The following is a 227629-nucleotide window of genomic DNA, read 5'->3' on the forward strand; positions in this document are numbered from 1 at the left end:
AGCGAAGGTGTCCATCAGGGGGTTAGGCGCGCAGCGCCATGCGGCGAAGCCGCATACATCGAGAGGAGGTGCAGCGAAGCAAACCGGAGGCGATGCCCCCTGATGGACACCGTAGCGAGGGAACACTGAGCCTAAGCGAAGTGCCGTACGCCGGGGGAAGCCTTTTTGGTTACTTTTTCGGCGTTTGGAAAAAGTGACCCGCCGTAAGGGCGGAACCATAGGAGGCCGTTACCGCAGCAACGGATATGCTCACAAAACCAAACCCAAAAAAAAAGGCGCGATCCTCAAGAATCGCGCCTTTCTCATGTGCTGCGTTCTATCAGCTACCCAACGCTTTGGACGCCAGCCAGAACAACCCAGCCGACAGCGCCACAGTCGCCGGCAAGGTCAGAACCCACGCCAGCAGGATAGTGCGAACAGTCCCACCCTGCAGGCCGCTCTTGTTGGCGACCATGGTGCCGGCCACGCCCGAGGACAGCACGTGAGTGGTGGACACTGGCAGGCTGAAGATGTTGGCCATGCCGATCAAACTGGCGGTAGTGATCTGCGCCGACATGCCTTGAGAGTAGGTCATGCCCTGCTTGCCGATCTTCTCGCCGATGGTCAGTACCACGCGTTTCCAGCCGACCATGGTACCCAGGCCGAGGGCCAGGGCCACCGCCAGAATCACCCAGAACGGGGCGTATTCGGTGGTGGTGGTCAGGTCTTTGCGCAGTTTGTCCAGGTCAGCCTTCTCACGCGCTTCCAGGCCTGGCAGCTTGCCGACTTTCTTCGCGGTGTCGTCCAGGCACAGCAAGTAACGACGCACTTCGATGCGGCTTTCCGAGGACAGCGAATGGTAGTCCGCTACACCTTTAAGGGTGCCAAGCAGGGCGTTGATGGTCGGTTCGGTCTGCTGCGGGTTGCAGCGGAATTTCTCCGGCAGATCGCCTTCAACACTTTTGCCCAGGGCCAGGAATTCGCCCAGAGAATCGGCATTGCGCTTGTAGAACTGGCTCAGGTGCAGGGTCGCGTCGCGGGTGCGCTCGATCTGGTAGGTGGTGCTGCTCAGGTCGAGGACGAACTGCGCAGGCACGATACCGATCAGTACCAGCATGATCAGGCCGATGCCTTTCTGGCCATCGTTGGAACCGTGCACGAAGCTCACGGCCATGGCCGAAATCACCAGAACCAGACGGTTCCAGAACGGCGGGTGCTTTTTGTCGTCGATCTTGCGGCGCTGTTCCGGGGTCTTGTGCATCTTCGACAGCGGGCGCCACCACTTCAGGCCGATCAGGATCAGCGCGGCGATCAGGAAGCCAGCCATTGGCGAAAACACCAGCGAGGCGCCGATGTCGATCGCTTTCTGCCAGTTCACGCCGTCGGCCAACGGGATGTTGTTGATCAGGGCATTGGCCAGGCCGACGCCGAGGATCGAGCCGATCAGGGTGTGGGAACTGGAGGCCGGGATACCGAAGTACCAGGTGCCCAGGTTCCAGGTGATCGCCGCGGCGAGCAACGAGAACACCATCGCCAGGCCATGGCCGGTGTTCACATTGATCAGCAGTTCTACCGGCAGCAGGTGAACAATGGCATACGCCACGCCAACGCCGCCCAGCAACACGCCGAGGAAGTTGAACACACCGGAGAAGAACACCGCCAGGTGAGGCGGCATGGCTTTGGTGTAGATAACAGTGGCTACCGCGTTAGCGGTGTCATGAAATCCATTGATGAACTCGAAGGCGAGGACAAACGTCAGGGCGAGCAAGAGGCTCACAAGCACCCAAGCATCCAGTCCGCTGAATAAATCGATCATGAAGGTTTTCTGACCCGGTCATAAGGGGGCGCGATTATGCCAGAAAAGACTGGAAATCGATCCCCTACCTGCTCATCGGTAGCAATCAATGTCGAATTAAATTGTTGCAAGGTGCAATGCCCGAGCATGTTGCAGGGTTTTTCAAGTGTTTGATTAGCTTGAAAAAACCTTCGGGCAGCAGGCATTTCGTCGAGCGCGCGCGAGCCTCAAACGCCTGTGTGAAATATCTCTGAAACGAGTCAGACACGCTCCTTTCCCGTGCAGGCCGGGGGAGGTGGGCCGCTGCCCGCGGATAGCGGGCGCGCAAGGCATGGTCGGGTCACCGTGCTTTTAGCCGGTGGCGACGCAGACCCTCGAAAATCTCAGGATCGCCCGTTCAGGGCTCTTCGGTTTTGAGTTCTTCTTCCATCTTTTTCAGTTCTTGCTGGAAAACCTGATCCTGAACGGTGGGGCGTTTGCGCCATGCCTTGCGTTCCGGTTCGGGTTGCGCGGCGTAGGTGGTGACTTCCCCGCCGTAAACTTCCTTGTAACGTTGTTCCTGGCGCTCAAGTTCCGCGCGCAGTTCGTCTTTCGTCACAGTGCTACCTGTTTGAGTTGAGATAAATGTCTGGTGAAACGCACGGCAACGAGTCGATTGAACACGTCCACCAAAGGGCCATGCCGGTTCAGGCATTGGCGTTATCGGCAGGGCGATCAAGACTTCCATGTTGCAGGCGGCTACGGCACCAGATTAAAACTGACGCAGCATCAGTTTCCTGTTTCAGCAAGCGCGCTGGCGGTGCATGAATAATGAGCGTCAGGCGCTGGCCGGGCTGACGGCAATAGGCATCGGGTCAGCGGGCGGCACCCTCGGCCAGTGAAAACGTGGCGCCACTGAGGTGCATTATAGCGGTCGATTCGGGAATGACTATCTTTGCCAAGTTAAAAACGGTTCGGGATGTGTGATCGTTTTGTTACTGACAAGTTTTATCGCTAGTTGAAATTCGCCGAAACCTTTTAAGGACTCGCGTTCAGTTTCTGGCGCCATTAAGTCAATCAACTAATGAGACATGCGAAGTTGGATGAACAGGCAGGTGAACGAATGAAGAAGCCAAGAAGGACAGAGGCTGATGGATTGCGATAATCGGTCGGCGGTTCGATAATCGCCCGATGTTGGCGACTCGACTCTTGTACATCCGTCGGCGAGCCGCTTGTATAGCCATTGATCCGTGCCGGAAACAAGGACAAGAAATGAACGATCAAATGCGCAACTCCTTCAGCTCCGTGGCGCCGCCGATCGTCGCTTCGCCGGCCAAACGCATCCAGGCGCTGACCGGCGATCCGGATTTCATGACCTCGCTGGCCCGTGGCCTGGCGGTGGTGCAGGCGTTTCAGGAGCGCAAGCGGCACCTGACCATCGCCCAGATCAGCCATCGCACAGAAATTCCCCGCGCTGCTGTGCGCCGTTGCCTGCACACTCTGATCAAACTGGGTTATGCCACCACCGATGGCCGCACGTACTCGTTGTTGCCCAAAGTGCTGACCCTCGGCCACGCGTATCTGTCGTCGACGCCGCTGGCGGTGTCGGCCCAGCCGTACCTCGACCGTATGAGCGAGCAACTGCACGAAGCCTGCAACATGGCCACGCTCGAAGGCGACGACATTCTGTACATCGCCCGCTCGGCGACCACGCAACGGCTGATCTCGGTGGACCTGTCGGTGGGCGGGCGTCTGCCGGCCTATTGCACATCGATGGGCCGCATCCTGCTGGCGGCGCTGGACGACACCTCGCTGCGCGAATACCTCGACCATGCCGAACTGGTGGCCAAGACCAGCCGCACGCTGCACACCCCCGAAAGTCTGCTCGAATGCCTGCAGGAAGTACGGCAGCAGGGATGGTGCATCGTCGATCAGGAACTCGAACAAGGCCTGCGTTCGATTGCCGTGCCGGTCTACGATGCGTCGGGCCAGGTGGTGGCGGCGCTCAACGTCAGCACCCACGCCGGCCGCGTCAGCCGTACCGAACTGGAACAACGCTTCCTGCCGGGTCTGCTCAGTGCCAGCCGCGACCTCAGCGCGCAGTTGTTCGCCTGATGAAGCTGTTCGATAAACGCACAGTGTTGCGTTTATCGAATTGACGCTAAAAGCCCCGGATCATTAATGTCGCGGCAGCGTCATCCGGCGCAGATTTGAATGAGCCTGCCGGATTGTCGACTCCCATAATAATGACAAGAGGCAACTCACCATGCGCATGCTCCCCGACTGTCTCAGCTCCATTCCCTGTTGCCGGATTCACCGCAACGCCTGATTTCGATCTTCTATTCTTGTGACCGTGCCGCTCTTCGGCCGGCCGCCGTTCGACTGCGTTTTTTGCGTGGAATAAAAATAATGAACCAGCCTCAGTCCGCTGTAGGTAACTGCCTCGACGTGCAGACCTTCATCAATGCCCAACCGATCTCGCGCTATCAGTGGCGAGTGGTGATCCTGTGTTTCCTGATTGTATTTCTCGATGGCCTCGACACCGCGGCGATGGGTTTTATCGCGCCGGCGCTGTCCCAGGACTGGGGCATCGACCGCGCCAGCCTCGGCCCGGTAATGAGCGCCGCGTTGATCGGCATGGTCTTCGGTGCATTGGGTTCCGGCCCGCTGGCTGACCGCTTCGGACGCAAAGTGGTGCTGGTTGGCGCGGTGCTGCTGTTCGGCGCTTTCAGCCTGGCCTCGGCCTACAGCACCAACGTCGAGCAACTGCTGGTGTTGCGCTTCCTCACCGGCCTAGGTCTGGGCGCCGGCATGCCCAACGCCACCACGCTGCTCTCGGAATACACCCCGGAGCGCAAGAAATCCTTGCTGGTGACCAGCATGTTCTGCGGCTTCAACCTCGGCATGGCCGGTGGCGGTTTCATTTCGGCGAAGCTGATCCCTGCGTTCGGCTGGCACAGCCTGCTGCTGATCGGCGGGATCCTGCCGCTGATCCTCGCGGTGGTGCTGCTGTTCTGGCTGCCGGAGTCGGCGCGTTTTCTGGTGGTGCGCAATCGCGGCACCGACAAAGTACGCAAGACCTTGTCGCCAATCGATCCGGTCACCGTCGCGCAGGCCTCGAGTTTCAGCGTGCCGGAACAGAAAACCGTCAAGGCGCGCAATGTGTTCGCGGTGATTTTCTCCGGCACCTACAGCGTCGGCACCTTGCTGCTGTGGCTGACCTACTTCATGGGCCTGGTCATCGTTTATCTGCTGACCAGTTGGCTGCCGACCCTGATGCGTGACAGCGGCGCGAGCATGGAGCAGGCGGCGTTCATTGGCGCGTTGTTCCAGTTTGGCGGGGTGTTGAGTGCGGTCGCTGTGGGTTGGGCGATGGACCGCTTCAATCCGCACAAGGTCATCGGCACGTTCTACCTGCTGGCCGGGGTGTTTGCCTACGCGGTAGGGCAGAGCCTGGGCAATATCACATTGCTCGCGACCTTGGTGTTGGTGGCGGGTATGTGCGTCAACGGCGCGCAATCGGCGATGCCGTCTCTGGCGGCACGGTTTTATCCGACCCAGGGGCGCGCGACCGGGGTCTCGTGGATGCTCGGGATTGGTCGCTTTGGCGCGATTCTCGGGGCGTGGATGGGCGCGACGTTGCTGGGGTTGGGCTGGAATTTCGAGCAGGTGCTGACGGCGCTGGTGATTCCGGCGGCGTTGGCGACGACGGCGGTGGTGATCAAAGGCATGGTCAGTCATGCGGATGCGACCTGAGTCGAGTCATTTTGATTTGCGTTGAATGTTCCGACGCCTTCGCGAGCAAGCCCGCTCCCACAGGGAAAACACATTTCAAATGTGGGAGCGGGCTTGCTCGCGAACCTTTTGCTTGTGATTGATAGGGTGATAACAATCCGTTCGATAAACGAACACTCAGTCGATTATCGGATTGTTTGGCGATTTTCAGCGGCTTAATCTTCAGTGACTCCGGCGCTGAACCTCGCGCCTTTTTATCACTGGCGATTCACTACAAAAACGGGAGCCTGCTCCATGGCTGAGATCCTTTCGCTGCACGACGCGGTGAAGCAATTCGTCAACGACGGCGACACCGTCGCGCTCGAAGGCTTCACTCACCTGATCCCTACGGCGGCAGGTCATGAAATCATTCGCCAGGGCAAGAAAGATCTGACCCTGGTGCGGATGACGCCTGACCTGATCTACGACCAACTGATCGGTGCCGGTTGTGCACGCAAGCTGATCTTTTCCTGGGGCGGCAATCCGGGTGTGGGTTCGCTGCACCGTCTGCGCGATGCGGTCGAGAAACAATGGCCGCATGCGCTGGAAATCGAAGAGCACAGCCACGCCGACCTGGCCAACGCCTACGTCGCCGGCGCTTCCGGCCTACCGTTCGCCGTGCTGCGGGCCTACGCCGGTTCCGACCTGCCGAAGGTCAACCCGCTGATCAAGTCCGTGACCTGCCCGTTCACCGGTGAAGTGCTGGCGGCCGTGCCGTCGGTGCGTCCGGACGTCACCGTGATCCACGCGCAGAAAGCCGACCGTCAGGGCAACGTGCTGCTGTGGGGCATTCTCGGGGTGCAGAAAGAAGCGGCACTGGCGGCCAAGCGCTGCATCGTCACCGTCGAGGAAATCGTCGACAACCTCAACGCCCCGATGAACGCTTGCGTGTTGCCGACCTGGGCCTTGAGCGCGGTTTGCCACGTACCCGGCGGCGCGCATCCGTCCTACGCCCACGGTTACACCGAGCGTGACAATCGCTTCTATCAGGCGTGGGATCCGATCGCCCGCGACCGTGAGACGTTTACCGCGTGGATCAACGAATACATCCACGGCTGCGCTGACTTCAGCGAGTTTCAGGCCAAGTTGGCCGCTGCTTCGGAGGCCAAGTAATGACTTACACCACCAATGAAATGATGACCGTCGCTGCGGCCCGTCGCCTGAAGAACGGCTCGGTGTGCTTCGTCGGCATCGGCCTGCCGTCGAAAGCCGCCAACCTTGCGCGCCTGACTTCGTCGCCGGACGTGGTGCTGATCTACGAATCGGGTCCGATTGGCGCCAAGCCGAGCGTGCTGCCGCTGTCGATCGGTGATGGTGAACTGGCGGAGACCGCCGACACTGTCGTGCCGACCGGTGAGATTTTTCGCTACTGGCTGCAGGGTGGGCGCATCGACGTCGGTTTTCTCGGCGCGGCGCAGGTCGACCGTTTCGGCAACATCAACACCACCGTGGTCGGCGACTATCACGCGCCGAAAGTGCGCCTGCCGGGTGCCGGTGGCGCGCCGGAAATCGCCGGTTCGGCGAAGAGCGTGTTGATTATCCTCAAACAGTCGGCGCGCTCGTTCGTCGACAAGCTCGACTTCATTACCTCGGTCGGTCACGGCGAAGGCGGCGATTCGCGCAAGCGTCTGGGCCTGCCGGGTGCCGGTCCGGTCGGGATCATCACCGACCTGTGCATCATGGAGCCGGAAGCGGGCACCCACGAATTTGTGGTCACCGCACTGCATCCGGGCGTGACCCGCGAGCAAGTGGTCGCCGCCACCGGTTGGGCGATCCGCTTTGCCGACAACGTTGAAACCACGGCGGCGCCGACCGAGGTCGAACTGACCGCCCTGCGCGATCTCGAAGCGCGCACCGCCGCCGCCCACGGCCAGGCACCGGGAGAAGCATGATGCGTGACGTATATATCTGCGACGCGATTCGTACCCCCATCGGCCGTTTTGGCGGCGGTTTGTCTGCCGTGCGTGCCGATGACCTGGCCGCTGTGCCGATCAAAGCGCTGATGGAACGCAATCCCTCGGTGGACTGGAACGCGATCGACGAAGTGTTCCTCGGCTGCGCCAACCAGGCTGGTGAAGACAACCGCAACGTGGCGCGCATGGCGCTGCTGCTGGCGGGTCTGCCGGACAGCGTGCCGGGCGTGACCCTCAACCGTCTCTGCGCTTCGGGCATGGACGCGATCGGCACTGCTTTCCGTGCGATTGCCAGCGGCGAGATGGAGCTGGCGATTGCCGGCGGCGTCGAGTCGATGTCCCGCGCGCCGTTCGTGATGGGCAAGGCGGACGCAGCGTTCTCGCGCAACATGAAACTGGAAGACACCACCATCGGCTGGCGTTTCATCAACCCGCTGATGAAAGCCCAGTACGGCGTCGACGCGATGCCGCAGACCGCCGACAACGTCGCTGACGACTATAAGGTTTCGCGTGCCGATCAGGACGCTTTCGCCCTGCGCAGTCAGCAACGCACGGCCGCTGCACAAGCGGCGGGCTACTTCGCCGAGGAAATCGTCGAAGTGCGGATCGCCCACAAGAAGGGCGAAACCGTGGTCAGCCAGGACGAGCATCCACGCGCCGACACCACGCTTGAAGCGCTGACCAAACTCAAACCGGTCAACGGCCCGGACAAGACGGTTACCGCTGGCAACGCGTCCGGGGTCAACGACGGTGCTGCTGCGCTGATTCTCGCGTCTGCCGAAGCGGTGAAGAAACACGGCCTGACAGCACGGGCCAAAGTGCTGGGTATGGCCAGCGCCGGTGTTGCACCTAGGGTGATGGGCATCGGCCCGGTGCCGGCGGTGCGCAAACTGATCGAGCGTCTCGGCGTGGCGGTCAGCGATTTCGATGTGATCGAACTCAATGAAGCCTTCGCCAGCCAAGGCCTGGCAGTGCTGCGTGAATTGGGTCTGGCCGACGATGCGCCGCAGGTCAACCCGAACGGTGGCGCGATTGCCTTGGGCCACCCGTTGGGCATGAGCGGGGCGCGACTGGTGCTGACGGCGCTGCATCAGCTGGAAAAGACCGGCGGCAAGAAAGGTCTGGCGACCATGTGCGTCGGCGTCGGGCAGGGTCTGGCCCTGGCCATCGAACGCGTCTGACGCAGCGCGTCGACTGATAAGAACTGAGGAAAGCGAAATGACTGACAAGCCTGGCTACCGTCGTCCGCAGGAAGGCACCCAGCCCGAGTACCTGCACCCGACGTATCAATCCACCAATCTGCGCTCGCCGTCCAAGCCGTTGGTGTTTCTGCCGCATTCGTTGTCGGAGATCACCGGCCCGACCATCGGTGCCGAACGCGTCGCCGAGAAAGACAACGACCTGACCGCGCAGCACGACGGCGAGCCGTTGGGCGAGCGCATCATCATTCACGGCCGTGTGCTCGACGAAAACGGTTTGCCGGTGCCGGGGATTCTGGTGGAGATCTGGCAGGCCAACGCCGCCGGTCGCTACAACCACAAGCGCGACCTGCACGACGCACCGCTGGACCCGAACTTCACCGGCACCGGCCGCACCGTGACCGACGCCGATGGCTGGTATCAGTTCCAGACCATCAAGCCCGGCGCCTATCCGTGGGGCAACCACCACAACGCGTGGCGCCCGGCGCACATCCATTTCTCGCTGTTCGGGCCGAGCATCCTCACCCGTCTGGTGACGCAGATGTATTTCCCCGGCGACCCGCTGCTGGCCTACGACCCGATCTACAACTGCGTGCCGGACACCTCCGCCAAGGAACGTCTGATCGCCGCTTTCGATCTGGAAAAAACCATTCCGTCCTACGCCCTCGGCTATCGCTGGGACATCGTCTTGCGCGGCCGCGACGCCACGCCGATGGAGAAATAAGATGACGCTGACTGCCACCACGTCCCACACCGTCGGGCCGTACTACCACATCGGCCTGACCTGGCTGAATCGCGAAAACCTCGCGGTCGAACAAACCCTCGGCGAGCGCGTGGCGATCACCGGCCAAGTCGTTGACGGCAACGGCGATGTGGTCAACGACGCGATGCTCGAAGTCTGGCAGGCCAACGCCGCCGGCAAGTACGCGCACCCGGAAGACGAGCAGGACAAACCACTGGACCCGCACTTCGAAGGTTTCGGCCGGGTGCCGGTGGACGCCGAAGGGCGCTTCCGTTTCACCACGATCAAACCGGGCACGGTCGAAGGCCTGAAGGGCTCGACCCAGGCCCCGCATCTGGTGGTGCTGGTGTTTGCCCGTGGTCTGGTCAAGCACTTGCTGACACGCATCTACTTCGAAGGCGATCCGGCGAACGTCAATGATCCGCTGCTGGAATGTGTGCCGGCGGAGCGCCGCGGGACGTTGCTGGCGAAGCCGGATGCGGCGGGTGTGTATCAGTGGAATGTGATTTTGCAGGGCACTGAGGCGGAGACGGTGTTCTTCGATTATTGATCGCACCTCGTTCCATTGGAGTGAGTTTGTGGTGAGGGGATTTATCCCCGATGGGCTGCGAAGCAGCCCCAAGACCGGAGTTCACGGTGAAACTGACACACCGCGTCTGCCAGATTTGCGAGTGCTGCGCACTCGATCGGGGATGAATCCCCTCGCCACAAGCCCTCTTTCAGAGGAGGGGTTGTGTAATGCCTCGTGGATGTATCTGTGGAACGGGACTGTTGCGAAGTGTGTCTAGACTCTCACCTGTCCCTTCAGAGTAAAAAACAATGACCACTACCACCGCTCATTACACCGGCGAGGAGCGCAGCAAGCGCATCTTCGCCATTGTCGGTGCCTCGTCCGGCAACCTCGTCGAATGGTTCGACTTCTACGTCTACGCCTTCTGCGCGATCTATTTCGCCCCGGCGTTTTTCCCCTCCGACAACCCCACGGTGCAACTGGTCAACACGGCCGGGGTGTTCGCTGCCGGGTTTCTGATGCGCCCGATTGGCGGCTGGATTTTCGGGCGGCTGGCGGACAAGAAAGGCCGCAAGACCTCGATGATGATTTCGGTGCTGATGATGTGCTTCGGCTCCCTGCTCATCGCCTGTCTGCCGACCTACGCCAGCATCGGCGTCTGGGCTCCGCTGCTGTTGCTGTTCGCGCGGCTGCTGCAAGGCCTGTCGGTGGGTGGCGAATATGGCACCACCGCCACCTACATGAGTGAAGTCGCGCTCAAGGGCCAGCGCGGCTTTTTCGCCTCGTTCCAGTACGTGACGCTGATTGGCGGGCAACTGCTGGCGGTGTCGTTGGTGGTGATCCTGCAGCAGTTTCTCAATGAAGATGAACTGCGTGCTTACGGCTGGCGCATTCCGTTTGTGGTCGGTGCGGTGGCGGCGGTGATTTCGCTGTTCCTGCGTCGCTCCCTGAAAGAAACCACCAGCAAGGAAATGCGCGAGAACAAGGACGCCGGCAGCATCCGCGCGCTGTTCCGTGATCACAAAGCCGCGTTCATCACCGTGCTCGGTTACACCGCCGGTGGCTCGCTGATTTTCTACACCTTCACCACGTACATGCAGAAGTACCTGGTGAACACCGCCGGCATGCACGCCAAGACCGCCAGCTACATCATGACCGGCGCGCTGTTCCTGTACATGTGCATGCAGCCGCTGTTCGGCATGCTCGCCGACAAGATCGGCCGACGTAATTCGATGCTCTGGTTCGGCGCGCTCGGTACGCTGTTCACTGTGCCGATCCTGTTGAGCCTGAAAAGCATCAGCAGCCCGATTCTGGCCTTTGCGCTGATCACCGTGGCGCTGGCAATCGTCAGTTTCTACACCTCGATCAGCGGCCTGGTGAAAGCCGAAATGTTCCCGCCGGAAGTCCGCGCCCTCGGCGTCGGTCTGGCCTATGCGGTGGCCAACGCGATCTTCGGCGGTTCGGCGGAATACGTGGCCCTGAGCCTGAAGGCCGGGGGCATGGAAAACGCGTTCTACTGGTACGTCACGGTGATGATGGCGGTGGCGTTCCTGTTCAGCCTGCGCCTGCCGAAACAGGCGGCGTACTTGCACCACGATCTGTAAACCGATGTGCGCGGGCCGCATTGGCCCGCGCCGGCAAGGACTGTTTATGACTCAGCGACCGGGCAATCAATTGTTCGATGCCTACTTCACTGCCCGCGACATGCGCGAGGTGTTCTGCGATCAGGGCCGGGTGCAGGCCATGCTCGATTTCGAAGCGGCGCTGGCCCGTGCCGAGGCGCGGGTCGGGGTGATTCCGGCGTCTGCCGTGGCGCCGATTGCCGCCGCTTGCAATGCCGGTCTGTATGACTTCGCGGCGCTGGGCGAGGCGATTGCCACGGCCGGCAACTCGGCGATTCCACTGGTCAAGGCATTGGGCAAGCAGATCGCCGCGAGCAGTGCCGAGGCCGAGCGCTATGTGCATTTGGGCGCTACCAGTCAGGACGTGATGGATTCCGGGCTGGTCCTGCAATTGCGGCAGGCGCTGGAGCTGATTGAAAGCGATCTGGCAGCGCTGGCCGATTCGCTCGCCACCCAAGCCCAACGGCATGCGGCGACGCCACTGGCCGGGCGCACCTGGCTGCAGCACGCCACGCCCGTGACCCTCGGGATGAAGATTGCCGGTTGGCTCGGCGCGGTAACCCGCAGCCGTCAGCGACTGCGCGAACTCAAACCACGGCTGCTGGTGCTGCAATTCGGCGGCGCTTCCGGCACCCTCGCGGCACTCGGCGAGCAAGCATTGCCGATCGCCCAGGCGCTGGCCGAAGAGCTGCAACTGAGCTTGCCGGAACAACCGTGGCACACCCAGCGTGATCGCATCGTCGAGTTCGGCGCGGTACTCGGTTTGATCGCCGGCAGCCTCGGCAAGCTCGGGCGCGACGTCAGTCTGTTGATGCAGACCGAAGCGGCGGAAGTGTTCGAGCCGTCGGCGCCGGGCAAGGGCGGTTCGTCGACCATGCCGCACAAGCGCAATCCGGTCGGCGCAGCGGTGTTGATCGGCGCGGCGACCCGGGTACCGGGGCTGGTCTCGACGCTGTTCAGCGCCATGCCGCAGGAGCACGAACGCAGCCTCGGGCTGTGGCATGCCGAATGGGAAACCCTGCCGGAGATCTGCTGCCTGGTGTCCGGTGCGCTGCAACAGGCGCGCCTGCTGGCCGATGGTCTGGAGGTCGATGCCGAACGCATGGCGCGCAATCTGCAATTGACCCAAGGGCTGGTGCTGGCCGAAGCGGTGAGCATCGTCCTCGCGCAACGGGTCGGTCGCGACACCGCGCATCACCTGCTCGAACAATGCTGCAAACGTGCGGTGGCCGAACAGCGCCACCTGCGTGCGGTACTCGGCGACGAGCCGCAAGTGACCGCCGAACTGAGCAGCACCGAACTCGATCATCTGCTCGACCCCGCGCATTACCTCGGCCAGGCGCAAGCCTGGGTCGAGCGCGCAGTGGCCGAACACAACGCATTGTCTGTCTGAAAGGAGAGGGCTGTGGCTTTCGTTCAACTCGCCGATGGCGAACTGCATTACGTTATTGAAGGCCCGGTCGACGCACCGGTGCTGGTGCTGTCCAACTCGCTGGGCACCGACCTGCACATGTGGGACGCGCAGATGCCGGCATTCACCGAGCATTTCCGGGTGCTGCGTTTCGACACCCGTGGTCACGGCCAGTCGCTGGTGACGCCGGGGCCTTACAGCATCGAGCAACTGGGCCGCGACGTGCTCGGCTTGCTGGATGCGCTGCACATCGAACGCGCGCATTTCTGCGGATTGTCGATGGGCGGGTTGATCGGCCAGTGGCTGGGGATCAATGCCGGTCATCGTCTGCACAAATTGATCGTGTGCAACACCGCCGCGAAGATCGGCGACCCGTCGGTGTGGAATCCGCGCATCGAAACCGTGTTGCGTGATGGCCCGGCAGCGATGGTCGCATTGCGTGATGCGTCGATTGCCCGTTGGTTCACGCCTGATTTTTCCGCTGCCAATCCGGCCGCGGCGAAGAAAATTACCGACATGCTCGCGGCGACTTCGCCTGAAGGTTATGCGGCCAATTGCGCGGCGGTGCGCGATGCCGATTTCCGTGAGCAACTGGCCTCGATCAACCTGCCGCTTCTGGTGATCGCGGGTACCGAAGATGCGGTGACGCCACCGTCCGGCGGGCATTTCATTCAGGAGCATGTGCGCGGCGCCGAGTACGCCGAGTTCTATGCTGCGCACCTGTCCAACGTGCAGGCCGGTGCCGCTTTCAGTGATCGTGTGTTGGCGTTTCTGAACGCTCAGTGAGGGGAAGTTTGTGGACGAGAAACAACGTTACGACGAAGGCCTGCAAGTACGCCGCGCGGTATTGGGCGATGCCCACGTTGATCGCAGCCTGAATGCGCTGACCGAGTTCAACTCGGAATTCCAGGAGATGATCACGCGTCACGCCTGGGGCGACATCTGGACCCGCCCGGGCCTGCCACGGCACACGCGCAGCCTGATCACCATCGCCATGCTGATCGGGATGAACCGCGAGGCCGAGCTGAAATTGCATCTGCGTGCGGCGGCCAACAACGGTGTGAGCCGGAGCGAGATCAAGGAAGTGATCATGCAGAGCGCGATTTATTGCGGGATCCCGGCGGCGAATGCCACGTTTCATCTGGCGGAGTCGGTGTGGGATGAGCTGGGAGTCGAATCCCGGGAGTGATGGTGCCTGAACTGACGCCTTCGCGAGCAAGCCCGCTCCCACATTTAGAATGCATTTCCCTGTGGGAGCGGGCTTGCTCGCGAAAGCGGCAGACGCCGTGATGCATCAATCAGCACAGACACTCAGACCTTGGCGACAATGAAAATCCGCTTGAACGGAAACAGAGTCTGCCCGTTTTTCTCGGGCGGGTAATGCTTATGCACCCGCATCAGGTAGTGGTAGATAAACCGCGCCTGTTCCTGTGACGTCAGCGTCTGCATCACCGGCCGCAGCGCCGAGACCTTCACCCAGTCGTACACCGGCGATTTGCCGCCAACCACCTGCAATTGCTCGGTTTCCCAGATCTCCAGCGACGTGGTCAGCGGCGCGAGCAAGCGATAGTAGTCCTCCAGTGTCAACAACGGCCGCGCCGCCATGCATCGGCGCAGTTGCGGTGTGCCGATGGGGGTGTGTCCCGGTCCGGCATGGTTGAGGGTGTCGAGCATCAGTCGATACCACAAGGCATCGCGCCAGTCCGGCATGTGCACCGCCAGACAGCCACCGGGGCGCAGATACCCCAGCAGGCGCGGCAGCAGGTGTTGATGATCGCCAATGAAATGCAGCACCGCCGCCGCGAGCAGCAGATCGGCCGGTTGTTCGGGTTGCCAGTCGAGCAGGTCGCACTCTTGCCATTGGGCGTTGATCGGCAGGCACCGGGCCTGATCAAGCATCTGCCGCGAGCTGTCGACACCCAGCAACTGCGCACGCGGCCAGCGCTCGGCCAGCAGTCGCGTGGCAATGCCGGTGCCGCAACCCAGGTCATAAATTCGTCTGGGGTCGTGCAGGTCGACACGGTCGAGCAATTCGTTGACCGGGCGTTGCCTGAGACGGGAAAACTGCTGGTAAGCCTTGGCGTCCCAGTGGGTGCAGGCGTTCCCTGCCGTTTCGAGTTTGGCGCTCATGAGGAGGTCCTCTCTGGCGGATTTACAGTTGTCGTCCAATGACGTTGAGGGTTTTCAGGACAACGGCCACGCCTTTGCGTGTGTCCTCTTCATTCAGCAGTTTGAGCAACGCCAGAGTGCCCGGCGCCGCTGACTGTGCCGATACTTCGGCTTTGGCCACGCGCACTGCATTACTGACTGTCCAGGTGGCGGCTGTGCCGCTCTCGAACAATTGCGCGAGTTTTTCCACCATGGCCGCGTCGAGCAGATCGGCGATATCGGAAACCAGGGAAAGCAGGTCGACAATATTCTCCAGGCGTCCGCCATCGATTAACGGTTGCAGTTTTGCCATCAAGGCAGTGAACCCGGGCGTGCCTGACATTTCCTTGGGCATGTTCATGAGCAATCACTCCTCCCTGTGCAGGGTCAAAGCATTCCCCGGGCCACCGCCCAGTAAAGACCGCGATTGAAACCGTTTCTGAGCAGACCGCCCAATTTGGTCGGGGGTGTCGGCAACACATCGTGGGCGTAGTCGTACCACAGTGGCATCCCGGCATTCAGGCCCATTTGGGCTACCGCCTGTACCCGACCGTCGTATACCGAGTTGGGTGCGCCAAGACGGATCTGGGCGGTGATGTTGTTGGCGATTACCGGCGCCTGGTTATGACAGGCGCCGCCGGCCTTGCTGACCGGCAGGTCGACGGTGTCGCCGATCACGTAGACATTCTCCAGACCGTAGACCTGCAGCGTTTCGTGATTGGTCGGCAGCCATCCTTCATCATTGGCGGCGTGTGAGATGCCGCACTCACGCACCACCTCGACGGCCTGGATGGGTGGAGTAGCCATCAGAATAGTGAAGGGTTGCTCATCGCCCTCGGCTGAGTAGGCGATTTTTGCATCAGGATCCACATGGCTCAGGGTGAAGCCGCGCTGAAATTGAATGTTTTTCCGGGCAAAAATGCTCGGCAGAATTTCACCCGTGGGGCGCTGCAAGAACAGACAATTGCGCAATAGCTGGGCAACCGTCGGGTAGGTGTAGATGATTTCCACTTGCTCGCGAACGCCCCGGCGACGCAACAAGTCATCCAGCATCAATGTCGTTTCCACGGGCGCGATTCCGCATTGGTGCGGGACGTTCGGTGTCTGCGGGAAGGACACGGTAATGAAAATCCGGCCTTTTTCGATGGTGTTCAGGCGTTGCGCCAGCTGCCGGGCAGGAAGGTATTGATAGAAGTGGTCGCCGGCTTCTTGCAGACCCTCGATGCGTTCCGGCGCCGGCACGCAGCCGGTGGCGATCACCAGAAAATCATAGTCGAAGCGCTTGCCGGTGCGGGTGCGCAATTGCTGCCCGGAAAAGTCGAAACGGGTGACGTCTTCAACGTGGAAACTGATTTCCGGGCGCAACAATGAGCGTTCCGGACGTTTGAGTTCCTCTTCGAAGAACTGACTGAACGCCACGTACATGAACGCAGGTTTGTAGTAATGATCGGGAGAACTGGACAGCAGTGTAATCGAGACGTCGCCGCGTAGAACTTCGGGATACAGCTTGCCGACCAGTTGATTGGCCAGCATGGTTCCACCTACACCGCCACCGACGATAACTATTCGCTTGCTCATACCTGACCTCCGTGGCCAAGGCAGCTTCGCGTACAGCATCCGGAGATAACGGAAGAAAACTAAGGGCTCCTACAGCAGGCTGGAGAATTTACACACTCTGTTGACTGTATCTGCGCCTCGACAAATCGCCAGTCCGGGCTGACCAGTGGTTGATGCCGGCGCCGCTTGTGCAGCGCCGGCGTGCGGGTTCAGAGCAGGCTGATCGGATAGCTGATGATCAGACGGTTTTCGTCGAACTCGTTGTTGCTGAAATCGCGGCGCATGGTCGAGTTGCGCCAGCGCACGTTGAGGTCGCGCAGGGCGCCGCTCTGCACGGTGTAGCCCAGTTCCGATTCGCGGCCCCATTCCTTGCCGTCGGTGATGGTTCCGGTGTGCACGTTGTCGCCGCTGATGTAGCGGTTCATCAGGGTCAGGCCGGGGATGCCCAGGGCGGCGAAGTTGTAGTCGTGGCGCACCTGCCAGGAGCGTTCCTGAGCGTTGTCGTAGCTGGCGTTGTAACTGTCGTTGGCGAGGGTGCCGCCGCTGGTGCCGTTGACGCGCATCCAGGCGCTGTCGCCGGTGAGTTTTTGCAGGCCGACGTAGAAGGTGCTGCCGCCGTAGCGGGCCGAGAACATCCCCGACCAGGTCTTGTTGTCGAGTTCGCCGGCGCGGGCGCTGCCGTCGTCCTTGCCGTAGAAGAAGCCCAGGTTGGCGCCCAGCGTCCAGTCGCCGAGTGGCTGGCTGTGAATCAGGTTGACGTATTGCTGGCTGTAGATGTCCTTGAGTTCGGCGTTCCACAGGCCGATCTGCGTGCGTTTTTCGTTGAAAACGTACTCGCCGCCCTGAAAGTTGAAGCGATCGGAGGTGAACGCCGCTTTGCCGAACATCGACATGTCGCTCATGCTGCTGTCATCGCGCGGACTGTTGGCGCGGAACTGCCCGCCATACAGGGTCAGGCCGTTGATTTCCTTTGAGGTGATCTGCCCGCCACGGAAGGTTTGCGGCAGCGAACGGCCGTCGTCCGAACGCAGGATCGGCAGCACCGGCATCCATTCGCCGACCTTGATTTCGGTCTGCGACAGTTTGGCCTTGAACGCGACGTTGGTGCGGCCGAAGTTGTCCGCCGGTCGCCCGTCGTGATCCAGCGGCAGCAGTTGCGTGCCACCGGTGCCTTTGCCACCATCGAGCTTCACCGAGTACAGGCCGAGCACGTCCATGCCGAAGCCAACGGTGCCTTGGGTGAAGCCGGATTTGGCGTCGAGGATGAAGTTCTGCGTCCACTCTTCAGCCTTGCCCTGAGCCTTGGTCGGGTTGGTGAAGTTGCGGTTGATGTAGAAGTTGCGCAGGTTGAGGTTGACCTTGGCACCTTCGACGAAACCGGCTTCTTCGGCTGCGGCGGGGAGGGCGACGCCGGTCAGGGCCAGGGCGATTAGGCCGGGGAGTGCGTACGGCGCAGTTGGATGAGTCATCGCAGGGTCTCTTGTTATTTTTTTTAGGTCGAACAGAGCCGTTGCCGCCATTTTCGGGGCGGGCACGAGCTTGCAGAATCAGGGATGAAGCGGCGGCGATCAGCCGGACGGGACAGGGCGCGGGAGCATGGTGTCGAACCTGTTGTTATTGGTTTTGTGGAGCGAATGGTGCGGGGGGCGATGGGCGGGATTCAATCGGGCAAAGCGGGTTTTGGGCGATTATCGAACGCAAGATTGAGCCGGGTTTTTTCTCGCGTCTATCAGGGCCTCTTCGCGAGCAAGCCCGCTCCCACAGGAAAATGCATTCCAAAAGTGGGAGCGGGCTTGCTCGCGAAGAGGCCGGCTCAGACGCCACAATATTTCTGACAGGCAACAAAAAGCCCGCCAAGTGGCGGGCTCCTTGTGTTCACCGGAGGATCAGAACAGCTTCATCTTCGGTGCTTCTTCTTTCAGCGGTTCGTTCTGCGCGGTCTGCGCATTCCAGCCACCACCCAGGGCCTTGTACAGGTTGACCGCACTGGTCAGCTGCGCGAGGCGGTCGGTGATCAGTGCCTGTTGCGCGCTGAACAACTGACGCTGGGCGTCGAGGAAGGTCAGGTTGCTGTCGACACCGATGCGGTAACGACGCTCGGCCAGGCGGTAGTAATCCTGGTTGGCCGCGACGAAGTCACGCTGCGCCTGCAACTGCTCGGTGTAGGTCTGGCGGGCAGCCAGGCCGTCGGCGACTTCCTGGAAGGCGGTTTGAATCGACTTCTCGTAGTTCGCCACGCCAATGTCCTTCTGGATCTTGGCATAGTCGAGGCTGGCGCGCAGGCTGCCGGCGTTGAAGATCGGCAGGTTGATCTGCGGCTGGAACAGCCAGGTACCCGAGCCGCCCTTGAACAGACCGGACAGGTCCGGGCTCAGGCTGCCCGCGTTGGCGGTCAGGCTGATGCTCGGGAAGAACGCTGCACGGGCGGCGCCGATGTTGGCGTTGGCCGCTTTCAGGTTGTACTCGGCCTGGAGGATGTCCGGACGACGCTGCAGCAGGTCCGAAGGCAGACCGGCCGGTACATCGCTGAGCAGGTCATCCGACAGCGGTTTGGCCGCTTGCAGATTGGCCGGGATGCCGGTGCCGAGCAGCAGGGTCAGGCTGTTTTCGTCCTGAGCCACCTGACGGGTGTACTTGGCCAGTTGCGCCCGGGCGTTTTCCACCGAGGTGCGCGACTGCGCCAGGTCCAGCGCCGAGGCCACACCGACTTCATTGCTGCGGCTGGTCAGCTTGTAGCTTTCTTCAAAGGCACCGAGGGTGTCTTGCGTCAGCTTGAGCAGTTCCTTGTCGGCCTGCCAGGTCATGTAGGCGTTGGCCACACTGGCCACCAGACTGATCTGCGTGCTGCGGCGCGCTTCTTCGGTGGCGAAATATTGTTGCAGCGCTTGTTCGCTCAGGCTGCGTACCCGACCGAACAGGTCGAGTTCGTAGGCGCTGATGCCGACGGTCGCGGTGTAGGAACTGCTGATGTTCGCTTCACCGGTCTGCGAGGCACGGGCCGGAACCCGCTGACGGCTGCCGCTGGCATTGGCCGAAACCGCCGGGAACAGGTCGGCACGCTGGATGCGGTATTGAGCCGCATAAGCGTCGATGTTCAGCGCCGCGACACGCAGGTCGCGGTTGTTTTCCAGTGATGTCTGGATCAGCTGCTGCAGGGCCGGGTCATGGAAAAACTGCTTCCAGCCCTGCTCGGCAGCGGCTTGCGCCGGAGCCTGGGCCGGCGAGTACGCCGGGCCCTGCGGGTACTGGCCCGCGACCGGTGCTTCAGGCTGCTGATAATCGGGGATCAGCGAGCAACCGCTCAGCACGAAGGCGGCGACTGCGATGGAGAGTAGCGACTTGCTCATTGGCCAGCCTCTTTAGGAGTTTCAGTCGTTTCGTCCGGGTCGGCGATTTTACGCTGGCCGATGGACGAAACCGTGACGAAGAACAGTGGGACCCAGAAGATCGCCAGGATCGTGGCCGTGAGCATACCGCCAATCACGCCAGTACCGATCGCGTGCTGGCTACCCGAACCGGCACCGGTGGAGATCGCCAACGGTACTACACCGAGGACGAACGCCAGCGAGGTCATGATGATCGGTCGCAGACGCATGCGGCACGCTTCGATCGCCGCATCGCGCAGACTGCGCCCTTGTTCATGCAGCTCCTTGGCGAACTCGACGATCAGAATGGCGTTTTTAGCCGCAAGACCGATGGTCGTCAACAGGCCCACCTGGAAGTACACGTCGTTGGACAGCCCGCGCAGGCTGGTGGCCATCAACGCACCGATGATCCCCAGCGGTACCACGAGCATGACCGCGATCGGAATCGACCAGCTTTCATACAACGCCGCCAGACACAGGAACACCATCAGCAGCGACAGGGCGTACAGCGCTGGCGCTTGCGAGCCCGACAGACGTTCCTCGTAGGACAGACCGGTCCAGGAGATACCGACACCGGCCGGCAGCTTCTTGGCAATCGCTTCGACTTCGGCCATCGCTTCACCGGTGGAGTAACCCGGCGCTGGAGAACCGAGCACTTCCATCGCTTCGACGCCGTTGTAACGGGCCAGTTTCGGCGAACCGTAGATCCACTCGCCCTTGGCGAACGCGGAGAACGGCACCATGGTCCCGGCGCTGTTGCGCACGTACCACTTTTTCAGGTCTTCAGGGCTCATGCGTGCGCCGGCCTGGCCTTGCACGTACACCTTCTTCACTCGACCACGGTCGATGAAGTCGTTGACGTAGCTACTACCGAAGGAGATCGACAGGGTGCTGTTGATGTCGGAGAGACTCAGACCCAGGGCCTGGGCTTTCTCATCGTCAATTTCCAGGTGGTATTGCGGCTCGTCGTTCAGACCGTTCGGACGCACCTGGTAGAGCACCTTGCTCTGCGCGGCCATGCCGAGGAACTGGTTGCGGGCTTCCATCAGTTTTTCGTGACCGATACCGGCGCGGTCCTGCAGGAACACGTCGAAACCGGTGGCGTTACCCAATTCCAGTACCGCAGGCGGGGCGAACGCAAACACCATCGCATCGCGGAAACTGAAGAAGTGTTGCTGCGCACGCTGTGCCAAGGCAAACACGCTGTTGCTCGAATCACGCTCGTGCCACGGCTTGAGCATGATGAACGCCAGACCCGAGCTCTGACCACGACCGGCAAAGTTGAAGCCGTTCACGGTAAATACCGAGGACACCGCACCCGCTTCTTTATCCAGCAGGTAGGTACGCATCTCATCGATCACGACTTGAGTACGTTCCGCACTGGAGCCGGCCGGGGTTTGTACCTGGGCGAACAGTACGCCTTGGTCTTCTTCCGGCAGGAACGCGGTTGGAATGCGGGTGAACAGCCAGATCATGCCGACGACGATCAGCAGGTACGCCAGCAGGTAAGGGGCTTTGCGCGACAACATGTTGCCGACACCGCGCTCGTAACTCCTGACACCGCGATCGAAATTGCGGTTGAACCAGCCGAAGAAACCTTTTTTCGGCGTGCCGTGGTCACCCTTGGCGATCGGCTTGAGCATGGTTGCGCAGAGCGCCGGGGTGAAGATCAGTGCAACCATTACCGACAGGGCCATGGCCGAGACGATGGTGATCGAGAACTGCTTGTAGATCACACCGGTGGAGCCGCTGAAGAACGCCATCGGCAACAGTACCGCCGACAGCACCAGGGCGATACCGACCAGGGCACCCTGGATCTGGCCCATGGATTTCTTGGTCGCTTCCTTCGGTGACAGGCCTTCTTCGGCCATCACCCGCTCGACGTTTTCCACCACGACGATGGCGTCGTCCACCAGCAAGCCGATGGCCAGCACCATACCGAACATTGTCAGGGTGTTGATGCTGAAACCGGCGGCGGCGAGGATGCCGAACGTACCGAGCAATACCACCGGTACGGTCATCGTAGTGATGACGGTGGCGCGGAAGTTCTGCAGGAACAGGAACATCACCAGGAACACCAGCACGATCGCTTCGACCAGGGTTTCAACCACACCCTTGATCGACTCGGTCACGACCGGAGTGGTGTCATACGGGAACACCACTTCCATGCCTTGCGGGAAGAACGGCTTGAGGTCGTCAATCGTCTTGCGCAGCGCTTTGGCTGTGTCGAGGGCGTTGGCACCGTTGGCCAGTTTTACCGCCAGACCGGACGCCGGGCTGCCGTTGAACTGCGCAGAAATACTCGAGTTCTCACCACCCAGACCGACGTCGGCCACGTCGCCGACACGGACCTGGGAGCCATCCTGATTGACCTTCAGCAGGATCGCCTTGAACTGCTCGGCAGTCTGCAGACGGGTCTTGCCGATGATCGTGGCGTTCAGTTGCTGACCTGGCAGCGCCGGCAAACCGCCGAGCTGACCGGAAGACACCTGGACGTTCTGCGCCGAGATCGCGGCGCTGACATCAGCTGGCGTCAGGTTGTACTTGTTCAGCTTGGCCGGATCGAGCCAGATGCGCATCGCGTACTGGGCACCGAAGACCTGGAAGTCACCGACACCGGCGGTCCGCGAGATCGGGTCCTGCATGTTCGACACGATGTAGTTGGACAGGTCGTCCTTGGTCATGCTGCCGTCACGCGACACCACGCCGATCACCAGCAGGAAGTTCTTCACTGCCTTGGTGACGCGGATACCCTGTTGCTGCACTTCCTGCGGCAGCAGCGGGGTGGCCAGGTTCAGCTTGTTCTGAACCTGAACCTGCGCGGTGTCGGAGTTGGTGCCTTGCTCGAAGGTCGCGGTGATGGTCATGCTGCCGTCGGAGTTACTTTCCGAGGACACATAACGCAGGTTGTCGATACCGTTGAGCTGCTGCTCGATCACCTGGACCACGGTGTCCTGCACGGTTTGCGCCGAAGCGCCCGGGTAGGTCACGGAGATCGCGATGGCCGGCGGTGCAATGCTCGGGTACTGGTTGATTGGCAATTTCAGGATCGATAATGCCCCGACCAACATGATCACCAGGGCAATTACCCAGGCGAAAATCGGACGGTCGATAAAAAATTTCGACATGAGTTACTCCCCTTTGCCGCCAGCGGCTTTGTCAGCTGCTTGAGCGGGGGCCGGGTTCTTGGCTACGTTGGTCGCTTCGGTCGGGTTGACCTGAGCACCTGGGCGAACATATTGCAGGCCTTCGGTGATCAGACGATCGCCGGCTTTCAGGCCATCTTCGATCAGCCACTGGCTGCCAACGGTACGGCTGGCCTTGAGCTGACGCAGTTCAACCTTGTTGTCCGGGCCGACGACCAGTGCGGTCGGAGTGCCCTTGAGGTCACGGGTCACGCCTTGTTGCGGCGCCAGAATGGCCGCGGCGTTGACCCCGGCCTGCAACTGGGCGCGGACGAACATGCCTGGCAACAGGGTGTGATCCGGGTTCGGGAACACGGCGCGCAGGGTCACGGAACCGGTAGTCGGATCAACCGATACTTCGGAGAATTCCAGCTTACCGTCGAGCTTGTACTGGCTGCCGTCCTCAAGGGTCAGCTTGACCGCTGCCGAGTTGTCGCCGGCCTTCTGCAGACGACCGCTTTCCAGCTCGCGGCGCAGTTCCAGCAGCTCAACCGAGGACTGGGTAACGTCGACGTAGATCGGGTCCAGTTGCTGGATCGTCGCCATCGCGTCGGCCTGACCATTGCTGACCAGTGCGCCTTCGGTCACCGAGGAACGGCCGATACGGCCGGAGATCGGCGCGTAGACCTTGGTGTATTTCACGTTGATCTGCGCGCTCTGCAGCGACGCTTCCGATTCCATGCGATTGGCCACGGCGGTGTCGTATTCCTGGCGGCTCACAGCCTGCTCGTCGACCAGTTGCTTGTAGCGGTCGGAGATCGACTTGGTCGAACGCAGGTTGGCTTCGGCGCTTTTCAGGGTCGCTTCATAGACTGCCGGATCGATCTGATACAGCTGCTGGCCGGCTTTGACGTCGCCGCCTTCCTTGAACAGACGTTTGAGAATGATGCCGTTGACCTGTGGTCGAACTTCAGCGATGCGGTACGCACTGGTGCGCCCCGGCAGTTCCGACGTGAGGGTGAACGCTTGTGGTTGCAGGGTGACGACGCCGACCTGAGGAGGCGGAGCGGCTGGGGCCGCTTCTTCCTTTTTACATCCGCTGAGCAGCGATGCCAGGGCGACGGCAGTGACCAGAGCGGTAACAGCTGGCTTGAATTGCATGAAGATCCTCGGGTCAGGCGCGCACATTGCGCACAAGAAGTGTGAAAGGGTAAAAAAATCGGGTCGAGTGGATAAGTAGCTTGCTAAGGAATATACTTACGTTCATGGTTGTTTGTAAATAGCTTGGCGTCGTACCCACCCTGTTACAAAATGCGTCGCAAGGTTTGAAATTGTAGGCCGGGGAGCCGATTCGTGAGAGATCAGCCCCCTCTTTATTCAGCGGATATTCAGCCATCCCTGAAACATCCTGTTTGAGGTTTTACTGCCATGGTCCGTCGTACCAAAGAGGAAGCTCAGGAAACGCGCAGCCAGATTCTCGAAGCGGCCGAGAAAGCGTTTTATGAAAGGGGTGTGGCCCGCACGACCCTGGCGGATATCGCGACGATGGCCGGCGTGACGCGCGGTGCCATCTATTGGCATTTCAGCAACAAGGCCGATCTGGTGCAGGCGATGCTCGACAGCCTGCATGAACCGCTGGATGAATTGGCCAAGGCCAGCGAGAGCGAGGACGAACTCGACCCGTTGGGGTGCATGCGCAAGCTGTTGATCCATCTGTTTCATCAGGTAGCCCTGGATCCGAAGACCCGTCGCATCAACGAGATTCTGTTTCATAAGTGCGAATTCACCGATGAAATGTGCGATCTGCGCCAGCAGCGCCGCACGGCCAGTCTCGATTGCAACCTGCGCATCGGTCTGACCCTGCGTAATGCGGTCAATCGCGGCCAGTTGCCGGAAGATCTCGACACTGCCCGGGCGGCCATCAGCATTCATGCGTATATCGATGGCCTCCTGTATGGATGGCTGTTGGCGCCGGACAGCTTTCAATTGCATGCCGAAGCCGAGCGCTGGGTCGATACAGGGCTTGATATGCTGCGCCTGAGCCCTAGCCTGCGCAAATGAAACAAAATGCGTAATTAAATCTGTCCGTGTCAAGACTTGAAGCGGGGAAATGTCCCTGCTTCAAGTCTTTTTGTAATGGAGTGCTTTTATATACGTACGATGGCCAGGTTGATAGGTAGCGAGCTACGTATTTTGTAGGGGTTTTGTGTCGACTGTGTGAATGAATGTTAACGACTCGGGCTAAAAGGGCGCCGAGCAGCCGATACGCACCAACCGATCCGTTTCGTTTTTGAGTTCCCTTTGCCCGATCCTCACCACCAGGCTGCGTTACTTCCGATGGGCTCGAGCCACGGCCTTTAGTTTGCTCGCGCCTCTATAATGTCAGCGTAGTCCGTACCGTTACTGCATGAGCAGGTAACTCTCTATCAGGCCGATGGCGTCATGAATGCGATCATCTTATAGCTGTAAGGGTAAACCGGGTTTTCATTTTCCAATGCTGCGCCGCAGGTGATGGGTTCGGCGCCAACAGAGAACGCGTTGGTATCCCAGAAAAGTTCGACTTTTGGAGCCCTGTGCCCCGCCATTTGTCGGTAGCAATAACTGAGCGTAGTGTCGAACCGTACTTTCTGCTTGTAGTTGGTGTAGCAGATGTAAGTGTTGAATACCTCTTTTTTGATATCGTAATCAATAACGATGTCCTGTTTCAGATGAGGATCTCCTTCAAACAGCATAAAGACGGTCTGGTAAGGGAGGATCTTGTCGATACGCGTCAAGGGTGGGTGCTTTGGAGAGGCATCGTCAAGCCAGAAAGTAGAGTCCGTGGCATTGGTGATTTGCAGAAGGAATGTAAGTTTGTTTGGATCTGTATCATTCATTTTTATATAACCTTGCTTGATTAAGTTGGTGGGTTGTAATTGATGAGTTGCTGGGCGGAGCTTAGGTTTATATTGTTCTGATGGCGAATCTTTAAATGTATGAAAATAAAAAAAGCCCCGCCTCTTTCGAGGCGGGGCTTACTTGTTAGTTGTTGTTGTTTACAGCGTTGGATAATCGATATAACCGACCGGGCCTTTCGCGTAGAACAACTCGGGACGTGCGTCGTTCAGCGGTGCGTCGGCCTTCAGGCGTGCCGGCAGATCCGGGTTGGCAATGAACGGTACGCCGAACGCTACCGCGTCAGCCTTGCCTTCAGCCAGCCACGCATTGGCGCTGTCCTTGGTGAAGCGTTCGTTGGCGATGTACGCGCCGCCGAAAGCTTCTTTCAGCTGTGGGCCGAGGCTGTCGGCGCCTTCTTTCTCGCGGGAGCAGATGAAGGCGATGCCGCGCTTGCCCAGCTCGCGAGCCACATAAGTGAAAGTCTCGGCCAGATTGTCGTCGCCCATGTCATGGGAATCGGCGCGGGGTGCCAAGTGCACGCCGACACGGCCGGCGCCCCAGACGTCGATCGCTGCGTCAGTCACTTCCAGCAGGAGACGCGCACGGTTTTCCAGGGAGCCACCGTAGTTATCGGTGCGCTGGTTGGTGCTGCTTTGCAGGAACTGGTCGAGCAGGTAGCCGTTGGCGCCGTGGATTTCCACGCCGTCGAAACCGGCGGCTTTGGCGTTTTCGGCACCGGTGCGGTAGGCCTCGACGATCTCGGCGATTTCAGCGGTTTCCAGAGCTCGCGGGGTCGGATAGTCGGCCAATGGACGCACCAGGCTGACGTGACCTTTAGGCTGGATGGCGCTCGGCGCGACCGGGGTTTCGCCGTTGAGGTACGACGGATGCGAGATGCGGCCGACGTGCCACAGTTGCAGGACGATCTTGCCGCCGGCAGCGTGCACGGCTTTGGTCACGTTGGTCCAGCCGCGCACCTGGTCGTTGGACCAGATGCCCGGGGTGTCCGGGTAGCCGACGCCCATCGGCGTCACCGAAGTGGCTTCGGACAGGATCAGACCAGCCGACGCGCGCTGTACGTAGTATTCAGCCATCAGCGCGTTCGGCACGCGGCCTTCGTCGGCGCGGCAGCGGGTCAGCGGAGCCATGATGATGCGGTTGGACAGCTCGAGGTCGCCCAGTTTGATCGGATCGAAAATAGTTGCCATGTGTACAACCCTCGTCAGTTAAGTGGTTAATCAGTGGGTAGCGGGGGCCAGACCGGCGTCGCCGTTCTGACGGAAAGTGATCAGGGTCACCAGCAGCGCGAGCACGGCCAGCGCGGCGGCGGCCAGGGGCACGCTGGTCAGGCCGAAACCGTGGGCGATGACGCTGCCACCGACCCAGGCGCCCAGGGCGTTGCCGATGTTGAAAGCGCCGATGTTCAGGGTCGACACCAGGTTCGGTGCGGCCTTGCCGAAGGTCACCACGTTGACTTGCAGCGCCGGGACGGCGGCAAACGAAGCGGTGGCCCAGAGGAACAGGGTGATCTCCGTCGGGATCAGCGCAACGCTGGTCCAGCTCAGCACGGTGGAAACCACCGCCATCGCCACGAACACGCCGATCAGGGTCGCGCCGAGACGCTTGTCCGCCAGTTTGCCGCCGATGATGTTGCCCACCGTCAGACCGAGGCCGATCAGCAGCAGGGTCCAGGTCACGCCTTTTGGCGAGACACCGGTGACATCACCGAGCAGCGGCGCGACATAGGTGAAGAGGGTGAACATCGACGCGGCGAACAGCGCGGTCATGCTCAGCGACAGCCAGATGCCGGCGCCTTTGAGGGCGGCGAGTTCGGCGCGCATGTCGAGTTTTTCCTCGTCACGCTTGGCCGGCAGGAAGCGGATCAGACCGATCAGCGCCACTACACCAATCACGGTCACCGCCCAGAAGGTCGAGCGCCAGCCGGCTTCCTGGCCCAGCGCCGTGCCCAGCGGTACACCGAGCACGTTGGCCAGGGTCAGGCCGGTGAACATCAGCGCCACGGCCGACGCCCGTTTGTTCGGCGCCACCAGCCCGGCCGCTACCACAGAACCGATACCAAAAAACGCACCGTGGCACAGAGCCGTGACGACACGGGCAAACATCAGCACGTTGTAGTCACTGGCGATGGCACACAGCAGGTTACCGACGATAAAAATGCCCATCAGCGCTACCAGTGCGGCCTTGCGCGGCAGTCTGGCGGTGGCCAGTGCCATGAACGGCGCACCGATGGCCACGCCCAGGGCGTAACCGGTCACCAGCCAGCCGGCGCCGGGAATCGACACACCGAGGTCGGCCGCCACATCGGGCAGCAGGCCCATGATGACGAACTCGGTGGTGCCGATGGCGAAGGCGCTCAAGGCCAGAATGAGTAGCGAGAGGGGCATTTGAATCAATTCCTTGTGGGAGCGCTGAGCTCTTTGACGATGGCGTCGAGGAACGCCTGGATCACGTCCTCGTTGCGTTTGAAGAAGTGCCACTGGCCGGCTTTCTGGCTGCTGATCAGACCTGCGCGTTGCAGGGTCGCCAGGTGGGCGGAGACGGTCGACTGCGACAGGCCGCAGCGTTGATCGATCTGCCCGGCGCAGATGCCGTACTCGTGGTTATGAATCTGCTCAGGAAACTGGGCTTTGGGGTCTTTCAGCCAGATGAGAATGTCTCGCCGTACTGGGTGCGCCAGGGCTTTTATTATTTCGTCGAGGTCGAGGTTCATGGCTTTATGCTCGTGATGTGTAGCGCTATATCGCGATGAGGCGAACTTTAAATCGGTATTTCGCGATATACCAATATGAATTTGATCTGACGACCGCATAAATCGGTATATCGGGTTATAACGATACGTGTGCTGTAACGATGAAAGCGCGCAGTGCTAAGCTGCGCCCATGAACTATCTCGCACATTTACACCTCGGAGGCCAGCACCCCGAGCAATTACTCGGCAGTCTGTACGGCGATTTCGTCAAAGGACGCCTGCAAGGGCAATTTGCACCCCAGATTGAAGCGGCGATTCAGTTGCATCGGCGGATTGATGTATTCACCGATCGCCATCCGTTGGTGGACATCGCCCTCGGGCGTTTCACCGAGACCCGGCGGCGATATGCCGGGATTGTCCTCGATGTGTTTTTCGACCATTGCCTGGCGCGCGACTGGACGCTGTACGCCGATCAGCCGCTGGAGCATTTCACCCGCGATGTTTACCGGGTGCTGTCGAATGAACGGCAATTGCCCGAACGCCTGGCGAAAATCGCGCCGCACATGGTTGCCAATGATTGGCTGGGTTCGTATCAGGAATTCGAAGTGCTGGACCAGGTGCTGCGCGGGATCTCGCGGCGTCTGACTCGGCCTGAGGAGCTGGCGGGGGCTATGCAGGAATTGCGGCGGTTGTACGAGCCGCTGAGTGAGGATTTCCGTTTGTTCTATCCGCAGCTTCAAGAATTTGCACAAACGTCGACAACGCAGTAACCCCCTGTGGGAGCGGGCTTGCTCGCGAATGCGGTAGGTCATTCAACATGTGCATTGGCTGAACCACCGCTTTCGCGAGCAAGCCCGCTCCCACAGGGGGGATCTGTGTTTCAGGCTGCGATCAGTTCGCCGGCGCGACGCGGTTCGGCCGCTTTGGCGATATCACCAAACAACGCCTTCTGCACCGCCTGCTGCGCTTCGAACGCCAGCGCCGCACGTTCGCGGCCCTGACAGGCGATCGGCTTGAGCAGATGCACTTCGACATCGCCGCAGTCGTTGCTGAACAGACGCATCAGGTGCGACAGCAAGTCATCGTCACCAATGAACGGCGCCAACGCGTCGATTTCGCCATTGCGCAGATAACGGATCGCCACCGGTTGCAGCATCACCTCCGAATCGATTGCCGCCGACAGCAGGCGACCATGAAAGGTGCGCAGCGAGCGGCCATCGGTGGTGGTACCTTCCGGGAACATCAGCAACGGATGTTGCGTTTGCAGGTGACGGGTCATCTGTTTGCGGATCAACTGGCTGTCACCCGAACCGCGACGGATGAACAGACTGCCGGCCTTCGCCGCCAGCCAGCCGGCCACCGGCCAGGTGCGTACTTCGGCCTTGGACAGAAACGACAGCGGCGTGAGCATGCCCAGCAGCGGAATGTCAGTCCATGACACGTGGTTGCTGACCCACAGCATCGGTTGCTGCGGCAGCTCGCCGTGCACGGTCACGCGAAAGGGCAGGGCATTGCTCAAACGCGCCATGAAAAACCGCGACCAGCGCTGCCGACGTTGCATCGAGTGCGCCAGGCCCAGACGTTCGAACACGCCGAAGACGCTGGCCATGGTCAAGCCCAGCGCCACCACCAGCAGCACCCGCGTGATCCGCGCGTACACGCGCAACCGGCTCATCACACGGCCGCCTTGAAGTGCTTGGCGTAGCGCGGGCAGAGTTCGTCGCGCTTGAGCAGGATAAACACGTCGGCGACCTGGAAGTCTTCGTCCCAGCACGGCTCGCCGCAGATCTTCGCACCCAGACGCATGTAGGCCTTGAGCAGCGGTGGCATTTCGGCGATCACGTTCGATGGAATGTCCAGCGACGGCAGGGGATTCTTCGGCTCGGCGCGCAGGTGTTCGGTGCACAGATAACGCTCGCGCAGACGCTGCATGATCGCGTGGGCCTGCACGCCGCCGTCCTGCATCGGGATGCTCGCGCAACCCATCAGGTAGCTGTAGCCGCCCTGATTCAACACTTCGGCCAGTTCACCCCAGAGCACGGCGATGGTGCCGCCGTTGCGGTAGGCCGGGTCGACGCAGGTGCGGCCGATTTCGAGGATCGGGCCTTGCAGATGGGCGAGGCCGTGCAGGCTGAATTCTTCTTCGCTGTAGAACTTGCCCAGGCTGCTGGCGGCGGTGTGATCGAGCAAACGGGTGGTGGCGACCAGACGCCCGGTGTTCAGGTCACGCACGCCGATGTGGCTGCAGTGAACATCATAGTCATCCATGTCCAGACCCAGTTCCGCGCCTTTCAGCTTGGCGTTGAACTCGCCGCTGAATACGCTGAAGCGCAAGGCCTGGGCTTGCTGCAAGGCCTCGGCGCCGATCAGGCGTTCGGCTTGCAGGCGGCGTTCATTGCCGGTGTCGCTGATGCGGGCGATCTGAGTCATTTGAATCTCCGTACGGGCCTTGAACCCGTCGTGGGTTGCAGCCGATCGACTTTCTTTATGCAGCCATGTTGTGCAAAGTCAGGCTATGTAGCCCCGGTGTCATCACCGTGAACGTTTGGTGATGCTTGTATGACAGCCCTCAAGGAGCCTCTTATGCCCTGGCCCAGCCTGCTCGAAAGCCATGAACGCCTGCCCGCCGTCGCTGATCTGGCGGAAGGTTTCGCCACCTTGCTGCATCAATTGGGCAACGTGACGCCGTTCGAACTGGCGGTGGCCGGGGGGCGGCGGATGGCGACGCCGGGGCTGGCATTTCTGGTGGGGTATCAGGCGGCGTTGCGCATGCTCTGGCCGAGCGCGCCGCCGAGTCTTGGTGCGTTGTGTGCGACCGAGCAGCGCAGCCTGCGTCCCGCGGACATGCAGACCCGTCTCAGCGATTTGCGCCTGAGCGGGCGCAAGGATTTCGTCACCGCCGGGGACGCGGCGGACTGGCTGCTCGTCGCCGCGCGCAGTGAAGAACCCGGCGAAACCCCGCGCCTGAGTCTGGCGGTGGTTTACCCCGGCGAGCCCGGCGTGCGTGTGGAAAAACTCCCGGCGCTGCCGCTGATGCCGGATATCAGTCACGGTCGGCTGCATCTGGAAGGCGCGTTGTGCGAATTGCTCGCGGGCGATGGCTGGGATGCTTATGTGAAGCCGTTTCGTAGCCTGGAAGATGTCTATGTGCTGAGCGCGATGACCGCGTGGTTGTATGGCGTCGGTCAGGACAGCGGCTGGTCGCAGCCGCTGCAACTGCGCTTGCTGGCGCTGTTGGCCGGGTGCGCGGAGGCGAGTCGCCAGCCGCCGAACAACCCGGCCGGGCATGTGCTGTTGGGCGGGTTGTTTGCGCAGTTTGATGCACTGAAGGGCGAGATCGATCAGGCGTTGGCCGAGGGTAGTCCGGAGTGGGCGCAGATGTGGCAGCGTGATCAGGGGGTGATGCAGTTGGCGGCGGGGGCGCGGGCCAAGCGCTTGGCCAAGGCTTTGGCGGTGGGCTGACTGGCCTCTTCGCGAGCAAGCCCGCTCCCACCCTTGGAATGCGTTTCAAATGTGGGAGCGGGCTTGCTCGCGAAGGCGGTGGCAAAAACACCACACATCTGTCATGTGGCAAGACTACCCTCAGCAGGTTCTCCCCAAGAGCCCTCACCATGTGCAAAAGCCTGTCCCTGCTTCTGCTGCTGATCAGCTTCACGGTCCAGGCCGAGCAATGGCCCGGTGAGCAATGGCCGACTGGCGCAAAAATCAGCGGCGCAGCGGTCGAGGCATTAGAGACCTACGCCTTCCCACCCCGCGACGACACTACCCGCCAGGGCATCCGCACGGACGCGCTGCTGATCATCCGCGACGGTCAGTTGATCTACGAACGCTACGCCGGCCCGACCCGTGCCGAGACCCCGCACCTGACCTGGTCGATCAGCAAAAGCCTGATGGCCACGGTACTCGGTGTGGCGTATGGCGAAGACCTGTTCAAACTGGATGATCCGGTTTCGAAGTTTTATCCGGCGCTGGAAAAACACCCGGCGATCACCGTGGCGGATCTGCTGCACTGGGCTTCCGGGCTGGACTGGCAGGAAGACTACGAATACGCGCCGCTGAAATCCTCGGTGGTGGCGATGCTCTACACCCGTGGGCACCGCGACATGCCCGCGTTCACTGCCGATCACGATGCCTACGCGCCACCGGGGCAGACGTTCCGTTACTCCAGTGGCGACAGCAATCTGCTGGCGGCGGCGCTGAAGAACATGGTGGGCCCGCAGCGTTATCCCGACTATCCATGGACCGCGTTGTTCGAGCCGCTGGGCATCCGCCACGCCGTGTGGGAAACCGATGCCGGCGGTACGTTTGTCGCGTCCTCTTATGCCTATCTCACGGCGCGGGATCTGGCGCGGGTCGGTTTGCTGATGGCCCGCGACGGACGTTGGCACGACCGGCAATTGCTGCCCAAGGATTGGGTCGCTTTCAACCGCACTGCCTTTGCCGGCTACAAGGCGCATCAGGACGAAGCGGTGCCCGGTGGTCAGTGGTGGCTCAATCGCCCGGCGGATGGCGCCGCCGCGCCGTGGCCCGACGCGCCGCCCGACACCTTCGCCGCCCTCGGCCACTGGGGCCAGGCGCTGTATGTGATCCCCAGCGAGAAACTGGTGATCGTGCGTTACGCCGATGACCGCGACGGCAGCTATCGCCACAACGAGCTGCTCAAACGCGTGCTCAAGGCGGTGCAGCCATGAAACTGTTGAAGCGGGTGTTGCTGTTGGCGCTGATCGTGCTGCTCGGCTGGATCTGGCTCGAACGGGCAAACCTCTGGGCGTTCCCCGACATCATCAGCGCCTACACGGCCAAGGAATATTGTTCGTGTCGTTACGTGATGAGCAACGATGCCGAATATTGCCGGGGTTATGTGAAACAGTGGCTGCCAACCAGCGAATTCAGCGATGACAGCGCGAGCAAAACCATCACCGTCAGCGGCATGGGCCGCAGCAACCGCGCGCAGTGGCTGAGCGAACGGCAGGGCTGCCGCCTCAATCCTCAAGTCAATAGATAACCCTGTGGGAGCGGGCTTGCTCGCGAATGCGGTGTGCCATTCAGCATTTGTGTTGACTGATTCACCGCCTTCGCGAGCAAGCCCGCTCCCACAGGAGGTTTCACCAATCGATAGATTTGCGGCGATCAGTTTGCAATAACGGCGTGGGCGGTTAAGGTTCGTGCAGGTTTATCGCCCCCACGAGTATTCAATGTTCAACCGCTCCCTCTATACAGCCTTCGCCAGTCTGCTGCTGACTGCCGCCGCGCTGCCGGCGCAGGCCAACTGGTATCTGGATGGCGAGTCGTCGCGGCTGTCGTTCGTCAGCACGAAAAACGCCCACATTTCTGAAGTGCAGCGCTTTCTGGTGCTGCACGGCAAGGTCGATCCGGATGGCCGCGCTGAAGTCGAAGTCGAGCTGGACTCGATCAACAGCGGCATCCCGCTGCGCGACGAGCGCATGCGCAAGGAGCTGTTCCAGATCGAGCAATTCCCCGAAGCGACCATCAGCACCCGGATCGACCTGCGCCCGATCAACGATCTGGCCCCCGGTGCGCAGCTGGAATTGCGTCTGCCGCTGACCGTCAACCTGCACGGCAAGCAACATGAATACCCGGCAGAGTTGCTGGCCACCCGTCTCGACGACCGGCGTTTTCAAGTGGTGACCCTGGAGCCGGTGGTGATCAACGCCGAGGATTTCGATCTGGCGCCGGGGCTGGAAACCCTGCGCAACCTGGCCGGCCTGTCGGCCATCAGTCTGTCGGTACCGGTGGGTGCGGTGCTGATTTTCACGGCGCGCTGACATGCGCGGCGCGGTGTTCCCTTGGCGTGACGGCAACCGGTTCGAACTGTTGATTGACGGCCCGCAATTCTTCCCGCGCATGCTGGTGGAAATTGCCCGCGCCGAGGAGCAGGTCGAACTGGAGTTGTATCTGGTGGAGGCGGGCGCTTGTGCCGAGGCCGTGGTTCAGGCGCTGGTGCAGGCCGCCGAGCGCGGCGTGCGGGTACGCTGCCTGTTCGATGACTACGGCAGCCTCGCGTTTACCCTGCACCTGCGTCAGCGCCTGACCAAAGCCGGGGTCGAACTGCGTTTCTACAATCGCCTGAACTGGCGGCGCTGGGTCGGCAACTTCTATCGCGATCACCGCAAATTGCTGCTGGTCGATCAGCGTCTGGCGGTGGTCGGCGGCACCGGTGTTACCGATGAATTCTGGACACCGGGGCAGGACAGCAGCGAGTGGCACGAAGTGATGGTGGAAATCAACGGCCCGCTGGTGCTCGACTGGCAAGTGCTGTTCGACCGCCAATGGATCGCCAACCGCCATCGCCGGGCGTGGAAACCGTCGGCGCATGTCGGCCTGCCACGCTTGCCCAAGGTTCCGGACATGGGCGAGGGCATGGGCCGTGTGGCCTATGCCGATGCGCGTCAGCATCGCGACATTCTGCAGTCGCTGTTTCGTGCACTGAACAGCGGGCAGAAGCGCATCTGGATGGCCACCCCGTATTTCCTGCCGACCTGGAAAATCCGCCGCTCGCTGCGCAAGGCCGCTGCTCGCGGTGTCGACGTCCGGTTACTGCTGACCGGGCCGCGCACCGATCACCCGTCGGTGCGTTACGCCGGCCATCGCTACTACCCGCGCCTGCTCAAGGCCGGGGTGCAGATCTTCGAATACCAGCCGTGCTTCCTGCATCTGAAAATGGTGTTGGTGGACGAGTGGGTGAGTATCGGATCGTGCAACTTCGATCACTGGAACCTGCGCTTCAATCTGGAGGCGAATCTGGAGGCACTGGACCCGTCGTTGACGGCAGCGGTGGTGCAGAGTTTCGAGAAGGATTTCGGTCTGAGCCAGCAGGTCAGTCTGGAGGAGTGGCAGCGCCGGCCGTTGTGGCGGCGAGTGAAGCAGCGGATCTGGGGTTGGGTGGATCGGCTGGTGGTCAACATTCTCGATAGACGCGGTTAACGCCAATTCCGAACCCAGTGGATTCCAATGTGGGAGGGGGCTTGCTCCCGAAGGCGGCATGTCATTCAGCATTAATTTAGCTGATACACCGCATTCGGGAGCAAGCCCCCTCCCACAAAGGCCCCTTTCACACGGGCATTGGTTACTGAATAATTACAGCAACTCAAAGCTCTGCTGCGTCACATCCTGCGAATCCAGGCCGATCTGCACGTTGAACTTGCCAGGCTCGGCCGCGTACTTGAGCTGGGCGTTGTAGAACTTCAGGTCATCCTCGGTGATGGTGAAGTGCACGACTTTCTGTTCGCCGGCCTTGAGCATGACTTTCTGGAAGTTCTTCAGTTCTTTCACCGGGCGAATCATCGAACCGGCGACGTCCTGGATGTACAGCTGCACCACGGTTTCGCCGTCACGTTTGCCGGTGTTTTTCAGGGTGACACTGGCATCGAGCTTGCCGGTCTTGTTCAGCGTGGTTGACGACAGCGCCATGTCGCTCAGCGTGAACTGGGTGTAGCTCAGGCCGTAACCGAACGGGAACAGGGGACCGGTGGTGTCATCGAAATACTGCGAGGTGTAGTTGCCCGGCTTGCCCGGCGTGAACGGCCGGCCAATGCTCAGGTGGTTGTAGTAGGTCGGGATCTGGCCCACGGAACGCGGGAAGGTCACCGGCAGTTTGCCCGACGGGTTGTAGTCGCCGAACAGCACATCAGCGATGGCGTTACCGCCCTCGGTGCCGCTGAACCAGGTTTCCAGAATCGCATCAGCCGACTGGTTCTCTTCGAGGATGGTCAGCGGACGGCCGTTCATCAGCACCAGTACCAGCGGTTTGCCGGTGGCTTTCAGGGCACGGATCAGCTCGCGCTGGTTTTCCGGGATGTTCAGGTCGGTGCGGCTGGAGGATTCGTGGGACATGCCACGGGATTCGCCCACAGCGGCGACGATCACGTCGGCGTCCTTGGCCGCTTTCACCGCTTCGTCGATCAACACGTTGGCCGGGCGCGGATCATCGACCACTTCCGGGGCGTCGAAGTTGAGGAAGTTCAGGTAATCCAGCACCTTCTTGTCGCTGGTGATATTCGCGCCACGGGCGTAGATCAGGTTGGCCTTGTCGCCAATCACCGAGCTCATGCCGTCGAACAGCGTCACCGATTGCGCCGGCTTACCGGCCGCCGCCCAACTGCCCATCATGTCGATCGGCGCCTTGGCCAATGGACCGACCAGCATGACTTTCGCGTCTTTCTTCAGCGGCAGGGTTTCGTTCTGGTTCTTCAGCAGCACCAGGCTGCGGCGTGCCACGTCACGGGCCTCGGCGCGGTGCAGACGGCTTTCGGCGTAGGTGTCGGCCGGATCATCCTCGGCCTTGCCGATGCGCAGGTACGGGTCCTTGAACAGGCCCATGTCGTACTTGGCGGCGAGCACTTCGCGCACGGCGTTGTCGATGTCTTTCTGCTCGATCTCGCCGGACTTGAGCAGCCCCGGCAGCTCTTTGCCGTACAGGGTGTCGTTCATGCTCATGTCGATGCCGGCCTTGATCGCCAGCTTCGCCGCTTCACGACCGTCAGCGGCCACGCCGTGCTTGATCAGCTCGAAGATCGCCCCGTGGTCGCTGACGGCCAGGCCCTTGAAGCCCCAGTCCTTGCGCAGCAGGTCGTTCATCAGCCAGGTGTTGGCGGTGGCCGGAATGCCGTTGATCGAGTTCAACGCCACCATCACCCCGCCGGCACCGGCGTCGATCGCCGCGCGGTACGGTGGCAGGTAGTCCTGGTACATCTTCACCGGGCTCATGTCGACGACGTTGTAGTCGCGCCCGCCCTCGACCGCGCCATACAGGGCGAAGTGCTTGACGCTGGCCATGATGCTGTCAGCCGCGCTCGGCGTGTCGCCCTGATAGGCCTTGACCATCACTTTGGCAATGCGCGAGGTCAGGTAGGTGTCTTCACCGAACCCTTCGGAGCTGCGGCCCCAGCGCGGATCGCGGGAGATGTCGACCATCGGCGCGAAGGTGATGTCGAGGCTGTCGGCCGCGGCTTCCTTGGCGGCAACGCGCCCGGACTGGCCGATGGCGTCCATGTCCCAGCTCGATGCCAGGGCCAGCGGAATCGGGAAAATCGTACGGTGACCGTGGATCACGTCGTACGCAAAAAACATCGGAATCTTCAGGCGACTGCGCATCGCCGCGTCCTGCATCGGACGGTTTTCCGGGCGGGTGATCGAGTTGAACGTACCGCCGATGTTGCCCGCAGCGATCTCTTTGCGGATCAACTCGCGGGGCATTTCCGGGCCGATGCTGATCAGGCGCAACTGGCCGATCTTTTCATCGAGGGTCATTTGTTTCATCAGATTGCTGATGAACGCGTCCTTGTTTTCCAGGGGTACCGGGGTCGTGGCGGCCAATACTTGATGACTGGCCAGGCTGACGAACAGGCCCAGCAAACACAGCTTCTTCATGAATATTTTTCTCAAGGGCCCAAGCGGCAATGCAATGCCGGCCAGCCAAAAGTTAGGGAGCGACTATTGTTGTTCGGGTGCAGGCTCAAAATGACCGAGCCAAAAACGCCCGCCGACACTCGGCTGCGTTTGCGCAGGGCCTCTTTTTAGCCCATCGGCCCGTTGCAATCCAGTGGCGCGGCCGATTATGCCCCAACCGCTGATGCAGAAGGTTTCACGGTCGGTTTTTTATGAAATATGCCAGGGAGCATCACTTTGATGAATGTCAGTCCAACCTACCGCTCGCGTCTGCAGGTCGCCACGCTGCTGGTGCTTGCCACGTTGTTGACCGCGTGCGGCATCAACAATATCCCGACCCTCGATGAACAGGCCAAGGCGGCCTGGGGTCAGGTCCAGAACCAGTACCAGCGTCGTGCCGACCTGATTCCCAATCTGGTGGAAACCGTCAGAGGCTATGCCAAGCATGAAGAAGCAACCCTGACTGCAGTGGTCGAGGCGCGGGCCAAGGCGACGTCGATCCAGGTCGATGCCAGCACCCTCGACAATCCGGAAAAACTCAAGCAGTTCCAGCAGGCTCAGGATCAGTTGAGTGGCGCGCTCAGCCGTTTGATGGTGGTCTCCGAGCGTTATCCGGACCTGAAGGCCAACCAGAATTTCCTTGCCCTGCAATCGCAGCTCGAAGGCACGGAAAACCGGATTGCCGTGGCGCGGCGCGATTTCATTCTGGCGGTGCAGAAATACAACACCGAGATCCGCACGTTTCCCGGGCGCCTCTGGCACAGCGTGATGTACAGCGACCTGCCGATTCGCGAAACCTTCGAAGCCACCACCCCCGGTGCGGAAAAGGCCCCGGAAGTGAAGTTCTGATTCGAGGTTGCCCATGCGTTTGTTGAAGATAGGCCTGGTGCTGATGCTCTGGCTGTTCGCCGTCAGCGCCCGGGCCGAGTTGACGTTCCCGGCGCTGAGCGGGCGGGTGGTGGACGAGGCGCAGATGCTCGAGCCGTCGGTGCGCGCCCAGTTGAGCCAGCAATTGCAGGCTCACGAGCAAGCTACCGGCGAGCAACTGGTGGTGGTCACGGTGCCTGATCTGCAGGGCACCACCATCGAGGATTACGGCGTACAACTGGGCCGGCACTGGGGCATCGGCCAGAAAGACAAGAACAACGGCGCGCTGCTGATCGTCGCCCGGGACGAGCGCAAACTGCGCATCGAAGTCGGTTACGGGCTGGAAGATCGGCTGACCGATGCACAGAGTTCGGTGATCATTCATCAAGTGATCACCCCGGCGTTCAAGGCCGGCAATTTCAGCAAGGGCATCAGCGACGGCGTTGCGGCGATGCTGGTGGTGCTCGGCGGCAATCCTCTGGACGAACCGTCGACGGTGTACGAGTCGAGCGGCGATCCGCAGAGCGATTTTGTCTCGCGTCATCCGCTGTTGTTCGTTTTTCTGGTGGTGTTGTTCATCCTGACCGTGTTTGTCTGCCAGATGCTCGGTATCCTTCCCGCCGGCCGTGGCGGCTCCGGAGGCGGGGGCGGTTTCGGCGGTGGTGGATTTGGCGGTGGCGGTGGAGGCGGGGGCTTCAGCGGCGGCGGGGGCAGTTTCGGCGGCGGCGGTTCGTCCGGCGGCTGGTGAACACACAACAATAATGATCAGGCATTTTTCGACATGGCATTACTGAGCGAACACGAACAACGCAAAGTCGCCGAGGCGATCGCCCGGGTCGAGCGCGACACCGACGCCGAACTGGTCACCGTGCTGGCGGCCCGCGCCGATGACTACGCGTACATTCCGCTGCTGTGGGCCAGCCTGCTGGCGCTGCTGGTACCGGGCATCGTCCATTATCTGACTGGCTGGCTGACCATGCACAGCCTGTTGCTGGTGCAATGGGGCCTGTTCATCGTCCTGTGCCTGCTGTTTCGCCTGCCGAAGATCACCACCCATCTGATCCCGCGCCGCGTGCGCCACTGGCGCGCATCGAATCTGGCGCGGCGACAGTTCCTCGAACAGAACCTGCACCACACCGTCGGCAGCACCGGGATGCTGATCTTTGTCTGCGAGGCCGAGCGCTACGTGGAGATTCTGGTGGACGAGGGGATTTCCCGGCGGCTGGACAACAAGAGCTGGGACGCGATCGTCGCCGCGTTCACCGAGCAGGTGCGGCAGGGGCGCACGCTCGAGGGCTTTGTCACCTGCATCGAGGCCTGTGGGGAACTGCTCAAGGTGCACGTGCCGGTGACGCAGGTGAGGAATGAATTACCCAATCGGTTGGTGGTGCTGGCCTAGAAGCCCCTCACCCCAGCCCTCTCCCGGAGGGAGAGGGAGCCGACCGAGATGTCTTGCGCTCGACATCGGCCTGAGAAACCGAGTCGATTATGGATTCAAAGGCACTCTTTCAAGTCGGTGAACCTCTTCAATATCCCCCAATCAGTCCCCTCTCCCTCCGGGAGAGGGTTAGGGTGAGGGCGCTTTTAAAGCCGTTGGGTAAATAAGAACGTGTCCCCAACCCCCATCCCCCCTAAAATACTCGCCATTCCCGTTTCGCCCCGCCCGAGGCCGCTTGTTCATGTCCGTTACCGCCCCATCCGCGCCGTCTGCCAAACCCGCGCCCGATCATCACGCCCAGTTCATCGAGCTGCTGCAAACCAGCCTCGAACACAACGGCTTCATCAAACTGGTGCTGGCCAAGTACGTGGGTGAAGAGGCGGATCTGCAGCGGATCATCATCAAAGCGGTGACGGTCAAGGCGCAGCCACACCTGTCGTTTGTCTATCGCTACAAGACCCGCGACATCACCAAGAATCTGCCGCTGAGCGAAGGCGTGGCGGTGATTGCCGAGCTGTTGCCGGCCGCGTTCAAGAATGCGCATCTGCTGACCGTGACCGACGAAGCCCAGCTCGAATACAGCAAAAAGGGCAAGAGTTCACTGTTCAAGAGCAAACCTCAGCAATTGCGTGAAGCGCCGTCCGCCGAGCACAACCGTGAGAAAAACCGTTTTCTGGACTTGAGCCGACCGTTCCTCAAGGATCTGGGCGTGACCAACGCGCAGCATGAGCTGATCCCGGCGATGTCGCGCAAGTGGAAGCAGATCAACAAGTTCATCGAAGTCTTCAGCCACGCGCTGACCTCGTCACCGCTGGCGCTGGACAAACCGGTGCGGGTGGCGGACTTCGGCTCGGGCAAGGGTTACCTGACGTTCGCCATCCACGATTACCTGCGCAACACGCTCAAGGCCGAAGGCGAAGTCACCGGCGTCGAGCTGCGCGAAGAGATGGTTAACCTGTGCAACGCCGCCGCGGCCAAGTTGGAACACCCGGGCCTGGTGTTCAAGTGCGGTGACGTGCGCAGCGTGGCACCGAGCGAACTGGACGTGATGATCGCCCTGCATGCCTGCGACATCGCCACCGACTACGCGATCCACACCGGCATCCGCTCGGGCGCGTCGATCATCATGTGCTCGCCGTGCTGCCACAAACAGATCCGCCTGCAGATCCAGAGCCCGGCGCTGCTCAAGCCGATGCTGCAATACGGTCTGCACCTGGGCCAACAGGCGGAAATGGTCACCGACAGCCTGCGTGCACTGTTCCTCGAAGCCTGCGGTTACGAGACCAAAGTGTTCGAATTCATCTCGCTGGAACACACCAACAAGAACAAGATGATTCTGGCGGTGAAACGCGCCGAGCCGGTGGACCCGGCTCAGTTGCTGGTGAAGATTGCCGAGTTGAAGGCGTTCTACAACATCAGCGAGCACTGTCTGGAAACGCTGCTGCGTTCGGATGGCTACCTCTGATCCTGTGGGAGCGGGCTTGCTCGCGAAAGCGGACTGACAGTCAACGATGATGTCGACTGTTACGGCCCCTTCGCGAGCAAGCTCGCTCCCGCATTTGATTTTACTGCGGTCTTGCGCCCGAGCATCACCGTTGCGATCACCCCGCAGGCAAACACCCAAGTGATCGGCTCGACATGTTCACCAAAGAACAGCGCCGAAAACGCGATGGTGAAAAAGATCTGCAGCAACTGAATCTGACTGACCCGCGCGATCCCGCCCATCGCCAGCCCGGCGTACCAGGCGAAGAAGCCGAGAAACTGTGAGAACAGTGCCACGTAGCCGAAGGCCCACCAGGCCTTGGCTGACACTGCACCGTGATGCTGCAGCGCCAGATACAAGACTGGCCCGATCAGCAGCGGCGTCGACAGCACCAGCGCCCAGCAGATTACCTGCCAGCCGCCCATTTCCTTGGCCAACCGGCCACCTTCGGCATAGCCCAGACCGCCGACGGCAATCGCGCCGAGCATCAACAAGTCACCGGCCTGAATGCTCCCGGCTCCGGTGTACAACGCGTAGCCGAGCACCAGCGCACTGCCCAGTGCGGCGCAGGCCCAGAAGGCTTTCGATGGGCGTTCATGGGACAGCCACGCCGCATACAGCGCCACGCACAGCGGCTGCAAACCGTTGACCAGCGCGCCGTGGGACGCCGGCAAGGTCTGCATGGCCCACGCCGACAGCACCGGGAAGCCGAGAATCACCCCGGCGATCACCAGGCTCAGGCCTTTGATCTGCTGCCAGCTCGGCCACTTCTCGCGTCGCCATAACAACAACGCTGCCGCGGGAATCGCCGCGAACAGCGCGCGGCCGAGGCCGTTGAGCAGCGGATGCAGTTCCTGCACCACGATCCGGGTGAAGGGCAGGGTCAGGCTGAAAATCACAACCCCGAGCAGGCCGAGGGCCATGCCGGTGTTTTCGCGCGAGGACATGTGAGTGACCAGAATTGAAGGTGACAGGGAGGTGGCTTCATCTAGCCATAAACCGGGCGGGTCGGGCTGTTACAGCTAGGCACAGACTTAGGCGTACAGTTTGCGGACGCTATCGCGAGCAGGCTCACTCCTACAATTGGAATGCATTCCCCTGTAGGAGTGAGCCTGCTCGCGAAGAACGATAACGCGGTCTTCGAGGTAGTAGCCGGTTGTTACCCGGCCCAACCGATAAGGTCTACCTTGAATACTCCTGCAAGCCCATTCCCAGAGGAGTCCTCCCCATGGCCGCGAAAAAAATCCTGATGCTGGTCGGCGATTACGTCGAAGACTACGAAGTGATGGTGCCGTTCCAGGCCTTGCAAATGGTCGGTCACACCGTGCACGCGGTGTGCCCGGACAAGGCTGCGGGCAAGACCGTGCGCACTGCGATCCATGACTTCGAAGGCGACCAGACTTACAGCGAGAAACCGGGTCACCTGTTTGCCCTCAACTTTGATTTCGCCAAGGTCGCCGAGGCCGATTACGACGCGCTGCTGATCCCCGGCGGACGAGCGCCGGAATATCTGCGCCTGAACGAAAAAGTTCTGGAGCTGGTGCGCGCCTTCGACAAGGCTGGCAAACCGATTGCCGCTGTGTGCCACGGCGCGCAGTTGCTCGCGGCGGCGGGTGTTCTGGAAGGTCGCGAATGCAGCGCCTATCCGGCCTGTGCGCCGGAAGTACGCCTGGCCGGTGGCACGTTCATCGATATCCCGGTGACCGACGGCCACGTTCAAGGCAATCTGGCGACTGCGCCAGCGTGGCCTGCGCATCCGAACTGGCTGGCCGGTTTCCTCGGCCTGCTCGGCACCAAGATCACCCTGTAACGAGGATCCGCCGATGTGCGAGCTCTACGTCAAGGCCGACCCGATTCTCTACGAATCCCGCTCGCGTTCGTTGCGCATCTGCGGCGTGGTGACGACGCTGCGCCTGGAAAACCAGTTCTGGGACATCCTCAGCGAAATCGCCGAAGTCGATGGCATGACCACCAATCAACTGATCGCCAAGCTGTATGAAGAAGTGATGGATTATCGTGGGGAGGTGGTGAATTTTGCTTCGTTCCTGCGGGTGAGTTGTACGCGCTATCTGAGTCAGCGGCGGGTGACGGAGCCGCAGTTGTCGGTGGTGCGGGCGGGGGTGAAATAGCTGATTGCGAGTCGCCCCCTTCGCGAGCAAGCCCGCTCCCACAGGTTTCTCAGGTGCTCACAAGTTTTGTGGCCGCTGAAGAACCCTGTGGGAGCGGGCTTGCTCGCGAAGAGGCCATTACAGGCGACAGAAATCTCGGGCTGGTCTTTACTCACTGGCGCAAAACCTTTCAACCGCCAAGGAGAAACGAGCATGTCCGGATGGTACGAAGTGAGCAAAAGCAGCAACGGCCAGTTCAGGTTTGTGCTGAAGGCCGCCAACGCTGAAACCATTCTCACCAGCGAGCTCTACACCACCCGCGCGGCTGCCGACAGCGGCATTGCTTCGGTGCAGACCAATAGCCCGCTGGATGAACGCTACGAGAAGAAATCGACGAAGGATGGCCACCCATACTTCAACCTCAAGGCCGCCAACCATCAGATCATCGGCAGCAGCGAGTCGTACTCCACGGACGCCGCGTGCGCCAAAGGCATCGCCAGCGTCAAGGCCAACGGGCCGAGCAAAGTGATCAAGGACAAGACGTTGCCGGTGCTTTGAAATAACTCCACGACTCAGTCGCCAAAACAATGGCGACTGAATTCTGGCTATGTGCCACTACATCGCTTATCCTTCGCGACCAATCCATGGAAGGGGCGGCGTTCAATACTCTTTCGTGTGTTTTTCAATGTTTACGCGAGAGTTTTTCCTTTGATGATTCGCTTTTTCGCTGTTCTGACGGCGCTGCTCGGCCTGAGCGGTTGCTACAGCATGTCACCCACCCACATTGACGATGAACTCAAGCCAACCGCCGATTCCGGCGTGGCTTATGTGGTAGGTGTGGTCGGCATCTGGCCCAAGACGAGGTTTTCAGCCAAGGAACAAATGCTGATGATCCGTAAGCGTGGAAGCGATGATTTCGCCACTGCACGCCTGCACAACGAGTTTTACGCCCGAACCGAGCGAGATGTACGCGAGACCGATCACGGCATCGGCACGTTGTTTGTGATGCCGCTCAAACCCGGTCGTTACGAGATCTACAACGTGCGTTTCGATCATGGGCAGTCGGTGACGTGGAGCCGTGAAGACTTCACCATCGGCATGCAACTCGAGGCGGGCAAGGCTTATTACATCGGCGATTTTCGCGCCGGGTGCCTGATCGGTCTTCAGCTGTCATGCCTGTTCCTGCACAGCGATCATCTTGAACGTGATGCGGCGCTGGTTCGTGCCAAATACCCGCAAGTACCAGGATTGCAGCGTCTGGACATGCCGAATCTGGACACCGCCACGCCGTTCATTCGCGAAGAAAACGGCCCCAGCGCCTCTGTCTATAAAGCCATGTTGTCAGGAAAACTCTAATGCGCCTCAAGCTTCTGTTTCTGGGATTGCTCATGTTGCTGGGTGGTTGTCAGGCGACCCACAGCCTCAAGGCCCCCGACGTCGACTACAGCCAGCAACTGCCGGCGATCAACGTCAATGTGCTCGGTCTGCCGAGCTGGATGTTGCGAGACGAACTGCGTCGGCGCGGCACTTTCGACGAAGTTCGCGCCGGTCGAAGCGAGGATGGCTACAACGTTCTGGTAGTCGCCAACAGCGATGTCGGCGCGCTTCAGCCTCAGTTGTTCCTGAGTGCCTTCACGCTGTTCCTGGTGCCGGTACCGGTGAGCTTCGACAGCACAGTGGTGTTCAGTCTCAGCCATGGCAAGGAGATACTGGGTGTCTATGCCGTGCACAATCACACTGAATCCTGGCGGGGCGCCTTTAACGCCTCGGGCGGGCAGTTCGAACATGTGCGCTTGATCACTGACACGTTCATTGCGCAGGTCCTGAAGGATCAGCCCTTCCACCGCGAAGCGATGAAGCACGCCGCCAGTCTTTGACCGACAGGCAGGAAAAATCCCGCCCGGAGTGTTCCGGGCGGGATTTTTTTCATCAGCGCAAAACGTCGAGCAGCGCTTTGAGGTGATGTCTGCCGGTGTCACTCAACGGGAACACTGGCAACCGGGGATCGCCGACCTCCAGCCCCGTCTCGCGCAGTCCGGCCTTGATCGTCGCTGGCAAACCGCCCTTGAGAATGAAGTCCAGCAGCGGCAACTGGCGGTAGAACAACTCACGTGCCCGAACCAGATCACCGGCCAGCGACGCCGCATACAAATCCAGATTCAGCTGCGGTATCAGGTTTGGCGCGGCGGTGCACCAGCCTCTGGCGCCGGCGGCAAACGCTTCCAGCGCCAGCGGATTGCAGCCGTTGTAGAACGGCACCTGGCCTTCACCGAGTAATTGCAGCTTGTGCATGCGTTGAATGTCGCCGGTGCTCTCCTTGACCATGGTCACGTTTTCCACGCCATTGACGATGCGCAGAATCAGCTCGACCGACATGTCGGTGCCGCTGGTGGCCGGGTTGTTGTAGAGCATGATCGGCACACCGACGCTGTCGCCGATGGCGCGGTAGTGCGCGAGGATTTCCGCTTCAGTCAGCTTCCAGTACGACGCTGGCAGCACCATCACCACGTCAGCGCCGTGGGCTTCAGCGAAGCGTGCGCGGCGTACGGCTTTGGCGGTGGTCAGGTCGGACACGCTGACGATGGTCGGCACCCGTTTGGCTACGTGCTTGATGCTGAACTCGGCGACCTGATCCCACTCGGCGTCGCTGAGGTAAGCGCCTTCGCCGGTGCTGCCGAGCGGGGCGATGGCATGGACGCCGCTGTCGATCAGACGATCGATCGATTGGCCGAGCGCCGGCAGATCGAGGCCTTCGCCGTGGGTGCCGAACGGGGTGATGGTGTAGCCGATGATGCCGTGAATATTGGACATGATGAGTCTCCGGAAAAAGCTGAAATCAGTTCAGGCAATCGGCGTGTTGGCGCAGGTTCTGCCGGGCGTAGTAGTTGAAAGCGGCGGCGTGGCGTTTGGGTTTCGACACCCAGTCATGGGCCTCGCGCCCCAGCGCCGGAATGATCGGTTTGATCGTCCCGGCGGCCATTGCCAGCAGTTGCAGTTTGGCGGCGCGCTCGATCAGTTGGGCGATGACACAGGCTTCTTCGATCGTGCTGCCGGTCGACAGCTGGCCGTGGTGCGACAGTAGAATCGCGCGCTTGTCGCCCAGCGCACCGGCGATCAGTTCGCCCTCTTCGTTGCCCACGGGCACGCCCGGCCAGCCTTCGAGAAACGCACAGTCGTCGTACAGCGGGCACAGGTCCATGTGGGAAATCTGCAGTGGCACCTCCAGCATCGACAGCGCGGCAATGTGCGTCGGGTGCGTGTGGATGATGCAGTTCACGTCCGGCCGGGCGCGATAGACCCAGCTGTGGAAACGGTTGGCCGGGTTGGCCATGCCGTGGCCTTCGAGCACTTCCAGGTCTTCGTTGACCAGCAGCAGATTGCTCGCGGTGATTTCGTCGAAACCCAGGCCCAGTTGTTGAGTGTAATAGGTCCCCGGTTGCGGGCCGCGAGCGGTGATCTGCCCGGCCAGACCGGAGTCATGACCGCTCTCGAACAGGATCCGGCAGGTCAGCGCCAGCTTTTGCCGGTCAGTCCACGTATTATCCGCCAGGGTGTTTTGCATCTGGGTCAGCGCTTGCTTGACCAGTTGCGCTTTGGGTAGTGCTAATGTCTTGGCCATGTCGGTGTCCTTTGGGTGATTGCAAATGACACTAAAGAGCCTATATGACACAAAGTGTCATAAGCAAGCATCAATCGTCGTTTCCTTGATGGAATAACTGCTGCGCATGTCTATCCGTTTGAAATTATTGAGAAAAAAACTTGGGGTAACACTTGAGGCGCTGGCCGAAAAATCCGGCATGACCAAGAGTTATCTGTCGAAAGTCGAGCGCGGGTTGAACACCCCGTCGATTGCGGCCGCGCTGAAACTGGCGAAGGCGCTGAACGTGAAGGTCGAGGAATTGTTCTCCGAAGACAACGTCAGCCTCGACAGCTATAGCCTGGTACGCAGCCACGAACGCCAGTCACTGGCGGCCAACGATCAGAGCCCGGGGTATGCGGTGCTGGCGCATCAGGTCAGCGAACGCAACCTGCTGCCGTTCATCATCTACCCGCCGCGCGAGTTCACCGACAAGACCTTCAAGGAGCACTTGGGCGAGGAGTTTCTGTTCGTCCACGAAGGGCTGGTGGAAGTGGATTTCATGAACGAGCGGGTGCTGCTGGAGCGTGGCGATGCGCTGCACTTCAATGCGCAGAAGCCGCACCGGATCAGATCGGTGGGCGAGGTGCAGGCGCAGTTGCTGGTGGTGGTGCACAGCAGCGAAGAATGAGTTGGCCCCAAAAGCTTCGCGAGCAAGCTCGCTCCCACAGTAGTTCGCGTTCCAATGTGGGAGCGAGCTTGCTCGCGAAGGCGTCAGTCCGGTTACATCAAACCTCGACCGGCACCGAAAGCTTCGGATCCCCCAACGCATGCGTCTTCGCATCAAAAAACCGCAACGCAATCCCGGTGCCCTCGAACACCTTGGCGTAATGGCGTTTCTGATGCTGAATGAACGCCGCACTGCGCGGATAGATCGAGATCGCCACGCTCGCCGGTTTCGCCAGGCGCAGCGCCCTGACGATGTGAGCATCCTGCTCGCCCAACGCATGCCCGAAGATGCACAGGTTCTGCGCGTGGCCCAATAACTGCTCATAACAGAACGACAGATAATCCGAGCTGCGAATAGTCTTGAGCTTGTCCGCGCTCGGCCCTTCGTTGACGAACAGCGGCACGTCGTCGAGGGTCTTGATCGTGTTGTTGATCGCAAAACTGCCGAGCAGGGTGCCCTCGGTCGAGGTCAGTTTGCGCGCGGTGCCGTCCTGATTGCGCACCAGGTGCAGACCGCCGTGCAGGTACAGCAGACGCGGTTTGGCGCTGCTGCTTGCGCTCAGATCGAAACTGGCGTCGGGGCCGTTGAACAGATCGTCGAGCGCCTCGCTGCGGTGCTGGATCGCCCAATAGTTGAGCAGGTCGTAATTGGTGGTGAACACCGTGCGATAACGCGCCAGTTCTTCATTGAGCGTGGCCAGGGTCGAGGCCTGTACCAGGCGCCAGGGAATGTGCACGGCGTGTACGGTGTTGATCAGCGCTTCCTTGATCGCGTAGTAGCGATTGCGCGGTGCGGCCGAACTGACGGCCAGGGCCTTGTTGACCCGGCTGGTGGTTTTCAGCGCACCGAGCACCTGCTCGAAGCTGCGCGTCTGCATCGCGTCGAACACGCTCAGTTCCGACGGGCTCAGCGGTTTCTCCTCCACGGTGCGCGCGTTTTCGAACAGCGAGTCGTAGCCGAAATCGTCCCACACCGCGCGACTGGCGCCATTGCCCACCAGCAGACCGTTGAAGTCGGCGGTGGCGCGCAGGGCGCTCCAGTCTTCGAGGGTGGCATCGACGTCCAGAAAATCGGTCATTGCGTGGGCAGTCTCAAAACAAAGGGCGGATGGACGGCGACTTTATCACGAGCGGGCATTGAGCCAGATCAACATCGGTGGTGACCGATCGGTCGATCCTGTGCACATCCGCCGTATCGGAGCAGTCGATTCGGCCCCAGTCAGGAGACGCGCATGAGCAGCACCTTTTTCATTCCGGCCGTAAACATCATGGGCAACGGATGCCTCGACGAGGCCATGGTTGCGATCCGCAACTATGGGTTTCGCAAGGCGCTGATCGTCACCGACGCGGGGCTGGCCAAGGCTGGCGTGGCGACCATGCTTGCCGAAAAACTGGCGATGCAGGACATCGATTCGGTGATCTTCGACGGCGCCAAACCGAATCCGAGCATTGCCAATGTCGAGGCCGGGTTGGCGCTGCTCAAGGACAGTCGCTGCGATTTCGTGGTGTCGCTGGGCGGCGGTTCGCCCCATGACTGCGCCAAGGGCATCGCCCTGTGTGCGACCAACGGTGGGCAGATCCGCGACTACGAAGGTGTCGATCAATCGAGCAAGCCGCAATTGCCGCTGATCGCCATCAACACCACCGCCGGCACCGCCAGTGAGATGACCCGTTTCTGCATCATCACCGACGAATCGCGCCACGTGAAAATGGCCATCGTCGACCGCAACGTCACGCCGCTGCTGTCGGTCAACGACCCGGCGCTGATGGTCGCCATGCCGAAAAGCCTGACGGCCGCCACCGGCATGGACGCGCTGACCCACGCCATCGAGGCCTACGTCTCGACTGCGGCCAACCCGATCACCGACGCCTGTGCGCTGAAGGCCATGACCCTGATCAGCAACAACCTGCGCCTGGCCGTGCGCGACGGCAGCGACCTCGCGGCGCGGGAAAACATGGCTTACGCGCAGTTCCTCGCCGGCATGGCGTTCAACAACGCATCGCTCGGCTACGTGCATGCGATGGCCCACCAGTTGGGCGGTTTCTACGACTTGCCCCATGGCGTGTGCAACGCCGTGCTGCTGCCGCATGTGCAGACCTTCAACGCGTTGATCTGTGCCGAACGCCTGACTGACGTCGCCCACGCCATGGGTGCGGACATCCGTGGTTTCAGCCCGGAAGAGGGCGCTCAGGCGGCGATCAACGCGATCCGTTGTCTGGCCAAGGACGTCGAGATTCCGGGCGGCCTGCGTGAACTCGGCGCCAAGCTCAGTGACATCCCGGTGCTTGCCACCAACGCGCTGAAAGATGCATGCGGCCTGACCAACCCACGGGCGGCGGATCAGCGGCAGATCGAGGAGATTTTCCGTAATGCGTTTTAAGGGCTGACGCGCGTCGGCGTGAATGTCACACAGAGCATCGCGCCGACTGCAAGCAAACTGCATAACAGTGCCAGCGGCCACGCCGAAGGGCTAGCGACAAGACTGGCAATCGCGCCGATCATTGCCGCCATCAGTTGATGAATAAATCCGCTCAACGCCATTGCGTAAGCACCCGCAATCGGTGCGCCATCGTTGGCACGGGACAGGCTGATCGGGTAGTTCAGCGATTGTCCGAACACCGCTACGCAATAGGGCAGCCACAGCATCAGCGCGATGGAACTGGCTGTCAGACTGCCCAGCAGCATTACTCCGCACCCCGCCATCACCAGCACCACGCCCAACGTCATCAACCGGTGTTGACCCGTGCGCAGAACGAAGCGATTGACCACCAGTGCCCCGAGAAAGTATGCCGCACTGATCGGCCAGCCGAGCAGACCGTAATCCACCGTAGACCAATTGAACGGTCCTTGCAGGATCAGTGGCGCAGCCGTGTTGAAGGCGATGATCACCCCGTAGCCGAGGCCTCCGGCCAGTGCCGGCAACAGGAACGCGCGATGGATCAGGATGCGCCGGTAAATCAGCCATGCCGAAGCATTGGTTTGCGCCTCCTCCAATGTCGCAAAATTGACCCGGAATACGATCATGGCCATCAGCAGGCACGTGATGCCGAGCAAGTAGAAGATTGCCTGCCAGCCCAGCGTGACCTGAATGATCGAACCCAGGTACTGGCCGATGCCTAGAGCCACCACGAACGAAATCGAAATCCATGACAATGCTTTGGCCAGCAGGTCGCCGCGAAAACTGTCGCGAATCAGCACCCGTGCCATCACCGAAATCCCGCTGGCGCCGACGCCCTGAATCAGGCGCAGTAACAGGAACGACTCCAGCGTCGAACCCAGCGGCAACGCCAGGTTCGCCGCGCCATACAGCCCCAATGCTGCGAGTAACACAGGTTTGCGCCCGATACGCTGGGCCAGTGATCCCCAAAGCAGCATTGGCAGCGCCATGCCGACCAGATAAATCGATAAACCCCACGCCACTTGCGCAGGCCCTGCATGCAGATGGCCGGCAATCTCCGGCAGCGCTGGCAGGTAAATACTCATGCCCAACTGTGCGAGGAACACAGTGCAGCAGGTGATAAGAAGGGTGGCGCTGGCGTTCATCGATCGTCCCTGGCTCAGATGTCGAAATCGACGCGGTGTGTGCGCAACAATTCGCTGACTACATCGCAGAAACGTCGGATCAGCGACGGCTCCATATCAGCACGCAAGGTTACCCGAATGGCCGCTTTACCTTGGGCAACTACCGGGAAAAATACTGCGCTGGTGAAAAAGCCTTGCTCGGCCAGCTCGCTGGCGATGCGATTGGCCAGATCCGCCTGGCCGCAGTCGATCAAGCGGATTGCCATCGCGCTGTGGCATTGCTCTGTACTGATCAAACTGTCGAAGAGGCGGATATTAGCCTGGAGGCAGGCCTGTAGAGCGGCGAATTCGGCGGTGTAATGTAGACGAATTGACGCTCGTCCGGCGCCGATTGCCGCACAGTTGAGACTTTGTGACCAATTGCTCGGGCCGCCATAACGCTGGATGATTTTTTTCTGGCGCTGGTTGCCAAGCATCACCAGTCCACCACTGGCGCCAAATGACTTGGCCAGCGACGCGACGATCACGCAGTCATCTTCCAGCGTCTGGATTCTCGGGCGTATCAGACCGACGCCGTTATGGCCCACGGCTGACAACGCGTGTGAATCATCCAGATAAAGAAACAGCCCGTAACGATCCTTGAGGTACAGCAGGCCTTCCATGTTGGACACACCGCCCATGCTGTAGGCGCCATCGCCAATATAGGCCACACGACCATATTGCTGGCAGATCTTTTCTAGAAAATTCATATCGTTGTGCGGACAGGTCATCACACGGGTTTCGTCGGCGCATGCAGCTTTCAAGTGATTCATCGAGTAATGCGCCTGACGGTCAAAGACCATCACTGGCGGGCGATTCTCGGTCAATACACCGCTGGCCAGCAGCGGCAAGATCCCCGCACTTGCAGCGCTGCAGGACAGGGTCGTCAGGCACACTGCATCGAACAACTGCGAAAGCTCGGTTTCGTATTTTTCGAGAATCCCCAGCTTGCAGCGATTTTTCGAGTTGGCGACGCGCAGGGTGCCAGTTTCCTGCAGTGCGGCGATTGCACCTTGGAGCAGGGCTGGGTGGTGATCAAGGCCAAGGTAGGACGTGGTACAGAAGTGTTGTAACTCCCGTCCGTATTGATCGAGCAGGTGGTTGGAACCCATGACCTCGACATTGAGCCCGGCGACTTTGCCGAGCTCGGCGTTTTCCCAGTCCTGGTTCGCCAGGGCGATGACTTTTCGATAATTGGAATAAAGGTTTGGTGCTTGCTGTATATGGTTCATCAGGGCATCCCTTAAGCGTGGCAATCCGTGGGTCGTTGCAATTTGTGTGTATTGCCAGACTTTACGGAACACGACTTCGGGCCTGAATCAGACACTTCCTGCAATACTGAGCGGAATTGGATATTTGCTTGTAGGGCGATGTTCTGATGCGGTGTCGGGCGCCTCCGAATCCTACCCGGCAGGTGCCAGATTCCTGCTCGCCGCCCCACCAAACTGAATCAACACCACCCCGCCAATCAGCAACAACGCGCCCAACACCCGCGACATCGACAGCTGTTTTTCCACCAGCCCGAACAACCCGAAGTGATCGAGCAGCATCGACGCAATCACCTGGCCGGCCAACGCCAGCGCAACAAACCCCGACGCGCCGAGCTTCGGCAGCAACATCACCGCCAGCGCCACAAAGCACACGCCGAACGCACCGCCAGCCCACATCCACAACGGCGCCTTGCTGATAAAACCCAGCGACGGCAGCGGCAAGCGCAACGCCAGAATCACCGGCAACAGCACCAACACACTCACCAGCAACGAGGCCAAGGTTGCCCATAGCGGATGGCCGAGGCCCCGCGCCAGATTGCTGTTGATCGCACTCTGAAACGGCACCACCGCGCCGGCAAACGCGGCCAGCAGCAATAAACCGACCCACTGCAACGTACTCATGATCACTCTCCAACAGGTTTTTCTGGACTCTAGAGTATTCGTCGCGCAGATTTAAATTCCGTTTTATCATCCAGAACATGCACGAGATGAATGATCTACGCCGTATTGATTTGAACCTGCTGGTGGTCCTCGATGCCTTGCTCAGCGAGCAACACGTCACCCGCGCTGCTGAGCGGCTGCACCTGAGTCAACCGGCGGTCAGCCATGCGCTGGCGCGGCTGCGCGACTTGCTCGGCGATCCGCTGCTGGTGCGCGCCGGTTCGACGCTGGTGCCTACGGCGCGGGCGCTGGAACTGGTTGCGCCACTGGCCGAAGCGTTGGCCCAGGTGCAGTCGCTGCTGGCGCCGAACACGTTCGATCCGGCCACTGCGCGGCGGACCTTTCGTGTGGCGATGTCCGACTACGGCGCGGCCATCATCCTGCCCGGGCTGATCCGCATCTTGCGCCGCGAGGCGCCGGGCATCGACCTGCAAATCAGCCACGCCAGCCGCGAAGGCATGCTGGAGGGGGTGCTCAACGGTGACATCGATGTGGCCGCCGGAGTGTTCCCGGAAATGCCCAACGAGTTGCATAGCAGCGTGCTGTTCGAAGAGCGCTACGTCTGCCTGCTGGATCGCTGCAGCTTGCCGGCCGACGGCGTACTGGATTTGCCGACCTACCTGTCGCGCCCGCATGTTCTGCTGGAAATGCGCGGCAGCGGCACCCCGGAAATCGAGCGGGCGCTGACCTCATTGCGCGAACGCCGCCGCGTCGCCATCAGCCTGCCGCACTGGAACGTCGCGCCGCAGTTGATCAGCGGTACGGATCTGATTCTCACGGTGTCGTCACGCAGCGTGCGCGAGATTGATCAGCAGGAGCTGATTGTGCTGCCGCCACCGTTCGAGATTGCGCCGTTCACGTTTGTGCTGGCGTGGCATAAGCGCCGGAGTGGGGATCAGGCGTTGAACTGGTTGAATCGCCGGATTGAGGAGGGGATAGTGCGCGGCTGAAAACGTTATCAAGGAGTGGGATGTGACAGTGAAGTCTGGATGGATCGGGTGGGTGGCCCTGAGTGGGTGGTTGATGGCGGGGCAGGTGTTGGCTGGTTGCGTGCCAACACCGATGGCAGGAGATCTGGATCTTTCTGTCTGCAAGGAGTGGCCTGCATATCCAGGATTAACCATCAACGCCACTGCACAGTTTAAGCGCGGATCCCCATCTGATGACCCAGAAGCGCTGAGTACCTACGATTTCGACTTGTCCGTTCTGGACACCGCTCAATCGAAGCCCCTTGCGACTTATTACAAAGCGGCTGCATTTGTATTGGATGGCGTCAGTTTGCGAGAAATAACGCTCGATACGGCTCGCTACGCACTGACTGCCGAACTTCGTGCCTTTGGCGTACGTGCGTTATCCACTAATGGATCCCGGATCAATCCGATGGAAGAAAACCTGCTTTCGCTCTACGTGAAAGAGGGCGAAAAATTGCGCCCGGTATTGGATAAATTAGTGGTTTATCGGTATGGCGGCGAGTGGGATGGTGACTGCGAAGGCGAGCGATATGAGATTTCAAGAACGGTAGAAATCGCTAAAACGAGCTCTCACGGCTATGCAGATCTGATTGTCAAAACCTTGGAGAAAGACACAACAAGTGTGGGGACGGGAGACGCATGTAAAACTAAAACCACTGACAACAAACCCGTTTTGACAACATTGCACTACGACGGAAAATCCTACGTTTTGCCAAACGGTTTCCAAGGCCTGTAACCCGCTAGCCCAACACGACACTTATCAAGGAAGAACCATGCTTAACCCCACCAGACTCCTGATCGCCCTCGGTTTGCTGGCCATCACCACCCAAGTCCACGCCGCCTGCACCACCAAGAGTTTCGACGGCAAATCCATGTCACGCTGCAACGTCTGGCCGGCGTTCCCGAGTCAGGCGATTTCGGTCAAATCCACCTATCTGGCCGATTCTGGCGGCGACGATGCCGGGGCGTTCGATCTGGATCTGGCGCTGCTCAATGCGAGCAACGCCAAACCGATCGCCACCTACCGTAAACCGGGCGCTTACAACTCTGATGCCGTGCGCCTGGATGATGTACGCATCGATACGGCGCGCTACCGATTGACGCCGGATATCCGCGCTTTTGGTCTGCGCGCGAAGTTCGTCCACAGTTCCCATGCCATTCCCTACGAGAAAACCGATCTGGCGCTGTATGTTCGCGAGGGCGACGAGTTGCGTCCGGTGCTTGAAGGCCTGGTGGTCTTCAAGGACAACGGTGAGTTCGTGAATGACTGCGAGGGCTACAGCAAAAAAATCCGCCGGACCCTCGAGATCGCTCCAACGAGCCACAATGGTTTCGCCGATCTGATCGTCACCACCACCGGCAGCAAAATGAAAAACACCAAGTCCGGCAATCAGTGCGTTTCGACAAACACCGACCTGAAGAAAAAACAGATCACCCTGACGTACGATGGCCAGCAGTACAACGTCCCTGAAGATCTCAGAGGTTACTGAACCATGCTCACCGGCCTCAACCACCTGACCCTCGCCGTCAGTGATTTGCCCCGCAGCCTGGCGTTCTATCGCGATGTATTGGGTCTGCGCGTCGAAGCCTCGTGGGACGCCGGTGCCTATCTGTCGCTGCCGGGGCTGTGGTTGTGTCTGTCGCTGGATGCGCAGCGCACCACCGAGCCGTCCGTCGACTACACCCATTACGCGTTCAGCCTCGCCGAGGCAGATTTTCCGTTGTTTGTGCAGACGCTAAAAGCGGCGAATGTGAAGGAATGGCGCGACAACCGCAGCGAAGGTGCGTCGTTCTACTTTCTTGACCCTGATGGCCACAAGCTTGAGGTTCACGTCGGTGATCTGGCTTCGCGACTGGCAGCCTGTCGGTTGAAACCGTACACGGGCATGCGTTTTTACGACGCGTCGTGATCAGACACATTGGGCTGATATAGACTGGCCATCATTTGTACTGGCGCCAGCAGGTTTTTCATGACTCCATCGCTGCTAATGGCCGTTCTGGCCTCGGGTTTCATTTACGGCATCACGCCCGGGCCGGGCGTTCTGGCAGTGTTCGGCATTGGCGCGGCGCATGGGCGACGGGCCGGGGCCGGGTTTCTCTGTGGGCATTTGCTTGGCGATGTGGTCTGGTGCAGCACCGCGCTGATCGCCATCGTCGGTGCCCGCGAGATCGGCAGCACCGCATTCGATGTGCTGGGTTTGCTCAGCGGCTTGTACCTGTTCTGGCTTGGCTGGCGCGCAGTGCGAGCCCAGCGGCGCAGCGCTGATCAGCCACAGGGCGCGGCGCGTCAGCCGTTCTGGCACGGCATCCTGTTCGGCCTGACCAATCCCAAGGCGTACCCGGTGGCGGTGGCGACGTTTACCGCGCTGCTGTCGAGCCGCGCCGAACTGCTCAACTGGTCGATGTTGCCGGCGCTGATCGCCCTGAGCTTTCTCGGCGGATTGCTGGCTTACGCTATCTTGATCGGCGTTGTCGGCGCCCGACGGGTGCGCACGCTGTATCAGCGCCACGAGCTGATGATCACGCGTTTGTGTGGCGTGATGTTCATCGGTTTTGCGATCAACGCACTGATGCACGCACTACCGGGATTGCTGCCGAACAAGGCTTGAAGTTGTGTGCAGGGATGCGTGAACAAAGGGTCAGGGATGGTTGAACAGTGCTGCATTGTCCGGACACCCACGCTGAACCATGGAAAGCCGAAATTCCGCGCCGTTGGCGAGTTATATGGACCTGTTGCTCGATGCCGTCTGCGCGGTGGACAGGCAGGGCCGTTTCGTTTTTGTCAGTGCTGCCTGCGAGCGTATTTTTGGTTATACGCCTGACGAGTTGATCGGCCGTTCGATGATCGAACTGGTGCATCCCGCAGACCGCCAGCGCACCTTGGCCGCCGCCCACGACATCATGAGCGGCGAACCCAAGCACAACTTTGAAAACCGTTACGTGCGCAAGGATGGCCGCATCGTCAACATCCTCTGGTCGGCGCGCTGGTCGGAGGTCGATCAGCTACGCATCGCCGTGGCCCGCGACATCACCGAGCGCAAGCAGGCGGAATCGCGTCAGGCTGCGCTGTATGCGATTTCCGAGGCGGCGCATGTCGCCGAAGACTTGCTGGCGCTGTTCAAACGCATCCACCTGATCATCGGCGAATGGCTGCCGGCGCTGAATTTCTCCGTGGCGCTGTACGACGAGCACTGTGCGCAGCTGAATTTTCCCTATCACGTCGACGATCACGAATTGCAGCCCGAGCAACCGGGCACCGTTACCGGGCGTTTGTGTGCGGAGGTCATCCGCAGCGGTCAGCCGATTCTGCTGACGCCGGACAGCCCCGACGCCTCGCCCGACTTCGCCGCGCTGGTGGCGGGGCAGGACTCACCGTGCTGGCTCGGTGTGCCGCTGAATTCGAAGAACGGCACCATCGGTGCGCTGATCGTCAAAAGCCTGCCGGGCGGTGAGCGTTATACCGAGCAGGACAAGGAACTGCTGCAATACGTCTGCGCCCAGGTCGCCACCGCCATCGAGCGCCAGCAGCTGCACGCGCGGCTCAAGCGCATGGCGCAATACGATCAACTGACCCAGTTGCCCAATCGCGGGTTGCTCAAAGACCGCCTCAAGGCTGCGCTGGCCGCTGCCCGTGAAACCTCGGGAAACATGGCGCTGCTGTATGTCGATCTGGATCGTTTCAAACAGGTCAACGACACCTTTGGCCATGCGGTCGGCGACATGCTGCTGCAAACGGTGGCGAGTCGGCTCAAGGGCTGCGTACGCGACACCGATACCGTGGCGCGCATCGGTGGCGACGAATTCGTGGTGCTGTTGCACAGCGTTCACGCCGCTGAAGACGCCGACATCGTGGCCGGAAAAATCCGCCAGGTGCTGGTGCAGCCGATGCGCCTGGACGGTCACAACCTGCACATCGAACCGAGCATCGGCGTGGCCCGCTATCCCGAACATGGCAGCGAGGAGCAACAATTGTTCCGGCATGCCGACCAAGCGATGTACGCCGCCAAACGCCTCAATCATCGGGCGGTGGATAGCTGAAACAGTGCGCGCCGTTCGTCGCGGCGCGGGCAACTTTTCTAAACCTTTGGCAGTCCGGCAATTCTCAATCTAGGCGGGCATCTGCTCGCCAACGATCAACACCAAGAGGAAGAGAATCATGCCTAATTCAAGAAACTCGAACTCGGGAAACTTCGCCAACGATCGAACCAAGGCGTCTGAAGCCGGTCGCAAAGGTGGGAAAACCACCACCACGACAGTCGACAAAGAGCCTGCGAAAACCGAAATGGGCCGCAAGCCAGCTCAGAAGTCGAAGTAGTCGGTGAGGTAGTTTTGATTGAGAGGCGGGGGCGCAAGCCCCCGCTTGAATTTGCAGAGATAGGAGGGCGTGACCATGAGCCGGATGGCCACCCAGATACGTCGTTTCAGTTTTGCCACACTGTTGGGATTGTTCGCGGGCACAGCATTCGCCCAGTCGCCTGCCGACTTCATCAACGATGCGTCCGCCAAAGGCATGGCCGACATCGAAGCCAGCCGTCTGGCGCACCAGAAATCCGAATCCAAAGAGGTCAAGGATTACACCATTGTCGTGATCAATGACCGCACCACGGCCAACCAGCATCTGGCGAAGATCGCGAAGAAACTCGATCTGCCGGTCGCGCCCCGTGAAGAAATCGCCGACAAGGCCAAGACCATGATTCCTCAGGTCAAAGACGGTGAAACCTTTGACCAGGCCTACGCCGCGAGCCAGGTGAAGGCGACCGAAGAGGCCATCCAGCAGATCCAGCAGGAAGCGCAGTCTACCGACGTGCCGGAAATCAAGGCCTTTGCCGACGAGACACTGCCAAAACTGCAAAGCCATCTGGAAATGGCGCGGGCGCTGCAAGCCAGTCGCTGACACCAACTGCCAATCAAAAGATCGCAGCCTGCGGCAGCTCCTACATAGAACGGTGTAGGAACTGCCGCAGGGTGCGATCTTCTGCTTTGTTCAACTTTACTTAGCAGTCATTCAAATCCTGCTTCGGCTTGCTCTTCTCTCCCAGCCCCTCAAGGTTGAACACCTCGCTTTCCCCCAAGCTGCGGTAATGCTTGCGCAGCGCCTCGAGTTGTTTGAGATCCAGCGACTCCAGCCCGAGCATAGCGTTCTGCGCTTCCTTATTCACCCGCAACAACTCATCGAGCTTCAGATGCAGGATGTCGGTATCACGGTTCTGCGTGTTCTGAATCAGGAACACCATCAGAAAAGTGATGATCGTGGTCGAGGTGTTGATGATCAGTTGCCAGGTGTCATTGAAATCAAAAATCGGCCCACTCAAACCCCACAGAAAAATCAGGATCAATGCGCCCATGAAGGTTTTCGGGCTACCGGCCCAGAGGGCCAGGGTCTGGGAGATTTTCGCGAATTTCATTGCGATGTTCCTTATTGGGAGAGCTTGAAATTCAGACATCCGGGGCGCGATGAAAATTCTACTTACAAATGACGTCTGCCAATAATTGTGAGGGTGAAGACATCCCTTGCAATAAGCCTGTCTGGAACTGCGCGCAGCGCTGCCTGTATTGTGACGAACCGCAGGAATGTCCCGACAGGAGAACGCAATGAGTTGGTCCGCCAGACAATACGTCGCTTTCGAAGATGAACGCACCCGCCCGGCACGTGATCTGCTGGCGGCGATTCCCACGGTTCAGGCGCGATCGGTGGTCGATATCGGTTGCGGTCCGGGTAACTCCACCGAGCTGCTGGTGCAGCGTTTTGAGCAGGCCCAGGTCAGGGGGCTCGACAGTTCGCCAGACATGGTCAACGCCGCGCGCAAGCGCCTGCCGCAGTTGCAGTTCGAGGTCGCAGAAATCGATAGTTGGGCGGATCAAGGGCCGTTCGATGTGATCTTCGCCAATGCAGTGCTGCAATGGGTGCCGGATCACGCGACATTGCTGCCGGCGTTGGCGGCTAAACTTTCGGACGGTGGCAGTCTGGCGATCCAGATGCCGGATAACCTCAACGAGCCTTCCCACCGACTGATGCGTGAAGTCGCCGCCAATGGCCCATGGGCCGCCAAACTGGCTGGCGCCGCCGGGCAGCGCACCGACATGGCGAGTGCCAGCGAATACTTCTCGATGTTGCGTCCGCACTGCTCGCGGGTCGATGTGTGGCGTACTACCTATCACCATCAGTTGTCAGGTGGAGCGGCGGGGGTGGTGGAGTGGTTCAAGGGCAGTGGCTTGATTCCGTTTTTGAACCCGCTGAGCGAAGAGGAGCAGGCGCAGTATCTCCAGCAGTATCTGGCTGCAGTTGCCGAGGCGTATCCGGCGTTGCCTGATCGTTCGGTGCTGTTGCCGTTTCCGCGGCTGTTCATCGTCGCGACTCGCTGAAGCCAGCCTTCAGCCACCTGTAGTGAGGGGATTTATCCCCGATGGACTGCGCAGCAGGCCCTTTAAGCGGTTGCTACGCAACCATCGGGGATAAATCCCCTCACCACATATTGTTTGCTCAGCTCAGATTAGCGCTGCACCGCCACCAACAACATCATCGGCCGCTCCCGCTCTTCAGCCAGCGCTGGTTGCGCCGCCACCTCCGCATCGCTCGGCCCCCATTCATTGACATGGCGAATGGCAAAACCCGCCGCGATCAACGAATTCAACAGCGTGCCCATCGTGCGGTGCTGCTTGATCACCCCGTCGGCCAGCCAGTGGGTCACCCGCTCGCCCTCCATCTGATAGCTGTCCAGCGGCCAGCGCTTGTGGCCATCGCTGTCGACCAGCCAGCCTGGATTGCGCGGGGCCATGAAGATCGGGTGTTCGATGGAGAACACAAAATGCGAACCCGGTTTCAACGCCGCGTTCAGATGAGCGAACAGTCCGGTCAGATCCTTGATGTAGTGCAGCGCCAGCGAACTGTAGGCCAGATCGAAACTGCAGGCCGGCAAGTCGAGATGTTCAAGGTCGGCACGTTCATAGCGAATGTTCGCCGCCGCAGTGGTTTCGCGCGCGCGCTCCAGCATCTTTTCCGAGACATCCAGCCCCAGCACATTGGCGGCGCCGTGCTCACTTGCCCAGCGGCTGAACCAGCCATAGCCGCAGCCGAGGTCGACCACGTTCAAGTCGTGCATCGACGGCAGCAAGGCCTTGAGTGCCGGCCACTCCGGCGCGGCATCGAGGCCACCGATGGAGCGGTTCATCTGGCTGTAACCCTGGAAAAACTCCGGGTCGTCGTAAATATTTTGCGTCATGGGGGAAATACTCTTTTGAGTTCGGTCATCAGCGGCACAGGGGCCGCGCCATGGAGTCCCTCGAAAGTCAAAACGCGTATTCGTCGATGGCCGCGCAGGGGGAGGGTGGTGGGTGATGGGGGAAATGCTAGCGGGTCGTGGGGAAGGTGAGAATCGTCGGTGTGTTGTGGATCTGTAATGTCGGAACAGTGAGAATAAAAAAGCCCGGCAAAGGGCCGGGCTTTTTGAATATCAGTGATGTGATCAGGTCTGCTTTTCACGCGCCGCCAACATCAGATCATTCTGTTTTTTGGTGGCTTCGCTCAGCACTTCGCTGTAAACGCGCTTTTTTTCTTCCGATTTCGCATTGCGAATGAAATCTGCGAATGGACTCGTGGACTCCTTTGTGGATCCGAGTTTCATGCGGTTGCTCCGTAATTGATCCCAAGCATGGCCATCAGTTCGTGTCTCGTATGCTTCTCGGGGATATGGTAGTCAATCTTGTCGACACCAGCCTTGTAGAGGCGTCCAGAATTATCAATATGCTTCACAAGCAGATCGACATGCAGGTCTTTGCCAAACTCTAGCTTAAGCGTGTTTACCACGTCACGCGCTGCAAAGTATTGGTCGACGAAATGCTCCGGTCGAATCCTGCGTCCTTCAACTTCCTCGCGGGCTCTGACAAAGGACCAGGCCAGGCTAGGGTCTTGGTAGACGTAGAGAATTTGCACAAATCTCCCTTTGTGGAGGCACCGCTGCACATTTTTCCTTGCGATTTCGATATTCGAAAGTGTTCCATCCAACAGGAAGGATTGCTTTCGATCCAGAGCCAGATCAATCAGCTTTCCAACCAGAATCGAAACGGCGCCTTGGAAAAGCCAGGCATTGCCACCTTGATAGGCTTCAAATTCATATCTGAGTTCGTCTGGATCAATTCGCAAGATGGGCGTATCGGAGAAAAGGTTCAGCAGAGCTAATGACGCCTCCGTTTTGCCAGCGCCCGGCGACCCCGCCATGAAAACCGAAACAGGTTCTTCTTCGGGTGGATACTTGGTTTGCGCCGTGAGCCGCTTGCCAATCGCCTTCTTGTTTGATCGAGCAAACCTGATCGCATCATTCCAGATAGCCTGCTCTTCCCCCGTCATTCCAGATTTTTTGTTTTCCTGCACTGATGGAAACCCTCTTGAGTGAAAGGTGATTTACCGGCGGTGCTTCGGACTTACCGAACTGCCGCGCCTTCCAATCAGTCAAAGCCCAAGAGCGGCTCTGCTAATACCGATTGGGAAGCCCATGCATGGGGATCATCCCTTTGAGCAGGCAGCGCTTCGTCGTTAGTAACGATCAAAGCGTAAAGAGGGCTGGTGCATCTGCAATAAACGGTGTGTTGCATAATGGTTCGGTGCCGACCAAGTAGCCGACATCAAATCCCGGACACAAAAAAACCGGCCCTGTAGGCCGGTTTTTTCTGTTCCTGCATCCCCCGTCATACACGACGTGAGACCTGAATGAGTGGAGCGGGTAGAGGGAATCGAACCCTCAACTAAAGCTTGGGAAGCTTTCGTTTTGCCACTAAACTATACCCGCTCAGAGCGGCTGACTTTGTACCAGAGTCGGGCGCAGATTTGAAGTTTTTCTTTTGCTCGCAGCGCGTTACAGCATTGAAAACGGTCATTCGCGGGCAAATCTGCGGGCAATCAATGCTGGTTTTTCAGCCCCACAGACTCGCTCGCGACGACGCTTTTTCAAATGGCCAATGCATGGTGATCCTGGACGAACGCGTAGCGCGTTCGGCTCGACTGCGGTGAGGGTTTCAGGAAACCCAGCAGGGCGTTCTGGCTATCGCGGCACGCAGCCTTGTGTTCCATGTCGAGGAAGTGGCCGGTGGCCTGCAGCGTGGTGAAGGTGCTGTGCGCCACATGGTTGCCGAATATCCGGGCGTCTTCGGCGGCGGTGTATTCATCCCATTCGCCGTTGAGGAACAGCACCGGCACGTTGATCTTTTTCGCCGCATTCAAATAGCACTGGCGATCGCTGTGCAGCACGTCACTGATGTGGAAGTGCATCTGCCCGTATTCGTGCTCGGCCAGGCTGCTGACGTGGCGATAGTTGAAGCGCTTGAACAGTGACGGCAGGTGTTTGCCGATAGTGCTGTTGACCAGGTGCCCGACGCGGTCGCCGTCGCGCTGGCCGAGGTAATCGACACCTCGCTCCAGGTAATCAAGCATGTGTGCGTTGATCACCGGCGAGAACGAGCTGATCACGGCTTTCTCGATACGCCGCGGCTGATGGGCCAGGGCAACCAGGGTGGCTGCGCCGCCCCAGGAAAACGACAGCACATGTTCGGCGCCGAAGTGGTCGATCAGCTCCAGCAGGATCTGCCCTTCGACTTCCTTGGTGAGATGTTTCTCGTGACGATTGTGGATTTTCGACCGGCCCGCGTAGGGCTGGTCGTAGCAAACCACGTTGAATTGCGGGTGCAGGTTTTTCACAGTCTGTGCAAACGACGCAGTCGTGGCCATCGAGCCGTTGACCAGAATGATGGTCTTTTCTGCGGCGTCTGCGCGATAGAACTCCGTGTAAACCCGATACTGACCCTGTATATCCAGCACAGCGATTTCTGGCCTCATGTCATAAGACTCCTGGCAAGCAAGCGGGTATGCGCGCAAATAGAGATTGCACGAGCTTTGTGACAGGTAGGCATACGCCTGGAATTTGCTTGGCCCATGTCGATCCATGACTGCGGTCGACGGGTGTTGTTATTGGCGGGCAGTCTGCCGGCTGAGGCGCAACCCAGAGGGCTGACGACCGGCAAAAAGTTTCTTAGAGGTATGGTGTGACTAATCGGTCACAATTTGGCCGACGTCCTGATTCAAGCAGTGGGAAAGGGATCGCGCAAGTGCCTTTGGTAAATTGTTCGACAACTTCTGCTGAGCGGTCGCCGGCTTAGAACAAATGGATCTCTTCGGTGCGCAAAGCGCGGTACTCGCCCGGTTTTAGCGCGTTATCCAGCGACAGCGGGCCCATGGATTCGCGGTGAAGGCGCAACACTTTGTTGTTGAAGTGACCAAACATGCGCTTCACCTGATGGTAGCGACCCTCGACGATGCTCAGGCGCGCCACTCGCGGGCCGAGTACATCGAGTTGCGCCGGTTGCGTGGTCAGGTTTTCGAAGGCGAAGTAGATGCCCTCGGCAAACGTGACTGCATACTCCGGCCCGATCTCCTGTTCGGTCTCGACGTAATAGACCTTCGGCAGTTTGGTCTGCGGTTGGGTCAGCCGTCGCGACCAGCCGCCATCGTTGGTGATCAGCATCAGCCCGGTGGTGTTGAAGTCGAGGCGACCGGCGATGTGCAGGTCGTCCTTGTCCGGTTCATCGATCAGATCAAGCACGGTCGGGTGCTGCGGATCGCGAGTGGCACTGACGCACCCCGGCGGCTTGTGCAGCATGAAGTAGCGTGCCGGTTTGCCGAGTTGCAAGACTTCTTCGTCGACTTCGACGCGGCTGAATTCCAACACTTCGCTGTGCGGGTCGCTGACGACTTTTCCGTCGATCCGCACGCGCTTTTCCACCAGCAACAGGCGAACCTGCTGACGGTTGTAGCGGGGCAGGTTGCTGAGGAAACGGTCGACGCGCATGGTCAGGAATCGGCGGATAAAGGGCCGCGTATCTTACGGGATCGGCCGCGCCGCTGCTTGCAGTTGCGCCTCGACCTGCGCGCAGCGCGGGCACAGACAGGATTGATTGCGCAGCGCTGCGGGCAAGGCTTCAAGCACTGCCGGATCGATGCTCACGGCATAGCACCAGCAGGCCTGGTCGGCGGTGCGCGGGTCAGCCAGGGTGCAGTCGTTGCGCGCGCCGCAGGCCGGGCAGAGGTCGGGTTTGATGTCGGAATCAGGCATAGGACGAGTAAGGCATTTCCACGCAATTGCGGTTACGGCCAGTTTGTCTGGCCTGCTACATCGCATGATCGGCCCGAGACAGCAGGGTATGCAAGGTGTCATCAGCACGTACGGTGGTGGCACCGATGTATTCCTGGGCATTACGCAGGGCAACAGTGGGAGCGGGCTTGCTCGCGAAGGCGTCCTGTCAGTCAGTGATTCATCACTGACCCACCGCTTTCGCGAGCAAGCCCGCTCCCACAGAGGATTTTCAGTGTGACTGACACCGCTGATCTGAAGCCTTTGCGCGCCCGGCACTTGCCCCGGACCTGACAGTCAAAACTGTGTCGGCTGCGCTGTCCTGCTGCGGCCGTGGGTCTTTCAGGAGGCCGTCATGGGTATTTCAAAACTGTTACGTCGAGTGCTGCTGGGAGCGGTGCTCGGTTCAGGCCTGTCCGGGTGTTATTACTATGCCGGTCCCTACGATACTTATCCCGCCACGTCTTATTATCCAGGGTATTACTCGCCGTATTACTACGGCGGATATTACGGACCGCGTTACTACGGCGGTGCTCATTATTACTACGGCGGCTACGGCTACCGCGGCGGTTACGGACGCGGTTATCACGGCGGCGGCTATCACGGCGGGCACCACTGATCGGCGGCTGAATGACAGTGGTTTCCAAATGAACAGGATTTCATCAATCACATGTTTCAACTTGTTACGGAAGCGCACCAGATTCGGAAAACGCTGTCAGATGTTTCGTCAGTCACCGAATAACCGACTGATGCCTGCCAGCGTCGCTGGTGTGGCTACCCGCGGTCCAGGAGGCCGCCATGTATCGACGAATTCTTCTACTTGCTGCGATGATGTTTTCCGTTGCCGGTTGCGCTCCCTACTCCTACGCAGACAGTTATTACAGCTCGGAGGTCTACACCTCACCCGCTCCGGCGTACTACAACAATGGCGGCACCTATTACAGCGGCGGCAGCACCTATTACTCGGCCCCGCGCTACTACCAGGCGGCCCCGCGTTACTACCAACCGGCTCCGCGTTACTACTCGGCGCCACGCTACTACCAACCAGCGCCGCGCTACTACGAGAGTCGTCGCTGGCACGACAACGATCGCGGGCGCTGGGACGGGCACCGTGGTGGGGGTTGGGATCGTGACCGGGGTGGCCGTGATCATCACGGTAACCGCGGTGATCACGGCGGGCGAGGCGGTCGCTGGTAATCATCCACAAACAAAAAAGCGGCGCATTGAGCGCCGCTTTTTTTGTGCCTGCGATTTACCGGGCGTTCAGTATTGCGTCAGATCCGCCAACGGATGCCGACCTTCCCAGACCTTGTGAAAATGCGCCTCGACCACCGCGTCCGGGACGTTATTGATGTCCGGCCAATGCCAGTGCGGTTTCTGATCCTTGTCGATCAATCGCGCCCGTACCCCTTCGCTGAATTCCGGGTGCCGACAGCAATTGAGGCTCAGTGTGTATTCCATCTGAAACACTTCGGCCAGCGACAGATACCGGGCGCGGAGGATTTGTTCCCAGACCAGATGCGCGGTCAGCGGTGAGCCTTCGCTCAGGGTTTTCGCGGCGCGGGCGATCAGCGGGTCGCTGCTGTCGCGTTGCAGGCTGATGGCTTTCCAGGCACAGGTGACGTCGCTGACGTCGAGCAGTTCATCGATCTGCTGGCGCCGCGGAAGCCATTGCGCCTCGGGCATCTGCCCGACGGCTTCCTGTTGCAGGGCCTTGAACAGACTGTTGAGCTGCATGTCGGTCTGTTCCTGCCAGTTGAGTTGCAGCAGGCCTTCGATCAGCTGCGGTTGCTGCTCTTCAAGCAGGAAACGGTCGGCCAGATCCAGATCGATCGCATCACGACCGTTCATGTGCGCGCCGGTCAGTCCAAGAAACAAGCCGAGCTTGCCCGGCAACCGTGAGAGAAACCAACTGGCGCCGACGTCCGGATACAGACCGATGGTGATCTCGGGCATCGCCAGGCGACTGCTCGGCGTGACGATCCGCGTGCTCGCGCCTTGCAACAGGCCCATGCCGCCGCCGAGCACGTAACCGTGGCCCCAGCAAATCAGCGGTTTGGGGTAGGTGTGCAAGCTGTAGTCCAGGCGATACTCGGCGGCGAAAAACTGCGCAGCGAGTGGCGGGACTTCACCGGGATGGGCCCGGCAGGCCTCCACCAGGCTGCGCACTTCGCCGCCGGCGCAGAACGCCTTGGCGCCGTTGCCGCGCAGCAGCACGCAGACGATTTGTGGGTCCTTGGCCCAGGTGTTCAGTTTGTCGCTCAGGGCGTTGATCATCGGCAAGGACAGCGCGTTGAGCGACTTTTCAGCATCCAGGCTGGCGATCCCGAGGCGGGCGCCGTCGGTGCCGGTGAGTTCTTCGAAGTGCAGATTCATCGTGACCTCGATCGGGAATTTGAACGATCAGTATGATCGCTGTGTGGGAAAGTGCCGGATCTGTGTCAGATCAATTGACAAGCGTGGTCGGCTTTCCTAGGGTTCGCCCCATTGTTTTTGCCGGGTATGACCATGACTGCTGACGACCGTATCAAACTCGAACCGAGCTGGAAGGAGGCACTGCGTGCTGAATTCGACCAGCCTTATATGGCAGAGTTGCGCAATTTTCTGCAGCAGGAGCGGGCGGCCGGCAAGGAAATCTACCCGCCGGGCCCGCTGATTTTCAACGCGCTGAATTCGACGCCGCTGGATAAAGTCAAAGTGGTGATCCTCGGCCAGGACCCGTACCACGGTCCGGGCCAGGCCCATGGCTTGTGCTTCTCGGTGCAACCGGGCGTGCCGGCGCCGCCGTCGCTGGTCAACATCTACAAAGAGTTGAAACGCGACCTGAACATCGATATCCCCAACCACGGCTACCTGCAGAGCTGGGCCGATCAGGGCGTGTTGATGCTCAACACCACCATGACCGTCGAGCGGGCCAATGCCAACGCGCACAAGGACAAGGGCTGGCAGTTCTTCACCGACCGGATCATTGAAGTGGTCAGCGAACGCCAGCCGCATCTGGTGTTCATGCTGTGGGGCGCGCATGCGCAGAGCAAGCAGAAGCTGATCGATGCGACCAAGCACCTGGTGCTGACGTCGGTGCATCCGTCGCCGTTGTCGGCTTATCGTGGCTTCCTCGGGTGCGGGCATTTCAGCCGGACCAACAAGTTTCTTGAGCAGAATGGTGAAGCGCCGATCGAGTGGCGGCTGCCGCCGATTTGATCGGCTGACCGGACCGGCCGCTTCGCGAGCAAGCCCGCTCCCACATTGGTTTTGCGGCATGCACATAACCAATGTGGGAGCGGGCTTGCTCGCGAAGAAGGCAACTCGGTATATCAGTGTTACTCGGGATTACGGTTCCAGTACTTGAACAACGGCTCCGCCAGAAACAGTACAAACAGCAGCCGCATCACCTGCATCGCCGTCACCAGCGGCACCGACAGTTGCAGGGTCTCCGCCGTCAGGCTCATCTCGGCAATCCCCCCGGGCATCATGCCCAACGTCAGCGAACGCAGATCCAGATGGGTCAGTGCACTCAAACCTAAAGCCGCCAAGGTCGCGATCAACATGGTCAGCGCCGTGCCGATCAGCGTACGGCCCATGAATGACGGCGCGCGGCGGAAGAACTGTCGGTTGAAGTGACAGCCCAGGCCGCTGCCGATCAGCCACTGGCCGATCTGGCTTCCACCGTCCGGCAGGCCGATGTGCAAATCCCAGGCAATGCTCACCGTGGCACTGACCAGCAGCGGCCCGAACAGCCACGGATTGGGCTGACGCAAACGCTGCCAGAGCCAGGCGAGCAGGGCGCCCGTGGGAAACAGAATCGCCAGCCAGCGCCAATCGACGTTGCCGGCGTGGGAAATCGGTGTGCCGTCGCCCAGCAGATACTTGAACGCGGCCGGCACGCACAGCACCACCACCAGCACCCGCAGACTCTGCCCCGCCGCGACATGACTGAGCAGCGCGCCATTGCGTGCGCCGAGGTTAACCATCTCACCTGAGCCACCGGGCATGCTCGAGAAAAATGCCGTGGCACGATCCTCGCCGGTACGGCGCATCAACCACACGCCGACCACCGCCGACAGGCTGGTGACCAGGGCACCGAAGAAGATCAATCCGAAATGACTCAGCACCTGCTCCATCACCAACGGGGTGAAATGCAGGCCGATGCCGATGCCGACAATCCATTGGCCGCATTTACGCCCGCCGGGGATTTCCGTGAGTTGCCACGGGGTCAGGCAGCGCACGAGGATGATCGCCAGCAGCGAGCCGACCATCCACGGCAGTGGCCAGCCGATCTGGCTGGCGATAAAACCGCCAAGCAGACCGACCAGCGGGGTGGCCCACCAGCTTCTGAGGGAGGAGCGATCAGACATCGGCGATGGCGCGTTGCGCCGCCGAACGTTTGCGCCAGATGCGCAGCAGCGGCATCAACAACATGATCGCGGTCAGGATCCACACACCGAAAGTGATCGGACTCGACCAGAGGATTTCCAGCGCACCGTTGGAAATCGACAGCGCACGACGCAGGTTCTGCTCCATCAGCCCGCCGAGAATGAACCCCAGAAGCACCGGCGACAACGGGAAATCCAGTTTGCGCAGGATGTAACCGAAGATGCCGATGCCGACCATCAGGAACAGGTCGAAGGTGGTCGCATGCACGGCGTACACGCCGATTCCGGTGATGATCGCGATCACCGGCACCAGTGCCCAGTTCGGCACGGCGAGGATGCGGGTGAAGATGCGGATCATCGGGATGTTGAGGATCACCAGCATGATGTTGGCGATGAACAACGACGCGATCAGGCCCCAGACGATGTCCGGTTGCTGTTGGAACAGCAGCGGCCCCGGGGTGATGTTGTACAGCGACAGCGCGCCGATCATCACGGCGGTGGTGCCCGAACCGGGTACGCCGAGGGTCAGCATCGGCACCAGCGCGCCACAGGCCGAAGCGCCGATCGCGGTCTCAGGAGCGGCGAGGCCACGGGCGTCACCCTGACCGAATTTGCCGCCGGCACCGGCGATGCGTTTTTCGGTCATGTAGGCCACGGCACTGGCCAACGTCGCGCCGGCACCCGGCAACACGCCCATGATGAAACCCAGCAGGCCGCAACGGATGTTCACCACGAACACCGACGCCGCTTCCTTGAAGTTGAACATCATGCGTCCGGTGGCCTTCACCGCTTCCTGCCCACGATGGGTTTTTTCCAGCAGCAGGAGGATTTCACTGACCGAGAACAGACCCAGCACCAACACCACAAACTGGATGCCGTCGGTCAGGTGAATGTTGTCGCCGGTGAAGCGGTATACGCCGCTGTTGGCGTCGATGCCGACGGTCGACAGGAACAGCCCGATCAACGCCGCAATAAACGTCTTCAACGGACGATCGCCGGCCATGCCGCCGAGACAGACAATCGCGAACACCATCAACACGAAGTATTCCGCCGGGCCGAAGGCAATCGCCCATTTCGCCAGCAGTGGGGCGAACAGCACCATGCCGCAGGTGGCGATGAACGCACCGATGAACGAACTCCATGCCGACAGCGACAGGGCGACACCGGCCAGACCCTGGCGCGCCATCGGATAACCGTCGAGGGTGGTCATCACGGTGGAGGCTTCGCCCGGAATGTTCAGCAGGATCGAGCTGATCCGCCCGCCGTATTCGCAGCCCAGATACACCGCCGCCAGCAGAATCAGCGCCGACTCCGGTGGCAGGCCGAGGGCGAAGGCGATCGGGATCAGCAGGGCCACGCCATTGATCGGACCCAGGCCCGGCAACAGCCCGACCACGGTGCCGATCAGCGTGCCGGTCAAGGCCGTGACCAGGTTGTACGGGCTCAGCGCGACGCCGAAGCCCTGACCCAAATAACCGAGAGTATCCATATCAGTTCTCCAGAACGTCGAGCAGGCCCAGCGGCAGTGGAACGTCCATCAGACGGTCGAACAGCAGGTACAGACCGATGGCCATCAACGTTGTCACCACAATGCTCGGTAGCCAGCGACCGCCATACAGGCGCGCCATCGGGATGCCGATCAGGATGCTGCTGAGAATGAAGCCCAGTGGTTCGAACAGGCCGGCGAACACCAGCAGCAGGACGACGCAGATGCCGATCTTGGTCAGGGTTTGGCGATCCAGCGGTGGCTCGTCTTCGCTGTGTTTGATCGGTGCCGGGCGGAACACCATGTACAGCAGCGCCACGCCCATCAGGCCGAGCATCAGCAGAGGAAAGGCGCGCGGGCCGACCGGTTCATAAGAAAAAGCCGCTTGATACGGCCACGCCATCAGCGCCAGGCCAACGCAGGCCAGCAACAGCACCGAGGCGAAAATGCGTTGTAAGAGCATGGGAAACTCCTGTGCCGAGGCCTCGATGCGCGAGGCCGCAGCCGCTAGACAGAGACGATCACTGAATCAGGCCGAACTCTTTGGCCAGCACTTTGTAGTCCGCGACCTGCTTCTTCACGTAGGTGTCCAGCTCCGGGCCGGTCATGGCGAACGGGAACAGTTCACGTTGATCGCGCAGCTTGGCGAAGTCGTCCGAGGCCAGCAGTTTGTCGAAGGCGTCTTTCCACCAGGCGTAGTCTTCGTCGCTGACCTTTGGCCCGAGGTAGAAACCGCGCACCACCGGCCAGACGATGTCGTAGCCCTGCTCGCGCGCGGTCGGGATGTCTTTCATTTCCGGTTCGTCGATGCGTTTATCGGCGAACACCGCGAGCAGCCGCATGTCACCGCTCTGGATATGCGGCATGGAGTCGGAGATGTCGGTACTACCCACCTGGATGTGACCGCCGAGCAGTGCAGTAGCGATTTCGCCGCCGCCTTCGAGGGCGACGTAACGCAGGTCACGCGGGTTGATCCCGGCAGCCTTGGCGATCAGTGCGGTCTGCATCCAGTCCTGGCTGCCGACGGTGCCGCCGGAACCGATGACCACGGAGCTCGGATCTTTCTTCAGGGCTTTGACCAGATCGTCGAGGGTCTTGTAGGGCGAATCGCTTTTCACCGCGATGGCGCCGTAACTGGTGCCGACGGCGGCCAGCCAGCGCACATTGGTTTCATCGAAACGACCGAACTTGCCTTGCGCCAGGTTCAGCAACGAACCGCTGGACCACGCCACCAGCGTGCCTGCATCGGCCGGACGCTGGGCGACGACCGCGTTGTACGCCACTGCGCCGACACCGCCGGGCATGTAGGTCACGCGCATCGGTTTGGTCAGCAGTTTTTCGTTGACCAGCGCGCTCTGCGCCAGTTTGCAGGTCAGGTCGAAACCACCGCCGGGGGAGGCCGGGGCGATGCATTCCGGACGTTTCGGTTCAGCCATCAATTGGCCGGCGAACAGCATGACGCCAGCGGCCAGAGCAACTTTACGCAGTGATAAGTTCATCTATGTCTCCTTGGGAGTTGTTGTTATGGACGTACTGAATTACCAAAGGGCAACGCTATAGCTCACCAGCAGACGCACTTCATCGGCATCGCGAGCGGAGTAGTTGGAACGGTAGGTGGCATTACGCAGGCGTACGGCAACGTCCTTCAGGGCGCCGCTTTGTACTACATATTTGATCTCGGTGTTGCGCTCCCACTCTTTGCCTTCTTCGCCATTCTTGAGCTTGATGTTGTCACCGCTCAGGTAACGGCTCATGAACGACAGGCCAGGGATGCCGAGACGCGCAAAGTCGAAATCGTAACGCGCCTGCCATGAGCGCTCTTCGGCGCCGGCGAAGTCGTTGATCTGCACGAAGTTGACCAGGTACGGGTCGCTGCCATCGACATACGGGAAGGCGCTGTCGCCGGACATGTGCTGATAACCGGCGCTGAACTTGTGGCCGCTCAGGGCGTAGCTGACCAGACCGTTGAGCGAGCGGTTGTCGATCTCGCCACCACGGGCCGCGCCCTGATCGTCACTGACCGCAAAGCGCAGGTCGGTGGCGAAGGTGCCCGGGCCCATCGGCCGCGAGGCGACCAGACCGAAGAAGTGCTGGTTATAGACTTCGTCGAGCTGGGCGAAGTGGTAACTGCCGGTGATCTTGTCGGTGAACTTGTAGTCCACGCCGGCAAAATCGAAATGCTTGCCGGCCACGGTGCCAGCGAAGCGGCTGTTCTTGTTGTTGAGGGCGATGTCCTCGAAATCGGTGCTGTCGCGATCCTTGGCTTTCTCCAGACGCCCACCGGTGAAGGTCAGGTTCTTGATCTCTTTGGAGGTCAGCAAACCACCTTCAAAGGTCTGCGGCAGGATGCGCCCGTCATTCGGTTTGAGGATCGGCAGTTCGGGAATCAGGCTGCCGATTTTCAGTTCGGTGGCGGAGATTTTCACTTTGCCGGTCAGGCCGACTTTCGAGTATTCGTTCGCCGCGCGCCCGTCATCGTGGGTCGGCAACAGGCCGGTGCCGGTACGATCCGGGCTCGAATCAAGTTTGACCCCGAGCATGCCCAGCGCATCGACACCGAAGCCCACGGTGCCGTCGGTGTAACCCGATTGCAGGTTGAGCATGAAACCCTGCGCCCATTCATCACGCTTGCTTTGCTGGGCACTGGTGCCGTCGCGAAAGTCGCGGTTGAAGTACATGTTGCGGGTTTCGAAGGTGGCGGAACTGTCTTTGATGAAGTCGGCGTAGCTCAACGGTGAGAAACCGGCTAGGGCAGCGGTGCTGGCGAGGGTGGCGTGGCGCAAACGAGAAGGACGAACAGGCGTAGAAGCCTTGGTCTGCAAGGACGGCATGCGGGTGTACTCCGTTATTGTTCTTATTGGTCGAAAACGCTTCGAGGCGTTTTTCGTATCGCTGTGTGGCAGCAGCGACGGCAGTCGAAACTGTCCGTGACCGGACTCTAACGGGCTAACCTTTCACTAACCTTTCAGCTGGATTTCGCGGGTTTCGGGCTTCACAGCGGCGGTTGCGGCTGTAAACTCCGCGGCAAAGAGTGGCGTCGGCCATCCCTGAATGAGGTAGAGATCCATGCGTGTTCTGCTCGTCGAAGACCATTTGCAACTGGCCGAAAGCGTCGCCCAGGCGCTCAAGAGCACCGGTCTGACCGTGGACGTGTTGCACGATGGCGTGGCCGCCGACCTGGCGCTGGGCAGCGAGGAATACGCGATGGCGATCCTCGATGTCGGCCTGCCGCGCATGGACGGTTTCGAGGTGCTGGCGCGCCTGCGCGCACGTGGCAAGAACCTGCCGGTGTTGATGCTGACAGCGCGCAGCGATGTGAAGGACCGCGTACACGGCTTGAATCTCGGCGCTGACGATTACCTGGCCAAACCGTTCGAACTGACCGAGCTCGAAGCCCGGGTCAAAGCCCTGTTGCGGCGCAGTGTGCTCGGTGGCGAGCGTCAGCAGCGCTGCGGCGTGCTGGCCTACGATCTCGACACCCGGCGCTTCAGTCTCGGCGAAGAACTGCTGACTCTGACCTCCCGCGAACAAGCCGTGCTCGAAGCGTTGATCGCCCGCCCGGGCCGGGTGATGAGCAAGGAGCAACTCGCCGCACAGGTGTTCGGTCTCGACGAAGAAGCCAGCCCCGATGCCATCGAAATCTACGTGCATCGTCTGCGCAAGAAACTCGACGGCCAACCGGTGGCGATCGTGACCTTCCGTGGCCTTGGTTACCTGCTGGAAAGCCGCGATGCATAAGCCCAGCAGCCTGCGCTGGCGGTTGCTGTGGAACCTCGCGTTGTTGCTGGTGGTGTTGATGGTCGCCAGTGGTCTGAGCGCGTACTGGAACGGGCGCGAAGCTGCCGACACGGCTTATGACCGAACCCTGTTGGCCTCGGCGCGAACCATTGCCGCCGGCCTGTCGCAGCGCGACGGCACGCTCAGCGCCGACGTGCCCTACGTGGCGCTGGACACCTTCGCTTACGACAGCGCCGGGCGGATTTACTACCAGGTCAACGACATTCACCAGAAGCTGATTTCCGGCTACGAAAACCTGCCCGGACCACCACCCGGTACGCCAAGAACTGACGATTATCCAGCGCTCGCGCGCTTCTATAACGCGACCTATCGCGGGCAGAACGTGCGCGTGGTCAGCCTGCTCAAAGCGGTCACCGAGCCGAACATGAATGGCATGGCGGAAATCCGTGTCGCGGAAACCGATGAGGCGCGGGTCAGCATGGCCCGCAGTCTGGCGGCCGATACGCTGCTGCGTCTGGGCATGCTCGCGATCGGCGCCCTCTTGCTGGTGTGGTTCGCGGTGAGTGCCGCGCTGCGCCCGCTGGAGCGTTTGCGCACGGCGGTGGAGGAGCGTCAGCCGGATGATTTGCGGCCGCTGCCGCTGGTGGAAGTGCAACATGAATTGTGGCCGCTGGTGCGCGCGCTCAATCACTTCACCGAACGCTTGCGCGGGCAGTTCGAGCGGCAGGCGCAGTTCATCGCCGATGCCGCCCACGAACTGCGCACGCCACTGGCGGCGTTGAAGGCGCGGCTGGAACTGGGGCTGCGTTCGTCTGAAGCGGAAACCTGGCGCAGCACGCTGGAATCCTCTGCGCAAAGCACTGATCGCCTGACCCATCTGGCCAATCAACTGCTGTCGCTGGCGCGGGTGGAAAACGGTGCCCGGGCGATTGCCGAGGGCGGCGCGCAACTGCTCGATCTGAGTCAGTTGGCCCGCGAACTGGGCATGGCCATGGCGCCGTTGGCTCATGCGCGCGGAGTCGCGCTGGCTCTGGAGGCGGATGAGCCGGTGTGGCTGCGCGGTGAGCCGACGTTGCTCAATGAGCTGCTGAGCAATCTGGTGGACAACGCGCTGGCGCATACGCCACCGGGCGGCAACGTGATTCTGCGGGTCGCGGCGCCGGCGGTGCTTGAAGTTGAAGATGACGGGCCGGGGATTCCGCTGGAGGAGCGTGATCGGGTGTTTGAACGCTTCTATCGGCGCAATCAGCAGGTCGCGGGGTCAGGGTTGGGTCTGGCGATTGTCGGAGAGATCTGCCGGGCGCATCTGGCGCAGATCACCTTGCACGATGGAGAACAGGCCGGTTTGAAGGTTCGGGTGAGTTTTATTGCTGGATAAATGTGGTGTTGGTGCGGGCCTCTTCGCGAGCAAGCCCGCTCCCACAGGGGGTCCACGCCGTACACAAATCCCCTGTGGGAGCGGGCTTGCTCGCGAAGGCCGCGCCGCGGTTCCGGATCAGTAAAACATCGTCCGCGATTCTTCCAGATCCGCGCACAACTCCTTGTTCTCCGGATCGATCCCAAGCTTCCTGAACGCCGGCACGCTGAGTGGGTCAATCCGCGCAATCGGATGATCGCTGTCCTTGTGACAATACAGACTCGCCACCTGCACCAGATCGACGTAATCGAGGTGCGCCGAGTCGCGTTTGAAATCCAGATACAGCCCCGGCAACGCCACCAGTTGCTCGGGAAATTCCCAGACCCGCAACAGCTTGTCGCCCAGCAGCGGGTGAATGTGGTCGATCACATGGTTGAGGCTGACCGGGTCTGACAGCAGTTCGTAGTGATCTTCGGCGTAGGTCAGGATCGGCAATACGCCGATCTGATGCACCAGCCCGCCCAACGCCGCCTGATCAGGTTTGAGTTGGGTGTGCCGACGGCACAGGGCGTAGCTGACGCCGGCGATCTCCAGGCTCTTGCGCCAGACTTCGCGCATCTTCTGTTCGACCACCTCGGAGCGGGCGTGGAAGATCTGTTCCATCACCAGGCCGATCGCCAGGTTGCTGCTGTAGTTCACTCCCAGTCGGGTGATCGCGGTGTGCAGGTCGGTGACTTCCTGGGTCGCGCGCAGCAACGGGCTGTTGACCACTTTGATCAGGCGTGCCGACAGCGCCGTGTCGCGGCCAATCACTTTGCTCAGGTCGCTGACACTGATCTCCGGGTCTTCGGCAGCCTTGCGAATTTGCAGGGCCACTTCCGGTAATGTTGGCAGAACCAGGTCATCGTTATCGATGGCCTCAACCAAATCCTGTTGGACCTTATCCGCCAGCTCGCTCATGTAGATTCTCTAGGGTGTTGCAACAAAAGCTGCGATCAGCGCTGGATTTCGCGGTCGCGATCCAGTTCGTAGGGCAGGTCGAGCAAATGCAGGGCTGGCCCTTCGAGGTCGCCCAGGTGCAGATCACCCGCTTCGGCAGCTTCGGCCTGCAACACCGCCAGCAGTTCAATCTTTTCTGCGGCGCGGGCGGCAATCACCACTTCGCCGATGGCGCTGCTGTGGCTTGGGGCGAACAGCGGGGTGCCCGGCTCTGGCAGTTCAGTCGCGTCAAGTTCTACGCGATAGAGGCGACGCTTGAGCTTGCCCAGGTACTGCATGCGCGCGACGATTTCCTGGCCGGTGTAGCAACCTTTCTTGAAACTCACGCCACCGACGGCCTGCAGGTTGAGCATCTGTGGGATGAACAACTCGCGGGTGGTCGGCATGACCTGACCGATACCGGCGCGAATCTGCCCCAGCAGCCATTGGTTCAATTCGCCTTCAGGCAGGGCGGTGGCCAACTTGGCTTTGATGGCGTCGGCTTGATCGGCCGGTACCCAGAGTTCGGCGCGATCCGGCGAGACGCGAATAGCGATCAGGCCTGCGCTGCGCACTACGCTGTCGGTTTCGCTTGGCAGGCTCAGACCCAGGCTGGCCAACGCGGCGTCGCCGTGCTCCAGGCCAAAACGCACCCAGGCGGCGCTTTCGTCGGTCAGTTTGGACTTGGAGAACACCGCGTACTTTTTCAGATCCGCCAGTTGCGGCTCCAGCAGTTCACTGGCCATTGCCAGCAGCACGCCGTCACCTTCGAGCAGAATGCGGAAGCTCGACTGCATCCGGCCTTTTTGCGTGCAGCGCGCGCCCAGGCTGGCCTGGCTGTCGCTGAGGTAATTGATGTTGCAGGTCAATTGGCCTTGCAGGAATTTGCCGGCATCCACGCCGCGAACCGCGAGTACGCCTTCATGAGACAGGGTGCAGAAAAAAGCAGAATCGGCCATGGGTCATCGCAGGGTAAAAAAGTCTGGGGCACATCATAAGGGCGCGTTGTTGAAATGGGTAGTTGATAAAGGATCGGTGGTGCCCGACCAAAGCCGACTGTGCGACCCGCGCCGGGGCTGTATACTGCGCGCCTATTTGAGGAGGGCTCCATGGTCGAACAAGTTGAACTCAATCGCCTCTTCTGGCACAGCCGCCGCGGCATGCTGGAACTTGACGTACTGCTGGTGCCGTTCGTGAAAGAGGTCTATCCGCACCTCAACCAGGTCGATCGCGACTTGTATGTCCGTCTGCTGACCTGTGAGGATCAGGACATGTTCGGCTGGTTCATGGAGCGCAGTGAGTCCGAAGACCCTGAGCTGCAGCGCATGGTCCGGATGATCCTGGACCGTGTTCAGCCCAAGTAATACGTTCGAATGCCGCTGGCATGCCTCTCGGCAGTTGCTGGCGGCGTATCTGTTGACCCAGGCGTTCGCGCTGGGTGTGTTGTTTCTCCTGTCGATTCCACTCTGGGCCTGTCTGCTCGGGGCCTTCGCCTGTCTGCTGCACGCCGTGTGGGTGTTGCCACGGCAGATTCTGCTGACGCATCCGCAGGCTTTTTGCCGATTGCGCCGCGATGCCGATGGCTGGCAATTGTGGAATCAGGCGGGCGGCTGGCAAGCAGTCCAGCTGCGCCCTGACAGCCTGGCGTTGCCGTTGATCGTGGTGCTGCGCTTTCGTTTGCGCGGGGAGCGGCGGGTGCGCTCGATCTGTGTACCGCGAGACTCGCAGGCAGCGGATGTGCACCGACGCCTGCGAGTGCGGCTCAAGTTCAGCCGGCGTAGGTGGGCGGCACCAGAATAGTGTCGAGCGCCTCGGGCAGCAGGTTCGGGTAGTCGAGGGTGTAATGCAGACCGCGACTTTCCTTGCGCTCCATGGCAGAGCAGATCATCAGTTCGGCGACTTGCGCCAGATTACGCAGCTCGATCAGGTCGCGGCTGACTTTATAGTTGCTGTAGAACTCGTCGATCTCGTCCAGCAACAGACGCACGCGGTGCTGCGCTCGTTGCAGGCGCTTATTGGTGCGCACGATCCCCACGTAGTCCCACATGAAGCGGCGCAGCTCGTCCCAGTTGTGGGCGATGATCACGTCTTCGTCGGAATCGGTCACCTGGCTGGCGTCCCACTCGGGCAGGGCGGTTGGCGCGGTGACGTCATCCAGTTGTGCAAGGATGTCCGCTGCCGCCGAGCGGGCATAAACGAAGCATTCGAGCAGCGAGTTGCTGGCCATGCGATTGGCCCCGTGCAGGCCGGTGAAGCTGGTTTCGCCGATGGCGTATAGCCCCGGCACGTCGGTACGACCATGCTGATCGACCATTACCCCACCACAGGTGTAGTGCGCCGCCGGCACGACCGGGATCGGCTGTTTGGTGATGTCGATGCCGAAACCCAGGCAACGTTCGTAGACGGTCGGGAAGTGGTTTTTGATGAAGGCTTCAGGCTTGTGGCTGATGTCGAGATAGACGCAGTCGACGCCCAGCCGCTTCATTTCATGGTCGATGGCGCGGGCGACGATGTCGCGTGGCGCCAGTTCGGCACGTTTGTCGAAGCGCGGCATGAACCGTTCGCCGTTGGGCAGCTTCAGGTGCGCGCCTTCGCCACGCAAGGCTTCAGTGATCAGGAAACTCTTGGCCTGCGGGTGATACAGGCACGTAGGGTGGAACTGGTTGAATTCCAGGTTCGCCACTCGGCAGCCCGAGCGCCAGGCCATGGCGATGCCGTCACCGCAAGCGCCGTCGGGGTTACTGGTATAGAGGTAGACCTTGGCGGCGCCGCCGGACGCGAGGATCACGAAGCGTGCGCCGTAGGTGTCGACTTCGCCGGTCGCGCGATTCAGCACATAGGCGCCGAGGCAGCGCTCGCCACTCATGCCCAGACGGCGTTCGGTGATCAGATCAACGGCAACTCGCTGCTCCAGCAGTTCGATGTTGCTGCGTTCTCTGGCTTGGGCGAGGAGGGTGGTGAAAATCGCTGCGCCGGTTGCGTCGGCGGCATGGATGATGCGTCGATGGCTGTGGCCGCCTTCGCGAGTCAGGTGGAATTCGAAACCGCCGTCTTCGGTGCCGGACTGTTCGTCGCGGGTGAACGGCACGCCCTGGTCGATCAGCCACTGGATGGCTTCGCGGCTGTGCTCGACGGTAAAACGCACCGCGTCTTCATGGCACAGACCGCCGCCGGCGTTCAGGGTGTCGTCGACGTGGGATTCGACAGTATCGGTATCGTCCAGCACGGCAGCGACGCCGCCCTGGGCCCAATAAGTCGAGCCGTTGGCCAGATCACCTTTGCTCAATACGGCAATGCGCAAATGACCCGGCAAGGTCAGCGCGAGACTCAAACCGGCAGCGCCGCTGCCAATCACCAGAACATCGTGTTGAAACTGTTGGCTCATTTCAGGATTCCGCTCAAAGCGACCCGGATCGGGGGTGGCGCAGGACAGCTGGATCGGCGAGTCAAGACAGCCACACAGCCCACTAGTATATAGAGGGGTGGAGCGGCACAATAGCCGAGCTCGTATGGCATTGTGAAACTACTGTGACGACAAAAGCTTGACGTTTCGTCGGACGTTTTTTTCTGTCGTTTTGGGAAAAGGCGACTGTATCGAGGATGAAACAGGCTTTTTCAGCACGCGGTTGCTCAATGTCGCTTCAGCACGGCTATAAATAATTGGAACTTTTGCCAGAGGCCCAAGATCAATAGTCAGTTGCCAGAAGCACGGGACAGTGTCGGCTTCAATGCAGAACCTGCGATTGGGTTTTTGCCGGCGAACCGATGACAAGATTATTCGCGCAGCCGGTTTATCCCGCGCTGCGTTTTTCGTGCGTGCCAAATCAGAGCCCGCAGGAAACTTGCCTGGAGGGGGAGAACTTTTGCGAAAAGCCCGAGTCTATGTTTGCAAGTCTGGTCGTTTAGTTATGCAAGCCTCCTCCATGCTTATCGAGGAGTGTTCATGCTAACCCAGGAAGAGGATCAGCAGCTGGTCGAGCGCGTTCAGCGTGGCGACAAGCGAGCTTTCGATCTGCTGGTGCTGAAATATCAGCACAAAATTCTCGGGTTGATCGTGCGTTTCGTGCACGACACCCATGAAGCCCAGGATGTGGCTCAGGAAGCCTTTATCAAGGCCTACCGAGCGCTAGGAAACTTTCGCGGAGACAGCGCGTTCTATACGTGGCTTTACCGCATTGCCATCAACACGGCAAAGAACTATCTGGTTTCACGCGGCCGCCGGCCGCCGGATAGCGATGTAAGTTCTGAAGACGCAGAGTTCTACGACGGCGATCACGGCCTGAAGGATCTCGAATCGCCGGAACGCGCTTTGCTGCGGGATGAGATCGAAGGCACCGTCCATCGAACCATTCAGCAACTGCCAGAGGATTTACGTACGGCTTTAACTTTACGTGAATTCGATGGTCTGAGTTACGAGGACATTGCGAGCGTCATGCAGTGTCCGGTGGGTACCGTGCGCTCCCGGATTTTCCGCGCCCGGGAGGCCATCGATAAAGCCCTGCAGCCGTTGTTGCAGGAAAACTGAGACAGCGGCGACAGCCAAGAGAGGAACGCCATGAGTCGTGAAGCCCTGCAGGAATCGCTGTCCGCAGTGATGGATAACGAAGCGGACGAACTGGAATTGCGTCGAGTGATCAATGCACTGGACGATGTTGAAACCCGTGAGACCTGGGCTCGTTATCAGATCGCTCGGGCAGCCATGCACAAGGATCTGCTGCTTCCGCGTCTGGACATTGCTGCGGCAGTTTCTGCTGCGCTGGAAGACGAAACGGCTCCAGCCAAAGTATCCCGCGGCCCTTGGCGCAATCTGGGTCGTCTGGCCGTTGCGGCTTCGGTGACCGTTGCGGTACTGGCCGGTGTGCGCCTGTACAACCAGGACGAAATCGCTGGCGTCGAACTGGCCCAGCAGTCCAATCAGCCTTCGCTGGTTGCGCCTCAGGTCAAAGGCCCGGCTGTTCTGGCAGGCTACAAAGAAAGCTCGGAAACCACAGGCCCGATGGCCAACGGCGTTCTGCAAGGTCAGCCAGGCTGGCACGATCAGCGTCTGCCAGGCTATCTGCGTCAGCATGCCCAGCAAGCTGCGTTGAAAGGTACTGAAAGCGCTCTGCCTTATGCGCGTGCAGCAAGCATGGAAAACCGTTAAGGAGGATCATGCGCGCCATACCTCTACTTTCGCTTCTGCTTAGCGGCTGGTTCATTGTTCCAGCCCATGCCGACGAGGCCCAGGATTGGCTGATCCGCCTGGGTCAGGCGGAGCAGCAGCAAAGCTTCCAAGGCACTTTCGTATACGAGCGTAACGGTAGTTTTTCTACCCACAATATCTGGCATCGTGTCCAGAGTGGTCAGGTCCGCGAGCGTTTACTTCAGCTCGACGGCTCGGCTCAGGAAGTCGTGCGTGTTGATGGGCATACTCAATGCGTCAGCGGCACTCTGATTGCGGGGTTGGGAGACTCTCCCAACTCGACCGCTCGTTCGCTTGATCCCCAAAAGCTGAAAAACTGGTATGAGCTTGCCGTCATCGGCAAGTCGCGCGTGGCCGGGCGTGATGCGGTCATCGTATCGTTGACGCCTCGCGACCAGCATCGTTATGGTTTCGAACTGCATCTGGATAAACAGACCGGATTGCCACTGAAGTCGTTGTTGCTCAACGATAAAGGGCAGCTACTCGAGCGTTTCCAGTTCACCAGCCTCGATACCGCTGATGTCCCGTCGGACAAAGACCTTCAAGCTGGCGCCGAGTGCAAGGCCGTCACTATTGATAGTGACAAGGCGTCTGCCGTGAAAACGGCTCAGGTCTGGCATTCCGACTGGCTGCCTCCGGGTTTCGTGCTGACCAGCAGTACTTCACACAAAGATTCCGAAACCAAAACTCAAGTCAGCAGCCTGATGTATGACGACGGGCTGGCGCGGTTTTCAGTGTTTCTTGAGCCGTTGAACGGTGCAACAGTGACCGATACCCGCACGCAGTTGGGGCCGACTGTCGCAGTTTCCCGCCGCCTCACTACGCCTGAGGGTGAGATGATGGTGACGGTGGTCGGCGAAATTCCAATCGGCACGGCCGAGAGGATTGCCCTTTCGATGCGCAACGATGGCGCTGCAACCAGCAAGCAGTGAGCTGATTTCAGTCATTTCCACTTCTTCTTCGAGACGTAGATGAAATGTTTGCTCAGCATTTTCATTTGCAAATCACCCGAAAGTTTTTTATAGGTCAGAGCCTCACGGCTCTGGCCTTGTCTGTTGTTCCCGGAACAAAAATACCGGCCCGCGGTTCCCGGTGTTCCTTGCTCCATATCGCTTAACCCTGCTCGTCGTAACGGGAGCTGTATGTCGATACTTAGCTTGAAGTCTTATCTCTCCATTTTCGCCACCGTGCTGGTGCTGGGTCAGGCTGTCCCCGCTGCCCAGGCGGCCGACCTGCCGGATTTCACCCAACTGGTTGAACAGGCCTCGCCTGCAGTGGTGAACATCAGTACCACGCAGAAGCTGCCGGACCGCAAGGTGAACCAGCAGATGCCTGACCTGGAAGGCTTGCCGCCGATGTTGCGCGAGTTCTTCGAGCGTGGCATGCCGCCTCAGCAGCGTTCGCCGCGCGGCGATCGTCAGCGTGAAGCGCAATCGCTCGGTTCGGGCTTCATCATTTCCTCCGATGGCTACATCCTGACCAACAACCATGTGATTGCCGATGCCGACGAAATCCTCGTGCGTCTGGCAGATCGCAGTGAAATGAAAGCCAAGCTGATCGGCACCGATCCACGCTCCGACGTGGCCCTGCTGAAAATCGATGGCAAGGATCTGCCGGTGCTCAAGCTCGGCAAGTCCCAGGACCTGAAGGCGGGTCAGTGGGTTGTGGCAATCGGTTCGCCGTTCGGCTTTGACCACACCGTGACCCAAGGTATTGTCAGCGCCGTCGGCCGTAGCCTGCCGAACGAAAACTACGTGCCGTTCATCCAGACCGACGTGCCAATCAACCCGGGTAACTCCGGTGGCCCGCTGTTCAACCTGAACGGTGAAGTGGTCGGGATCAACTCGCAGATTTACACCCGTTCCGGTGGCTTCATGGGGGTGTCGTTCGCCATTCCGATCGACGTGGCGATGGACGTTTCCAATCAGCTGAAAAGCGGTGGCAAAGTCAGCCGCGGCTGGCTGGGCGTGGTCATCCAGGAAGTGAACAAGGATCTGGCCGAGTCGTTCGGTCTTGATAAGCCGGCCGGTGCGCTGGTTGCGCAGATTCAGGATGACGGTCCGGCAGCCAAGGGCGGCCTGCAAGTGGGCGACGTGATCCTGAGCATGAACGGTCAGCCGATCGTCATGTCCGCCGACCTGCCACACTTGGTCGGTGCGCTGAAAGCGGGCGCCAAGGCCAGCCTCGAAGTGATCCGTGACGGCAAACGCAAGAATGTCGAGCTGACTGTCGGTGCGATTCCGGATGAGGACAAAGAGCTGGCTGCACTGCCGAAGTCGGGTGCGGAAAGCAGCAGCAACCGCCTCGGTGTTTCGGTGGCGGAACTGACCGCTGAGCAGAAGAAAACCTACGACCTCAAGGGCGGAGTGGTGATCAAGGAAGTTCAGGACGGTCCTGCGGCTTTGATCGGTCTGCAACCGGGGGACGTGATCACTCACCTGAACAACCAGGCCATTGGCTCCACCAAGGAATTCGCCGAGATCGCCAAGGCGCTGCCGAAGAATCGTTCGGTGTCGATGCGCGTCCTGCGTGAAGGTCGCGCGAGCTTCATCACCTTCAAACTGGCTGAATAACCCGGTTGCGGTGAAATAAAAACCGCCTCGAAAGAGGCGGTTTTTTTATGCCTGAAATTTTTATATCGCTGATGAAAACTCAGCCCATCATGTCCTTGATCATGCGCTCCTGCTCCATCAGCTCGCGCTGGCGTGCATCGATCCGCGAGGACAGCGGGAAGTTGCTGCCCGCCTTGCGCTTGGCAAAATCAAGCTGCTGGATCGCCTGACGATAATCGCCGACCAGCGCGAAGTACTCGGCGCGGGCCTGATGCAGACCAATGATGTTGCCAGAGAGGCCACGGGTTTCGGCGACCTGATACCACACGTCCGGATCGTTCGGACGGGATTTGAGCAAGCTGTCGAGGGCTTTCTCGGCGTCGGCGGTGCGATTCTGTTTCAGCAACAGATCGACCCGAACCTGATTCAGCGGGTAATTGCCCGGATATTGCGTGAGCATGCGGTCAACCCGCGTTTGCGCATCCGGCAGGCGGTTGTTGGTAATGTCCAGGTCGATCTGCGCGAGGTTGTAGATGATCTCGTTGGGTGACTTGGCCAGCAGCTGTTTGAGATTCTCCCTGGCTTCATTGAGCTGGCCGCCCTTGATCTGGGCGATCGCCAGGCCGTAGCGCGCCACGTCGTTTTTCGGATTCTCATCCAGTTGTGCACGAAAGCGCTTGGCGCCCAGTCCCGGGGTTTCTTCGTAGATCAGCTGAACACGGGCGCGGATCAGCTGATAGCGCATGCTGTCTTCGATGCCGCCCGTTGGCGCTTGTTCTGCACGGTTACGGGTGTCGGCGATACGCGATTCGGTCACCGGGTGAGTCAGCAGAAATTCTGGCGGCTTGGCGTCGAAGCGGTATTGGCGCATCAGACGTTCGAACATGGTCGGCATCGAGCGCGGGTCGTATCCGGCCTTTTCCAGGTTGAGGATGCCGATACGGTCGGCTTCCTGCTCGTTTTGGCGCGAGAAGGTACGCTGCGACTGAATGGCTGCGGCCTGAGTGCCGGCGATGGTCGCGATCCCGGCATCACCGCCACCGGCGGCGGCAATCACGATCCCCGCGAGCAGCGCCGCCATCATCGGTACCTGCATCCGCTGCGAAGCTTCGACGCCGCGCGCGAAGTGGCGTTGCGACAAGTGAGCCAGTTCGTGGGCCAGTACCGAGGCGTATTCGCCTTCAGTCTGCGCGTTGAGGAACAGGCCACCGTTGACCCCGACCACGCCACCCGGCGCCGCGAAAGCGTTGAGTTGCGGGCTGTTGATCAGAATGAATTCCAGGCGACGATCGGTCACCTGGCTGGTTTCCACCAGCTTGTAGACGCTGGATTCGACGTAGTCTTTGAGCTGCGGATCGTTGAGCTGTGCAACCTGACTGCGCAACATGGCCAGCCAGGCGCGGCCCAACTGGTATTCCTGTTGCGGAGAGACAATGGCAGAACTGGCGTCGCCAAGTGACGGCAGATCGTCGGCAAAGCCCGGTGAGGCGAGCAGGCAAGCGAGCGTCAGCAGGGTAGGGCGCAGAAATGTCATGCACAAAGCCTTAGAAGACAAAGACCTTACTGTAGCCGGACACCGGGCTTGCGACCAGATATTCTAGGCGCCTCAACCACCTGAACCGGAGTGACGCAATGACTGACGCTGTAGCCCATGACTGTGAATTGGACGCCAGTGGCCTGAATTGCCCGTTGCCGTTGCTCAAGGCCAAGATGGAACTCAACAAGCTGCCCAGCGGCGCGGTGCTCAAGGTGATCGCCACGGACGCGGGTTCGCAGCGCGACTTCCGCACCTTTGCCCGTCTGGCCGGTCATACGCTGCTGCGCGAAGAAAACGAAGCAGGCGTCTACCGTTACTGGTTGAAAAAAGCCTGAAGCCGACAGCGTAAAAGACCTAAGGATTATTGATGTTCAAAGTGTTACGCGACTGGATTCAGCGCTACTTTTCCGACGAAGAAGCGGTGGTGCTGGCGGTGCTGCTGTTTCTCGCCTTCACCGCGGTGCTCACGCTCGGTGGCATGCTCGCCCCGGTATTGGCCGGGATGGTGTTGGCGTATCTGATGCAGGGGCTGGTGCTCGCTCTTGAACGCATGCGCTTGCCTGGTGCGGCGGCGGTGGGGCTGGTGTTTGCGCTGTTCATGGGCGTGTTGCTGGTGTTCATCGTGGTGGTCTTGCCGTTGCTGTGGCATCAGTTGATCACGCTGTTCAACGAACTTCCGGGCATGCTCGCCAAATGGCAGTCGCTGCTGCTGTTGCTGCCGGAGCGCTATCCGCATCTGGTCTCTGACGAGCAGGTGCTGCAGGCCATCGAAGCGGCGCGTGGCGAAATCGGCAAGTTCGGCCAATGGGCGCTGACCTTCTCGCTGTCGAGCCTGCCGCTGCTGGTCAACATCATGATCTATCTGGTGCTGGTGCCGATTCTGGTGTTTTTCTTCCTCAAGGATCGGGCCATGATCGGCGAGTGGGTGCGCGGCTATCTGCCCCGTGAGCGAGCGCTGATCACCCGCGTGGCGCAGGAAATGAACCGGCAGATCGCCAACTACATTCGTGGCAAGGTCATCGAGATCGTGATCTGTGGCGGCGTGACCTACATCGCGTTCGTCGCGCTCGGCCTCAACTATGCGGCGCTGCTGGCGTTGCTGGTCGGGGTGTCGGTGGTGGTGCCGTACGTCGGCGCGGTGGTGGTGACCGTGCCGGTGTTGCTGATTGCGTTGTTCCAGTGGGGCTGGAGCGATCAGTTCATCTATCTGATGGCGGTCTACGGGATCATTCAGACCCTGGATGGCAACGTGCTGGTGCCGTTGCTGTTTTCCGAGGCGGTTAACCTGCACCCGGTGGCAATCATTTGTGCGGTGCTGTTGTTTGGCGGGTTGTGGGGGTTCTGGGGCGTGTTCTTCGCAATTCCGCTGGCGACGCTGTTCAAGGCCGTGCTGGATGCGTGGCCGCGCAAGGAGCCGGTTGTGGCTCCATTGCTTTAGAGCCGAGCTATTCGCTGAGGCTTATTGCCCCTTCGCGAGCAAGCTCGCTCCCACATTTGAAATGCATTCCAAATGTGGGAGCGAGCTTGCTCGCGAAGGCGTCAGTGAAAACGACGCAGAAATATCAGGCCTTGTTCAGCGCCTGAGCCGCAGCCAGCACCGCATCCACATGCCCCGGCACTTTCACGCCGCGCCATTCCTGGCGCAGCACGCCATTCTTGTCGATCAGGAATGTGCTGCGATCAACGCCCAGATATTCCTTGCCATACAGTTTCTTCAACTTGATCACGTCGAACAGCTGGCAGACGGCTTCGTCCTTGTCGCTGATCAGCTCGAACGGAAATTCCTGCTTGCACTTGAAGTTCTCGTGAGACTTCAGGCTGTCGCGGGAGATACCGAAAATCTCGGTATTAGCGGCCTGGAACGCCGCGTACTGGTCACGAAAACCCTGGCCTTCGGTGGTGCAGCCGGGGGTGCTGTCCTTCGGATAGAAGTAGATCACCACTTGCTTGCCCTTCAGGGCGGACAAGCTGACGGTCTGCCCGCTGGTGGCAGGTGCTTCGAAATCCGCAACCGGTTGGTCGATGACAACGGCCATGAAAGCTTCCTTACATTGGGTTTTGTGGGCGCCAAGGTTCGATCAGCGCATCCAGGTTCATCGCGTCGGCGAAGTCCAGGAACTGGTCGCGCAGCCAGCTGATCTGGGTGCCGGCCGGCAGCGTTACGGTGAACGTGGCGTTGAGCATGGTGCCGCCAGTCTGCGGGGCCTGATAGGTATCGCAGGTCAGGTTTTCCAGCTCGACGTTGTGATCCATGAAGAACTGGCACAGCTCGTTGATGATGTCCGGGCGATACGCCGAGCTGACATAAGCCACGTACGGCAGGGCCTGCGGACGGTTTTCCAGGGCCGCGCTGCGTACCACGTTGACGGTGAATGCGTGGCGCTTGGCCAGGGTCGGCAGGCTGCCTTCGAGGCGGGCCAGCGCGTCCCAGCTGCCGGAGATTTCCAGCACCAGGGCGCTGCATTCGCCATGGCGAGTCAGGCGGGAGGTGACGACGGCGCAGCGATTTTCATGGCTGGCGCGGCACAGGACGTTAGTCAGCTCCATGGGGTTGGCGCCAAGGGCACTGATGACAAGGAATTGTTCGCGAACTGTGGGGGTGGACATGCAGCATTCCTAAAGCGATGAGCGGTCGGTAGGTCGATGGGCGTTGGCCGTCGGGAAGCGTCTGCGCGTGCCCGTTCAGAAAGCCCCGGGCCGTGGCTCGCAATTCGCTCCAATAAAGGCGGAGCATGCAGCAGCGACACTGGAACGGGGCCTGGGAGGCCGAAAGGGGAGGCTGGAACCCGGCGTACAAGCTGATCTGTACCGATCAAAGTCTGAAGGGTAGCGAAAACCGACGCCAAGGGGAATGGCGGCGCAGTACTTCGCTTGTGCAAGCATCTTGGCGCCAGTACCATTACCGCTCTCTTTTTCCGGCAGGAGCGGTTTCATGATTGCGGGCAGTATGGTGGCACTGGTCACTCCCATGGATGCACAAGGGCGTCTTGACTGGGACAGCCTCAGCAAACTCGTGGACTTCCATCTCAAGAACGGCACCCATGCCATTGTCGCGGTCGGTACTACCGGCGAGTCGGCGACCCTTGATGTAGAAGAACACATCGCCGTCATCAAAGCCGTGGTCAAACAGGTAGCCGGGCGCATTCCGGTGATCGCCGGTACCGGCGCCAACTCGACCCGCGAAGCCGTCGAGCTGACCCGCAACGCCAAGGAAGCCGGCGCCGATGCCTGCCTGCTGGTAGTTCCGTACTACAACAAGCCGACCCAGGAAGGCCTGTACCAGCACTTCAAGCACATTGCCGAAGCCGTCGACATTCCACAGATTCTCTACAACGTTCCCGGCCGCACCTCCTGCGACATGCAGGCCGAGACCGTGATTCGCCTGTCCAGCGTGCCGAACATCATCGGCATCAAGGAAGCCACCGGCGACCTGAAACGCGCCAAAGCCATCATCGACGGCGTGAGCAAGGACTTCATCGTGCTGTCCGGCGATGATCCGACCGCGGTCGAGCTGATCCTGCTGGGCGGCAAAGGCAACATCTCCGTAACGGCCAACGTCGCCCCGCGCGAAATGGCTGACCTGTGCGAGGCCGCGCTGAAAGGCGACGCCGAGACCGCACGGGCGATCAACGAAAAATTGATGCCGCTGCACAAGGACCTGTTCATCGAAGCCAACCCGATTCCGGTGAAGTGGGCTTTGGTTGAAATGGGCCTGATGCACGAAGGCATCCGCCTGCCGTTGACCTGGCTGAGCGCTCCTTGTCATGAAACGCTTCGCACGGCCCTGCGCCAGTGCAGCGTCCTGGTTTAATTGAGGAAGTACAACGCATGAAGCGAATGGCCGGACTTTCCGCACTTGCCTTGATTATCTCCAGCACCAGTGGCTGCGGATGGGTCTGGGGCCCGGAAGGTTATTTCCGTGACCGTGGTAGCGATTACCTGGAAGCGCAACAGACTGCACCGATGCAACTGCCACCGAATGTCAGCACCTCCAAGCGTCTGGATCCGCTGTTGCCGATCCCGCGCAACGTGGCTGATGACACGGCGAAGGGCGAATACGTGGTACCGCGCCCGCAACCGCTGACGGCGGTTGCCGAGGCGACCGACTACTCGCTGCAGAAGAGCGGTGACTCGCGTTGGGTCGTGGCCCAGCACCCTCCGGCCGAAGTCTGGCCAGTGGCGGTACAGTTCTTCCAGGACAATGGTTTCCGGCTGGATGAACAGCGTCCGCAAACCGGCGAATTCACCACCACGTGGCAGCATTCCGACGAACTGTCCGCCGCCATGGCCAAGCGCCTGAGCGCCGCCGGTGTCGGTGCCGACAGCGAAACCCGCGTGCGGGTGCGTATCGAGCCAGGCGTGCAGCGCAACACCAGTGAAATCTACGTGGTCAGCGCCGAGCGTCCTGCCGGCAGCACCGCCGACGTCGATTTCACCAACCGTTCGGTCAACACTAGCCTGGACGCAGCGCTGGTCGACGACATGCTCGCGAGCATGAGCCGGATCTCCGAGAAGGGTGGTTCGGTGTCGATGCTGGCTTCGCGCGATTTCGATACCCCGAGCCGTGTCAGCCTCAGCGAAGACGGCAGTGGCAACCCGGTACTGAACGTCGGTCCGGACCTGGATCGTGCCTGGTCGAGCGTCGGTCGTGCGCTGGAGCAAGGTCAGTGGCGCGTTGAAGACATCAACCGCAGCCTGGGCCTGTACTACATCAACCTGGCCGAGAAAGCCGAGAAGAAAGACGACAAGCCTGGTTTCTTCAGCAGCCTGTTCGGCAGTGCGCCGACCAAGGAAGAAGTTGAAGCCCGCGCCGAGCGTTATCAGGTTCGCCTGAGCAAGGTCGGTGAAAACGTTCAGGTGACCGTAGAGAAGAACATCAATACCGTTGCGCCGGCCGATGTGGCGCGCAAAGTGTTGAGCGTGATTCAGGACAACCTGGGCTGATCACATGCGCTTTGCCGTTCTCGGCAGCGGTAGCCAAGGGAACGGCACGCTGATCGCCAGCGCTGATACCTATGTGCTGGTGGATTGTGGTTTTTCCCTGCGGGAAACCGAAAAACGCCTGTTGCGTCTGGGGGTTCACCCGGCGCAACTGAGCGCGATACTCGTAACCCACGAACATGCCGACCACGTGCATGGCGTGGGTTTGCTGTCTCGGCGCTACAATCTGCCGGTCTACCTCAGTCGCGGCACACTGCGCGGGATGCGCAAACCGATCGAACCCGCAGGCTTTCTGGCCGGCGGCGAGCAGCTGCAGATCGGCGCACTGAACATCGGGGTCATTGCCGTGGCCCATGATGCGCAGGAGCCGACCCAGTACGTATTCAGTGATAACGAGCAGCGGCGCTTCGGCCTGCTGACCGACCTGGGTTCCTATTGCGAGCGGGTGCTGGACGGCTATCGGGATCTCGATGCGTTGATGATCGAGTCCAACCATTGCCGCGACATGCTGGCCCGTGGTCACTATCCGTACTTTCTCAAGCAACGGGTGGGCGGCGAGCTGGGACATTTGAACAACCATCAGGCGGCATTCCTGGTGGCCGAGTTGGGGTGGCAGGGCTTGCAGCATCTGGTTCTCGCCCACCTGAGCAGCAAGAACAACCTGCCGCAGCTGGCCCGGCAATGTTTCGTCGACACCCTCGGGTGCGACCCGGACTGGCTGCAACTGGCCGATCAAGATTCAGGGCTCGACTGGCGCCATATCGCCTAGCCCATCTACTTAGCAAGCGGAGCCCATCATGGAAAAACGTGAAGAACTCTATCGCGGCAAAGCCAAATCGGTTTACAAGACCGACGACGCTGACCGTTTGATCCTGCTGTTTCGCAACGACACCTCGGCGTTCGACGGCAAGCGCATCGAGCAGCTCGACCGCAAAGGCATGGTGAACAACAAGTTCAACGCCTTCATCATGCAGAAACTCGAAGCGGCCGGCATTCCGACCCAATTCGACAAACTGCTGGGCGACAACGAGTGCCTGGTGAAGAAGCTGGACATGATCCCGGTCGAGTGCGTCGTGCGTAACTACGCCGCCGGCAGCCTGGTAAAACGTCTGGGCGTCGAAGAGGGCATGAAGCTCAACCCGTACACTTTCGAACTGTTCCTCAAGGACGACGCCAAGGGCGACCCGTTCATCAACGAATCCCACGTCGTGGCATTCGGTTGGGGCACCGCCGAGCAACTGGCACGCATGAAAGAACTGTCGCTCAAGGTCAACGAAGTCCTGAGCAAACTGTTCGACGACGCAGGCCTGCTGCTGGTGGACTTCAAGCTTGAGTTCGGCGTGTTCAGCGACGGCTCGATCGTCCTCGGCGACGAGTTCAGCCCGGACGGCTGCCGCCTGTGGGACAAGGACACCAAGAAGAAGATGGACAAAGACCGCTTCCGCCAGGGCCTCGGTGACGTCATCGAAGCCTACGAAGAAGTCGCCAATCGTCTGGGTGTACCGCTTTAATCGACGCAAGCATCTGATAGCACGAAGAAAATTTTCGAAAGAGGGTTTGCTTTCGGCAGAAGTGTTGTTATGATGCGCGCCGTTGGAGAGATGCCAGAGTGGCCGAATGGGACGGATTCGAAATCCGTTGTACCTTCACCGGTACCTAGGGTTCGAATCCCTATCTCTCCGCCATATATAGAAAAAGCCCCGTAGCTGAGAAGCTACGGGGCTTTTTTGTTTCTGCTCGCTTGAGTAATCAGCAAATCCTGTCGCCGGAACCCGAGGTTGAAAACTCGATAATCGGATGTGACTCGATTGATGCCGGTTCGTACGTAACTCTCGGAGTCTACCTACAGCTCTATTTCCAATCACTCCTTATCCTGACCTATGTGCCCAATATTGACCGGATTCGGATAAAAAGACGCCGTTTTCAAGCTTGGAGGGTGGCGTTGTCCGCTTGTTCAAGGGGGCGCTTCATGGATCAGCGATATGAATCGCGATTGTCAATTTTTCCTGCGCGGTATCATGGTGTAATACTATGAACAACAAACAACTCGGTACGCTCGCAGCTATATTTTCACGACCCACACCCGCCACGTTGGAATGGGCGCGCATCGAGTCTCTGTTCAATGCGGTCGGGGCCAGAACCGTGGAAGGCAATGGTTCGCGAGTTCGGTTTGAATTAAGAGGTGTGGTTGCTACGTTCCACCGACCTCACCCGGATAAAGAAGCAAAGCCCTATCAGGTTCGTGATGCTCGGGCTTTTCTTGAACAAGCAGGAGTCACTCCATGAACGTGATGAATTACAACGGGTATGCAGCCCGAATTGAATACAGTGATGAAGACGGTCTTTTTGTTGGTCATATCGCTGGGATCAAGGACGTTGTAGGTTTTCATGGCGAATCTGTAAAAGAGCTTCGGTCAGCGTTCGAAGAGGCTGTTACTGACTATCTGGAGACTTGCGCAAAACTGGGCCGTGCTCCTCAAAAGCCTTATTCGGGCAATCTCAGTCTGCGTTTGGCGCCAGCTCTTCATGCGACTGTTGCCGTAAAAGCGCAATTGGCTCAAAAAAGCATTAATCAGTGGGTTGCGGATGTTCTTGACCGAGAGGCCCATGCCTAGCTTGATTCTGGTCTGGAGGTTGTACGTCGTTCCCGAACAGAGCAAATAGCCCCGTAGCTGAGAAGCTACAGGGCTTTTTTGTATCTGCGAGCTTTACCAAACACCCGCCTCAGCCACTCACGGCTGCGGATGCCCGAGCTTCTGTTTGATCAGGTCATACACTTCCTTGTGCGTCGAGTTGCGCAGGGTGTTGTCCTTGCAAGCCGAGGCCAGGAAGGTTTTCACTTCGTCCTTGGCGTGCGGATAGAGGCTGGCGACGTAGTCGGCTTCGTGTGTCTGGGTGCAGTTGAAGTGCTTGTCGTCTTTCGCTTTGTCTCTAGCCATGGTGCGGCTCCTTTTGAGTTTGAACGTCATTTGGCGAAACAGGGCTGGATGGCCCCGTACGCTGAACAGCGTAGGGGCGCAAAAGTGCTTTGCCAGTGCTTCAGACGAAAAAGGAAGAGGCTGTAGGACGCGGCGCCATCAGATTTCCTTCACCGGCGTCTCCCCCTGCACACCCTTGATCAACTCGATCACGTGTAAACAATCGGCCTTGTTCACATACGACTCGCCACTGGCAATCGTCTCGTGGTTCCCCGCCCGCAGTCTCCAGCGCCATTGGCCTTTGCCGGTGCTCGGGGTGCCTCGGGATTGCCTGTAGATCTCGAAATACATTCAGTTCGCTCCTTGCGATGGTGTTTGCGACAACCTGTGTGGCGCATCGTCGCAAGCCTAGCGGAGCGAGTTTTTTTCGCTATCGGGTATTTGTTTCCAATCGTTGGCAGATGTTTCTGAAGAGTGCGGGCTAGAGCGCACGCATCGGCGTCTGGATTGGCCAGAATGTCGCCCTTTGCACCTTGCAAGGCTATCGACGCTACTGCTTAATACGGGACGGCTCATGGCGTTGAAAATGCTTCGACGACCGACAAACACTATAAAAAGAGCACTCCATTGACTGAGCATGGAACGGCACAGGCCACACGGGTCACGTTATCGCTGGTTGTCCCGGTTTTTAACGAGGAGGACAGTCTCGACGCGTTCATTCTGCGCATCGATGAAGTCTTCCAGCACCAAGCCTCAATTGCTTTGGAGCTGGTGTTCATCAATGACGGCAGCACTGATGCCACACTTGAGCGGCTGCTGGATCGTCAGCGGCACGACTCGCGGCTGCGCATCGTCGATCTGAGCCGTAACTTCGGCAAAGAGGCGGCGTTGTCTGCGGGATTGCAAATCGCCAACGGGCAGATTGTGGTGCCTATCGATGCCGATCTGCAGGACCCACCCGAAGTCATTCTGCAAATGATCGAGCGATGGCGCGAGGGCTATGAAGTGGTGCTCGGTCATCGCGTCAGCCGCCGCAGCGACACCTGGGCCAAGCAGACGTCGGCGCATTGGTTTTACCGCCTGCACAACAAGATCGCCGAGCAACCGCTGCCGGAAAACGTCGGCGATTTCCGCCTGATGGACCGTTGTGTAGTCGATGCCTTGCTGACTTTGCCCGAGTCCCGGCGCTTCATGAAGGGCCTGTTCGCCTGGGTCGGTTTTCGGACTACCCACGTTGATTACGAGCGGCCCGAGCGCGTGGCGGGGCAGAGCAAATTCAACGGCTGGCGGCTGTGGAATTTTGCCCTGGAAGGCATCACCAGTTTCAGTACCGAACCGTTACGGATCTGGACTTACATCGGCGCCGCGGTGTCGCTGGTGTCCTTCGCCTTTGCCATTTTTATCGTGTTGCGCACGCTGATCCACGGCGTCGACATGCCCGGTTATGCCTCGCTGATGGTGGCCGTGACGTTCCTCGGTGGCCTGCAATTGATTGGCATCGGCGTACTCGGCGAGTACCTCGGCCGCACTTATATCGAATCCAAACGCCGGCCGGTTTTTCTGGTGCGTCGCGTCTACGACCCCAAGGACTGAAACATGGATCTCAAGGAAACCGATATCCTCGGCGACAGCATCGGTGAGCATTGGTATTACTGCTCCAAAGCGGCGGCGACTCGTCGTCTGCTCGGTGATGTACCGATCACGCGGATTCTCGACGTGGGCGCCGGTTCCGGGTTTTTCTCGCACCATTTATTGACCCAAACCGCGGCGCAAGAGGCGTGGTGCGTCGACATCAGTTACCCCGCCGATTCCGATGCGACCACCGCCGGCAAACCGGTGCATTATCGCCGCGATATCGACGCCATCGACGCCGATCTGGTGCTGCTCATGGATGTGCTGGAACATGTCGACGATGACCTTGGTCTGCTCAAGGCTTACGTTGACAAGGTGCCGTCCGGCAGCCGTTTCCTGATGACCGTGCCGGCGTTTCAGTTCCTGTGGAGCGGTCACGACGACTTCCTCGAACACAAGCGCCGCTACACCCTGCCGCAGTTTGAAACCCTGGCCCGTGATGCCGGTTTGAGCGTGCAGCGCGGTGCCTACTATTTCGGCGCGGTGTTTCCGATCGCGGCGGCGTTGCGTTTGCTGCCCAAAGGGCCGCAGGCCGCAGCGCCGCAGTCTCAGCTCAAACGCCATCATCCCTTGGTCAACGGCGTGCTCAAGACGTTGTGCAGCCTCGAACTGCCGCTGATGAGCCACAACCGTCTGGCCGGGCTGAGCGTGTTCGTGCTGGCGCAAAAACCGTGACTTCAGTTGAAAGGAAAACGCTGATCCAGCGCGGTCTGCGCTTTGCCATGACCGGTCTGTTCGTCACCGCGCTGCATGCGCTGGTGGCTGTGCTGTTCATCAATTTCGTTGCGCCGCAACCGCCGCTGGCCAACGGAGTGGCGTTTGCCGTGGCAACGGTGGTGTCCTACTTGATCAATACCACTTGGAGTTTCTCGGCTCGGTTGCACGGCAGAACGTTGCTGCGATTTCTATTGGTATCGGCGTGCGGTTTTCTGTTGGCGATGTTTGTCGCGTGGGCCGCGCAGGTGGCCGGGTTGAATTATCTGTTGGGCATTGTCGCGGTGGCGCTGACGATTCCGGCATTCACGTTTGTCTTGCACAACTTCTGGACGTATCGATGAAGCTCTCCGCAACACATCGGGCGACTGCGCTGCTGCCCGTGCTCTTGGGAATTCTGGCGTTTTTCATTGTGGTCGGCCCACGTGCCTTGAACCCGATGAACATTGCATGGCTGGGCGACGGCGACCCCGCCACGCACTATCAGGGTTGGGTTTTTTTTCGTCATTCGCCCTGGACGTTTCCACTGGGGCTTAACCCGAGCTATGGGCTGGAGTTGGGTAACGGGATAATTTTCTCGGATTCCAATCCGTTGTTCGCCTTTATCTTCAAACCGTTCTCAGCCCTGTTGCCTGAACCTTTCCAGTATTTCGGCCTGTGGCTACTGACGTGTTTCGTTCTGCAGAGCTGGTTTGCCTGGAAGCTGATTGGCCTGTTCAGTCGCGACGTGGCGTTGCGTTTGCTTGGTGCAGGAATGTTTTTGTTCATTCCGGCGATGATCGTCCGCATGAGCGTACATCTGTCCCTGGCTGGGCATTTTCTGTTGCTGGCGGGGTTATATCTGGCATTGCGCCCCTTTACGCCGAAACGCCGCCTCGCCTGGGGCGCGCTGCTGGCGGTGGCTGCGCTGGTGCACGCTTATTTGCTGGCGATGGTTGCGTTGATCTGGCTTGCCGACCTTGCCGCCAAAACCCTTCAGCGGCGCCAGACGCCGGGTAAGGCCTTGATCGAGTTGATCGGTCTGTTTCTGCTGGTCAGTGTCTGCTGCTGGCAGGCGGGTTATTTCAGCATAGGCGACAGCGGTCTGGCGTTGATGGGGTATGGCCTGTTCCGGGCGAATGTGCTGACCTTTTTCGATGCGGGTGTCTGGTCCTATACCTTGCAGGACATGCCGGGTGTACTGGGCGACGGCGACGGGTTCGCATTTCTGGGCCTGGGCGTGATCTGCCTGGGGATCTTTGCCTTGGTGCCGGTGCTGCAAGGGACGACTGACCTGGGAGCCAAGGCTCGCCGTTACCCGTTGGTTTTGCTCGCGCTGGCAGGGCTGGCGATATTCGCCGTTTCCAACAATATCGGCGTAGGGCCATTCGAATTCAGGATTCCGCTGCCGGATGCGGTGGTTGCCGTGGCCACGATTTTTCGTGGCTCGGGGCGAATGATCTGGCCGCTCATGTACATGGCCATTTTTGCGATCCTTTATGTGGTGATTCGCGGGCACTCTTCGCGCGTGGCGTTGATGCTGCTGAGTGTGGCGCTGGTGGTTCAGGTGGCAGACACGCGCGCCGGCTGGGCGGTGTCGCGCGGTTTCTTCATGGCCACGCCGTCGCCCACATGGAAGACGCCATTGGTCGACCCGTTCTGGGAGCAGGCGGCGAAGCGTTATCAGGCAGTGCGTTGGCTGCGACCGGAGAATTATCCGGAACAGTGGATGACCCTGGCCGACTACTCGGGTCGCCATCACTTGCCGACCAACGCGGTCTACCTTGGGCGCGTCAGTACGGTTGCCACTGAAGCCGCTCAAGCGGTGTCGGATCGAATGGTCAGTTCTGGAAACTATGCAGCCGATACCCTGTACGTGCTCAGTAACCGTACTGTGCTGGAAGCAGCTCTGACCTTGAATCGCGACACCGATGTGCTCGCCAGAATTGACGGGTTGAACGTCTTGGCGCCGGGCTGGAAGCGTTGCGCCGACTGCCTGCCGATATCGGCCCCGGACCCATTGACGCTGATCCCGCCACTCAAGTCGGGCGAGAGAGTCGTGTTCAATCCCAGCAGTCTGGCGACGTTTTTCCTCGGTAAAGGGTGGGCGAACAATGAACCGTGGGGCACCTGGTCCGAGGGGAATGAGTCGCAAATTGCCCTGCGGCCGACTGCTCGGGTGCACTCGTTCTTGCTGGAAACCACTGCGCTGCTGGCCCCTTCACACACCGAGCAAGCAGTGGAAATTTTCGTCAACGATGTACGCGTGCTGTCCACCCGGCTGGTCAAGCCTGAAGCGAATCGCCTGAATGTCGAGTTGCCGGTCGAAGTGCAGCAGCGTGTCGAGCAACAAGGTGTGCTGAATATTCGTTTCAAATACGCCAACGCTATCAGCCCGGGGGAGTTGGGCATGGGCAAGGACATGCGCAAGCTGGCGATCGGGATACAGGCGTTGACGGTGAATTGAGCCGGTGTTGTTCCTTTCGCCCATAGACGCTGTCCATGGGCCTTTCTAAACTGCCCGCAGACCGGGGAGTAGGGGCAATGGATGAATCGAAATGAATTACGCAAGGCCGACATCAATCTGATGGTGGTGTTCGAGACCTTGATGCTCGAACGCAACGTCACTCGTGCGGCGGAGAAGCTGTTTCTCGGCCAGCCGACCATCAGTTCGGCGCTCAATCGCTTGCGCGCGATGTTCAACGATCCGCTGTTCATTCGCGTCGGCCATCGCATGGAGCCGACTGCCCGGGCCGAAGAGCTGTTCAAGTACCTGTCGCCGGCCCTCGACTCGCTGTCGGTGGCGCTGAGCCTGACTCACGATTTCGACCCGGCCGTGAGCAACATGACGTTCCGGATCGGCCTGTCCGATGACGTCGAATTCGGCCTGCTGCCACCGTTGCTGCGGGCGCTGCGTCAGGAAGCACCCAGCGTAGTGTTCGTGGTGCAACACGTCGACTACTGGCGCATCCCCGACCTGCTGGCCGCCGGCGACATCACCGTCGGCATCAGCCAGACCCGAGGCCTGCCGGCCAATGCCAAGCGCAAACTGCTGCGGCATATCCAGCCAAGCATCCTGCGCGCCGACGCCTCGGATTCGCCGCTGACCCTCGATGAATACTGTTCGCGCCCACACGTACTGGTGTCGCACACCGCCAACATCAGCGGCTATGCCGATGAGTGGCTGGCGGAAATCGGCCGCACCCGGCATGTGGTGTTGTCGGTGCCGCAATACAGTGCGCTGCCGGCATTGCTGGCCGGCACCGACCTGATCGCCAGCCTGCCGGACTACACCGCCGAAGCCATGGCTGCCTCCGGGCTGTTGTTCAAGGAACCGTTTCCGTTCAAGACGCCGATGCTGGATCTGTCGATGGTCTGGCTCAGCCACGTCGACAGCGACCCGGCCGAGCGCTGGCTGCGGTCGCGGCTTGAGGCGTTCATGAGTGAGCGGCCACTGACCGCCCCCTGAATCCCACCACAAATCTCCCCTGTAGGAGTGAGCCTGCTCGCGATGAGGGTGTGTCAGTCGACATTGATGTTGTCTGACACGACTCCATCGCGAGCACGCTCACTCCTACAGGGTTTGCGTTCGTCTGGTCGGGCTGCTTTGCTCAATGGCAGTAACCTTGGCGGAGGCCTGTCCCGATGAGCATTTCCCGATCGTTGCTGCGTGGGCGCGGCAGTCTCGACAGTGGCAAGGTCGGCATGGTCGAGTTGTTTTTCGATCTGGTGTTCGTGTTTGCCGTGACTCAGCTCTCGCATTCGTTGCTCGCGCATTTGTCGATCCTGGGCGCGGTGCAGGTGGCGCTGTTGATGGTCGCGGTGTGGTGGGTGTGGATTTTCACTTCGTGGATCACTAACTGGCTCGACCCGGAAAAATTGCCGATCCGCCTCGGACTGTTCGGACTGATGATCGCCGGTCTGTTGCTGTCGTCCTCGATCCCCAAGGCTTTCACCGAGCGCGGGCTGATGTTTGCCTCGGCGTTCGTGTTCATGCAGGTCGGGCGCACGTTGTTTGCGATCTGGGCGGTGCGTGGCGAATCGCTGAGCATGACCCGCAACTTCCAGCGGATTCTGGCGTGGTTGATGTGCTCCGGCGTGTTCTGGATCGCCGGGGCCTTTCTCGACGGGCAGCAACGTCTGCTGTGTTGGGCGCTGGCGTTGCTGATCGAGCTGATCTCGCCTTCGCTGTATTTCTGGGTGCCGGGGCTGGGGCGTTCGTCATTGAGTGACTGGAACGTCGAAGGCAATCACATGGCCGAGCGTTGCGCGCTGTTCGTGATCATTGCCCTGGGCGAATCGTTGCTGGTGACCGGCGCGACGTTCGCCGAGCTGGCGCTGAGTACCACCGGGGTCATGGCGTTTTTGGTGGCGGTGCTGGGCAGCATCGGCATGTGGTGGGTGTACTTCGACAGCGGCGCCGAGCGCGCGCATCACCGCATCGCGCATTCGAGCGATCCCGGGCGCCAGGCGCGCATCGCCTACACCTACCTGCACGTGCTGATTGTTGCCGGGGTGATTGTCAGTGCGGTGGCCGACGAACTGGTGCTGGTGCATCCGGATCACGCCAGTGACGCCGGGATCCTGGTGATCGTGGGCGGGCCATGGCTGTTTCTGTTGGGCAATGCGCTGTTCAAGTGGGTCATGTCCGACCGACCGCTGCCGCCGTTGTCGCATCTGGCGGGGCTGGTGTTGCTCATGCTGGCGCTGCCATTGGCGTTGAATCACTGGTTTTCGGCGCTGGTACTCGGGGCGCTGACCACGGCGATCGTGGTGCTGGTGGCGCTGTGGGAAAGCCTGGCATTGCGTCAGGCGTCGGCCTCGATAACCTCGGAAAAAGCCGCAGGAGAGTAGGGCAGCGCTGTGGTATATGTACGACCTTTCTGCCGACTGACTGGAGCACCCCATGCCACACCTGCACATGGAATACACCGCCAACCTGCCGCAGTTGAACGCTGATGTGGCGTTGATCCGGCTCAACAACGCCCTGGTGGGTTCCGGTCAGTTCGCTGCGGAGTTCGATATCAAGAGCCGGGCGGTGAAGGTCGAGACCTTCAAGGTCGGTACCGGCATGGGTGAGCGTGCTTTCATCCATGTGAAACTGGCGCTGCTCAGTGGTCGCTCGCCGCAGATCAAGAAGCAGCTCTCGGATAGCCTGCTGGCGGTGTTGCAGGATCTGTGCGAGTGGCCGGCCGGAGTTGAAGTGCAGTTGTGTGTGGAGTTGCTCGATATCGACCGCGATTCCTACACCAAGACCGCCATCGGCATGTAGGACTCAGGCCGTTTCCAGCTCACTGCACACCTTGATCACCTGCTCGCGCAGCCAGACGTTGGCGCTGTCCTGATCGGCGTTCTGGCTCCATTGCATGTCGAGGGTGAACCCCGGCAGGCCGTTCGGCGCCTCGCAGTGATTGAACACCGCGTCGTTGGTCAGCAGGCGCTGGATGCGCCGGGGCAGGGTGAGGATGAAATCGGTGCCGGTGATCATCTTCAATGCCGCGCTGTAGCTGTTGGAACGCGCGACGATCTGCCGTTTCTGCGCCTGACGCGCCAGCCAGCCATCGACCATGTTGGTGGTGGAAGTCCACGGTGTCGGGAACACATGGCGCCGCTCGGTGAAGGCCTGCAGGCTCAGGCGCGGTTCCAGCGGCGTGGCGCGTTTGTCGAAGACACAGACCAGATCGTCCTCCAGCAGCATCCGCGATTTCAGGTCGGTGTGGCTGCGGTGGAAGTTGGGGCCGAAACAGATCACCAGGTCGAGGCTGCCGTCGCGCAGTTCGTCGGCGGGCACATCGGTCTCGAACTTGTGCATGTTGACCACCACCGGCAAATCGTCGAAGTCGAAACGCTTCAACAGCCGTGGCAGCACCAATTGCTCGAAGTATTCCGGAGCGCAGATATTGAAGGTCACCGCTTGCCGGGTCGGATCGAAGGCCGGGGCGCCGGCGTGGCACAGGTTGATGCTTTCGAGGATCTTCTGCACATGGCCGTACATGGTGCCGGCCTTGTAGGTGGGACGCATGCCCGTGCGGGTGTTGATGAACAACTCGTCTTCGAAACTGGTGCGCAATTTTTTCAGGCAATAGCTGACAGTGGACTGGCTGACGCACAGCGTCTCCGAGACATCCGTGACGCTGCTTTGCTCATACACGGCGATAAACACCATGAGGTCCTGCATGTCGAGCTTTCGAAGCAAGTTACTGTTCAGCATCCGTTCCGTCCCGCTGTGCTCCTTGCGCTGAAATCCGCGCAAACGTGTGCGCATGATCGTAGCGGAACGATGGTGCCAGGACAAAGCCCTGTAGGACGTTTCAATGTCGCCAGTGGGACAGAAACTTTTAGCAACACGACGTCGGCAAATAAACCGCAAAAAGATGGCAACAGGCCTCTAGCCCGGCGGCGGCATTCGGCTTCAACGGATGTGTCGGGCGTACAGCCGAGGGTCGAAGCGCAGCACTATCAGCAGCATCACCACCATCACTGCGGTCAGCGACCACCAGGCCCATTCAAAGCTGCCGAGCCGGTCGCGGATGATTCCGGCCAGCAGCGGCGAAAGCCCGGCGATCAAGTAGCCGATGCCTTGCACGAACGCGGTCAGGCTGCCGGCGCGCTGCGGGTTGTCGAGGTGATCGAGGGAGACAATAAGGCTCATCGGAAACAAGCCGCCAATCCCCAGCCCCAACAGGCACGGCCACAGCAGGCTGAGGTGTTGCGGGCTGAGGATCAATCCGCAGAAACCGGCAATGATCAGCAACAGCAACGTAGCCAGAATCAGGCGACGATCACGGCTGCGGTTGGCGATGGCCGGCGTCAGCAACCCGGAAATCACCTCCATGGCCGTCAGAAAACCCAACAGCAGGCCGGCGTGCTGTTCGCTCCAGCCTTGTTCCACGTAGTACGGCGCCAGCCAGGCGAGTACGCAGGTGTAGGACGCCGTGCCGAGGCCGAAGAAGAAGGCCAGCAGCCAAGCGCGGGAGCTACGCGTGAAGGACTCTTTTCCTACAGGCGTGTTCTGGATGGATGACGGGGTCGACTGTGTCCACCAGACCAACAACGCGAGCAAGGAAAGTGCCGCCCAGATCGCCAAGCCGATGCGCCAGCTGCCGGTCTGCCCCAGCACCAGCGGCGAAAATGAGGCGGCCAGCGCGGCGCCGCCCATGATCGATGTGACATACAGGCCCATGCACAGCGCCACATGGTCGGGGAAGCGTGACTTGATCAGCACCGGCATCAGCGCCTGAATCAGGGCGATACCCATCCCGGCCAGCACCGCGCTGCCAATCAACTGCGGTGCCGAATCGAGCACCAGCCGCGACAGTGTCGCCAGACCGATAATCCATAGCGACAGGATCACCGTGCGTTGCTCGCCTAGCCGGCGGCTGATGCCGATGCCGAAAAACATCGCCAGCCCCATCGCCATCACTGGCAGCATGGTCAGCAGCGAAGCCACGCTGAAACTCAGCGGGATATCGCCACGAATTGCCGACAGCAACGGCCCGACGGCGGCCATGGATGGGCGCAGATTGAGTGCGACGAGAATGATCCCGAACATCAGCCAGGCAGCGGGGCGGGTGTTGGCGCGGACGTTTTCCATCGGCAGACTCTGGATTGCGGAGGCTGTCGATTAGGCGGCGCGCAGCACTTATCGGCAAATCAGATTTCCCGAGCATTATTTAAAAATTAAATATGGCTCTCCTACATGGGGAGGTTCGGATTCCTCTTGCTGATCACGCTGTAAGACTATTCTTTCTTTCTGGCAGGACATTTCGTTACAGCTCTGGCCCAGCGCAGGCGCGTAAAACGCCGGCGGCGATATATACTGCGCGCCATTCTTCAAGGGAGAGCCGTGTGGCCATCGATATTCACTGGATTCGCGACAACGAAAGCCTCGCGCAGTTTTGCGCCGAGTGGCAGCAACTGCCGTTCGTTGCCCTCGACACCGAATTCATGCGGGTCGACACCTTCTACCCGATTGCCGGTTTACTGCAGGTCGGCGACGGCAAACGCGCCTACCTGATCGATCCGCTGACCATCGACGCCTGGCAACCGCTGGCGGCGTTGCTGGAAAACCCGGCGGTGCTCAAAGTCCTGCACGCCTGCAGCGAAGACCTCGAAGTGCTGCTGCGTCTGACCGGCAGCCTGCCGGCGCCGTTGTTCGACACGCAACTGGCGGCGGCCTACCTGAACCTCGGGTTCTCGATGGGCTATTCGCGGCTGGTGCAGGAAGTGCTGGGCATTGAGTTGCCGAAGGGCGAAACTCGTTCCGACTGGTTGCAGCGTCCACTTTCCGACACTCAAGTCAGCTACGCCGCTGAAGATGCGGTGCATCTGGCGGAAGTTTTCGTACAGCTGCGGCCGAAGCTGTCCGACGACAAATTCGCCTGGGTGCTGGAGGACGGCGCCGAACTGGTCGCCAACCTGCGCCGCGAGACCGACCCGTACGAGGTCTACCGCGAAGCCAAACTGGCGTGGAAACTGTCCCGTGCGCAACTGGCGGTGCTGCGTGAACTGTGCGCCTGGCGTGAAAAAGAAGCGCGTGCCCGTGATCTGCCGCGCAACCGCATCGTCCGTGAGCACTCGCTGTGGCCGCTGGCCCGCACGCAACCGGACAACCTCGCCGCGCTGGGCAAGATCGAAGACATGCACCCGCGTACCGTGCGTCAGGACGGCCAATTTCTGCTTGATCTGATCAAGCGCTCTGGCAGTGTGGGGCCTGATCAATGGCCGCCGGCGGTGCCGGAACCATTGCCGGTCGAAGCGGCTGCGCTGATCAAGCAACTGCGCGCCCTCGGCCAGGTCGAAGCCGAACGCCTGGGCATCGCCCCGGAACTGATGCTGCGCAAGAAAACCCTCGAAGCGCTGGTTAAAAGTGGCTTCCCCGAGGGCCCTTATCAATTGCCTGAGTCGCTGCGTGGCTGGCGCCGCGAACTCATGGGCCAGAAGCTGCTCGACAGTCTGGCCACCGCCGGAGAACAGCCTTGAAACGTATTTGCTCCATTTACCAAAGCTCCAAGCGAAGCGGAATGTACCTTTATGTGCTCAAGAGCGATGCTCTGGAGCGTGTGCCGGAACCCCTGATGCTGGCGTTCGGCAAGCCGAAACATGCATTCGATCTGGTGCTGTCGCCTGAGCGCAAGCTGGCCAGCGAGGACATCGTCGTGGTCCTGGAAAACCTCGACAAGCAGGGCTATCACCTGCAGATGCCACCGGCCGAGGACGAGTACATCGAACACCTGCCCGAAGAATTGCTGCGACGCAACGACCCGGTCTGATCTGCGAGGCCCTGTTCTGGGCCTCTTGCCACCCTGGAACTGATTTTACGGCGACGACCGCCACGAAGGAGCGCGACTCCTTCGGCGGTTGCCTGCACGGTTTGCGAAAGGTTTGAAGATGCGCGTTCTGATTGCTGAACACGACCACGCGGTGTACGCCCGGCTGCTACGTCAGGCGGCCCCCGAACTTGAAGTACTGACCAGTGGCGACTCCGCCGAACTGGCCCGTCAGGCGGCCGATTGCCCGGTGTGGCTGGGGCAGCCGGATCTGCTGGCGACCCTGCTGCGTCAGGGCCATCAGCCGCAATGGCTGCAATCGACCTGGGCCGGCATCACGCCGCTGCTCGCTGACGGCTTGCGCCGCGATTATCGCCTGACCCGCGCGGTGGGAATCTTCGGTCAGGTGATGGCCGAATACGTGCTGACCTACATGCTTGGCCACGAGCGTGAAGTGCTGGCGCGCCTGGTCAGCCAGGTCGAGCGCAAGTGGGACAACCGCACCGGCCAGAGTCTGGTCGGGCGCAAGGTGTTGATCGTTGGCACCGGCGATATCGGTCAGAGCGTGGCGCAGTTTCTGCTGCCGTTTGGCGTCGAGCTGTACGGCATCGCCAGCAGCGCGCGCGAGCAGGCGCCGTTCGTCGAAGTCGGCTCGATGGCGGATCTGCCACGACTAGTCGGCGCGGTCGATTACGTGGTCAATCTGCTGCCGAATACCGAGCACACCCACGACATTTACGACGCGGCGCTGTTCAAGCAATTCAAGCCGACCGGGTTGTTCATCAACGTCGGGCGCGGCGTGGCAGTGGTTGATGCGGATCTGGTGGAAGCCCTGAAGGAAGGGCATCTGGCGGGCGCGGTGATCGACGTCTGCCGTCAGGAGCCGTTGCCGCAACGCCATCCGTTCTGGACCGCCTGGGGCCTGCTGCTGACCGGGCACAGCTCGGCACCGACGTCGCCGGCGTTGATGGTGCAGTTGTTTGTCGAGAACCTGAAGGCGTATCAGGCGGGAGAAGCGTTGCGCGGGGAAGTGGATTTCAACCGCGGATATTAAATCCACCGCGATACCTGTAGGAGTGAGCCTGCTCGCGATGAGGGTGTGTCAGTCGACATTGATGTTGTCTGACACTACGCCATCGCGAGCAGGCTCACTCCTACAGTGGTTTTTGCATGGTGGCTTAGAGGGTGAAGTCGCCTTCCGCTACCAGCTCGCTCAGCGGGCGACGCGGGCTCGGCACTTCACGAGCCTGCAGGTATTCGGCCAGAGTTGCCTTGTCACCCAGCTTGCCGACAGCCACCGCCGCATGCAGCGCATAACCTTCAGGAATATTCAGCTCCTTGCGGGCCAGCTCCTGATCGAAACCGGCCATGCCGTGGGTGTGCCAGCCGCTGATGCTCGCTTGCAGCGCCAGGTGGCCCCAGGCCGAGCCGGTGTCGAAGGTGTGCCACAGCGCCGGGGACTCTTCGCTGGCGCCGGGGGCGGTGAAGGTGGTTTTCGAAATCACGATCACCAGCGCCGAAGCGTGTTGCGCCCAGCTGCGGTTGAATTCATTCAGCAGGCCCAGGAAGCGCTCCCAGTTCGGCGTGTCACGGCGCGCATACAGAAAGCGCCATGGCTGCGAGTTGTAGGCCGACGGCGCCCAGCGTGCGGCTTCGAAAAAGCTCAGCAGGGTTTCTTCCGGGATCGCTTCACCGGTGAAGGCGCGGGGCGACCAGCGGTCGGTGAACTGCGGGTGAATGGCGTAATCGGCGACGCGAGGGTTGGCACTCATCGAAAGATTCCTTGCTGTGTTTGAGTCATGAATTCGTGGCAAAACCCTACTGGGCGGCGATTCGGCTGACAAGCGCGATTTACCGACAGTCGCCAGCGCTTGGCCCGCAAGGCCTTGGGCACTAGACTGGCGGCCTTTTCACCACCTGATGTTGATGCTTGAACCATGGCCGCCATAGTCGAACCGTTCTGGAAACGCAAAACCCTCGAGCAACTGGATCACGAGGAATGGGAATCGCTGTGCGACGGCTGCGGTCTGTGCTGCCTGCAGAAACTCGAAGATGAAGAAGACAACAGCGTCTATTACACGCGCATCGCCTGCAAACTGCTGGACCTGAAAACCTGCCAGTGCAGCGACTACCCGAATCGCATCAAGTTTGTCCCGGACTGTATCCAGCTCACTCCTGGCCAGGCCGAAGAATTCAAATGGCTACCGCCGACCTGCGGTTATCGTCTGGTCAGTGAAGGCAAGGATCTGCCGCTGTGGCACCACCTGGTGTGCGGCGATCGTGACGCCGTGCACCACGAACGGATTTCCCAGTCCGGGCGCATGCTCGCCGAAGGCAGCGTGCCGGAGGACGACTGGGAAGATCACCTGATTTTCCGGGCTGGTTAAGCACCAAGGGTTTCCAGGATTCAACAAGGAGTGTGTATGGCTGGGGGATTGCTGCGGGCATCGCTGATCGGCCTGCTGGCGCTAAGCGCGCCGGTGTGGGCGGCAAAGAAGGTCGATCTGGATTACCACGTGCGCCTGTTGCCGCAAAGCGATCAGGCCGAAGTACGCCTGACCCTGGCCAAAGGCGAAGCGGTGCGCAGTCTCGACTTTGACCTCGGTGACGGCAGCCATTACAGCGACTTCAAGGCCGACGGCCAGTGGCAACTGACCCCGGGCAAACAGACCCGGGGCCTCTGGCGCCCGATCGGCGACAAGCCCAGCCTGACTTATCGCGTCAGTATCAGCCACGGCCGCAAGAGCGGCAGCTTCGACACGCGCATGACCCCGAGCTGGGCGCTGCTGCGTGGTGATGATCTGGTGCCGCCGGCCAGGCTCGATCAGCAGGATGGCATCGAGCTGGTGTCGCGTCTGCAATTCGAACTGCCCAATGGCTGGCAAAGCGTTGAAACCGCCTGGCCGCGCATCGGCAAGAACAAATTCCGCATCGACAACCCTTCACGCCTGTTCGACCGCCCGACCGGCTGGATGCTCGCCGGTCACCTTGGCAGCCGTCGCACGCGTCTGGGCGAAACCGAAGTCACTGTGGCCTCACCGCAAGGGCAGGGCATGCGTCGCATGGATGTGCTGACCTTGCTGACGTTCGTCTGGCCGCAGGTGCAAGCGGTCTATCCCCGGCATCCGAAAAAACTGCTGATCGTCGGTGCCAACGACCCGATGTGGCGCGGCAGCCTCGGTGCGCATGAGTCGATTTACCTGAACACGCGTTTGCCGCTGGTCAGCGAGAGTGGCAGCAGTGCGCTGGTGCGCGAGCTGGCGCAGGTGTTCGGGCGCATCAATGACGAGCAGCGCAGCGACTGGATCAGCGAAGGCTTTGCCGAGTACTACGCGATCGAACTGGTGCGGCGTGCCGGGGGCATGAGCGATGAGCGCTATCAGGCGTTGCAGGCGAAGTTGACCAAGGACAGTCAGAAAGTCACGTCCCTGCGCGGCGAACAGATCAGTGCGGCGCAGCTTGCAAAAGCGGTGATTGTCTTGCAGGAACTAGATCGCGAGATTCGCTTGAAGACGCGCAACAAACGTTCGCTGGATGATGTGTTGCGCGGGGCGATGCATCTGGGGACGGTGAGTACCAAGGAATTTGTGCAACTGGCCGAGAGTGTTCTGGGCGAGTCTTCCAAAGTCCTCGATAGCGCATTACTTCAGTAATACCGCTTTCGCGAGCAAGCCCGCTCCCACTTTTGATCGCATTCCAGCTTTCAATGTGGGAGCGGGCTTGCTCGCGAAGAGGCCAGAAGCCTCACCGAAAATTCAGGCTCAAACCCCAGCCTTCGGCGATTTCACCGAATCATTGCCGGTCACTGTCGCGGTGCTGGTCGCCGCTTCGGCATTGGCCTTGAGCTGGCTCAGTTCTTCCCCGGCCCGTTCGATCTTCGCCCGCACGTTATTCATGTCCTCACGGCTTTTCTCCAGCAGGCTTTTCACCGAGCTGTGCCCGGTGATGCCACGGGCCATCGCCACGCCGCCAATCGCCACCTGAATCAGACCGAACACGCCGCCACGGCGCAGGCCCTTGCCGACCATGATGACGCCACCGGCCAGCGAGCCGATGCGCTCCCAGCCCTGGACGTTCTGCTCGGTCGGGCTCTGGAACGGGGTGGAATCGATACGTTGGACGCGTTTGAGTTCGGTCATGATCTGTCTCCCAGGCAATGTGCAATAGATAGATAAGCTGACTGCCGCAGCGGCCGGCTCGTTCCATCGGATGTGCGACGTTTCAGCGGAATTTCGGCCCGGAGCGGGTATTCAGGCCCTTGGCCATGCGGTCGTAGAGCACGACGTTGACCGTGGCTGCCAGATTCATGCAGCCGGTGGTCGGGATGTACACGACGTCTTCGCACCAGTCGCGGATCTCTTTATCCAGCGAGCCGTCTTCCGGGCCGAAGATGTACAGCGCACGATCCGGGTGGGTGTATTCGGGCAACGGGCGGGCGCCCTCGACCAGTTCCACGGCGACCGGGACGCAGTTGAGCGGGAGGATCTTTTTCAGGTCGTCGATGCCGATCAGCGGAATGTCGTAGTGCACGCGCTTGGTGTCGGTGACGAAATCGGCGGCGCGCTCATAGCGCTTGCCGGTGTAGAACACCGACGCCACGCCGTAACAGCCTGCGGCGCGCATCACCGAACCGACGTTCTCCGGTGATTTGGGGTTGTACAAACCAATGCAGCTGTAACGTTTGTCTGCCACGAGCGGGGTGCCTTCGGGAAAAAGAGGGCGATTATACGGGGATTGGGCGGTTGTGGTCAGACCTGGGATTATCGGTGCCCGAACGGCCGCCTTCGCGAGCAAGCTCGCTCCCACAGTGGTTTTGTGTATGACACCGATCCAGTGTGGGAGCGAGCTTGCTCGCGAAGGGGCCAGTCGGGCCAATGAAGAACTTTAATCTTCTTTTTTCATCAACCCGGCGAGGGCAGCAAACGGGTTATGCGTGGCCTTGGCGATTTTTGGTGTGCTCAGCGAGCCGTCGCCGAAATATTGCTGGTCGGTGTAGCGCGAGTGTTCGTTGTCGTGGCAGTACAGGCACAACAGCTCCCAGTTCGAGCCGTCCTGCGGGTTGTTGTCGTGGTTGTGGTCGCGGTGGTGCACGGTCAATTCGCTCAGACGCTTGCCGGAAAACTCACGGGCGCAGCGGCCGCAGACGTGCGGGTACATCTTCAGGGCCTTGTCGCGGTAGCCCATTTCCTTGTCGCGCTGGTTGTCGGCAAGGATGCGATCGAGCTTCGACGTGTTGGTCGGGGTGGACGAACTCATGGGTTCACCTTTGTAAAAAGACTAATGACGGTTATGTGCAGAGTTTAGCTCAGCCCTTGAGCTTCTCGGCAATCCAGATCGTGTGGCGGGTGCCCTTGTTGCCGTGGGCGAAGACCTGGACTTCTTCGGCCTTGAACCCGGCCTTCTTCAATTTGTCGGAAAACTGCCGGTCAGCGCTGGCCGACCACACCGCCAGCACACCTTTGGGCCGCAGGGCCTTGGCGCAGGCGTTGAGGCCAGCGGCGGAGTACAGCCAGCTGTTGGCCTTCTGGGTCAGGCCTTCGGGGCCGTTGTCGACGTCGAGCATGATTGCGTCGAAGCCGTTCGGCTCGCTTTGCAGGACCCTGGCCACGTCGTCCTGACGGATCACTGTGCGCGGGTCGAGCAACGGTCGCCCGGATTTTTCCCCGAGCGGCCCGCGATTCCACTCGACCACACCGGGCACCAGTTCGGCGACCACCACTTCGGCACCCTTGCCCAGATGTTTGAGCGCCGAGGCAAGGGTGAACCCCATGCCCAAACCGCCGATCAACACCCGCGAATTCGGCCGGCCGGCGACCTTGCGGCAAGGGATCTCGGCCAGCGCATCTTCGGAACCGTGCATGCGCGTGTTCATCAATTGCCCGCCGTCGCCACCCTGGATCTTGATGACGAAATCCTCGCCATACTCGAACAGGCACAGGGCGCCACCGTTGTCAGGGATCGGCGTGGTGTCGAGCAGAACGAAACGTTTCATGGAAATCTCTACAAGGGGGAAGGCAAGCAGGCCCGTTGGGAGTAGCCTGAGCGCAGACTAAAGGCCAAACGGAGCCCTAGATGAAGCGCACCATTCTAACGGTCATTGCCCTGGCCGCGCTCTCGATTACTGCAGTGCAGGCGCAGCAGACCATTCCGGTCAGCCCGACGCCGCAACCCGGCTCGCCGGGAACCGCCACGCCGACCCCGTATCCGCAAATTACCCCGATCAGCGCACCGAAGGTCGGTGCCGGCAGTGGTAGCCCGCCGCTGGTGCCGATCGAAATGCCCAGCCCGCCGAGCAAGGATCAACCGGTGCCGGGCATCGAGCCGAGCGGCACCAAGGTCAAATCCCCCGGCGGTTAAACCTGTTGCGCCGCCAGTTGGCCGTCGGCCATGCGCAAACGTTTGGAGAGTGACACGGCAAGGGCGCGGATGATTTTCGCGGCGATCTTCGGCGCGTCGTTGAGCATTTTTTCCAGCGAGTCCTTGCCCAGGTTGAGCAACTGACAGTTGCTCGCCGCGATGCAGGTCGCCGAGCGGCGTTCGCCATCGAGCACGGCCATTTCCCCGAACGCCCGACCGCTGCGCAGGGTGGCCATGGTGATGACCTGGCCGTCGGGGCCAGTCTTTTGCACGGCGACTTGGCCGGTGTGGAGGATGCACATGAAACTGCCGGCATCACCCTCACGGAAAATCGCTTCGCCCTCCGCCACGGTGCTGATGCTGAAGTAGCCCGAGGCCGCGGCGAAGTCCGCCAGTTGCAATTGATCGAACAGGCCACAGTCCATCAGCCAGTCGCGAATTTCGTTGTTCAGCAGGGTGGGTTCTGACATGTCATTGCGGTCTTTATTGTTTTCACGGTTTTCAGGCACTACACGAACCCCTGTGGGAGCGGGCTTGCTCGCGAATGCGGTGGTTCAGTCAATATCAGTGTCGACTGACCCACCGCATTCGCGAGCAAGCCCGCTCCCACAATGGGATTTGTGGTGTATCGACCACCGGGGTCTGGAATTAAGACCCAAGTGACCGACGGAGTTCCTCAGGCCAGGCCCAAAACCTTGAACACAAATGCATATTCGAGCGCTACGTCACGTAATCCCTGATAACGCCCGCTCATCCCGCCATGCCCGGCGCCGAGTTCGGTCTTGAGCAGCAGCAGGTTGTCGTCGGTCTTGGTCGCGCGCAGTTTCGCCACCCACTTGGCCGCTTCCCAGTACTGCACGCGGCTGTCGTTGTAGCCGGCGATCACCAGGGTTGCCGGGTAATCCTGCGCGGTGACATTTTCGTACGGTGCGTAGGCCTTGATCCGCTCGTAGACCTCCGGCTCTTCGGGGTTGCCCCACTCGTCGTACTCAGTGACGGTCAACGGCAAGTCCGGGTCGAGCATGGTGTTGAGCACGTCGACGAACGGCACTTCGGCAATCGCCACGCCGAACAGGTCCGGGCGCTGATTGAGCACCGCGCCAATCAACAAGCCGCCAGCGCTGCCGCCGCTGATCGCCAGTTTCTCGGCGGTGGTGATGCCGTTGAGGATCAGGAATTCGGCGCAGGCAATAAAGTCGCTGAAGGTATTGTGTTTGTGTTCCTGTTTGCCGGCGCGGTACCACGCTTCGCCCAACTCGCCGCCGCCACGTACGTGGGCGATGGCGAAAGCCATGCCGCGATCCAGCAGGCTCAGGCGTGCGTGGGAGAACCACGGATCGAGGCTGGAACCGTAGGCGCCATAACCGTACAGATACAGCGGCACCGGTTTGCCGACCATTTCGCGTTTCATTACCAGACTGATCGGCACCTGCGTACCGTCCGGCGCCGTGGCCCACAGGCGTTGGCTGACGTAGGCGTCGGCGTCGAACGGGCCGAGCACCGGGGTTTCTTTCAGCACGGTTTGCTCGCCGCTGGCCAGCAGCAATTGGCGCACCTGTGCCGGACGATTCAGCGCCTCGTAACGCAGACGGATGCAGTCGCTCTCGAACTCCAGGCTGTTCTGCACATAGAGGCTGTAAGCCGCGTCCGGCAATTGCACGCGATACGGCGTCAGGCCTTGCGGATGAACTTCGATGATCGGCAGACCGCCTTCGCGCAGGCTCAGGGTCATGGCCGCGGTGTTCAGCGTCACGCCGTCGAGCATCACCGTGTCGCTGTGCGGGATCAGGTTCTGCCAGTCGGCTTCGCTCGGTACCACACCGGTGTCCGGCGCCTGATACAGGGCGAAATTGATGCCGTCACGGTTGGTGCGGATGAACCAGGTCCACACGCCATCCAGCGCGCCGTGATCGACATCGTATTCGTGATCCTCGACCCGTGGCGCCAGGCAAGTGAAGGGCAGGTGCGGCTGATGCGCATCCAGTGCCCAGACTTCGCTGGTGGTCTTGCTGCCCAGGGTCAGCAGCAATTGCTGCTCGGAACTGGAGCGGTAGCAATGCAGGAAGAAACGCCCGTCCGGCTCGTGGAACACCTCTTCGGCGGCGGTGCCGTCGAGGCGATAGCGAAACAGTTTGTGCGGGCGATGGGTGTCGTCGAGCACACCGAAGAACAGCGTCAGGCTGTCGTTGGCCCAGGTCATGCTGCCGTCGCAGTCCTGAAATTCCAGTTCACTGACCTTGTCATTGGCCAGCTCCTTGACGAACAGTGTGTAGATCTCGTCGCCCGAGGCGTCGACGCTGTAGGCCAGACGCTGGTGATCCGGGCTGATGCTGAACGCGCCGAGCGAGAAGAAGCCGCCGTTGGCCAAAACGTTCGGGTCGAGCAGCAGTTGCTCGCGGCTTTCGTCGAGGGTCAGGCTGTCATCGGCCGGACGCGGGCAACGGTAATGGCGGGCGTACTCGTCACCCGCCGTGGTGCGCGTGTAATACAGATACGGGCCCCAAGGCGAGGGCAGGGACAGGTCGGTTTCGAGGATCCGGCCCTTGATCTCCTCGAACAGGCTCTCGCGCAGGCCGACCTGATCGGCGGTCTGTGCTTCCTGATAGGCATTTTCGGCCTTGAGGTAGTCGAGCACCGCGTCGGTGTCGCGTTCCTGCAGCCAGGCATACGGGTCGGCACCGGCAGCCTTGCGGGCGATCGGGGCGCGGAGGACGTGGGCGGATTCGGGCATGGAAGGCTCTCGGACAATGTTCGGAATAAAGGTTTTCGCGGATCGTGAAACCGCCGCAGCACCTGTGGGAGCGGGCTTGCTCGCGAAGGCGTCCTGTCAGTAAAGACTTATTTGGCTGACACACTGCTTTCGCGAGCAAGCCCGCTCCCACAATGATTGCGGCAGGCCGTCTGGCATTGGGACAAGCCTGACGGGCGAAAAGTCGTTACTATAAGCGCCTCTTTGCCTGCCTTGCCATGGACACCATGACCGAGAACGACTATCTGATCGCCTGGGGCCTCTACGCCTTTGCCGCTGTGGGCTGCCTGTTGGTATGGATGCGCCTGACCCGCTGGATGTGGCGCTGGCTGCGCGAGCCGCTGCGGGTGCTGATGGCCGTGTTGCTGTTCAGCCCGACCATCATTGACCCGGTGAAAGCCAAGGTTGCACCGTCGATCGCCATCACCGCGCTGGACCTGGCCTTCAAGGTCGGCAACAACGCCTGGCGGGCGATTTCCGATCTGTTCATGTACGGCATGATTGCGTTCGGCATCTACCTGATTTTCGTGCTGATCCGCTTCCCGATCGAACGCGCCTCGCGCGCCCGCCGCGAGCAGGCCGAGGCGGCCAAAGCGGCGGCGCGTGCCGATGATCGCGACGACGATCAGCCGTTCGGCGCTGCCGGTGATGACCGTTACGGTCGCCCGCCATTGCCGAACAATCCGCAGCGCATGCGCGTCGAGCCGCGCCTGTAATCACGAGAGTCAGCACATGTGTGAACTACTGGGCATGAGTGCCAACGTGCCGACCGATATCGTGTTCAGCTTCACCGGCCTGATGCAGCGCGGCGGGCGTACCGGCCCGCACCGCGACGGCTGGGGTATCGCCTTCTATGAAGGCCGCGGCTTGCGTCTGTTTCAGGATCCGGCCGCGAGCAGTGAGTCGGAAGTCGCCAACCTGGTGCAGCGCTATCCGATCAAGAGCGAAGTGGTCATCGGCCACATTCGTCAGGCCAACGTCGGCAAGGTCTGCCTGTCCAACACTCACCCGTTTGTGCGCGAACTGTGGGGGCGCAACTGGTGTTTTGCGCACAACGGCCAGCTCGCCGATTTCACCCCGATCAAGAGTTTCTACCGCCCGGTGGGCGATACCGACAGCGAAGCGGCGTTCTGCGATTTGCTCAACCGCGTGCGTGCAGCATTCCCGGAACCGGTCGATATAGAAGTGCTGCTGCCGGATCTGGTCGCTGCATGTGCCGAATACCGCAGCAAAGGCGTGTTCAACTGCCTGCTCAGCGACGGCGACTGGCTGTTCTGCTATTGCTCGACCAAACTGGCACAGATCACCCGGCGCGCACCGTTCGGCCCGGCGCGGCTCAAGGATGTCGATGTGATCGTCGATTTCCAGGCGGAAACCACGCCCAACGACGTGGTCACGGTGATCGCCACCGAGCCTTTGACCGAAAACGAAACCTGGACCCGTTACGAACCGGGCCAATGGAGCCTGTGGCGACGCGGCGAATGCGTCAGCCAGGGCACGACCGAATAAAGGATCTCTCCCCGATGTTGCTCAGTTATCTACGGCTGGTGTTGTTTGCGGCGGGCCTGTTGATCGGTGTCCAGGTGCCGGGTTTCATCAACGATTACGCCAAACGCGTCGAAGCTCATCTGATCGAAGCGCAGACCGGTCTGCGCGGTTTTCAGGGCACCGCCGAGCAGTTCTTCAAGGGCGACTTGCAGGCGCTGGTCGCGCATTACCGCGCCAGTGATGACCCGGTATTTCGCAGCGATGCCGACAGCCTGAGCACCTTGCTCAACCGCCAGACAGCGCTGGATAAACAGTTCCAGGCGATGCAGGGCCCGTGGTACATCCGCTTCCTGCAAGTGGTGCTGGCCGCCGACCCGGACATTCGCAAGGAAACCTGGAACGGCTACAGCTACCAGATCCTGCTGACTCCGGAAGCGATGATCTGGGGCATGAGCGGCGCGTTGCTGCTGTCGTTCGGCATCGAGTGCCTGATTCGTCTGATTGACTGGGTGGTGCTCGGCGGCCGGCGTTTGCGCCAGAGCCGGCCGATTGAAGACCGCGACGTGCGCGGCTTGTAAGGCTGGCCAAATTCCGTGGCGAGGGGATTTATCCTCGATGGGGCGCGAAGCGGCCCTCAATGGTGTGTCAGATCAACCTGATTGCTCAGGTTTCAGGACTGCTGCGCAGCCCATCGGGGATAAATCCCCTCACCACAGGTGTGATTACTGAGTGAGGGTGATGTAGTTTTCACCGACCTTGCGCGCATACCCCGCCAGCACCTGCTGACACAACGTCACCATCTCCTCGACCCACTCCACGCCAACTCGCCACGACACCACCACCTGCAGATTCGGCGGTCGCAGGTCGATGTCGAGCAAAGTCAGTTCACCCCGCGCCAGTTCCTCGGCCACCAGCACCGGCGGCAGCACGCCAATCCCAAAACCATCGCGCAACAGCCGGGTGATCGCCGACACCGAATTCACGCAGTTCAGGCGCGGCGCCAACACACCGTTGGCCTGCATCAATGCCAGCAGATCCTGATGCGGTCGGGAGTTCTTCGAGTAGGTGATGATCCGCTCCTGCGCGAGTTCGCCGAGGTCAGCGTACTCGCGGTTGTAGATCGAATTGCTCGCAACGATCCAGCCCAGCGGATGGCTGGCCAGCTCAAGGCTGCGCACACTTTCGTGGCGCACCAGATCGGTTTGCAGAATGATGTCGAGAAAGCCTTTTTGCAGCTGATCGCAGAGGTTCAGCGAGGTATCCGCCACCAGCTCGATTTCCACCCGCGGATACAGATCGGTCATCTGCGCCACCAACGGGCTGAGCCAGGTGTGGATCACCGTGTCCATTACGCCGATGCGCACCCGCCCGACCTTGCTCGAACGGGTTTCGATCGATTGCTTGAGCGCCGACATGGTGTCGAGCATCTGCTCGGCATAATCCAGCACTTTCAGGCCTTCGGGCGTCAGGCTGACGCCGCGTGAATCGCGCAGAAACAGCTTCACCCCCAGCTCGCCTTCGAGCACCGCGATGCGGCTGGAAATCGACGCCTGGGTAGTGAACAGCTTGTCGGCGGTCAGGCGAAAACTCTTCAGCCGGGCGACCCAGACAAAGGTCTCGAGAAACTTCAGGTTCATGGCAACGGCTCGGGTGACAAATTTTTCTTATGCCTAAGGCGGGTTTTTATTCGTTGGACGCAGCAGGGCCGGGCGACGAAAAATCGGCGCATCCGGTTCCCACGATAGGCGTCGTCGGAACTTCGAACAAGACCAATAAAAGCCTGCGGAGACTTGCCATGCGTGCGCCCGACACCCTCGACCTCCCCAAGAACACGGCCCGCCCCGGACCGTTCGACTGGTATCGCAACATCAATCAGCAAGAGCGTCGCACCTTCTGGAGCTGCAAGATCGGCTATGGCCTGGACGGCATGGACACGCAGATGCTCAGCTTCGTGGTGCCGACCCTGATCGCCATGTGGGGCATCACCACCGGACAGGCCGGGCTGATTCACACCAGCACCCTGATCGCTTCGGCCATTGGTGGCTGGGTGGCGGGGATTCTCTCCGACCGCATCGGCCGCGTGCGCACCCTGCAACTGACGGTGCTGTGGTTCGCTTTCTTCACGTTCCTCTGCGGTTTCGCGCAGAACTACGAACAGCTGCTGATCGCCCGCACCCTGATGGGCTTCGGTTTTGGCGGCGAATGGACGGCCGGCGCGGTGCTGATCGGTGAAGTGATCCGCGCCAAGGATCGCGGCAAAGCGGTGGGCATGGTGCAGAGCGGTTGGGCCTTGGGCTGGGGATTGACGGCGATTCTCTATGCGCTGCTGTTCTCGGTGTTGCCGCCGGAAGATGCCTGGCGTGCGCTGTTCATTCTCGGCATCGTCCCGGCAATTTTCGTGATCTTCGTGCGGCGGCTCGTGAAAGACCCGGAAATCTATCGCGAAGCCAAGGCGGCGCAAACTCCGCAGAATCCGGCGAAGTTCTACGAGATCTTTGCCCCCGGCATGCTGTTCACCACGTTCCGTGCGTCACTGCTGACTACCGGTGCGCTCGGCGGTTACTACGCTATCACTTCGTGGCTGCCGACCTTCCTCAAGAATGAACGCGGTTTGAGCGTGCTCGGCACTGGCGGGTATCTGGCGATGGTGATCGTTGGTTCTTACGTCGGCTATGTGATCAGCGCTTATCTCACTGATCTGCTCGGGCGTAAAAAGAACTTCATCCTGTTTGCGGTCGGCTCGTTCACCATCGTTCTGCTGTACACGCAGATGCCAGTGAGCAACGGGGTGATGCTGTGGCTGGGCTTTCCGCTGGGCTTCTTCGCTTCGGGAATTTTCAGCGGCATGGGCGCGTTTCTCACCGAGCTGTTTCCAACGCGAATTCGCGGCTCGGGGCAGGGCTTCTGCTACAACATCGGTCGGGCGCTGGCGGCTTTGTTTCCGCTGCTGATCGGCTTGCTCAGCCAGAAGGTGCCGTTGAGCGTTGGGATCGGCGCGTTTGCTGCGGTGTCCTACGGCGTGGTGATTCTCGCCGCACTGAGCCTGCCGGAGACCCGTGGCAAGCAACTGGATGCGCAGTAACTGATAACCTGCCGGGCAAGCGTCCTACAGATAAAAAGACCAGAAGCTACAGGAGTGTTCACCGTGAGCCGCCTGCTATTGAATTGTGATATCGGCGAGAGTTTCGGCAGCTGGACCATGGGTCTGGACGCCGAGGTCATGCCCTTCATCGACTGCGCCAACGTGGCCTGCGGCTTCCATGCCGGTGACCCGAGCATCATGCGCAAAACCGTCAGTCTGGCCCTGAGCCACGGCGTGCAGATCGGCGCGCACCCGGCCTATCAGGATCTGGTCGGTTTCGGCCGGCGCTCCATGGCCTATTCCGCCCAGGAACTGCAAGACATCCTGCATTACCAGATCGGCGCGCTCGACGGCATCTGCAAGGCGCAGGGCGGGCGAGTCAGTTACGTCAAACCCCACGGCGCGATGTACAACGACATGATGGCCAACCCGGCGCAATTGCGAGCGGTGATTCAAGCTGTGGCGGCTTACGATCGCACGTTGCCGCTGATGCTAATGGCCACCTGCGACAACTCGGCGGCGCAGCAGCTCGGTGACGAATACGGCGTGACCCTGTGGTTCGAAGCCTTTGCTGATCGCGCCTACGACAGTGCAGGTCGGCTGGTCTCGCGGCAACTACCGGGTGCGGTGCATCACGAAGCAGAAAAAATCATCGAACAGGCCCTGACCATCGCCCGTGGCGGTGACCTCGTCGCCAGTGACGGCAGCGCGCTGCACCTGCAGGCCAACACCTTGTGCGTGCATGGCGACAACGCCAGTTCGGTGGCCGCCGTGCAGCGCATTCGCGAGGCCCTGAATCAGCAGAGCGCGCCATGAACCCACGGATTGAAGTGGTGGCCCTGGACTGCCTGATGCTGCGCCTGTTCGATGAAATTGCCGAAACCAACATGCCGTGGATGCTCGCCGCCAGTGAGCGCTTGCGCGAGGTGTTTGGCGCGCAGTTGATTGATCTGGTGCCGTCCTACACCACGCTGATGGTGCATTACGACCTGACTTTATTGAATCCGGGCCAGGCCCGTGAATTGATCGCTGAAGCCTTGATCGACCTGTCGCCGAATGCGCGAACCAGCGGCCAGTGCCATGTGTTGCCGGTCTGGTACGACCTGAGTGTCGGCCCCGAACTGAGCCTGCTGGCGCAGCGCAGCGGGTTGGCGGTGGAGGAGGTGATTCGTCGGCACAGCGCTCGCGAATATCAGGTGTTCGCCCTCGGCTTTGCACCCGGATTCGCCTTCATGGGACTGGTGGAAGAAATCCTCGCGGCGCCACGCCTGGACACCCCGCGCAAGAAAGTCGCGGCCGGCAGCGTCGGTATCGCCGAACGGCAGACCGCTGCTTATCCGGTGGTGTCCCCCGGTGGCTGGAACCTGATCGGCCGTACCCCGGCGAAACTGTTCGACCGTCATCGCGACGGCTACAGCCTGATGCAACCCGGCGACACCGTGCGTTTCGAAGCGGTGAGCCACGCCGAGTTCGTCAACCTGGGCGGCGATGACACGCCACTGGAGGCGCTGGCATGAGCCGACTGACGATTGAAGCCAGTACACCGCTGTGCCTGTTGCAAGACGCCGGGCGTTTTGGCGTGCGCCATTTGGGCGTGACCCAGGGCGGTGCCGCGGATTGGAGTTCGATGAGTTGGAGCAATTGGTTGCTCGGCAATGCGCTGGATCTGCCGGTGATCGAAATCACCCTCGGCGGGTTTGCCGTGGTGGCGCAGGAAGATTGCCTGCTGGCGCTGGCCGGCGCTGATCTTGGTGCGCAGATCGATGGGCAGGCGCTGGCGCCGTGGCGCAGTTTCAAACTGGGCAAAGGGCAAACATTGAAGTTTACCCAACCGCTGCTCGGCGCCCGGGCTTATCTGGCGGCGCCCGGTGGTTTCGATGCGCCGCAGGTGCTGGGCAGCAGTGCCACGGTGGTACGCGAAGAACTCGGTGGTCTTGATGGTATGGGGTTACCGCTGACCAAGGGCGCGATGTTGAGTTATCGCGGTGCGGTTCTGCAGGTGCGTGAAGTGCCGCTGGCGCATCGACCTGATCTGCGCCTCGATGCGCCGCTGGATCTGGTGCTTGGCGCACAGATCGGCCAGTTCAGCGGACAGAGTCTGTTCGATGTGTTCAACAGTCCGTGGACGCTGGACAGTCGCGCTGATCGCATGGGCATTCGGTTGCTGGGCAAGGCGTTGCAGTATCAGGGCCGGCCGATGATTTCCGAAGGCATTCCGCTGGGTGCGGTGCAGGTGCCGCCGGATGGACAGCCGATTGTGCTGCTCAATGATCGGCAGACGATTGGTGGCTATCCGCGCTTGGGAGCGTTGACGCCGTTGGCGCTGGCGCGACTGGCGCAGTGTCTGCCGGGCGCGCAGGTGCGGTTAAGGCCGGTGGTGCAGGAAGTGGCGCACCGGGAGCATGTCGAGTATTTGCAGCGCTTTCGAAATAGCTGAGAGCTTCGCGAGCAAGCCCGCTCCCACAGGGGAATGCATTCCAAATGTGGGAGCGGGCTTGCTCGCGAAGGGGCCATCACGGCTAACGAAGGTTATTTCGACAGAAACCGCATCCCTTCCTCAAGCCCACGCAACGTCAGCGGATACATCTGATCCTCGATCAAATCGCGCACGATATTGGTCGACGAGGTGTAGCCCCAAGTGTCCTTCGGGTACGGATTGATCCAGATAAGCTTCTTGTACTTCTCCATGAAGCGCTGCATCCACAGGTAGCCCGGCTCTTCGTTCCAGTGCTCGACGCTGCCGCCGGCCTGGGTAATTTCGTAGGGCGCCATGGCGGCGTCACCGATGAAGATCACTTTGTAGTCGGCGCCATACTTGTGCAGCAGATCCTGCGTCGAGAAACGCTCGGACGTGCGGCGCAGGTTGTTCTTCCACACCGACTCATAAATGAAGTTGTGGAAGTAGAAGTACTCCAGATGCTTGAACTCGGTCTTGCACGCCGAGAACAGCTCCTCGCAGATCTTCACGTGCGCGTCCATCGAGCCGCCGATGTCGAATAGCAACAACAGCTTCACCGTGTTGCGCCGTTCCGGACGCATCTGGATATTCAGCAGGCCGGCGTCTTTGGCGGTGTGGTCGATGGTGCCGTCGATGTCCAGCTCTTCCGCCGCACCCTGACGGGCGAATTTGCGCAGGCGACGCAGGGCGACCTTGATGTTGCGCGTGCCCAGTTCCACCGAATCGTCGAGGTTCTTGTACTCGCGCTGATCCCAGACCTTGACCGCTTTGCCCTGACGCTTGCCGGCGTCGCCGACCCGAATGCCTTCCGGGTTGAAGCCGCCGGAACCGAACGGGCTGGTGCCGCCGGTGCCGATCCATTTGTTGCCGCCGGCGTGACGTTCCTTCTGTTCTTCCAAACGCTTCTTGAACTCTTCAATCAGCTTGTCGAGACCACCCAGGGACTGGATCTGCGCGCGTTCCTCGTCGGTCAGCGAACGCTCGAATTCCTTGCGCAACCAGTCTTCGGGAATCAGCGCCTGCAAGTGATCGTCGAGCTTTTCCAGGCCATTGAAGTAGGCGCCGAACGCACGGTCGAACTTGTCGAAATGCCGTTCGTCCTTGACCAGAATCGCCCGCGACAAGTAGTAGAACTCGTCCATGTCGGCGAAGGTCACGCGCTGTTTCAGCGCGTTGATCAGGTCGAGCAGCTCGCGCACCGACACCGGCACCTTGGCGGCACGCATTTCATTGAACAGGTTGAGCAACATGGCATCAGCCTCTTAGCGAGAACCGCGACGGCTCATGAACGCCAGGCGCTCAAGCAACTGCACGTCCTGTTCGTTCTTCACCAGCGCACCGGCCAATGGCGGAATGGCCTTGGTCGGATCGCGCTCGCGCAGCACCGCTTCGCCGATGTTGTCGGCCATCAGCAGCTTCAGCCAGTCGACCAGTTCCGAGGTCGACGGCTTCTTCTTCAGGCCCGGCACCTTGCGCACGTCGAAGAACACGTCCAGCGCTTCGCTGACCAGATCCTTCTTGATGTCCGGGTAGTGCACGTCGACGATTTTCTGCAGAGTGTTACGGTCGGGGAAGGCGATGTAGTGGAAGAAGCAGCGGCGCAGGAAGGCGTCCGGCAGCTCTTTCTCGTTGTTCGAGGTAATGATGATGATCGGGCGCTTCTTGGCCTTGATGGTCTCGTCGATCTCGTAAACGTAGAACTCCATCTTGTCGAGTTCTTGCAGCAAGTCGTTGGGGAACTCGATGTCGGCCTTGTCGATTTCGTCGATCAGCAGAATCACCCGTTCTTCGGACTCGAAAGCCTCCCAGAGCTTGCCCTTCTTCAGGTAGTTGCGCACGTCGTGGACTTTTTCGTTGCCCAGTTGCGAGTCGCGCAGACGGCTAACCGCATCGTACTCGTACAGGCCCTGATGGGCCTTGGTGGTGGACTTGATGTGCCAGGTGATCAGCTTGGCGCCGAACGATTCGGCCAACTGCTCAGCGAGCATGGTCTTGCCGGTGCCGGGTTCGCCCTTGACCAGCAGTGGCCGCTCCAGGGTGATGGCGGCATTGACCGCCAGCTTCAGGTCATCGGTGGCGACGTAGGCCTGGGTGCCTTCGAACTTCATCTGCTAATCCTCGAACGGTAACGCCGACCTGCACGGGCAGGGCGGGGGCGAAAAAATCGGATGCCCCGACTATAACGCGCACCCCGGTCGACTGTGAACGCAGACGGCTTATTCAGTCTCTGAATGGGGCGTCACATGTTGACTCGGTTTCGGCCAGAGGCCAGTATTCAGGTATCGCCGATTTGGCGATAGCCTGTCGGGCATGACGACTAAATACCGATTTCGCGACAAATACCGCATTCAGTGACGTGAGAAGGATCACCCGCCACCCCATGTCCACTTGATCGGTGGCGGAGTGGACGTGATGCTGAGCCTTGAAACCGTCGAAGTCATGACGGGCAAGGCACCGCCGCTGATTATCAAGGAAGCGCTGGCTTGGGTTGCGGCTCATCAAGTGCAACTGCTGGAGGACTGGAAACGATGTTACCCATGAAAAGGCCTCGTCTGACGGCTGTGCAGGCACTGTCAGGTTTTCGATTGAAACTGACCTTTATTGATGGTCAGGATCTGACCCTTGACCTGAGCCGAGACATCCACGCTTATCCAGGTCTGCAACCATTGCTTGATCCCGAAGTGTTTGCGGCTGCGACCCTTGACGACAATGGCTGGACGGTCGAATGGCTTGAGCCCGATATACAGATTGGCGCAGACACGCTTTATATGGATGCGCTGGCCCAAAACACTGTCGATGAAAACACTCGGATTTTCATCGATTGGCGTGCACGTACCGGACTCTCACTGAATCAGGCAGCCGAGGCGCTGGGTGTCAGTGCCCGCAGCATCAGCCGATACAGTAATGGGCGGGAGGCGGTGCCAAGGTCATTAGCCTTGGCTTGTCTTGGTTGGGACTCATTGCAGCAAAAGTCCACGCTGGCGGCTGAAGAATCTGGTCGATATGTCGTTAATCGTAAGAATTAGCCCGCATCCGGCTTCGGCCGCTCATACCGCGCATTGAAAGCCTGAATGAAGCCATTACGCAAAATCTGCAAAAACGCTTCGAACGCACTGATGTTTTGCTGATGCACGTTGCCACTGAGTTCGACCTTGGTGGCGAACTGATTCTTGGCCTGGTTCTTCAGCACGGTTTCCGTGCCGCCGACGATGGCCTCCCAGACTGAGCGGAAGATGCTCTTGTCCTTGTTCTCCACGTCCTGCTGCCAGTTGAACACTTCGACGTCGCGCAGCAGCGGTTTGATGTAGCCAGTGACCTGGGCTTTTTTCGCCTGGGCTTCGATGACCACGTCGCCGTGGCCGGCGTTGAAGTCGAACTTGCCGTAGGCCGAGGCGAAGTCGTTCATGCGCTTGAGTTCGATGTCGCGGGCGCGCAGGCGGAACTGGAAGTCCTCGAAATTGCTCAGCGGATCGAAAGTGGCCGTGGTTTCCAGTGGTGCGTGGCCGAGCAGCTTGGCCTTGCCTTCGAAGCGGGCATCGCGCTTGCCCTGTTTGTCGACCACGTTGGTCAGGTTGTAGACGCTCGCCTCGACGTTGCTGGCGTTCATGTTGACCGGCGGTTTGGAGTTGAAATTGCGGAAAGTGATCTTGCCGTCGTGGATCTGCACCTCGTCGAGAGTGATCGGCAGCAACTTGCCCAGTTGCGCCCGCCAGTCGGTGCCTTTACCAGTCTGCGAGTTCTGCTTGTTGGGGCCGCCATCGACGAAGTTGATCTCGGGATTGAAGAATTGCACCTGCGCCACCACGGCATGGTCGTACCACAGCGAATGCCAGCTGACCGCCAGATCGATCACGGGCGCGTTGACGAACGGCACGGGCACCTTGCCGTCGACCTTGACGATCTTCAGGCCGTTGATCCGGTAGGCGCCGCGCCACAGGGCCAGATCGACGTCGGTGACCTGGCCGCGGTAGTCACCCATGTCGGCCAGTTTGCCGTTCAGGTAATCGCGCACCACGTAGGGCAGGGCGATGTGCAGGGCGATCAGCAGCACAACGACGACGGCAAAAATCCCTATTGGCCAGCTATAACGACGCTTCATGGCAACAATTCCCGAACGATGTAAGCGATTGACTGTGGCGCGGCGCAGACGTTCGACCCGACTGGACTGCGCCCGGCAACAGGCATACCTTGAAAGGCTGAATTCAACGCTGCATAAGGACCCAGCCATGAGCCGTATTTTCGCTGACAACGCCCATTCCATCGGCAACACGCCGCTGGTGCAGATCAACCGTATCGCGCCGCGTGGCGTGACCATTCTGGCCAAGATCGAGGGGCGCAACCCCGGTTATTCGGTCAAGTGCCGGATCGGCGCGAACATGATCTGGGACGCCGAAAGCAGCGGCAAACTCAAGCCGGGCATGACCATCGTCGAGCCGACGTCGGGCAATACCGGCATCGGTCTGGCCTTCGTTGCCGCCGCCCGTGGTTACAAATTGATGCTGACCATGCCGGCATCAATGAGCATCGAGCGGCGCAAGGTGCTCAAGGCCCTCGGCGCAGAGCTGGTCCTGACCGAACCGGCCAAGGGCATGAAAGGCGCGATCGAGAAGGCTGCCGAAATTGTTGCCAGCGACACTGGTAAATACTTCATGCCGTCGCAGTTCGATAACCCGGCCAACCCGGCGATCCACGAAAAAACCACCGGCCCGGAAATCTGGAACGACACCGATGGCGCCGTCGATGTGCTGGTGGCTGGCGTCGGGACCGGCGGAACCATCACCGGCGTTTCGCGGTATATCAAGAATACCCAGGGCAAACCGATTCTGTCGGTGGCAGTGGAGCCGGTGTCTTCGCCGGTCATCAGCCAGGCGCTGGCGGGTGAAGAGATCAAGCCGAGCCCACACAAGATTCAGGGGATTGGCGCGGGTTTCGTGCCGAAGAACCTTGATCTGTCGATGGTCGACCGGGTGGAGCAGGTCACTGACGACGAGTCCAAGGCCATGGCGCTGCGCCTGATGCAGGAAGAAGGGATTTTGTGCGGTATCTCTTGCGGCGCGGCCATGGCCGTGGCAGTGCGTTTAGCCGAGAAGCCTGAAATGCAGGGCAAGACCATCGTGGTGATTTTGCCGGACTCCGGTGAGCGCTATCTGTCGAGCATGCTGTTCAGCGATCTGTTCACCGAGCAGGAGAATCAGCAGTAGTCGAATTGACTCAGATCAGCCAGGGTTCAGGATCGTTATGCTAATAAATGCTTTGTTGCGCAATTCTTAACACTGAATCTTGGGTTCAGCGGGTTTTTCCCGAGGCCGGTAGTGTTTATCATGGCCGGCTGCCATGCCGGGTAATGGGCATTGCGCAGCGTTGTCTTTATTCAAGGAGTCGTTGATGACCTTTTCGTTAGCCGCCAAGGTGTTGGTGTTGCTGCTGTTTGTGGGCAGCATCCTCTATGTGCATTTGCGCGGCAAGGCGCGTTTGCCGGTACTGCGTCAGTTCGTCAACCACTCGGCGCTGTTCGCCCCGTACAACGCGCTGATGTACCTGTTCTCCGGCGTTCCCTCCAAACCGTATCTGGATCGCAGCAAGTTTCCGGAGCTGGATGTGTTGCGCGATAACTGGGAAACCATTCGCGACGAAGCCATGCACCTGTTCGACGAGGGCTACATCCGCGCCGCCGAGAAGAACAATGACGCCGGTTTCGGCTCGTTCTTCAAGAAGGGCTGGAAACGTTTCTACCTCAAGTGGTACGACAAACCGCTGCCGTCGGCCGAAACCCTGTGCCCGAAGACCGTGGCGCTGGTCAGTGCGATCCCTAACGTCAAAGGCGCGATGTTCGCGCTGTTGCCGGGTGGCAGCCATCTGAACCCGCACCGTGACCCGTTTGCCGGCTCGCTGCGTTATCACTTGGGCCTGTCGACACCGAACTCCGACGATTGCCGGATCTTCGTTGATGGTCAGGTCTACGCCTGGCGTGACGGTGAAGACGTGATGTTCGATGAGACCTACGTGCACTGGGTCAAGAACGAGACCGAACAGACCCGCGTCATCCTGTTCTGCGATGTCGAACGCCCGCTGAGCAACCGCCTGATGACCCGCATCAATCGCGCCATCAGCGCCTGGCTGGGCCGCGCCACCGCGCCGCAGAACCTTGATGATGAACGTGTCGGCGGCATCAACCAGGCCTACGCCTGGAGCAAGAACTTCAGCGACCGGTTCAGCGGCGTGGTCAAACAGTGGAAACGCCGCAATCCCAAGGCCTACCGCATCCTGCGTCCGGTATTGGCAGTGGTAGTGTTGACGTTGCTGGGGTATTGGCTGTTTGGTTGAAGCCGGATGTTGAAATGAAAAAACCGCTCCTTGTGAGCGGTTTTTTATTGTCTGTGAGTCAGCGGCGCCCGGCGAGAACGTTGGGTTCGTCTTCAATGCCTGTAATCAGTAACTGCAGAAAGCGCTGCTGATTGGCTGATAGCCCGGATGACACAATCTTTTCTTCTGTTTTGATTGATCTTTTCTTAGCGGGGGATTTCTTGACTGATTTGCGCATGCTCCCTCCCTCATTGATCATTACTTGAACTGTTTTCACGATACTTTACTCTCCACTGCTAGGACAAGACGACCTTCCAAATCAAATTTGAAGCCGAGCTTTGTATAAACAGGAATTGCGCCCTGCATTGGCTCCTGGACTTCAATGAACTTGCTGCCGACTATTTGGGCGAACTCATCGATGACCATCATCGCCAAGGTCACGATACGATTTTTCAGCGGGTGAGAATCTCCGGGTCGCCCTTCCAATCGTACGATTCGAATACGTTGGCGGCTTTTGTTCGGATTGACGAAGCACAGTCCGCAGAGCTGTTCTTCGAACCAGATCGCGATATCCAGGGACAGGGGTTCTCGTGATTTCCATGCGGCAACCTCTCGCCAGCAAAAAAGTGGATTCTCCCAGAGCTCGAACGCGCTCAGTGCTATGGCGTCGATGGGTTCGAAGCGTACTTTCGACAAGTCTTGTCGCACTGGTAGCTGCAATAGAGCTTTGGCGATGCTTGCCTGTTTCCTGGCCTGCGACTTGTACAACTGATACCGCAAATTCGTCCGTTCCCTTGGCATGTGATCCCGAGCATTCCCTGTCTCCCCATCAATGGGCCTATCCGTTGCTCTTCAGCCTAATCACCTCGCGGCCAACTGTCCCTGCTGGCCCTTTGTCCAAATCATTGCAATCCATGTCCCACGCTGGTTATAGTCGGCGCTCGTGAATCATCTGATTCACTCTCCAAACCCTTCAAAAAAGATCAGCCCCAATGCCTGCATCCCTCATCAACGCGGTAGTCGATTCAGCGGTCAACGCTGGCGTCGTGCCGTGCGGGAATCAGCAGCCTGGGCAGATCAGTCATTACCCTCCACCTGTCAGTAGCACGCCGGTGTGCGCCGTCGTATCACCGCCGGGCGTTGGCGTTTCGGGCTGATCGGCATTCTCTGCTGACCCCTGCGCTCGCCAGAAAACCTACTGAATTTCAGCCTCGGCTGAGTTGGCTATTTGCCTGACTACAGGTGGTATTCATGTTTGTCCTTTCGAAAAAATCCGCGCTCGCGGCGACGTCCACGAGCCTGTTCGTTCTACTGTGGAGCAGCGGGGCAATCTTCTCCAAATGGGGCCTGGCCCATGCGTCACCCTTTGCCTTTCTGCTGATGCGCTTTGTGATCGCGCTGTGCGGGCTGTTGCTGTTGACGCCGCTGCTCAAGTTGAAGCTGCCCAAGGGCGGTCGGCCGATGCTGTTTGCGATTGCAACGGGCGTGGTGTTGTTGGGGGCGTATCAGATTTTCTATCTGCTGGCCCTGAACACCAGAGTCACGCCGGGGGTGATGGCGACCATCATGGGCGTACAGCCGATCCTCACTGTCGTGTTGATAGAGCGGCAGCGCTCGGCGAGCCGGATGTTCGGCCTCGCGCTGGGGCTGGCCGGGCTGATCATGGTGGTTTATCAGGGGATCGGACTGGCGGGGATGTCCTGGGCAGGGATGCTGTTCGGTCTGTTGGCGCTGGCGAGCATGACGGTGGGCTCGATCATGCAGAAGCGCATCACCGACAATCCCCTCGGCACATTGCCGGTGCAGTATCTGGCCGGGCTGTTGTTGTGCGGGATATTTGTGCCATTTCAGCCGTTCCACTTTGAACAGAGCACGGGTTTCATCGTGCCGGTGTTGTGGATGGGACTGGTGGTGTCGGTGTTGGCGACACTGTTGCTCTATCGCCTGATCGCCCGGGGCAATCTGGTGAATGTCACCAGTCTGTTCTATCTGGTACCGGCGGTGACGGCGGTGATGGATTACCTGATTTTCGGCAATCGTCTGGCGGCGTTGAGTGTGCTGGGGATGCTGTTGATCATCGTCGGGCTGGCGTTTGTGTTCCGTAAAACTGCTTGAAAACCTTCAGGCCAACCCGGGCATTTTCAGTGTCTGGGCCGGCCTCTTCGCGAGCAAGCCCGCTCCCACCATTGGAATGCATTCCTCCTGTGGGAGCGGGCTTGCTCGCGAAGACTGACTTGTTAACGCCGCAAATCAGCGGACGGTTACGGCAGCGGGCTTCACCACCGCCGGCTTCAACACCAGCCACAACGCCAGCGCAATCAACACCCCGCCATACAGGTGCGCCATCGACAGCGGTTCATCCAGCAACAATGCGCCCCACAACACGCCGAACGCCGGAATCATGAAGGTCACGGTCATCGATTTGACCGGGCCGATGGAGCTGAGCAGGCGGAAATAGATGATGTAGGCGAACGCCGTGCAGCCCAGACCCAGGCCCAGCAGCGACAGCCAGACATTCCACCCACCCCAGCTTGCCGGAGGGGCGGTGATCACGCTGTAGCCGAACAGTGGCAACAGAAACAGCGAGGCGCCGAGCATGCTGCCCACGGCCGAGAGACGACTGTCGAGCCCGCCGCTGTGATCCAGCCAGCGCCGCGTGAGGAACCCGGCGAAGCCGTAGCAAGTGGTAGCGAGCAGGCAGGCGAGGGCGCCCATCAGCAATTGCAGATCGAACGCGACCGGACCTGCGCGCGTCAGCACGCCGACACCGAACAAGCCGAGAAACACTCCGGTCAGTTTCGCGACAGTGAGTTTTTCGCTGAAAAACAGCCCGCCAATCAACACGCCCATCAACGGCGTGGTGGCGTTGAAGATTGCCGAGTAACCGGCCGGCAACACTTGCGCCGCCACCGAATACAACGTCGCCGGAATCCCCGAGTTGATAACGCCCAGCAACATCACCGTTTTCAGTTTGCCCTTGAAATCCCAGCTGATGCGCATCAGCCCGAGAATCACCAGCAGACCGACGGCAGCAATCGACACCCGAAAGAACGCGGTCGGAATGGTGCCGATCACCGGCGCAATAATGCGCATGAACAGGAAGCTCGCGCCCCAGATGGCTGCCAGCGACAGCATGCGGAAAATATCGACAGCGCTCACGGTGGCACTCCTTCCTTGATCGGGACGAGAGTGTTGCCGAGCGCTTTGTCGATGGCAACCGTCAATCGGGCATTTAATTTTTCATTCAGAGCACGAAGCGCGTCACCAGGCCGTTGAGGTCGATCGCCAGGCGCGACAGTTCCTGACTGGCAGCGGAGGTCTGGGTAGCGCCGGCGGCGGTCTGGGTCGAGAGATCGCGGATGGTCACCAGATTCTGATCAACCTCGCGCGCGACCAGCGCTTGCTGCTCGGCCGCGCTGGCGATCACCAGGTTGCGCTGGTTGATCTGCGAGATCGACGCGGTGATTTTCTCCAGTGCCTGACCGGCACTGTTGGCCCGGCGCAACGTGTGGCTGGCTTGCTCGGCACTGCTTTGCAGCGCGCCGACGGTGGCGCCGGTGCCTTGCTGGATGCTGCTGATCATCAGCTCGATTTCTTCGGTGGAGTTCTGCGTGCGTTGCGCCAGCGAACGCACTTCATCGGCGACCACCGCAAAACCGCGTCCGGCCTCACCCGCGCGCGCCGCTTCGATGGCGGCGTTGAGCGCCAGCAGGTTGGTTTGCCCGGCGATGCCGCGAATCACCTCCAGCACCTTGCTGATGTCCTGAGCCTGAGTGGCGAGGCCTTCGGCCTGTTCCGACGCACCGAGCACCGCGCTGACCAGTTCCTGAATCGAGCTGATGGTCTCGCTGACCTGCACATGCCCGTGTTTGCTGTCCTCGTTCGAGGCTTCGGATGCCTCGGCGCTGGACACTGCGTTGGCCGCAACTTCATCCACCGCCGTGCTCATCTCGGTGACGGCGGTGGCGGCCTGTTCGATCTGATCGTTCTGCTGTTGCAGGCCACGGGTGCTTTGCTCCATCACCGAGCTCATTTCTTCGGCGGCGGAGGCCAGTTGCTGCGCCGATTCGCTGATGCCACGGATGGTCGAGCGCAGGTTGTTCTGCATCTCGGCGAGGGCGCTGAGCAACTGCGCCGCCTCATCGCTACCGTGATCGGCAATCTGGCCGCTGAGGTCGCCGGCGGCAATTTTTTGCGCGACGGACAGGGCTTGATTGATCGGTGCGGTGATGCTGCGGGTCAGCAGCCAGGCCAGCAGCAGGGTGGCGATCAGGGCGATAACGATGATGCTCGCGACAATCCACAGCGCCTGCTGATAAACCCCGGCAGCAGCTTCGGCGGCGCTGTCGGCGCCTTGCTGGTTGAAGCTGATCATCTGCTCCAGCGCCTTGTCGAGGATCCGGCCCTGTGGCGCCAGTTCATTGTTCAGACGGGCATAGGCCTGTTCACTTTGCCCGGCGTCGATCTGAGCGATGATCTGGTCCAGGATGCTCATGTACTTGGCGACGTCGCCATTCAAACCGTCGAGCATCGCCCGTTCCGCATCGCTGGCCAGTAGAGCGGTGTGGTCCTTCAGGCGCTTCGACAATTCTTCGCGTTGCACCTTGATGAGGCCTTTGCTTGTGTCGCGTACCGCCGGCTGGGTGCTGGTGATCAGGCGCAGGGATTCGAGGCGGATGTTGGCGATGTTCGCCGCCGCATCGTGAATGCTCTCGATGCTGGGCATCCACGATTCCTCGATCACCGTTGCGCTCTCACGCAGATTTTTCATCTGGCCCAGGCCGAACAGGCCGACCACCACCAGCAGGGCGGCCAATACGGCAAAACTCAAACTGGCGCGCAAACCGATGCGCAGATTGCGGATAGACATCAATGTGCTCCTTGATCTATGAGGAAGAGGTCGTCCTCGTGGGCGAGGATCTTGTTGTGAGGCGGGTGCTGGCAGGCTGTATATCAAAGTGCCACTATTTTGGTAAGACCAATCTGTGAGCAGTTCATCTCTATCATCGAAAGGCAGGAACGCAGCGGTAAACCGCGAGCCAGAGCGGTGGGGCAGGGATTGGATCCGAATCACAGGGAATTCGCGGGCTGGCGCGGGGCGGCAGGCGAGACTGAGAGGGCGGTTAATTGACCGAACGGTCGACTCAAAAAACTTTGATAAAAACTGTGTCGCTGTACAACCCTGCCGCGCTTTTGGCAGAAATTGCACTTCTCCTGCGCATGCATCCGTGGCTAAGCTCAGGCACAGATTTCCACTTGCACGCCGAGGTCTCATCTATGCCGCAGCAATGGCCAGCCACCGACATCGCCCGCATGATCCTCGATGGCTTTGACGATTACCGCGAGCATTTCCGGCGGATCACCGACGGTGCGCGCGAGCGCTTCGAGCAGGCGCGCTGGCAGGAGACGCAGACCGCGTCGGCGGCGCGGATCAATCTCTACGAAGAAAAGGTCGGCGAAACCATCGCCCGCCTGCGCGAGCATTTCGACGACGAGACGCTGATGAATGTCGGCAGTTGGCCGTTGGTGAAAAGTGCTTACATCAGTGTCATCGACCTGCGCTTCGACGATGAGCTGTCCGAGACCTGGTACAACTCGATCTTCTGCGGGCTGTTCAGCCACGACCTGATCAGCGATGGCTGCATGTTCATCCACACCACCCGGCCGAGCCTGCGCCGCGCCCGTGCTGCGCAAACCCGCACCTACAAGCCGCAGGGCCAGTTGTCATCGATGCTCGCCAGCATCTTTGCCGACTACCGCTTCAGCGAGGATTACGCTGATCTGCCCGGCGACCTGCAGCGCCTCGAGTCGCAACTGCGCGAGAATTTGCCGGACTGGGTGTGCAAGGATCCGGAGCTGAGCGTGGAGCTGTTTTCCTCGGTGCTGTACCGAAACAAGGGCGCGTATCTGGTCGGGCGCATCTACACCCGCGACGAGCAGTGGCCGCTGGTGATTCCATTGCTGCACCGCGAGGGCCGCGGGATTCAGATCGATGCGCTGATCACCGACGAAGCCGATGTGTCGATCATCTTCTCCTTCACCCGTTCGTATTTCATGGTCGATGTGCCGGTGCCGGCGGAGTTCATCGGCTTCCTGCGGCGCATCCTGCCGGGTAAGCACATCGCCGAGCTGTACACCTCGATCGGCTTCTACAAGCACGGCAAATCCGAGTTCTACCGGGCGCTGATCAATCACCTGGCCAACACCGACGACCAGTTCATCATGGCCCCCGGTGTGCGCGGCATGGTCATGAGCGTGTTTACCCTGCCGGGCTTCAACACCGTATTCAAGATCATCAAGGACCGTTTCTCGCCGTCGAAAAACGTCGACCGGGCGACGGTGATCGAAAAATACCGTCTGGTGAAAAGTGTCGACCGGGTCGGGCGCATGGCCGATACCCAGGAGTTCGCCGACTTCCGTTTTCCGCTGAGCAAGTTTGATCCGGCGTGCCTGGAAGAACTGCTGGAAGTCGCGCCGTCGACGGTCTCGGTCGAAGGCGATACGGTGCTGATCCGCCACTGCTGGACCGAGCGCCGGATGACCCCGCTCAACCTCTATCTGGAAAACGCCAATGAAGCGCAGGTGCGCGAGGCGCTGGAGGACTACGGCCTGGCGATCAAGCAACTGGCGGCGGCCAACATCTTTCCCGGCGACATGTTGCTGAAGAACTTCGGCGTCACTCGTCACGGCCGAGTGGTGTTCTACGACTACGACGAGATCTGCTTCCTGACCGAAGCGAACTTCCGCCACATCCCCGCGCCGCGCACCCCCGAGGACGAAATGGCGTCCGAACCGTGGTACTCGATCGGGCCGCTGGATGTGTTCCCGGAAGAGTTTCCGCCTTTCCTGTTCGCCGATGCCGGGCAGCGCAAATTGTTCGATCAACTGCATGGCGAGTTGTATAACGCCGATTACTGGAAGGGTTTGCAAGAGGCGATTCGCGCCGGCAAAGTCATCGACGTCTTCCCTTACCGCCGCAAAGGCCTCGATAACGAATAACTCCCAGTGAACACATTGTGGTGAGGGGATTTATCTTGTGGCGAGGGGATTTATCCCCGATGGGGTGCGAAGCCCCCCCAAAAAACCATTCAACTCAGACGCTTCAGAGCGACTTTCATATCCAGTCGGCGACTGCTGCGCAGCCGATCGGGGATAAATCCCCTCGCCACAAAAGCACCTCGCAGTCGTGTTCAGTGACGCAAATCTGCGACAATCGCCCCCCTGCATAAACAGACGACCGAATTGCGTACCCGATGACCGACGAATCGCCCTCCATCGACAAACTGCTGAAAAACCTCGATCACGCCATGCTCGCCGACCGTCACCGGCTGCGGCGGCAGTTGCTCGAGCTGCGCAAGAAACCCGACGAGGCCAAACTGGCCCAGTGGGTGGCGCGCATGCAGGCGTCCTGTGATCAGGTGCTGGCGCGCCGTGCCAGCCTGCCAGTGATTCGTTACGACGACAGCCTGCCGATCGCCGCCAAGCGCGACGAAATCAAGGCAGCGCTGGAGAAGCATCAGGTGCTGATCATCGCTGGCGAAACCGGCTCGGGTAAAACCACCCAGTTGCCGAAAATCTGCCTGGAAATCGGTCGCGGCCAGCATGGCTTGATCGGCCATACCCAGCCACGCCGAATCGCTGCGCGCAGCGTCGCCAGCCGGGTGGCCGAAGAACTCGGCACACCGCTCGGTTCGCTGGTTGGCTATCAGGTGCGCTTCGAGGATCAAAGCGATTCCAACACCCTGATCAAACTGATGACCGACGGCATCCTGCTGGCGGAAACCCAGAACGACCGCTACCTCGAACGCTACGACACGATCATCGTCGACGAAGCCCACGAACGCAGCCTGAACATCGACTTCCTGCTCGGTTACCTGAAAACCCTGCTGCCGCGTCGCCCGGATCTGAAGGTCATCATCACTTCGGCGACCATCGATCTGGAGCGCTTCTCCAAGCATTTCGACGATGCGCCGATCGTCGAGGTGTCCGGGCGGACTTTCCCGGTGGACACCTGGTATCGCCCGCTGACCCTGGAGCAGGATGAAGAGGGCAACCGTGTCGAAGACGACCTGACCGTGGATCAGGCGATCCTCGCCACCCTCGATGAAATTGCCGCCTACGAGCGCAGCGAACGCCGCAGCCCCGGCGATGTGCTGGTGTTCCTGCCTGGCGAGCGCGAGATTCGCGATGCTGCCGACATGCTGCGCAAGGCTCAGCTCAAACACACGGAAATCCTGCCGCTGTACGCGCGCCTGTCGCCGGCCGAACAGCAGCGGATTTTCCAGTCGCATCCGGGGCGGCGCGTGGTGCTGGCGACCAACGTTGCCGAGACTTCATTGACCGTGCCGGGCATCCGTTACGTGATCGACAGCGGCACCGCGCGCATCAGTCGCTACAGCTACCGCGCCAAAGTGCAACGTCTGCCGATCGAGGCGATTTCCCAGGCCAGCGCCAATCAGCGTAAAGGTCGTTGCGGCCGGGTCGAGCCGGGGATCTGCGTGCGTCTGTACAGCGAAGAAGACTTCCTCGGTCGCCCGGAATTCACCGATCCGGAAATTCTGCGTACCAACCTTGCTGCCGTGATCTTGCAGATGCTGCACCTGCGCCTCGGTGAGATCACCGCGTTCCCGTTCATCGAGCCGCCGGACGGCAAGGCGATCAGCGACGGTTTCAACCTGCTGCAAGAGCTCTCGGCGGTGGATCGCAACAGCCAGCTGACCCCGCTCGGTCGCCAGTTGGCGCGCTTGCCGGTCGACCCGCGCATGGGCCGCATGCTGCTGGAAGCGGCGAAGCTCGGCAGCTTGCAGGAAGTGCTGATCGTCGCCAGTGCGATGTCGATTCAGGATCCGCGCGAGCGTCCGCCGGAGCGTCAGCAAGCAGCCGATCAGGCCCACGCACAATGGAAAGACAGCGATTCGGACTTCGCCGGACTGGTTAATCTGTGGCGCGGTTTTGAAGAGCAGCGTCAGGTGCTGACCGCCAGTCCGCTGCGTAACTGGTGCCGGAAGAATTTCCTCAATTATCTGCGTCTGCGCGAGTGGCGTGACTCTCATCGCCAGTTGAGCCTGATCTGCCGCGACATGCAGTTGAGCCTCAATAAAGAGCCGGCGGATTACCCGAAACTGCACAAAGCGGTATTGGTCGGTCTGCTCAGCCAGATCGGCCAGAAAACCGAGGACGGCGATTACCTCGGTGCCCGTCAGCGGCGCTTCTGGATTCATCCGTCATCGGGCATTGGCAAGAAGCGTCCGCAGTGGCTGATGACCGCCGAACTGGTGGAAACCACCAAGCTCTACGCGCGCATGGTCGCCAAGATCGATGCCGACTGGATCGAGCCGCTGGCCGGGCACCTGATCAAGAAAAACCATTTCGAACCGCACTGGGAGAAGAAGCGCGGCCAGGTCGTGGCCTACGAGCAGATCACCCTGTTCGGGCTGATCGTGGTGGGTCGCCGCCCGGTGCATTACGGCCCGGTGGATCCGCTGGTCTCGCGTGAGCTGTTTATCCGCGAAGGTCTGGTGCGTGGCGAGATTCAGTCGAAAGCCAAGTGCCTGACCGCCAACAAGCAGTTGCTCGAACAGCTCGACGAGCTGGAAGCCAAGGCTCGGCGCCGCGACATTCTCGCTGACGAAGAAACCCTGTACGCGTTCTACGATGCGCGCTTGCCGGCGGAGATTCATCAGACCGCGACGTTCGACAGCTGGTATCGGGTCAACAGCCAGAAAGACCCGCAATTGCTGATCATGCGCGAAGAAGACGTGCTGGCCCGCGAGGCCAGTGAGGTCACCGCGCGCGACTACCCGGACACGCTGCACATCGGTGATCTGGAACTGGCGCTCAGTTATCACTTCGAACCCAATCACCCGCGCGACGGCGTGACCCTGCGCGTGCCGGCACCGCTGCTGCCGATGCTGCCGCCGGAGCGCCTGGAATGGCTGGTGCCGGGGCTGATCGAGGCCAAGTGCATTGCGCTGGTGCGCAACCTGCCAAAGGCCCTGCGCAAGAACTTCGTGCCGGTGCCGGACTTCATCAAGGCGGCGTTGCAGCGCATGACCTTCGCCGAGGGCTCGCTGCCGCAAGCGCTCGGTCGCGAGTTGCTGCGCATGACCGGCGCACGCGTCAGCGATGAAGCATGGGCGGAAGCGGCGCAGCAGGTCGAAGGCCATCTGCGGATGAACCTGGAAATCGTCGACGGCCAGGGCAAGTTCCTTGGCGAGGGCCGTGATCTGGCCGAGCTGACCGCACGGTTTGCCGAAGCCAGCCAGGCGGCTTTGGCGGTGCCGCAGAGTGCGAAAAGTCAGCAACCGGTGGAGGCCAAGGTCTTCGCCCCGGTGGCGGAAAAGACCCAGCAGAAGATTGCCGGATTGTCGATGACGGTCTATCCGGCGCTGGTGGAAGAGGGCGGCACGGTCAAGGAAGGGCGGTTCTCGACCCCGGCCGAAGCCGAGTTCCAGCATCGCCGCGCCTTGCAACGGCTGCTGCTGCAGCAACTGGCGGAGCCGGCGAAGTTCCTGCGCAGCAAACTGCCGGGTATCACCGAGTTGGGCCTGCTCTATCGCGAGTTGGGCCGGGTCGATGCGCTGGTCGAAGACATTCTGCTGGCCAGCCTCGACAGCTGCATTCTGGAAGGCGAAGACCCGTTGCCCCGTGACGGCGCCGGGCTGGCGGCATTGGCCGAACGCAAGCGCGGCAGCTGGACCGAACACGCCGAGCGCGTGGCGCGGCTGACGCTGGAGATCCTCAAGCTGTGGCACGGTCTGCAAAAACGCTTCAAGGGCAAGATCGATCTGGCGCAGGCTGTGGCGCTGAATGACATCAAGCAGCAAATCAGCAATCTGGTGTATCCGGGTTTCGTCCGGGAAACACCGATGCAATGGCTCAAAGAGTTGCCGCGTTATCTGAAGGCGGTCGAGCAGCGTTTCGAGAAACTCGGTGCGCAAGTGCAGAAGGATCGCGTCTGGAGCGGTGAACTGGCCGGCCTCTGGGCGCAATACCAGACACGCGCGGCGAAACATGCCCAGGAAGGCAAACGCGATCCGCAGCTTGAACTGTACCGTTGGTGGCTGGAGGAATACCGCGTGTCGCTGTTCGCCCAGCAGTTGGGGACGAAAGCGCCGATTTCGGACAAACGGCTGAGCAAGCAATGGAGTCAGGTCGAGGCCTGATCCCCAACCCTGCTCGATCACCTGTGGGCATTTGTGGTGAGGGGATAAATCCCCTCACCACAAAGATAGAGATATGCCCCACATCGGGATTTGGGTTGTGCTTGAGAAAGGCGCCAAAACCTTGGGTTTATGGCAAACTTCGCGACCATAAACGCCGGTTTCGTGACCCAGAGCCTTCGGCCGGGTCACGTGGCGGAATAAAGCGATGCCAGGTCAGCGTCCCGCGGACGGGAACAGACCCTTTGTGTGTTGGTACGTCGGTGCCAGCGCTTTCTGCCTGAACAGATTAGAGAAACGACCATGCATAACGTCGTCATCAGCGGCACCGGCCTGTACACCCCGGCCAACAGCATCTCCAACGAAGAGCTGGTGCAGTCTTTCAATACCTACGTCGCGCAGTTCAACGCCGACAACGCCGACGCCATCGCCAGCGGTGAAGTCCAGGCGCTGACCGAATCCAGTGCTGCATTCATCGAAAAAGCCTCGGGCATCAAGAGCCGCTTTGTCATGGACAAGGACGGCATCCTTGATCCTGCGCGCATGGCCCCGCGCCTGCCGGAGCGTTCCAACGACGAATGGTCAGTCCTCTGCCAGATGGCCATCGGCGCCGCCGAACAGGCCCTGCAACGTGCCGGCAAGACCGCCGCCGACATCGACGGCGTGATCGTCGCCTGCTCCAATCTGCAACGCGCCTACCCGGCCATCGCCATCGAAGTCCAGGAAGCACTGGGCATTCAGGGTTTCGGTTTCGACATGAACGTCGCCTGCTCCTCGGCGACCTTCGGCATTCAGGCCGCGGCCAACAGCGTGCAACTGGGCCAGGCCCGGGCGATTCTGATGGTCAACCCGGAAGTCTGCACCGGTCACCTGAACTTCCGTGACCGCGACAGCCACTTCATCTTCGGTGACGCCGCAACGGCGGTGATCATCGAGCGCGCCGACCTGGCGACGTCCAAGTACCAGTTCGACGTGGTCAGCACCAAACTGCTGACCAAGTTCTCCAACAACATCCGCAACAACTTCGGCTTCCTCAACCGCGCCGCGGAAGAGGGCATCGGTGCCCGCGACAAGCTGTTCGTGCAGGAAGGTCGCAAGGTGTTCAAGGACGTCTGCCCGATGGTCGCCGAGCTGATCGGTGAGCATCTGGAGGAGAACAAACTCAACGTCGGCGACGTCAAGCGCTTCTGGCTGCACCAGGCCAACCTGAGCATGAACCACCTGATCGTGCGCAAGCTGCTGGGCCGTGAAGCCACCGAAGAAGAAGCCCCGGTGATTCTCGACACCTACGCCAACACCAGCTCTGCCGGCTCGGTGATTGCCTTCCACAAATATCAGGACGATCTGGCCGCCGGTTCGCTGGCCGTGCTGAGCTCGTTCGGCGCCGGTTACTCGATCGGCAGCGTGATTCTGCGCAAGCGCTGAGTGCGCCTGAAAAGATCGCAGCCTGCGGCAGCTCCTACACTGATCTCTGTAGGAGCTGCCGCAGGCTGCGATCTTTTGCTTTCGACCATCTGAAAACGAGGCGTGCATGGCCGCAACGGACGACACCCAACTGCTCGAACGTCTGCTCGCGGGTGAGCAAAAGGCTTTCAAGGAGCTGGTCAGCACCTACCAGAGCGCCATGCGCGCCGTGGCGTATGCCATCGTCGGCCAGCGCCATGTTGAAGAAGTGGTGCAGGACGCCTGGCTCTCGGTGGTGCGCCATATCGGCAGCTTCGAGGGTCGATCCAGTCTCAAGACCTGGCTGCTGACCATCACCGCCAATTCCGCCAAAAGCCGTTACAAACAAAACCGCCGCGAAGTGTTGATGGATGATCTGCCGTCACCCCACGGCACCATCGATGACGACCGTTTTTCGCCCGGTGACGGCCATTGGCTGGTGGCGCCATTCGCCTGGCATCAGGACACCCCGGAAGCCTTGCTCACCGAAAGCGAACTGCGTGATTGCCTTGAGCACACCTTGCTCAGCCTGTCGGAACTGCAAAGCAGCGTGTTGCTGCTGCGCGAACGTCAGGGTCTGGAGCTGGAAGAGATCTGTAATCTTCTGGAGATCTCGCTCTCCAATGTCCGTGTGCTGCTGCATCGTGCGCGGCTGAAAGTCTTCGCCACGGTGGAGCATTTTGAGGAGACCGGCGAATGCTGACCTGCAAGGAACAAGTGGCACGCTCCAGCGATTATCTCGATGGCCAGTTGAGCTTTCGCGAGAAGCTGCTGGTGCGCCATCACCTGATGTTCTGCCCCAACTGTCGGCGGTTCATTCGTCAGATGCGTTTGATGCAGGCCACGTTGAAGGCGATGCCGGAGAAGCCGCAAGAGGGTGTGGATGCGCTGGCTGAGCGTCTGGCCGAGCAACGCCGTAAGGAAAAATAGAATCTCACTTGTAGGAGCTGCCGAAGGCTGCGATCTTTTGATCCTCAAAAACAAGATCAAAAGATCGCAGCCTCCGGCAGCTCCTACAGTGTTTTTGCATCCTGCAGAAATAGCCGGCGCGGGACGAAACGAACGGATGATGGGGATCGTCCCGCCCGCGTCAGGCTAGAGGGTGATGCGTTTTAGAACTTGGCTTCGGCATCCAGTTGCAGCGTATTGATGTCGGAGTCGGTCTTCTTCAGGCTGGCGTTGGTGTAGTCCGAGTTGGCCATGAAGTAGGTGGCACCCAGGGTGAAGTTCTTGTCCAGCTCGTAGCTGACTTTCAGCTTGCTGCCGCGCGAACCGGTGTAGCCGTTGGCGAAGTCGGAGTCGGTGAAGGCACCGACCACCGCGTTACGCTGTACGTCGCGGTAGTTGTAGTCGATCCCGAAGCCATAAACCTTGGTTTTCACGCCGGCCAGCCAGCCAGTGTCCTGGTCGTTGCTGGCGTCTTTGTTGTTGACGTACTGACCGTAGATCGACAGCGGTACTGGCAGGTTGGCGATGTCCAGTTGACCAAAACCTTCATACAGTTTGAAGGTTTCGTTCGGGCTGTTGCCGTTGACGGCCAAGGCACATGGCGCAGTGACGGTGCCAGTGGTCGGGCAGGCGCTGTCCTTGTCATTGTCGTAGGAATAGAGGCTGCCACCCAGGGTCAGTTTCAGGCTGTCGGTCAGTGCGAAGCGACCGCCCAACTGGCCAGCGTACAGACGCAGGTCGTGCTTGAACTGCACGCCTTCGCCGTCGACGTTGTCCTTGAGGGTGTAGTGGCCGGCGCTACCGAACAGCTCGGTGCTGCCGTTCAACGGATACTTGTAGGTGACGGCCAGGCCTTCCGGGTTGATGTCGCTGTCCCAGATGATGTCGCCCATGCTCACCCACGGCTGGTTCATCTTACCGGCGATCAGGTGCAGGTTCTTGATTGCGTCAGGGTGGTAGTCGACGTAACCCTGGTCGAGCCAGATCTGCTTCTTGTCGAAGTAGTTGTTCAGGTCCTGGTTGGTGGAGCGGGCGTCGTCGCTGCTGCCGGTGGCGATACGGATACCGGTGTCCACCTGCGGGTTGATTTCGGTGTAGGCACCCAGACGGGCACGAATGCGCTGACGGTCCTGGTCCTTGCTGTTCGGCACGCCATCGTTCTTGACGGTCTCCTGACGGAAACGCACGTCGCCCTTGAACTGGGTCTTGGCGGCCCAGGCGAGTTTCTGGTCGAAGGAGCTCAGCTCATTGGTTTTCTTCGCGGTCGCCGCGATCTGCTCGTTGGTCTCTTGCTGCGCCTGCTGCGCGATTTGCTGAGCCTTCTGATCCTTGGCCAGTTCAGTTTGCAGTTCTACGTACTGCGCCTGGGAAATGGAACCGTTAGCCTTGAGCATGTCGAGCAGTTTGGCGTCGACTGCAGCACTGGCCGGAACGCTCATGGCCAGCAACAGGCCACCGCACAGGGCCGCCGCAGTTTTCGTGGAAGCAAGACGCATAGCAATCTCCGAAGATGAGAGGGATGGCAGAACCATCCGGGGCACACCGACGCGCACGTCGGAAAACAGTGTCCGGGTAGAACCCGGCGCTCTAAAAACAGGAGCGAGTATCGCGATGGTTTATGACAGAGCAGTGGCTAAGTGATGTCATGTCGATGACGATACAAAGTTGTCCTGAACTATTGATCTAGAGCGCTGTCGTCCGATTGCTCGTGTGCAAAGGGCAGCGATAAGCGATACTCGCGGGGCTTTGAAGCCCGGAAGTGGAGAGTCAGTTGATGCCGTTGCAACGCCTGCAAAGCCTGTCAGAAATCGCCCCTGCGACCTGGGATGCACTGGTGCCCGAGAACCAGCCGTTTTTGCGGCACGCCTTTCTCTCGGCCCTTGAAGACAGCGGCAGCGTTGGCCCGCATACGGGGTGGCAAGCCGAGCATCTGCTGCACGTCGAAGACGATCGGCTGATCGCGGCGCTGCCCAGTTATCGCAAGTGGCATTCCTACGGCGAGTACGTGTTCGATCACGGCTGGGCCGATGCCTGCGCCCGGGCCGGCATCGATTACTACCCCAAACTGCTGACGGCGGTGCCGTTCAGTCCGGTCAGCGGGCCACGCTTGCTGGCCGCCCGGGTCGAGGACGGTTTCGAACTGCTCAAGAGCCTGCCGGGTTATCTGGAAATCGAGGAGCTTTCCAGCGCGCACATCAATTTCACCGACCCGTTCACCGATGCCGCCATGGCCGAGCAGCCGGGCTGGCTGCAACGTATCGGCTGTCAGTATCACTGGCAGAATCGCGGTTATCGGGACTTCCAGGATTTTCTCGACGCGCTCAGTTCGCGCAAGCGCAAGCAAATGCGTAAAGAGCGCGAGCAAGTGGCGGGGCAGGGCTTCGAGTTCGAATGGCTGGAAGGGCGTGAGCTGGACGAGGCGCAATGGGATTTTGTCTACGCCTGCTATGCCAACACCTACGCCGTGCGCCGCCAGGCGCCGTACCTGACGCGCGAGTTTTTCAGTCTGCTGGCTGCGCGGATGCCGGAGGCGATTCGGGTGGTGCTGGCCAAACAGGGTTCACGTCCGGTGGCGATGGCCTTCAGTCTGGTCGGAGGCGACAGCTTCTACGGACGTTATTGGGGCTGTCTGGCCGAGTTTGACCGGCTGCATTTCGAGACGTGTTTCTATCAGGGCATGGACTATGCGATTGCCCAGGGGTATCAGCGCTTTGATGCCGGCGCTCAGGGCGAGCACAAGCTGATTCGCGGCTTTGAACCGGTGATCACCCACTCGTGGCACTACCTGCGTCATCCCGGTCTGAAAGCCGCAGTTAAAGACTTCCTGCAACAGGAACGTGCTGGCGTCCTTGCGTACGCCGAAGAAGCGAAAACCGCCTTGCCCTATCGCCAGACATAGATCCTTTGTAGGAGTGAGCCTGCTCGCGATAGCGATCTGTCAGAGCCATTGATGTTGACTGACACACCGCTATCGCGAGCAGGCTCACTCCTACAAAGGGATCTCAGGCACCCCTCAGGTTTCTTCTTTGCCCAACCAGCGATAAATCCCGCCACCGACCACCGCACCAATCAGCGGCGCGACCCAGAACATCCACAACTGCGCGATCGCCCAGCCGCCGACCATCAGCGCCGGCCCGGTGCTACGAGCCGGGTTGACCGAAGTGTTGGTGACCGGAATCGAGATCAGGTGAATCAGCGTCAGCCCCAGGCCGATGGCAATCGGTGCGAGGCCCGCCGGGGCGCGTTTGTCGGTGGCGCCGAGGATGATGATCACGAACATCCCGGTCATCACCAGCTCGGTGACAAAGCCTGCCGCCATCGAGTATTTGCCGGGCGAGTGCTCGCCGTACCCATTGGACGCCAGACCTGCTGCGATGTCGAAACCCTCCTTGCCGCTGGCGATGTAGTAGAGCAGCGCGGCGGCGAGTATCCCGCCGAGCACCTGGGCGATGATGTAGGCGGGTAGCTCTTTTGCTGGAAACCGTCCGCCGACCACCAACCCGACCGATACCGCCGGATTGAGATGACATCCGCTGATGTGGCCGATGGCGAACGCCATGGTCAGCACCGTCAGACCAAACGCCAGGGCCACCCCCAGCACCCCGATGCCCAGAGGCGAAGACGCGGCGAGCACCGCACTGCCACAACCACCCAGAACCAGCCAGAACGTACCCAACAACTCAGTAACTGAACGTTTGAACAGAGACATGAGAGAGTCCTTGATAGCCCATGCTATCGAGACTGTATTGCGTTGTGCTTCCCAGCAGATTTACGACAGGTTCCGTGCTGGAACCTTGGCTGAGTACAGCACGCTTTGGATGGATTTCCAGCAGCCATGAAAAAACCGCCAGAGCCCGTGGTTAGAGGGCTGTGGCGGTTCTCAATATATTGTGGGAGGGGGCTTGCTCCCGAATGCGGTGTGTCAGACAAATGTTCGGTACTGACACCCCGCTTTCGGGAGCAAGCCCCCTCCCACATTGGAGTTGTATTGATTCAATGATCAATCGATCCCGACAAATCCCCCGGTCTGGTGCGCCCACAACCGCGCATACAATCCGCGATGCGCCAGCAGTTCGGCGTGGGTACCGCTCTCGGCGATCTTGCCGTTTTCCAGCACTACCAGCCGATCCATGCGAGCGATGGTCGAGAGACGGTGAGCAATGGCGATCACGGTTTTGCCTTGCATCAGGGTTTCCAGGCTTTCCTGGATCGCCGCTTCGACTTCCGAGTCGAGTGCCGAGGTTGCTTCGTCCATGATCAGGATCGGCGCGTCCTTGAGCAGCACCCGGGCAATCGCAATGCGCTGGCGCTGACCGCCGGACAGTTTCACCCCGCGTTCGCCGACGTGCGCGTCGAAACCGGTACGGCCCTCAGCGTCCGACAGCAGCGGAATGAACTCGTCGGCGCGGGCCTTGTGCACCGCGTCCCAGAGTTCGGCGTCGGTGGCGTCAGGCTTGCCATACAGCAAGTTGTCGCGGATCGAGCGGTGCAGCAGGGAGGTGTCCTGCGTGATCATGCCGATGCGTGCGCGCAGGCTTTCCTGGCCGACTTCAGCGATGTTCTGCCCATCGATCAGGATCCGTCCGCCCTCTACGTCATACAGGCGCAGCAGCAGGTTGACCAAGGTCGATTTGCCGGCGCCGGATGGCCCGATCAGGCCGATTTTCTCGCCGGGTTTAATGGTCAGGTTGAGGTCGCCGATGATGCCTTTCTTCTTGCCGTAGTGAAAATCCACGTGCTCGAAACGCACTTCGCCACGAGCCACGGCCAGCGGTTTGGCCTGCTCGCGATCAGTGACGCTGACCGGTTGCGAGATGGTCTGCAGACCGTCCTGGACCATGCCGATGTTTTCGAAGATGCCGGTGACTACCCACATGATCCAGCCGGACATATTGACGATACGAATCACCAGACCGGTGGCCAGGGCGATAGCACCGACGGTGATCAGCGACTGCGTCCACAGCCACAGCGCCAGCGCGGTGGTGCCGACGATCAACAGGCCGTTCATGGTGGTGATCGCCACGTCCATGCTGGTCACCACGCGGCCGGCCATCTGCGCCTTGACCGTCTGTTCTTCGATGGCTTCCTTGGCGTAGTGCTGTTCGAAATTGGTGTGGGCGAACAGCTTCAGGGTGGCGATGTTGGTGTAGCCGTCGACGATCCGCCCCATCAGTTTCGAGCGCGCGTCGGAAGCTTCCACCGAACGCTCTTTCACCCGCGGCACGAAGTAGTACAGCGCGCCGATGTAGGCAGCGATCCACGTCAGCAGCGGGATCATCAGGCGCCAGTCGGCTTCGGCGAACAGCACCAGCGAACTGATCGCGTAGATCACCACATGCCACAGCGCATCCACCGCTTGCACCGCCGAATCGCGCAGCGAGTTGCCGGTCTGCATGATGCGTTGGGCGATGCGCCCGGCGAAGTCGTTCTGGAAGAAATTCAGGCTCTGCTTGAGCACGTAACTGTGGTTCTGCCAGCGGATCATGCTGGTCATGCCGGGGCTGAGGGTCTGATGCACCAGCAGGTCGTGCAGGCCGAAAAAGATCGGCCGCAGTACCAGGGCGACTACCACCATCCACGTCAGTTCGAGGGCGTGGTCGCTGAAGAAATTCGGGTTGGACGTGCCTTGGGCCAGGTCGATGATGCGGCTCAGGTAGCTGAACAGCGCGACTTCGATCAACGCGGCAAACAGGCCGACGACGAGCAGGGCGGCGAAACTCGGCCAGACCTGCTTGAGGTAATAGGTATAGAAGGGCCAGACACGATCCGGAGGGGAGGCCGTGGGGGCGTCGCGGAATATGTCGATCAGTTGTTCGAAACGGCGATAGAGCATCAGATAACCGCCCGGATGCCGGGCTCTCCTTTTATCGGTGTGAGCGGCGTGGCTTCAGGCCAGCGCCGCTCGAAACGCCCTGTACAGCTTAGTCGATGACTTTGGCCGACTTGATGATCACAGGGTCGACAGGCACGTTTTGCATGCCCTGTTTGGTGGTGGTTTGCGAGTTGACGATGATGTCGACCACGTCCATGCCTTTGACCACTTTGGCGAATACCGCGTAACCGGCATCACGGCCCGGATCGAGGAAGGCGTTGTCGGCGACGTTGATGAAGAACTGGCTGGTGGCCGAATCAGGGTTGGAGGTACGGGCCATCGACAAAGTGCCGCGAACGTTATGCAGACCGTTGCTGGCTTCGTTCTTGATCGGCGCCTTGGTTTCTTTCTGCTGCATCTGTGGCGTGAAACCGCCGCCCTGAGCCATGAAGCCCGGGATCACGCGGTGGAAAATGGTGTTGGTGTAAAAACCGCTGTTGACGTAATCCAGAAAGTTTTTGGTACTGATTGGCGCCTTGACCGGGTCCAGTTCGATTTCGATCTGGCCGTTGGTAGTGTCCAGCAGCACGTGCGGTGCTTTGGCCGGGGTGGCAGCCATCAGGTTGGCAGCAAACAGCACGGTGCCGGCGGCGAGGGCGAGTTTTTTCAGCATGGGTCAGTGATCCTGAGATTGAATGTCGGCTGCGGCGAGAAACTCCAGCAGCGTTTGGTTGAAGTGTTCGGGTTGATCGAGCGGGGTGGCGTGGCGCGAGTCGGCGATGACCACCAGCCGCGCATCGGGCAGCAGTTTTACATAGGTTTCTTTCAGTGCTACCGGCGTGTAGTCACGGTCGGCAGTCACGATGAGGGTTGGACAGGTCACCCGGGAAAGTCGTTCCTGGACGCCCCAGCCAACAATCGCATCGAAGCTGGCGAGATAAGCACGTTTGTCGTTTTTTGCCCAGCGTTCGGCCATTTTCTGCCGCAGATCAGCCTGCTCGGGTTTCGGGAACAGTTTGCCGCCTAATGCCTTGCCAATGGTCGCGAGGCTGAGCACGCGCATCAGGCTCCAGCGCTTGAACCACTGCCAGTAATCGTCGCGGCTGCGCAGTTTGACCTCGGGGGCGCTGTTGACGATGGTCAGGCTTTTCAGCATTTGCGGCTGATCGACGCCGAACTGAAAGCCGATCATCCCGCCCATCGACAGCCCGACGTAATGCACCGGGCCGAGTTTCAGGTGTTCGATCAACGCCAGCAGATCGGCGCTGAACCCGGCGATGCTGTAGCGCTCGCGAGGTTTGTCCGAGCGACCGTGACCACGTATATCCGGAACGATCACCCGGTAGTGCGCCGACAGCGCCGGGATCTGCATTTCCCAGTCCAGGGTGCTCGAACCCAGTCCGTGAACCAGTAGCAACGGGGTGCCGTGGCCATATTCCTCGTAGTGCAGGTTGCAACCTTCATGTTCGAAATAGGCCATCGGTGAACTCCGTGTCAGGCTTGCTCGGGGGCGGCGAACGGTGCGTCAAGCGGCAAAGTGTCGAAGGTACGCAACAGTTCGATGAGGATTTGTGTGGCCGGGCCCAGCGGTTTGTCCTTGTTCGAATACAGATAGAAGCTCGGGTTGCGGCTGCCACCCTGATCCAACGGTAGCAGCTTGAGCGTGCCTTCCTTCAATTCCCGTTCGATCATGTGCCGTGGCAGCCAGGCAAAGCCCAGGCCGCTGCTGACGAACGTGGCAGCCGTGGCGAGGCTGCCGACGGTCCAGCGCTGTTCGGCGCCGAGCCAGCCGACGTCGCGTGGTTGCTGGCGGCCGGAGTCGCGGATCACCACCTGCATCTGGGTTTCCAGGTCCTGGAAGCTCAGCTCGCGGTTGAGCCGATGCAGGGCGTGATCCGGGTGGGCGACGGCGACGAACTCGACGTCGCTCAATTCCGCACCGAGGTAGCCGGGAATGCTCAGGCCGGTGATCGCCAGATCGGCGACGCCTTCGAGCAAGACTTCCTCGACCCCCGACAGCACTTCTTCGCGCAGACGCACGCGGCAGCCGCGACTCTGCGGCATGAACGCGGTCAGCGCCCGGACGATACGGGCGCTCGGGTAGGCCGCATCGACCACCAGCCGCACCTCTGCCTCCCAGCCTTGCTCCATGTGATGGGCGAGGTCTTCCAGTTGGCTGGCCTGTTTCACCAGTTGTCGCGAGCGGCGCAGCAGCACACCGCCGGCTTCGGTGAGCACCGCTTTACGACCGTCAATGCGCAGCAACGGCACGCCGAGCTGGTCCTGCATGCGGGCGACGGTGTAACTCACCGAAGATTGCGAACGGTGCAAAACCTCGGCGGCCTGGGCGAAACCACCGTGGTCGACCACGGCCTGCAATGTTCGCCATTGATCAAGGGTCACGCGGGGCGCTTTCATCAATAGCTCCTCTTGTCCTAAGCTGGCCGTCCCTCATGGAGACTGGCGAATGAAAAAATTCTGTTGTGTGGTGCTCGCGTTGCTGCCGCTGACTGCGTTTGCTTACCCGATCGATGTGCAGAAGAACCTCAATGGCTTGAAGATCGACTACGAGACCTTCGACACCGACAAAGACATCGGCTCCATCCGGGTCGCCAACTACGGTGATGTCGACGCGACCTGCAAAGTCGTTTTCAACAATGGTCCGGAAGCACCGCGTACGCGCAACATCGAAGTCCCGGCCCGCAAGCATACGAATGCCACGGCCAAGTTCTCCCGCGAGATCATCAGGCTGCGCATCGATTTGAGCTGCAGCCCGAAATAACACCGTCAATCCCTTGTGGGAGCGAGCTTGCTCGCGAATTGGCCGTTTCAGTCGACATCATTGTTGAATGACACACCGCTTTCGCGAGCAAGCTCGCTCCCACAGGCGGCAAGTGCATCTAAACGAATTATTCGATGCTTTGCAGCAATTATTTGCGCTTTTTCATCGATACGACCCTGTTTAACCTTCACTCCATCGACCTACAACATTCTCGGATGGAGACTACACACCATGTCCCGCGTTCTGATCATCGAAAGCAGCGCCCGCCAGCAAGATTCGGTTTCCCGTCAACTGACCCAGACCTTCATTGGTCAGTGGAAAGCGGCGCATCCCAACGATCAGATCACCGTGCGTGACCTCGCCGTGAATCCCGTTCCACACCTGGACGCCAACCTGCTGGGCGGCTGGATGAAGCCTGCCGAGCAGCGCAACGCCAGCGAACAATCGTCGCTGGAGCGCTCCAACGAATTGACCGACGAGCTGCTCGCTGCCGACGTACTGGTGATGGCTGCGCCGATGTACAACTTCGCGATCCCGAGCACCCTCAAGGCCTGGCTCGACCACGTGCTGCGTGCCGGCGTGACCTTCAAGTACACCGAAACCGGCCCGCAAGGCCTGCTCAGCGGCAAACGTGCCTACGTGCTGACCGCTCGCGGCGGCATCTACGCCGGCGGCCCGGCCGACCATCAGGAACCGTACCTGCGTCAGGTCATGGGTTTCATCGGCATCCACGACGTGACCTTCATTCACGCCGAAGGCATGAACCTGGGCGGCGACTTCCAGGAGAAGGGCCTGAATCAGGCCAACGCCAAACTGTCCCAGGTCGCTTGATATGTTAATCGCCAGATAATCGCCGCTTGTTTAAGTGACCTGGCGCAACCCCTTCAAGGCTCTACGCGCATCGAACCTCCCTTTGCACTTGTTGCTCCTGAGTGCTGTAGCCCGATTGAACGCTTTAGCGAGATCGGGCTTTTTTTTGCCTGGGATTATCTGAGCAACGTGTAACCCCTGTGGGAGCGGGCTTGCTCGCGAAGGCGGTGTGTCAGTCAACTATTCGTCGACTGACACGATGCCTTCGCGAGCAAGCTCGCTCCCACAGGGTTCAGTGTTGCCTGAGGTTCGCGGTCTGGCGCAAAAACCGCTATCGTCGCCGCCATTCGAAACAGAGGCGACCATGGGCTATCTACTTTTTGTCACGCTGATCCAGGCGTTTTCCTTCAGTCTGATCGGCGAATACCTCGCCGGGCATGTCGACAGCTACTTTGCAGTGCTGGTGCGCGTGGTGCTGGCCGGGCTGGTGTTCATTCCGTTGACCCGCTGGCGCTCGGTGGAGCCTTCGTTCATGCGCGGCATGCTGCTGATCGGCGCGTTGCAGTTCGGCATCACCTACGTTTGCCTGTACCTGAGCTTCCGTGTGCTGACGGTGCCGGAGGTGTTGCTGTTCACGATCCTCACGCCGCTGCACGTGACGCTGATCGAAGATGCGCTGAACCGCCGCTTCAATCCGTGGGCGCTGGTGGCCGCGTTGGTAGCGGTGGGCGGTGCGGCGGTGATTCGTTTTGACCGGATCAACCCGGATTTCTTCATGGGCTTTTTGCTGCTGCAACTGGCCAACTTCACCTACGCCGCAGGGCAGGTGCTGTACAAGCATCTGGTGGCAAAACACCCGAGTGATCTGCCGCACTACCGACGTTTCGGCTTCTTCTATCTCGGCGCGTTGGCGGTGGTGTTGCCGGCGTTTCTGCTGTTCGGCAAGTCCAACTTCCTGCCCGAAGCGCCGTTGCAATGGGGCGTGTTGCTGTTCCTCGGTCTGGTCTCGACGGCGCTGGGGATGTACTGGTGGAACAAGGGCGCGTGCATGGTTAACGGCGGCACGCTGGCGGTGATGAACAACCTGCATGTGCCGGTGGGCTTGCTGCTGAACCTGCTGATCTGGAATCAGCATGAGGAACTGGGACGGTTGTTGCTGGGCGGGAGTGTGATTCTGGCGGCGGTGTGGATCAGCCGGTTGGGCATCCGCAAAACTCAAGCCACCGCATAACCCCTGTGGGAGCGGGCTTGCTCGCGAAAGCGGTGTGTCATTCAACGATTATGTTGACTGACCTGACGCCTTCGCGAGCAAGCCCGCTCCCACAGTTTTGATCTGTGGGGTTATAGGAGGTGTTTTTGTGGTTCTGGTATGTGCGCTGAGCCGAGTACAGCCGGCAACAACCCCGAACGCAAATCCCCGCCACTCGGCTGCTGATACAGGCTCAAACCGAACTCCGGCAGCACCGCCAGCAGATAATCGAAAATATCCCCCTGAATCCGCTCGTAATCGGCCCACACCGTGGTGGTCGTGAAGCAGTAGATTTCCAGCGGAATTCCCTGCGCCGTGGTCTGCATCTGCCGCACCATGCAGGTCATGTTCGGCTGCACCTCCGGGTGACTCTTCAAATACGCCAGCGCATAAGCGCGGAAGGTGCCGATGTTGGTCATGCGCCGGCGGTTGGCCGACATCGCCGCGACGTTTCCTTGCGCCTCGTTCCACGCCTTGAGTTCGGCTTTCTTGCGGCCCATGTAGCCGGTCAGCAGGTGTACCTGAGAGAGCTTTTCCTCTTCATCATCGCGGATGAATCGCACGCCGCTGGCGTCGATGAACAGGCTGCGCTTGATCCGTCGCCCGCCGGACTGTTGCATGCCGCGCCAGTTGCGGAACGACTCGGACATCAGGCGCCAGGTCGGGATCGAGACGATGGTCTTGTCGAAGTTCTGCACCTTGACCGTGTGCAAAGTGATGTCGACCACGTCGCCATCGGCGCCGACTTGCGGCATTTCGATCCAGTCGCCGACCCGCAGCATGTCGTTGCTGGTCAGTTGCACGCTGGCAACGAACGACAGCAACGTGTCCTTGTAGACCAACAGAATCACCGCCGACATCGCACCCAGACCGGAGAGCAGCAACAGCGGCGAACGGTCGATGAGGGTGGCGACGATGATGATCGCACCAAACACGTACAAGACCATTTTCGCCAGTTGCACATAGCCCTTGATCGAGCGGGTGCGGGCGTGTTCGGTGCGGGCGTAGATGTCCAGCAGCGCATTGAGCAGGGCGCTGACCGACAGCAGCAGGAACAGGATGGTGAAGGACAGCGCCACGTTGCCGAGGAAAGTCATCGCGGTTTTGCTCAGTTCCGGCACCAGGTGCAGGCCGAACTGGATCACCAGCGACGGGGTCATCTGCGCCAGACGTTGAAACACCTTGTTGTGGCGAAAGTCGTTGATCCAGTGCAGGGCCGGCTGGCGCCCGAGCATGCGGCTGGCATGCAGGATCAGATAGCGTGCCACTCGTCCGAGGACCAGCGCGATCACCAATAGCAGCATCAGCGCCAGGCCGGATTGCAGGAACGGGTGCTGTTCGAGGGCACCCCAGAGGTCTTGGGCGTTGAGCCAGAGCTGTTTGAAATCCATGTGAGCAACGATTCTTCTGTAAGACGCGATGGGCGATTAGAGCATTTAAGACGCTGTGTATTACCGTTGGAGACAAATCGAGCAACAAAAAAGCCACTGATTACGCCCGTTTGTATAAAGAAACTCGGCCTGAGCGCTCGAAACCGGTAACCTATGCAGCTGTTTTTTTGCATATCTTCGAGGTAGCACCCGTGTTTTCCCAATTCGCCCTGCACGAACGCCTGCTCAAAGCCGTGGCCGAGCTGAAATTTGTCGAGCCAACGCCTGTGCAAGCAGCGGCCATTCCGCTGGCGCTCCAGGGGCGTGACCTGCGGGTGACGGCGCAAACCGGTAGCGGCAAGACCGCCGCTTTTGTCCTGCCGATCCTCAACCGCCTGATCGGCCCGGCGAAGATCCGCGTCAGCATCAAGACCCTGATCCTGCTGCCGACCCGCGAACTGGCCCAGCAGACCCTGAAAGAAGTTGAACGCTTCTCGCAGTTCACCTTCATCAAGTCCGGCCTGATCACCGGCGGTGAAGACTTCAAGGTGCAGGCCGCGATGCTGCGCAAGGTGCCGGACATCCTGATCGGTACGCCGGGCCGGATGATCGAGCAACTCAACGCCGGCAACCTCGACCTGAAAGAAGTCGAAGTGCTGGTGCTCGACGAAGCCGACCGTATGCTCGACATGGGCTTCGCCGAAGACGTGCAACGTCTGGTCGACGAATGCCCGAACCGTCAGCAGACCATGCTGTTCTCCGCCACCACCGGTGGTTCCGGCCTGCGCGAGATGATCGCCAAGGTGCTGAACAACCCTGAGCACCTGCAGCTCAACGCGGTCAGCCAACTGAACTCGACCACCCGCCAGCAAATCATCACCGCCGACCACAATCAGCACAAAGAGCAGATTGTGAACTGGCTGCTGGCCAACGAGACCTACCAGAAGGCCATCGTCTTCACCAACACCCGGGCCATGGCCGACCGCATTTACGGCCGCCTCGTGGCTCAGGAATACAAGGCGTTCGTGCTGCACGGCGAGAAAGACCAGAAGGATCGCAAACTGGCGATCGACCGTCTGAAGCAGGGCGGCGTGAAGATTCTGGTAGCGACCGACGTCGCGGCCCGTGGTCTGGACGTTGATGGCCTGGATCTGGTGATCAACTTCGACATGCCACGCAGCGGCGACGAATACGTGCACCGCATCGGTCGTACCGGCCGCGCAGGCAACGACGGTCTGGCGATCTCGCTGATCTGCCACGGCGACTGGAACCTGATGTCGAGCATCGAGCGCTACCTCAAGCAGAGCTTCGAGCGCCGCACCATCAAGGAAGTCAAAGGCACCTACGGCGGGCCGAAGAAGGTCAAGGCCTCGGGCAAGGCTGTCGGGGTGAAGAAGAAAAAGACCGACGCCAAGGGCGACAAGAAGAAGACCGCCGCCAAGACCCCGACCAAGCGCAAGAGCGCCAACCGTCCGAAGCCGGATTCGCTGGTGAGCAGCGACGGCATGGCCCCGCTCAAGCGTCGCAAGCCGGCTGAGCCAGCGGCTGAGTAAGGCGTTTTCGCAGGCAATAAAAAACCCGGACAGTGTCCGGGTTTTTTTATGCGCAGGGTTTGTCAGCTCCCCAACTGTCCGCTGGTGTCTGCGTCAAAGCGCTGTTTGGCGCGATCTGCCGCCGGTTTGAGCTGCGCGAGCAACGCGGCTTCGCTGTACAGCCGCGAGTTCCCGAGCTCTTTCGGCGTCGGCTCGATCGGGATCAGTACATCTTCACCGTCAGCGTGCAGCCAGATCGCCACGACGTGCAGTGCCGAGACAAACAGCACGCGCAATTCAACGCTTTTGCCCTGCAATTGCGGCGCCTGTTCCGCCAGTTTCAACGCGCCCACGGTGTCGGCGGCCCGGGTGCCGTGGTTCAGCGAAGCGAACTCGACATGGCCACGCACCTCGGCCAGTTGCGCATCGGCAATGCTTACGCCGTCGGCAAACACCAGGTAATGCCAATCGCCGATACGTGCGTCTTTCAGACCCTTGCCTTGGCTCAGGTCGTCGAGTGTCAGCGAGTAGCCGCGATAGGCTTCGCTGAGGCTGACTTTGGCCGGTGTCGCGTTGGCGAACTGGCGGTTGATGCCGAAGCCCTGGTTTTGCAGCGCGGCTTGCAGCACCGGACGCAAAGTCTGTACGCCGTTGGAAGGCGCCTTTGGATAAGTCAGTTGCATGATGTCGCCCTCCTAGTTTTTCGCGGTGAAGTAAGTGTGAGTCCAGTTGCCGCCGCCGTTGTACGAACCCGGGAAGGAGTTCAGCGCGCGGGTCGAGTAACCGTAGATCGAGTCGGCGATCAGCACGTAGTTGCCGTTGGTGCCGTAGATCGCCAGGAAGTGCGCACCGCCACCATACCAGGCACAACGCAGGCCGACCGGGCGGCCCATGTTGATCTGGTTCTGAATGGCCGACATCTGCAGCGAACCCTGATTCATCCCGTTATAGCTGCGGGTGGTCTGCAGGGCCGAATCCAGATAGCCGTAGACGTTGCACGGCCCCGGCTGGCTGCAGCAATTGCGGTCCAGTTGGGTGCTGGCGACGCCGCACTGGGTCCATGACCCGGTGCCGTAGTAGTTGCCGACCGAAGCGGAAACAGCGGCCCAGCACCAATTGGTCTGAGTTTGTTTCTGCATCGTGAAGTTAAGGTTGGCAGCGGCCAGTGCCGCCGTTTGCGCAGTGGCTTCAACCTCGACCAGTTGCGGGTCGATCAGGTGGCCAACAAGGCATCTTGGCAGGCTCTCGCCGGTGAACGATGTTGCTTGAGTGGTTAACATTTTTTCAGTCCTCCATGAATGAAAACAAGCGTCCAGCTTGTGATTGTGTTGCGGTATTGCCGAGCGATCGGTGGTTAACGGTTTTCATCTGCGATGAACGGTGCCGATCTCCTTGCTCGATGTAACCTTAGCCAGGATATGCGTTTGTGCAAGAAAATAAATGCACAAATGCATTTTTAAGATCAAAAGATCGCAGCCTTCGGCAGCTCCTACAGGGTCTGGTGTAGGAGCTGCCGAAGGCTGCGATCTTTTGATCTTGCTTTTAGCTGTCGGCTTTTTTCTCAGCCGAGTCCAGTTCCTTCAAGCGCTGATCAATCAACTGGCACTTGTCTGGCAGATCGGCGCTGGCCGTGCCCAAGTCCATCTTCTGCAACTCGGCATTGATTTCCTTGGCCTTGGCCGGATTCTGTTCGGTGAGTCTGGAAACTTCCTTGGCCAGTTGTTCGCGTTTGGCAGTGGCCTCTTCTGGTGTGCAGGCCCAGACCGGCAGGGCGCAGGCTAGGGTGGCGGCGAGGGTGAGCTTGAGCAGGGTTTTCATGGGGGCAGGCCTCCGTTCCGGGTAGGGCGGGTTGATCGGTGGAGGGTTTCGGGCGGTGAAAAGTTCAGTTCCAGTGTTTTTACCAGTCCATTTAGAGTGACCGAACGGTCGCGATCTTCCCCTGAAAAGCAGACCTCTTGAGGAAAGCCACGGGTTAGAGCGGTTGTTGTAAAAGACGCTGTACGACTTATTGACGCCAGAATGATGGCAATCTACCATCGCGCCATCAAATTGATATCAAATTGTGATTTCGAGGGATCGAACAAACTATTCGCCAGCGGTTCTGCGATCGTTTTTGCCACGCTTTGGACGTTCTGACCGAGGCGCGCATTTATCCCCCCTTTTTGCTTGTTCTCTCACTTGGCCCCGTGTTTTGGCCAGGCGGGGATCGCTTTGCCTGTTGATTACCCAGAACTCACTCGCCTGTCGCAACGAGAGCTCAAACATGGACGTTCGCCAATACGCCTTCCTCGCTGGTCAGCCTTCTGCTGACGTGAAAACCCGTGAGTCGTTTCTGGGCATGCCCAAGCGCGGGCTGGCGTTCCTGCTGGCGAACGTCATGTTCTGGCAACCGATGTGGGCGCAGGCCGACGGCATTGTCGTGGCCAACCCGAACACCGCGCTGGATCGGGCCGGTAACGGCGTGCCGATCATCAACATCGCCACGCCCAACGGCAGCGGTCTGTCGCATAACCAGTTCCACGATTACAACGTCGGCGCGCAGGGTGTCATCCTCAACAACGGCTCGAGCCAGACGTCGAACACACAATTGGGCGGCCACATTATCGGCAACCCGAACCTGAAAAACAGCGGCTCGGCGCAAGCCATTCTCAACGAAGTCATCAGCGGCAACCCAAGCCAGTTGCGCGGTTACACCGAAGTGGCGGGGCAGTCGGCGCGAGTGATTGTCGCCAACCCGTATGGCATCACCTGTAATGGTTGCGGCTTCATCAACGCGCCGCGCGTGACGCTGACCACCGGCAAACCGGTGCTGGATGGCGCGGGGCGGCTGGATCGTTTTCAGGTTGATCAGGGTTCTGTGGCCATTGAAGGCGCCGGGCTTAACGCGACCAACGTCGACCGCTTCGAAATCATCACCCGTAGCGCGAAGATCAATGCCGAAATCCAGGCGCAGAACCTGACCATCGTTGCCGGGCGCAACGACGTTAACGCACAGACCTTGAACGTCACGGCCCGCGCCGATGACGGCAGCGCCAAACCGCAACTGGCGATTGACTCCTCGGCGCTGGGCGGGATGTATGCCGGGGCGATCAAACTGGTCGGCACCGAGGCCGGGGTCGGCGTGAAGCTCGACGGTAAACTGATCGCCAGCGGTGGCGATATTCAGCTTGATGCCAATGGTCAATTGAGCCTGGTTGATACCTCGGCCACTGGCGCGGTCAACGTCAAGGCGGCCAGCCTTGATGCGCGCGGCCCAGTCTATGCCGGCACGACATTGAACGTGCAGACCCAAGGCAATCTGACCAACCGCCAGACCCTGGCTGCCCGCGACAGTATCAACCTCAGTGCCAGCGGTCAGCTGACCAACGCCGGAGTCATCGAGGCCGGGGTCAACGCCGACGGCAGCCGTAACGCCAACGGTGATCTGAGCCTGAGTGCGCAAAACCTCGACAACACTGGCAAAAGCCTCATCGCCGGCCGCAATCTGACAGTCAGCACTGCGCAAACCCTGAGCAACCAGGGCGGCACCCTCAGCGGACAAACCACGGCGATCACGGCGGGCACCCTGGACAACCGCAATAGCGGGCGCGTACTGAGCGGCGGCACGATGAACCTGAATGCCGCTCAAGTGCTGAACAACAAAGGCGTGATCAACAGCCAGACCAGACTGACCGGCAACATCGGTCAATTGATCAACCGCAATGGCGAACTCAGCGGCCAGACCGACGCAGTGCTGACGGTCACTTCGCTGGATAACGTCGCCGGCGTGATGACCGCCGGGCAGTTGCTCGACATCACCGCCCTCAGTGCGATCAACAACAGCAACGGCGGCCGGATCGGCGCCAGACAAGCGCTGACCCTGCGCGCACAGCAATTCGACAATAGCCAGCAAGGCCAGTTGACCAGTGAAGGCACGCTGACCACGCGCATCAGCGATCGCCTGGACAACCAGAACAAAGGCCTGATCCAGGCCAACGCTGCCATGGACGTGCAGGCCACGCGCCTGGATAACCGTGCCGGCAAGATCTCCAGCCTCAATACCCTGACGGTTACCAGCACCAACACGGACAACCGCGGCGGCACGATTCGCGCTGATCAGGCGGCGAAACTGTTGATCGGTGAACTGGATAACGGCGACAAGGGCCGCGTTGAAAGCAAGACAACGCTGACGTTCGAGGGCAACACGCTGGACAACCGCAATGGCGGTCTGCTCACCTCGACCGGTTTGCTGAGCCTCAAGGCCAACAATGTCACCAACGATGGCGGACGGATTTCCGGCAAGGGCGATGTCGACGCCAACATCGACAGCCTGAACCAGCAGGGCGGTGAACTGGTTGCCGAAGGCAACCTGTTGCTCACCGGCAAGACGCTGCAGAACCATCAGGACGGTCTCGTCGGGTCGCTCAAGACCCTGACGGTCAACGTCGACCAGATCGACAACCGCGGCGGCTCGCTCTCCAGCCAGCAGGACCTGCACATCAACGGGTCGCGCCTGGACAACAGCGAGGGCGGCAAGGTGTTGTCCGACACCACGCTGGAGGCGAAAGTCGCGCAGATCATCAACGCCAGCAACGGCCTGATTTTCAGCAAGGGCGCGAGCACCCTGAGCGGCACCGGGTTGAGTAACGTCGCAGGGCGGATCGTCAGTCAGAACAGTCTGGGGCTGACCTTCGACGGCGCGATGGATAACCAGCAAGGCCTCATCAGCAGTGAAGGGCAGATGACCCTCAGCGCCGGCAGCCTCGACAATCGCTTGGGCAAACTGTCGAGCCTTGAAGCAATGGCGCTGACCGCCACCGGCGCGGTACTCAGCCAGGGCGGCCTGATCGTCTCGCAGAAAGGCCTGACCTTCAAAAGTGGCAGCCTGGATAACAGCGCCAACGGCATCATCAGCGCCAAGGCCGATTCGACCCTGACTACCGGCGAGTTGAAGAACCGTCAGAGCGGCAGTATCGCCACCGATGGCTCGTTGTTGTTGATCGCCGGGCACCTGGACAACTCCGGGGGCACCATCGGTAGCCAGCAGAAACTTCAGGCTTCGCTGACCTCGCTGGAACAAGACGGCGGCGAGCTGTTCAGCAACAGCGACCTGACCCTGGACATGAACAACGGCCTGCTCAACAACCAGCGCGGCAATATTCATACGCCGGGCCAGTTGCTGCTGAAAAACCTCAAGGACGTCGACAACAGCGTCGGTGAAATTTCCGCTGCCAAGGCCTGGAGCCTCAATGCGCAAAGCCTGAACAACGACGGCGGCAAATTGCTCAGCAATGAAAAGCTCAGCCTCGTCATCGACCGCGCCCTGAGCAACGTCAAAGGGGTGATTGCTTCCGCCAGCCTCGACAGTCGCAGCGCCAGTTTGAACAACAACAGCGGCGACATTCGCGTGCGGGGTGATGTCGATTTCAGCGTCACCGGAATGTTCGATAACCAGAACGGTGTGGTCATCGCCGACAACGGCCTGACGATTACCGCCGCCAGTCTGGATAACCGTCAGGAAGGCCTCATCGGTTCAACAAAAGCGCTGAAGCTCAGCGTCGACCGTATCGACAACCGCAGCGGCGAACTGTCGAGCAAGGCCGATGTGAGCCTGATCGGCGCCTGGCTCGACAACAGCGACAGCGGTTACATGCTCGCCGGCGGCAATCTGGCGCTGACGGTTAATGACGTCATCAACCGCAACAAGGGGCTGCTGTCCGGTGACAGCGGCTTGACCCTGACGGGCAAAACCCTGGAAAACAGCGGACGTCTGACCAGCCAGAAAGATATCGCAATCAACCTCTCTGCGGGTCTGAACAATGCGCAAGGCAGTGTCGTCAGCGAAGGGGCTCTGGCGATCAACGCCGACAGCCTCGACAACAACGCCGGCACGGTCTCCAGCGCCAAAGCGCTGACCATCGACACACGTGGCGCCGTCAGTAACCAGGGCGGCAAACTGCTGACCGACAGCGACCTCACGCTCAACAGCAGCGCGCTGGATAATCAGCAAAAAGGCGCGATCAGTGGCAAAGGCAAACTGAGCATCACCACCGGCGACCTCAACAACAGCCAGGCCAGCATTTACTCCGCCGATCAATTGCACATCGCGGCCGGCCAGGTGACCAACACCGCCGGCAGTCTCGGCGCGGCCAATTCGCTGGTGGCCAATGTTCGTGGTCTCGATCAACAGGGCGGCAGGCTGTTCAGCAGCAATGCTGATGTCAGCGTCGATCTGAACGGCGGCGCGTTGAACAACCAGGGCGGCGTCATCAGTGCACCGGGTCAGTTGTTGTTGAAGAATCTGGCTGACGTAAACAACCGTGGCGGCGAGATTTCCAGCGAGCAGGCTTTCGAACTGCTCGCCAAGTCATTGGATAACAGCGGCGGCCAACTGCTGAGCAATCAGAAACTCACCCTGCAGATCGACAACGCGCTGACCTCGATCAAAGGCAAGATCGCGGCGGCGGCGCTGCAGGTTCGCGCGGCGAGTCTGGATAACAGCGGCGAAGGTGTTTTGCTCAGTGACAGCGATATCGACGTCAAGGTCGATGGCCTGCTGAACAACCAGAACAAGGGCAGCATCAAGGCCGCGCAACAACTGACCCTCAACAGCACCGGCCTGAATAATCAGGGCGGCACGCTGGTGGGTGTTGCGGGCGTGGCGATCGATCTGGGCGCCACCGCACAGGATCTGAATAACCAGGACGGCCTGATCAGCAGCAAGGGTTTGCTAAGCATCGCCCACCTGCGTGACCTCAATAACCAGAACGGCGTGATCAACAGCAAAGGCGTGTTGAGCATCGATACGCTGCGCAATCTGAATAACCAGAAGGGCGAGATTTCCAGCGTCAACAGCTTCAGTTTGAAAGGCAACAGCCTGGACAACCGTGGCGGCAACCTGATCAGCAACGATCAACTGACTCTGACCGCTGCCGAGCTGAAAAACCAGGGTGGTCTGGTCTCCGGCTGGAACGGCGTGAGCGTCACCGGCGGCACCCTCGACAACAGTCAGCAAGGCAGTGTTTCCAGTCTGCTCGGCAACACCAGCATCGACCTCAGTGGTGCGCTCACCAACCACAGCAAAGGTGGCGTGGGCGCGAAGGGCGAAGTGAGTATCAAAGCGGCCAGCCTCGATAACAGCAACGGCACGGTCAGCAGTGGCGGCAAACAGACGCTGGCCCTGACTGGCGGCACGCTCAGCAATGCTTCCGGCGGCTTGATCGAGAGCGGTGACGCGCTGGACGTCCGCGCCGCATCGCTGGACAACAGCGGCGGCAGAGTCACTGCGAAAAAAGCCCTGACCTTCACCGGCACGCACCTGAACAACAGCAATGGCAGCCTCGTTGGCGATGACAGCGTCAGCCTCGACCTGCTCGGTGCCCTGACCAACGTCAATGGTGCGCTGGGCAGCAGCGGCCCACTGCTGATCAAGCGTTCCGCCAGTGTCGACAACCGCGGCGGGCAACTGATCAGCCAGACCTTGCTGAACCTGCTCACCAGCGGTGATCTGAACAACAGCCAAAGCGGCACCGTGTCGGCTAACAGCCAACTGGATCTCACCGCTGGCGGCACTCTGCACAACGACACCGATGGCCTGATCTCCAGCCGCGATGCCGGGGTGAACCTCACCGCTGCGGCGCTGAACAACGCCAAGGGCGCTGTGCAAAGCATGACAGCACTGACCGTGAATGCGGGCAGCGGCGCCATCGACAACCAGGGCGGCAAGATCATCGCCCAGAACGGCGACCTGACCCTCACCGCCGCCAGCCTCGACAGCCGTGGCGGTGTGCTGTCGAGCCTCAAGGGTTTGCTGCAGACCCGCCTGACCGGCGTGTTGCGCAACGGCCAGGGCGGCAAGATCGAAGGCAGCCGCCTCGACCTGCGCGCACTCGGTGGTATCTACAGCGACGGCGGGCGTATCGCCGCCAACAGCGGTGACATCCTGCTCGATGCCGGTGTCGGCACGCTCGACAACAGCGGCGGCGGAATCTACGCCCGGGGCAAGGTGAAAGCCACCGCCGGCTCGATGAGCAACAACGCCGGCCAGATCAGCGGCAATGGCATCGACCTGGGCGTCAACGGCAACCTCAGCAACCGCAGCGGCCTGATCGAAAGCGCTGGCACACTGACGATTCGTGCTGCCAACCTCGATAACCAGGGCGGCAAACTGCGCGCGCTGGGCGCTGGCGGCAAAACCGATTTCCAGATCGGCAGCCAGTTCGATAACCGCAACGGTCTGGTGGAAACCGCCAACAACGACTTCAATCTCGCCACGCCGAGCCTGCTCAATGCCGGCGGCTCGATCACCCATGTCGGCGTCGGCGAATTCGGCATCTCGACCGCCAACGTCATGAACGCCGGCGGCTCGCTGGTGACCCTCGGCGGCCTGACGCTGAACGCGGACAGCTGGACCAACAGCAGTGTGATTCAGGCTGGGCGGTTGACCGTCAATGTCGGCAATTTTGTGCAGACTGCGAGCGGCCAGTTGCTTGCTTCCAATCAGTTGATTGGACGTGGCGGCAGTTGGAACAATGACGGATTGATTGCCAGCAGTGGCAATTTCGATATCCAGTTGAGCGGCACTTATGGCGGCAACGGTCGGCTCAGCAGTGTAGGCAATCTTGGCCTCACCGCGTCCGGAATCGAACTGAGCAGCGCGGCCAGCATCACCGGTGCGACGACCGCCACGATCACCAGTCGCGGCAACCTGACCAACCTGGGCCGACTGACGTCGGCAGACAGCCTGACCGTCAATGCCGCAGCGCTGACCAACAACGGGACGCTGGGCAGCGCCGGCTATCTGCGCGTCAACACCGATTCACTGCTTAACCAGAACGGGCTGATTTTCAGTGGCGGCGACATGGCCTTGCGCGTCGGCACGCTGACCAATCGCTACGCCGACATCTATGGCATCGGCAACATCAGCATTGCCCGGGACGACAGCAACGGCTGGAGTTCGTCGATCAACAACGTTTCAGCGACCATTGAAAGCGTGGGTGATCTGAGTCTGGCGGCGGATCACATCGAGAATCGCAAGGATGTGTTTGAAGTGGCTGCCGGGGGCGGGCTGATCTCCGGGGCGATTGGTGTTCGGTGCGAAACCTGTACTTCGTTCTCCAACATTTTTTACGAGACTCGCCTGCCGAGCCACATGGTGTGGATTGAAAAATACCACTCAACCATTGTTCAGGATTCGGCTTCCGGCACGCTGACGGCCGGGCGAAACCTTACTGGGAATGGTCGGGAGTTCATCAATAACGCCTCTGTCGTAAGCGCCGGGCGTGACATGACAATCAACGTGCAGAACTTCACGAACCAGGGAGCGACTGTCGGGGACTACACCGTCAGTCGCTGGTTCGCCGCGCCAGGTCGGCATGACGTGTTTTTCTGGAGGGACGTACTCGCCTATAACGCTGCCAATGATCCGGACTATGACTCAGGAAAAATGGGGGTCTCGGACGGCAAAATCAAAATGATCCCGAACCTCCACACTTGGGACATGAACAACGTCGAAACGTTGACTACGGTCGGCGGGCGTCATACCGGTAGCGAGGCCGCCAACTTCTTCCTGTTTGGGTCGATCCTTCTAGACTACGACGGGAAATTGCCTTTCCCTGCACCGAGCTACGACAGCGGCGTGCGCACGGAGGCGCCGGCTGCGGTCAAGAACGCAGCGTTCTCCAAAGTCACCACTATTGAAAGCAGCCCGACGGCCAATGCCAACGCAGTCGTTCAGGCCGGCGGCACCGTCTACATCAACGCGACCAACAAACTGGACAACGGCGTCGTTCGCAACGGTAACGCCGCTGCCGGCGGAGCGTCTCGCCTGGGCTCCACGCAACTGGCGGGTCAAGTCACCCCGACAGTCATCCGTATCAACGCCCAGCTTCCTCCAGACCTCGCCCAACAACAGGTCAACCCACTGGCCTTGCCGGGCTTCACCCTGCCGACCGGCGACAACGGTCTGTTCCGCCTCAGCCGCAAGGACGGCAGCGAGCAAACGCTCGTAGCCGGCAAGGACTGGACGATCGGCTCCATCACGGCCGCACCCTCGACACATGCGGGCGGCATGCCGGTCAGGCATGCAACAGACCTCCAGTTCGATAAAAACGATCCAGTCTCGGTGAAGAATCGTGAGCTGGCATTGGCCAGCCGTCCTTCGCTGAATCTCAACGACAAGACGGCTGTCATCAACGTCAATGCCGCTGCCGGTGACGGGCCGGTTGGTGTGCTGATGCCCCCTCGTGGCAACGTTTCTTTCGACGTTCCACGCGTGCAGGCCCTACCCGATACCAGCGTGCGCTCCAACCCGCACAAATATCTGATCGAAACCAACCCGGCGCTGACCAACCTCAAGCAGTTCATGAGCTCGGACTATCTGTTGGGCAAGCTCGGCTACGACCCCGACACCAGCGCCAAGCGCCTGGGCGACGGACTGTTTGAACAACGCATGGTGCAGCAGGCCGTGGTGGCCCGCACCGGCCAGCGCTTCATCGACGGACAGACCTCCGACGAAGGCATGTTCAAGTACCTGATGAACAACGCCATCGCCAGCAAGGATCAGCTCAACCTGTCGGTGGGCGTCACCCTGACCGCGCAACAAGTGGCGGCACTGACCCACGACATCGTCTGGCTCGAAGAGCACGAAGTGAACGGAGAAAAAGTGCTGGTGCCGGTGCTGTATCTGGCCCAGGCCAACAACCGCCTGGCGCCGAACGGCGCGCTGATCCAGGGCGGTGACGTGACCCTGATCGCCGGTGGCAATCTGGATAATGCCGGGACGCTGCGCGCCTCCAACAACCTGTCGGCGGAGGCCGGCAATAACCTCACCAACACCGGTCTGATCGAAGCCGGCGAACGCCTGACGCTCAAGGCCGGCAACGACATCATCAACAAATCCGGCGGCATCATTTCCGGCAAGGACGTCAGCCTCACAGCCACCAACGGCAGCGTGATCAACCAGCGTGACGTGACCAGTGTCGATGTCAATCGCGGTGGCAACGTGTTCCACCGCGACTACCTGGACAACGCCGCGCGAATCGAAGCGGCCAATGATCTTACGGTCAAGTCCGGCAAAGACATCAACAACATCGGCGGCGTGCTGAAAAGCGGTGGGGACATGACGCTCGATGCCGATCGCGATGTGAACATCACTTCAGTGCAGGATCGCAGCACCAATGCGCGGGGCGGCAGCTACCTCGATCAGACAATTACCCAGCATGGGGCTGAAGTGACATCAGGGCGCGATCTGTCGATCAGTGCCGATCGGGATGTGGCGGTTGTGGCCAGTCGGCTGGATGCCAAGCGGGATCTCGCTGCAACCGCAGGCCATGACATTGTCATCACTTCGGCCGCCGACGAGAGTGACTACGTATCGCGCAGCAAGAAGCGCGCGAACGAAACCCACAGCATCACTCAACAAGCATCCTTACTGAACGCCGGACGCGATATCGCGCTGAACGCGGGTAACGATCTGGGCATCATCGCCAGTCGGATCAAGGCTACGGAAGATGTCAGCCTCGATGCGGTGCAGGACATTACTGTTGCCTCCGCAAAGGACGAGAGTTCGTCCTATTACTACAAGAAGAAAAACGGCTCGTTCGGGCGCAGCAAGACGACCGAGCGCCAAAGCTATGAAAGCGAGAACGTCGCTTCGGTGATCGAGGCGGGCCACGACCTGACCGTCAACACCTCGAAGGACAACGATGGCGCTGTCACTCTCGATGGTGGACGCAACGTAACCATCATTGGCAGCCAATTGAAAGCTGGCAATGATCTGGTAGTGGGGGCGACTAAAGACGTGTCCGTGCTTTCTGCCACTGAAGAGGCGGGCAACTACAGTAAGAAAACCAAGACCGGTCTGTTCGGCATGTCCAGCAGCGGAAAGAGCCAGCTGCAGACCACCGTCACCCAGATTGGCAGCGAACTCAATGCTGGCCACGACGCCGTGGTGCTGGCTGGACGCGACGTGCGTCTGAACGCCAGCCAGATCAATGCCGATAACGATGCCGAGCTGCACGCGGGGCTGGTGGACAAGGAAGGCGACATCACCCTGTCGTCAGCCGACGATCAGGCCTACAGCCGAGCCGAGGAGTACAAGAAAAAACTGGGCCTGTCGCTCAAGGACACCATCGGTCTATTCGCGGGTACGCCGGGTGCAGGAGCTGACATCACCCTCAATGCATCGCACAAAAACGGGCGCGAGGTCATCAGCTCCAACAGTGTCGGTAGTCAGGTCAATGCCGGTCACGATGCAATTCTCGACGCAGCCCGTGACATCAACATCATCGGCAGCGGCATCAGTGCCGATAACAACGCTTCGCTTGACGCCGGACGCGATGTCAACGTTGTCGCGTCGATCGATAAACAACGCAGCAATGAGTGGAAAACCGATAAGAGCTACGGCATCAAACAGACCATCGACAACAATGGATTCACTACGTTTGTCGGTAACGAGACGATCAAACACGGTGTCGACAGCAGTGGCTACACCGCTGCCGGTAGCTCCATCGATGCCGGGATGAACCTCAATGTAAATGCCGGTCGTGACATCAACCAGCAAGGCTCCGATTTTACGGCGGGAAACAACATCCGGCTCAAGGCCGACCGCGACATCAATATCGATGCCAAGGAAGAAGCCAGCGAAGTCACCATTCGTGACAGCGTGAAACGCAACGGGACGACCACGACGGTTGCCTACAACATCGGCAATACCATTGACGGCCTCAAAGGCACGGGCAAGGGTGAGGACGGGGTCAGCAAGGGCTCCAGCGTGCTGAAGTCGGTCGACACCCTGGATCAATTCTTCAGCGGGCCGAAGTTTGACGGACATGCCGGTGCTTCTAGCGTCAGTTCCAGCAGCACGCAGACTTCGGTGACTCAACGTCCGTCGACATTGTCGGCGGGAGGCGACATTACCGTTGATGCAGGGAACAACGTCAATGTGAGTGGCAGCCAGTTCAATGCCGGTCGCGACATCAACGTCAAGGGCAAAGACATCCGGTTCGATGTGGCTCACGGTTCCGAGAACACCGAGGATCATTCGACCCAAAGCAAAGGTGGCGTGAAAGGCGGCACCACCGGCGGCTTCAAACTCGGTGTAGGGGTCAGCAACGCCGGTAACGTAGGCGAGTCCGCGCAGGGGAATTCGACGACCGCTCAGTTGAATGCTGGCGGCAGCATCAATCTGGATGCAAAAAACGATCTGACACTGGTGGGTACCCAGGTCACCGCAGAGCGTGACATCAAGCTCAAGGCCGGTAACGACCTGAACATTCTGTCTTCACAGAATGCCTACAGCAGCTCGAATGATCGACGCAGCTGGGGGGCCGAGGGCGGCATCATCTTTGGCCAGCAAGGTTTCGGCATCTATGGCTCGGCGAATGTGGGGATCGGTGACCTCAACCGTGAGGGTGTCAAGCAGCAGGAAGCCTATCTGTATGCCGGCAACAAGTTGAGTTTCGAGAGCAAGGGTGACACCAACATTGCGGGCGCCACGCTGCGTGGTGATGAAGTCATCGGCGATGTCGGTCGAAACCTCACCGTAACGTCGGTCCCGAACACCGGCAAGGTCAGCGGAAAAGAACTCGACTTGAGTATTACCGGCTCTTTCTATGGAGCGAGCGGTTCCGTTGGCTATGGCAAAACCACCGGTAAAACCAATTGGGTCGAAAACCAGACGGTCATCAATGGCAAGAGCAATGTCGACATCCGCACACAGGACCACACCCAGTTGGACGGTGCGGTCATCACGGCTGATAACGGCAACCTGAAGCTCGACACCGGAACCCTCGGCTATCGCAACATCACCGGCAAGGACAACGAGCACGGTTACTACCTCAATGTCAGCGGCAGTTATAGCCCGGGCGGTGACGCCCAAGCCGATAAGCCCAACAAGGGCATGGAGGGGGACGCCAAGAAAAGCTGGGCGGTGGAAGGCTACAAATACGACAAAGATCGTGAGCAAACCCTCAATGCCACCGTCGGCGCGGGCCAGATCATCGTACGCAACGACAAGGTCACCGGACAGGATTCCACGGCCGGGCTGAATCGGGATGTGAATAAGGCTTACGAGGTCACCAAGGATGAAGAGCATCGTACGGATCTGTATGTCAGCAGTAGTTCAATTGATGCAGTAAGACACCCTGTTGCAACGCTCGATAAGTGGGAAAAGAGCGTTACTGACTTTACCAAGAATCAAAAGGATCAAGCAGCTCAGATAGCCCTGATTTTGGGCTCCATAGATAATGTCTGGAATGATATTCAGGCACAGCACGTAAATGCCGATGATGTTTCGAAAAATTTCATTGAGAAGTTTGGAGAGAAGCGCGCGCTCACGATAACCAAGAACCTGGTTCGTGCCGGACTTGACCCAGAGTTACTGGAAACCCTTGATCCTAAAATTGTTCAGGCTCTAGTCGATTTTGAGGCTCAAGCCGCAGCCTACGATGGCAAGTTGAAAGACTGCATCGAAAACAAAACGTGCAAGGTAAATCAACAGGATAACTGGAGGCTGGGAGAGGTTCTTGAAATCGGTGAAACGGGCATCAGTAACCTTCCTCGAAATGCGGGTGAGGCACTACTTGCCCCGGTTGTAACGGCGTTGACACTAGCGGGCAAGATTCCCCCAGAACAGCTTATGGCCATCTCACTATCGATGCAGGCTTTGATGGGCCCGTTCAAGCTAGTCGTGAGTGTTACGGCGAGCGCGCTTAAAGGCTTGGTCAAAGAGCAATACGATGAGGCTATGGAGACCGCGGCTATCAAGTTGGCGGCCGCCGTGACCGGTCGCGAACTGGAATACATGAAGTACCTTCACCAGAGTGATAAGACGAATCCTGACTCTGCGCTGAAGGGAGATCCCTATGTGATGGCCACCAAGTTCCTCCTTGGTGCTGTTTTGGATGGGGTCACAGGCTTTGGCATCAAGACTGGTGGAAGAATTCTGGGTGTAAGTGGCAGCCCAGGACCCAGTAAGCCGCGAGTAGAAATCGATAAAGGGCCATCATTACCTGTCATTCCGGGTCGAGTGAAATCACGCGTCAACCTGAAAAATTCCGGCATGGATCATTTGATTTCTCGCCACCTTTCAGGTAAGTCGAATGCTAGCCAATTCTCTATCAGCGAAAAGGAGATTCGTACGCTTCTACAGAGCAAAACAGTAATAAATACGCCTATTACGAGAATTGTTGAAAGTAAGCAGGGCGACCGATATGTACGAGAAGTCAATGTTGGTAGAGAGATTGGGACAGATAAATTCAATGATGGTAAAAGCACATCTATAATGACCGTAATGACCGACAAATTTGGGAACTTGGTTACAGCGTTTCCGGGAGTGCTTGAATGATTTTTGATGAGGAAATTAAAGGGAGCTGCTAGGGTCCAAGGAGGCACTGTTTTCCGGGGAGGAAAACTCTGCACTGTTGAGGATAATGCAGGAGAAGTTTCCAGAAGTTAATGTTGCGTTCATCTTGGACTGGGTTCCCGAACAGGCTGAGGATATTTATTGGGTGCTTATTGATGTCGGTCGGGTAGCAATTATTGAAGTTCCGCGTTCAGCCAAAACAATGCCGGGTGGCCCTTTGGTCGAAGTGCGGTCGATTGAAAGTTATAATGATAAGAAATTATCGAAAAGGGCGCGAAGGAAGTTGAAGGTTGCCCTTGATCTTATTTGTTTAGAGGTGTGAATTACATTTTTTCAGAAAAAGGTAGGAAAAGAGGATGGATTCTGAGAGATCCCCACAAGCCTACTGAAAAGGGGACGGATTTATAATAAATCTGAGAATCATCTGGCCGGCCTCCCCACGTCGCGGAGGTGGCGCAAAATTCAACGTAAATGGGGACAGACCACGTTTAGAAAGTACTGCGAAAACGTAGTCTGTCCCCCGTTTTACGCTTCTTTCTTCAGAGAGGGCGGGGGATGCTTCTGCAGTCATTGAGTACAGCAACGATGTTTATTAAGTTTGATAAGTTGATAGATTTATTTGCTGATGAGGAGCATCCAAGGGACTATTGGTCTGACGTCGCCATTGTCAGCGCCTCCGAGATGCTGGATCGCTTCTCTGATACTGATTGGCTGGAACTCTTCTCGGTTGTAGACAGCAGGAGCGATTTTTGGGTGTTACGGGTGTGTGAAATGTTGGGGGATTCCCCGGATAAAAGAGCACTGGCCTTATTGCTTAAGGTGACTTCACGTAATGGCAGTGTAATTTACGCCGCATTGGAATCGATCAGATCAATGATCAGTCTCGGGCTCGACGTGTCGGCGTATGCAGATCAGATCAACGCGGCGAATGAGCGTGGTAAGCATACGACGGGCAGAGTGGGTTTACTTCCGGTTCTCCATTGAAAGTTCGGTCTGTCGTGTCCCGAATAATGAAAGACCCTTTCCGCAGGAAATAGAGTGATTACTGAAGACTTTGAAATCGTCAAAGCAATTTTTCAGCTGGTTGAAGGCGGAATTGTTCACGGTTATGACGCCTTTCGATACAGCGTTGAGTGGGGTGGTAACTATATGGAGGCAGACCTCGCCGTTGAAAAAAATGGTTCAGAAATCTGGGACGCTGAGACTGATTTCAACCATTCGAAAATCTATGCGCTTGTAGAAAAATTACACGCGAATGCGGTTGCTCGCGGCGAGCCATGGATATCCTTTGTTCTGTCTTATCGCGAAGGCGAACAAGTCAAAACGAAATTCGACTACTAAACGATGATGCGTATTCCAGGCATCCAGGATGCAGCGGGCGGTATTGCCGGCCGCTGCCTTTCCTTTGATTTGCTGATTATCTCTGGTGGCAGCAACTCGAGGCTTTTTCATTTTCATACCGATCATGATGCCGCACCCACTCCATGATCTCGTCCTCATTCCTGCCCTTGGGCGTGAGGTCAAGGTAGTTGTAGGCGCCGACCAGCATGTCCAGACCGCGGGCATAAGTTGAGTAGGTGTGGAAAATGTCGCCCTTTGCATCACGATAAAACACGCTCAGGCCGGGCATTTCTTCCTCGGCACTGTCAGTCTTTTCGTAGTTGTACGTAGCCTTACCTGCAGCAACATCTTCAGCGCGGGCGCAAACACCAGAGTCGTAGTTGAAATCGGAACCGTCTGACGACACCCAGTCGAATTTCCAGCCCATACGCCGCTTGAAGGCCTGGAACTGTTCAAACGGGGCGTGGGAGACCGCGACCATTGCGATGTCGTGATGCGCCAGGTGCAGATTGGCGCCGTCGATGTGGTCGGACAGGAACGAGCAGCCCTGACACCCTTCTTCCCAGTCCTTGGCGAACATGAAGTGGTAAACGATCAATTGACTGTGTTGGCCGAACAGGTCGGCCAGTTTCAGCTCGCCGTGCGGGCCGTGGAAGCGGTAGTCCTTGTCGACTTTGACCCAGGGCAATGCGCGGCGTTTGGCGCTCAAGCGGTCGCGCTCACGGGTGAAGGCCTTTTCGTCGGCCAGATGCTGTTTGCGCGCAGCGAGCCATTCTTCGCGCGATACCACCGGATGATTCTCGACGTTCATGATGATTTCTCCTGCGGGGGTTGAAACCGTCTTTGTCAGACTAGTCGTTTAACCCTCGATCAATTCGACAGACCGCCGGTCGGTCGCTGCGGAAAATGCCGCTGAACGGCTGCGATGCGTCCGGGTCACAACCTATGACAGCGCCCCAAATCACGCGCACCGGAGGTTGAATCAGGATGACGACTTATAACTGGGATTTGATTGAACGCTTGCTGCATGAAGTGCAGAACAGTGCAGGCGAAAGTTTCGCGCCGCGAAAATATGCCGAGGACTATGCGGCGCAGAAAGCCAGTGCAGGCGAGCCGATCGAGAATCTGGATCACCTGAAAACGGTGGCCTGCGAATATGAAGGCTTGTTGCTTGATCGTGGATTTATCGAACCGCGCCCTGATCATATGGGCAGTACCGGCAGCAATTTCATTCTGACGCCACGCGGATCAAGCCTGCTGAGCCTGATCGACAGCAGCATTCCCGGAAATGATCATCCGCGGCAGGTGCTGGACGAGCAGGAAGATGCGCTGGATGAGGCGACGTTTGATGAGCTGGCTTCAAAGGCGCAGATTGCCTGACAGGCCTTTTGTGGGAGCGGGCTTGCTCGCGAATGCGCTGTATCAGGCACATAGATGGTGAATGATCCACTGCATTCGCGAGCAAGCCCGCTCCCACATTGGATTGGCATCCTACTAAGGTTTCTGTGCAGCTTTCAGGCACTTCAGGTCATTGAAGTCTTTACGCACCCCTTCGATTTTCTTCAGCAACCGCTGACGCTGCTGCGGCGTACTTTCGGCCATCAAATCCACCGCCAGCGAGCGCGCTTGCGCTTCGGTGTTGGCGTAAGCCTTCTGGTAATCCGTTGTCCATAAACGCTCGCGGTTGACCAGAAGTGTCTCGATTCGTTGTGGGAATTCGGCACTTTTACGCTGGGCAACGGCGTTACTGAACTGCTGCTGCCAATGTGCGCGGTTGGCGATCCATTGAGTGTTCTGATCGCCCAGCGCGGTCGACCAGGCCATCACTCGTTGTTCCTGAGTGGCGCTCAACGGGCCAAGCCAATCGGTCAGGCGCTTGTCCATGCGCGCGCCGCGCTCGGCGATCTGCTGCGCCAGTGGCGGTTTGACGTATTCCTTTTCCCGTTTGCGCAGATCCTTGGCAAACGCATCGTTCATCTCGGCGACTTGCTTGTCGTCCAGCCCTTGCAGCAGCTCGATGGCCGACGGTGTGATCTGCCGTGCAGTTTCGGCAATGGCTTTTTTCGCTTCCTCGGTTCGTGCTTGCAGCGCAGCGTCGGTCACCTGATTGCTTTCGACCATTGCCTGCAAGCGATCCAGCCAGTCGAGGTAGCCCGGCAATTGCGTGGTGCAGTGCCAGTTCAGGTGCTCCTTGAGGCGATCGTTGAACCAGTCTTTTTGCTCGCTGGTCATGTCCAGATAGTCGCCAAGCGTCCATGGAATGATCACGTCGAGATTGCGGTAGGCCAGGCCGACGCGGCTGCAGGCGCCGAGGGCGAGGGTGAAGATCAGCAGGGTGGCGAGGTGTTTGAACCAGCGAGACATGAGCGAATCCTTGCGAGAGCCTGACGTCTGATTCTCATGTGAACGCAGGAAGCTCCCGGCAGTTCAGCCGATCAATAGAACGCGCGTTCGGCCTTGAGCGTCACCAGGCCGTCACACTGACTGTTGTGTCCCGAGTACGCCGAGCATTCGCTGCCGCTGAGGTTGGAATTGCTGTAGATCAGATCGAGATCGACGCCCATGAACGGTCGGGAAAACTTCACCGACCAATCGGTAAAACTGCTGACATAACCACCGTCCACCGACACCGGCGTGTTCAGTTGGTGGGTGGTGTATTTCATGCTGATCCCGATGCCGAACGGCTGATTGCCGCCGAGGTCGGCGAACAGCGTGTTGTTCTGTTTGTCCGGGTCGTTGCTGACGGCCACACCGAAGCGGCTGCCGAGCAGGGTCAGGCCGCCGAACAGCTCCTGGCTGTCGAGGGTGTCTACTTTGGGATAGCTGTAATGGATCATCCCGACTTCGTAGCCGAGGGTCTGATCGAAAGGTTGTTTGAAACCGACGTAGGAGTCGATTTCCAGATTCTTGCCCGGGGTCAGGCCCATGCTCGGTGCATACTGGCCGACATACAGGCCGCTGTCGTGGCTGAGATCGAGGCCACCGTGGAACGAGCCGACTGCCGCCGGTTTGACCAGCCCTTGGGCCATGCTGCGGCTGGGCGTGGTGCCGAGTTTGAGGTCGAAGTCGCCGAGCTCGCGCTGGAAAATCTGCGCGTGCGCCGATGAGCAGGCCATAAGGCCCACAAACAATAAACAGAAAGTTGATTTGAGCATGCGTCACTCCATGAACAGCGAGGCAGGGCTTGGCCTGCTGAAACGCTTGATCCAGACGCGTGCAAGGATACCGGCGAATGCTCGGCGATGATGGCCGTTCGTCGATTTTCAAAGGATTTGATTAAACAGAAGGAGGGTGTAACGCGGGTGCCAGTCCAGACGCTTCGAAGCTCAAAGCGTCTCAGGACGGGTGTATTACCGGGTGTTACTTCTTGCCCAGGCTGATCTGCTTGGACGGACCGAACGTCTGGCCGCTGACGCCTTTGGCAATTTGCTGGATTTCGCCGCCGGACTTGAGGAACGCTGCGATCTGATCGTTGATCGATTCGCTGGTTTCAACGGCTGGAGCTGGCTTTGCTTTGCTGGTGGATGCTTTTACACGCATGGCGGCCATTAACCTGTAGAAAAGTAACTCGGCCAGGCATCGTACAGGAATAACTTGACAATTGCTTGATAAATATCCCCGGGAATAACTGAGTGCGTGGGTGGATTATTCTCGATTAATTATTCGAAATATCCACCTAAGCCACTGTTTTAAATAAGAACATTTATTTGCCATCAGTGAAAACATCCTGCGCGAAATGGCGCGGCCGGTGCTGCGCTGGTCAGACGAGTGGCAGCCCGACCGTGCGAGACCCAGGAAAATCAAGGTGTCCCGTGGATTTTTCCGGACGGGTTGCACACCCAGCGAACGAAACCGGCAAAACCGGGTAGAATGCCGCCCACGCAATGAGGGTTTTGGAAAATGGCTTTAGTCGGGCGTTACAACAGTTTGCAAGTGGTTAAACACACTAACTTCGGTTTATATCTGGACGGCGGTGCCGACGGCGAAATTCTTTTGCCCAACCGTTATATCCCTAAAGATATTCCCAGCGAAGATGAAGACTGGCTCAACGTTTTTATTTATCTGGACAGCGATGACAAACTTATCGCTACCACTGAAAAACCAAAAGTTCAGGTCGGCGAGTTTGCCAGTCTGAAAGTTGTTGAAATCAACAGCATCGGTGTGTTCCTCGACTGGGGCTTGCCGAAGGATCTGTTGCTGCCGTATTCCGAAGAGAAGCGGCAGATGACCGCTGGTGAATATTGCGTGGTGCACGTCTATCTCGACAAACACACCCGCCGCATCACCGCCACCGCACGTCTGGATCGCTATCTCGACAAGACCCCGGCCAACTACAGCGCCGGTCAGGAAGTTGATCTGCTGGTGGCCGAAGCCACCGACATGGGCTTCAAGGCGATCATCAACAACAAGCACTGGGGCTTGATCCACAAGAATGAGATCTTCAAGTTCATGCGTTCCGGCATGCGCGAGAAGGGTTTCATCAAGGAAGTGCGCGCCGACGGCAAGATCAGCCTCAGCCTGCAACCGGTTGGCCAGGAAGCGGCGAGCAGCCTGAGCTCGAAGATCCTCGCCAAGTTGCGCGAAAACAATGGCACGCTGGCCGTCAGCGACAAGAGCGATCCGGCGTTGATCAGCAGTCTGTTCGGTGTCAGCAAGGGCAACTTCAAGAAGGCCATCGGTTCGCTGTACAAGGAAGGCAAGATCGTCATTCATGCCGATCGCATTGAACTAACCTGAGCCTTCCGGGGCCCATGTTGCATGGGGTCACTTGAGGTCGGGTAAATGAAAAAGCCGTTGCTTGCTTATATCGCCACTCTGCTGGCGTTTCTGTTGCTCGACGGTATCTGGCTCGGCGTGCTGATGGCGCCAACCTACCGCGAACTGCTCGGTTCGCTGATGCTCGAAAAACCGCTGCTGGTTCCGGCAGCGGTTTTTTATTGTCTGTATGTTTTTGGCTGCGTGCTGTTTGTGGTCTTGCCGGCACAGAGCTGGCAACGTGCGGCAAAGATGGGCGCGCTGCTGGGGCTGGTGGCGTATGGCACGTATGACCTGACCAATTGGGCGACATTGCGCGGGTGGTCGGTGCAGGTGAGTTTGCTGGATTGGGCGTGGGGGACGTTTGCCACTGCTGTGGCGTGTACGGTCGGCTTTTTGGTGGCAAAGCGATTTGTGAAGTCAGCCCCGTAATCTTTGTTGTCTGGGGCGACGCCTTCGCGAGCAAGCCCGCTCCCACAGGGGGAATGCGGTCAACTGTGGGAGCGAGCTTGCTCGCGAATGGCGGCGCAGCCGACAACCATTCACCGCTGACGTTACTGACGCAGACAAAGTCTTTTTCAGACGGCTTTTTTTGCCCGAGTGATTGATAATCCCCGACACAGATTTTTGACCAGTGGACGGCTGCCATGTTGTGTGTGTTTGAGGTGTTGCGGTGAGTGTCGAGCGGCGCAATGCCGATGGGTTTGCCTTGCAGGTGATGATCGGCCTCTGCCTGATCTGGGGCGTGCAGCAAGTGATGATCAAGTGGGCCGCGCCCGACATCGCGCCGGTGATGCAGGCGGCCGGGCGTTCGGGGATTTCCGCGTTGCTGGTGGGTTTGCTGCTGTGCTGGAAGGGCGGCTGGGATCAGGTCGGCAACACCTGGCGTGGAGGGCTGCTGGCCGGTGCGCTGTTCGGTCTGGAGTTCTTCTTCATCGCCGAAGGTCTGCAACTGACTACCGCCGCGCACATGTCGGTGTTCCTCTACACCGCGCCGATTTTCACCGCGCTCGGCGTGCATTTTCTGTTGGCCAGTGAACGCCTGCGGCCTTTGCAATGGCTGGGAATTCTGCTCGCCTTCGTCGGTATCGCCATTGCCTTCGCCGGCGGCGTGTCGTGGGATAACCTCGACCGGCGCATGCTGCTGGGCGATGCGTTCGGGGTCATTGCCGGTGCCTGCTGGGGCGCGACCACTGTGGTGGTGCGCGCTTCGCGGCTATCGGAAGCGCCGGTGACCTTGACCTTGTTTTATCAATTGATCGTCGGCTTCGTCGGCCTGCTGTTGATCGCGCTGTTCAGCGGCCAGATCACTCACGTCAGCCTGACCAGCGTGGCGGTGGCCAGCGTGCTGTTCCAGGGCCTGGTGGTGTCGTTCTTCAGTTACCTGACCTGGTTCTGGCTGCTGCGCCGCTATCTGGCGGCCAATCTGGCGGTGTTTTCGTTCATGACGCCGTTGTTCGGCGTCACGTTCGGCGTGGTGCTGCTTGGTGAAGAGTTGAGCGTGAACTTCGTCATCGGCGCGGTGCTGGTGTTGCTTGGCATTACCTTTGTCAGCGCTGAGCAGTGGGTGCGTCGGCGTTTGCGCAAAGCCCTCGGCCAGCACTGACCGATTGCAGCGCAAGCCCGCCGGCAATCAGCAGACCGCTGCCGGCAATGATCAGCGCCGGTTGCAGACCACCGCTGAAATGGCTGCTCAGCGCCGCCAGTAACGGGCCGCTGAGCTGGCCGACGGCGAAGCATGCGGTCAGCAGTCCGGCGTTGCGCTGAGTTGTGTGCGGCGCCAGTTCTCGCGAACGTTGCATCACCAGTTGCATGCAGGCCAGGAACGGCATGCCGCACAACACAACCCCCAGCGCCAAGCCATAACCACTGCCCAACAGACAGGCGAAGACCCCGAGCGCCTGCAACCACAGGGTGGCGGTCAGCCAGTGCCGTGTGGTGTTCGGATCATGGCGACGCAGGCTCACCAACAGCACGCCAATCGCCGCACCAAGACCGAAGCACGGCCAGAACAGGTCGGCCTGCCATTGCCCGTGAAATTGCGCGTTGGCCATTTGCGAGAGAAACGTGGCCGGGATGATGTAACCCACGCCATATAACGCATACACCGCCGCCAGTCGCGGGATGCCGCGATTCGAATGGTTGACGTTGAGGGTGGCGACCGGTGTGTGCACGCCCGGTTGCGGCAGGATCCGCACGATCCCCAGCAACATCACCAGCGCCACGGCGGCATAGATCAGCCACAAGGTGGCAGAGGTCTGATTCAGCAGATGTGAGAACAGTGCCAGCAGCCCGGTCAGAAAAATTCCCAGTCCGGGACCGGCGAATACCAGTGCCCCCAACCGTGGCCGGCCTGCCGCCGCTGCCAGTGGTTGACTCAGCGCCGTAATCATCACCAGCACCCAGGCACTCGCCACCCCGGTGCCGAAGCGCAGCAGCAAATGCGCCCAGAAGCCGTTGGCCCAGAACGATGCCAGGGTCAGCAGCACACACAGCCACAAACCGCCATGCAACCGGCGCTGCACTTGCTGCGGACGGTGGGCGAACATCGCGTCCACCGCGCCCAGCAGGTAACCGAGGTAGTTGGCCGCAGCAATCAGACCGGCGGCCGTCAGGTCGACCTGGCCTTCGCTGAGCAGGTGCGGCAATTGCGGGGTGAGGGCGAAACGCCCGATGCCCATGGCCATCATCAGGGCGACGAAACAGGCGGATAAGCGAATCAGTGGCGACATGGTCGGGATTCCTTTGAAGGAGCAATGACCGTCAGGCTAGAAGCGATTGACTTTCTTTAAAATTGAATAATAGTGAGTAACTTGTTCTGTTATGGAGAAAGGTCGTGGAGTTCAGCCAGTTGCGGATCTTTCAGGCAGTCGCCGAGGAAGGTTCGATCACCCGCGCAGCAGAACGCCTGCACCGAGTGCCGTCCAACCTGTCGACCCGGCTCAAACAGCTGGAAGAGCAATTGGGCGTCGAACTTTTCGTTCGTGAGCGTCAGCGTTTGCAGTTATCGCCTGCGGGAAAAGTCCTGCTGGACTACACCGGCAAGCTGTTCGCTTTGCGCGATCAGGCCAGTGCGGCGGTGATGGGCGGGCAGCCGGCCGGGGATTTTGTCCTCGGCACGCTGTACAGCACCGCGGCGATCCATTTGCCGGCGTTGCTGGCGCGCTATCACAAGCAATACCCGGCGGTGAATCTGCAAGTGCAGTCCGGACCCAGCGGCGAATTGCTCGAAGGCCTGGTCTCCGGGCGCCTCGATGCGGCGCTGGTGGACGGCCCGCCGCAACTCGCCGGGATCGACGGCGTGCCGCTGTGCGACGAGCGTCTGGTGCTGATCAGCGAAGCCGACCACCCGCCGATCCGCAGCGCCAAGGAGGTCGAGGGCAGGGCGGTGTTCACCTTTCGTCATGGTTGCGCCTACCGCGCGCGGCTGGAGGCGTGGTTCGTTCACTATCAGGCGGCGATGGGACGGGCGATGGAGATCGAGTCGTATCAGGGCATGCTTGCCTGCGTGATTGCCGGCAGCGGTGTGGCATTGATGTCGGAGTCGATGCTCGCCAGTCTGCCGGGGCGCGAGAGCGTTGCAGTGCACCCGTTGGCCGAACCGTTTGCCAGTGCGACAACATGGCTCATGTGGCGCAAGGGCATGGTCGGGGCCAACCTCAATGCTTGGATTGAACAGCAGCAAGCGCTCTATTCCGTGGCATCGAGTGAAACCCGGCAGACGGCGTGAACCAACCAACCGTAATTCTGTTCAATTCAGTAACAGATCATTGCGGATTTGGCCGAGCATTGCGTAGGACTTCGGACTATTATCAGTGCGAAGCGGCCTCAGAATTCCGGCCGGTCAGCACTACCCTGAAGGGGGCATGACGATGAAAGAGAAAATTCAGAACTGGCTGCACGATTTGGGTGTTGCCCTCGGCTTGATCGAACCGCCTCTGCAACCCGTACCGATCCGCACCGATGACGAACAGCGCCGGCGTCAGCCTCGCCGGCGGTAGTGCCTGATTAAAGATCAAAAGATCGCAGCCTTCGGCAGCTCCTACAGAAAAGTGTAGGAGCTGCCGAAGGCTGCGATCTTTTGCTTTTGTAGCGAGGGGATTTAGCGAAACGTCGCACCGCCCCGATGGGCTGCGAAGCAGTCCAAAAAAACTATTCAATTTGGTTTAACCCGCGAGATTACGATTACTGACTTCAGGGCTGCTGCGCAACCCATCGGGGCGGTGCGACGTTTCGCTAAATCCCCTCGCCACAGGGCGCTCCAGCAACACGAGTGCTGTATTTATAACCCTTCTCCGTGTCGCCCGATCTCCAGCAGAAATCGACTCAGGTCATTCGCGGTCTTCGCGGTCTTGAGTATGTGATCCTCTTCGGCCGTGAACGCCGTCAGTCCGAACTCATCTTCCAGATGAAATATCAGATCTTCGATATCTGCCTTCTCCAGCCCTAACTGCACCAGACTGGTGTCGTCGTTGAATTCGCGGGATTCCAGCAGGCGCCGAATGTATCGGTGCACCGCAGCACGCACGGCAGCTCTTCTCATGGCAGATGATTTCGTTGTTGTTTTGACTGATTACAGCAGGCCTCAAGCGTGTCGACGCAACCATTCGTCAATCATCGAACGCAAATGCCCGCCGGAAAAACTGCCGAAATGTCCGCCATGCACGGTGCGGATCGGCAGCGCCTGCAAACGCCGCAGACTGGCCGCGTAATCCTGCAGATTGGAGTGGTAAGCGTCTTCGATCAGCGGCCCGTCGTAGATGATGTCGCCGCTGAATAACGTTTCGGTGGCCGCCTCATACAGGCTGATGCCACCCGGCGAATGCCCCGGCGTGTGCAGCACTTGCAGGGTGCGGTTGCCCAGATCCAGCACATCGCCATCCTCGACAAAACCGGTGGCCGGCGCGGCCTTCACCCGGTATTCGGCGTAGCAAAGCGGGCAATCCGGGTGCGCCTCGAACATGTCGTCGCCGACGAAGGCCCGGCTCAGGTCATTCTCGCCGTCCGGCGCGGCGAGGATGTTGGCCTCGGCAGGATGCACCAGGCGTTCGGCGAATTCGTGATGCCCGGCAATGTGGTCGAAGTGGCAGTGGCTGGCGACGGCCACCAGCGGCCGCTCGGTAATCCACGGCAACTGCTCGCGCAGGCTGACCAGTCCTGAACCGCTGTCGAGCAGCAGATCCTTGTCGCGGCCCTGGATGTGCCAGAGGTTGCAGCGATAGAACGGGCGGATGTACGGCTCGTGGATCAACCGAATGCCATCGCTCAGATTCTGAACTTCAAACCATTGATCGCGAGAAACAATCTTCATCAATCATTTTCTCCAGACGAAAAAAACGGGTGTGGCAACCGACGCCACACCCGTCGAAGAAAGCATCAAGTCGTTACGTAAAGCTTAGATCGCACTCGCCACCGTCGCCGGGCGAGGGGAGACCAGGCTGACCACCACGAAACTCACCAGACCTACAGCCAGGCTGTAGTAGATCGGCGTGTTGGCATCCAGACCGTCCTTGAACATGAACAGCAGCGCGGTGGCAAAACCCAGGCCCATGCTGGCGATGGCGCCGGCGGTGGTCGCGCGTTTCCAGAAGATCGCACCGATCAGCGGAATCAGCATGCCGCCCACCAGCAGGTTGTACGCCAGGGTCAGGGCGCTGATCACGTCATTCACCACCAACGCGATACCCAGCACCACGACACCGGTGAGCAGGGTGAACAGGCGGTTGATCGCCAGGCTCGACTGTTTGCCGCCGCGCAGTTTCGGCAGCAGGTCTTCAGTCAGCGTGGTGGCAGCAGCCAGCAGGCCGGCGCTGGCGGTGGACATCATCGCCGCCAGAGCAGCAGCGATCACCAGACCACGGATGCCGTCCGGCAGCGACAGTTTGACGATGGCGGCGAAGGCGTTGTTGACGTTGTCCAGATCCGGGATCAGTACGTGCGCGGCCATGCCGATCAGCGCGCAGGCCAGACCGTAGAGGATGCAGTAGATACCGGCGATGCTGCCGGCGTACTGGGCGACTTTGGCGGTCTTGACGGTGAACACCCGTTGCCAGATGTCCTGACCGATGAGGATGCCGAAGAAGTAGATCATGAAGTAGGTGATGATCGTGTCCCAACCGATGGTGGTGAAGTTGAACGCCGCTGCCGGCAGCTTCAGCACCAGTTCGTCCCAGCCGCCGACGCGGTACAGGCAGATCGGCAACAGGATGAACATCAGGCCCACGGTCTTGATGATGAACTGGACGATGTCGGTCAGGGTCAGCGACCACATGCCGCCGATCGCCGAGTAGATCACCACCACGCCACCGCCGAGCAGTACCGAGATCCAGAATGGCAGGCCGAACAGCACTTGCAGCACGGTGCCGATCGCCAGGATCGAGGTCACGCCGATCATCAGCGCGTAGGCCAGCATGATCGCCGCGCTTGCCGAGCGGGCCATCGGGTTATAGCGTTTTTCCAGCACCTGGGTAACGGTGTAGATCTTCAGTTTCAGCAGCGGTTTGGCGAGAAACAGGTTCAGCGCGACGATGCCGCAACCCAGCGCCGCACACAGCCAGAAACCGGAGATGCCGTGCACGTAACCCAGACGCACGGTGCCGACGGTGGACGCACCACCCAGTACGGTCGCGGCCATGGTGCCCATGTACAGGCTTGGGCCCAGGTTACGCCCGGCGACCAGAAAGTCCTCGTTGGTCTTGGCCTTGCGCATGCCGTAGTAGCCGAGCAACAGCATGCCGGCGGCGTAGATGAGGACGACGAATAAATCCAAAGCCATGATGGCGTGTCTCCGATTGTCTTTTTTATGGTGAGGCTGAATTCGATTTGCCCTTGTGGGAGCGGGCTTGCTCGCGAATGCTTTGGGTCAGTCACATCAATGTTGGATGTGCCGCCGTCTTCGCGAGCAAGCCCGCTCCCACAGGGGATTTGCGTCAGGCGGCCTGACGCAGTTCAGGTGTTTCTGCGGCTTTGCGGCGGGCATCCTTGGGCCCGAACACCTCCCGCGGTTCCGGGAACAGGCTCAGCAGCGTCAGATACACCACCGACGCCAGGCCCAGAGTCACAGGCAGGCTGATGTCGATGCCGCCGGCCAGCTCACCCAGCGGGCCGACGAATTGTCCCGGCAGGTTGACGAAGCACAGGCCGACCGCCGCGCTCGGGATCCATGCGCCCAGACCACGCCAGTTCCAGCCGTGATTGAACCAGTAGCGTCCGCCTTGCTCGCCGCGAGTGAACACTTGCAGGTCGTCCGGGCAGTAGAAGCCGCGACGCACCAGCAGGCCGATGATCATGATCACCATCCACGGGGTGGTGCAGGTGATGATCAGCACGGCGAAGGTCGACACGCTCTGCACCAGGTTCGCCGCGAAGCGCCCGATGAAGATGAAGGCAATCGACAGCACGCCGATCAGCAGCGTTGCCTTGACCCGCGACAGCACCCGTGGGAACACGCTGGACATGTCCAGCCCGGTGCCATACAGCGAGGTGGTGCCGGTGGACATGCCGCCGATCACCGCAATCAGGCACACCGGCAGGAAGAACCAGCTCGGCGATACCGCCAGCAGGCCGCCCACATAGTTGTTCGCCGCGATGTAGTCCGGCGCCTTGATCGCGACAATGGTCGCGGTACTCAGGCCGAACAGGAACGGGATGAACGTGGCGATCTGCGACAGCACCACAGCGGCCATGATCCGCTGCTTGGAGGTGTCACGCGGGATGTAGCGCGACCAGTCGCCGAGGAATGCACCGAAGGAAATCGGGTTGCTCATCGCGACCAGCGCCGCGCCGATGAACGCCGCCCAGAAGCCCGGTTGACCGAGGTTCACGGTGCCGGCGTAGTTGACGTCGAAAGGACCGGCGAAGGCGAAGATGCCCAGCAGGAACAACAGGCTGGCGCTCCACACCGCGATCTTGTTCACCCACAGCAGAAAGCGGAAGCCGTAGATGCACACGGTCAGCACCAGAATCGCGAACAGGCCGTAGGCCAGGCCCAGGGTCAGGTCGGTTTCCGGCAGACCGATCAGGCGTTTCGCACCCCCGATCAACGCATCCCCCGAACTCCACACCGAGAGCGAGAAGAATGCGATGGCGGTCAACAGCGACAGGAACGAACCGACGATCCGCCCGTGCACGCCGAAGTGAGCACCCGAGGACACGGCATTGTTGGTGCCGTTGAGCGGGCCGAACAGGCCCATCGGGGCGAGGATCAGCGAGCCGAGCAGCACGCCCGACACAATCGCCCAGACACCGGCCTGAAACGACAGACCGAACAGCACCGGGAAACTGCCGAGCACGGCGGTGGCAAAGGTATTGGAACCACCGAAGATCATCCGGAACAAATCCGTCGGGCCTGCGGTACGTTCGTGGTCCGGGATCTGTTCGACCCCGTGGGTTTCAATTTGCGTAAGGCTTTGGTCGTTGTTGTTGTTATTCATGATCTGCTCCGATCATAAAGGCGCGCCTCATCGTGTGTGAGGCGTCACCTGTTTGGCTAAGGGGATGGCAGCCCTTCCGGCATTGCGGACAAATGTTCGTGGCAGGCCAGCCAATGGCCTTGTTGTTCTAGGCTCGACGCTTGTTTCTTGAAAACAATCGTCTCGCGCTCCTGGCTGAAATGTTGCTCCCCTTGCATGCGCAGCTCGGTGGCCACGTCATGGATAAACACCGCCACGTCACCTTGCAGGCTGACGAAGGCGTTGCTCGAAGTGCACGACAACACTTCAAAGCCATCCTCGGCGCGCCAACTGTCCCACAAGGCCTGATAGGCATCGCGCGACAGCAGCGGCTGTTCGAGGGTGTAAAACACGAAACTTGCATCGGCGCTGAACGCGCCGAAATAAGCTTCGCGATCGTTACGAGCGAAGGCGGACACCAGATCGGCAGCCGCTTTCAACACCTGATCACGTTCGTTCATGGCCGAACCCTCAGCGGTGGACCACGCCAGGCAGTACGCAGAGCATTTCGTACAGCAGGTTGGCGGCCAGCAGCGAGGTGTTGCCGGTGGTGTCGTAGGCGGGCGAGACTTCTACCAGATCGCAGCCGATCAGGTCGAGGCCCTGACAGCCGCGAACGATTTCAATCGCCTGAATGGTCGTCAGACCCCCGATTTCCGGGGTGCCGGTGCCGGGCGCCCAGGCCGGGTCGATGCCGTCGATGTCGAAGCTCAGGTACACCGGGCCGCCGCCGACTTTCTCGCGCACTTCGGCCATTAGCGGGGCCAGTGACTTGTGCCAGCACTCTTCGGCTTGTACGACGCGGAAGCCCTGATCGCGGCTCCAGTTGAAGTCGTCAGCGGTGTAGCCCTGCGCGCGCAGACCAATCTGCACCACGCGGTCGCAGTCCAGAAGACCTTCTTCGACGGCGCGACGGAAGGTCGTGCCGTGGGCGATCTTCTCGCCGAACATGTGATCGTTGACGTCGGCGTGCGCATCGATGTGCACCAGACCGACTTTGCCATGCTTCTTGTGGATCGCCCGCAGGATCGGCAGGGTGATGGTGTGGTCACCACCCAGGGTCATCGGGATCACGTTGTGCTCAAGGATGTTGTCGTAGGCTTCTTCGATGATGCGCACGGCGTCGAGCAGGTTGAAGGTGTTGATCGCCACGTCACCGATGTCGGCAACCGACAGCGAGTCGAACGGCGCAGCGCCGGTGGCCATGTTGTACGGACGGATCATCACCGATTCGGTGCGGATGTCGCGCGGCCCGAAGCGGGTGCCGGGGCGCAGCGAAGTACCGATGTCCAGTGGCACGCCAACGAAGGCAGCGTCCAGGCCGGCAGCGGTCGGTACATGGGGGAGTCGGAGCATGGTGGCGATGCCGCCGAAGCGCGGCATTTCGTTGCCGCCCAGTGGTTGGTGAAGAATCTTGTCCACGGGTAGGGCCTCATCGTCTTTGTTTTATTTATGTCGGCGCACCGTTGAGCACAGGTTCGGACGCCGCTGTGGGGCCGATTCTGCGAAATGTAGTGCGGGGGAAGAATCGCTACGGGCAAAAACTTAGTTCAGATTTTTCTAAACTAATGAGGGCGGGCGGATTAGACTCTGCGGTTTCGGGATTCATGCCTGGCTGAACATTGCTGCCCTCACCCCAACCCTCTCCCGGAGGGAGAGGGGGCCGACAGAGTTGTCAGCGGAATCTGCATCGACCTGAAAAATCGAGTCGAACTCAGGATTTGAAAGCCCTGGAGATCAGCTCCCTCTCCCTCGGGGAGAGGGCTGGGGTGAGGGGTGCAACAGACAACGCAGTTCCAAAGCCCGGAGTAGACATGGCCAACGCTTTACCCGACCTGAAACTATTGCGCATCTTCGTCAGCGTGGTCCGGCATCAGGGCTTTGCCAATGCGCAGCAGGAGCTCAACCTGTCGACCTCGGCGATCAGCACTTACATGAGCCAGCTTGAAGCCGCGCTCGGTCTGGTGCTGTGCCATCGCGGACGCGGTGGATTCAGCCTGACCAGCAAGGGCGAGCTGTTCCATCAGGAAACCCTGCGCCTGCTCGCCGAACTCGAAGGTTTCGAGCAATACGCCGCGGCGCTCAAGGGCGAACTGCGCGGCACGCTCAACCTCGGGGTGATCGACTCCACCGTCAGCGACAAGGCCTTGCCGTTCGCCGAGGCCATTGGCGCCTACAGTCAGGAACACCCGGCGGTGCATTTGCATCTGTCGGTGATGAGCCCCTACGAACTGCAACTCGGCGTGCAGGACAATCGACTCGATCTGGCCATCGGTGCGTTTTCCACGCGCATGAGCGGTCTGGTGTACATGCCGCTGTACCGCGAGCAGCACTGGCTGTATTGCAGCAGCCGGCATCCGCTGTTCAACGAGCGGCGGATCCCCGAGCAGGTCATCACTCAGCAACGCATGGTCGGCCGTGGTTACTGGAGCCAGGCCGAGCTGGCACGGCACGGTTTCAAACACAGCGCGGCGACTGTGGAAAGTATGGAGGCGCAACTGATTCTGGTGCTCTCCGGCGCCTACATCGGTTACCTGCCGGAGCACTACGCTCAGGCCTGGGCCGACAAGGGCGACCTGCGCGTGTTGCTGCCGGCGACCTTCGGTTATCAGGCGCCATTCTCGATGATCATGCGTCGTGGCCGCAGCCGCGAGCCGCTGATCCAGACTTTCCGTGATCTGCTCAAAGCGCAGTTGAATCAGGCGTAAAGACTATGTCCAGACCGCAATGCCCGCGCTGCCTGCGCCCACAAACCCATTGCCTGTGCCCGCTGATCCCGAGCCTCGATAGCCGCACCCGGGTGTTGCTGTTGCAGCATCCGAGCGAGGTCAATCACGCGCTCAACACCGCGCGACTGGCAGCGCTGGGTTTGACCAATGCCGAGTTGATTGTCGGTGAAGTGTTCGAGGATCTGCCGACGCTGCTCAATCGGCCGGGGTATCAGGCGCGGTTGCTGTTTCCCGCTGACGATGCGCAGCCGCTGCAGGCTTACCGCGAATCCGCTGAACCGTTGTTGCTGGTGGTGCCGGACGGCACCTGGCGCAAGGCGCGCAAGATGCTCCACCTCAATCCGCTATTGGCAGCGTTGCCACGGGTGACGCTGGCGCAGGGCGGGGTGTCGCGCTACCGGTTGCGCAAGGCACCGGGGCCGGGGGCGTTGTCGACCATCGAGGCGATTGTGCAGGCGCTGGAAACTCTGGAAGCGCCGACCACGTTTGCGCCGTTGCTCAAACCGTTCGAGGCGTTGATCGAGGGGCAGATTGCGGCGATGGGGGAGGAGGTTTTTCAGCGTAATCATTCAAAATAATGGGTGTTGGTGCGGGCCTCTTCGCGAGCAAGCCCGCTCCCACAGGGGAATGCATTCCAACTGTGGGAGCGGGCTTGCTCGCGAAGGCGTCGGATCAATCACCGCAAATCTCAACAATGCCTACCGCTCGCGCATCGCCTCGGTCCGGGCTTTGAGCACTGGTTTGAGCAGATAATCCAGCACACTTTTCTCCCCGGTAATAATGTCCACCGTCGCCACCATCCCCGGGATGATCAGCAGCGGTTTCACATCGCCGCCCAAATGGTTTTTATCGGTGCGTACCTGAATCAGGTAGAAGCTGTTGCCCTTGTCATCGGTGATGGTGTCGGCGCCGATCAGTTCAAGTTTTGCGCTCAGCCCGCCGTAGATCGTGTAGTCATAGGCACTGAACTTGACCATGGCTTTCTGGCCCGGATGGAGGAACGCGACGTCTTGCGGACGGACCTTGGCTTCGATCAGCAGGTTGTCTTCCAGCGGCACGATTTCCACCATGTCGCTGCCCGGCTGTACCACGCCGCCGATGGTGTTGACCTTGAGTTGCTTGATCACCCCGTGCACCGGCGAAGTCACGGTGGTACGGCTGACCCGGTCGTCGATGGCGATGCTCGACGCGGTGATTTTCGACAGGTCGGTGCGTTTCTGGTTGAGGTCCTTGGCGGCGTCGGAACGGAAGGTCTGTTCCGATTCGTCGATCTTGCTCTTGATCTCGTTGATTGCCGATTCCGCCCTTGGGATGGCCAGGGTCGTCGCGTTCAGCGAGCCGCGAATTTCCACCGCGCTACGTTTCAGTCGCAGGATCTCCACCGGCGACACCGCACCCGTGCCGACCAGCGGCGCGGACATGTTCATCTCTTGCTGCAGCAGCGCCAGGCTGGAACTGTACTGGCCTTGCTTGGAGCGGAATTCCGCCAGCTCCTGAGTCTTCTGCCGCAGCTGTTCGGTGAGGGTGCGTTGTTCGCTGGCCAGACGCCGTTGGCGCTGGTCGTAGAGTGCCCGTTCGTCTTCGGCGACCTGTGGCGCCTTGGCGATCACCTCGTCAGACAGCTTGAACGGACGGCCCTCGGCTTCGGCGGAAAGGCGTTCGACTTGCGCGGTCAGGGCGTAACGATCGGCCTCGCTCTCACCCTTGTTCGACAGGAAGCGTGTGTCATCCAGGCGCAGCAGCTTGTCGCCCTTGTTCACCATCTGCCCTTCACGGACAAAAATCTCGGTGACGATCCCGCCCTCCAGGTTCTGGATCACCTGGACCTTGCTTGACGGAATCGCCTTGCCTTCGCCCATGGTCACTTCTTCCAGCACGGCGAACTTGGCCCAGACCAGCGCACTGATCAGCAGCGCCGCCGCCAGCCACACGGTGATCCGCGACCAGCGCGGCGAATCCTGCAACGAAGCGCCGGCGGTTTCCGGCATGAACTCGGCTTCGGCGCTTTTGCCGAAACTGTCGAAGTAGCCGCGTGATTTGCTATCTGAAGATGCAGCCATGGGGCGATACCCCTCAGTTAAGAAACATCAAACCGCACAACCCATGCGTCGCCCGTAACACTTACTTGTGGTGAGGGGATTCATCCCCGATAGGGTGCGAAGCGCCCTCAGAGTCTTTGGGGCTGCTGCGCAGCCCATCGGGGATAAATCCCCTCGCCACAGGTTTTGTGAGAGCCATAAGTTATATGCACGCATCTAAACCGCCGCCGAGCCGACGCGGCCCTTGCGCAGTGCATCGATGACCGCTTCTTTCGGGCCGTCGGCGACGACCCGGCCGTTGTCCAGTACCAGCAACCGGTCCACCAGGCTCAGCATCGAGGTGCGGTGGGTGACCAGCAGCAGCGTCTTGCCTTGCACCCAGCCGTGGAGTTTCTGGCGCAGCAGGTCTTCGCTGCTGTTGTCCATGGCGCTGGTGGGTTCGTCGAGCAGCATGATCGGTGGGTCGAGTAACAATGCTCTGGCGAGTAAAACTGCTTGGCGCTGGCCGCCGGAAAGTAGCTGGCCGCGTTCGCCTACCGGCCGGTCGAAGCCTTGCGGATGCTGCCGCGCCAGCTCGGTGACGCCGGTCAGTTCAGCGACTTCGAGCATGCGCGAATCGCTGATGTAGCGCGCGCCAAGGGTCAGGTTGTCGCGCAGGCTGCCGGCCAGCAGCGGCAGGTCGTGGGCGACGTAACCGATCTGCTGGCGCAGGTCGGCGACATCCAGTTGCCGCAGGTCGAGACCGTCGAGCAGCAACTGGCCTTCCTCGGGTTCATAGAAGCCCATCACCAGCCGCGCCAGGGTGCTTTTGCCTGAGCCGCTGCGGCCGATGATGCCGATCCGTTCGCCGGGTTTCATGCTGAAGCTGACGTTGCTCAGCGCCGGTGCGTTCTGGCCGTTGTAGTGAAAGGTCACGCCGCTGACGTCCAGCGCACCTTGCAGCTGCGTGCGCTCCAGGGGCCGCTGCTTGCCGTCGCGTTCCTGCGGCAGACCCATCAGCGCGTCGGTGCTTTTCATGGTCAGTTGCGCTTGCTGGTAGCGGGTGATCAGCCCGGCGATCTGCCCCAGCGGCGCAAGAACCCGGCTGCCGAGCATGTAGCTGGCCACCAGCGCACCGACGCTGAGGTTGCCGGCGATGATGCTGTAGACCCCGGCGACGATCGTCGCCATCCCGGAAAACTGCTGGATGAACAGCGTGCCGTTGGTCGCCAGCGCCGAGAGGTTGCGCGCGTGGCTGTCGAGGCGAGTGAGGGCGCCGTGGGTGCTTTCCCATTTGTGCTGGCGCTCGCTCTCGGCGCTGCAGGCCTTGAGGGTTTCCAGGCCGCCGAGGGTTTCGATCAGCAGCGCCTGCCGTTCGGCACCCAGGCTCAGGCTTTTCTGCACGGTGTCACGCAGGCGCACCTGAATCGCCAGAGCAAATATGATCGTGATTGGAAACGCCAGCAGCGGAATCACCACCAGCCAGCCACCGAGCAGACCGATCACCACCAGCATCAACACCACGAAGGGCAGGTCGATCAGGCTGGTCAGGGTCACCGCCGTGAGGAATTCGCGCAGGCCCTGAAAGTCATGAATGCTCTGGGCGAAACCGCCGATGGTTGCCGGCCGCGCCTTCATCGCCATGCCGGTGATCCGTTCAAATAAAGTCGCGGAAAGGATCACATCGGTTTTCTTCCCGGCGGTATCCAGCAGGTGCGCGCGCACCACCCGCAGCACCAGTTCGAAACCGGTGCCGATCAGCAGGCCGATCGCCAACACCCACAGGGTCGAGGTGGCCTGATTCGGCACCACGCGGTCGTAGGTCTGCATGACGAACAGCGGCACCATCAGGCCCAGCAGGTTGATCAGGAAACTGGCGAGGATCGCGTCGCTGTACAGCCATTTCGACAGCTTCAGGGTGTCGCGAAACCAGGCATGCACGCGCGGCACCAGCGGTGAACGCAAGTCTTCGAGTTCGTGGCGCGGACGGGCGAACAAGGCCTGGCCGCTGTAGTGTTCGGCGAGTTCTTCGCGCTCGACCCATTGCTCGCCGCCATCGGCTTCGCTGGGCAGGATCAGCGCCTTGCCGTCGTCGGCGAAACGCCGCAGGACGGCGGTGCGCCCATCCTTGAGCAGCAACAGAATCGGCAGATTCAGCGCGGAAATATCTTTCAGTTCGCGGCGCAACAAGCGCGCCTGCAAACCGGCCCGCGCCGCTGCACGGGGCAGCAGATCCAGGCTCAGACGTTGCTTGTTCAGGGGCAGCCCGGCACTCAGGCTGGCGCGGCTGACCGTCGCGCCGTGGAGTTTGCAGAGGATCAGCAGACCGTCGAGTAACGGGTCATCGAAGCTCAGCCGCGGATCGATCCCGGAGTGTCCGCCTTCGGCCATGCTGGTCATATTGATCGCCCCTGTAATGACTGGTCCAACCTGTGGCGAGGGGATTTATCCCCGATGGCTGCGCAGCAGCCCCATGGAACTCATTGCTGCTCAAATCTTTGGGGTCACTGCGCAACCCAGCGGGAGCAAGCTCCCTCGCCACAAAGGGTCGTGGGACTTACTTCAGCTCAGGCAGGCGTGCTTCGTTTTTGACTTCGGTCGCCGCAATCGCATCCGCCGGCAGCACCACCCTCTGTTTGCTCAGCAACTGGCCCATGTTCGCCAGCACGCGGTACATCGAATATTCCTCGGTGTAGCGGATTTCGGTGTAGCGACGGTTGGCGTTGTAAAGCTCGTTTTCACTGTCGAGCAAGTCGAGCAGGGTGCGTTGGCCGAGGCCGAACTGATCCTGATACGCCGCACGTACACGCTTGGTGGTCTCGGCGTATTCACGGGCGGTCGGGGTCTGTTTGTTCGCGTTGACCATGGCGTTCCAGGCCAGGTGAATGTTCTCGTTCAACTGACGCAGGGCGTTGTTGCGGATGTCCATCGCCTGATTGATCTGGTGCGCATCGGAGGCCAGACGAGCCTTGTCGCTGCCGCCACGGAACAGGTTGTAATTCATGATCACGCCGACGCGCCATTCGTTGTCGTGGCCTTCATCGCCCTGCACGTTGTTGTTCGCACCCACTGCGGCCTCGGCATCGAAACGTGGGTAGAACGGCGACTTGGCAACTTCATACTGGCTCTCGGCCGACTGCACGTCCGCCTGCGCGGATTTCAGGTACGGGTTGTTCTCGACCATGCTCTGCTGGGCTTCCGGCAGGCTGGCAGGAACCTCGCCGCGGGTCGACGGTGGCGCTTCCAGTTCATCGGGCATGCGCCCGACCACGGCGTAGAAATTCGATTCGGCGTCGGCCAGATCGACTTCGGCGGTGTCGAGGTTGTTCTGCGCCAGCGCCTTACGGGCGACCGACTGATCGGAGTCGGCGGTGCTGCCGATGCCGCGCTGGGTGCGCAGCCCGATCTGATCGTTGACGCGCAAGTGCGCTTGCAGGTTGTTCCGGGCCAGGGTCACCAGTTCACGGCGCTTGAGCACTTCGAGGTAGACCTCGATGGTACGCAACGCCAGATCCTGAGCGGTGCCTTGCGCGTAATAGGCGCGCGAGTTGGAAACGCCCTTGGTGCGCTCGACCTCGTTGGCGGTGTTGAAGCCGTCGAAGATCATCTGCCGCAGGCGCAGTTCCGACTGGGTGTAATTGAGGATTTCGGTGTGGTGATTACCGAAAGCCCGGGTATTGGTGTTGTCGCTGTAACCGCGCCCGTAAGCGGCATTCAGATCGACGGACGGATAGAAGCCACCCTTGGCCACTTTCACTTGTTCATCGGCGGACAGTTTGGCGTCCACGCGCGAGGCGAGGTCTGGGTGGGTGGCGATGGTGCTTTGAATCGCTTCGGTCAGATTCATGGCCTGGGCTTGGGAAGTGCAAGCCATGGCCAGCAAAACCGCGCTGCAGAGGGGGGTTAAAACGCGCATGGGGTGCATCTCCCTGATCCTGATGGTGCGTTACTGTCGCCAAATATTTGACGATAATTTGAGGTGTAAGCGTTTCACTCTTGTAACAACAGAGCTAAGAACATCCTGAAGCGTAGCTAAGAAAAAATTTTCATAAGGCTTATGCCGAAAAAAACTTATGCGCTTGGCGAAAACCGGCACATTGTTCAGGGCGAAAGCCTTTGTTTCATGCGCTTTAGGGAGCACAAAAAGGCTTGAGGAAAGTTCCATTCACTTTGCGACATACGGCGAAGTACTGCTGAAGGGGAGGGACGCGTAGCGGCAGATGAGCGACAGATTTTTGTCACTCGGGTGATTCACCACCGTTACGTAGCGTTAGTGGGTGTGCTGCATCGATCAGGACGCGGAAGTGCTTGAAAGCACTGAAGTTTCCTCGTTTGCGCAACCTGCGAAACGAACTGTCGAGGTGCGAGCGTCGCCCCGACAACCCGATTGAGCCATGGGCTGCTTCGCGAACCAGTGCCGACGGTGGTCGGCAGCGGAGGAATTTCACATGGCAACGCTCATCGGGATCGTCACTAAAGTCATTGGTCAGGTTTTTGCGCAGGGCACCGACGGCACTCGCCGCGCCCTGGTCGAGGGCGACCGCTTGTTTGTCGGCGATCAAGTGATCACCGGCGCAGAAGGTGCCGTCGCCATTCATCTGCAAAATGGCCACGAGTTGACCCTGGGCCGCGACAGCAGCATGACCATGTCCGGACAACTGCTGGCCAATCAGGCAGTGCATGTCGATTCCCCTGAAGCACTGACCCCCAGCGAAGCACAACTGACTGACGTCGAGCAGATTCAGAAAGCCATCGCTGCCGGTGAAGACCCGACCAAAGCGGCAGAGGCCACCGCCGCCGGCCCGAATGCACCGGGCGGCGCGCCAGGTGAGTTGGGTGGCGGCCACAGTTTTGTCCTGCTGACGGAAGTCGGTGGGCGCGTGGATCCGGTGATCGGCTTCCCGACCGCCGGTTTCAACGGTATTCCCGAGTTTCCCGAAGAGCGCCATAACGCAGTCATCGACAATGGCGACAACACGCCGATCGTGCCGCCACCGGTCAACAATCTGGTGACCCTCAGTGGCCTCGCCGTGCCTGGCGGTGAGCTGACCCTCAACGAAGCCAACCTGCCTGCCGGCTCCTCGGCCAACCCCGGCGCGCTGACCCAGAGCGGCAGCTTCACGGTGTCGGCACCGGACGGTCTGAACAGCCTGAACATCGGCGGCATCAATGTAATCAGCGCTGGTGTGGCGGCCGGTTTCCCGCAGTCGATCACCACACAACTGGGCAACACCCTGACCATCACCGGGTATAACGCCAGCACCGGCGTGGTCAGCTACAGCTACACCCTCAACGGCAACGATGCCCATCCGGCCGGTGACGGCGCCAACAGCCTCAGTGAACATTTCACGGTGACCGCAAGCGACAGCAATGGCGACAGCGCCACCGGCTCGCTTGACGTCAACATCATTGATGACGTGCCCAAAGCGGCGAATGACAGCAACGCCAACACCGCCTCGGAAACCCAGTTGACCTTGACCGGCAATGTCCTGACCAACGACGTGCAAGGTGCCGACCGTGTGCCCACCGGGCCGGTCACTGCCGGCACTTTCACCGGCACTTTCGGCACGTTGGTGTTGAATGCCAATGGCACGTACACCTACACCCTCAACGCCAGCGACGCGGATTTCAAAGCGCTGCACGGTGGCGGCAATGGCACCGAGACTTTCACCTACACCCTCACCGATTCGGACGGCGATACCAGCACTGCGAATCTGGTTTTGCAGATTCACAACAACGACGATCCGGTGGTGATCAACGGCTTGAACGTTGAGGGTGGCGAGCTGACGGTTTATGAAAAAAACCTCGGCAGCGGTAGCGAGCCGGATGCCAATGCGCTGACCCAGAGTGGCACGTTCACTATCACCGCACTGGATGGCGTTACCACGCTGACCGTCGGCGGTATTGCTGTCGTGACCAATGGCGTGGCAGCAGGCTTCCCGCAATCGGTGACCACACCGTTGGGCAGCACGCTAACCATCACCGGTTTCAATGCCACCACCGGCGTGGTGAGTTACAGCTACACCCTCGATCACAATGACGCGCATCCAACCGCCAATGGCGCAAACAACCTGCCCGAGCAGTTCGCCGTCACCGTGGTCGATGACAACGGCACCACCGCCAACGCAACCCTCGATGTGAACATCATCGACGACCTGCCAAAAGCGGTGAACGACAGCAACGCCAATACCGCTTCAGAAACCAACCTGACCCTCACCGGCAACGTGCTGACCAACGACGTGCAGGGCGCTGACCGCGTACCGACCGGCCCAGTCACCGCCGGGACTTTCACCGGCACTTACGGCACCCTCGAACTGCACACCGACGGCACTTACACCTACACGCTCAACCCAACTGACGCCGACTTCAAAAACCTGCACGGCGGCGGCAATGGCACCGAGAATTTCACCTACACCATCACTGACTCGGATGGCGACACCAGCACTGCGAATCTCGTCTTGCAAATCCACAACAACGACGACCCAGTGGTCATCAGCGGCCTGGACGTGAACGGCGGCGAGCTGACGGTTTACGAAAAAAACCTCAGCACCGGTAGCACTCCGGATGCCAACGCGCTGACACAAAGCGGCACCTTCACCATCACCGCTTTGGACGGTGTTACCACGCTGACAGTGGGTGGCATCGCTGTCGTGACGAATGGCGTGGCGGCAGGCTTCCCACAATCGGTCACTACACCGTTGGGCAGCACGTTGACTATTACTGGTTTCAACGCAGCAACCGGAGTGGTCAGCTACAGCTACACCCTCGATCACAACGATGCGCATCCGACTGCCAATGGCGCCAACTCGCTTTCCGAACAGTTCGGCGTCACGGTGGTCGACGACAATGGCACTACCGCCAACGCAACGCTTGATGTGAATGTGGTCGATGATCTGCCCAAGGCGGTGGATGACAGCAACACTGGCACCGCGTCAGAAACCAATCTGACCCTCACCGGTAACGTCCTGACCAACGACGTGCAAGGCGCCGACCGCGTACCGACCGGCCCAGTGACTGCCGGGACTTTCACCGGCACCTACGGCACCCTGGAACTGCACACCGACGGCACCTACACCTACACGCTGAACACCACCGACGCCGACTTCAAAAACCTGCACGGTGGCGGCAATGGCACCGAAACCTTCACCTACACCATCACCGATTCCGATGGCGATGCCAGCACCGCGACCCTCGTCCTGCAGATCCACAACAACGACGATCCGGTGACCATCAACGGTCTTGATGTAAACGGCGGCGAACTCACCGTTTACGAAAAAAACCTCAGCGATGGCAGCGCCCCGGACTCCACCGCACTGACCCAAAGCGGCACCTTCACCATCACTGCGCTGGACGGCGTGACGACCCTGACCGTCGGTGGCATCGCCGTGGTCACCAACGGTGTAGCCGCAGGCTTCCCGCAATCGGTGACCACACCGCTGGGCAGTACGCTGACCATCACCGGTTTCAACGCCACCACCGGTGTCGTCAGCTACAGCTACACCCTGGTCGACAACGAGGCACACCCAACCGCCAACGGTGCCAACAATCTGCCTGAACAGTTCGCCGTCACCGTGGTGGACGACAACGGCACCACCGCCAACGCAACCCTCGATGTGAACATCATCGACGACCTGCCAAAAGCCGTGAACGACAGCAACGCCAACACCGCGTCGGAAAGTCAGTTGACCCTGACCGGCAACGTCCTCACCAACGACGTGCAGGGCGCCGACCGCGTACCCACCGGCCCGGTCACCGCCGGTACGTTCACTGGCACCTATGGCACGCTGGAACTGCACACCGACGGCACTTACACCTACACGCTGAACACCAACGACGCCGACTTCAAAAACCTGCACGGCGGCGGCAACGGCACGGAAAATTTCACCTACACCCTCACTGACTCGGACGGCGATACCAGCACTGCGAATCTCGTCCTGCAGATCCACAACAACGACGATCCGGTGACCCTCAACGGTCTCGACGTGAATGGTGGCGAACTCACGGTCTATGAGAAAAACCTCAGCGACGGCACCAGTCCCGATGCATCGGCGCTGACTCAGAGCGGTACCTTCACCGTGACCGCGCTCGACGGTCTGCAAACCCTGACCGTGGGCGGCATCAACGTCGTCACCGGTGGTGTGGCCGCAGGCTTCCCGCAATCAACCGTCACGCCGTTGGGCAGCACGCTGACCATCACCGGCTACAACCCGGCGACCGGCGTGGTCAGCTACAGCTACACCCTGGTCGATAACGAAACCCATCCGAACGGCAACGGCGCCAACAGCATTACCGAGAATTTCAACGTGGTGGCGACTGACACCGATGGCAGCACCGCCAGCGGCCAGATCAACGTCAACATCATTGATGACTTGCCGAGCGCGCACGCCGATTCCGCCTCGGTGGCGGAGGGCGGCACCGTCAGCGGCAACGTGCTCGACAATGACATCGGCGGCGCCGACGGCCCGGCGGTGACCGGCGCGGTGGTCGGTGTGCGCGCCGGCTCCGACACCTCGACCTCGGCCATCGGCGGCCTCAACAGCAACATCAATGGCAGCTACGGTTACCTGACGCTGGACACCAACGGCAACGCGGTCTATCACAGCAACCCCAATGCCGTGAACGGCCCCGGCGCGGTGGATGTGTTCACCTACACCGTGCGCGACTCCGATGGCGATGAAAGCACCACCACCATCACCATCGATGTCGCCAACAGCAAGCTGTATGCGACCAGCGACACCGACGTCACCGTCTACGAAAAAGCCCTCGACCTGACCAAGGACGGCGCCGATCTGGCCCCGGGTACGGTCATCGGCAGCGACCCGACCAATACGGGCGAAACCGCCTCCGGCACACTGGTCGGTTCGGTCACCGGTGCGGTCGGCGCCATCAGCTATGCGCTGGTCGGCAGTGCCACCGGCAACTACGGGCAGATCGTGCTCAACCCCAACGGCACTTACACCTACACACTGACCTCGCCGGCGACCACCACACCGCATGCCGACGACGGGGCCAACACCCTGACTGAAACCTTCACCTATCAGGCCACCGATTCGCTGGGCAATGTGGTCACCAGCACCATCGTCGTCAGCATCGTCGATGACGTGCCCAAAGCCCTCAACGACAGCAACGCCACCAGTGCCTCGGAAACCCAGCTGACCCTGACCGGCAACGTGCTGACTAACGACGTGCAAGGCGCGGACGTGGTCGCCACCGGACCGAATGCCGGGCCGATCACTGCCGGTACGTTCACCGGGACTTACGGCACGCTGGTGCTCAATGCCAACGGCACTTACACCTACACGCTTAACCCGGCTGACGCCGATTTCAAGGCGCTGCACGGCGGTGGAAACGGCACCGAGACATTCACCTACACGCTCACCGATGCCGACGGCGATACCAGCACCGCCAACCTGGTGCTGAACATCCACAACAACGACGATCCGGTGGTGCTCAACGGCCTCGACGTCAATGGCGGCGAACTCACCGTCTACGAGAAAAACCTCAGTGACGGCACCAGCCCCGATACTCCGGCGCTGACCCAGAGCGGTACGTTCACCGTCACGGCCCTGGATGGCCTGCAAACCCTCACTGTCGGTGGCATTGTCGTCGTGACCAACGGGGTCGCCGCAGGCTTCCCGCAATCGGTGGTGTCGCCGCTGGGCAGTACGTTCACCGTCACCGGTTACAACCCGGCGACCGGCGTGGTCAGTTACAGCTATACCCTGGTGGATAACGAAGCGCACCCGACCGGCAACGGCGCCAACAGCCTCACCGAAAACTTCAACGTGGTCGCGACTGACACCGACGGCAGCACCGCCAGCGGCCAGATCAACGTCAACATCATCGATGACCTGCCGACCGCCAAGGCCGACACCGGCTCGGTGGCGGAGGGCGGCACGGTCAATATCAGCGTGCTCGGCAACGACGTCACTGGCGCCGATGGCGCAGCGGCAGGCGGGGCAGTGGTCGGCGTGCGCGCCGGCAGCAACACCGCGACCTCGGCCATCGGCGGCCTCAACAGCAACATCAACGGCGCCTACGGCTACCTGACCCTGGACGCGGCGGGCAACGCCATCTACCACAGCAATCCGAACTCGGTGAGCCCACCGGGCGCCACCGACACCTTCACCTACACCATCCGCGACGGCGACGGTGACGAAAGCACCACCACCATCACCATCAACGTTGCCGACAGCAAACTGATTGCGTCGGTCGATCAGGACGTGACGGTCTACGAAAAAGCCCTCGACCTGAGCAAGGACGGCCAGGACCTGGCCCCCGGCACGGTCACCGGCAGCGACCCGACCAACACCGGCGAAACCGCCACCGGCACACTGGTCGGTGCGGTCACCGGCGGCAGCGGGGCGCTCACCTACACCCTGGTCGGCAGCGCCACCGGCACTTATGGGCAGATCCAGCTCAACGCCGACGGCACTTACACTTACACCCTGACCTCGGCACCGAAAACCACGCCGAACGCCAACGACGGCGCCAACACCCTGAGCGAAAGTTTTACCTACAAAGCCACCGATGCGCTGGGCAACAGCACCACCAGCACGATTGTAGTCAACATCGTCGATGACGTGCCCAAAGCCGTGGCGTCGGATCGTTCGGTGGCGGCGGTGGAAATCGATTCCAACCTGCTGATCGTCCTCGACATCTCCGGCAGCATGGTCGACCCGTCCGGCGTGCCGGGCCTGTCGCGACTGGATCTGGCGAAACAGGCGATCAGTGCCTTGCTCGACAAATACGACGACCTCGGCGATGTGAAGGTGCAACTCGTCACCTTCAGCAGCAGCGCCACCGACAGGACCTCGGTATGGGTTGACGTGGCGACCGCCAAATCGCTGCTCGCCGGTCTCACGGCGGGTGGCGGTACCAACTACGACGCGGCCGTGGCAACGATGCAGACCGCGTTCAACACCTCGGGCAAACTCACCGGGGCGCAGAACGTCGGTTACTTCTTCTCCGACGGCAAACCGACCACTGGCCAGGAAATCGGCACCGCCGATGAGACCGCACTCAAAGCCTTCCTCGATGCCAACAACATCAAGAACTACGCGATCGGTCTGGGCAGCGGCGTGAGCAACGCCAACCTCGATCCGCTGGCCTATGACGGCATCAGCCACACCAACACCAACGCGGTGGTGGTCACCGACCTCAATCAGCTCAACTCGGTGCTGTCGGGCACCGTCGAAGGCGCCCCGGTCACCGGTTCGCTGCTGGGCGAGGGCGGTACGTTCGGCGCCGATGGCGGCTTCATCAAATCGATCGTGGTCGACGGCACCACCTACACCTATGACCCGCGCGCCAACAGCGGCCAGGGTTCGTTGACCGCATCCGGCGGCACCAACCACGGCACGTTCAACACCGTGAACAACACGATCAGCATCGCCACCAACAACAGCGGCACGCTGGTGATCAACCTCGACACCGGTGACTACAGCTACACCTCGCAGAAAACCACAACCACGGTGATCACCGAGAACATCGGTTTCACCCTCAGCGACAACGACGGCGACCTCGCCAGCTCGACGCTGACCGTGAAAGTGATCCCCAACTCGCCACCGGTGGCGACGGACGACCACGTCATCACCAACGTGCTGTCGAGCAACATCACCGTGCCGGGCGAACTGTTGCTGGCCAACGACACCGATCCGGACGGCGACACGCTCAACGCCTCGCCGACCAGCTTCAACACCGGATGGGTGGCCAAGGGCGCGGACTTCACCGGCACTGGCGCGATCAACTTCGCCGGCACCGGCAACACCGCCGCCAACCAGAACCTGGCCGACGTACGCGCTGCGTTCGCCGCCAACACCGCAGCGATGACCGCCGTGCTGGTGGTCAGCGGTTACCTCGGTGCGGTGACCAGCGCCAATGCCAACGATGAAGACTTGATCACCGTCAAACTGAAACAGGGCGAAACGCTGAACCTGGATCACAACCTCGCGGCCGGCCACGTCACCATGGAGTACTCGGTCAACGGCGGCGCGTTCGTCAGCATCGCCGATGGCGGCACCATCACTGCCGGTGCCGATGGCACCTACCAGATCCACGTGACCAACATCAGCAACACCAGCGGCAGCAATCCGACGGCAGCGGAAAACTATCAACTGACCATGACGGTCAACTACGCCGGCGCCCACGACGTGACGCCGGATTTCCACGGCACCTACACCGCCAATGACAACCATGGCGGCAGCGACACGGCCAACGTCAGCATCACCTATCAGGATGGCCACACCCTCACCGGCACTGCCGGGGATGACATTCTGGTGGCGGGCACCGGCAACAACATCCTCAATGGCGGCGACGGCAACGACGTACTGACCGCCGGTTCCGGCAACAACGAGATGCACGGCGGCGCGGGCAACGACTTGCTCTACAGCGGCCCGGGCAACGACATTCTCGACGGCGGCACCGGCATCGACACGGTCAGCTATGCCCACGCCACCGCCGGGGTCACGGTCAACCTCGGCCTGCTCGGTGCGCAAAACACCATCGGCGCCGGCACCGACACGATCAGCAACATCGAAAATCTGGTCGGCTCGAACTTCAACGACACCCTGACCGGCGACAACAATAACAACGTGATCAACGGCGGCCTGGGTAACGACATCCTCAACGGTGGCGGCGGCGATGACCTGCTGATCGGCGGCATGGGCAACAACACCCTGACTGGCGGGGCAGGCGCGGATACCTTCCAGTACCTCAAGGGCAACAGTGGCCACGACACCATCACCGATTTCACCCCCGGCACCGACAAGCTCGACCTGTCGCAACTGCTGCAAGGTGAAAACGGCACCACCGCGTCGCTCGACGACTACCTGCACTTCACCGTCACCGGCAGCGGCGCCTCGGTGCTCACCAGCATCGACGTCAGCGCCATGGCCGGCGCCACGCCGAACCAGACCATCGACCTGGCCGGCGTCAACCTCGCCAGCCACTACGGCGTGACCCCGGGGGCGGGTGGGGTGGTAGCCGGCGGGCACGACACGGCGACGATCATCAGCGGCATGCTCAATGATCATTCGCTGAAAGTGGACACGGTGTGATCAAGGCCTGAAACGACAAAACCCGCCGCCCCGAGCCGTCGGGACGGCGGGTTTTGTCTGTCTGGAGAACTGCGTTGCCAGTGAGTCAGCCTTCGCGAGCAAGCTCGCTCCCACATTGGATTTAGGGTACTCAGCATTTGTGAACAACAAGGCTACCCTGTGGGAGCGGGCTTGCTCGCGAAAGCGGCCTCCCAACTGATCAATCCCCAACTGAATGCACTCAGTCAAATGGTGGGAGCTGGCTTGCCAGCGATGGCGGCCTCCCAGCCGACCAACCTCCCACCTGAATGCACGCATTCCAACTGTGGGAGCGAGCCTGCTCGCGAAAGCGGCCTCCCAGCCGACCAACCTCCCACCTGAATGCACGCATTCCAACTGTGGGAGCGAGCCTGCTCGCGAAAGCGGCCTCCCAGCCGACCAATCCCCAACTGAATGCACTCGGTCAAATTGTGGGAGCTGGCTTGCCAGCGATGGCGGCCTACCAGCCGACCAATCCCCACCTGAATGCACGCATTCCAACTGTGGGAGCGGGCTTGCTCGCGAAAGCGGCCTCCCAGCCGACCAACCTCCCACCTGAATGCACGCATTCCAACTGTGGGAGCGAGCCTGCTCGCGAAAGCGGCTCCCAGCCGACCAATCCCCAACTGAATGTACACACTCCAACTGTGGGAGCTGGCTTGCCAACGATGGCGGCCTCCCAGCCGACCAACCTCCCACCTGAATGCACGCATTCCAACTGTGGGAGCGAGCTTGCTCGCGAAAGCGGCCTCCCAGCTGACCAATCCCCAACTGAATGCACTCGGTCAAATTGTGGGAGCTGGCTTGCCAGCGATGGCGGCCTACCAGACAAAATCAAAACAACAGAGCAAACCCCGCAAATAAACATCACCCCGCAACCGCGTTTAAAGTACACGAACCGTTACGCCATACCGGCTACAACGCCTTGCGCCGTTACCTACGCGTACGCCAGAATCCGCCGGCTTACACGGCTATGGGGCGGGCTATATCGTATCCCTGTCACTGAAAATCAGTGATCGGGTTTGGTAGCCCGTTTCATTACAGTCGTGCGCCACATTACAGATCCGTTTTTGGGACTCTGCTTTATGGTGGCCATGCGTGGGGTTCCTTCGGGAGCGCCGGGTTTACTGTTTTGACCGGTCTACCAACCCACAAATGGCCGCCACCCTTCGTTTGGTAGCGAGAGTGATGGCTCCTCACTTATTCAAAACAGCGAGTCACCTATGTTCAAAGCCACACCCAACCCCCCGGACACCTCGATCCCGTACGACCCGGCCCTCGACCCGCAGAAGATAAAAGCGGCAACCGACCGCGCCATCAACTTCTACCTCAACCCCGGCGCCCTGAAGATCTCGATCCCTTCAACCTCGTCATGCAAGGCGAACAGAATCTTCCTCATCGACCCCACCGTGGACGAAGAAACCTTGCTCGTCGAAGCCTGCGAGTCATTAGCCGCCGCCAGTGACATGGCGCGCGATATCGGCGACTCCATCGACAACCCACAGCGCCGGGCCATGCTGATGCTGCATCAGGTGATCATGCTCAGTGAACTGATGGTCAACCGGGTACTGGACGGCCGCCGCGTGCCGAACTAACTGCCCGGTCCCCTGTAGGAGCTGCCGCAGGCTGCGATCTTTTGATTTTGCTTCTAATAAACAAGATCAAAAGATCGCAGCCTTCGGCAGCTCCTACAGGTCATCATCCTTTCAAAGTGCCTCGATCGGAGTTCCATCTGATGCCCGAACCCAAGCCCAATCCGCCAATCACAGACCCGGTTTCACCCTACGAATCCCTCAACTCCAGAAAGCTCCACGAAGCCGCCGAACGCGCCCTCGACCACTACCTCGCGCCCGCAAACATCATGGCAACGCCGTACACCCCCAGCAGCATGTTCATGGTCAACCCGCAAACCGACACCGAATCCCTGCTGGCCAACGCCTGCGAGTCCCTGGCCTCGGCCACGGTCATGCTCGGCGATTTCGCCGGCACGCTGGAGGGGCCGAGTCGTAATACGGTGTTGGGCATTGCGCAAGTGGTGATGCTGGGGGAGTTGGCGGTGAATCAGGTGCTGGATAACGTGGTGCCCAAGGAATAGGCGTTGACAGTTCTGGCCTCTTCGCGAGCAAGCCCGCTCCCACAGTGGATCTGCGTTGGTCACTGGTTAAGTGCCCGGCAAGATCCATTGCATGAGCGAGCCTGCTCGCGATTGCCATCAGATAAATCCCTATCCTTATCCGTTGTATTCAGATTGTCCTGAGTAGGTGGCTGTTGCGGGGTATCAAGCCCGGATTACCTGATGCCGTACCCGTTTGCCGTGTCGCCTCCAAAACCCAGATCTCTTAAAGCCTTCGTTTCTCCTGTGGCCGGATAAATCGCCCAGCGTTTGCCAGTGCCGGCCGAATCAGCCGCCCAGCACCATGCACTTTCTGTCGCTAAGCACGCATAGGTGCTGATATATGAATGCCACTCCGCCAAGGACGGAATTCGCCCACCCTGATTAGCCGCCGCATTGCTGCATTGGGTATAGGTATTGAACGCGCCGGTTCCGAAGATTCGATACACATTCGAGACTGAAACAGGGTAGGACACCGTCTGGTTTGCACTATCTCGAACCGTAACGACAGCGGTACCGTTGCCTTTGGAAATCACCCGACCATTGGTGATATTCACTTCTGCGGCCGCTGAGTTGCTTGATGAGTATTGATAGGGTGGGACGCCCCCACTTGCCTGCCTGTCGACAAAACTGCCACCCGGAGGATTTGTGGGGGTGTGATCGGACCGGAAAATCCAGCCGCCAAGCGATACAGGCTCGGTATTGATAACCAGAGCAAGAGCCGCTTTGATCGTGTAAGTGCGCACAGGGAAGACCACTGCCTCGCTCTCATCCGTGCTCTTGCCGAACGCGGCTTTGAACTCCATGGTCAGCGGGCTGCCATCTTTGAGGTTTCTCAAACCTGCAAAGGCGATGCTCCGCTCGTAATAACCTTGAGTGATCCATTGGTCGCTGACATATGAGCCTGGTGCTTTATGGATCTCAAGGTTGTAGTTGCTGCCATCAGCGTTCGTCCCTTTCAGACGCAGCCAGACATATTGGCCTGTGGCGATCAACGGCCAGACGCCCATGCGATAGGTGGCATTAGCGGTCAATTTACTCACATCGAACTGTGAACCGGCGCCGTTGTTGTCGGCGTCCATGATCACCGGCAGGATCAAGCTTGAGCCCGGCAGGGTGCCGACATTCAACAACAGCGGCAACGAGGTCCGGGGCACAGCGTTGCGGGTCACGGTGTACGTCACGGTGACGGTTTTGCCCAGGTTGAATGCCAGCACGGTGACCGGCAGTTCGATTGTCAGCGTGGTTTCACTGATGGGTCTTGCCGGGGTAGTGTGCGAGCCGCCGGCGGCAGTGCCGGGTGCGCCGGTCCAGGTCACGCTGAGCAGATCGCTGGGCAGCAAGTCTTGCGAATCGATGTTGACGGTCAGGGCTTCCACGGCCTTGATCGGCTGCAAGGTAGTGCCATCGGCCTCGGCCTGCTGAACCTTCGGCCGGGTCAGCAGCACGGCTTCGCCGACAGTGAAATTCAACGTCCGCGAGTAGCTGACACGTTCCGGCGTGGTGCCTGCCGCCACCCTGAGGATTTCATACATCGCGTCCACAGTGCCGCCGCGATTGGGTTCGATGTGGGTCTGGACGAAGGTCGGGTTCAGGGTGAAATCGATGGCTCTACCGGCATTGAGCGAATTGATCGGCACCGAGTCGCTGGTCTTGCCGGTTTTCGAACCGCGCCAGGTATAGGTGACCTTGTCTCCCGCTTTGGTGGGTTCGGCGGCAGCCGGGGCGGTCAGTTTGCTCGAACCGCCGGGCAGGTCCTTAGGCTCGAGTGTTCCGCCGGCTTCACCGAGGACGATGGGCGCGACCAGTTCCAGCAGCGGTTCACCCACCCGCAACAGAGCATGGTGCAGTGATTCGCGTTGAATGATGCCTCCATCGCTGCCCTCGGCCATCAGCACGTAGAACAAATCCAGCGTACCGCCCTCGATGGCTTTGAGGTGTTTGCCTTCGACGATGATCGGGATCGGTTCTTTGTCGTCGATATCGCCCTTGCTAAGGGTGCGCCAGTCCAGTTCCGGGTCGTAGACGCTGAAATCCTGGCGGGTGCCGACCCAGCGCAGAACGATGACCATGCCCACCTGCATCATCGGATCAAAGGGGATGAAGGCGGTGGTGTTAACCAGATCAGGGTCGAGTGCCCCTTGTTGCGCATCCACGGCAATCGGCGCGAGCAGGCGTCGGGTTTCTCCGATGATACTGACGAAGCGCCCCTTGGAGGGGCGATCATCAGACCCGCTGCGTTCCACGCGATAACTGAACACGGCCTGGGTTTTGGCCAGCAAACGTATGTCGGCGCTTGGCAGGGCCAATTCGTAGATGTTGCCCACGCTGGTGAGTGGCTCGCCGCGGACTTCAACGCTGATCGGTTCGCCATCCAGCGTGGTGCCCTTGCCCAGGCCGATGATCACATCACCGATCCGGAAGTCGGGTGCGTCGACCAATACCTGCAAGGTCAGCGGCGCATCTCCCAGTTTGTCCATGTCCACAACGCTATTGAAGGCCTCTTTGACCATGGGAGGCGACAGGCGCGTGTTGCCGGTATCGACGGCAATCCCCACTGCGGCGCACCAGTCTTCGGAGCGGTTGTCGACAATGTCGTGTACTTCAAAGGCTACGGCCAGGCTGTCGGTATCGCCGGCTTCGAGGATGGTGGCCTTGTCGACATGGATGACCAGTGGATGGCCTTGCGGGTCATCGATGTGATCCTGGGTCACCCGTGGCGAATACAAAAACCAGCCGCCCCAGGTCAATTTGCAGCGGTCACCCTTGGCCATGTTGGGGTAGGGCAACAGACTGCTACTGCCGGGTTTGGCCTTGATGATGATGTCGAGGCCGGTTTCGGCGGTTGCCTTGTCCACGCCATCGTTGATGATCCGCGGATCGATGTACATGTTCAGCTCGGAATGCCCCGGGTCACTGCCGTTTTCATCCTTGCCGCCGGGTTGCTCGAGTTTGACGAAGATATCGACCGGAGGCAGCGAAGTTTCCGGAGACTGGCTGAATACCTTGACCCGATATTGCAGCGTATAGGCCCCGGTCGCGAACTTCCGGGGCGGGACATACAGGGTGACACGCTCGCCGACATCCTCTGGCTTGACGATGGTGGTCTGGTCGACCTGAACACCGTCGAGCAGCAGCTCGATGTGGTCACCTAAACCCATAAGTTGCCAAGGTGGACAATAGACTTTCAGCCCCTTGTCGGGCGCCAGCAACTGCGCGGCGGCAATATTGATCCCCCACACCCCCCCCTCCAGGGCCGGCTGCGTACGGTCGGGTATTTCCAGTTGCCGCAGAGTCTCGGGGGGCGGGAGGCGAGGGGGCTGAATAGGCATGCTGAAGACTCCAGGGCGTGGGAAGCAAAGGCTCTGGGTTATTTAGGGGCAGGTGGCGAGCGTTGGCTACTGTCAGAAATTACAGGTGAGGAGGTATTTGCGATGAACGGTCGTGAGGCGGGGTTTGCATGCCTGAAACTGCTTCCCAGTAGGCGTTGCCGCAGGGTAGTCGACTCTGCGGTGAACCCCAACCTATGGCGAGGGAGTCTGCTCCCGCTGGGTCGCGCGGCGAGTTCATCCCCCATTCTGCTCAACAAAAATGCAGCCTCACGCTGAGCTGACTGTTCAGTTATTTCCAGCGACTTCCCGACAAACGGTAAGCAAACCTAGTATTTCTGACAGTAGTCAGCTTTTTCCGCCAGGCATCTAATTGGGTCACAAACGTTCCACGCCATCGTCAGTCAACGGCCCGTTTTATCTTCACGACTGCCCTGCGCGAGAACACTGTCCGCTCAATTGCCGTGGAGTTTCGCAATGGTGCCCCCAGAAGAGTCGTCGATGGATCCGCAACACGCACGCGGCGATGACGAACCAAGTCTTGTGGTTATTCCAGAACCGATTGTTCCGGATATCCTGAAAGACGAAGAGGGTAATGAGAGCCCGGACGGGCTATTACCTCGCGATGTATTGAGTCGCGATTTGAAAATCACGATTCCGGCGTGGGACTTCTCGACAGAGCCGGAATTCGTAAAAGACGTCGTGTTGGTGGGCTTCAGGCGACGGGGGCTTCCCTTTGATGACGACACGGCGGGGGTGTTCCCGTTCGATATTCCCATTGATCCGGGTGACAAGATTGTTTCGGTGCCTCAAAGGGACCTGGCATCTGGCGTTTACGACCTGTCGTACAAGCTCAAGATTGGTGGCAACGACGCGGAATCGCTGAAAAAAACCATCACCGTCGATAGAGTGCCGCCGGATGACGGCCAGGAACCGGCGATGCTGGAACTGCTGGATCTTGTGGGCGACATCACCGATGACTATTTGGACGAGCACGGTCAGGTTCGTTTCAAAGTACGCCTCTATCTGGACGTGAAGGCCCGTGACCGGGCGATTTATTACTGGACGGACACCAACACGCCACCGGACTTCGAAACCGAAATCCGCGAGCAGGCGTTCAGTCAGTTGGATATCGATAACGATCAACTCATCATCACCGTCTACGCAGACGAAATTCGCTTGCGCGGTCATGGGCAGCGATACATCTATTATCGCTTGCGCGACTGGGCCGGAAACCGTGGACCGCGCTCGCGGCCGCTGCCTGTGTTCGTCGATCTGACCCCGGGGGTGCCCATTCACAAGCCTCCGCGCATCCCCCTGTCGGACAGAGGCTTGATCGATCGTCAGCACGCCCGGGAGGGGGCGGTCAACCAAGGGGCGGTAACGGTCGAAATCGATGCCTATGACAATCCGTTGAGCGGCGATCAGGTACTGCTGGACTGGGATGGCACTGTTCTGCCGCCGCAGGATGTCGACCCGGCCAACTTTCCTTGCGTGATCCCTGTGCCGTGGAGTGCGCTCACAGCCAAGGGGCTGGGTCCGGTGAATGCTCGTGTCACTTACCGCGTGCGCACAAGGGGCGCCGATAGCAAACCATCAATAGAAACCCTGGTATCGGTGAACCTGACGGTGGCAGGCCAGGATCACGCCAATGCGCCGGCGTTGTTGAACCCCAAGCTTGCCTTGCTGGAGATCTACGGCGCCAAATCCAAGGTGCTGAACACATTGCTTACCGAAGATTTCGGCGAGGACGCCGACGGCTTCCTGACGTTGTTCGACGCACCTGAACGAGGACACACGATCGAAGTTTATTGGGGGAGCATCAGTACGCCCGTGGCGCAATACATCGTCCAGAGCGGTGACGTTGCCGGCAAGAGAGTGCCGTTCAATATTCCATGGGCGGTCATTGACCAGGACCGGCTGAACCCGGCGTTGCCGGTTCATTACACCACCAGCAATGGCGTCAACCAGCAGTTGGCGCCATTCACGCCCGTCAAGGTGTCGATCATCATTATCGAAGGTCTCCAAGAGCCTTCGTTCCCTGACGCTGGCATCAGTGGGACGCTTGACTGCTGTGCGAAACCGCGTCTCTGGGAGCGGGTGCGCGTGAGGATTGAAGGCAACCCGGTGTTTGACGAGAAGGACATCGTGACGTTGTTCTGGCAGGGATGCGCGGGACCGAATGGCACCACGCCCATTCCCAAGGCCGCGGACCGGTTCTCGACCACCTTGAGTGCGGATCAGGCAAGAAACGGTTTTGAAGTGCATGTGACCGATTACGAAAGATTGATAGCGCCGATGCAAAACCGGGGTTCGGCGTTATGTCATTACACCTTGAAAAAGTTTACGGGTGGACGGGGTGTTTCAAAAAAAGATTTCGTGATTATCAATCGAACCATGGCCAGTGGTGCAGTGTGCTCACCCACTAATGAAACCTGTACGGAACCGTAACGGGTAATTGATTAATTAAAGTGCATTAGCCGTTTTTAGTCGGGACAGTCACGAGTATTTATTCGTGGCTGACAGAGAGTGTTGTGCCCGCATTTTGGGCGTTAGTTGATTGACAAAATTCCGGGCAGATAAAGCCCGTTTCTGAAGGAGCTGAAAAATGGCAAGTCCGAAACCATTGACGCCCGCTGAACAAAGTCGGGTCGATTATCTGAAAGTTCGCCGTGCTGTTACAAAAGCTGATGCACCCGTCATCAAAGTGCATCCAGATAACCCATTTCTAAGCGATACGTCGGATGATGAAGCCAATCAGATTCCGCTGAGCCAGCAGGGAAAGCCTTTCAAGTGTCTGGTTCCGAGACCTGCTGAGGCTGACGACCCGAAGATGATACCGGGCTTCATTCATCTGACGTTTGACGGAAGTCCGATAGTCTCTACTCGATACGATTATGTTACGCCGCTGAACCCCGATATTCTTGAAATCGAAATGACGTTTCCTGTCGGATACACCGATAGGCCGGGGCCACATGAGTTGGGATACTTTATCGATCAAGGCGGTAATGAGAGCAGCTCTGAACCGTTGGAGTGCAATGTTGATAGAACTCCTCCGCACCCGTTTTTTCCGGTTACTCTTCCGCAGGAAGTGATAGATGAAGGTATTACCAAAAAATATCTGGACGACATTGGTTTCGTAGCTATTAAGATTCCTGATTATGGAGATATGAGGATTGGCGATTTTATAGAGGTGTTATATGGGGACTCGATACCGTTGGCAGAGGTTGTCGATTCGATCACCCGGATTGATACCACCACTGAGATCGAGCTTGAACTTACCGCTGACCAAGTATTCAAGAAAGGTGAAGGGGATCACGCGCTTTTTTTCAGAGTCACCGACCGTAAGGGAAACCCAAGTGCTATTTCTCCATCAGTCCCCGTTACGGTCGTTCTGACAGACCCACCCGAGGGGCTGTTGCCCCTTGCTATTCCGCTGTTGGACGGTGTCGGTGACGGTCTGGTCGATCTGGCGGATGCGCAAAACCCTTTGGGCGTGGGAATCTTTAACGAATACACCCACTACTTGCCGGGAGATGAGTTGGTGGTGACCTACGACGACATTCCGCAGATGGCGAAGCCCATCAGCGGGTTCCCGTGCTACGTCGATATTTCGTTCAAAGACGTGTTCAACAACGACCCTGGTGTAAAAACTGTAGCGGCCCGCTACCAAATCAAACGCGGCAGCACCTATTACCCGCCAACTCCGATTTCCAAAGATGTTCTCGTTGATTTGCGAAAGCCCGGTCTGCCGATTGATCCGGAAAATCCAGACCCGACCAATCCAATTCTGGCGTTGGTGACGGTTCAGGGTGATTCCGGAGGCCTAGTCAATACGTTGCGAGAAGCCGACAAAGATGGGGACGTTACTGTTACGGTCAATACCTATGCCGACGCCAAGGAAAATGACACCGTTCAACTTGAATATGCGGGCCAGCTTGTTTCTGAGGCGGATGGTGGCCTCGTTACGATTCCAAACACTATTCCCACATCGCTTGAGTGGAAAGTAAAGTGGGACGTTATTGCGGCGGCAGGTAACGGTGATCCAACGCACCCGATGGCTTACGTCATCGGTCATTCGCTGAACGACAACGTAGATATTTCAAAACCTCGGAATGTGGATGTGGAGATTCAAGTGGACACTGTCCCTGATCCGGCATTTTTACACCTTGATCCTAACTATACTGACTGGCTGAACTGCAAAGCCTTGCGCCTGGATCCCATCAAGGGTGTGGTGGTCGAGGTGCACGTCCCGGGCGGGGAATTGGCACTGGCGAATCAGGAGCTGATATTCACCTATCAGGGCTATATCGACGCCGAAGGTGCAACCATCAAACCCGGTACGCTCGAGGAGGTGCCCTACACACCGACAGATCAGGAAGCCGCGGACGGCTTCATTGTGAAGATCCCATACGCACCCTTGCTCGCGACTTTCAATGCGTGGGGTGGCGTCGGTTATACGGCTGTCATTAACGGGCGCGACGTTCCCTCCAAAGAGCATTTGGTCAAGGTGTACCTGGTCAATCCGGGTGATGGCGGAACTTGCCCGTTGCCTACCTGATTCAATGCGTTTCAAAGGAAACACGGGAGGCCGCTACGCCTCCCGTGTCCTCGCTGAAACGGTTGCTGAAACAGGCGGATCATTCCTCGAGCGGGAAAGGACTTTTCCGTCCGGAGCTAGGACTTCTCCTACATTTTTGCTTGACCCGGATAGGTATTGTTCGCGCCTCTTACAGTCTTTTGGCGTTTCTTCTGAAAGATGTGAGGTGATGAACATTCAGGAAGCCACGTCATGAACAAAAACCATGTTTCGCTGCAAAAAAATGCTGCGGCAGGACTCTTTAAAATGCTGGTCGTGCTGCCAGCATTTTTTTCTACCGGCGGGCATTCTTTTGCCGCCGTTATTGTCGATAACGGCAATACGCTGAATATCGATGCAAGCACACCACAGAGCGATTATCTGGTACGCAACGCAAGCGTGCTGAACATCGCGGGGGCCAGCACCCAGAGTCTGTCTGTCACGTCCGGATCAACGTTGAATATCAACGGCGCAACGGTCAATGCCGACAGTGGGCTGGTGGGTATCCGCATAACCGGCAGCACGGGTGATCTCACTCGCGCCATCGTGACCAGTGACTTTATGGGGCTGGCGGTCAATCGGTCTATCGGCTCGACCCTTAGCTCCAAGGTCACTGCAACCGACAGTCAATTCAAGGGTGGGGAAATCGGTGCTCAGGTCACCGGCTTGAGCACGCTCACGCTCATCAACAGTCAGGTGACGGGCACAGGGGCTGACAGTACCGGCCTGAACATATTGGGGGGGGATGTACGCGCCTCCGCAAACACGGTTATCAGCGGCGACAAGACCGGGGTGACTATGGGCAGGGATCCCTCGGGCCTGGGCAACAATTCACTGCGGCTCGACAACGCCAGTGTGGAAGGCCGCACCGGTGATGCGATTCTTGTGGACAAGGGCATCAATGCCACCCTTGAGGTGTTGAACCAGTCTTCCCTGACGGGGGGCAACGGCAACGTGCTGACGGTGCAGGGCGCTTCCACCGCGGGCATGTCTGTCAGCGACAGCACGCTGCAAGGCAACGTCAACGTCACCGGCAACAGTACCGCCAATCTCACCTTCGATCAGGGCAACATGAAGGGCGATGTGCTGGTCGAAAACGGTTCGACTGCCAACGTCACCCTGCAGAACAACTCGCAACTGACCGGCCGTCTCGACAAGGTCAACGGCGTGACCGTCAACAGCGGTTCGAGCTGGACCCTGACAGGCGCTGACACTGTAGGAACACTCGCCATGAATGGCGGGACGGTGCGCTTTGGTGCGCAGGATGTGCCAGATACGTTCTACCAGTTGAACGTCGGCACGCTGGCCGGCTCTCCGGATGGTTCCAGTACGTTCGAAATGAAGGGCAATTTCGCCACCGGTCAGCACGACTTCCTCAATGTCACGGGTGTAGCCAGCGGGCAATTCGGATTGCTGGTGGCCGCTTCCGGTCTGGACGCGCTGAACCCGCAGCAGTTGACCCTGGTGCACACCGCCGCCGGCGACGCGCAATTTGCCCTGAGAGGCGGGCATGTCGATCTGGGTACCTGGTCTTATAAACTTGATCGGCGAGAAGTGGGGGAGGGCGGAACGGAATGGTTTCTCGACCCGACCACCAAGACCATCAGCCCCGGGGCGAAATCGGTGCTGGCGCTGTTAAACGCTCCGGTGACGCTGTTGTATGCCGAGGCGGCAACTTTGAGCAGCCGCATGGGCGAGTTGCGTTTCAATGGGGGTGACACCGGCCTGTGGATGCGCACCTACGGCAACAAGTACAACATCAGCGCCGCTTCCGGCGTGGGTTATCAGCAGACCCAGCAAGGGCTTTCTCTGGGGGCGGATACGCACCTGGGCGACAGTCTGTGGGTGGCCGGGATCATGGGCGGCTACAGCCATACCAACCTGGACGTCGCACAGGGGACTTCGGGTACGGTCGACAGCTACTATCTGGGCCCTTACGTGACCTGGATGAACAAGCAGAGCGGTTACTACTTTGATGCGCTGCTCAAGTTCAACCGCTTTCAGAGCGATACGAAAGTCGGCATGAGCGATGGCACCCGCGCCAAGGGCAGTTATGACAGCTCCGGTGTCAGCGCTTCGGCGGAGTTCGGGCGCCAGATCACCCTGGGCAACGGCTACTACATCGAGCCGTACGGCAAACTGTCGACGGCGGTGATTCGGGGGCGCAACTTTGATCTGGACAATGGCATGGAGGCCGACGGCGATCGCAGCCGCTCGGTGCTGGGTGAAGCGGGCACCACTGTGGGCCGCAATTTCAACATGGGCAATGGCATGGTCGCCCAGCCTTATGTGCGCGTTGCGGTGCAGCACGAGTTCATCAATAACAACCGCGTGACGGTCAACGCTGATAATCAGTTCAACAACGACCTGTCTGGCACCCGTGGTGTGCTGGGAGCAGGCGTTGCAGTGGCATTGACCAAGGACCTGCAGGTGTATGCCGGTTACGACTACAGCCATGGCAAGTACATCAAGAAGCCGTATGACTTGAATGTCGGAGCGCGCTGGACCTGGTAAGCAGCCTCATGATGTGAATACCTGAAAACGCCTCGCACCTGCGGGGCGTTTTTTTGTGCTGGCCTGCCGGGCAACCCGCTGTCCGGGCCGGCGGGTTGACCTGAAACCTGCGACTCAGGTGAATCGCAACACGTTGATTTCCTGATGCCCGGACTCATGCGTGCCCCGCCAGTGCGGCCCGTCACGGGACACCTGGTAGAACAGATTCAGTGCACCGTTCTCCAGCACCCGCAGATGTTTTCCCGGCACGTACAAGGTCACGAGATGATTTTCCACGTCCTCCGGGCTGACGATGTGCCGAGCCTCATACAAGTAGGGAATGCCATTGGCCTTGGTGCCCAGCCAGGCCATGTTGACGATATCGTCCGTGGTCATGCCCGGGTACTGAATGTTCACGGTAGCTGATGTGATATCGGCGCTCACCGTATTGCCCGCGGCTTCGCTTAGGACCGGCGCGGGGATCCGGCCTTCCACGCTGGCGAGTTCGTGCCTGGAGGGGAGCGCAGAGCCGTCGTCCTTTTTGTAGCGCACATACGATACGTCTGCGGTTCCCATGGCAATCGCCCGGACCTGCGCATTCGGAATCTGAAATATGAGGATGCTGGGGAAGCTTTCCACCCTCTGGGATTGTCGGTTGGGCAACGGAGCACCGGTGGGTGGTGTGCCTACCCAGGTCATGGTGACGGTGTCACCCACCTCGAAATCGCTGGTGGAGGCGCGAACATGCACGTTGACATCGCGATTGTTCAATTTATCGAGATCAATGATGCCGTTGACTGACTCCTGGATGATCGGCTCATCCAGCTGCCGGATTCCGGACATGACTTTGACTGTGGTCCTCAGCGACCACTTCTCGGAATGGTTGAATACCTCGTCATGGATCCCGTAATGCACCACCTGCGCGTTGCCGTCGCCACCGGCCACAATATCGTCCTGGTGTGCGGTGATCTCGATAGGTGCCGTGCCGGCTGCCTCATCGGCGCTGACGGTATGAGGTGGCAAGAAGGCATTGCCCCATTGCACCTGGATAACGTCGCGCACGGCGATGTTCGGGTAGGGAGGAATAACCATCGGCACACCCTTGGCTGCCCAATCCGCATCCACGCCGTTAACGATGACGTCGCGCGGCAGCTGCACGATGTGCAATTTTGCATGTCCGGGCAAATGGGGGTCATCGTCTTTGCCGCCCGGCAGATCCAGCTTCACCAGTATTCGCAAGGGCGTGGCGGGCTCGTCGGGGCTGGTGCTGCCTGCGCGGGTCAGTACGTAGTAGACCTCGTCGACCCAGCCGGGAAGGATGTTCGTCACAGGCAGGAAGAAAAACACCGGTTGGTTGCTGCCGTCTTCGTCATCCTGCAGAACCCGGGTAAAGATCTTGTGGTTCTTGCCCCAATAGATATCGAGCGTGTCACCTTTGCGCATGGGTTCGGCGTAGGCATCGACGGCGCAGAACAAACCATTGGGATACCGGTAGTAGGTTTTGCAGTTGATACCGCCGTCCCCATCGACGATCGGCTCTATCATGGCCGAAATCCGCAAGGGACGTAGTTTCAGCCCCGGAACTTCAGTCTGCAAGCGTGGAAACAGGAAGGAGTGAAAGTGCGTCATGACGAAAAACCTCGGCGAAGGACAGGTGGCTCTGCGAGGAAGGCGTTGATTAATTGGGCCTGATGTGGCGAGTATTGCCTACTGTCAGAAATAACAGGTAAGAGGTTTTTTCCGACGAGCGGTCAGTGGCAGGGCACTTGGATAACTGGCTCGAAACACACGAAACAGACAGCTTGAGGCGCTGTATCGGGAGTAAATGCAGATGTAGCGGGGGCGGCGGTATTCAGGATTTATCCAAAGTCTTTTGCCGAAGGATGTACACCGTCACCAACACCGCGCTGGTCAACATGAACCCCCGTGCCCACGGCAGCGGCACCAGGTAGCACGAGAACAGAATGCTCGCCCACATCAGCCCGATCGCGTAGACCTTGCCCTTGAGCGGAATGCCGTTGCCGTCGAGGTAGTCGCGGATCCATGGCCCGAGCTTCGGGTGCTCGACCAGCCATTGATAGAAACGCGGAGAGCTGCGCGCGAAGCAGGCTGCGGCGAGCAGCAGGAAAGGGGTGGTGGGCAGAACCGGCAGGAAAATCCCGATCACCCCCAACGCCACGCTGAGCCAGCCGACGGCCAGCAGGAAGTAGCGCAACATCAGGGAGCGGTTGCCTATGGGGTTGTCCATAGGCCGGATCTTAGTGGTGACGTGGCTTGAGGATCGCCGGTTTTTCGTCTGGCGCCTGGCACAGCAGGTACAGCGCGGTCAGGGCTTCCGGGATCTGCACGATCATGTCGTCCATCAGGTTGGCGTCCTTGGCGATGTCTTCGAACTCTGGCTGCTCGTCGAACAAGCCCGAACCGACCATGATCGGCAGGAGCATTTCGCTGACTTCTTCTTCAGCGGTTTCGAACCAGGCCGCTTCACGCAGGAATACGCCTTCCATGAAGCCGATGCACCAGCCGCGCAGTTCAGAGTCGTCCGGCTCGTCGCCCAGGTCCAGGTCGCACGGCAGTTCGAATTCTTCGTCGGACGCCAGTTGACGGGCGATGTGTGCCTTGAGACCAATCAGGGTGGCTTCGATTTCTTCGCGCTGGGCTTCGCTGCTGTAATGCGGCTCTTCGGCGAACAGGGCGTCGATCCACTCACGCTCCGGTACGTCTTCTGCACAGATTGACAGGGCGGTCAGGTAACCGTGGGCGGCCACGTAATCCAGCGCCTCTTCGTGCAGCTCGTCGGCGTCGAGAAAGACTTGCAGGCGGGTTAGTTGCTCAGCGAAGGACATTACGGGGCTACCTTGGGGGAATAAACAATGCGGGAATTCTAGGCCTTCTTGAGCGCTCAAGCCAGCCGCACGGCAGATTTGCCGCAATTACAGGCAACACGAATATCCCTGTGGGAGCGGGCTTGCTCGCGAATACGGCGTATCAGACACTTTTGCATCGACCGGCACGCCGCCTTCGCGAGCAAGCCCGCTCCCACAGGGTTTTCGTGTTGGCGGCTAGCGGAGTCTTATCAGCGGCACCCTGTGCCGGGGAACGCTCGGGTATACTGCCGCGTTTTGCGCTCCCTGCTCGTATTGCGGCTGTCATTGCAATGCGCTCTTACGTTTTGTTTAAGCAGCTGTGGCTGTCCTGAACCAGCCTGTGCAGGGATGTTTCGGTAGATTTTTGGAGTTTTTATGCTCGAACAGGCTCAACGCGTCCTCAAGGACATCTTCGGCTACGACAGTTTCCGTGGCCGTCAGGGTGCAATCATTGAGCGCGTGGCCAGCGGCGGTGATGCGCTGGTGCTGATGCCTACCGGTGGCGGCAAGTCCTTGTGCTTCCAGGTCCCGGCGTTGCTGCGCGAAGGCCTGGCGGTGGTGGTGTCGCCGTTGATCGCGCTGATGGACGATCAGGTCGCCACCCTCGAAGAGCTGGGCGTGGCCGCTGCGGCGCTGAACTCCACGTTGAGCGCCGAACAGCAGCGCGATCTGGCGGCGCGGATCAAACGCGGTGAAGTGAAGATGCTCTATCTGGCGCCCGAGCGTCTGGTGCAGCCGCGCATGCTGTCGTTCCTGCAAGGCTTGAACATCGCCCTGTTCGCCATCGACGAAGCGCACTGCGTGTCGCAATGGGGCCATGATTTCCGCCCGGAATACCTGCAACTGGGCCAGTTGGCGGAAATGTTCCCCGACGTACCGCGCATCGCCCTGACTGCCACCGCCGACAAGCGTACCCGCGAAGAAATCGTCACCCGCCTACACCTGCAGAACGCCGAGCGTTTCCTGTCGAGCTTCGACCGCCCGAACATCTTCTACCGCATCGTGCCCAAGGAACAGCCGCGCAAGCAGTTGCTCGCGTTCCTTGCCGAGCGGCGCAGCGATGCCGGCATCGTCTACTGCCTGTCGCGCAAGAAGGTCGAGGAAGTCGCCGCGTTCCTCAGCGAGCAGGGCTTCCCGGCGCTGCCGTATCACGCCGGTCTGCCCAATGATCTGCGCGCCTACCACCAGAAACGCTTCCTCAACGAGGAAGGCCTGATCATGGTCGCCACCGTGGCGTTCGGCATGGGCATCGACAAGCCCAACGTGCGTTTCGTCGCGCACCTCGATCTGCCGAAATCCCTGGAAGCCTATTACCAGGAAACCGGGCGCGGCGGCCGTGATGGCCTGCCGGCGGATGCGTGGATGGCGTACGGTCTGCAAGACGTGGTGATGCTCAAGCAGATGCTGCAGAACTCCGAGGGCGACGAGCGCCACAAGCGTCTGGAGCAGCACAAACTCGATGCGATGCTCTCGCTCTGCGAAGAAACCCGCTGCCGCCGGCAGACGCTGTTGGCGTATTTCGACGAAGACATGCCCGAGCCGTGCGGCCACTGCGACAACTGCGTCGACGGCGTGCAGACCTGGGACGCCACCGAGCCGGCGCGCCAGGCACTGTCGGCAATCTATCGCACCGGCCAGCGCTATGGCGTCGGCCATCTGGTGGACGTGTTGCTGGGCAAGGACAACGAGAAGGTCCGCAGCTTTGGCCATCAGCACCTGTCGGTGTACGGCGTCGGCAAGGCGCTGAGCGAGAGCGAATGGCGCTCGTTGTTCCGGCAACTGGTGGCGCGTGGTCTGGCCGACGTCGATCATGAAGGCTACGGTGGCCTGCGCCTGAGCGATACCTGCCGGCCATTGCTCAAGGGCGAAGTGAGCCTGGAGCTGCGCCGCGACCTCAAGCCGCAAGTCACCGCCAAGACCGCCAGCAAGAGTCCGGCCAGTCAGCTGGTGCGTGGCGAAGAGCGCGAACAGTGGGAAGCCTTGCGTGCACTGCGGCGCAAACTCGCCGAAGAGCATGGCGTGCCACCGTACGTCATCTTCCCCGATTCGACCCTGCTGGAAATGCTCCGCAGCCAGCCGACCTCGCTGGCCGACATGGCGCGGGTCAGCGGTGTTGGTGCGCGCAAGCTGGAACGTTACGGCGAAGCCTTCCTGGAAGTGCTCGGCGGCGAGGCCGAGGCGCCGAAAGTGGTGGCCGATGTGCGTCACGAACTGATCACCCTGGCCCGCGCCGGCATGACCCCGATGCAGATCGCCGGGCAGTTGCAATGCTCGGAAAAGAACGTCTACACGATGCTCGCCGAGGCCATTGGCAAACAGCAATTGTCGCTGGAGCAGGCGCTCGACTTGCCTGAAGAACTGATGGGCGAAGTGCAGGACGCGTTCCTCGACGGCGAGGGCGAGTTGCCGTCGGTCGCCGAAGTGGCCGAGCTGTTTGCCGGTCGGGTTCCGGAAGGCGTTCTTTACTGCGTAAGGGCTGCGCTGCAATCGGAATTCGAAATGTAAGAGGGCGATTGCGCCAACCGTCAGGCAGTTGTAACGATTCAGTACAGGTCGGCTCTTGCCTATAGCCAAATGTCATGCTTAGCTGACTAATAATTAGTTTTTCTCTATTTGTCAGTCTACTCATGAGTGTTTTATGCCGTTAACCGATCAACACCGCTTTGGCATGCAATTGGCCCAGATGTCTCGTGGCTGGCGTGCCGAACTGGATCGCCGGCTGGCCGGTCTGGGCTTGTCCCAGGCACGCTGGCTGGTGCTGCTGCATCTGGCGCGTTTCGAAGACGCGCCGACCCAACGCGAGCTGGCGCAAAGCGTCGGTGTCGAAGGGCCGACCCTCGCGCGCTTGCTCGACAGCCTGGAAAGCCAGGGCCTGGTGCAACGTCAGTCGGTGATGGAAGACCGCCGGGCGAAAAAAATCGTGCTCTGCGCTCCGGCGCTGCCGCTGATCGAACAAATCGAAACCATTGCCACGCAGCTGCGTCACGAATTGTTCGAAGGCGTCGACGAGGCGGATCTTAAGGTGTGCATGCGCGTTCACGGGCACATTCTGGGCAACCTGGAAAAATCTTGAGGCATAAACCGCGCGCCGGTTTTTTGAGGGATCGCGCAGAGCAGACTATAAGAACTACTGGGCAATATCGTGTTCGTACCGGATGTGCGAACGCATAGAAACCGGTTTTGCTTATTTAAGGGATGCTCATGCTCGCAAGTCGGCACGTTGTACTGCGCGGTGGCGCCAGATGGCTGCTGGTCGCTGGTGTATTCAGCTATTCGACCTGGTCGATGGCGCTGGGGTTGGGGGACATTACCGTCCACTCAGCCCTCAATCAGCCGCTCAAGGCCGACATCGCCCTGGTGGATGCCGCGGGCCTCAGTGCCAGCGACCTCTCGGCCAGCTTGGCCACCGCGGATGAATTCGCCCGGGCCGGGGTTGAGCGGGTGTTCTTCCTCAATGACCTCAAGTTCACCCCGATCCTGCATGGCAATCGCCAGATGATCCGGGTGACCTCGCGCAAACCGGTCAATGAACCCTTTCTGAATTTTCTGGTGCAGCTCAATCAGCCCAATGGCCGCCTGCTGCGCGAGTACACGCTGCTGATCGATCCGCCCGGATCGCCGAGTATCTTGCCGGCCACCGACGAGCCCGATCCACGTCCGCAATCTTCTGAATTTCCCACCGTCGAACCTGCCACGGCGGCGCCTCAGGCTGCTCAGGGCAAGCGCGACGCCGCCCCTTCAGCGCCACCCCCTCCGGCGACGGCGGCGCCAGCCAACGATGCCGTGGCCGAGCAATTGGCGGCCAGCGCGTTACTCAATCAGCAGCTGCAAAAGACCGTCGAGGAACTCAACACAAAACTGCAGGCGCAGGATATCCAGCTAGCCGACGGCAAAAAGCAGATCAGTGATCTGCAAACGCGTTTGAGCGAACTGCAACAGCCGCCGGCACCGGCCCTCACGCCGCCAACTCCCGCGCCAGTCACCACTGCGCCTGAAGCTGCCGACGATGGTCTCAACTGGCCGCTGCTCGGTGGCTTGCTGATGCTGCTGGGATTATTGGGTGCCGGGCTGTTCGTACGACGTCGGCGGCAACTGGTGGAGGGCGCGGCGCCACTGGCAGCTCTGCCGGCAGATCGGCAAACAGATCCTGAAGACCCGCCAACCACTCAATCGGCGAGCATCCGCGCAGCCACCGAACACCGTGAAGAACCGGCGGCCGGCGATGTGCTGGAGGCGGTGGGGATCTATCTGGCTTATGGTCGTTTGAGTGAGGCGGTCGGGTTGTTGCGCAATGCCATGGACAAGGAGCCCGAGCGCACCGAATTGGGTGTGCAATTGCTCGAAGTGCTGGGGCGGCAGGGCGACAGCGCTGCTTATGAACAACAGGAACACCGCCTGCGTGATGCCGGGGTGGATCCTCAGCAACTGGCTGCGATCCGAGAGCGGCATTCAAAATTGACCGGCGCTGCGCCGATAACCCCGGTGCTGCCAATTGCCGCCGCCGCAGCGGTGGCGCCTGCGCCACCGGCGGCCGAGGATGATTTCGAGTTGAATCTGGGTGAGCTGTCGATGGCGTCCAGTTGGGATCTTGAAGACAGTCGTTCGACACCTGAGCAGCCCGTAGAGCGGACTGCATCGAACTCCGATCTCGAGATCCTGCCGCCGGACTTCGAGCTGCTCGAAACGGTGGCCAGCGAAGAGGCGGAGCTGGAGTGGATCCCCGAACCGGACGCGCAGCCGCTGGACGATGACTTTCTTAACGAATTCGGCGACCCGGGCGAGTTGCTGGCGCTGGAGCCGCTGGATCTAGCGGCGACTGAGCCGGAACACGGCTCGGAGAAACTCGAACAGGCACAGACCTGCATTGATGATGGGGATATCGACAGCGCGATTGCCTTGCTCAATGAGTTGCTCAAGGAAGGGGATGAACCCCTCAGGCAAACGGCACGGACGTTACTCGCGGGTATTCGCTGATGGTTGAGTCACCGGAATTGTGCGGTGACCGGACTATCGCCTTCGCGAGCAAGCCCGCTCCCACAGTTGGAATGCGTTCCAGTGTGGGAGCGGGCTTGCTCGCGAAGGCGGCCTGGCAGGCAATATAGATCCACCTGAATGTTCAGAACGTCTGCCCCAGATTCAGATAAACCGCCTGCTCGTTCGCATCATTCAAGCCATACGTGAAATTCAGCGGCCCCAACGGCGTATCGAAGCCGATAAACACGCTGGCGGCATTGATGTAGCCGCTGTCGAATTCATTGTCGTTGTTCCACGCCCGCCCACGCTCCAGCGAAGCCCCGGCATACAGCGGGAAATCGAGCGGCAAATAAGAGCGTGGCGTCAACCGGCGGTAGTACACCGCGCGCATCAGGCTGACGTTCTGCCCGGAAATAGAATCCTCGCGAAAGCCCGACAGCTGTCGCGCACCGCCGAGCAGGAAACTCGACGTCACCACATTGGCATCGTCCAGCGTTCGGCCATAACGGCCGCCGAGAATCAGTGTATCCGGGCCATGGCTCATGGCTTTATCGAGCTTGAATTCCCACTGCCGGTAGCGCGTGTCCGAGCCGAGGCCCGGTTCGAATTGCATCAGGGTCAGGCTGACGTCCTTGCCCTCGTGGGGGAAGTAGACGTTGTCCAGCGAGTCGAACGAGTACTTCAGCGAGTAGAACCCTTCAGTGAAGTTTTCTCTCGGCAGGTCCTGATCGCCGATGCGCACATCCGCTTTACCCCAGGCCTCGCCGACCCCGAAGCGGATTTCACCGTTATTGCCGATCTGCCGGCCGAAATTGAGGCCGAAACCGTAGCGTTCGACGCGATATTGGGCGATCGGGTCGTTGTCGAGCACCGCATCGACGTTCTGCGCTTCAAACGCAGCATACGGGGCGACGAAGTAGCGCGAGCCGACGTCCAGCGGCTGATAGAACTCGGTGTAGAGCTCCTGTTTGTCGCCGATTTGTGCGCGGGTCAGCCATTCCGCGCCGAGGCGGTTGATGCCGTTGATGCGGTAGCTGGCACCGAGATTGAAGGCGCTGTCACCGCGCATGTCGTCTGACAGGTTCAGGCCGACCCGCAGGTAATCGGTGCCGCTGCGTTTGCCCCGGGCGCTGATCACTAGCGTGTGATCCTGGCCCTTGTGCACTACGCGGTACTGCACCTGTTCGAAGTAATCCAGGCCGTACAGCGTGCCCATGTCCGAGTGCAGTCGGCCCAGATCCAGCGGCTCGCCGATCGGCTGACGGATGTAATAGCGAATCACCTCATCGCCGACTTTCGAGTCGTTCTCGACCCTGATCGCGGTGATGATCGGCGTGCGCTGGCCTGGGGCGCGGGCCGCATTGAGTTCGGCGTCTTGAGATTGCTGAGGTTTGAGCTGAGCGAGGCGGGCGTCGAGAATCCGCGTGGCGCGGTAACCGGCGTCAATCATCTCCTGGGCCTTGCCGAAATCGGTCACGCCGAATGCCGCCAGCGCCGGCTGGATCAGCACGTCGGTGGGTTTGAGGGCGGCCAGTTGCTCTTCGGAGTTGCGCCGGGTCATCAGGGTGATCGACTGGTTCAGCACATCGACCACGGTCGTCAGTTGTTTGCGGTTGCGCAGCGGCGTACCGATGTCGACCACGATTGCCACGTCGACACCCATCTCCCGCGCGACGTCGAGCGGGATGTTGTCAGTCATGCCACCGTCCACCAGCAGCCGACCGTCCAGTTCGACCGGGGCAAACACCGCCGGAATCGACATGCTGGCGCGGATCACCTGCGGCAAGTGACCTTTGCGGAACACCACTTTTTCGCCATTGGCGATGTCGGTGGCGACGGCGCGGAACGGGATCGGCAGCTTGTCGAAGTCGCGGGTGTCACTGGTGTGCGCCAACAGGCTTTCCAGCATCAGCGCCAGGTTCTGGCCCTGAATCACCCCCAGTGGCAGGCCGAGGCTGCCGTCATCGCGAAAACTCAGTTGCTGTTTCACCAGAAAGTCGCGGTCGTCCTGCTTGCGGCGAAACGGCACGTCTTCGCGTGGCGGCGCGTCGGACAGCGCCTGCTGCCAATCGATGTTCAGGGCGAGTTTTTCCAGTTCATCGATCTTGTAGCCCGAGGCATACAGGCCACCGACCACCGCGCCCATGCTGGTGCCGGCAATCGCATCGATCTTGATGCCTTGCTCCTCAAGCGCCTTGAGCACGCCGATGTGCGCCAGGCCACGGGCGGCGCCACCGGACAGCACCAGGCCGACTTTCGGGCGGGGCGCTTCGGCGGCATGCACGGTGACATTAGCAAAGAGGGGCAGAAAGCCAAGCAGCAGGCAGAACAGCAAACGGCGCATGGTGAGTCTCGGGGCAAGCGATAAAGCCGGCTATTATAGCGGCGCCCTCTGTCTCAGGAGTTTCAGCGAACATGTCTGCTGCAAAACCGGAAATCGTCATCACTTATTGCACCCAATGCCAGTGGCTGCTGCGCGCCGCGTGGCTGGCGCAGGAGCTGCTCAGCACCTTCGGCGATGACCTCGGCAAGGTGTCTCTGGTGCCCGGCACCGGAGGGGTGTTTCACATCAGCTGCGACGACGTGCAGATCTGGGAGCGCAAGGCCGACGGCGGTTTTCCCGAGGCCAAGGCGCTCAAGCAGCGGGTGCGCGATCAGATCGATCCTGCGCGCGACCTCGGCCACAACGACCGCACTCAGTGAGACGCGGCTTCGGCAGCCACGGTTTTCTTGTCGGCGCTGCCTGACATCCGCGCCGAGACCACGATGGCAACGATGATCAGCGCACCACCGATCAGCATGCGCACGGTCGGGTTTTCATCGAACAGCAACCAGGCGACGGTGATTCCGTAGACCGGCTCCATGGCGAATACCACGGCGGCGGTGCGCGCCTTGATCACCGCGAGGCTGGCGACGAACAGGCTGTGGGCGACGCCGGTGCAGAACACCCCGAGCAGGCCGATCCACAGCCAGTCCAGCGCGCGCACTTCACTCAGTTGCGGCGCAGCCACCGGCAGCAGACACAGCGCCACCACCACGTTCTGGCACAGCGCGGCCTGCACCGCCGGGATGCGTCCGGAGCTGGCGCGGTTGGTCAGCGACAGCAGGGCGAACAGCAAGCCCGACAGCACCGCCCAGAGCAACCCGGTGGTGGCGCCGCTGGCCAGATCGAACGCCGGGGTCACCAGCACCAGACCAACGCTGACCAGCACTACCAACACGATTTCATTGGCGCGGATGCGTTCGCGGAAAATCAGCCCTTCGAGAATCACGGTGAACGCCGGGAAGCTGGCAAAACCCAAGGTCGCGATGGCGACGCCAGCGACCTTCACCGCGATGAAAAAACTCACCCAGTGCCCGGCCAGCAACACGCCGCTGAGCGCCAGGCGCCGCCAGTCGACCGCCTGCAGTTTCTGCCAGCCGTGCTGACTGGCGAAGCGGGCGAAAAAGGCCAGGGCGAGCAC

The 227629-nt window shown here is 60.0% G+C and carries 204 protein-coding genes, 2 tRNA genes and 1 pseudogene (1 of these 207 only partly in view); 115 read left to right on the forward strand and 92 right to left on the reverse strand.

Translation table 11 applies throughout. The annotated features are described in order from the left end of the window. Positions 1-319: 319 nt before the first annotated feature. Together ACOYXI_RS25805 and ACOYXI_RS25810 are read right to left on the reverse strand one after the other, a co-directional pair. The gene (locus tag ACOYXI_RS25805; protein WP_003222397.1) at positions 320-1795 is read right to left on the reverse strand and encodes an inorganic phosphate transporter; all 1476 of its coding nucleotides are present in this window, start codon (positions 1793-1795) and stop codon (positions 320-322) included. Between the two features lie 376 nt (positions 1796-2171). Further along, a complete protein-coding gene (locus tag ACOYXI_RS25810) occupies positions 2172-2372 on the reverse strand; it encodes a hypothetical protein (RefSeq protein WP_003222398.1) in 201 nt (66 codons plus the stop codon). 653 nt (positions 2373-3025) lie between these two features. On the opposite strand from ACOYXI_RS25810, the gene pcaR reads away from it, so the two are divergent. The 11 genes from pcaR (at position 3026) to pcaC (ending at position 14114) form a co-directional block, all read left to right on the forward strand. Beyond that, a complete protein-coding gene (gene pcaR / locus ACOYXI_RS25815) occupies positions 3026-3868 on the forward strand; it encodes a pca regulon transcriptional regulator PcaR (RefSeq protein WP_098967581.1) in 843 nt (280 codons plus the stop codon). Between the two features lie 294 nt (positions 3869-4162). Beyond that, positions 4163-5509, forward strand: a complete 1347-nt coding sequence (locus ACOYXI_RS25820; protein ID WP_027614391.1) for a 4-hydroxybenzoate transporter PcaK — start codon at positions 4163-4165, stop codon at positions 5507-5509. Between the two features lie 273 nt (positions 5510-5782). Continuing rightward, a complete protein-coding gene (locus ACOYXI_RS25825; protein ID WP_003222404.1) occupies positions 5783-6640 on the forward strand; it encodes a CoA transferase subunit A in 858 nt (285 codons plus the stop codon). Continuing rightward, positions 6640-7419: a CoA-transferase subunit beta gene (locus tag ACOYXI_RS25830; RefSeq protein ID WP_007963157.1), complete on the forward strand. Its 780-nt coding sequence runs from the start codon at positions 6640-6642 to the stop codon at positions 7417-7419. Before ACOYXI_RS25825 ends, ACOYXI_RS25830 begins: the two co-directional genes overlap by 1 nt. Further along, the gene (pcaF, locus tag ACOYXI_RS25835) at positions 7416-8621 is read left to right on the forward strand and encodes a 3-oxoadipyl-CoA thiolase (protein WP_177408942.1); all 1206 of its coding nucleotides are present in this window, start codon (positions 7416-7418) and stop codon (positions 8619-8621) included. The genes ACOYXI_RS25830 and pcaF overlap by 4 nt, the downstream gene beginning before the upstream one ends. Positions 8622-8658: 37 nt before the next feature. Beyond that, a complete protein-coding gene (gene pcaH, locus ACOYXI_RS25840; protein ID WP_027614394.1) occupies positions 8659-9363 on the forward strand; it encodes a protocatechuate 3,4-dioxygenase subunit beta in 705 nt (234 codons plus the stop codon). A gap of 1 nt (position 9364) precedes the next feature. Then, positions 9365-9931: a protocatechuate 3,4-dioxygenase subunit alpha gene (gene pcaG / locus ACOYXI_RS25845; RefSeq protein WP_003222412.1), complete on the forward strand. Its 567-nt coding sequence runs from the start codon at positions 9365-9367 to the stop codon at positions 9929-9931. A gap of 269 nt (positions 9932-10200) precedes the next feature. After that, the gene (locus ACOYXI_RS25850; RefSeq protein ID WP_098967584.1) at positions 10201-11496 is read left to right on the forward strand and encodes an MFS family transporter; all 1296 of its coding nucleotides are present in this window, start codon (positions 10201-10203) and stop codon (positions 11494-11496) included. 46 nt (positions 11497-11542) lie between these two features. After that, positions 11543-12907, forward strand: coding sequence for a 3-carboxy-cis,cis-muconate cycloisomerase (locus ACOYXI_RS25855; protein ID WP_134785600.1), 1365 nt, complete (start codon positions 11543-11545; stop codon positions 12905-12907). A gap of 12 nt (positions 12908-12919) precedes the next feature. Beyond that, entirely contained in the window at positions 12920-13711 is a 792-nt protein-coding gene (gene pcaD, locus ACOYXI_RS25860; RefSeq protein ID WP_135295112.1) for a 3-oxoadipate enol-lactonase, read from the forward strand. 10 nt (positions 13712-13721) lie between these two features. Then, complete coding sequence (pcaC, locus tag ACOYXI_RS25865; RefSeq protein ID WP_027614399.1) at positions 13722-14114, forward strand: 4-carboxymuconolactone decarboxylase; 393 nt, start codon at positions 13722-13724, stop codon at positions 14112-14114. Between the two features lie 122 nt (positions 14115-14236). Here pcaC and ACOYXI_RS25870 read toward each other — a convergent pair whose 3' ends face one another. The 7 genes from ACOYXI_RS25870 to emhA form a co-directional block, all read right to left on the reverse strand. Further along, positions 14237-15055 carry a methyltransferase domain-containing protein gene (locus ACOYXI_RS25870; protein WP_461675453.1) on the reverse strand — a complete coding sequence of 273 codons (819 nt, stop codon included), beginning with the start codon at positions 15053-15055 and terminating at the stop codon, positions 14237-14239. A gap of 22 nt (positions 15056-15077) precedes the next feature. Beyond that, positions 15078-15434, reverse strand: coding sequence for a helical membrane plugin domain-containing protein (locus ACOYXI_RS25875; RefSeq protein WP_098967591.1), 357 nt, complete (start codon positions 15432-15434; stop codon positions 15078-15080). A 26-nt stretch (positions 15435-15460) separates the two neighbouring features. Continuing rightward, the gene (locus tag ACOYXI_RS25880) at positions 15461-16651 is read right to left on the reverse strand and encodes an NAD(P)/FAD-dependent oxidoreductase (protein WP_223007619.1); all 1191 of its coding nucleotides are present in this window, start codon (positions 16649-16651) and stop codon (positions 15461-15463) included. A 188-nt stretch (positions 16652-16839) separates the two neighbouring features. After that, complete coding sequence (locus tag ACOYXI_RS25885) at positions 16840-18099, reverse strand: OprD family porin (protein ID WP_223007620.1); 1260 nt, start codon at positions 18097-18099, stop codon at positions 16840-16842. Positions 18100-18516: 417 nt separating this feature from the next. Further along, positions 18517-19977 (reverse strand): efflux RND transporter outer membrane subunit EmhC, encoded by a 1461-nt coding sequence (gene emhC / locus ACOYXI_RS25890; protein ID WP_098967597.1) that lies wholly within the window; start codon positions 19975-19977, stop codon positions 18517-18519. Further along, the gene (emhB, locus tag ACOYXI_RS25895; RefSeq protein ID WP_098967599.1) at positions 19974-23123 is read right to left on the reverse strand and encodes an efflux RND transporter permease subunit EmhB; all 3150 of its coding nucleotides are present in this window, start codon (positions 23121-23123) and stop codon (positions 19974-19976) included. The genes emhC and emhB overlap by 4 nt, the downstream gene beginning before the upstream one ends. A 3-nt stretch (positions 23124-23126) precedes the next feature. Beyond that, entirely contained in the window at positions 23127-24281 is a 1155-nt protein-coding gene (gene emhA, locus ACOYXI_RS25900; RefSeq protein ID WP_027614406.1) for an efflux RND transporter periplasmic adaptor subunit EmhA, read from the reverse strand. 267 nt (positions 24282-24548) lie between these two features. Here emhA and emhR point away from each other — a divergent pair, with 267 nt between their 5' ends. After that, entirely contained in the window at positions 24549-25181 is a 633-nt protein-coding gene (gene emhR / locus ACOYXI_RS25905; RefSeq protein WP_027614407.1) for an efflux system transcriptional repressor EmhR, read from the forward strand. A gap of 365 nt (positions 25182-25546) precedes the next feature. Here the strand turns inward: emhR and ACOYXI_RS25910 are convergent, their stop codons facing one another. The 4 genes from ACOYXI_RS25910 to ACOYXI_RS25925 all read right to left on the reverse strand — a co-directional run bounded on the left by ACOYXI_RS25910 (position 25547) and on the right by ACOYXI_RS25925 (position 28728). Next, positions 25547-25996, reverse strand: a complete 450-nt coding sequence (locus tag ACOYXI_RS25910; protein ID WP_134785604.1) for a hypothetical protein — start codon at positions 25994-25996, stop codon at positions 25547-25549. A 159-nt stretch (positions 25997-26155) separates the two neighbouring features. After that, a complete protein-coding gene (locus ACOYXI_RS25915) occupies positions 26156-27205 on the reverse strand; it encodes an alkene reductase (RefSeq protein WP_096797051.1) in 1050 nt (349 codons plus the stop codon). A gap of 30 nt (positions 27206-27235) precedes the next feature. Next, complete coding sequence (locus ACOYXI_RS25920) at positions 27236-28402, reverse strand: MFS transporter (protein WP_003222434.1); 1167 nt, start codon at positions 28400-28402, stop codon at positions 27236-27238. A 5-nt stretch (positions 28403-28407) separates the two neighbouring features. After that, positions 28408-28728, reverse strand: coding sequence for an ArsR/SmtB family transcription factor (locus ACOYXI_RS25925; RefSeq protein WP_003222436.1), 321 nt, complete (start codon positions 28726-28728; stop codon positions 28408-28410). 169 nt (positions 28729-28897) lie between these two features. Here ACOYXI_RS25925 and ACOYXI_RS25930 point away from each other — a divergent pair, with 169 nt between their 5' ends. Further along, positions 28898-29476, forward strand: a complete 579-nt coding sequence (locus ACOYXI_RS25930) for an acyl carrier protein phosphodiesterase (RefSeq protein WP_134785605.1) — start codon at positions 28898-28900, stop codon at positions 29474-29476. 110 nt (positions 29477-29586) lie between these two features. On the opposite strand, the gene ACOYXI_RS25935 is transcribed toward ACOYXI_RS25930, so the two are convergent. Further along, positions 29587-30381, reverse strand: a complete 795-nt coding sequence (locus ACOYXI_RS25935) for a lysophospholipid acyltransferase family protein (protein WP_461675454.1) — start codon at positions 30379-30381, stop codon at positions 29587-29589. Then, entirely contained in the window at positions 30381-31136 is a 756-nt protein-coding gene (olsB, locus tag ACOYXI_RS25940; RefSeq protein WP_007963187.1) for an L-ornithine N(alpha)-acyltransferase, read from the reverse strand. The genes ACOYXI_RS25935 and olsB overlap by 1 nt, the downstream gene beginning before the upstream one ends. Positions 31137-31289: 153 nt before the next feature. Between olsB and ACOYXI_RS25945 the strand changes: the two genes are divergently transcribed. The 5 genes from ACOYXI_RS25945 to ACOYXI_RS25965 all read left to right on the forward strand — a co-directional run bounded on the left by ACOYXI_RS25945 (position 31290) and on the right by ACOYXI_RS25965 (position 35651). Beyond that, positions 31290-32168, forward strand: coding sequence for an acyl-CoA dehydrogenase middle domain-containing protein (locus ACOYXI_RS25945; RefSeq protein ID WP_461675455.1), 879 nt, complete (start codon positions 31290-31292; stop codon positions 32166-32168). A gap of 149 nt (positions 32169-32317) precedes the next feature. Continuing rightward, a complete protein-coding gene (locus ACOYXI_RS25950) occupies positions 32318-33397 on the forward strand; it encodes a serine hydrolase domain-containing protein (RefSeq protein WP_461675456.1) in 1080 nt (359 codons plus the stop codon). After that, positions 33394-33711 (forward strand): amidase, encoded by a 318-nt coding sequence (locus ACOYXI_RS25955; protein ID WP_461675457.1) that lies wholly within the window; start codon positions 33394-33396, stop codon positions 33709-33711. Before ACOYXI_RS25950 ends, ACOYXI_RS25955 begins: the two co-directional genes overlap by 4 nt. A gap of 190 nt (positions 33712-33901) precedes the next feature. Next, positions 33902-34492 (forward strand): YceI family protein, encoded by a 591-nt coding sequence (locus tag ACOYXI_RS25960; protein ID WP_134785607.1) that lies wholly within the window; start codon positions 33902-33904, stop codon positions 34490-34492. A gap of 1 nt (position 34493) precedes the next feature. Then, positions 34494-35651, forward strand: coding sequence for a phospholipase D-like domain-containing protein (locus ACOYXI_RS25965; RefSeq protein WP_098967611.1), 1158 nt, complete (start codon positions 34494-34496; stop codon positions 35649-35651). 153 nt (positions 35652-35804) lie between these two features. Here ACOYXI_RS25965 and bglX read toward each other — a convergent pair whose 3' ends face one another. Then, positions 35805-38096: a beta-glucosidase BglX gene (gene bglX / locus ACOYXI_RS25970; RefSeq protein WP_098967613.1), complete on the reverse strand. Its 2292-nt coding sequence runs from the start codon at positions 38094-38096 to the stop codon at positions 35805-35807. 258 nt (positions 38097-38354) lie between these two features. Between bglX and ACOYXI_RS25975 the strand changes: the two genes are divergently transcribed. The 4 genes from ACOYXI_RS25975 to ACOYXI_RS25990 all read left to right on the forward strand — a co-directional run bounded on the left by ACOYXI_RS25975 (position 38355) and on the right by ACOYXI_RS25990 (position 41884). Next, positions 38355-38963 (forward strand): LemA family protein, encoded by a 609-nt coding sequence (locus tag ACOYXI_RS25975; protein WP_007963199.1) that lies wholly within the window; start codon positions 38355-38357, stop codon positions 38961-38963. 13 nt (positions 38964-38976) lie between these two features. Further along, complete coding sequence (locus ACOYXI_RS25980; RefSeq protein WP_461675458.1) at positions 38977-39729, forward strand: TPM domain-containing protein; 753 nt, start codon at positions 38977-38979, stop codon at positions 39727-39729. Between the two features lie 33 nt (positions 39730-39762). Then, positions 39763-40380 (forward strand): TPM domain-containing protein, encoded by a 618-nt coding sequence (locus tag ACOYXI_RS25985; protein WP_210557927.1) that lies wholly within the window; start codon positions 39763-39765, stop codon positions 40378-40380. A 280-nt stretch (positions 40381-40660) separates the two neighbouring features. Continuing rightward, entirely contained in the window at positions 40661-41884 is a 1224-nt protein-coding gene (locus tag ACOYXI_RS25990; RefSeq protein ID WP_098967616.1) for a class I SAM-dependent methyltransferase, read from the forward strand. Between the two features lie 59 nt (positions 41885-41943). Here the strand turns inward: ACOYXI_RS25990 and ACOYXI_RS25995 are convergent, their stop codons facing one another. Continuing rightward, entirely contained in the window at positions 41944-42849 is a 906-nt protein-coding gene (locus ACOYXI_RS25995) for a DMT family transporter (RefSeq protein WP_098967617.1), read from the reverse strand. Between the two features lie 281 nt (positions 42850-43130). Between ACOYXI_RS25995 and ACOYXI_RS26000 the strand changes: the two genes are divergently transcribed. From ACOYXI_RS26000 to ACOYXI_RS26020, 5 genes are all read left to right on the forward strand, one after another. After that, a complete protein-coding gene (locus tag ACOYXI_RS26000; protein WP_095138502.1) occupies positions 43131-43712 on the forward strand; it encodes a DJ-1/PfpI family protein in 582 nt (193 codons plus the stop codon). A 13-nt stretch (positions 43713-43725) separates the two neighbouring features. Next, complete coding sequence (locus tag ACOYXI_RS26005) at positions 43726-44031, forward strand: ribbon-helix-helix domain-containing protein (protein WP_098967621.1); 306 nt, start codon at positions 43726-43728, stop codon at positions 44029-44031. Between the two features lie 192 nt (positions 44032-44223). Continuing rightward, a complete protein-coding gene (locus ACOYXI_RS26010; RefSeq protein ID WP_098967622.1) occupies positions 44224-44568 on the forward strand; it encodes a YegP family protein in 345 nt (114 codons plus the stop codon). 153 nt (positions 44569-44721) lie between these two features. Beyond that, positions 44722-45366: a hypothetical protein gene (locus ACOYXI_RS26015; RefSeq protein WP_098967624.1), complete on the forward strand. Its 645-nt coding sequence runs from the start codon at positions 44722-44724 to the stop codon at positions 45364-45366. Continuing rightward, a complete protein-coding gene (locus ACOYXI_RS26020) occupies positions 45366-45887 on the forward strand; it encodes a hypothetical protein (protein WP_098967625.1) in 522 nt (173 codons plus the stop codon). The genes ACOYXI_RS26015 and ACOYXI_RS26020 overlap by 1 nt, the downstream gene beginning before the upstream one ends. A gap of 52 nt (positions 45888-45939) precedes the next feature. Here the strand turns inward: ACOYXI_RS26020 and ACOYXI_RS26025 are convergent, their stop codons facing one another. Both ACOYXI_RS26025 and ACOYXI_RS26030 read right to left on the reverse strand, forming a co-directional pair. Beyond that, complete coding sequence (locus ACOYXI_RS26025) at positions 45940-46824, reverse strand: dihydrodipicolinate synthase family protein (RefSeq protein WP_461675583.1); 885 nt, start codon at positions 46822-46824, stop codon at positions 45940-45942. A 22-nt stretch (positions 46825-46846) separates the two neighbouring features. Next, complete coding sequence (locus tag ACOYXI_RS26030; protein ID WP_135295124.1) at positions 46847-47629, reverse strand: aldolase; 783 nt, start codon at positions 47627-47629, stop codon at positions 46847-46849. 106 nt (positions 47630-47735) lie between these two features. On the opposite strand from ACOYXI_RS26030, the gene ACOYXI_RS26035 reads away from it, so the two are divergent. Then, a complete protein-coding gene (locus tag ACOYXI_RS26035; protein WP_135295125.1) occupies positions 47736-48278 on the forward strand; it encodes a helix-turn-helix domain-containing protein in 543 nt (180 codons plus the stop codon). A gap of 97 nt (positions 48279-48375) precedes the next feature. On the opposite strand, the gene ACOYXI_RS26040 is transcribed toward ACOYXI_RS26035, so the two are convergent. Then, positions 48376-49395, reverse strand: coding sequence for a DUF4917 family protein (locus ACOYXI_RS26040; protein ID WP_461675459.1), 1020 nt, complete (start codon positions 49393-49395; stop codon positions 48376-48378). A 153-nt stretch (positions 49396-49548) separates the two neighbouring features. Between ACOYXI_RS26040 and yiaY the strand changes: the two genes are divergently transcribed. After that, the gene (yiaY, locus tag ACOYXI_RS26045) at positions 49549-50697 is read left to right on the forward strand and encodes an L-threonine dehydrogenase (protein WP_096797067.1); all 1149 of its coding nucleotides are present in this window, start codon (positions 49549-49551) and stop codon (positions 50695-50697) included. Here yiaY and ACOYXI_RS26050 read toward each other — a convergent pair. The 3 genes from ACOYXI_RS26050 to ACOYXI_RS26060 form a co-directional block, all read right to left on the reverse strand. Next, positions 50694-51860, reverse strand: coding sequence for an MFS transporter (locus ACOYXI_RS26050; protein ID WP_098967633.1), 1167 nt, complete (start codon positions 51858-51860; stop codon positions 50694-50696). The two genes, yiaY and ACOYXI_RS26050, sit on opposite strands and share 4 nt — an antisense overlap. A 14-nt stretch (positions 51861-51874) precedes the next feature. Further along, on the reverse strand, positions 51875-53110 hold the full coding sequence (locus ACOYXI_RS26055; RefSeq protein WP_098967635.1) for an aminotransferase class I/II-fold pyridoxal phosphate-dependent enzyme: 1236 nt from the start codon (positions 53108-53110) through the stop codon (positions 51875-51877). A gap of 171 nt (positions 53111-53281) precedes the next feature. Continuing rightward, positions 53282-53770 carry a DMT family transporter gene (locus tag ACOYXI_RS26060; protein ID WP_098967636.1) on the reverse strand — a complete coding sequence of 163 codons (489 nt, stop codon included), beginning with the start codon at positions 53768-53770 and terminating at the stop codon, positions 53282-53284. A 77-nt stretch (positions 53771-53847) separates the two neighbouring features. On the opposite strand from ACOYXI_RS26060, the gene ACOYXI_RS26065 reads away from it, so the two are divergent. The 8 genes from ACOYXI_RS26065 to ACOYXI_RS26100 all read left to right on the forward strand — a co-directional run bounded on the left by ACOYXI_RS26065 (position 53848) and on the right by ACOYXI_RS26100 (position 59674). Then, positions 53848-54759, forward strand: a complete 912-nt coding sequence (locus ACOYXI_RS26065; protein WP_193774878.1) for a LysR family transcriptional regulator — start codon at positions 53848-53850, stop codon at positions 54757-54759. A gap of 22 nt (positions 54760-54781) precedes the next feature. Beyond that, positions 54782-55516, forward strand: coding sequence for a PA3715 family protein (locus tag ACOYXI_RS26070; protein WP_461675460.1), 735 nt, complete (start codon positions 54782-54784; stop codon positions 55514-55516). A 37-nt stretch (positions 55517-55553) separates the two neighbouring features. Continuing rightward, positions 55554-56270 carry a PA3715 family protein gene (locus ACOYXI_RS26075; RefSeq protein ID WP_134785613.1) on the forward strand — a complete coding sequence of 239 codons (717 nt, stop codon included), beginning with the start codon at positions 55554-55556 and terminating at the stop codon, positions 56268-56270. Between the two features lie 3 nt (positions 56271-56273). Beyond that, positions 56274-56690: a fosfomycin resistance glutathione transferase gene (gene fos, locus ACOYXI_RS26080; protein WP_027614435.1), complete on the forward strand. Its 417-nt coding sequence runs from the start codon at positions 56274-56276 to the stop codon at positions 56688-56690. Positions 56691-56750: 60 nt separating this feature from the next. Next, on the forward strand, positions 56751-57389 hold the full coding sequence (locus ACOYXI_RS26085; RefSeq protein ID WP_098967643.1) for a LysE family translocator: 639 nt from the start codon (positions 56751-56753) through the stop codon (positions 57387-57389). Between the two features lie 79 nt (positions 57390-57468). Then, positions 57469-58818, forward strand: a complete 1350-nt coding sequence (locus tag ACOYXI_RS26090; protein WP_210557913.1) for a sensor domain-containing protein — start codon at positions 57469-57471, stop codon at positions 58816-58818. Positions 58819-58936: 118 nt separating this feature from the next. Beyond that, positions 58937-59095 (forward strand): KGG domain-containing protein, encoded by a 159-nt coding sequence (locus tag ACOYXI_RS26095; protein ID WP_003222499.1) that lies wholly within the window; start codon positions 58937-58939, stop codon positions 59093-59095. Positions 59096-59170: 75 nt separating this feature from the next. Continuing rightward, positions 59171-59674 carry a DUF4142 domain-containing protein gene (locus ACOYXI_RS26100; protein ID WP_027614439.1) on the forward strand — a complete coding sequence of 168 codons (504 nt, stop codon included), beginning with the start codon at positions 59171-59173 and terminating at the stop codon, positions 59672-59674. Positions 59675-59774: 100 nt separating this feature from the next. Here ACOYXI_RS26100 and ACOYXI_RS26105 read toward each other — a convergent pair whose 3' ends face one another. Continuing rightward, positions 59775-60185: a low affinity iron permease family protein gene (locus ACOYXI_RS26105; protein WP_047598058.1), complete on the reverse strand. Its 411-nt coding sequence runs from the start codon at positions 60183-60185 to the stop codon at positions 59775-59777. Positions 60186-60372: 187 nt separating this feature from the next. Here ACOYXI_RS26105 and tam point away from each other — a divergent pair, with 187 nt between their 5' ends. Further along, on the forward strand, positions 60373-61143 hold the full coding sequence (gene tam, locus ACOYXI_RS26110; RefSeq protein WP_134785615.1) for a trans-aconitate 2-methyltransferase: 771 nt from the start codon (positions 60373-60375) through the stop codon (positions 61141-61143). Positions 61144-61271: 128 nt separating this feature from the next. On the opposite strand, the gene ACOYXI_RS26115 is transcribed toward tam, so the two are convergent. The 7 genes from ACOYXI_RS26115 to ACOYXI_RS26145 all read right to left on the reverse strand — a co-directional run bounded on the left by ACOYXI_RS26115 (position 61272) and on the right by ACOYXI_RS26145 (position 65879). Continuing rightward, entirely contained in the window at positions 61272-62000 is a 729-nt protein-coding gene (locus tag ACOYXI_RS26115; RefSeq protein WP_461675461.1) for a class I SAM-dependent methyltransferase, read from the reverse strand. A 243-nt stretch (positions 62001-62243) separates the two neighbouring features. Then, positions 62244-62402 carry a hypothetical protein gene (locus ACOYXI_RS26120; RefSeq protein ID WP_167734096.1) on the reverse strand — a complete coding sequence of 53 codons (159 nt, stop codon included), beginning with the start codon at positions 62400-62402 and terminating at the stop codon, positions 62244-62246. Further along, entirely contained in the window at positions 62399-63124 is a 726-nt protein-coding gene (locus ACOYXI_RS26125; protein ID WP_098967650.1) for a zeta toxin family protein, read from the reverse strand. The genes ACOYXI_RS26120 and ACOYXI_RS26125 overlap by 4 nt, the downstream gene beginning before the upstream one ends. A gap of 365 nt (positions 63125-63489) precedes the next feature. Next, positions 63490-63563 (reverse strand) — tRNA-Gly (locus ACOYXI_RS26130). Positions 63564-63721: 158 nt separating this feature from the next. After that, positions 63722-64606 (reverse strand): alpha/beta fold hydrolase, encoded by an 885-nt coding sequence (locus tag ACOYXI_RS26135; RefSeq protein WP_098967651.1) that lies wholly within the window; start codon positions 64604-64606, stop codon positions 63722-63724. Positions 64607-64922: 316 nt separating this feature from the next. Continuing rightward, positions 64923-65615 (reverse strand): pseudouridine synthase, encoded by a 693-nt coding sequence (locus ACOYXI_RS26140; protein ID WP_098967653.1) that lies wholly within the window; start codon positions 65613-65615, stop codon positions 64923-64925. Positions 65616-65648: 33 nt separating this feature from the next. Next, entirely contained in the window at positions 65649-65879 is a 231-nt protein-coding gene (locus ACOYXI_RS26145) for a cysteine-rich CWC family protein (RefSeq protein WP_098967655.1), read from the reverse strand. 373 nt (positions 65880-66252) lie between these two features. Between ACOYXI_RS26145 and ACOYXI_RS26150 the strand changes: the two genes are divergently transcribed. Together ACOYXI_RS26150 and ACOYXI_RS26155 are read left to right on the forward strand one after the other, a co-directional pair. After that, the gene (locus ACOYXI_RS26150; protein ID WP_098967656.1) at positions 66253-66516 is read left to right on the forward strand and encodes a hypothetical protein; all 264 of its coding nucleotides are present in this window, start codon (positions 66253-66255) and stop codon (positions 66514-66516) included. A gap of 179 nt (positions 66517-66695) precedes the next feature. Then, on the forward strand, positions 66696-67094 hold the full coding sequence (locus tag ACOYXI_RS26155; RefSeq protein ID WP_134785619.1) for a hypothetical protein: 399 nt from the start codon (positions 66696-66698) through the stop codon (positions 67092-67094). Positions 67095-67160: 66 nt separating this feature from the next. Here the strand turns inward: ACOYXI_RS26155 and ACOYXI_RS26160 are convergent, their stop codons facing one another. Continuing rightward, positions 67161-68273, reverse strand: coding sequence for an enoyl-CoA hydratase/isomerase family protein (locus ACOYXI_RS26160; protein WP_134785620.1), 1113 nt, complete (start codon positions 68271-68273; stop codon positions 67161-67163). A 132-nt stretch (positions 68274-68405) separates the two neighbouring features. Here ACOYXI_RS26160 and ung point away from each other — a divergent pair, with 132 nt between their 5' ends. Further along, positions 68406-69098 carry a uracil-DNA glycosylase gene (gene ung, locus ACOYXI_RS26165; protein ID WP_097086750.1) on the forward strand — a complete coding sequence of 231 codons (693 nt, stop codon included), beginning with the start codon at positions 68406-68408 and terminating at the stop codon, positions 69096-69098. 119 nt (positions 69099-69217) lie between these two features. Here ung and ACOYXI_RS26170 read toward each other — a convergent pair whose 3' ends face one another. Genes ACOYXI_RS26170 through ACOYXI_RS26190 form a run of 5 tightly spaced genes read right to left on the reverse strand, consistent with a single transcriptional unit; the run spans position 69218 to position 74587 of the window. Then, entirely contained in the window at positions 69218-70252 is a 1035-nt protein-coding gene (locus ACOYXI_RS26170) for an AbrB family transcriptional regulator (protein ID WP_027614451.1), read from the reverse strand. Continuing rightward, positions 70245-71759, reverse strand: a complete 1515-nt coding sequence (locus ACOYXI_RS26175) for a tripartite tricarboxylate transporter permease (RefSeq protein ID WP_027614452.1) — start codon at positions 71757-71759, stop codon at positions 70245-70247. The genes ACOYXI_RS26170 and ACOYXI_RS26175 overlap by 8 nt, the downstream gene beginning before the upstream one ends. A gap of 1 nt (position 71760) precedes the next feature. After that, positions 71761-72219 carry a tripartite tricarboxylate transporter TctB family protein gene (locus tag ACOYXI_RS26180; protein WP_201135575.1) on the reverse strand — a complete coding sequence of 153 codons (459 nt, stop codon included), beginning with the start codon at positions 72217-72219 and terminating at the stop codon, positions 71761-71763. Between the two features lie 58 nt (positions 72220-72277). Further along, complete coding sequence (locus tag ACOYXI_RS26185) at positions 72278-73255, reverse strand: Bug family tripartite tricarboxylate transporter substrate binding protein (protein WP_007963261.1); 978 nt, start codon at positions 73253-73255, stop codon at positions 72278-72280. A 39-nt stretch (positions 73256-73294) separates the two neighbouring features. Then, complete coding sequence (locus ACOYXI_RS26190) at positions 73295-74587, reverse strand: OprD family porin (RefSeq protein ID WP_097086665.1); 1293 nt, start codon at positions 74585-74587, stop codon at positions 73295-73297. A 235-nt stretch (positions 74588-74822) separates the two neighbouring features. Here ACOYXI_RS26190 and ACOYXI_RS26195 point away from each other — a divergent pair, with 235 nt between their 5' ends. Next, positions 74823-75494, forward strand: coding sequence for a response regulator (locus ACOYXI_RS26195; RefSeq protein WP_003222545.1), 672 nt, complete (start codon positions 74823-74825; stop codon positions 75492-75494). Next, entirely contained in the window at positions 75487-76872 is a 1386-nt protein-coding gene (locus ACOYXI_RS26200) for a sensor histidine kinase (protein ID WP_461675462.1), read from the forward strand. Before ACOYXI_RS26195 ends, ACOYXI_RS26200 begins: the two co-directional genes overlap by 8 nt. 117 nt (positions 76873-76989) lie before the next feature. Here ACOYXI_RS26200 and ACOYXI_RS26205 read toward each other — a convergent pair whose 3' ends face one another. Both ACOYXI_RS26205 and ygfZ read right to left on the reverse strand, forming a co-directional pair. Beyond that, on the reverse strand, positions 76990-77811 hold the full coding sequence (locus ACOYXI_RS26205; RefSeq protein ID WP_027614457.1) for an HDOD domain-containing protein: 822 nt from the start codon (positions 77809-77811) through the stop codon (positions 76990-76992). A 35-nt stretch (positions 77812-77846) separates the two neighbouring features. Then, complete coding sequence (gene ygfZ / locus ACOYXI_RS26210) at positions 77847-78788, reverse strand: CAF17-like 4Fe-4S cluster assembly/insertion protein YgfZ (protein ID WP_134785623.1); 942 nt, start codon at positions 78786-78788, stop codon at positions 77847-77849. Positions 78789-78938: 150 nt separating this feature from the next. On the opposite strand from ygfZ, the gene ACOYXI_RS26215 reads away from it, so the two are divergent. Together ACOYXI_RS26215 and ACOYXI_RS26220 are read left to right on the forward strand one after the other, a co-directional pair. After that, complete coding sequence (locus ACOYXI_RS26215) at positions 78939-79193, forward strand: FAD assembly factor SdhE (RefSeq protein WP_003222550.1); 255 nt, start codon at positions 78939-78941, stop codon at positions 79191-79193. After that, a complete protein-coding gene (locus ACOYXI_RS26220; protein WP_097086670.1) occupies positions 79177-79629 on the forward strand; it encodes a protein YgfX in 453 nt (150 codons plus the stop codon). The genes ACOYXI_RS26215 and ACOYXI_RS26220 overlap by 17 nt, the downstream gene beginning before the upstream one ends. Here the strand turns inward: ACOYXI_RS26220 and nadB are convergent. Beyond that, a complete protein-coding gene (nadB, locus tag ACOYXI_RS26225; protein WP_098967664.1) occupies positions 79598-81214 on the reverse strand; it encodes an L-aspartate oxidase in 1617 nt (538 codons plus the stop codon). The genes ACOYXI_RS26220 and nadB overlap by 32 nt on opposite strands. A gap of 558 nt (positions 81215-81772) precedes the next feature. Here nadB and rpoE point away from each other — a divergent pair. The 4 genes from rpoE to ACOYXI_RS26245 all read left to right on the forward strand — a co-directional run bounded on the left by rpoE (position 81773) and on the right by ACOYXI_RS26245 (position 85584). Continuing rightward, positions 81773-82354, forward strand: a complete 582-nt coding sequence (gene rpoE / locus ACOYXI_RS26230) for an RNA polymerase sigma factor RpoE (RefSeq protein WP_003172477.1) — start codon at positions 81773-81775, stop codon at positions 82352-82354. A gap of 30 nt (positions 82355-82384) precedes the next feature. Continuing rightward, positions 82385-82972 carry a sigma-E factor negative regulatory protein gene (locus ACOYXI_RS26235; RefSeq protein ID WP_003222558.1) on the forward strand — a complete coding sequence of 196 codons (588 nt, stop codon included), beginning with the start codon at positions 82385-82387 and terminating at the stop codon, positions 82970-82972. 8 nt (positions 82973-82980) lie between these two features. Then, the gene (locus tag ACOYXI_RS26240) at positions 82981-83943 is read left to right on the forward strand and encodes a MucB/RseB C-terminal domain-containing protein (RefSeq protein ID WP_098967666.1); all 963 of its coding nucleotides are present in this window, start codon (positions 82981-82983) and stop codon (positions 83941-83943) included. A gap of 210 nt (positions 83944-84153) precedes the next feature. Then, positions 84154-85584 carry a DegQ family serine endoprotease gene (locus tag ACOYXI_RS26245; RefSeq protein ID WP_098967667.1) on the forward strand — a complete coding sequence of 477 codons (1431 nt, stop codon included), beginning with the start codon at positions 84154-84156 and terminating at the stop codon, positions 85582-85584. A 79-nt stretch (positions 85585-85663) separates the two neighbouring features. Here the strand turns inward: ACOYXI_RS26245 and ACOYXI_RS26250 are convergent, their stop codons facing one another. Continuing rightward, complete coding sequence (locus ACOYXI_RS26250) at positions 85664-87097, reverse strand: M48 family metalloprotease (protein WP_135295140.1); 1434 nt, start codon at positions 87095-87097, stop codon at positions 85664-85666. Positions 87098-87195: 98 nt separating this feature from the next. On the opposite strand from ACOYXI_RS26250, the gene ACOYXI_RS26255 reads away from it, so the two are divergent. Beyond that, entirely contained in the window at positions 87196-87435 is a 240-nt protein-coding gene (locus ACOYXI_RS26255; protein ID WP_098967669.1) for a sulfurtransferase TusA family protein, read from the forward strand. A gap of 32 nt (positions 87436-87467) precedes the next feature. Next, positions 87468-88538, forward strand: a complete 1071-nt coding sequence (locus tag ACOYXI_RS26260; protein ID WP_003222568.1) for an AI-2E family transporter — start codon at positions 87468-87470, stop codon at positions 88536-88538. A gap of 124 nt (positions 88539-88662) precedes the next feature. Here ACOYXI_RS26260 and ACOYXI_RS26265 read toward each other — a convergent pair whose 3' ends face one another. Together ACOYXI_RS26265 and ACOYXI_RS26270 are read right to left on the reverse strand one after the other, a co-directional pair. Beyond that, a complete protein-coding gene (locus ACOYXI_RS26265) occupies positions 88663-89136 on the reverse strand; it encodes a peroxiredoxin (RefSeq protein WP_003222570.1) in 474 nt (157 codons plus the stop codon). 10 nt (positions 89137-89146) lie between these two features. Continuing rightward, the gene (locus ACOYXI_RS26270; RefSeq protein WP_007963284.1) at positions 89147-89707 is read right to left on the reverse strand and encodes a glycine cleavage system transcriptional repressor; all 561 of its coding nucleotides are present in this window, start codon (positions 89705-89707) and stop codon (positions 89147-89149) included. A gap of 325 nt (positions 89708-90032) precedes the next feature. On the opposite strand from ACOYXI_RS26270, the gene dapA reads away from it, so the two are divergent. The 7 genes from dapA to ACOYXI_RS26305 all read left to right on the forward strand — a co-directional run bounded on the left by dapA (position 90033) and on the right by ACOYXI_RS26305 (position 94656). Next, on the forward strand, positions 90033-90911 hold the full coding sequence (gene dapA / locus ACOYXI_RS26275) for a 4-hydroxy-tetrahydrodipicolinate synthase (RefSeq protein WP_027614465.1): 879 nt from the start codon (positions 90033-90035) through the stop codon (positions 90909-90911). Between the two features lie 17 nt (positions 90912-90928). Continuing rightward, the gene (bamC, locus tag ACOYXI_RS26280; protein ID WP_461675463.1) at positions 90929-92044 is read left to right on the forward strand and encodes an outer membrane protein assembly factor BamC; all 1116 of its coding nucleotides are present in this window, start codon (positions 90929-90931) and stop codon (positions 92042-92044) included. Positions 92045-92048: 4 nt separating this feature from the next. Further along, positions 92049-92810: an MBL fold metallo-hydrolase gene (locus tag ACOYXI_RS26285; RefSeq protein WP_047598088.1), complete on the forward strand. Its 762-nt coding sequence runs from the start codon at positions 92049-92051 to the stop codon at positions 92808-92810. Positions 92811-92838: 28 nt separating this feature from the next. After that, complete coding sequence (gene purC / locus ACOYXI_RS26290; RefSeq protein WP_007963288.1) at positions 92839-93552, forward strand: phosphoribosylaminoimidazolesuccinocarboxamide synthase; 714 nt, start codon at positions 92839-92841, stop codon at positions 93550-93552. A gap of 84 nt (positions 93553-93636) precedes the next feature. After that, positions 93637-93726, forward strand: a tRNA-Ser gene (locus ACOYXI_RS26295). A 346-nt stretch (positions 93727-94072) separates the two neighbouring features. Further along, complete coding sequence (locus tag ACOYXI_RS26300) at positions 94073-94327, forward strand: type II toxin-antitoxin system HicA family toxin (RefSeq protein WP_081730304.1); 255 nt, start codon at positions 94073-94075, stop codon at positions 94325-94327. Continuing rightward, positions 94324-94656: a type II toxin-antitoxin system HicB family antitoxin gene (locus tag ACOYXI_RS26305; RefSeq protein WP_047598089.1), complete on the forward strand. Its 333-nt coding sequence runs from the start codon at positions 94324-94326 to the stop codon at positions 94654-94656. Before ACOYXI_RS26300 ends, ACOYXI_RS26305 begins: the two co-directional genes overlap by 4 nt. A 117-nt stretch (positions 94657-94773) precedes the next feature. Here the strand turns inward: ACOYXI_RS26305 and ACOYXI_RS26310 are convergent, their stop codons facing one another. After that, complete coding sequence (locus ACOYXI_RS26310; RefSeq protein WP_027614505.1) at positions 94774-94980, reverse strand: hypothetical protein; 207 nt, start codon at positions 94978-94980, stop codon at positions 94774-94776. 138 nt (positions 94981-95118) lie between these two features. Further along, positions 95119-95310, reverse strand: a complete 192-nt coding sequence (locus ACOYXI_RS26315) for a YegP family protein (RefSeq protein ID WP_007963291.1) — start codon at positions 95308-95310, stop codon at positions 95119-95121. A gap of 276 nt (positions 95311-95586) precedes the next feature. On the opposite strand from ACOYXI_RS26315, the gene ACOYXI_RS26320 reads away from it, so the two are divergent. From ACOYXI_RS26320 to ACOYXI_RS26350, 7 genes are all read left to right on the forward strand, one after another. Beyond that, positions 95587-96552, forward strand: coding sequence for a glycosyltransferase family 2 protein (locus ACOYXI_RS26320; RefSeq protein ID WP_027614506.1), 966 nt, complete (start codon positions 95587-95589; stop codon positions 96550-96552). Between the two features lie 3 nt (positions 96553-96555). Continuing rightward, positions 96556-97266 carry a class I SAM-dependent methyltransferase gene (locus ACOYXI_RS26325; protein ID WP_210557897.1) on the forward strand — a complete coding sequence of 237 codons (711 nt, stop codon included), beginning with the start codon at positions 96556-96558 and terminating at the stop codon, positions 97264-97266. After that, a complete protein-coding gene (locus ACOYXI_RS26330; protein ID WP_134785671.1) occupies positions 97263-97649 on the forward strand; it encodes a GtrA family protein in 387 nt (128 codons plus the stop codon). Before ACOYXI_RS26325 ends, ACOYXI_RS26330 begins: the two co-directional genes overlap by 4 nt. Beyond that, positions 97646-99751, forward strand: a complete 2106-nt coding sequence (locus ACOYXI_RS26335; protein WP_461675464.1) for a DUF6311 domain-containing protein — start codon at positions 97646-97648, stop codon at positions 99749-99751. The genes ACOYXI_RS26330 and ACOYXI_RS26335 overlap by 4 nt, the downstream gene beginning before the upstream one ends. A gap of 81 nt (positions 99752-99832) precedes the next feature. Continuing rightward, positions 99833-100753 carry a LysR substrate-binding domain-containing protein gene (locus ACOYXI_RS26340; RefSeq protein WP_027614510.1) on the forward strand — a complete coding sequence of 307 codons (921 nt, stop codon included), beginning with the start codon at positions 99833-99835 and terminating at the stop codon, positions 100751-100753. Positions 100754-100929: 176 nt separating this feature from the next. Further along, a complete protein-coding gene (locus tag ACOYXI_RS26345) occupies positions 100930-102138 on the forward strand; it encodes a low temperature requirement protein A (protein WP_461675465.1) in 1209 nt (402 codons plus the stop codon). Between the two features lie 52 nt (positions 102139-102190). Continuing rightward, a complete protein-coding gene (locus tag ACOYXI_RS26350; RefSeq protein ID WP_027614512.1) occupies positions 102191-102556 on the forward strand; it encodes a 5-carboxymethyl-2-hydroxymuconate Delta-isomerase in 366 nt (121 codons plus the stop codon). Positions 102557-102559: 3 nt separating this feature from the next. On the opposite strand, the gene ACOYXI_RS26355 is transcribed toward ACOYXI_RS26350, so the two are convergent. Both ACOYXI_RS26355 and ACOYXI_RS26360 read right to left on the reverse strand, forming a co-directional pair. Next, positions 102560-103495 (reverse strand): LysR family transcriptional regulator, encoded by a 936-nt coding sequence (locus ACOYXI_RS26355; protein ID WP_098967678.1) that lies wholly within the window; start codon positions 103493-103495, stop codon positions 102560-102562. A 201-nt stretch (positions 103496-103696) separates the two neighbouring features. Continuing rightward, complete coding sequence (locus tag ACOYXI_RS26360) at positions 103697-104878, reverse strand: cyanate transporter (protein ID WP_135295149.1); 1182 nt, start codon at positions 104876-104878, stop codon at positions 103697-103699. Positions 104879-105132: 254 nt separating this feature from the next. On the opposite strand from ACOYXI_RS26360, the gene rnd reads away from it, so the two are divergent. The 3 genes from rnd to ACOYXI_RS26375 all read left to right on the forward strand — a co-directional run bounded on the left by rnd (position 105133) and on the right by ACOYXI_RS26375 (position 107607). After that, a complete protein-coding gene (gene rnd, locus ACOYXI_RS26365; protein ID WP_098967682.1) occupies positions 105133-106266 on the forward strand; it encodes a ribonuclease D in 1134 nt (377 codons plus the stop codon). Continuing rightward, positions 106263-106556 (forward strand): YcgL domain-containing protein, encoded by a 294-nt coding sequence (locus ACOYXI_RS26370; RefSeq protein ID WP_097086697.1) that lies wholly within the window; start codon positions 106263-106265, stop codon positions 106554-106556. Before rnd ends, ACOYXI_RS26370 begins: the two co-directional genes overlap by 4 nt. 118 nt (positions 106557-106674) lie before the next feature. Then, positions 106675-107607 (forward strand): D-2-hydroxyacid dehydrogenase, encoded by a 933-nt coding sequence (locus ACOYXI_RS26375; protein WP_003222601.1) that lies wholly within the window; start codon positions 106675-106677, stop codon positions 107605-107607. 124 nt (positions 107608-107731) lie between these two features. Here the strand turns inward: ACOYXI_RS26375 and ACOYXI_RS26380 are convergent, their stop codons facing one another. Then, positions 107732-108325: a nitroreductase family protein gene (locus ACOYXI_RS26380; protein WP_461675466.1), complete on the reverse strand. Its 594-nt coding sequence runs from the start codon at positions 108323-108325 to the stop codon at positions 107732-107734. A gap of 165 nt (positions 108326-108490) precedes the next feature. Between ACOYXI_RS26380 and ACOYXI_RS26385 the strand changes: the two genes are divergently transcribed. Then, complete coding sequence (locus ACOYXI_RS26385; RefSeq protein WP_098967686.1) at positions 108491-108940, forward strand: YcgN family cysteine cluster protein; 450 nt, start codon at positions 108491-108493, stop codon at positions 108938-108940. A 36-nt stretch (positions 108941-108976) separates the two neighbouring features. Beyond that, positions 108977-110206, forward strand: coding sequence for a hypothetical protein (locus ACOYXI_RS26390; protein WP_210557890.1), 1230 nt, complete (start codon positions 108977-108979; stop codon positions 110204-110206). A gap of 108 nt (positions 110207-110314) precedes the next feature. On the opposite strand, the gene ACOYXI_RS26395 is transcribed toward ACOYXI_RS26390, so the two are convergent. From ACOYXI_RS26395 to ACOYXI_RS26410, 4 genes are all read right to left on the reverse strand, one after another. After that, positions 110315-110692: a YgaP family membrane protein gene (locus tag ACOYXI_RS26395; protein ID WP_096796610.1), complete on the reverse strand. Its 378-nt coding sequence runs from the start codon at positions 110690-110692 to the stop codon at positions 110315-110317. A gap of 82 nt (positions 110693-110774) precedes the next feature. Continuing rightward, complete coding sequence (locus ACOYXI_RS26400) at positions 110775-111245, reverse strand: RNA methyltransferase (RefSeq protein WP_007911337.1); 471 nt, start codon at positions 111243-111245, stop codon at positions 110775-110777. 192 nt (positions 111246-111437) lie between these two features. Continuing rightward, positions 111438-111809: a YajD family HNH nuclease gene (locus tag ACOYXI_RS26405; protein WP_003222612.1), complete on the reverse strand. Its 372-nt coding sequence runs from the start codon at positions 111807-111809 to the stop codon at positions 111438-111440. 49 nt (positions 111810-111858) lie between these two features. Then, a complete protein-coding gene (locus ACOYXI_RS26410) occupies positions 111859-112545 on the reverse strand; it encodes a spermidine synthase (RefSeq protein ID WP_098967690.1) in 687 nt (228 codons plus the stop codon). Between the two features lie 80 nt (positions 112546-112625). Here ACOYXI_RS26410 and ACOYXI_RS26415 point away from each other — a divergent pair, with 80 nt between their 5' ends. Next, positions 112626-112910, forward strand: a complete 285-nt coding sequence (locus tag ACOYXI_RS26415; RefSeq protein WP_134785679.1) for a hypothetical protein — start codon at positions 112626-112628, stop codon at positions 112908-112910. Here ACOYXI_RS26415 and ACOYXI_RS26420 read toward each other — a convergent pair. Both ACOYXI_RS26420 and ACOYXI_RS26425 read right to left on the reverse strand, forming a co-directional pair. Next, positions 112907-113380, reverse strand: coding sequence for a cyclic nucleotide-binding domain-containing protein (locus ACOYXI_RS26420; protein ID WP_007969596.1), 474 nt, complete (start codon positions 113378-113380; stop codon positions 112907-112909). The two genes, ACOYXI_RS26415 and ACOYXI_RS26420, sit on opposite strands and share 4 nt — an antisense overlap. 206 nt (positions 113381-113586) lie before the next feature. Further along, a complete protein-coding gene (locus ACOYXI_RS26425) occupies positions 113587-115641 on the reverse strand; it encodes a S9 family peptidase (protein ID WP_282413789.1) in 2055 nt (684 codons plus the stop codon). Positions 115642-115877: 236 nt separating this feature from the next. Between ACOYXI_RS26425 and ACOYXI_RS26430 the strand changes: the two genes are divergently transcribed. Genes ACOYXI_RS26430 through ACOYXI_RS26440 form a run of 3 tightly spaced genes read left to right on the forward strand, consistent with a single transcriptional unit; the run spans position 115878 to position 117725 of the window. Beyond that, a complete protein-coding gene (locus ACOYXI_RS26430) occupies positions 115878-116375 on the forward strand; it encodes an MFS transporter (protein WP_086791999.1) in 498 nt (165 codons plus the stop codon). 16 nt (positions 116376-116391) lie between these two features. Then, positions 116392-117168: a class II glutamine amidotransferase gene (locus ACOYXI_RS26435; RefSeq protein WP_025110635.1), complete on the forward strand. Its 777-nt coding sequence runs from the start codon at positions 116392-116394 to the stop codon at positions 117166-117168. Between the two features lie 14 nt (positions 117169-117182). After that, positions 117183-117725 (forward strand): DUF2937 family protein, encoded by a 543-nt coding sequence (locus ACOYXI_RS26440; protein ID WP_007969600.1) that lies wholly within the window; start codon positions 117183-117185, stop codon positions 117723-117725. 144 nt (positions 117726-117869) lie between these two features. Here the strand turns inward: ACOYXI_RS26440 and ACOYXI_RS26445 are convergent, their stop codons facing one another. Further along, on the reverse strand, positions 117870-118784 hold the full coding sequence (locus ACOYXI_RS26445) for a LysR family transcriptional regulator (protein WP_098967696.1): 915 nt from the start codon (positions 118782-118784) through the stop codon (positions 117870-117872). 158 nt (positions 118785-118942) lie between these two features. On the opposite strand from ACOYXI_RS26445, the gene ACOYXI_RS26450 reads away from it, so the two are divergent. The 4 genes from ACOYXI_RS26450 (at position 118943) to ACOYXI_RS26465 (ending at position 122666) form a co-directional block, all read left to right on the forward strand. Next, a complete protein-coding gene (locus tag ACOYXI_RS26450) occupies positions 118943-120229 on the forward strand; it encodes an MFS transporter (protein WP_096796615.1) in 1287 nt (428 codons plus the stop codon). Between the two features lie 63 nt (positions 120230-120292). Next, positions 120293-121045: a 5-oxoprolinase subunit PxpA gene (locus ACOYXI_RS26455; protein WP_461675467.1), complete on the forward strand. Its 753-nt coding sequence runs from the start codon at positions 120293-120295 to the stop codon at positions 121043-121045. Then, positions 121042-121746, forward strand: a complete 705-nt coding sequence (gene pxpB, locus ACOYXI_RS26460; protein WP_461675468.1) for a 5-oxoprolinase subunit PxpB — start codon at positions 121042-121044, stop codon at positions 121744-121746. The genes ACOYXI_RS26455 and pxpB overlap by 4 nt, the downstream gene beginning before the upstream one ends. Beyond that, a complete protein-coding gene (locus ACOYXI_RS26465) occupies positions 121743-122666 on the forward strand; it encodes a 5-oxoprolinase subunit C family protein (RefSeq protein ID WP_461675469.1) in 924 nt (307 codons plus the stop codon). The genes pxpB and ACOYXI_RS26465 overlap by 4 nt, the downstream gene beginning before the upstream one ends. A gap of 92 nt (positions 122667-122758) precedes the next feature. Here ACOYXI_RS26465 and ACOYXI_RS26470 read toward each other — a convergent pair whose 3' ends face one another. Together ACOYXI_RS26470 and ACOYXI_RS26475 are read right to left on the reverse strand one after the other, a co-directional pair. Then, positions 122759-123937, reverse strand: a complete 1179-nt coding sequence (locus ACOYXI_RS26470; protein WP_007969609.1) for a vWA domain-containing protein — start codon at positions 123935-123937, stop codon at positions 122759-122761. Between the two features lie 12 nt (positions 123938-123949). Next, positions 123950-124795 carry an AAA family ATPase gene (locus ACOYXI_RS26475; protein WP_098967703.1) on the reverse strand — a complete coding sequence of 282 codons (846 nt, stop codon included), beginning with the start codon at positions 124793-124795 and terminating at the stop codon, positions 123950-123952. 202 nt (positions 124796-124997) lie between these two features. Between ACOYXI_RS26475 and ACOYXI_RS26480 the strand changes: the two are divergent. After that, positions 124998-125228 (forward strand): annotated as a pseudogene (locus tag ACOYXI_RS26480) (DUF4160 domain-containing protein). Then, on the forward strand, positions 125216-125713 hold the full coding sequence (locus ACOYXI_RS26485; RefSeq protein WP_041070304.1) for a helix-turn-helix domain-containing protein: 498 nt from the start codon (positions 125216-125218) through the stop codon (positions 125711-125713). The pseudogene ACOYXI_RS26480 and the gene ACOYXI_RS26485 overlap by 13 nt, the downstream one beginning before the upstream one ends. Here ACOYXI_RS26485 and ACOYXI_RS26490 read toward each other — a convergent pair. Then, entirely contained in the window at positions 125710-126786 is a 1077-nt protein-coding gene (locus tag ACOYXI_RS26490; protein ID WP_461675470.1) for an AsmA family protein, read from the reverse strand. The genes ACOYXI_RS26485 and ACOYXI_RS26490 overlap by 4 nt on opposite strands. Before the next feature lie 127 nt (positions 126787-126913). Here ACOYXI_RS26490 and cysK point away from each other — a divergent pair, with 127 nt between their 5' ends. Next, positions 126914-127888, forward strand: coding sequence for a cysteine synthase A (gene cysK / locus ACOYXI_RS26495; protein ID WP_041070300.1), 975 nt, complete (start codon positions 126914-126916; stop codon positions 127886-127888). A 184-nt stretch (positions 127889-128072) separates the two neighbouring features. Next, entirely contained in the window at positions 128073-129011 is a 939-nt protein-coding gene (locus tag ACOYXI_RS26500) for an aspartyl/asparaginyl beta-hydroxylase domain-containing protein (protein WP_027614536.1), read from the forward strand. Between the two features lie 58 nt (positions 129012-129069). On the opposite strand, the gene ACOYXI_RS26505 is transcribed toward ACOYXI_RS26500, so the two are convergent. Beyond that, the gene (locus ACOYXI_RS26505) at positions 129070-129228 is read right to left on the reverse strand and encodes a hypothetical protein (protein ID WP_167734099.1); all 159 of its coding nucleotides are present in this window, start codon (positions 129226-129228) and stop codon (positions 129070-129072) included. Positions 129229-129263: 35 nt separating this feature from the next. Then, a complete protein-coding gene (locus tag ACOYXI_RS26510; protein WP_461675471.1) occupies positions 129264-129791 on the reverse strand; it encodes a hypothetical protein in 528 nt (175 codons plus the stop codon). A gap of 450 nt (positions 129792-130241) precedes the next feature. On the opposite strand from ACOYXI_RS26510, the gene ACOYXI_RS26515 reads away from it, so the two are divergent. Continuing rightward, complete coding sequence (locus tag ACOYXI_RS26515) at positions 130242-131105, forward strand: DMT family transporter (RefSeq protein ID WP_098967708.1); 864 nt, start codon at positions 130242-130244, stop codon at positions 131103-131105. Between the two features lie 135 nt (positions 131106-131240). On the opposite strand, the gene ACOYXI_RS26520 is transcribed toward ACOYXI_RS26515, so the two are convergent. Together ACOYXI_RS26520 and ACOYXI_RS26525 are read right to left on the reverse strand one after the other, a co-directional pair. Then, positions 131241-132149, reverse strand: coding sequence for a DMT family transporter (locus ACOYXI_RS26520; protein ID WP_098967709.1), 909 nt, complete (start codon positions 132147-132149; stop codon positions 131241-131243). An 85-nt stretch (positions 132150-132234) separates the two neighbouring features. Continuing rightward, positions 132235-134265 (reverse strand): methyl-accepting chemotaxis protein, encoded by a 2031-nt coding sequence (locus ACOYXI_RS26525; protein ID WP_461675472.1) that lies wholly within the window; start codon positions 134263-134265, stop codon positions 132235-132237. Between the two features lie 2 nt (positions 134266-134267). Here ACOYXI_RS26525 and aceK point away from each other — a divergent pair, with 2 nt between their 5' ends. From aceK to ACOYXI_RS26550, 5 genes are all read left to right on the forward strand, one after another. Further along, complete coding sequence (aceK, locus tag ACOYXI_RS26530) at positions 134268-135989, forward strand: bifunctional isocitrate dehydrogenase kinase/phosphatase (protein WP_095138571.1); 1722 nt, start codon at positions 134268-134270, stop codon at positions 135987-135989. A gap of 254 nt (positions 135990-136243) precedes the next feature. Continuing rightward, positions 136244-140155: an ATP-dependent RNA helicase HrpA gene (gene hrpA, locus ACOYXI_RS26535; protein WP_461675473.1), complete on the forward strand. Its 3912-nt coding sequence runs from the start codon at positions 136244-136246 to the stop codon at positions 140153-140155. A gap of 300 nt (positions 140156-140455) precedes the next feature. Next, positions 140456-141577, forward strand: a complete 1122-nt coding sequence (locus ACOYXI_RS26540) for a beta-ketoacyl-ACP synthase III (protein WP_027614543.1) — start codon at positions 140456-140458, stop codon at positions 141575-141577. A 106-nt stretch (positions 141578-141683) separates the two neighbouring features. Next, entirely contained in the window at positions 141684-142298 is a 615-nt protein-coding gene (locus tag ACOYXI_RS26545) for an RNA polymerase sigma factor (RefSeq protein ID WP_003222662.1), read from the forward strand. After that, positions 142292-142525, forward strand: coding sequence for an anti-sigma factor family protein (locus ACOYXI_RS26550; RefSeq protein WP_098967716.1), 234 nt, complete (start codon positions 142292-142294; stop codon positions 142523-142525). The genes ACOYXI_RS26545 and ACOYXI_RS26550 overlap by 7 nt, the downstream gene beginning before the upstream one ends. A gap of 182 nt (positions 142526-142707) precedes the next feature. Here the strand turns inward: ACOYXI_RS26550 and ACOYXI_RS26555 are convergent, their stop codons facing one another. Then, positions 142708-144039 (reverse strand): putative porin, encoded by a 1332-nt coding sequence (locus ACOYXI_RS26555; RefSeq protein WP_098967717.1) that lies wholly within the window; start codon positions 144037-144039, stop codon positions 142708-142710. 278 nt (positions 144040-144317) lie between these two features. On the opposite strand from ACOYXI_RS26555, the gene ACOYXI_RS26560 reads away from it, so the two are divergent. Next, positions 144318-145442 (forward strand): GNAT family N-acetyltransferase, encoded by a 1125-nt coding sequence (locus ACOYXI_RS26560; protein ID WP_134785689.1) that lies wholly within the window; start codon positions 144318-144320, stop codon positions 145440-145442. A gap of 114 nt (positions 145443-145556) precedes the next feature. On the opposite strand, the gene aqpZ is transcribed toward ACOYXI_RS26560, so the two are convergent. From aqpZ to ACOYXI_RS26585, 5 genes are all read right to left on the reverse strand, one after another. Further along, a complete protein-coding gene (aqpZ, locus tag ACOYXI_RS26565) occupies positions 145557-146252 on the reverse strand; it encodes an aquaporin Z (protein WP_134785690.1) in 696 nt (231 codons plus the stop codon). A gap of 291 nt (positions 146253-146543) precedes the next feature. Further along, entirely contained in the window at positions 146544-148376 is a 1833-nt protein-coding gene (locus tag ACOYXI_RS26570; RefSeq protein ID WP_461675474.1) for an ABC transporter ATP-binding protein, read from the reverse strand. 88 nt (positions 148377-148464) lie between these two features. Beyond that, the gene (locus ACOYXI_RS26575) at positions 148465-149028 is read right to left on the reverse strand and encodes a peptidylprolyl isomerase (RefSeq protein ID WP_095138580.1); all 564 of its coding nucleotides are present in this window, start codon (positions 149026-149028) and stop codon (positions 148465-148467) included. A 3-nt stretch (positions 149029-149031) separates the two neighbouring features. Then, the gene (locus ACOYXI_RS26580) at positions 149032-149835 is read right to left on the reverse strand and encodes an alpha/beta fold hydrolase (protein ID WP_096796627.1); all 804 of its coding nucleotides are present in this window, start codon (positions 149833-149835) and stop codon (positions 149032-149034) included. Between the two features lie 14 nt (positions 149836-149849). Next, positions 149850-150773 (reverse strand): LysR family transcriptional regulator, encoded by a 924-nt coding sequence (locus ACOYXI_RS26585; protein WP_027614550.1) that lies wholly within the window; start codon positions 150771-150773, stop codon positions 149850-149852. Positions 150774-150822: 49 nt separating this feature from the next. Between ACOYXI_RS26585 and ACOYXI_RS26590 the strand changes: the two genes are divergently transcribed. The 3 genes from ACOYXI_RS26590 to ACOYXI_RS26600 all read left to right on the forward strand — a co-directional run bounded on the left by ACOYXI_RS26590 (position 150823) and on the right by ACOYXI_RS26600 (position 153178). Beyond that, on the forward strand, positions 150823-151137 hold the full coding sequence (locus ACOYXI_RS26590) for a 3-phosphoglycerate kinase (RefSeq protein WP_098967723.1): 315 nt from the start codon (positions 150823-150825) through the stop codon (positions 151135-151137). A 231-nt stretch (positions 151138-151368) separates the two neighbouring features. Continuing rightward, the gene (locus ACOYXI_RS26595; RefSeq protein WP_096796629.1) at positions 151369-151968 is read left to right on the forward strand and encodes an FMN-dependent NADH-azoreductase; all 600 of its coding nucleotides are present in this window, start codon (positions 151369-151371) and stop codon (positions 151966-151968) included. Positions 151969-152311: 343 nt separating this feature from the next. Continuing rightward, the gene (locus tag ACOYXI_RS26600) at positions 152312-153178 is read left to right on the forward strand and encodes a carboxylate/amino acid/amine transporter (RefSeq protein WP_098967727.1); all 867 of its coding nucleotides are present in this window, start codon (positions 152312-152314) and stop codon (positions 153176-153178) included. Positions 153179-153288: 110 nt separating this feature from the next. Here ACOYXI_RS26600 and ACOYXI_RS26605 read toward each other — a convergent pair whose 3' ends face one another. After that, positions 153289-154587 carry a mechanosensitive ion channel family protein gene (locus ACOYXI_RS26605; RefSeq protein WP_134785692.1) on the reverse strand — a complete coding sequence of 433 codons (1299 nt, stop codon included), beginning with the start codon at positions 154585-154587 and terminating at the stop codon, positions 153289-153291. 191 nt (positions 154588-154778) lie between these two features. Between ACOYXI_RS26605 and ACOYXI_RS26610 the strand changes: the two genes are divergently transcribed. Beyond that, positions 154779-156119: a DEAD/DEAH box helicase gene (locus ACOYXI_RS26610; protein ID WP_041070247.1), complete on the forward strand. Its 1341-nt coding sequence runs from the start codon at positions 154779-154781 to the stop codon at positions 156117-156119. Between the two features lie 62 nt (positions 156120-156181). Here the strand turns inward: ACOYXI_RS26610 and ACOYXI_RS26615 are convergent, their stop codons facing one another. From ACOYXI_RS26615 to ACOYXI_RS26625, 3 genes are all read right to left on the reverse strand, one after another. Further along, positions 156182-156781: a hypothetical protein gene (locus ACOYXI_RS26615; protein ID WP_139055238.1), complete on the reverse strand. Its 600-nt coding sequence runs from the start codon at positions 156779-156781 to the stop codon at positions 156182-156184. Between the two features lie 12 nt (positions 156782-156793). Then, positions 156794-157378, reverse strand: coding sequence for a papain-like cysteine protease family protein (locus ACOYXI_RS26620; RefSeq protein ID WP_210557871.1), 585 nt, complete (start codon positions 157376-157378; stop codon positions 156794-156796). A gap of 262 nt (positions 157379-157640) precedes the next feature. Next, positions 157641-157916, reverse strand: coding sequence for a hypothetical protein (locus tag ACOYXI_RS26625; protein WP_461675475.1), 276 nt, complete (start codon positions 157914-157916; stop codon positions 157641-157643). 445 nt (positions 157917-158361) lie between these two features. Here ACOYXI_RS26625 and ACOYXI_RS26630 point away from each other — a divergent pair, with 445 nt between their 5' ends. The 4 genes from ACOYXI_RS26630 to ACOYXI_RS26645 all read left to right on the forward strand — a co-directional run bounded on the left by ACOYXI_RS26630 (position 158362) and on the right by ACOYXI_RS26645 (position 172782). Then, positions 158362-171423: a hemagglutinin repeat-containing protein gene (locus ACOYXI_RS26630; RefSeq protein WP_461675476.1), complete on the forward strand. Its 13062-nt coding sequence runs from the start codon at positions 158362-158364 to the stop codon at positions 171421-171423. 85 nt (positions 171424-171508) lie between these two features. Next, positions 171509-171763 (forward strand): hypothetical protein, encoded by a 255-nt coding sequence (locus tag ACOYXI_RS26635; protein WP_461675477.1) that lies wholly within the window; start codon positions 171509-171511, stop codon positions 171761-171763. Positions 171764-171996: 233 nt separating this feature from the next. Then, positions 171997-172425 (forward strand): hypothetical protein, encoded by a 429-nt coding sequence (locus ACOYXI_RS26640; RefSeq protein WP_127646219.1) that lies wholly within the window; start codon positions 171997-171999, stop codon positions 172423-172425. A 54-nt stretch (positions 172426-172479) separates the two neighbouring features. After that, positions 172480-172782 (forward strand): hypothetical protein, encoded by a 303-nt coding sequence (locus ACOYXI_RS26645; protein ID WP_098967738.1) that lies wholly within the window; start codon positions 172480-172482, stop codon positions 172780-172782. A gap of 76 nt (positions 172783-172858) precedes the next feature. Here ACOYXI_RS26645 and ACOYXI_RS26650 read toward each other — a convergent pair whose 3' ends face one another. Then, entirely contained in the window at positions 172859-173593 is a 735-nt protein-coding gene (locus ACOYXI_RS26650; RefSeq protein WP_098967739.1) for a DUF899 domain-containing protein, read from the reverse strand. Between the two features lie 176 nt (positions 173594-173769). On the opposite strand from ACOYXI_RS26650, the gene ACOYXI_RS26655 reads away from it, so the two are divergent. After that, the gene (locus ACOYXI_RS26655) at positions 173770-174162 is read left to right on the forward strand and encodes a transcriptional regulator (protein ID WP_134785697.1); all 393 of its coding nucleotides are present in this window, start codon (positions 173770-173772) and stop codon (positions 174160-174162) included. Positions 174163-174276: 114 nt separating this feature from the next. Here ACOYXI_RS26655 and ACOYXI_RS26660 read toward each other — a convergent pair whose 3' ends face one another. From ACOYXI_RS26660 to ACOYXI_RS26670, 3 genes are all read right to left on the reverse strand, one after another. Continuing rightward, positions 174277-175146, reverse strand: a complete 870-nt coding sequence (locus ACOYXI_RS26660) for a DUF6279 family lipoprotein (protein WP_098967741.1) — start codon at positions 175144-175146, stop codon at positions 174277-174279. Between the two features lie 71 nt (positions 175147-175217). Beyond that, the gene (locus ACOYXI_RS26665; protein ID WP_096797476.1) at positions 175218-175937 is read right to left on the reverse strand and encodes a TorF family putative porin; all 720 of its coding nucleotides are present in this window, start codon (positions 175935-175937) and stop codon (positions 175218-175220) included. A 205-nt stretch (positions 175938-176142) separates the two neighbouring features. Next, on the reverse strand, positions 176143-176331 hold the full coding sequence (locus ACOYXI_RS26670; protein WP_016985943.1) for a hypothetical protein: 189 nt from the start codon (positions 176329-176331) through the stop codon (positions 176143-176145). Positions 176332-176682: 351 nt separating this feature from the next. Here ACOYXI_RS26670 and ACOYXI_RS26675 point away from each other — a divergent pair, with 351 nt between their 5' ends. The 3 genes from ACOYXI_RS26675 to ACOYXI_RS26685 all read left to right on the forward strand — a co-directional run bounded on the left by ACOYXI_RS26675 (position 176683) and on the right by ACOYXI_RS26685 (position 179143). Continuing rightward, positions 176683-177519 carry a CvfB family protein gene (locus ACOYXI_RS26675; RefSeq protein ID WP_027614566.1) on the forward strand — a complete coding sequence of 279 codons (837 nt, stop codon included), beginning with the start codon at positions 176683-176685 and terminating at the stop codon, positions 177517-177519. Positions 177520-177564: 45 nt separating this feature from the next. Further along, positions 177565-177969: a DUF2177 family protein gene (locus tag ACOYXI_RS26680; RefSeq protein WP_098967744.1), complete on the forward strand. Its 405-nt coding sequence runs from the start codon at positions 177565-177567 to the stop codon at positions 177967-177969. A 241-nt stretch (positions 177970-178210) separates the two neighbouring features. Next, positions 178211-179143 (forward strand): DMT family transporter, encoded by a 933-nt coding sequence (locus ACOYXI_RS26685; RefSeq protein ID WP_098967746.1) that lies wholly within the window; start codon positions 178211-178213, stop codon positions 179141-179143. On the opposite strand, the gene ACOYXI_RS26690 is transcribed toward ACOYXI_RS26685, so the two are convergent. Continuing rightward, entirely contained in the window at positions 179088-180269 is a 1182-nt protein-coding gene (locus ACOYXI_RS26690) for an MFS transporter (protein ID WP_134785699.1), read from the reverse strand. The two genes, ACOYXI_RS26685 and ACOYXI_RS26690, sit on opposite strands and share 56 nt — an antisense overlap. A 104-nt stretch (positions 180270-180373) precedes the next feature. On the opposite strand from ACOYXI_RS26690, the gene ptrR reads away from it, so the two are divergent. After that, positions 180374-181267, forward strand: coding sequence for a putrescine utilization regulator PtrR (gene ptrR, locus ACOYXI_RS26695; RefSeq protein ID WP_098967749.1), 894 nt, complete (start codon positions 180374-180376; stop codon positions 181265-181267). Positions 181268-181409: 142 nt separating this feature from the next. Continuing rightward, a complete protein-coding gene (locus ACOYXI_RS26700) occupies positions 181410-181538 on the forward strand; it encodes a PA1414 family protein (protein WP_003184145.1) in 129 nt (42 codons plus the stop codon). 281 nt (positions 181539-181819) lie between these two features. Here ACOYXI_RS26700 and ACOYXI_RS26705 read toward each other — a convergent pair whose 3' ends face one another. The 6 genes from ACOYXI_RS26705 to speB form a co-directional block, all read right to left on the reverse strand. After that, positions 181820-182080, reverse strand: coding sequence for a phosphopantetheine-containing protein (locus ACOYXI_RS26705; RefSeq protein ID WP_098967751.1), 261 nt, complete (start codon positions 182078-182080; stop codon positions 181820-181822). A gap of 42 nt (positions 182081-182122) precedes the next feature. After that, on the reverse strand, positions 182123-182848 hold the full coding sequence (locus tag ACOYXI_RS26710; protein ID WP_210557863.1) for an MBL fold metallo-hydrolase: 726 nt from the start codon (positions 182846-182848) through the stop codon (positions 182123-182125). 84 nt (positions 182849-182932) lie between these two features. Then, positions 182933-184312, reverse strand: a complete 1380-nt coding sequence (locus ACOYXI_RS26715) for a sodium:solute symporter family protein (RefSeq protein ID WP_047598203.1) — start codon at positions 184310-184312, stop codon at positions 182933-182935. Between the two features lie 154 nt (positions 184313-184466). Beyond that, positions 184467-185969 carry a purine-cytosine permease family protein gene (locus ACOYXI_RS26720; RefSeq protein WP_139056006.1) on the reverse strand — a complete coding sequence of 501 codons (1503 nt, stop codon included), beginning with the start codon at positions 185967-185969 and terminating at the stop codon, positions 184467-184469. A 56-nt stretch (positions 185970-186025) separates the two neighbouring features. After that, the gene (locus ACOYXI_RS26725; RefSeq protein ID WP_027614575.1) at positions 186026-186448 is read right to left on the reverse strand and encodes a YybH family protein; all 423 of its coding nucleotides are present in this window, start codon (positions 186446-186448) and stop codon (positions 186026-186028) included. A gap of 10 nt (positions 186449-186458) precedes the next feature. Further along, complete coding sequence (gene speB, locus ACOYXI_RS26730; protein ID WP_003222717.1) at positions 186459-187409, reverse strand: agmatinase; 951 nt, start codon at positions 187407-187409, stop codon at positions 186459-186461. A gap of 392 nt (positions 187410-187801) precedes the next feature. On the opposite strand from speB, the gene ACOYXI_RS26735 reads away from it, so the two are divergent. Continuing rightward, positions 187802-188695 (forward strand): LysR family transcriptional regulator, encoded by an 894-nt coding sequence (locus ACOYXI_RS26735; protein WP_007956593.1) that lies wholly within the window; start codon positions 187802-187804, stop codon positions 188693-188695. Positions 188696-188700: 5 nt separating this feature from the next. Further along, a complete protein-coding gene (locus ACOYXI_RS26740) occupies positions 188701-189294 on the forward strand; it encodes a tRNA-uridine aminocarboxypropyltransferase (RefSeq protein WP_134785701.1) in 594 nt (197 codons plus the stop codon). A gap of 120 nt (positions 189295-189414) precedes the next feature. Here the strand turns inward: ACOYXI_RS26740 and ACOYXI_RS26745 are convergent, their stop codons facing one another. From ACOYXI_RS26745 to ACOYXI_RS26755, 3 genes are all read right to left on the reverse strand, one after another. Beyond that, positions 189415-190776: an HlyD family type I secretion periplasmic adaptor subunit gene (locus ACOYXI_RS26745; protein WP_134785702.1), complete on the reverse strand. Its 1362-nt coding sequence runs from the start codon at positions 190774-190776 to the stop codon at positions 189415-189417. Between the two features lie 195 nt (positions 190777-190971). Then, positions 190972-193134: a type I secretion system permease/ATPase gene (locus ACOYXI_RS26750; protein WP_027614578.1), complete on the reverse strand. Its 2163-nt coding sequence runs from the start codon at positions 193132-193134 to the stop codon at positions 190972-190974. A 157-nt stretch (positions 193135-193291) separates the two neighbouring features. Continuing rightward, on the reverse strand, positions 193292-194650 hold the full coding sequence (locus ACOYXI_RS26755; RefSeq protein WP_027614579.1) for a TolC family outer membrane protein: 1359 nt from the start codon (positions 194648-194650) through the stop codon (positions 193292-193294). Positions 194651-195182: 532 nt separating this feature from the next. Here ACOYXI_RS26755 and ACOYXI_RS26760 point away from each other — a divergent pair. The 3 genes from ACOYXI_RS26760 (at position 195183) to ACOYXI_RS26770 (ending at position 205905) form a co-directional block, all read left to right on the forward strand. Next, positions 195183-203792, forward strand: coding sequence for a retention module-containing protein (locus tag ACOYXI_RS26760; protein WP_461675478.1), 8610 nt, complete (start codon positions 195183-195185; stop codon positions 203790-203792). Positions 203793-205033: 1241 nt separating this feature from the next. Then, entirely contained in the window at positions 205034-205405 is a 372-nt protein-coding gene (locus ACOYXI_RS26765) for a DUF6124 family protein (RefSeq protein WP_115987986.1), read from the forward strand. A 140-nt stretch (positions 205406-205545) separates the two neighbouring features. Next, positions 205546-205905, forward strand: a complete 360-nt coding sequence (locus ACOYXI_RS26770; protein WP_461675479.1) for a DUF6124 family protein — start codon at positions 205546-205548, stop codon at positions 205903-205905. Between the two features lie 194 nt (positions 205906-206099). On the opposite strand, the gene ACOYXI_RS26775 is transcribed toward ACOYXI_RS26770, so the two are convergent. Then, positions 206100-209255 carry a hypothetical protein gene (locus ACOYXI_RS26775; RefSeq protein ID WP_461675480.1) on the reverse strand — a complete coding sequence of 1052 codons (3156 nt, stop codon included), beginning with the start codon at positions 209253-209255 and terminating at the stop codon, positions 206100-206102. Between the two features lie 498 nt (positions 209256-209753). On the opposite strand from ACOYXI_RS26775, the gene ACOYXI_RS26780 reads away from it, so the two are divergent. From ACOYXI_RS26780 to ACOYXI_RS26790, 3 genes are all read left to right on the forward strand, one after another. Next, entirely contained in the window at positions 209754-211703 is a 1950-nt protein-coding gene (locus ACOYXI_RS26780) for a hypothetical protein (protein ID WP_461675481.1), read from the forward strand. Between the two features lie 157 nt (positions 211704-211860). After that, complete coding sequence (locus ACOYXI_RS26785) at positions 211861-213813, forward strand: hypothetical protein (RefSeq protein ID WP_461675482.1); 1953 nt, start codon at positions 211861-211863, stop codon at positions 213811-213813. A gap of 285 nt (positions 213814-214098) precedes the next feature. Further along, a complete protein-coding gene (locus ACOYXI_RS26790) occupies positions 214099-216345 on the forward strand; it encodes an autotransporter outer membrane beta-barrel domain-containing protein (protein ID WP_461675483.1) in 2247 nt (748 codons plus the stop codon). Between the two features lie 114 nt (positions 216346-216459). Here ACOYXI_RS26790 and ACOYXI_RS26795 read toward each other — a convergent pair whose 3' ends face one another. The 3 genes from ACOYXI_RS26795 to ACOYXI_RS26805 form a co-directional block, all read right to left on the reverse strand. Further along, the gene (locus ACOYXI_RS26795; RefSeq protein WP_461675484.1) at positions 216460-217869 is read right to left on the reverse strand and encodes a hypothetical protein; all 1410 of its coding nucleotides are present in this window, start codon (positions 217867-217869) and stop codon (positions 216460-216462) included. Positions 217870-218176: 307 nt separating this feature from the next. After that, positions 218177-218572, reverse strand: coding sequence for a YbaN family protein (locus ACOYXI_RS26800; RefSeq protein WP_098967773.1), 396 nt, complete (start codon positions 218570-218572; stop codon positions 218177-218179). Between the two features lie 10 nt (positions 218573-218582). Further along, positions 218583-219170, reverse strand: a complete 588-nt coding sequence (locus ACOYXI_RS26805; RefSeq protein ID WP_007962155.1) for a UPF0149 family protein — start codon at positions 219168-219170, stop codon at positions 218583-218585. 396 nt (positions 219171-219566) lie between these two features. Here ACOYXI_RS26805 and recQ point away from each other — a divergent pair, with 396 nt between their 5' ends. The 3 genes from recQ to ACOYXI_RS26820 all read left to right on the forward strand — a co-directional run bounded on the left by recQ (position 219567) and on the right by ACOYXI_RS26820 (position 224165). Further along, entirely contained in the window at positions 219567-221696 is a 2130-nt protein-coding gene (gene recQ / locus ACOYXI_RS26810) for a DNA helicase RecQ (protein ID WP_097090179.1), read from the forward strand. Between the two features lie 133 nt (positions 221697-221829). Then, a complete protein-coding gene (locus ACOYXI_RS26815) occupies positions 221830-222264 on the forward strand; it encodes a MarR family transcriptional regulator (protein ID WP_027613988.1) in 435 nt (144 codons plus the stop codon). 128 nt (positions 222265-222392) lie between these two features. Next, on the forward strand, positions 222393-224165 hold the full coding sequence (locus ACOYXI_RS26820) for a FimV/HubP family polar landmark protein (protein WP_461675485.1): 1773 nt from the start codon (positions 222393-222395) through the stop codon (positions 224163-224165). A gap of 142 nt (positions 224166-224307) precedes the next feature. On the opposite strand, the gene ACOYXI_RS26825 is transcribed toward ACOYXI_RS26820, so the two are convergent. Then, the gene (locus ACOYXI_RS26825; RefSeq protein ID WP_097090178.1) at positions 224308-226509 is read right to left on the reverse strand and encodes a patatin-like phospholipase family protein; all 2202 of its coding nucleotides are present in this window, start codon (positions 226507-226509) and stop codon (positions 224308-224310) included. A 71-nt stretch (positions 226510-226580) separates the two neighbouring features. On the opposite strand from ACOYXI_RS26825, the gene ACOYXI_RS26830 reads away from it, so the two are divergent. Continuing rightward, positions 226581-226868: an Rdx family protein gene (locus ACOYXI_RS26830; RefSeq protein WP_210557846.1), complete on the forward strand. Its 288-nt coding sequence runs from the start codon at positions 226581-226583 to the stop codon at positions 226866-226868. On the opposite strand, the gene ACOYXI_RS26835 is transcribed toward ACOYXI_RS26830, so the two are convergent. After that, positions 226862-227629: the 3' portion of a DMT family transporter gene (locus ACOYXI_RS26835; RefSeq protein WP_210557844.1), read on the reverse strand. 126 nt of this gene lie beyond the right edge of the window; the window shows 768 of its 894 coding nt (coding positions 127-894); its start codon lies off the right edge, out of view; its stop codon occupies positions 226862-226864. The genes ACOYXI_RS26830 and ACOYXI_RS26835 overlap by 7 nt on opposite strands.

The sequence above is a fragment of the Pseudomonas sp. G3-19 genome, assembly GCF_054855875.1.

What these genes read in the sequence shown, in the direction of transcription:
- ACOYXI_RS26190 (WP_097086665.1), bottom strand. Translation starts at nt 74,587, where the DNA reads ATGCCGTCCTTGCAGACCAAGGCTTCTACGCCTGTTCGTCCTTCTCGT.
- ACOYXI_RS26635 (WP_461675477.1), top strand. Translation starts at nt 171,509, where the DNA reads ATGCAGGAGAAGTTTCCAGAAGTTAATGTTGCGTTCATCTTGGACTGG.
- ACOYXI_RS25915 (WP_096797051.1), bottom strand. Translation starts at nt 27,205, where the DNA reads ATGGCAACTATTTTCGATCCGATCAAACTGGGCGACCTCGAGCTGTCC.
- ACOYXI_RS26385 (WP_098967686.1), top strand. Translation starts at nt 108,491, where the DNA reads ATGGCCGCCATAGTCGAACCGTTCTGGAAACGCAAAACCCTCGAGCAA.
- ACOYXI_RS26560 (WP_134785689.1), top strand. Translation starts at nt 144,318, where the DNA reads ATGCCGTTGCAACGCCTGCAAAGCCTGTCAGAAATCGCCCCTGCGACC.
- ACOYXI_RS25885 (WP_223007620.1), bottom strand. Translation starts at nt 18,099, where the DNA reads ATGACTCATCCAACTGCGCCGTACGCACTCCCCGGCCTAATCGCCCTG.
- ACOYXI_RS26145 (WP_098967655.1), bottom strand. Translation starts at nt 65,879, where the DNA reads ATGCCTGATTCCGACATCAAACCCGACCTCTGCCCGGCCTGCGGCGCG.
- ACOYXI_RS26750 (WP_027614578.1), bottom strand. Translation starts at nt 193,134, where the DNA reads ATGACCAGCATGGCCGAAGGCGGACACTCCGGGATCGATCCGCGGCTG.
- recQ (WP_097090179.1), top strand. Translation starts at nt 219,567, where the DNA reads ATGCTCGAACAGGCTCAACGCGTCCTCAAGGACATCTTCGGCTACGAC.
- ACOYXI_RS26405 (WP_003222612.1), bottom strand. Translation starts at nt 111,809, where the DNA reads ATGAGTTCGTCCACCCCGACCAACACGTCGAAGCTCGATCGCATCCTT.
- ACOYXI_RS26035 (WP_135295125.1), top strand. Translation starts at nt 47,736, where the DNA reads ATGTCTATCCGTTTGAAATTATTGAGAAAAAAACTTGGGGTAACACTT.
- ACOYXI_RS26600 (WP_098967727.1), top strand. Translation starts at nt 152,312, where the DNA reads ATGGGCTATCTACTTTTTGTCACGCTGATCCAGGCGTTTTCCTTCAGT.
- emhR (WP_027614407.1), top strand. Translation starts at nt 24,549, where the DNA reads ATGGTCCGTCGTACCAAAGAGGAAGCTCAGGAAACGCGCAGCCAGATT.
- ACOYXI_RS25805 (WP_003222397.1), bottom strand. Translation starts at nt 1,795, where the DNA reads ATGATCGATTTATTCAGCGGACTGGATGCTTGGGTGCTTGTGAGCCTC.
- ACOYXI_RS25995 (WP_098967617.1), bottom strand. Translation starts at nt 42,849, where the DNA reads ATGTCCTCGCGCGAAAACACCGGCATGGCCCTCGGCCTGCTCGGGGTT.
- purC (WP_007963288.1), top strand. Translation starts at nt 92,839, where the DNA reads ATGGAAAAACGTGAAGAACTCTATCGCGGCAAAGCCAAATCGGTTTAC.
- ACOYXI_RS26170 (WP_027614451.1), bottom strand. Translation starts at nt 70,252, where the DNA reads ATGTCTGATCGCTCCTCCCTCAGAAGCTGGTGGGCCACCCCGCTGGTC.
- ACOYXI_RS26675 (WP_027614566.1), top strand. Translation starts at nt 176,683, where the DNA reads ATGGCTTTAGTCGGGCGTTACAACAGTTTGCAAGTGGTTAAACACACT.
- ACOYXI_RS26125 (WP_098967650.1), bottom strand. Translation starts at nt 63,124, where the DNA reads ATGACGGGGGAAGAGCAGGCTATCTGGAATGATGCGATCAGGTTTGCT.
- emhB (WP_098967599.1), bottom strand. Translation starts at nt 23,123, where the DNA reads ATGTCGAAATTTTTTATCGACCGTCCGATTTTCGCCTGGGTAATTGCC.
- cysK (WP_041070300.1), top strand. Translation starts at nt 126,914, where the DNA reads ATGAGCCGTATTTTCGCTGACAACGCCCATTCCATCGGCAACACGCCG.
- ACOYXI_RS26590 (WP_098967723.1), top strand. Translation starts at nt 150,823, where the DNA reads ATGAAAAAATTCTGTTGTGTGGTGCTCGCGTTGCTGCCGCTGACTGCG.
- ACOYXI_RS26760 (WP_461675478.1), top strand. Translation starts at nt 195,183, where the DNA reads ATGGCAACGCTCATCGGGATCGTCACTAAAGTCATTGGTCAGGTTTTT.
- ACOYXI_RS26140 (WP_098967653.1), bottom strand. Translation starts at nt 65,615, where the DNA reads ATGCGCGTCGACCGTTTCCTCAGCAACCTGCCCCGCTACAACCGTCAG.
- ACOYXI_RS26510 (WP_461675471.1), bottom strand. Translation starts at nt 129,791, where the DNA reads ATGCCAAGGGAACGGACGAATTTGCGGTATCAGTTGTACAAGTCGCAG.
- ACOYXI_RS25960 (WP_134785607.1), top strand. Translation starts at nt 33,902, where the DNA reads ATGTTCAACCGCTCCCTCTATACAGCCTTCGCCAGTCTGCTGCTGACT.
- ACOYXI_RS26120 (WP_167734096.1), bottom strand. Translation starts at nt 62,402, where the DNA reads ATGAAACTCGGATCCACAAAGGAGTCCACGAGTCCATTCGCAGATTTC.
- ACOYXI_RS26215 (WP_003222550.1), top strand. Translation starts at nt 78,939, where the DNA reads ATGGTCGAACAAGTTGAACTCAATCGCCTCTTCTGGCACAGCCGCCGC.
- ACOYXI_RS26020 (WP_098967625.1), top strand. Translation starts at nt 45,366, where the DNA reads ATGCGCCTCAAGCTTCTGTTTCTGGGATTGCTCATGTTGCTGGGTGGT.
- ACOYXI_RS26680 (WP_098967744.1), top strand. Translation starts at nt 177,565, where the DNA reads ATGAAAAAGCCGTTGCTTGCTTATATCGCCACTCTGCTGGCGTTTCTG.
- ACOYXI_RS26255 (WP_098967669.1), top strand. Translation starts at nt 87,196, where the DNA reads ATGACTGACGCTGTAGCCCATGACTGTGAATTGGACGCCAGTGGCCTG.
- ACOYXI_RS26755 (WP_027614579.1), bottom strand. Translation starts at nt 194,650, where the DNA reads ATGCGCGTTTTAACCCCCCTCTGCAGCGCGGTTTTGCTGGCCATGGCT.
- olsB (WP_007963187.1), bottom strand. Translation starts at nt 31,136, where the DNA reads ATGACTCAGATCGCCCGCATCAGCGACACCGGCAATGAACGCCGCCTG.
- ACOYXI_RS26515 (WP_098967708.1), top strand. Translation starts at nt 130,242, where the DNA reads ATGTTTGTCCTTTCGAAAAAATCCGCGCTCGCGGCGACGTCCACGAGC.
- ACOYXI_RS26055 (WP_098967635.1), bottom strand. Translation starts at nt 53,110, where the DNA reads ATGAACCATATACAGCAAGCACCAAACCTTTATTCCAATTATCGAAAA.
- ACOYXI_RS26325 (WP_210557897.1), top strand. Translation starts at nt 96,556, where the DNA reads ATGGATCTCAAGGAAACCGATATCCTCGGCGACAGCATCGGTGAGCAT.
- ACOYXI_RS26745 (WP_134785702.1), bottom strand. Translation starts at nt 190,776, where the DNA reads ATGGCTGCATCTTCAGATAGCAAATCACGCGGCTACTTCGACAGTTTC.
- ACOYXI_RS26410 (WP_098967690.1), bottom strand. Translation starts at nt 112,545, where the DNA reads ATGAAACGTTTCGTTCTGCTCGACACCACGCCGATCCCTGACAACGGT.
- ACOYXI_RS26305 (WP_047598089.1), top strand. Translation starts at nt 94,324, where the DNA reads ATGAACGTGATGAATTACAACGGGTATGCAGCCCGAATTGAATACAGT.
- ACOYXI_RS26250 (WP_135295140.1), bottom strand. Translation starts at nt 87,097, where the DNA reads ATGACATTTCTGCGCCCTACCCTGCTGACGCTCGCTTGCCTGCTCGCC.
- ACOYXI_RS26430 (WP_086791999.1), top strand. Translation starts at nt 115,878, where the DNA reads ATGGACACCATGACCGAGAACGACTATCTGATCGCCTGGGGCCTCTAC.
- ACOYXI_RS26720 (WP_139056006.1), bottom strand. Translation starts at nt 185,969, where the DNA reads ATGAATAACAACAACAACGACCAAAGCCTTACGCAAATTGAAACCCAC.
- ACOYXI_RS26175 (WP_027614452.1), bottom strand. Translation starts at nt 71,759, where the DNA reads ATGGATACTCTCGGTTATTTGGGTCAGGGCTTCGGCGTCGCGCTGAGC.
- ACOYXI_RS26555 (WP_098967717.1), bottom strand. Translation starts at nt 144,039, where the DNA reads ATGCGTCTTGCTTCCACGAAAACTGCGGCGGCCCTGTGCGGTGGCCTG.
- ygfZ (WP_134785623.1), bottom strand. Translation starts at nt 78,788, where the DNA reads ATGGCCGATTCTGCTTTTTTCTGCACCCTGTCTCATGAAGGCGTACTC.
- ACOYXI_RS25910 (WP_134785604.1), bottom strand. Translation starts at nt 25,996, where the DNA reads ATGAATGATACAGATCCAAACAAACTTACATTCCTTCTGCAAATCACC.
- ACOYXI_RS26575 (WP_095138580.1), bottom strand. Translation starts at nt 149,028, where the DNA reads ATGCTGAAAAAACTCGCCCTCGCCGCCGGCACCGTGCTGTTTGCTGCC.
- ACOYXI_RS26195 (WP_003222545.1), top strand. Translation starts at nt 74,823, where the DNA reads ATGCGTGTTCTGCTCGTCGAAGACCATTTGCAACTGGCCGAAAGCGTC.
- ACOYXI_RS25930 (WP_134785605.1), top strand. Translation starts at nt 28,898, where the DNA reads ATGAACTATCTCGCACATTTACACCTCGGAGGCCAGCACCCCGAGCAA.
- ACOYXI_RS26240 (WP_098967666.1), top strand. Translation starts at nt 82,981, where the DNA reads ATGCGCGCCATACCTCTACTTTCGCTTCTGCTTAGCGGCTGGTTCATT.
- ACOYXI_RS26050 (WP_098967633.1), bottom strand. Translation starts at nt 51,860, where the DNA reads ATGAACGCCAGCGCCACCCTTCTTATCACCTGCTGCACTGTGTTCCTC.
- ACOYXI_RS26725 (WP_027614575.1), bottom strand. Translation starts at nt 186,448, where the DNA reads ATGAACGAACGTGATCAGGTGTTGAAAGCGGCTGCCGATCTGGTGTCC.
- ACOYXI_RS25920 (WP_003222434.1), bottom strand. Translation starts at nt 28,402, where the DNA reads ATGCCCCTCTCGCTACTCATTCTGGCCTTGAGCGCCTTCGCCATCGGC.
- ACOYXI_RS26160 (WP_134785620.1), bottom strand. Translation starts at nt 68,273, where the DNA reads ATGAATCTGCACTTCGAAGAACTCACCGGCACCGACGGCGCCCGCCTC.
- ACOYXI_RS25825 (WP_003222404.1), top strand. Translation starts at nt 5,783, where the DNA reads ATGGCTGAGATCCTTTCGCTGCACGACGCGGTGAAGCAATTCGTCAAC.
- ACOYXI_RS25945 (WP_461675455.1), top strand. Translation starts at nt 31,290, where the DNA reads ATGCCCTGGCCCAGCCTGCTCGAAAGCCATGAACGCCTGCCCGCCGTC.
- ACOYXI_RS26705 (WP_098967751.1), bottom strand. Translation starts at nt 182,080, where the DNA reads ATGAGAAGAGCTGCCGTGCGTGCTGCGGTGCACCGATACATTCGGCGC.
- bamC (WP_461675463.1), top strand. Translation starts at nt 90,929, where the DNA reads ATGAAGCGAATGGCCGGACTTTCCGCACTTGCCTTGATTATCTCCAGC.
- ACOYXI_RS26090 (WP_210557913.1), top strand. Translation starts at nt 57,469, where the DNA reads ATGGAAAGCCGAAATTCCGCGCCGTTGGCGAGTTATATGGACCTGTTG.
- ACOYXI_RS25830 (WP_007963157.1), top strand. Translation starts at nt 6,640, where the DNA reads ATGACTTACACCACCAATGAAATGATGACCGTCGCTGCGGCCCGTCGC.
- ACOYXI_RS26340 (WP_027614510.1), top strand. Translation starts at nt 99,833, where the DNA reads ATGAATCGAAATGAATTACGCAAGGCCGACATCAATCTGATGGTGGTG.
- pcaH (WP_027614394.1), top strand. Translation starts at nt 8,659, where the DNA reads ATGACTGACAAGCCTGGCTACCGTCGTCCGCAGGAAGGCACCCAGCCC.
- pcaR (WP_098967581.1), top strand. Translation starts at nt 3,026, where the DNA reads ATGAACGATCAAATGCGCAACTCCTTCAGCTCCGTGGCGCCGCCGATC.
- ACOYXI_RS26100 (WP_027614439.1), top strand. Translation starts at nt 59,171, where the DNA reads ATGAGCCGGATGGCCACCCAGATACGTCGTTTCAGTTTTGCCACACTG.
- aceK (WP_095138571.1), top strand. Translation starts at nt 134,268, where the DNA reads ATGCCGCAGCAATGGCCAGCCACCGACATCGCCCGCATGATCCTCGAT.
- ACOYXI_RS26500 (WP_027614536.1), top strand. Translation starts at nt 128,073, where the DNA reads ATGACCTTTTCGTTAGCCGCCAAGGTGTTGGTGTTGCTGCTGTTTGTG.
- ACOYXI_RS25850 (WP_098967584.1), top strand. Translation starts at nt 10,201, where the DNA reads ATGACCACTACCACCGCTCATTACACCGGCGAGGAGCGCAGCAAGCGC.
- ACOYXI_RS26640 (WP_127646219.1), top strand. Translation starts at nt 171,997, where the DNA reads ATGCTTCTGCAGTCATTGAGTACAGCAACGATGTTTATTAAGTTTGAT.
- ACOYXI_RS26800 (WP_098967773.1), bottom strand. Translation starts at nt 218,572, where the DNA reads ATGGACAACCCCATAGGCAACCGCTCCCTGATGTTGCGCTACTTCCTG.
- ACOYXI_RS26200 (WP_461675462.1), top strand. Translation starts at nt 75,487, where the DNA reads ATGCATAAGCCCAGCAGCCTGCGCTGGCGGTTGCTGTGGAACCTCGCG.
- ACOYXI_RS26830 (WP_210557846.1), top strand. Translation starts at nt 226,581, where the DNA reads ATGTCTGCTGCAAAACCGGAAATCGTCATCACTTATTGCACCCAATGC.
- ACOYXI_RS26795 (WP_461675484.1), bottom strand. Translation starts at nt 217,869, where the DNA reads ATGATAGAGCCGATCGTCGATGGGGACGGCGGTATCAACTGCAAAACC.
- ACOYXI_RS25985 (WP_210557927.1), top strand. Translation starts at nt 39,763, where the DNA reads ATGGCATTACTGAGCGAACACGAACAACGCAAAGTCGCCGAGGCGATC.
- emhA (WP_027614406.1), bottom strand. Translation starts at nt 24,281, where the DNA reads ATGCAATTCAAGCCAGCTGTTACCGCTCTGGTCACTGCCGTCGCCCTG.
- ACOYXI_RS26105 (WP_047598058.1), bottom strand. Translation starts at nt 60,185, where the DNA reads ATGAAATTCGCGAAAATCTCCCAGACCCTGGCCCTCTGGGCCGGTAGC.
- ACOYXI_RS26360 (WP_135295149.1), bottom strand. Translation starts at nt 104,878, where the DNA reads ATGGAAAACGTCCGCGCCAACACCCGCCCCGCTGCCTGGCTGATGTTC.
- ACOYXI_RS26010 (WP_098967622.1), top strand. Translation starts at nt 44,224, where the DNA reads ATGTCCGGATGGTACGAAGTGAGCAAAAGCAGCAACGGCCAGTTCAGG.
- ACOYXI_RS25950 (WP_461675456.1), top strand. Translation starts at nt 32,318, where the DNA reads ATGTGCAAAAGCCTGTCCCTGCTTCTGCTGCTGATCAGCTTCACGGTC.
- ACOYXI_RS26580 (WP_096796627.1), bottom strand. Translation starts at nt 149,835, where the DNA reads ATGGCCTATTTCGAACATGAAGGTTGCAACCTGCACTACGAGGAATAT.
- ACOYXI_RS26615 (WP_139055238.1), bottom strand. Translation starts at nt 156,781, where the DNA reads ATGCAACTGACTTATCCAAAGGCGCCTTCCAACGGCGTACAGACTTTG.
- ACOYXI_RS26000 (WP_095138502.1), top strand. Translation starts at nt 43,131, where the DNA reads ATGGCCGCGAAAAAAATCCTGATGCTGGTCGGCGATTACGTCGAAGAC.
- ACOYXI_RS25965 (WP_098967611.1), top strand. Translation starts at nt 34,494, where the DNA reads ATGCGCGGCGCGGTGTTCCCTTGGCGTGACGGCAACCGGTTCGAACTG.
- ACOYXI_RS26315 (WP_007963291.1), bottom strand. Translation starts at nt 95,310, where the DNA reads ATGTATTTCGAGATCTACAGGCAATCCCGAGGCACCCCGAGCACCGGC.
- ACOYXI_RS26310 (WP_027614505.1), bottom strand. Translation starts at nt 94,980, where the DNA reads ATGGCTAGAGACAAAGCGAAAGACGACAAGCACTTCAACTGCACCCAG.
- ACOYXI_RS26425 (WP_282413789.1), bottom strand. Translation starts at nt 115,641, where the DNA reads ATGCCCGAATCCGCCCACGTCCTCCGCGCCCCGATCGCCCGCAAGGCT.
- ACOYXI_RS26260 (WP_003222568.1), top strand. Translation starts at nt 87,468, where the DNA reads ATGTTCAAAGTGTTACGCGACTGGATTCAGCGCTACTTTTCCGACGAA.
- ACOYXI_RS26075 (WP_134785613.1), top strand. Translation starts at nt 55,554, where the DNA reads ATGCTTAACCCCACCAGACTCCTGATCGCCCTCGGTTTGCTGGCCATC.
- tam (WP_134785615.1), top strand. Translation starts at nt 60,373, where the DNA reads ATGAGTTGGTCCGCCAGACAATACGTCGCTTTCGAAGATGAACGCACC.
- ACOYXI_RS26270 (WP_007963284.1), bottom strand. Translation starts at nt 89,707, where the DNA reads ATGTCCACCCCCACAGTTCGCGAACAATTCCTTGTCATCAGTGCCCTT.
- ACOYXI_RS26605 (WP_134785692.1), bottom strand. Translation starts at nt 154,587, where the DNA reads ATGGATTTCAAACAGCTCTGGCTCAACGCCCAAGACCTCTGGGGTGCC.
- ACOYXI_RS26825 (WP_097090178.1), bottom strand. Translation starts at nt 226,509, where the DNA reads ATGCGCCGTTTGCTGTTCTGCCTGCTGCTTGGCTTTCTGCCCCTCTTT.
- ACOYXI_RS26180 (WP_201135575.1), bottom strand. Translation starts at nt 72,219, where the DNA reads ATGCTCTTACAACGCATTTTCGCCTCGGTGCTGTTGCTGGCCTGCGTT.
- ACOYXI_RS26005 (WP_098967621.1), top strand. Translation starts at nt 43,726, where the DNA reads ATGTGCGAGCTCTACGTCAAGGCCGACCCGATTCTCTACGAATCCCGC.
- ACOYXI_RS26470 (WP_007969609.1), bottom strand. Translation starts at nt 123,937, where the DNA reads ATGTTGCTCAACCTGTTCAATGAAATGCGTGCCGCCAAGGTGCCGGTG.
- ACOYXI_RS26040 (WP_461675459.1), bottom strand. Translation starts at nt 49,395, where the DNA reads ATGACCGATTTTCTGGACGTCGATGCCACCCTCGAAGACTGGAGCGCC.
- ACOYXI_RS25980 (WP_461675458.1), top strand. Translation starts at nt 38,977, where the DNA reads ATGCGTTTGTTGAAGATAGGCCTGGTGCTGATGCTCTGGCTGTTCGCC.
- ACOYXI_RS26785 (WP_461675482.1), top strand. Translation starts at nt 211,861, where the DNA reads ATGGCAAGTCCGAAACCATTGACGCCCGCTGAACAAAGTCGGGTCGAT.
- ACOYXI_RS26700 (WP_003184145.1), top strand. Translation starts at nt 181,410, where the DNA reads ATGAAAGAGAAAATTCAGAACTGGCTGCACGATTTGGGTGTTGCCCTC.
- ACOYXI_RS25990 (WP_098967616.1), top strand. Translation starts at nt 40,661, where the DNA reads ATGTCCGTTACCGCCCCATCCGCGCCGTCTGCCAAACCCGCGCCCGAT.
- ACOYXI_RS26245 (WP_098967667.1), top strand. Translation starts at nt 84,154, where the DNA reads ATGTCGATACTTAGCTTGAAGTCTTATCTCTCCATTTTCGCCACCGTG.
- aqpZ (WP_134785690.1), bottom strand. Translation starts at nt 146,252, where the DNA reads ATGTCTCTGTTCAAACGTTCAGTTACTGAGTTGTTGGGTACGTTCTGG.
- ACOYXI_RS25925 (WP_003222436.1), bottom strand. Translation starts at nt 28,728, where the DNA reads ATGAACCTCGACCTCGACGAAATAATAAAAGCCCTGGCGCACCCAGTA.
- ACOYXI_RS26475 (WP_098967703.1), bottom strand. Translation starts at nt 124,795, where the DNA reads ATGAAGTTCGAAGGCACCCAGGCCTACGTCGCCACCGATGACCTGAAG.
- ACOYXI_RS26015 (WP_098967624.1), top strand. Translation starts at nt 44,722, where the DNA reads ATGATTCGCTTTTTCGCTGTTCTGACGGCGCTGCTCGGCCTGAGCGGT.
- ACOYXI_RS26650 (WP_098967739.1), bottom strand. Translation starts at nt 173,593, where the DNA reads ATGAACGTCGAGAATCATCCGGTGGTATCGCGCGAAGAATGGCTCGCT.
- ACOYXI_RS26790 (WP_461675483.1), top strand. Translation starts at nt 214,099, where the DNA reads ATGCTGGTCGTGCTGCCAGCATTTTTTTCTACCGGCGGGCATTCTTTT.
- ACOYXI_RS26625 (WP_461675475.1), bottom strand. Translation starts at nt 157,916, where the DNA reads ATGAAAACCCTGCTCAAGCTCACCCTCGCCGCCACCCTAGCCTGCGCC.
- ACOYXI_RS25880 (WP_223007619.1), bottom strand. Translation starts at nt 16,651, where the DNA reads ATGAGCAAGCGAATAGTTATCGTCGGTGGCGGTGTAGGTGGAACCATG.
- ACOYXI_RS26300 (WP_081730304.1), top strand. Translation starts at nt 94,073, where the DNA reads ATGAACAACAAACAACTCGGTACGCTCGCAGCTATATTTTCACGACCC.
- ACOYXI_RS26235 (WP_003222558.1), top strand. Translation starts at nt 82,385, where the DNA reads ATGAGTCGTGAAGCCCTGCAGGAATCGCTGTCCGCAGTGATGGATAAC.
- ACOYXI_RS26390 (WP_210557890.1), top strand. Translation starts at nt 108,977, where the DNA reads ATGGCTGGGGGATTGCTGCGGGCATCGCTGATCGGCCTGCTGGCGCTA.
- ACOYXI_RS26740 (WP_134785701.1), top strand. Translation starts at nt 188,701, where the DNA reads ATGTCCAGACCGCAATGCCCGCGCTGCCTGCGCCCACAAACCCATTGC.
- ACOYXI_RS26065 (WP_193774878.1), top strand. Translation starts at nt 53,848, where the DNA reads ATGCACGAGATGAATGATCTACGCCGTATTGATTTGAACCTGCTGGTG.
- ACOYXI_RS26350 (WP_027614512.1), top strand. Translation starts at nt 102,191, where the DNA reads ATGCCACACCTGCACATGGAATACACCGCCAACCTGCCGCAGTTGAAC.
- ung (WP_097086750.1), top strand. Translation starts at nt 68,406, where the DNA reads ATGACTGCTGACGACCGTATCAAACTCGAACCGAGCTGGAAGGAGGCA.
- ACOYXI_RS26095 (WP_003222499.1), top strand. Translation starts at nt 58,937, where the DNA reads ATGCCTAATTCAAGAAACTCGAACTCGGGAAACTTCGCCAACGATCGA.
- ACOYXI_RS26345 (WP_461675465.1), top strand. Translation starts at nt 100,930, where the DNA reads ATGAGCATTTCCCGATCGTTGCTGCGTGGGCGCGGCAGTCTCGACAGT.
- emhC (WP_098967597.1), bottom strand. Translation starts at nt 19,977, where the DNA reads ATGAGCAAGTCGCTACTCTCCATCGCAGTCGCCGCCTTCGTGCTGAGC.
- ACOYXI_RS26570 (WP_461675474.1), bottom strand. Translation starts at nt 148,376, where the DNA reads ATGCTCTATCGCCGTTTCGAACAACTGATCGACATATTCCGCGACGCC.
- ACOYXI_RS26485 (WP_041070304.1), top strand. Translation starts at nt 125,216, where the DNA reads ATGTTACCCATGAAAAGGCCTCGTCTGACGGCTGTGCAGGCACTGTCA.
- ACOYXI_RS26150 (WP_098967656.1), top strand. Translation starts at nt 66,253, where the DNA reads ATGGGTATTTCAAAACTGTTACGTCGAGTGCTGCTGGGAGCGGTGCTC.
- ACOYXI_RS26545 (WP_003222662.1), top strand. Translation starts at nt 141,684, where the DNA reads ATGGCCGCAACGGACGACACCCAACTGCTCGAACGTCTGCTCGCGGGT.
- ACOYXI_RS26265 (WP_003222570.1), bottom strand. Translation starts at nt 89,136, where the DNA reads ATGGCCGTTGTCATCGACCAACCGGTTGCGGATTTCGAAGCACCTGCC.
- ACOYXI_RS26440 (WP_007969600.1), top strand. Translation starts at nt 117,183, where the DNA reads ATGTTGCTCAGTTATCTACGGCTGGTGTTGTTTGCGGCGGGCCTGTTG.
- ACOYXI_RS26135 (WP_098967651.1), bottom strand. Translation starts at nt 64,606, where the DNA reads ATGAGGCCAGAAATCGCTGTGCTGGATATACAGGGTCAGTATCGGGTT.
- ACOYXI_RS26415 (WP_134785679.1), top strand. Translation starts at nt 112,626, where the DNA reads ATGAAGCGCACCATTCTAACGGTCATTGCCCTGGCCGCGCTCTCGATT.
- ACOYXI_RS26355 (WP_098967678.1), bottom strand. Translation starts at nt 103,495, where the DNA reads ATGCTGAACAGTAACTTGCTTCGAAAGCTCGACATGCAGGACCTCATG.
- bglX (WP_098967613.1), bottom strand. Translation starts at nt 38,096, where the DNA reads ATGAAGAAGCTGTGTTTGCTGGGCCTGTTCGTCAGCCTGGCCAGTCAT.
- ACOYXI_RS26620 (WP_210557871.1), bottom strand. Translation starts at nt 157,378, where the DNA reads ATGTTAACCACTCAAGCAACATCGTTCACCGGCGAGAGCCTGCCAAGA.
- ACOYXI_RS26285 (WP_047598088.1), top strand. Translation starts at nt 92,049, where the DNA reads ATGCGCTTTGCCGTTCTCGGCAGCGGTAGCCAAGGGAACGGCACGCTG.
- ACOYXI_RS26780 (WP_461675481.1), top strand. Translation starts at nt 209,754, where the DNA reads ATGGATCCGCAACACGCACGCGGCGATGACGAACCAAGTCTTGTGGTT.
- ACOYXI_RS26710 (WP_210557863.1), bottom strand. Translation starts at nt 182,848, where the DNA reads ATGAAGATTGTTTCTCGCGATCAATGGTTTGAAGTTCAGAATCTGAGC.
- ACOYXI_RS25855 (WP_134785600.1), top strand. Translation starts at nt 11,543, where the DNA reads ATGACTCAGCGACCGGGCAATCAATTGTTCGATGCCTACTTCACTGCC.
- fos (WP_027614435.1), top strand. Translation starts at nt 56,274, where the DNA reads ATGCTCACCGGCCTCAACCACCTGACCCTCGCCGTCAGTGATTTGCCC.
- pcaG (WP_003222412.1), top strand. Translation starts at nt 9,365, where the DNA reads ATGACGCTGACTGCCACCACGTCCCACACCGTCGGGCCGTACTACCAC.
- ACOYXI_RS26805 (WP_007962155.1), bottom strand. Translation starts at nt 219,170, where the DNA reads ATGTCCTTCGCTGAGCAACTAACCCGCCTGCAAGTCTTTCTCGACGCC.
- ACOYXI_RS26735 (WP_007956593.1), top strand. Translation starts at nt 187,802, where the DNA reads ATGGCCAACGCTTTACCCGACCTGAAACTATTGCGCATCTTCGTCAGC.
- ACOYXI_RS26085 (WP_098967643.1), top strand. Translation starts at nt 56,751, where the DNA reads ATGACTCCATCGCTGCTAATGGCCGTTCTGGCCTCGGGTTTCATTTAC.
- ACOYXI_RS26380 (WP_461675466.1), bottom strand. Translation starts at nt 108,325, where the DNA reads ATGAGTGCCAACCCTCGCGTCGCCGATTACGCCATTCACCCGCAGTTC.
- ACOYXI_RS26820 (WP_461675485.1), top strand. Translation starts at nt 222,393, where the DNA reads ATGCTCGCAAGTCGGCACGTTGTACTGCGCGGTGGCGCCAGATGGCTG.
- ACOYXI_RS26490 (WP_461675470.1), bottom strand. Translation starts at nt 126,786, where the DNA reads ATGAAGCGTCGTTATAGCTGGCCAATAGGGATTTTTGCCGTCGTCGTT.
- ACOYXI_RS26435 (WP_025110635.1), top strand. Translation starts at nt 116,392, where the DNA reads ATGTGTGAACTACTGGGCATGAGTGCCAACGTGCCGACCGATATCGTG.
- ACOYXI_RS26185 (WP_007963261.1), bottom strand. Translation starts at nt 73,255, where the DNA reads ATGAACTTATCACTGCGTAAAGTTGCTCTGGCCGCTGGCGTCATGCTG.
- ACOYXI_RS25975 (WP_007963199.1), top strand. Translation starts at nt 38,355, where the DNA reads ATGAATGTCAGTCCAACCTACCGCTCGCGTCTGCAGGTCGCCACGCTG.
- ACOYXI_RS26670 (WP_016985943.1), bottom strand. Translation starts at nt 176,331, where the DNA reads ATGGCCGCCATGCGTGTAAAAGCATCCACCAGCAAAGCAAAGCCAGCT.
- ACOYXI_RS26585 (WP_027614550.1), bottom strand. Translation starts at nt 150,773, where the DNA reads ATGAAAGCGCCCCGCGTGACCCTTGATCAATGGCGAACATTGCAGGCC.
- ACOYXI_RS26690 (WP_134785699.1), bottom strand. Translation starts at nt 180,269, where the DNA reads ATGTCGCCACTGATTCGCTTATCCGCCTGTTTCGTCGCCCTGATGATG.
- ACOYXI_RS26115 (WP_461675461.1), bottom strand. Translation starts at nt 62,000, where the DNA reads ATGACGCAAAATATTTACGACGACCCGGAGTTTTTCCAGGGTTACAGC.
- ACOYXI_RS26505 (WP_167734099.1), bottom strand. Translation starts at nt 129,228, where the DNA reads ATGCGCAAATCAGTCAAGAAATCCCCCGCTAAGAAAAGATCAATCAAA.
- ACOYXI_RS25820 (WP_027614391.1), top strand. Translation starts at nt 4,163, where the DNA reads ATGAACCAGCCTCAGTCCGCTGTAGGTAACTGCCTCGACGTGCAGACC.
- ACOYXI_RS26375 (WP_003222601.1), top strand. Translation starts at nt 106,675, where the DNA reads ATGCGCGTTCTGATTGCTGAACACGACCACGCGGTGTACGCCCGGCTG.
- rpoE (WP_003172477.1), top strand. Translation starts at nt 81,773, where the DNA reads ATGCTAACCCAGGAAGAGGATCAGCAGCTGGTCGAGCGCGTTCAGCGT.
- pcaF (WP_177408942.1), top strand. Translation starts at nt 7,416, where the DNA reads ATGATGCGTGACGTATATATCTGCGACGCGATTCGTACCCCCATCGGC.
- ACOYXI_RS26665 (WP_096797476.1), bottom strand. Translation starts at nt 175,937, where the DNA reads ATGCTCAAATCAACTTTCTGTTTATTGTTTGTGGGCCTTATGGCCTGC.
- ACOYXI_RS26450 (WP_096796615.1), top strand. Translation starts at nt 118,943, where the DNA reads ATGCGTGCGCCCGACACCCTCGACCTCCCCAAGAACACGGCCCGCCCC.
- dapA (WP_027614465.1), top strand. Translation starts at nt 90,033, where the DNA reads ATGATTGCGGGCAGTATGGTGGCACTGGTCACTCCCATGGATGCACAA.
- ACOYXI_RS26765 (WP_115987986.1), top strand. Translation starts at nt 205,034, where the DNA reads ATGTTCAAAGCCACACCCAACCCCCCGGACACCTCGATCCCGTACGAC.
- ACOYXI_RS26060 (WP_098967636.1), bottom strand. Translation starts at nt 53,770, where the DNA reads ATGAGTACGTTGCAGTGGGTCGGTTTATTGCTGCTGGCCGCGTTTGCC.
- ACOYXI_RS26395 (WP_096796610.1), bottom strand. Translation starts at nt 110,692, where the DNA reads ATGACCGAACTCAAACGCGTCCAACGTATCGATTCCACCCCGTTCCAG.
- ACOYXI_RS26030 (WP_135295124.1), bottom strand. Translation starts at nt 47,629, where the DNA reads ATGGCCAAGACATTAGCACTACCCAAAGCGCAACTGGTCAAGCAAGCG.
- ACOYXI_RS26715 (WP_047598203.1), bottom strand. Translation starts at nt 184,312, where the DNA reads ATGGCTTTGGATTTATTCGTCGTCCTCATCTACGCCGCCGGCATGCTG.
- yiaY (WP_096797067.1), top strand. Translation starts at nt 49,549, where the DNA reads ATGAGCAGCACCTTTTTCATTCCGGCCGTAAACATCATGGGCAACGGA.
- ACOYXI_RS26540 (WP_027614543.1), top strand. Translation starts at nt 140,456, where the DNA reads ATGCATAACGTCGTCATCAGCGGCACCGGCCTGTACACCCCGGCCAAC.
- pxpB (WP_461675468.1), top strand. Translation starts at nt 121,042, where the DNA reads ATGAACCCACGGATTGAAGTGGTGGCCCTGGACTGCCTGATGCTGCGC.
- ACOYXI_RS26445 (WP_098967696.1), bottom strand. Translation starts at nt 118,784, where the DNA reads ATGAACCTGAAGTTTCTCGAGACCTTTGTCTGGGTCGCCCGGCTGAAG.
- ACOYXI_RS26420 (WP_007969596.1), bottom strand. Translation starts at nt 113,380, where the DNA reads ATGTCAGAACCCACCCTGCTGAACAACGAAATTCGCGACTGGCTGATG.
- ACOYXI_RS26465 (WP_461675469.1), top strand. Translation starts at nt 121,743, where the DNA reads ATGAGCCGACTGACGATTGAAGCCAGTACACCGCTGTGCCTGTTGCAA.
- ACOYXI_RS25870 (WP_461675453.1), bottom strand. Translation starts at nt 15,055, where the DNA reads ATGAGCGCCAAACTCGAAACGGCAGGGAACGCCTGCACCCACTGGGAC.
- ACOYXI_RS25935 (WP_461675454.1), bottom strand. Translation starts at nt 30,381, where the DNA reads ATGAGCCGGTTGCGCGTGTACGCGCGGATCACGCGGGTGCTGCTGGTG.
- ACOYXI_RS26630 (WP_461675476.1), top strand. Translation starts at nt 158,362, where the DNA reads ATGGACGTTCGCCAATACGCCTTCCTCGCTGGTCAGCCTTCTGCTGAC.
- ACOYXI_RS26775 (WP_461675480.1), bottom strand. Translation starts at nt 209,255, where the DNA reads ATGCCTATTCAGCCCCCTCGCCTCCCGCCCCCCGAGACTCTGCGGCAA.
- hrpA (WP_461675473.1), top strand. Translation starts at nt 136,244, where the DNA reads ATGACCGACGAATCGCCCTCCATCGACAAACTGCTGAAAAACCTCGAT.
- nadB (WP_098967664.1), bottom strand. Translation starts at nt 81,214, where the DNA reads ATGAGCCAACAGTTTCAACACGATGTTCTGGTGATTGGCAGCGGCGCT.
- ACOYXI_RS26660 (WP_098967741.1), bottom strand. Translation starts at nt 175,146, where the DNA reads ATGTCTCGCTGGTTCAAACACCTCGCCACCCTGCTGATCTTCACCCTC.
- ACOYXI_RS26155 (WP_134785619.1), top strand. Translation starts at nt 66,696, where the DNA reads ATGTATCGACGAATTCTTCTACTTGCTGCGATGATGTTTTCCGTTGCC.
- ACOYXI_RS26205 (WP_027614457.1), bottom strand. Translation starts at nt 77,811, where the DNA reads ATGAGCGAGCTGGCGGATAAGGTCCAACAGGATTTGGTTGAGGCCATC.
- ACOYXI_RS26770 (WP_461675479.1), top strand. Translation starts at nt 205,546, where the DNA reads ATGCCCGAACCCAAGCCCAATCCGCCAATCACAGACCCGGTTTCACCC.
- ACOYXI_RS26525 (WP_461675472.1), bottom strand. Translation starts at nt 134,265, where the DNA reads ATGAGACCTCGGCGTGCAAGTGGAAATCTGTGCCTGAGCTTAGCCACG.
- ACOYXI_RS26335 (WP_461675464.1), top strand. Translation starts at nt 97,646, where the DNA reads ATGAAGCTCTCCGCAACACATCGGGCGACTGCGCTGCTGCCCGTGCTC.
- ACOYXI_RS25875 (WP_098967591.1), bottom strand. Translation starts at nt 15,434, where the DNA reads ATGAACATGCCCAAGGAAATGTCAGGCACGCCCGGGTTCACTGCCTTG.
- ACOYXI_RS26655 (WP_134785697.1), top strand. Translation starts at nt 173,770, where the DNA reads ATGACGACTTATAACTGGGATTTGATTGAACGCTTGCTGCATGAAGTG.
- ACOYXI_RS26550 (WP_098967716.1), top strand. Translation starts at nt 142,292, where the DNA reads ATGCTGACCTGCAAGGAACAAGTGGCACGCTCCAGCGATTATCTCGAT.
- ACOYXI_RS26815 (WP_027613988.1), top strand. Translation starts at nt 221,830, where the DNA reads ATGCCGTTAACCGATCAACACCGCTTTGGCATGCAATTGGCCCAGATG.
- ACOYXI_RS25955 (WP_461675457.1), top strand. Translation starts at nt 33,394, where the DNA reads ATGAAACTGTTGAAGCGGGTGTTGCTGTTGGCGCTGATCGTGCTGCTC.
- ACOYXI_RS26595 (WP_096796629.1), top strand. Translation starts at nt 151,369, where the DNA reads ATGTCCCGCGTTCTGATCATCGAAAGCAGCGCCCGCCAGCAAGATTCG.